Origin of the sequence: Ferrovibrio sp., assembly GCF_041906005.1 — a bacterium.
Classification (GTDB): Bacteria; Pseudomonadota; Alphaproteobacteria; order Ferrovibrionales; family Ferrovibrionaceae; genus Ferrovibrio.
This window is the reverse complement of sequence record NZ_JAYRJY010000002.1, coordinates 168,706-389,780: the sequence shown is the minus strand read 5'-3', so window position 1 is coordinate 389,780 and position 221,075 is coordinate 168,706. Positions and strand designations below refer to the sequence as shown.

Below are 221,075 nucleotides of genomic sequence, written 5' to 3'. Positions count from 1 at the left end.
GGCATTTCCTTCGGCAAGGACGACATGGTCGTGCCGCTGACCAAGGAAAAGCACATCGAGGAAACCCGCAAGCTGGTCGGCGAGTACGAGCAGCAGTACCAGGATGGCCTGATCACCCAGGGCGAGAAATACAACAAGGTGGTCGATGCCTGGTCGCAGTGCACCGACCGCGTCGCCGATGAGATGATGAAGGTCATTCAGACCGACATCGACCAGGTGACCGGCGCCCGCAAGCCGATCAACTCGATCTGGATGATGGCCCATTCCGGCGCCCGCGGTTCGGCCGCCCAGATGAAGCAGCTTGCCGGCATGCGCGGCCTCATGGCCAAGCCGTCGGGCGAGATCATCGAGACGCCGATCATCTCGAACTTCAAGGAAGGCCTGACCGTGCTCGAGTACTTCAACTCGACCCACGGCGCCCGCAAGGGTCTGGCCGATACGGCGCTCAAGACCGCCAACTCGGGCTACCTGACCCGCCGCCTCGTCGACGTGGCGCAGGACTGCATCATCACCGAGGAGGATTGCGGCACCGAGCGCGGCCTGACCGTGCGCGAGGTGGTGGAAGGCGCCGAGGTGATCGCCACGCTGGGCGAGCGCATCCTGGGCCGCACCACGGCCACCGACATCAAGCACCCGCTCTCGGGCGAGGTGCTGGTGAAGGCCGGCGACCTGATCGAGGAGCGCGATGTCGACCGTATCGAAACGGCCGGCGTGGAAAGCGTGCTGATCCGTTCGGTGCTGACCTGCAACAGCGAAACCGGCGTCTGCGGCAAGTGCTATGGCCGTGACCTGGCTCGCGGTACCAAGGTCAATATCGGCGAGGCGGTCGGCGTGATCGCCGCCCAGTCGATTGGCGAGCCGGGCACCCAGCTCACCATGCGCACCTTCCACATCGGCGGCACCGCCCAGGTGGCGGAGCAGTCGAGCCTGGAGGCCGCCTATGATGCGACCATCAAGATCGCGAACCGCAACCTGGTGACCGACAGCCAGGGTCGCTTCGTGGTGATGGGCCGCAACTGCGAGGTTATCCTGGTCGACGCCAACGGTCGCGAACGTGCACGCCACAAGGTGCCGTACGGCGCCCGCCTGGTGGCCGACGAAGGCGGCAAGGTCAAGAAGGGCCAGCGCATCGCCGAGTGGGATCCGTATACCCGCCCGATCATCACCGAGCGCGAGGGTATCGTGAACTACCGCGACCTCGTCGAGGGCGTGTCGGTCCGCGAGGCCACCGACGAGTCGACCGGCATCTCCTACAAGGTCGTTTCCGACTGGAAGCAGAACCCGAAGGGCAGCGAGCTGCGTCCGCGCATCACCCTGCGTAACGACAAGGGTGAAGTGCTGACCCTGGTGAGCGGCGCCGAGGCCCGCTACTACCTGTCGGCGGATGCCATCCTGTCGGTCGAGGACGGTGCGCAGGTGCATGCCGGCGACGTGCTCGCCCGTATCCCGGTGGAAGGCACCAAGACCCGCGACATCACCGGCGGTCTGCCGCGCGTCGCCGAGCTCTTTGAAGCCCGGCGTCCGAAGGACCATGCGGTGATCGCGGAGATCGATGGCCGCGTCGAGTTCGGCAAGGATTACAAGGCCAAGCGCCGCCTGATCCTGAAGCCGGCCGAAGAGGGCACCGATCCGGTCGAGTACCTGATCCCGAAGGGCAAGCACATCGCCGTGCAGGAAGGCGACTTCGTGCGCAAGGGCGACCATCTGCTCGATGGCAACCCGGCACCGCACGACATCCTCAAGGTGATGGGCGTCGAGGCTCTGGCCAACTATCTCGTCAATGAGATTCAGGAGGTCTATCGTCTGCAGGGCGTGAAGATCAACGACAAGCACATCGAGGTGATCTGCCGCCAGATGCTGCAGAAGGTCGAGATCACCGATCCTGCCGACACCACCTTCCTGATCGGCGAGCAGGTTGATCGCAGCGAGTTCGACGAGGTGAATGCCAAGACGGCTGCCGAGGGTCGCAAGATCGCCAAGGCCATGCCGGTTCTGCTCGGCATCACCAAGGCGAGCCTGCAGACCCGGTCGTTCTTCTCGGCCGCGTCCTTCCAGGAGACCACCCGCGTGCTCACCGAGGCCGCCGTCGGCGGCAAGGTGGACAAGCTGATCGGCCTCAAGGAGAACGTGATCGTCGGCCGCCTGATCCCGGTCGGCACCGGCGCCATCATGAACCGTATGAAGTCGCTGGCCGCCCAGCGCGACCGCGACTTCGCCGATGCGCTGGAAAGCGAACTGCAGGCTGCCGTCGGCGACGCCGCCGAGTAAGCCTGGAGTCCATGGCGAATAGAGAAGGGCGGCCCGCAAAGGTCGCCCTTTTTTTGTCGATTTTTCGAGTGCAAGATGCGGCGGGCAAGGGGACCGCATGATCCGTCTTTTTCTCGTTCTGGTGTTGTTGCTGAGTGGCATTCAGTCGGCGCTGGCCTGTTCACGCGACCCCAGTCTACCTGAGCTGACTGACGAGGATCTGTTCCGCGCGGCTTCAGCCGTTTTCCACGGACGCATTTACAAGACGGAGGAAGCGCTCGATGCCATCGGACCGGATGGCAAGCCGATGCCGATTGTGGTCGGCACCTTCCACCTCAAAGAGGTTTTCAAAGGCAGACCGCCTGAGGACAGAATGGTACGTGGCCCGACGCCTGGACCAGGAAATTGTGGTCTGCCATTGATGGTTGGATTGGATTATGTGTTCTTCTTGACGGAGGAGAGCGGCCCCTTTGTCTTATGGACAAATGGTTCGCGAGCTTATTTCAATCTCGATGCTGCTGAACCGAAGCAATTTCTAGAGAAGCTCCGGGCGTTAAAATAGTACGTCTTGCCGCCCCCTCCGAATCACCCTAAGCCAACACCATGGACTGGCAGGATGAAGGCGTTGTCCTCAGCGTGCGGCATCACGGCGAGAATGCCCGCATTCTCTCGCTGCTGACCGAATCCCACGGCCGCCATGCCGGGCTGCTGCGCGGCTCGGGCCAGAGCAAGTCCGGCGGCGCGATCCAGCCGGGGCAGGTCGTGCGGGCGGAGTGGCGCGCGCGGCTGTCGGAACAGCTCGGCTATTACACCCTGGAAGCCCTGCAGCATCCCGCTGCGCTGATGCTGGATGATCCGGCCCGGCTGGCGGCCCTGAGCTGCGCCTGCGCCATGGTGGATGCGGCCCTGCCCGAGCGCGAACCGCATCCCAATCTGTTCGCCGCCACCAAGGCGCTGTTCTCGCTGATGGCCGACCTGCCCGAGCCCGAGGCCTGGGGCGCGCTTTATGTGCGCTGGGAGATCGGTCTGCTGGCCGAGATGGGCTATGGCCTCGATCTGGAAAGCTGCGCCGCCACCGGTTCGCCTGACAACCTGACCCATGTTTCGCCGCGCACCGGCCGCGCCGTCTCGGCCGCCGCCGCCGCGCCCTATGCCGAGCGCCTGTTGGCCCTGCCGGCCTTCCTGGTGCCGGGCCGGAGCGGAACAGCAGAGGGGGCAGGGGAGCGCGATTCGCGGCAGGCGGTGCTGGATGGTTTCGCGCTCACCGGCCATTTCCTGGAAAACCGCCTGTTCGCCCAACTTCATGCGCCGTTGCCGCTGGCCCGCGCCAGACTTCTGGATATCCTTCTGCGCGCCTGAATCTGCGCCCAAGAATGGAAGCTTTGTCCCGTCTGGTGTAAAACACACGCCATGAGCAAGCATCTGCCGCCCAAAGACATTCCCGAATCGATTCGCAACGTGCCGCTGCCCGATGCGCTGTCCGAGCGTTATCTGGCCTATGCGCTCAGCACCATCACCTCGCGCTCGCTGCCCGATGCGCGCGACGGCCTGAAGCCGGTGCAACGCCGCGTGCTGTTCGCCATGCGGCTGCTCAAGCTGGATCCCAATGCCGGCTACAAGAAATGCGCCCGCGTCGTCGGCGACGTGATCGGTAAATACCATCCCCATGGCGACCAGTCGGTGTATGACGCGCTGGTGCGTCTGGCGCAGGATTTCGCCCAGCGCTATCCGCTGGTCGACGGGCAGGGCAATTTCGGCAATATCGACGGCGATAACGCCGCCGCCATGCGATACACCGAGGCGCGCCTGACCGAGGTGGCCAACATCCTGCTGGCCAATCTCGATGACGAGACTGTCGATTTCCGCCCCAATTACGACGGCGAGAATGACGAGCCGGTGGTGCTGCCCGCCGGCCTGCCCAATCTACTGGCTAATGGCGCCAGCGGCATCGCCGTGGGCATGGCCACCTCGATCCCGCCGCACAACCTGCCCGAGCTGTGCGACGCGCTGCTGCATCTGATCAAGCATCCCAATGCCGGCATCGAAAAGCTGGTGGAATTCGTGCAGGGCCCGGATTTCCCCACCGGCGGGCTTCTCGTCGAGCCGCTGTCCTCGCGCATCGAGGCGTATAAAACCGGCCGCGGCAGCTTCCGTCATCGCGCCCGGTGGCAGAAGGAAGAACTGCCGCGCGGTACCTGGCAGATCGTCGTCACCGAGATTCCCTACCAGGTGCAGAAATCCAAGCTGATCGAGCGCATCGCCGAGCTGATCACCGAGCGCAAGGCACCGCTGCTGGATGACGTGCGCGATGAATCGGCCGAGGACATCCGCCTCGTCCTGATCCCGAAGAGCAAGAATGTCGACCCCGACGTGCTGATGGAAAGCCTGTTCCGCAGCACCGATCTGGAAACGCGCTTTCCGCTCAACCTCAATGTGCTGGATGGCGGCAAGCTGCCGCGGGTGATGAACCTGCGCGAGGCGTTGCAGGCCTATCTCAATCACCGCCACGAGGTGCTGGAGCGCAAGAGCCGCTACCGTCAGGGCAAGATCGAGCATCGCCTGGAAGTGCTCGATGGTTACCTGATCGCCTATCTCAACCTCGACGAGCTGATCGAGATCATCCGGCGCGAGGACGAGCCCAAGCCGGTGATGATGAAGCGCTTCAAGCTCACCGACGTGCAGGCCGAAGCCATCCTCAACATGCGCCTGCGCAGTCTGCGCAAGCTGGAAGAGATGGAGCTGCGTACCGAACACAAGGAGCTGTCGAAGGAACTGGCCGAGCTGAAGAAACTGCTGGCCGATGAAGCCCTGCGCTGGCAGGCCATCGCCGGCGAGATTCAGGAACTCAAGAAGCAGTTCGGCCCGAAGACGGCCCTGGGCAAACGCCGCACGGCCATCGGCGATGCGCCGGTGATCTCGGAAGAGGCCTTCGAGGTGCTGGTCGAGCGCGAGCCGATCACCGTAATCTGCTCGGCCAAGGGCTGGATCCGCGCCATCAAAGGCCATGTCGCCGATGACGGCTCGGCCGCCTACAAGGAAGGCGACAAGGGCCGCTTCTGGCTGCATGCCGAAACCACCGACAAACTGGTGCTGTTCGGCACCAATGGCCGCGCCTATACGATCAATTGCGACAAGCTGCCGCGTGGCCGAGGCCATGGCGAGCCGGTGCGCCTGACCGTCGATCTGGGCAACGACCAGGACATCATCGCTCTGTTCAAATACCAGGGTGATCGCAAATTCCTCGTTGCCAGCAGCGACGGGCGCGGCTTTGTCTGCGCTGAATCCGAGATGCTGGCCGCCACGCGCACCGGCAAGCAGATCCTGAACGTGCAGGCGCCGGCCGAGGCCTGTGTGTGCAGTATCGTGGAGGGCGACACGGTTGCCGTGGTGGGCGACAACCGCAAGCTGCTGCTGTTCCCGCTCTCCGAACTGCCCGAGATGACCAAGGGCCGTGGCATTACCCTGCAGAAATACAAGGATGGCGGCCTGTCGGACGCCAAGACCTTCACGTTCAAACAGGGCCTGAGCTGGACGGATTCCTCGGGCCGCACCAAGACCGAAACCGACCTGAAGGAATATCGCGGCGACCGCGCCCAGGCCGGCCGTATCGTGCCACGCGGCTTTAACAAGAATAACCGCTTCAGCTAGGGCAGAGACCGCTCGCGCGCCCGCGTGAAATAGACCGGCTGCTCATTTTTTTCCGAGCGTTTGTTGCGGTCGATGCGAATGATGCTCAGCCTGTCTGGCGCGACTAGCTTGAGGTGGAAGTCGATGGTATTGCCCTGCTGAAGCAGGCCGCCATCGTGTTCGCTCAAGGTCCAGTCTGACGATTGCGGCGTGTCGCCGTTGGTGCCAAGGCCCTGGCGGTAAACGGCCCTGTATTGCCCATTGGCGGGAGGCTGAATCATCAGGGCGATGAAACGGCCATTGTGCCAGGTGCCTTGCCACAGGCCGGTATAGCCGTTCGGGGCCGGCAATTGCGGTAGCTTTATGCCGAAGATACGCGCGGTATTGCGATCGGTCTCGACGCAACTCGGACTGTTGCCGGTTTCGAAGAAATGCTCGATGCAAGGACCGAAGCGGCGCGCGAATTCCCAGCTCTGGCCGCCGCCATGGCCCTGCATCTTCGGGTGCTCGGGTTGGTCGATGATGAAGTTCGGCACGCCCAGTTCCGTCAGACGCTGCCGTGCATAAGGCCCGCGCACATGGGGATGCTGTTCTTCATACCATGGGTCGCCGGTGAAGAATCCCGCAGCGACGCGGATGCCGCTGTCTTTATAATCTTCCCACAGGTTGCGGATGAAGGTGTCATTCTGTCGCCATTCGCTGGTCTTGCCGGCATCGCCAAAACCGGCAGGAGACAGTGGCAGAATGGCAGTGATGCGAGGCTTGTAGGCTCCTGCCTGGATGACGGCGAAAGCGCCGCGTGACTGGCCCATCAGCACGATGCGCGAATAGGCATTCACTTCAGCCTTTTCAAGCACATGCAGGATCAACGGTGCCGTCAGGTCGTTTGAACTGCCTGCAACGCTGCGCCCGCGGCCAACGCCGATGATGCTATGCCGCTGCAGGTGATAGGCGTCCCAGCCTGCCTCGGCGAAATACTGCATGATGGGGGGAACCTTTTCCGGCGCTAGTTTGCCGGGATCATAACCATGATTCCAGATCACCAGACCCTTGGCCTTGGCGGGACCATAGGGATGCCGCGAGAGGTCGGATTTGCCGGGAAAGACGGCCGGTTCGAACCAGTAGTGATTGCCTTCGATAAAACTTTGCCCATATACGGGCCGGGCAATAAGGGCTGCTGCTATCAGACCAGCCAGCCGCGCCAGATTCCGCAGTTTCATCCCATCCCCACGCAGCTTATGCATTCCGCATTTTGCTTTGCTGCAACTTTAAGCCGGCATTCCGGGATACGGGCAAGGCCAAATTGCGTGGGACAAAAGGCTTTATGAAAAAGGGCCTGCGGTGTGGAGACCGCAGGCCCAGCCATGTGACGCAGCAGGACGCCAGGCCCTAACTGAACACGCCGAACAGATACAAAAGAATGATAACTGGAATAGGTATCCCCAGCAGCCAGAGCAGAATGGCCCGCATGTCGATCTCCTTTCTCGTATCCCGTGGTGACCCATTAAAACGGCTGAGCGCGACATTTTGTTTCCGGTCGCCGGGTAAGGCTTTCCGCGCCGCCGCAGCCGGGGTTTCATAGCTGGGCATCTTGCTGAGTCGGGATGTTTGTACTAATTATGTTCTCGCTATTCGCCAAACAAGGTCGGCCAGTGTCTCTCATGAAATTGTATTCAATCCGGCAATCCGGTCTTGCCATGGGCCCGGCTCGGCAGGAGACGCCCCGATGCTGATCGATTACCTGCAGGCCGCCTTCCTCGGCATTGTCGAGGGGCTGACCGAATTCATCCCGGTTTCCTCCACCGGCCATCTGATCCTGCTGGTCGATCTGCTCGGTTTCGAGGGACCGCCCGGCAAGGTGTTTGAGATCGCCATCCAGCTTGGCGCCATCCTGGCCGTCTGTGTCGTTTACTGGCAGCGGCTGTTCGATACCCTGATCGGCCTGGGACGTGACGACACCGCCAATCGTTTTACCGTGAATGTGCTGCTTGGCGTGGTGCCGGCGCTGGTGATCGGCGCGGTGGCGCATGGCTTCATCAAGAGCGTGCTGTTCAATCCCTGGGTTGTTTCGGTGGCGTTGGTCATCGGCGGCATTGTCATCCTGCTGATCGAGCGGTTCACAGGGAAGGGCGAGGTGCGCAGCGTCGACGATTTCAAGTTCCGCCTCAGCCTCAAGATCGGCCTGCTGCAATGCCTGGCCATGATCCCTGGCGTTTCGCGGTCAGGTGCCACCATCATGGGCGCGCGCCTGCTGGGCGTGCAGCGCGCCGCCGCCGCCGAATATTCCTTCTTCCTCGCCGTGCCGACCATGGTGGCGGCCACCAGCTACGACCTTTACAAGAACTGGTCGGGCCTCACGCTGGATGGCCTTGGCCTGATCGCCGTTGGTCTGATCGTGTCGTTCATCTGCGCGGCCCTCGTGGTGCGTGGCGTGGTTGCCTTCATCAACCGCTATGGCTTCGTGCCGTTTGCCATCTACCGCATTGTCATCGGATTGGTCATGCTGGGTGTGCTGGGCTTGCGCTGAACAATGAAAAAAGAACCGGAGGAAACCATCCATGCCAGAGGTGCTTCCGCCCTCGGTCTTTGAGGCCTTTGCCGCTACGGCACGCAAGTACCCGGAGAAAACTTTTCTCTGCGTACCATCGCGCCCCGGCCGGGATTACGCACCAAAAGGATTGGAGCTCAGCTACGGCGCGGTGGCACAGATTGTGGGTGACCTGCGCGGCCGTTATGCCGCTGCTGGCTACGGCATCGGCCACCGTGTCGGCCTGCTGCTGGACATGCGGCCGGATTTCTTTTTCCACTATCTGGCCCTGAACGCGCTCGGTTGCGGCATTGTGCCGGTCAATCCCGACTACCGGCACGACGAAATGCTCTACCAGATGCAGCATTCCGAAGCTGATCTGGTTATCTGCGCACCGCATCGTGTGGCCGATATGGGGAAAGTGGCTGCCGACCGTGGCGAAAAGCCGCTGCCTGTGCTGGATGCCGGCAATCTGCCGGCCGCGTTTCCATCGCCCGTCACGAAGGCGCGTGCGGGCGTGCCGGGCCACGATACCGAATGCAATCTGCTCTATACCTCGGGCACCACGGGGCGCCCCAAGGGCTGCGTGCTCACCAATTTCTATACGCTGAATGCCGGTGCCTGGTATCGCGACCTTGGCGGCCTGCTGGCCGTGAAATACGGCGAAGACCGTTTCTACAATCCGCTGCCGCTGTTCCACATGAATCATGGCGCGGTGACGGCCACCTGCGCCATGCTGACCGCGAACTGCCTGATCCTTACCGAGCGCTTCAGCCCGAACCGCTGGTGGCAGGAAGTGGCCGAGACGCGCGCCACCATCATCCATTACCTTGGCGTGGTGCCGCCGTTGCTGCTCAATCAGCCGGTAACGGAAGACGAGAAGCGCCACCGCGTGCGCTTCGGCCTGGGCGCCGGTGTCGAACCGCAACTGCACAAACCGTTTGAGGACCGTTTCGGTTTTCCGCTGGTCGAGGTCTGGGGCATGACCGAAACCGGCCGCATTTTTTCCGATTGTCACGAGCCGCGGCAGATCGACACGCGTGCCTTCGGCCGACCGCTGCCGGGCTTCGAGGCAATGGTGGCTGGTGACGATGGCCGCGAGGTTCCGCGCGGACAGGAAGGTGAATTGCTGGTGCGCCATTCGGCGGCCGATCCGCGCCGCGGATTTTTCTCGGGTTACCTGAAGAACGAGAAGGCGACCGAGGAATCCTGGACCGGCGGCTGGTTTCATACCGGTGATGTGGTGCGCCAGGCCGAAGACGGCATGATCTATTTCGTCGACCGCAAGAAGAACATCATCCGCCGTTCGGGTGAGAATATCGCCGCCGCCGAGATCGAGGCCTGCCTGCAGGCTCATGATGCCGTGGCGCAGGTGGCCGTGCTGGCGGCGCCCGACGAAATCCGCGAGGAAGAGGTGATGGCCTGCATTCTGCCCATGCCTGGGCAGGCGGCCACACCCGCGCTGGCCGAGGCGTTGTTTAGCTGGTGCTTCGACCGGCTGGCCTATTTCAAGGCGCCGGGCTGGATACTGTTTGTCGACAGCCTGCCGACCACGGGCACCCAGAAGGTGCAGAAGACGCAGATTTTCCGGCCCGGTGAAGACCCGCGCCAGCGGCCCGGGATTTACGATTTCCGGGCGCGCAAAAAACGGTGAAAATGTCGCGGCCGGCGGACTTGACCGGGGGCGGGGTGCGGTCTTTCTTCTGCTCCGGAATGTGCAGACGTAAGGGTTCGCGATGACCAGTATAACGGCAGTACAGGCAGTGACCGAAACGCGGCGCCAGGATGCCGGGGCCGTGGCGCGCTGGCTGTTTGCGGTGGCAGGACTTGTGGCTCTGATGGTGGTGATCGGCGGTCTCACGCGGCTCACCGAATCAGGCCTGTCGATGGTGGAATGGAAACCGATCACCGGCTGGCTGCCGCCGCTGTCGGAAGCGGCCTGGCAGGCCGAGTTCGAGAAATACAAGCAGTTCCCCGAGTACCAGAAGGTCAATATCGGCATGACCCTGGCGGGTTTCCAGAACATCTACTGGCTGGAATACATCCATCGTTTGCTGGGCCGCGTGATCGGCCTGGCTTTCGCCCTGCCGCTGGTGTGGTTCTGGCTGCGCGATCGCATCCCGCCGGGCATGAAGCCGCATCTGCTGCTCATGTTCATCCTCGGCGGCAGCCAGGGCGCGCTGGGCTGGTTCATGGTGAAAAGCGGCCTAGTGGATCATCCCGATGTCAGCCATTACCGGCTCACCGCCCATCTGGGCCTGGCCCTGCTGATCTTCGGCTACCTGCTCTGGGGTGGACTCTCTCTGCTGCGCCGTGGCCGCATGGTGGGGCTGCGCGGCGGCGGTATCGCCGGCTGGCTCGGTGCGCTGGTCTTCCTGCAGATACTCTCCGGTGGCCTGGTGGCTGGTATGAATGCCGGCCTGTCGCATAATACCTGGCCGCTGATGGATGGTGCCTTCATTCCCGACGGCCTGCTGATCATGCAGCCCTGGTGGCATAACGTTTTCGAAAATGCGATGACGGTGCAGTTCCAGCACCGCATGGGCGCCTATGCGGTCGCCATAATGGCGATTGTCACCGCGCTCACGCTCAAGGGCCGTGCGCCTACCGGCCTGCGTCACACACTGCTCACCGCCGTTCTGCTGCAGATCGGGCTGGGCATCGCCACCCTGCTGACGCATGTGCCGGTCGCGCTCGGCACTCTGCATCAGGCTGGCGCCGTGCTGGTGCTCGGCGTCGTCGTCACGCTGTGGCATGACCGCGCGCTGGCGGCCCAGAATGACTGACCGGGCATGAGCGACATCGTCTTGCTCTATTGCACGGCGGCCAGCACGGCTGAAGCCGAGACGGTGGCCGAAGCCGTGGTGGGCCAGCGCCTGGCCGCCTGCGCCAACATCATCCCCGGCATGCGCTCGCTCTACTGGTGGCAGGGCAAGCTGGAGCGGGGAGAAGAGGCGGTGCTGATCCTGAAAACCCGCCCCGACCTGGTGGAGGCCGCCACGGCTGCGGTGAAGGCCGCCCACAGCTACAGCGTGCCCTGCGTGCTGCCCCTCAGCGTGGGCAAGGGTGGCAATGAGGATTACGTATCATGGCTGCTGGGCGAAACCCGGCGCGATTGAGTGTTTGGATACAATTTTGGGGTTGCCTGACGCGCCGGCAGGGCTAGGCTGACGGCAACCCCGGAGACTCGATAATGACCCGCCATGCCGGCTTCCTGACGCTGGTTTTTTCCAGTCTGGCCCATACCTATTCGCATCTCTTCACTCTGCTCTATGCCACCGTGGTTCTGGTGCTGGAGCGTGAATGGGGCCTGTCTTATGCCGAACTGTTTGCGCTCTCCATCCCGATGAGTGTGCTGTTCGGCGCCGCGGCCCTGCCGGCCGGCTGGATGGGCGACAAATGGAGCGCCTCCGGCATGATGGCGCTGTTTTTCCTCGGCGTCGGCGGTTGCTCGATTGCCACGGGTTTCGCCAATTCACCGCTGGGTATCGGCCTGGGGCTGGCCGGCATCGGACTGTTCGCCGCCATCTATCACCCGGTCGGGATTCCGTGGCTGGTGCGTAATGCGGTGAATCGTGGCCGGGCGCTGGGCATCAATGGCGTATTCGGCTCCGTCGGCACGGCAGGCGCGGCCCTGGTGGCGGGCCTGCTGGCCGAGCTGTGGGGCTGGCGCGCGGCCTTCATTATTCCCGGCCTGCTTTGCCTGGTCACCGGCCTTGGTTTCGTCTGGGCACGGCAGGCCAGCCTGCTGCTGGATCGCGGCGAGGATGCCGTGCCGCAGGCGGCGCCCGGCAAGAGCGACATCTGGCGTGTCTTCTGGGTGATGTCGGCCACCATGCTCTGCACTGGCCTGATCTACCAGGCCACAGCCTTCGCCCTGCCCAAGGTCTTCGACAGTCGCCTGTCGGGCGTGTTCAACGACAGCATGCTGGGCATCGGCGGCATGGTCACCATCGTCTATACCTGCTCGGCTCTGTCGCAGCTTGTCGGCGGCGAACTGGCCGACCGCTACTCCCTGCGCGGCGTCTATATTGCCGTACAGTGGCTGCAGATCCCGGTCATCCTGATCGCGATGATGCTGATCCACCCGGCGCTGGTGCCGGTGGCGGCGCTGATGGTCAGTCTGAACGTGGCGGGCCAGCCAGCAGAGAATTCCCTGCTGGCGAAATACACGCCGCCGCAATGGCGCGGCCGCGCCTTCGGCGGCAAGTTCGTGCTCACGCTGGGCGTATCGTCGGTCGGTGTGGCGGTGATTCCGGTGATCTACCAGCTTACCGGCACGCTGGATGTGCTGTTCATCCTGCTGGCGGCCTGCGCGGCCGGCGCCGGTATCTTCGCCCTGCTGCTGCCGCGCGAGGCGAAGGATGCCGAGGCCGAACCGGTGCCGGCCCCGGCCGAATAGCGCCTAGTAGGGCAGGCCGACGTAATTCTCGGCCAGTGCCGTCATCGCCGCCTGTGACGAGACCAGATATTCCAGCTCGCTGCGCTGGATCTTCTGGTCGAAGCCGCTGCTTTCGGGGAAACGATGCAGCTGCGAGGTCATCCACCATGAGAAGCGTTCGGCCTTCCACACCCGACTGAGCGCGCGGGCGGAATAGGCATCGATGCCGGCAGACGACTTTTTCTTGTAGAAGTCCACCAGCGCCTGCCACAGGTAATACACGTCGCTGGCCGCCAGATTCAGGCCCTTGGCGCCGGTCGGCGGCACGATATGGGCGGCGTCGCCGGCCAGGAACAGCCGGCCATGGCGCATCGGTTCGGCCACGAAGCTGCGCAGCGGCGCGATGCTCTTTTCAATCGAAGGACCCGGCTGCAGGCGCTTGATCGCTTCGTCGTCCAACCGCCGCTTGAGTTCCTCGTAGAAGGCTTCGTCCGACCAGTCTTCCACCTTGTCGTCCAGCCGGCACTGGATATAGAGGCGACTGCGCGTGGGTGAGCGCATGGAGCAGAGGGCGAAGCCCCGATCGTGGTTGGCATAGATCAGTTCGTCCGAAACCGGCGGCTTGTCGACCAGGATGCCGAGCCAGCCGAAGGGATAGACCCGCTCGAAATTCTTCAGCACGTCAGTCGGGATGCTCTTGCGGCTGACGCCATGGAAACCGTCGCAGCCGGCGATGAAGTCGCATTCGATCTCATGCACCTGACCGCCCTTGCTGTAGCGCACCTTCGGTTTGTCGGTGCCAATGTCGTGCAGGCTGACATCCTCGGCCTCGTAGATCGTCTGCGAACCGATGGCAGAGCGACCGTCCATCAGGTCGCGGGTGATCTCGGTCTGGCCGTAGACGATGACACTCTTGCCGATCAGCTGTTTGAAGTTGATGCGATGGCGTGCCCCGCCGAAGGAAATCTCGATGCCGTCGTGGATCAGGCCCTCACGATGCATGCGGGTGCCGCAGCCGGCTTCGTCCAGCAGGTCGGCGGCGCCTTTCTCGATCACGCCGGCGCGAATGCGGCCCAGCACATATTCTCCGGTCTGGCGCTCCAGGATCACGTTGTCGATGCCGTGTTTGGCGAGCAGCTGGCCGAGCAGCAGCCCCGAGGGGCCGGCGCCGATGATGGCGACCTGGGTGCGCATGGGTGTTTCCTCCTGAACCGTATTGGGCAGAAGCTAGCGTCGGTCCGGCCGCGCGGCGATGGACAGGGGCAACAAAACATAGGACAATCCAAACATCATGGAGGTCCCGTGTCCGCTGTTCCCACCTATGCCCTCTATGGCGAGGCTGATCATACCGCATATGCGAACTGGCTGCATTGCGAATCGATCCCGGCCCGTTCGGCCCTGTTCGACTGGGAAATCGGGCTGCACCGGCATCAGCATTTCTTTCAAATTCTGAACATGACCGGGGGGCAGGGCGAGGCCCGGCTGGGCAATCGTTCCGTGTCGCTGGGGCCCGGCATGGCCGTCACTGTCACGCCCGGGATCGTACATGGCTTCCGTTTCTCGCCCGACACCGAGGGGCATGTGATCACCCTGCTGGGCGAGCAGGTGAACCGCATCCTGGGGCCGGGATCGGGTCTGCAGGGCCTGTTGGCCGAACCGCAGGCGATTGCCCTGGGCGAGGCGGCCCCTGAGATCGAGCGCAGCATGGCGGCCGTGGCGCGGGAATTCCCTGGCAGCGCACCCGGCCGGCTTGGACTGATCGAAGCTCATGTCGGTATCCTGCTGGTCACGCTGGGCCGCCTGGCGGCCGAAACGGCCGAGGAAGGCGAGATGACGCCCAACCGTACGGCGCGCTATGCCATGCAGTTCCGCATCCTGCTCGACCAGATGTTCCGCACGCAGCGCAGCGTGGCCTTTTACGCCGAGCGGCTGGGCATTTCAGAAGTTCATCTCAATCGCGTCTGCCGCGCCGCGCTGAAGACATCGGCTTTGGGCGCGATCAGCCAGCGCATCGTGCTGGAGGCCACCCGCGATCTTACCTTCACCGTGCTGTCGGTGAAGGAGATCGCCTATTCGCTGGGCTTCGACGATCCGGCCTATTTCACGCGCTTCTTCACCAAGCATACGGGCCTGACGCCAACCCAGTTCCGCAAGCGCAATCCGGCCTGAACGTCAGGCGGCGGCCAGAGCCTTCTCAAGATCTTTGATCAGATCGGATACGTCCTCGATGCCGATGGATAGCCGGATCACATTGTCGCCGGCGCCTGCCGACTGCCGCTGTTCGGGCGAAAGTTGGCGATGCGTGGTGGAGGCCGGGTGGATCACCAGGCTGCGCGTGTCGCCGATATTGGCCAGGTGCGAGAATATCTGCAGGTTCTCGACGAATTTGGTGCCGCTCTCGTAGCCGCCCTTCAGTCCGAAGGTGAAGACCGAACCGGCGCCCTTGGGCAGGTATTTCTGCGCCAGCGCATGGTAACGGTCAGTCTTCAGGCCGGCATACGACACCCAGTCGACTTTCGGGTGTTTCGACAGGAAATCGGCTACGGCCAACGCGTTGTCGCAATGCTTGCGCATGCGCAGGCTCAGCGTCTCCATGCCCGTCAGGATCATGAAGGCGTTGAAGGGCGATATGGCAGGGCCCAGATCGCGCAGGCTGATGGCGCGGCAGGCCACGGCATAGGCCATGTCGCCGAAGGTCTCCCAGAAGGTCAGGCCATGATAGGCTGGCGAGGGCTGCGACAGATGCGGGAACTTGTCGTTCTGGCCCCAGTCGAACAGACCGGAATCGACGATCACGCCGCCCATCGAGTTGCCATGGCCGCCCAGGAACTTGGTGGCCGAATGCAGCACGATGTCCGCGCCCCATTCCACGGGCCGGCACAGATAGGGTGTGGCCATGGTGTTGTCGACGATCAGCGGAATGCCGGCCTTGTGTGCCACGCTTGCCAATGCCTCGATATCCGAGATCACGCCGCCGGGATTGGCCAGGCTTTCGACGAAGATGGCTTTCGTCCTCGGCGTGATCGCGGCTGCGAAGCCGTTGATGTCGTCTGGGTCAACGAAGGTGGTATGCCAGTCGAACCGCTTGAAGCTGACGCCAAGCTGGGTGATCGAGCCGCCATAGAGCTTGCGCGAGGCGACGATGTGATCGCCCGGGTTCATCAGCATATGGAAGGCGACCAGTTGTGCTGCATGGCCCGAGGCCACGGCCGTCGCAGCCCGGGCATTCTCCAGCGCCGCGATCTTCTGCTCGAAGACCGCCGTGGTGGGGTTGGTCAGGCGGGTGTAGATGTTGCCAAAGGTCTGCAGGTTGAACAGCGATGCAGCCTGGTCGGCATCCTCGAACACAAAGGCCGTAGTCTGGTAGATCGGCGTGGTTCGTGCGCCGGTGGCCGGATCGGGCGCGGTGCCGGCATGCACCTGCATGGTATCGAAGCCGAACGACGAGGTATTTTCCGCCGCGCGGGCGGCGGGTTTGCTATCAGCAGCCACGGTCAGATCCTGCTCTGTCTTTTCGAATTGATGACGCGGGTATTGACGCCCATCCAGCCGATCTCGCGGCTCAGGCGCCCGAACTCGATCTTGGGGCAGCGATTCATCACCACCTGCAGGCCGGCGGCCTCGGCCTTGGCGGCGGCCTCGTCGTTGCGTACGCCAAGCTGCAGCCACAATACTTTCGCGCCGATCTTTATCGCCTCATCGGCTATCGGCGGGATGGCGGCCGAGGCGCGGAAGCAATCCACCATGTCCACCTTCACCGGAATCTCGGCCAGGCTGGCATAAACCCTTTCCCCCAGGATTGCGCCACCGGCTTCCTTGGGATTCACCGGTATGACACGGTAGCCCTTCTGCTGCAGGTACTTCATGGCAAAGTAAGAGGGGCGGTTCCAGTTCGGGCTGGCACCCACCATGGCGATCACATTGGTTCGGCGCAGGATGCCGCGGATGTAATCGTCGTCGTAATTGTCGTGGTCGATCTTTTCCAATGTCGCGCTCACGTCAGCGCCCTTCCCATTTCGGTTCACGTTTCTGGATGAAGGCATCGATACCTTCCTCGGCATCGCGCGCCAGCATGTTTTCCGTCATCACCCGGCTGGCATAATCGTAGGCCTGTGCCAGCGTCATATCGAGCTGACGGTAGAAGGCTTCCTTGCCGATCTTCACAGTCAGTGGCGATTTCGCCGCGATCTGGCGGGCCAAGCCAAGCGCGGCGACGGCAAGATCGGATTCGGGCACCACGCGGTTGACCAGGCCGATCTCGGCTGCGCGGCTGGCCGGCAGCATGTCGCCGGTCAGCAGCATTTCCATGGCGTGTTTGCGCGTGACATTGCGCGACAGCGCCACCATGGGCGTTGAGCAGAACAGGCCGATATTGACGCCCGGTGTGGCAAACCGCGCCGTTTCAGCCGCCACGGCAAGGTCACAGCTTGAGACCAATTGGCAGCCGGCGGCGGTGGCGATGCCATGCACCTGGGCAATCACCGGCTGGGGCAGGGCTATGACTGACTGCATCAGCATCGAGCATTGCCGGAACAGGGCTTCGTAATGCTGCCGGCCCGGATTGGCTCGCACTTCCTTCAGGTCATGGCCGGCGCAGAAGCCCGGGCCATTGGCGGCGATAATCACCGCTTTGACACTGCGGTCAGCCTTGATGGCATCCAGCTCGGCCTGCAATGCTGCCATCAGCCCGACCGATAGGCTGTTATAAGCCTTGGGCCGGTTCAGGGTCAGGCGGGCAATCCCGGCTTCGGGCTGGTCGCGCAGGACAGGCTGGGCGGACGGGTCTGGCGCGGCGGACATCGATCGTTTCCTCAAGGTGCGTCTTCGTGGGCTTTCATCCCGGCCGGGCATGATACGGCGGCCGGGCAGGCAGGGAAAGCAGGCCGGGATGCCCTGAAATCGGCGGCGGACGGTCGCATTTCCGCCCCATTACAAGGAGATAAGCGGTGCATGAGCAATCCGGCCACCCCCATTGCACCCGCCGGGAGGCCGGCGTAAAAACCGCCTGTGCCTCAGAGGGAATCGTCCAGGGGACGAGTGCTGGGGTGCCTGGCCGAATCATCCGCCCGCAACAACAACCAAGAAAGTCGCGCCATCCATGATCCGTCCGATCCGTACTGCCGTGTTTCCCGTCGGCGGCCTCGGCACCCGCTTCCTGCCGGCCACCAAGGCGATGCCGAAAGAAATGCTTCCGGTCGTCGACAAGCCGCTGATCCAGTATGCGGTCGAGGAGGCCCAGGCGGCCGGCATCGAGGAATTCATTTTCGTCACCGGCCGCGGCAAGCAGGCGATCGAGGACCACTTCGACCGCTCTTACGAACTGGAAGACGTGCTGCGGGAGCGCGACAAGACTGATCTTTTGGAAGCCATCAATAGCTGGATGCCCAAGGCCGGAGCCGTTTCCTACACCCGCCAGATGGAACCGCAGGGGCTGGGCCATGCCGTGCGCTGCGCCAAGTCTCTGGTGGGCAACGAGCCTTTTGCCGTATTGCTCGCCGACGACCTGATCCTGTCGCCGCGCGGCTGCCTGGCCGAAATGGTCGAAGCCTATAACAAGGTGGGCGGCAACATGATCGCCGCCATGGACGTGCCGCAGGAACACACCAAGCGCTACGGCATCATCCAGCCCGGCAAGGATGCCGACAAGCTGGTGGAAGTGAAGGGGCTGGTGGAAAAGCCGAGCCCGGACAAAGCGCCGTCGCGGACCGCCGTGATCGGCCGTTACATCTTGCAGCCCAGCGTGTTCGATCATCTCGATCAGGTGGAACGTGGCGCCGGTGGCGAGATTCAGCTGACCGACGCGCTGGCCCGCATGATCGGCGAAGTGCCGTTCCATGGCCTGCGTTTCTCGGGCACACGTTACGATTGCGGCGACAAGATCGGGTTCCTGCATGCCAACATCGCTTTTGCCCTGCATCGGCAGGACATGCGCAGCGATGCGGCAGCCATCATTCGCGAGATCAGCAAGACGCTCTGACCATTCAGCGGCGTGGGGGATTAGACGATGCGTGTAGCCATGATCGGCACCGGCTATGTGGGACTGGTGTCGGGTACTTGTTTCTCCGAGTTCGGCCACACGGTCGTTTGCGTCGACAAGAACCCGGACCGTATCGGCAGTCTTCAGCGTGGCGAGATACCGATCTTCGAGCCCGGCCTCGATGATCTGGTGACCCGTAACGTCAAGGCTGGCCGGCTTTCTTTCACCCAGGATGTCAAAGCCGCGGTGAAAGAGGCCGATGCCGTTTTCATCGCCGTTGGCACGCCATCCCGCCGCGGCGATGGCGAAGCCGATCTCTCCTATGTTTATGCCGCCGCCAAGGAAATCGCCGAGGCCATCGAGGGCTATACCCTGGTGGTCACCAAGTCGACTGTGCCGGTCGGCACCGGTCGCCAGGTCGAGCGTATCATCCGCGAAACCCGACCGAATGGTGAATTCGAGGTGGCGTCCAATCCGGAATTCCTGCGCGAAGGCGCGGCGATCGAGGATTTCATGCGGCCCGACCGCGTGGTCTGCGGCGCCGAGAGCGATCGGGCGCGCGAATTGCTGCGCCAGCTATATCGGCCGCTATACCTGAACGAGACGCCGATCCTGTTCACCGCGCTGGAAACAGCCGAGTTGATCAAGTATGCGGCCAATGCCTTCCTCGCCACCAAGATCACCTTCATCAATGAAATCGCCGACCTGTGCGAGAAGGTGAATGTGAACGTGCAGGACGTGGCGCGTGGCATCGGTCTGGATGGCCGTATCGGTGGCAAGTTCCTGCATGCCGGGCCGGGCTACGGTGGCTCGTGTTTTCCCAAGGACACCCAGGCCCTGGTAGCGACCGGCCGCAAGTTCGACGCGCCGCTGCGCATTGTCGAAACGGTGGTCGAGATCAATGACATCCGCAAGCGGCGTATGGCCGAGAAGGTGATCGAGGCGTGCGGCGGCAACGTGAAGGGCAAGACCGTCGCGGTGCTGGGGCTCACCTTCAAGCCCGAGACCGACGACATGCGCGACAGTCCCAGCCTGGAAATCCTGCCGGCCTTGCAGGCTGCGGGTGCCACGATCCGGGCTTTTGACCCCGAGGGCATGAACGAGGCCAAAAAGCTGCTGCAGGATATCGTCTGGTGCGCCGACTCCTATGACGCGGCCAAGGGCGCCGACGTGCTGGTGATCATCACCGAATGGAACCAGTTCCGCGCGCTCGACATGGCTCGCCTGAAAAGTCTGCTCAAGCAGCCGGTGCTGGTCGACCTGCGCAACATCTACAAGCCGACGGAAATGCGCCAGGCCGGGTTCAGCTATTATTCGGTCGGCCGTCCCGCCGTCAGGGCCTGAGCCGCGCGCTCGCCACGCAGATACCAGCCGAGCGCCAGCAGCAGCAGAACCAACGCCAGCCCAAAGGTCCAGCGATAGGCTTCTGCCGGATAGCTGCCGTCGGCGCCACGCGGCCAAAGATCGATCAGCCAGCCCATGCCCGCCTGGGCGAAGAAGGTGAAGCCGAACACCACACCATTCAGCAGGGTATTCACCCGGCCGGCCTGTTCCAGGGTGAACTGGCCGCTGAGAATCGGATAGGCGAGCACGGTGGTATTGCTGATGATGCCGAAGGCGATCCAAAGCAGCGGGTTGGTCGGCGTCCATCCGCTCGCCATGACGGCCAGCACAATGGCATAGAGCGATACGCCCCAGACCATGGTGCGACTGAGCGGGATGCCGCGCTTCTGCAGCCGGTCGGCCGCGATGCCCGTAAGCGTGAAGCCGGCAGTGAGGGCGGCGGCCAGCAGGAACAGCAGCTTTGCGGCGGCGGCGCGGTCCAGTCCGCCGACATCGCGCAGGTAGGGTCCGGCCCACAGGCCCTGGATCGCCATGCCGCTGGCCATGCCCATCATCGAGACCGGCGCAATGCGCCAGAAGCGGCGGTCGGCAAGGAACCGGCCGCATTCGCGCAACTGCGCACCGAGGCCAAGCATCTGGCTGGCGGCGCGCGGCCGCTCAGGCACCACAAAGAAGATGGTCAGCGAGGCACAGACAGTCAGCACCGCCAGTCCCCAGAACAGCATGGTCCAATGCGCATGCTCCAGCGCCAGCTCCACAGGAAGGGTGGCGGCCAGCGCGCCCAGGCCGCCAGCAGTCATGAACACGCCATTGGCCAGAGCCCAGCGCTCCTTGGGTAGCCACAGCGCGATCGCCTTCATGGCCGACATCAGGCCGCCGGCGACACCCAGACCGATCATGGCGCGGCCGATGATCAGGTGGCTCAGGCCTGAGCCGACGGCGAAGACGACTGCGCCGAGCGCCGCCGAGAGCAGCAGTGCGGCCTGCACGCGGCGCGGGCCGAAACGGTCGAGCAGGATGCCCAAGGGAAGCTGGAAGGCGGCGAAGGCGACGAAATAGGCCGCGGTCAACGTGCCGAGGTCGCCGGCGCCGATTCCTAGGTCGCGCTGCAGGTTTGGCGCGATCACCGCATTCACGCTGCGGAACAGGTAGGACATGAAATAGCCGCAGGCAAAAGGCAACAGCACGCGGCCGGCGATGAATGCCATGCTGTAGATAGGCGCAGACATTGTCTTGATTACTCCTCGGTGTTGCCCTCCTGTCTGTGCCATGCGCCAGACAGGGAGAAGCAACCAAGGGGCGGGATGCCATGCCGTCCGCAAATACGGGGCGGCAAATCAGGGCTTCGGGCTGCGGTCAGGATAGCCAACCGGCCGGGGCTTGTCAGCAACGGGATACCGAACATGTCCTCAAGTTTTTTTGTATCGTTTACGAGACGGCGAACAGGGTTATAGCAGCGCTTTTGCCGGGGAGCGAGAACTGCCCCAGCGGGGTGGCGGCCACCCCGGGCGGCGGGACGGCGGCAACGGCCTCGGCCGAGGCGATGGTGGCATGTTCAGGCAGGCTCTTGGCGAGTTGCTCTATCCGGGCGGTGGTGTTGATGGTATCGCCCAGCAGCACGATCTCGCGTTTCACTTCGCCCATCTCGCCGGTCACCACCTCGCCGGCATGGAGCACGGCGCGGAATTGCGGGGCCACGCCGAAATCGCGCAGGTAGTCATCGCGCAGGCTGTCGAGCCGCGCATGGGCCTCGGCCACGGCGGCGAATCCGCCGGATGCATCGCGGCGGCCGTCCAGCGGCCAGGTCACGATCATCTCGTCGCCGACATATTTGTGGATCACGCCGCGCCAGCTCAGCACCGGCTCGGTGAGATCGGAGAAAAACCGATTGAGCAGGCGATGGAAAGCCAGGTCGCCGATCCGCTCGGCAATAGCCGTTGAGCCACGCATGTCGAAAAACACGAACAGGCGGTTTTCACGGCGGGGATGGTGATAGCGCCCGCGCAGCATGTTGCCCAGGACGCCGGGCCCCAGCAGCAGGGACATTTCCATCACGAAGGAAAACACCGTGCTGAAGAGCAATGCGAAAGCCACGGTGATGATCGTGGTACGGTTGAAGCCCGTGCCAGGATCGCCGTCAATGCGGAACAGCTGCCCGCCCAGCCAGACGCTGCCCAGGATCGCGGCGGTGTAGTATGCCCCCTTGATCAGGACCAGCCAGAGGAAGGGCAGGCTGCGCAGCCGGGCGCGGCCGGTATTGACCAGGAAAATATCGAACCAGCCGATCAGTCCGCCGATCATCAGGCCGGTGAAGATGCCGCGCAGTGTGCCGCGGACGATGTCCTCCAGCAATTCATGCGGCTCGCCATAGGCCAGGATATAGGTGAGGACACCGCCATAGATCGCGCCGGCGACGGCCGACACCGCCAGCACATAGGCCAGGGTTTTTTGATAGCGGCGGAGCAGGTTGGGTGAGGTCATGCGGGGCAGGATAGCCGGAAGTCGGGCTTCATGGGAAACCTGCGTCAGCTTGGGGTGGGCCGAGCGGACAGGGCACTCAATGCTGGTATAAAAACACAGACGCCGCGGTGATGGCTGTCACCGCGGCGCCAGAACGAAATACGAGGATGGATCAGGCGTCAGGCGAGACGACCGAGCAGGTCATCTTCTCGCGTTTGAGCTGTTCGCAGGCCTGGCGCGCGCTGGTCTGGGTCAGGCCGGTGAGGCGGGCGCGATAGAGCGTGACCTTGCCTGCATCCACGGCATCGACCAGCGGTTCGGCGGCTGGCAGTTTGCTGCGCACGCGGTCGAGCAGCTTTTCGGCCGCGGCCGCCTGCTTGAAGGCGCCGAGCTGAACAGCCCATTCGCCATTGCCGGCGCCGCCGTTGGCGCCATTGCTGGCCTTGGCTTCCGTGCGGGGCTTAACCTGCTTCGACTTCGCCGGCTTGGCCGTCGCGGCCTCGGCGCTGGAGATCAGGCCGAAATTGCGGTCGGTCTTTTCAGCCATCACCGGCGCGTTGCTGCCGTCGATCTTCTCGAAAGCGGTGTCGAGCAGCTCGATCATGCGGTTGTCGCGGGCGGTGACGCTGGTGCCGCCGAATACCACGCCGATGACGCGGCGACCGTCGCGCTTGGCCGAGGCTACCAGGTTGAAGCCCGAGGCGCGGATGTAACCGGTCTTGATGCCATCCACGCCTTCATAGCGCTTCAGCAGATGGTTGTGGTTGTTGAACACCTTGTCGTTCCACTCGAATTCCGGCGTGGAGAAGTAGGTGTAGTAGGTCTTGTGGTTCTTCAGCAGGGCCTGGGCCAGGGTGGCCATGTCGCGGGCGGTCGTCTTCTGGCCCGGATTGGGCAGGCCCGAGGCATTGCGGAAGGTGGTGCTGGTCATGCCGAGCTGGTGCGCGCGGCGGGTCATCATGGCGGCGAATTGTGCCTCGCTGCCGCTGCCAATGGCTTCGCCCAGCGCCACGGTGGCGTCGTTGGCGGATTTGGTCACGGCGGCCAGAATGGCATCGCGCACGATCAGGGTCTGACCGGGACGCAGGCCAATGGCGGACGGCGCCTGGCCGGCGGCATGGGCGCTGACCGGGATGCGCTGGTCCAGCTTCAGGCGACCATCCTTCAGGGCGTCGAACGCCATGTAGAGGGTCATCATCTTGGTCAGCGAGGCCGGGTAGCGCTGGGTATCGGCTTCATGGGCGTGCAGCACACGGCCGGTATCGGCATCGACCACGATGGCGGAATATCCGCCCGCATGTGCCGGGGCGGAAAGGGAGGTCAGGGCGGCAATGAAACAGATTGTTACAAGGACGGGCAGAGTCCGACCCACAAACAGACCAAATCGGTGCATTATACCCCCACCTTGTCCGAGCCTGGAAAACAGGCTGCTTCGGATTTGTACCAGGGCCGGGTAGCCCCCCAGGCCGCGAATCGGATGTAGGATATTAACCATGCCACCCCTTGTCCAGCGGATTGTTTCCTAACAAATTGAATCTGCTAGATTCATTCGGAAGCCTCGCTCCGCATGGCGCGACAAATGGAAAGCTTAGTGTGATGCAGCTTAAGAAATCGTTCCCCGCCGTTTCCGTCCTGGCCGCAGTTCTTCTGCTGGCGGGTTGTGCCGCGGTGGGCCCGACCGACGATCCCTTCATGCGCAGCCTGACCTGGGAACGCTATGTGGGTGGGGATGACATCGACCGGGCCTGTCAGGCCGGGCAGCCTGAGCGCTACCGACTGGTCTACAACGCCATCGAGGAAGAGCAGCGTCGCACTTATGACCTGAGTGCCATGGTCGATGGCGGTGCGATGCTGGAGGTTCAGGTGATTGGTCGCCCCGCTCTGAACGATCCCAAAAACCCGATATCGGTGCGCGATCCTCTGGCCCCTTGGCGAGGACAGCGGGCGATGTACCGGCTGAATGCGACGGAATATGCCGCGCTGAAACAGGCTATCGGCGCCACCGGATTCGAGACGCCGGCGCCGGAGGGCCTTTTCCTGCGCGGCGACGGTTTTTACTGGACGGCCAGCGCCTGCCGGGATGGCCGTTTCCACTTCCACGCCTGGGCATCGCCCTCGGCGGAATTCGACCGCATGGCGGTGCCGCTTCTGGAGGCCCTGCAGCCTTATGACAAGACAGGAGTTGAGGTCCGCCGGCCCTATGAAGTGCCACTGCCGCCCTACAGCGTCTATCTGAATGCCTATGACCGGGACGGCATACGGTCCGTTCCGCATCGCTTCCAGGTGCATGGGAACGGGTTGCGGTATTCTCAGGGAACTATCAACTAACTGATATATAATGATTTATGTGGCTTTCCCGCTGCGGCGCACAAGAAATTTGTGCGCCGCACAATTTTTTGATTGACCAATCCGGTATCTGCTCCTATTTTAGCCTTGTTGCAGCGCAGCATTATTTGATGAGCCGCCGCCCCCGCAAAGCGGGTCCGGCCTGTTACCCACCGGACAAGCAAGGACGTTTCCCATGGCTACCAAGAGCAAGACCACCAAGACCGAAACCGAAGCCCTGACCGGCAATCCCTATGAAGCGGCGATCTTCGCTTCCAAGGAGCAGGTGGAGAAGGCCCTGAAAGCGTCGACCGAAGCGGTCGAGAAGGCCTTTTCGATGGGCAAGGAGCGTTTCGATGCCGTCGCCAAGAGCGTCGACGACGCCGCCAAGCTGAGCAAGGACCAGGTTGAGGCCTTTGTGTCGGCCGGCAATGTCGCCGCCAAGGGCATCGAGAGCATCAATGCCGAGGTCATGGCTTTCACCAAGAGCCAGATCGAGGACCAGATCTCGGCCACCAAGGCGATGATGGGCGCCAAGACCCTGCAGGAACTGATCGAACTGCAGAACGATTTCGCCAAGAGCGCCTTTGAGGCCTATACCGCTCACACCACCAAGCTGAGCGAAGTGGCCACCAAGGTCGCCCAGGAGACCTTCGCCCCGATCAACGCGCAGGTTCAGGCCACCGTCGAAAAGATGGTGAAGCCCCTCGCGGCTTGATCCGGCCGGCCTCAGCGGCCCCCAGTTTCCTCCCCAGAGTACACTGCGTTATGGGGCCCGGTGATCACACCGGGCCCTTTTTTTGTGCCAAGGGTGCTGGTATTTTTAACTCTTAAGGCCATATCATCCTTCCGTGCACCGCTTTTCTGGTGCCGCTGTAAGCTTGGATTTGAGGCATGAGCGAACGGGATGGACGTGACGGGCGCGGGCGCACCGAGGTCGGCGTGGTCACCAAGACCCGGCCGAAGACGCAGAAGCCGCCCATGTACAAGGTGCTGCTGCTGAACGACGACTATACCCCGATGGAATTCGTCGTTTATGTGCTGGAGCGCTTTTTCAACAAGGCCCGCGAGGAAGCCACGCGGATCATGCTGCATGTCCATCAGAAGGGCGTGGGCATCTGCGGCGTGTTCACCTACGAGGTGGCCGAGACCAAAGTTACCCAGGTGATCGACTTCGCGCGTCAGCATCAGCACCCGCTGCAATGCACTATGGAACGCGACTGAGGGAGGCAACGGCGCATGGCATCATTCTCCCGCACGCTTGAGCAGACTTTACACCGGGCCCTGTCGCTGGCCGGTGCCAAGAAACATGAATTCGCCACGCTCGAGCATCTGCTGTTCGCCCTGACCGAAGACCAGGATGCGATCGCCGTGATGCGCGCCTGCAATGTCGATGTGGAAAAGCTGCGTCAGCGGCTGGGTAATTTCATCGACGAGGAACTGCGCGGCCTGGTTGCCGACGTGTCGCAGGATGCCAAGCCGACCTTGAGCTTCCAGCGCGCGGTGCAGCGCGCCCTGTTCCATGTGCAGTCGTCCGGCCGCGAGGAAGTCACGGGCGCCAATGTGCTGGTTGCGATCTTCTCCGAACGCGAGAGCCATGCCGTGCATTTCCTGCAAGAGCAGGACATGACCCGGTTGGATGCGGTCAGTTACATCAGCCATGGCGTGGCCAAGGCGCCGACCCGCAACGAGCGCCGCCCTGTGCGTGGTGCTGACAGCGATGTTGAACAACGCGCTGAGCGCGCGGAGCGCAGCGAACGCGATCGCAATGCCGCCAAGGAGAAGGAAGCGCTCACGGCCTATTGCGTCAATCTCAACGAGAAGGCCAAGGCCGGCAAGATCGATGCCCTGATCGGCCGCGAGGCGGAGATCGAGCGCACGATCCAGATCCTGTGCCGCCGCACCAAGAACAATCCGCTCTATGTCGGTGACCCGGGTGTGGGCAAGACCGCCATCGCCGAGGGGCTGGCGCGCCGCATTGTGCGCGGCGAGGTGCCGGAAATCCTCAAGGACGCCACCATCTACGCGCTCGACATGGGCAGCCTGCTGGCCGGCACGCGCTATCGCGGCGATTTCGAGGAACGCCTGAAGCAGGTGATGCAGGAACTGGAATCCCAGCCCGGCTCGATCCTGTTCATCGACGAGATGCATACCGTGATCGGCGCCGGCGCCACGTCGGGTGGCGCCATGGATGCGTCCAACCTGCTCAAGCCCGCGCTGGCCTCCGGCGCGCTGCGCTGCATCGGTTCGACGACATACAAGGAATTCCGGTCCTATATCGAGAAGGATCGCGCGTTGCTGCGCCGGTTCCAGAAGATCGATGTCAACGAACCGTCGCTGCCCGATGCCGTGAAGATCCTGAAGGGCATCAAGACCTATTACGAACAGCATCACGGCGTGCGCTACACCGAAGACGCCATCAAGGCCGCGGTTGAGCTTTCGGCCAAGTATATCAACGACCGCAAACTGCCAGACAAGGCGATCGATGTGATCGACGAGGTTGGCGCGGCCGAGTTGATGAAGCCGGAAAGCAAGCGGCGCAAGACCATCGGCGTGAAGGAAGTCGAAGCCATCGTCGCCAAGATCGCGCGCATCCCACCCAAATCGGTGTCGCGCGAGGACAAGGAAAGCCTGCGCAACCTGGATGCCGAGCTTAAGCGGGTGGTCTACGGCCAGGATGAAGCCATCGACGCACTGGCCAGCGCGATCAAGCTGGCACGGGCCGGCCTGCGCGAACCCGAGAAGCCGATCGGCAATTACCTGTTTTCCGGTCCCACCGGCGTGGGCAAGACCGAAGTGGCGCGCCAGCTCGCTCATATCATGGGCGTGGAGCTGATCCGTTTCGACATGTCGGAATACATGGAGCGTCACAGCGTCTCGCGCCTGATCGGCGCGCCGCCGGGTTATGTCGGTTTCGACCAGGGCGGCCTGCTGACCGATGCCGTCGACCAGCACCCCCATTGCGTGCTGCTGCTCGACGAAATCGAGAAGGCGCATGGCGACCTGTTCAACATCCTGCTCCAGGTCATGGATCACGGAAAGTTGACCGACAACAATGGCAAGCATGTCGATTTCCGCAACGTGGTGCTGATCATGACCACAAATGCCGGTGCCTCCGAAATGTCGAAACAGGCCATCGGTTTCGGCCGCGGCATGAAGGAAGGCGAGGACGAGGAAGCGATCAAGAAGCTGTTCACGCCGGAATTCCGTAACCGCCTGGATGCGGTGATTCCGTTTGCGGCACTGTCGCCGGATGTGATCAACCGCGTGGTCGATAAGTTCGTGGCCCAGCTGGAGGGCCAGCTGGCCGACCGCAACGTTACCATCGCGCTGACGGATGAGGCGCGGGCCTGGCTGGCCGAGCGCGGCTACGACAAGCTGTATGGCGCCCGACCGCTCGGCCGCGTGATCCAGGAAAACATCAAGAAGCCGCTGGCCGACGAGCTGTTGTTCGGGCAACTGGCCAAGGGCGGCCATGTTCTGGTCAAGGTGGCCGAGGACAAGCTGGCCTTCGAATTCACGGCCGACAAGGGCGGGGGCGACAAGGGCGGCTCCACCGGCGATGGCGGCGGAAAGGTACCAGAGTACGTGCACTGAAGATTGAGTTCTTCAGCGGCAGCGTATCGCGGACCGTGAATCCGTAGACATAAATTCTCCATAAAATTACAGTCGTGCCAGGCGCGCGAGGTTGATGGGTTTTTCCCCAAAAAGCCTTGTGTTGTCGTCGCATAACAATAAGGAGGCTTTTTATGGTCGTGTTCCGATTGAAGGCTGCATTGCTGGCCGGCGCTTTTGCACTGGCTGCGCCGCTGGCGATGCCGTTGATGGGGGGAGAGGCGTTTGCGCAGGCCAAGACGCTGCGCTGGGCCAGTCAGGGTGACTATCTCACCATGGACCCGCATAGCCAGAACGAGGGTCTGACCCGCACCGGCAGTTTCCAGACTTATGAAGGTCTGGTGGGCTACAGCGCCGACCTGAAATTCGTGCCCGCGCTGGCCACCTCGTGGAAGCCGGTCAACGACACCACCTGGGAGTTCAAGCTGCGCCAGGGCGTGAAGTTCCATGACGGCAGCGATTTCACCGCCGACGACGTGGTCTTCTCGGTCAAGCGTGCCCAGCATCCGAACTCGGATTTCAAGACCTACATCGCCAGCATCAAGGACGTGAAGAAGGTCGACGCGCAGACCGTGCATGTCGAGACCAATGGTCCGAATCCGATCCTGCCGAACCAGATCGCCAATATCTTCATCATGTCCAAGGCCTGGGCAGAGAAGAACAACGTGGTCAATCCGCAATCCTACAAGGACAAGGAAGAGACCTTCGCTGTCCGCAACAGCAACGGCACCGGCCCGTTCATGCTGAAACTGCGTGAGCAGGATGTCCGCACCGTGATGGCGAGGAACCCGAACTGGTGGGGTTTGAAGGACAATCCGCACAATATCGACGAGATTGTCTACACCCCGATAACCACGCCGGCGACCCGCGTGGCCGCGCTGATCTCGGGCCAGCTCGATTTCGTGCTCGACGTGCCGGTGCAGGACGTGGAGCGCGTTAAGCGTTCGCCCGGCCTGCAGGTGAAGAAGACCAATGAGATCCGTTCGATCTTCCTTGGTCTCGATGTCGGCAGTCCGGAACTGAAGTATGCCGATGTGAAAGGCAAGAATCCCTTCGCCGACAAGCGCGTGCGCCAGGCGATGTATCATGCCATCGACATGCAGGCGATCCAGCAGAAGATCATGCGCGGCGACGCCGTGATCGCGGGCATGATCACCTCGCCGGGCGTGCATGGCTATGACACGGCGATCGACAAGCGCCTGCCGTACGACGTGAACAAGGCCAAGGCACTGCTCAAGGAGGCCGGCTATCCGAACGGTTTCGGCGTCAGGCTCGATTGCTCGAACGACCGCTATGTGAACGACGAAGGCGTGTGTCAGGCCGTGGTCGGCATGCTGGCCCAGGTTGGGATCAAGGTCGATCTGGCGGCGCAGTCGAAGACCCTGCATTTCCCCAAGCTGCAGAAGAAGGATACCAGCTTCTTCCTGCTCGGCTGGGGCGTGCCGACCTTCGACAGTCACTACGTGTTCTCGTATCTGGTGCAGACTCCGGATGGCAAGAACGGCACCTGGAACTTCACCAACTACTCGAACCCGAAGCTGGACGGCATGATCAACGGCATGCTGAGCGAGCTGGACCAGGCCAAGCGCGACAAGCTGATCGCCGATGCCTGGAGCATCGTCAATGACGAGGTCATCTACCTGCCGCTGCACCACCAGGTGCTGAACTGGGCGATGAGCGAGAAGCTTGACATGCCGATCATCGCGGACAACGTGCCGCGTTTCCATTTCGCCAAGATGAAGTAATCGGATCTGCCGCCCCCGGTTCTGCCGGGGGCGGCGGCCTTATTCAGCACGTAAAGCCCATGCTCGGTTATATTGTCGGACGCCTGGCCCAGGCGGCGGTCGTGATGCTTGCCGTCGCGCTGGTCGCGTTCCTGCTGTTCAACTACATCGGTGACCCCATCAACAATATGGTGGGTCAGGAAGCCACCACGACCGACCGCCAGGAACTGCGCGAGCAGCTTGGCCTGAACGATCCCGCCATCGTCCAGTTCGGCCGTTTCCTGGTCAATGCCGCCGAAGGCAATTTCGGCCTGTCCTATCGCCTGAAACGTCCGGTTGCCGCCCTGATCCAGGAACGCCTGCCGGCAACGCTGGAACTGGTTTTTCTCTCCGCCCTGCTGGCGCTGGCTGTCGGCCTGCCGCTGGGCGTCTATACGGCTTTGCGGCGCGATAGCTGGATCAGCCAGCTCATCCTGACATCCAGCCTGATCGGCGTATCGCTGCCGACCTTCGTGATCGGCATCGGCCTGATCTATCTGCTGTCGGTGCAGTTCGACCTGCTGCCCAGCTTTGGCCGTGGCGGGGTGGTCTCGCTGGGCTGGTGGAGCACGGGCCTGCTCACCAAATCCGGTTGGGCCGCCATCATCATGCCGGCCATCACCCTCAGCCTGTATCAGCTGACGCTGGTGCTGCGTCTGGTACGGACCGAAATGATGGAAGTGCTGCGTACCGACTACATCAAATTCGCCCGCGCACGCGGGCTGACCGATCGCATCGTGCATTTCCGCCATGCGCTGAAAAACACCATGATGCCGGTGATCACCATCGTCGGCCTGCAGATCGGCTCGCTGATCGCGTTTTCCATCGTCACCGAAACGGTATTCCAATGGCCCGGCATGGGGCTGCTGTTCATCCAGGCGGTCGGTTTCGCCGACATTCCGGTGATGGCGGCCTATCTGGTGATGGTGGGCGCCATGTTCGTGGTGCTGAATCTCGCTGTCGACCTGATCTATTTCCTGATCGATCCGCGCCTGCGCATCGATCGCGCCAGGGCGGCGGGGAGGGCGACATGAGCGATGCTGCGATGAGCAATACCGTGGCAACCCTGCGCCGCTGGTATGACAGCGACCTGGCCTACAGCTTCCGCCGCTCGCCAGCGGTGGTGGTGGCCGCCATCGTGGCGCTGACCATCATCCTGGCGGCCGTCTTCGCCCCGGCGGTGGCGCCATTCAATCCTTTCGATCCCGGCGCGCTCAAGCTGATGGATGCCTTCACCCCGCCGGCCTGGACCGGGCAGGGCAAGGCGACCTATCTGCTGGGCACCGACGACCAGGGCCGCGACCTGCTGTCCACCATCCTGTATGGCAGCCGCATTTCGCTGCTGGTGGGCTTCGCCGCCATCGCCTTCGCGGCGGTGTTCGGCACCCTGCTGGGTGTTTTGTGCGGCTATCGCGGCGGCTGGCTCGATATCGTGGTGATGCGTACGGCCGATGTACAGCTCACCATCCCCAGCATCCTGATCGCGCTGATGATCGACGGCGTCACCCGCACGGCGCTGCCGCGCGAGCTGCATAACGAAATCGCCATCTTTGTGCTGATCTTCGCTATCGGTATCGCTGACTGGCCGCAATTCGCCCGCGTCGCCCGGTCGGCCGCGCTGGTGGAACGCAACAAGGATTACGTGGCAGCCGCACGCGTGATCGGCCAGCCCGACTGGGTGATCGTGCTGCGCCATGTACTGCCCAACACGCTGGGGCCGGTGCTGGTGCTGGCGACCGTGGGCCTGGCGTTGGCGGTTTTGTCAGAGGCGACGCTCAGTTTCCTTGGCGTCGGCGTACCGCCAACCCAGCCCTCGCTGGGCACGCTGATCCGCGTCGGCCAGAGCTTCCTGTTCAGCGGCGAATGGTGGATCACCTTCTTCCCGGCGCTGACCCTGGTGCTGCTGGTGCTGGCGGTGAACGTGCTGGGCGACTGGTTGCGTGACGCGCTGAATCCCAAGCTGCGTTAGTACTTCATTGCCTTGCGGGCGGCGTCTTCCCACTGGTGCTGCTTGACCGGATCGGCGGGCAGGCCGGGGGCACCCTCGGCATAGAGCCGGGCCAGCTCCTGCATGGCAGCGACATAGCCGCTTTTCGCCGCGCGCTCCAGCCAGCGCAGTTCCTCCCGCACATCGGCCGGCACGCCGTCGCCGCTGCCATAGCGCACGCCGAGCGCATAGGCTTCGGCCGCATCGCCCAGTTCGGCGGCGCGGCGTCCGGCCCGCACGGCCTGCGGCTTGTCTTTCATGTAGCGGTAGCAATCAGCCAGCAGGGTCCAGGCTTTCACATGATCCGGTTCGGTTTTCACCAGCAGTTCCAGCTCGGCGGCGGCCTGCGGGTATTCGTTGATCAGCGCGGCATAGCCGGCATAGCGGTAGCGGTATTCGGCCGCGCCATTTGACACCATGATGGCCTGCCGGAAAGCCTGCAATCCATCGCCATAGAATCCGCTGGCGAAATAGGCTTCGCCGAGCAGGGCATGCAGGGCGGGATCGCGCGGTTCCCTGGCGATGGCCGCCTGGCAGGCCTGGGTCAGGCCGCGCTGGGCTTCCGCGCGGCAGGATGCGGCCAGGTCCTGCGCCGCAGCGGGCAGGGCAACAAACGCCAGCGCCAGGGCGACGACGGCAAGGCGGATCACAGGCAGGCCCGGATATCGGCAGCCAGTTTCGCAATGCCTTCGTGATCGCCCGGTGTCAGGTTCCAGTTCAGGCTGCCATTGTCGCCGAAGCGGCGCGGCAGCACATGCACATGGTAATGCAGCACCGACTGCGCCGCGCCCTGGCCGTTGGCCTGCACGATATTGATGCCGTCTGGCTTCACGGCTTCGTTGACGGCGGCGGCGATCTTCTTCGCCGTACGTGCCACGGCGGCGACGCTTTCGTCGCTGGCCTCGTGCAGGTTGGCGAAATGGCCCTTGCTCAGCACCAGGGCATGGCCGGGCATGAAGGGGTTGATGTCCATGATCGCGAAGGTGAGGTCGTCTTCATAGAGCTTGAAGCTGGGCGCGTCGCCCTTCACGATCTTGCAGAAGATGCAGCCGGCATCATGCGGCAAAGCAGCCATCGATTCCTCCCGTTGTTTTCGCCGATCTTAGCCGGCTGGGCCGAAGCAGGCTATTCCGTTTCCGGCTCGGCCTGCACCTGACGAAAAGGTGAATGCTGGTCCAGCGCCTCGATCATGCCGGCCATGTAGGCGCGTTCTTCCTCCAGATAGCGCGCAACCGCCTGCTGGAAACCCGGATCGGCCATCCAGTGGGCGGAATGGATCGGCACCGGCAGGTAGCCGCGCGCCAGCTTGTGCTCGCCCTGTGCGCCTGCCTCCACGCGGGCGAGGCCATGGCGGATGGCATAGTCGATGGCCTGGTAGTAGCAGCATTCGAAATGCAGCCCGGGATGGTATTCGATGCAGCCCCAGTTGCGGCCATAAAGCGCATCGCTGCCCAGCATGTTCCAGGCCCCGGCGATCCAGCGGCCCGCGCGGCGCGCCATCACCAGCACGATGCGATCGGCCATCGTTTCATGCAGGCGGGTGAAGAAGTCGCGGTTGAGATACGGCCGGCCCCATTTGCGGTTGCCGGTATCCATGTAGAATTCGAAGAAGGCATCCCAATGTTCGGGCTGCAGCGCGGCACCCTGCAGCGTCACGATCTCGATGCCGGCGGCCACGGCCTCGCGCCGTTCCTTGCGGATTGCCTTGCGCTTTCGCGAGGCGAGCTGGGCTAGGAAGGCCTCGAAATCGGCATAGCCATCGTTGCGCCAGTGGAACTGCTCGCCCAGCCGCAGCAGCAGATCGGGTTGTTCTCCGGCCCAGCGCGCCTGATCGTCGGGCAGGAAATTCACATGCAGCGAGGAGAGGCCATGCTGGCGCGCGATACCCTGCGCGCCCTGCACCAGCGCGGAAGCGACGGCGTCGAAATCCCGCCCCGGCGCCACGAGGAAGCGCGGTCCGGTGACCGGTGTGAAGGGCACGGCGCACAGTAGCTTGGGATAATACTGCCCGCCGGCGCGGGCATAGGCCTCGGCCCAACCATGGTCGAAGATATATTCGCCCTGGCTGTGGCCCTTCACGTACAGCGGCAGGATGCCGGCAACGGCGCCATCGATTTCGGCCACCAGATGCACCGGCTGCCAGCCGGTGCGCGGCGTCACGCAGCCCGATTGCTCCAGCGCATCGAGGAAGGCATGGGCGACGAAGGGGTTATCCCGGCCGGCGCAACGGTCCCAGTCGGCAGCAGTCAGGTCGGCAACGCGCTTCAGACTGCGCAGTTGAATCCGCTTGCTGGAATCCGCTCTGCGTGTCATGCCGCCGTTGACAGATCCTCGAAGATCACATTGTCGGCATGGGCCGCCGCGCGGGCGCGTTCGGTCGGCGTGCGCACGGTCCAGCTTAAGATAGGCAAGCCACGCCGCCGCGCTGCCGCCGTGATCTCGGATGGCAGGTCGCGCACGTCATAGGCCAGGAAATCGGGGTTGCCGTAGCCATTCATCAGGGCGCGCTTGAGCTGCCACCGGGTGAACCAGCTCAGGTCCTTGGTCATGTCGGCCAGGTTGGTCGAGATCTGCCCGCGCACGATTTGTGGCGCATGCTTCTGGAACCATTTCACGGTGCGCGGATTGAATGACTGCACCACGAAGGGGCCGGGATAATGCTGCAGCATGCGGGCCACACTGTCCTCTAATTGGCCCGGCAGCTCGCCCTTGTCCTTCTTGATCTCCACCACCAGCGGCACCTGGCCCTTCACCTGGTCCAGCAGGTCGCGGAAGCTCGGCACGGTCTCGTTCGTGCCCAGCAGCGTCAGCGGCTTCAGTTCGGCCAGCGGCATGTGTTTCACGATGCCCTCGCGGCCGCAGAGCCGCGTGAGATCGGCATCGTGGAACACCACCACCTGGCCGTCGCCGGTGATGCGCACATCGGTCTCGATGGCAAAGCCGGCCTCTATGGCCTTCTGGAAAGCCAGCCGCGAATTCTCCGGCACGCCCTTGGCGATGTCATGCAGGCCGCGATGGGCCACCGGGGTCTTGGTCAGCCATTTGGGCAATTCGCGTTTGCTCATGATCTCGGATCTCAATGCAACAGGAATACGGCATCGGCCTCGAAGGCGATGTCGAAGGGAAGCGATGGCGCGGTGGTGGCGCTGCGGCTTGGCACGGCATCTGCGCCGAACAGCTCGGCGAACAGGTCGGTCACACCATTGGCCACGCGATGGGCTTCGGTGAAATCCGGCCCCGCGTTGGTCAGGCTCAGCACCTTCACGCAGCGCGCGATGCGGTCAAGCTCGCCGTCGCAAGCCGTGTTCATATGCGCCAGCAGATTGAGGCCGGTGAGCCTTGCGGCCGCATAGCCGTCCTCGGTGCTCAGGCTCTGGCCCACCTTGCCGCGATAGCGGATATCGCTGCCCCAGGTGGGCCCCACGCCGGCCACATGCACCAGTTTGCCGGTCGCGACGAATCCCACATAGGTCGCCACCGGCGGCGGGGCCGGTGGCAGCTCCAGCCCCATGGCCTTCAGCTTCGCCGCGATGGAACCTGACATCGCGCTTCAGGCGATCTCGAAGATGGCGTCCACTTCCACCGACACGCCGCGCGGCAGCGACACGGCGCCCACGGCAAAGCGGGCATGTTTGCCGGCATCGCCGAACACTTCCACCATCAGGTCGGAGGCGCCGTTCACCACCTGCGGATGGTCGATGAAATCGGGTGTGCAGTTGACGAAGCCGCCCAGTTTGACCACGCGCTTCACGCGGTCGAGGCTGCCGCCCAGGGCATGGCGGGCCTGCGAAATGATATTGAGGCCGCACAGCCGCGCGGCCTGCTTGCCGGTCTCGATATCCATGTCGGCGCCCAGCTTGCCCAGATGGCGCACTTCGCCGTTGAAGATGGTGATCTGGCCGGCCACGAACAGCAGGTTGCCGGCGATCACGGTCGGCACGTAATTGGCGGCCGGCGCGGCGGGATTGGGCAGTTCGATCTTGAGGGCGGCGAGGCGGGCGTCGTGGCTCATGATTGGCCTTTCCGGTCATGCTGGGGATGACCGGTTCTAGCCCGGAAGCCGCCGCCATGGCAACGCACCGAGAAAAGATGGGCGCCGGCAGGGTATGGCGCTATGCCCGAAGGTACGCCGGAGGGGTGTCAGTTCTGACGGCGCGCCTGCTTGCGGGCATACATGGCCCGGTCGCTGTCGCGCAGCAGGGCCGGCAGGTCGGTATCGCCGTCGTAAGCGGCGAAGCCATAGCTCAGGCCGGCCGGGATCAGGGCATCCCCGTGGCGCACCGGCTGGCGCTCGATGCGCGCCGTCAGGTCGGCCAGGCGGGATTCAGCCTGGGCTAGGCTGGCGCCCGGCATGGCCAGCACGAATTCGTCGCCATGCAGGCGGGCGAGACAGTCGGTGGCGCGCGCGGCCGGCTGCAGTCGCAACGCGATCTGCCGCAGCACGGCATCGCCGGCGGCATGGCCGTGGCGGTCGTTGATCGCCTTGAAGCGGTCGAGATCAAGGAAGGCCAGGCAGCCGCCGCGCTGCTCGCGCCGGGCGCGGGCCAGTTCGGCCGTCATGAAGGTCTCGAAGGCGCGACGGTTGGGCAGGCCGGTGAGTTCGTCGGTCGACGACATCGCCTGCAATTCGTCGATGCGGGCCTGCTGCTCCACCAGTCGCTGTTCGCTTTCGGCCGCCGCCGTCAGGATCTGTTCCACCAGCTCGCGCTTGCGCGGATCGGGGTCGCGCCGCAAGGCCAGCCGCAGGCGCAGCACCAGACTGGCGAAACCGGGCGCGTGGCTGGCATCCGGGGCGGCGGGCAGCCAGGTGGAAGCGGGAATATCGTTGGCAGGCATCATGGTGTTCTGTCCTCGGATAAGGACAAAGCAAGCGGTGTGCCAGTAAAAAATAGCGGAAAACCAGCATTCATGGGGCGCCGTGACCGGCAGGATTTGCCGACTGAAATGCGACGGCAGATATGGACTTTCCGGCAAAAGTTTCTATAATGTTCTCATTCTTATATTCACACCTGCAGCCCTTGGCGGAATGCGTACCTGAAGCACGGGCATGCGGTCAGAGGCGATAGCGCCCGGCACGCTGCCATAGCCTATGCTTCAGCGCCGGTAAGCCAAGCGAACGCCGACGAATGCAAACGAAGCGTAACGAAGCCAGACGAACCCGAACGAAGCAAAACGAGCAGTAACGAAGCCGAACGAATTCGACCGAACCAAAACGAACTCAAACGAAGCCAAAAGAATGCCACGGAACCGGTCTATCACCAGTGGTTGCCTGGTGCCGCCGCCAGAACCCGCCAGCGGGACGGGCGTTTCTTTCTTGCAGTGCGAAGGGTATTCTTGAGTCGGACGATTTTCGGTTCCCTGTCTTATCCCCGGGCCAGACCCGGCCAAGTCTGAAGGCCCCCATGTCGGCTGTTGCCAGATTGCGTGTTTTTATCCTGCTGTTTGCCCTGGTCGCGCTGCCGACCGGCGCAACTCGAGCGGCCGATACCAATGATATGGGGACCATCGCGCAGGGGCTGGTGAGCCACAAGGCGCTCTATGGCCTCTCGGTCGCCAAGCTGGATGCCCGCAACTACCGCAACGGCATCGCCGGCGGCCTGAGTCTGGAATTCGTCCATGCCTGCGACGGCTATGTGCTGAACCAGCGTTTCCTGATCGAAACCAGCACCGAAGACGGCACGCTGCTCAACAACATGGTGCTGAATTCCTGGGAATCGCTCGATGGTCAACGCTTCCGCTTCAAGATGAAGGACGAGGTGAATGGCGACCTCGACCAGGAGCTGGCCGGCGAAGGCACGCTGAAAGGCCGTGGCGAATCCGGCCTGGTGCGCTTCACCCAGCCCGAAGATACCGAACTGGCCCTGCCGGCCGGCACGGCCTTTCCCACCGAGCATACGCTGCGCCTGATCAGCTTGGCCCGCACGGGCGGCAACTGGCTTCATGCCGCCGTTTTCGATGGCGCTTCGGCCGAAGGCTACAGCGAGGTGGGCGGTTTCATCGGCGGCGAATTGCCGGTGGAAAAGGGTGAGGCGCCTTTGCTGGCACCGCTGAAGGGTCAGCGCTCCTGGCGCGTGCGACTGGCTTATTTCACGACCGACAAGGCGCAGGACACGCCCGACTACGAAATCGCCTATCGCCTGTATGAAAATGGCGTGGCCGACGACATCGTATTCGACTACGGCGACTATGCGATCCGCGCCACGCTCAAGGTCCTGGAGCTGAAGCCGCGCGATCCTTGCTAACGGGCCCTGCTAGCGGGTTTCCTCTGGAGTCCATAACCAGGCGGCGCCGCGCACGCCGGAACTGTCTCCATGATGGTTTTTCGCCAGCGTTGTGGTGACGGTATCGGAGAAGGCATAGGCGTTCCACAGGCGCGGCACGGTTTCATACAGCCGCGCAAGGTTGGATAATCCACCGCCCAGCACGACGATATCCGGGTCCAGCACGTTGAGGATCGCGGCCAGGCCGCGGGCCAGCCGGTGTTCGTAGCGCTGCAGGGTGGCCTCGGCGGCTGCGTCGCCGGCTTCCGCGGCGGCCACGATGGAAGGGCCGTCCAGCACGCGGCCGGTATGCCGGCGGAAATCCAGTTCCAGCCCGGTGCCCGAGAAGAAGGTCTCCTGGCAGCCATGCTTGCCGCAATAGCAGTAAGGGCCGGGCAATTCGTCGGGTTGGGGCCAGGGCAGGGGATTATGGCCCCATTCGCCGGCAATGGCGTTCGGGCCGGTCAGGGCCTGGCCGTTGATCACGATGCCGGCGCCGCAGCCGGTGCCGAGGATGGCGCCGAACACCACCGCCTTGCCCGCGCCGGCGCCGTCACTGGCTTCCGACAGGGCAAAGCAGTTGGCGTCGTTGGCCAGCCGCACGCGCCGGCCGGTGGCCTCGGCCAGGTCGCGGTCCAGCGGATGGCCGATCAGCCAGGTCGAATTGGCATTCTTGATCAGGCCGGTGGCTGGCGAGATGGTGCCCGGGATGCCGACGCCGATGGGTGCCGTGGTCGCCGCGCCGCCAGCCTCCGCCGCGATCGCGGCCGTCAGGTCGCGCAGGGCGGTCACCGTTGCGTGATAGTCGCCGCGCGGTGCCGGCACGCGCCGCCTGGCCTGAATACGGCCGTCATCGGCCAGTACGATGGCCTCGATCTTGGTGCCCCCCAGATCGATACCGATGCGCATGGTCAGTCCAGCACCAGCAGGCGGGCGATCAACTGCTGCAGATCCGGCCATGAGTCCGCGCGGTGGTGGCAATCGGCTGCCGGTCCCAGCAACGCGGCCAGGCGCGGATCGGCGATGAAATGCAGCCGGTGGACAGCCGGCGCCAGTTGGGCGACCGAGGCATGGTTGTGCGGTATATCGTCGATGAAGGCGGCGGGGGCGTTGGCGCGTGCGATCAGGGCGGCCACGGCAGGTCCTTTCGGGCCGCTATTGGCGATCAGCGGGAAATCCATGCCATGCCGCTGCAGGGCCCGCCGGCGGGCCTCCCGGGCCGACATCGGCACGTTGCTGAGCACCAGCACGCGGCCCTTGGCGCTCAGGGCGGCCAGGGCGGCGGCGGCGCCGTCCACCGGCTCGAGGTTTTCGGTCGCCTCGGCGAAAAAATGCTGGAGCAGGGGATGCAGCAGTTCGGCCGCCACCGGCTGATCGTCGGCGCGCTGGCGGATGTTGCCGTACAGGGCATAGGAGGCCCAGTCGAAATACAGGTCCCGCCCGGTCAGGAATATCTCCAGCCCACGCATGAAATAGAACAGGACCTCGTCGGCATCGACGATGATCAGGGGTTGTCCCGTCGTAAAGGTTAGGCCGGCGATCTGCTCGGCAACCGGCGCGGGAAGGGGGGGCATGGAGTCGGGACCCTGGCTCATCGACTGTATAATGGACTAACTATTGTCATGGTAAACGGCTTGGCCGGGCCTTTCCGGGATGCTACAAAACACTGGATACTCAGGAAAATATGGCGCAGGGCAGCGATAGAATATCCGGGGAAGGCGTCTGATGAGCAAGACAGTACTGATCGTCGAGGACAACGAACTGAACATGAAGTTGTTCCACGACCTGCTTGATGCGCATGGTTACCAGACCCTGCAGACCAAGGATGGCATGGAAGCGCTGGCCATGGTGCGCAAGCACCGGCCCGACCTGATTCTGATGGATATCCAGCTTCCCGAGGTTTCCGGTCTGGAAGTGATCAAGTGGATCAAGGAAGACGATAACCTGCGCACCATCCCGGTGGTCGCCGTCACCGCGTTTGCCATGAAAGGCGACGAGGAGAAGATGCGCGAAGGCGGTTGCGACGCCTATATTGCCAAGCCCATCTCGGTCGGCAAGTTCATCGAGACGGTGAAGCAGTTCCTTGAACCCCGGGCCTGAAGCCAGCACTGATTCCCGATGACCGCGCGCATATTGGTCGTCGATGACATCCGCACCAACATCAAGGTGCTGGAAGCCAAGCTGACCAGCGAATATTACGAGGTGATCACCGCCGGCTCCGGGCCGGAGGCGCTGGATGCCGTTGCCAGCCAGAAACCCGATCTGATCCTGCTCGATGTCATGATGCCGGGCATGGATGGTTTCGAGGTCTGCCGCCGGCTGAAGGCCGATCCGGACGCGGCCCACATCCCGGTCATCATGGTCACCGCGCTGGGTGATCCCGAAGACCGTGTGCAGGGCCTGAGCGCGGGCGCCGACGATTTCCTCACCAAGCCGGTCGACGACATTGCCATGTTTGCGCGCGTGCGTTCGCTGCTGCGCGTCAAGCTGATGCTCGACGAGCTGCGCATGCGCGAACGCACCTCGGCGTCACTGGGTGTGATCTCGCCGCCGGTGCCGAAACTGGACGAGGATTATGCCGCGGCGCGGATTCTGCTGGTGGAAGACAATCCCCGCGATCAGGTGCGGCTGCAGCGCATGCTGGAAGGCCAGTTCCGCACCGAATTGACGGCCGATGGCATGGAAGCCCTCAGTGGGGCCCGCCAGACGGAATACGATTCCGTGGTGGTCAGCCTTGGCCTGCAGAGTCCCGATGGCTTGCGGTTATGTTCGCAGTTCCGAACCACCGAGGAAACCCGCAACGTTCCGATCCTGCTGCTGGTGGGGCCGGACGATCAGAAGCAGTTGGTGAAGGGGCTGGAGATCGGCGTCACCGATTATGTGGTGCGGCCGATCGATCGCAATGAATTCATCGCCCGCCTGCGCGCACAGGTGCGCCGCAAGCGCTATCAGGACCGCCTGCGCCAGCATTATCAGCAGAGCATGGAAATGGCGGTGACCGATCCGCTGACCGGCCTGTACAATCGCCGCTACATGGCGTCGCATCTGGCGACATTGCTGAGCCAGGCCGGCAGCCAGCATGGTACGGCCGTGGTCATCCTCGATCTCGACTATTTCAAGCAGATCAACGATACCCACGGGCATCAGGCCGGCGACGAGGTTCTGCGCGAAGTGGGCAATCGCATCGTGCGCAACATCCGCGGCATCGACATGGCCTGCCGTTATGGCGGCGAGGAATTCGTTGTGTTGATGCCCGATACCGATCTCGACGCCGCCGAGGTGGTGGCAAACCGCCTGCTGCATGCGCTGAGCGACAAGAAGGTGGCGACGCGCAACGCTGGCGAACTGACTGTCACCTGTTCGATCGGCTGCACGTCGTCGGGCCCGAGCGACAATGCCGAGACATTGCTCAAGCGCGCCGACGACGCGCTGTATGAAGCCAAGAATGGTGGCCGCAACCGGATCATCTACCGGTCGGCATGATAGCGACAGACACCCGCCATCGCTGGCGGCTGTTCCTTTCCCTGCTGGGCCTGTATGTGGCTCAGGGCATTCCGATGTATCTGTTTGCCGCTGCGATGCCGGCGATCCTGCGGGATGACGGCATGTCGCGCAGCGCCATCGGCATGGTCGGCATCCTGCTGGCGCCATTGATGCTGAAATTCCTCTGGGCGCCGTTCGTCGATCGCGCACCATTGCGGATCTTTGGCCTGGCGCGATTAGGGCATCGCCGGTCGTGGATCCTGCCGACCCAGCTTGGAGTCGTTGGCCTGCTGGTGCTGTTCGCCTTCCTGCCGCCGGATGACATGTGGCTGCTGCTGGGGCTCGGTTTCTGCGTGATGATGCTCAGTTCGACGCAGGATATCGCCACCGACGGCTATGCCACCGAGCGGCTGAAGGCCAGCGAGCGCGGCCGCGGCAATGCCATCCAGGGCGGCAGCGTGGCGATCGGCGTGGTGATCGGCTCCAGCCTCACGCTTTATCTGTACAGCCAGTATGGCTGGACACCGACCATTCTGGTTCTCGCGGGCCTGTCCGCTCTTACGCTGCTCTCGACCCTGCTGATGCAGGAGAGGCCGGCGACCGACATTGCTCCGGCGCCATCCATCAATTCGGCGCCATCGTTGCGCGCCGCCCTGAAAGATCCCATCACGTATTCCGTGCTGGGTTTCGCGCTGGTCTACCGCGCTTCGGAAGGCCTGGCCAAGGCGATGGAGAAGCCCTTCCTGGTGGATAACGGCCTGTCGCTGGAGGTGATCGGCTATCTCTCCGGCGCCTCGGCCGCAACGGCAGGTCTGCTTGGTGCTGTTGTAGCCGCCTGGACGATCCGGCGTTACGGCCTCTGGCACACCATCCTGGGGCTGGGGCTGCTGCGCAGCGCGGTTTTCCTTGGCTGCGGCATCTATGCCGGACTGGGACTGCAGATGCATGGGCTGTTGATCGGCCTGATCGTCAGTAACACCGTGTCGCGCTATATGGAGGTGGTTGCGCTCTACACCCTGTTCATGGGAGCGGCCGCAAAAGAGCGGGCCGGCACGGATTTCACCCTGTTGTCCTGCGCGCAGCTTTTCATCTTCATGGCCGGTTCGCTGGTCAGCGGTGTGCTGGCCGATGCCACAGGCTATGTCGGGCTGTTTGCCGTGGCGACGCTGCTGTCGGTGCTGAGCCTGTGGGCCGCGATGCGGCGCGTGCCGGCCGACCATCCGGCCATGGTGATTTCGACCGAGCCGCAAAACGAAAAGCCCCGCCGATAAGGCAGGGCTTTGTCGGGCAGCGCAGGCGCGCCGCCGAAACTCAGGGCGGAAGCTTACTTGATCTTGGCTTCCTTGAATTCCACGTGCTTGCGCGCCACCGGGTCGTACTTCTTGAACGACAGCTTCTCGGTCTTGGTGCGCGGGTTCTTCTTGGTGACGTAGAAGTAGCCGGTGTCGGCGCTGCTCACCAGCTTGATCTTCAGGGTAGTCGGCTTGGCCATGACTCGGATTCCACTATTGGCGGTCGGCTTGGGATTGGCGGCGCAGCATAGGGATTCGCACCCCGATGTCAACCGCTTATGGTTTTTCCCAGCTGATCAGGGGTTTACCCCGGCGATAGCGCCAGAAAACCGGCCTTCCGGGCCGCAGGTCGGGCCCCAGCCGGCCGACCACGTCGCGCAGCATGAATTCGGTGATGTCGGCCAGCGGCAGCCGCAGCGCGGCTTCCAGCGGCCGGAAGGCTAGGTCCAGAAGCTCGCCCGAGCCCCCCAGGCTGACCGGCAGGTCCGTCACATCCTGCAGGAAGAAGCGGGCGTGGAAGCGGATCGGGCTTTCGGCCGGCGTGATGGCCCGGCCAAGATAATGCAGGCCGGAGGCGTCCGGCCGCAGCTGGCCGGCTTCCACCCGGCCCAGGACGATCCCGGTTTCCTCCCAGGTTTCGCGCAGGGCGGCCAGGGCCAGGGCGCCAGCGAGCGCCGGCTGGCAGCCCATCAAAGAGACAATATTATTGTTTATATTTAAACTATTAGAAGCAATATCTGACAGATCACTTGAGTCAAGCCGACCACCCGGAAAGGCGTAGACATCGGGCAGGAAGCGGTGTTTCCCGGCCCGGCGGCCGAGCAGGATTTCCAGCGGCCCGCGATCGTTCCGGCGCACCAGGATCAGGCTGGCGGCATCCCTTGGCTTCACCGATCTGGAGGGGTTCAGGCTCATTCCCAGTCCAGCCGGCGCTGGCCGTGGCGCATGTAGTGGAACGGTACCCGGCAGGCCGGGTCATCGGCGCTGGCCGGCCGCAGCCAGTCTTCCAGGCTGGCGATGACGAACTGGGTGATGTTGGGCAGCGGCAGGTTCTGGGTTTCCTCCCGGGTTACCCAGCTCAGCTTGTCCAATTCGGACGAGGGGCACAGCGCGCCGGTGGCGGCTTCGGCCGGAGCGGCAAAAAAGCGGGCATCGAACCGCCGTGGCCGCCCCGGCGGGGTGATGGCCCGACAGACATAGAGCAGGCGCGCGGGGTCCGGGGCGAGGCCGTCGGCACAGAAGGCGGCCCAACTGGCCGGGGCGAGGGCCGGCTTGGACGCCGGAGCGGCTAAACGCAGGCCCGATTCCTCGAAGGTCTCGCGGATGGCGGTCAGCGCCAGGGCCAGCGCCTTGCGCGGGCCGGTTCCCTTGCAGCGGGCCAGCCGTGCCGTGCTGACGGGATTGAGCGGCGCCGCCGGGCGAATCTTATAGTCGGCGAGGTCGAGCCGGCCGCCGGGAAAGACATAACGGTTGGGCATGAAGGCGCTGGCGCCGTGGCGTTCGCCCATCAGCACTTCAAGCCGCCCGTCACGTCCGCGCCGGCGATAGAGGATCAGCGTGGCCGCGTCGCGGATCGGCTGGGGTGCCTTGGTTTTTTCACTCTGCGAGTCGGCGGGCGTCATCTGACGCAGTATAGCGCCTTTGCCGGATCAATGCGGCTCGCTGCCGAATCCGTGCATGCGTCGCGACCATTGCAGGCCGATCAGCGTGCCCTTGATATGCGGCAGCAGCCACAGGCAGAGCAGCAGGGTCAGCGGCAGCCACAACGCCATATGCACCCATTGGGGTGGCTGTACATTCTGTTCCAGCAGCAGCATCAGCGGCACGATGATATGGCCGACGATCAGGATGGTGAAATAGGGCGGCGCGTCATCGGCGCGATGGCCGGCCAGTTCCAGCCCGCAGGACGGGCAGGTATCGTTGACCTTGAGGTAGCGGCCGAACATGCGGCCCTGGCCACAAGCCGGACAGCGACAGCGCCAGCCGCGCCACATCGCTTCGCCCATGGGGCGTTCCATCAGGTCGTCGAGCGAGACCTTCATCATAGCCAGCCCTTGCGCTTGAACCACCAGTAAGGCAGCACGGCGGAGGCGACCATCATGAGGATTGCCAGCGGATAGCCGAAATCCCACGACAGCTCGGGCATATGCTCGAAATTCATGCCGTAGATGCTGGCGATCAGGGTGGGCGGCAGGAACACGGTGGCGGCCACCGAGAAGATCTTGATGATCTTGGTCTGCTGGATGTTGATCAGGCCCAGCGTGGCATCCAGCAGGAAATTGCCCTTATGCGCCAGAAAGGCGGCCTGCTCGTTCAGCGACTGCACGTCGCGCGCCAGCGTCTTCAGCCAGGTACGGCTTTCCTTGGTACCGCGCTGCTCGGCCATGGTGAGCGTCAGGAAGGCGATCAGGCGGGTGAGCGATACGAGGCTGTCGCGGATACGCGAGTTCAGGTCCTCGACATGGCCCAGCTTGCGCACGGCTTCTTCGAGATCCACCTCATCGGCGGATTCATGCTCCTTTACGCGATGACCAAAGATGTTGCGCGACACGCCGTCCAGGTCCTTGCCGGCGATCTCCAGAACGTCGGCGGCGCGGTCGATGATGGAGTCGAGCAGGCCGCACAGCGCGGCGTCGGGCGAGGCGGCCAGGCTGGGCTGGCGCTGGGCACGGGCGACAAACTGGCGGAACGACAGCGGGTCGGCATAGCGTAGCGTCACGGTCGCGCGCGGCGTGCGCATGAAGGTGACGGCCGTGGTTTTCGGCTGTTCCGTCTCGGCATGGAACAGGATGTTGGCGGTCATGTAGCTGGCATCGCCTTCGCGATACAGCCGGCTGGAAATCTCGATCTCCTGCATCTCCTCGCGGGTCGGCATTTCGATGCCGAGCAGGCGCTCGATCGATTTTTCCTCGGCATGACTGGGTTCGAGCAGATCAATCCACACCACGCCTTCGGGCAGGGTGGAGTCGGGGGTAAGCTCGACGCGTTGTAGCTGGCCGCCTTGCGGCAGGTAGGCAGTGATCATGCTGGCCGTCCCTGGTTCCGGCGCCGACCCGGCGGTGCGGCGCGGCGCCCTTTTAGCCCCGGATGCCGGGCCTGGGAAGCCCTGAAACAGCCCTGCGGCAAATTTGTCCTGAAAGCCAGGATGCCGCCGGCATGCGACCGATTTATGGCGATACGGGCGATGCCGCTGGCAGGGGCAGGCCCTTGGCCTGCAGCACGGTACGCAGACGGTCGGGGTAGTCGGTGATCAGGCCGTCGACCTTCAGGCCGATTTGGCGCTCCATCTCGGCCGGATCGTTCACGGTCCAGGGAATCACCTGCAGGCCCAGTGCGTGGGCTTCCGTCACCAGGTCTGCCGTCACGTTGCGCCAGAAGGGCGACCACACTTGGCCCTTTGCCGCCTTCACGAGTGCGGGCGTTGAGGAAAAGTCGTCGGCATCCAGGCCACCCAGCCAGGGACTGGCATCGGGGCGGCCGCGTTGCACGTTATCAGAGGCCGTACCCTCGATGGTGAGGTGTATGCGTGGAATCTCCGGTGCCAACCGGGTGGCTTCGGCCAGCGTGCGCCAATCGAATGACTGGATGGCGGCGCGCTGGCTTACGCCAGCCTTACGGATGGCCTGCACCAGAGCCTCGGCCAGTTGCGCGGGTGTCGCCGTTTCATCGGGTTTCAGGGGATTGATCTTGGTCTCGATATTGAAGCGCACGGATGTGTTGCCGCTTTTCGCCACCAGAGCGAACACGTCTTCCAGCCTCGGCAGGCGGGTGCCATCCACCGGCTTCTGCTCGGGGAAGCCCTGGCCGTATTTGCTGGCCGGATCGAGCCGGCCGACATCGTAGCGTTGCAGTTCCGCCAGCGCGCTGTGCCAGATGGCGGGGCCGGGTGCGGCGATCCATTTGCCATCCAGGCGGGCCAGGTGCGGCTGCGGCAGCGGATCGTGGCTCACCACCAGATGGCCGTCGCGCGTGAGCCCGACATCCAGTTCCAGCGTGCTGACACCCAGTGACAGGGCCGTAGCGAAAGCGGGCAAGGTGTTTTCCGGCGCCAGGCCGCGAGCGCCGCGATGGCCCTGCAGGTCGAAGGCAAAACCTTGCAGCGGAAGCAGCAGGGCGACAAGCGCGGCTGCGATGCGGGATGTGCGGATCATTTGCGTTTTTTGCTGCGATGTTTCGACCAGCTTGGACGGTTGGTGGTCTTTTTGATCACCGGTTTGCCGCCACGGGCGCGCGGCACGCTGCCGCCGCTGCCCAGAATCTCAAAGCGCAGGCCGCCGGTGACGGGCGTGGCTTCTTCCAGACGCACGCTCACGCCATCACCCAGGCGGTAACGCTTCTTGGTGCGCTTGCCGACCAGGGCGCGCTGGGCTTCCTCGTGAGCATAGAAATCATCCGACAGCGACGAGATCGGCACGAAGCCGTCGGCGCCGGTTTCCTCCAGCGTGACGAACAGGCCAAAGCGGGTGACACCGGAAATGCGGCCATCGAATTCCGCACCGACATGTTCGGACATGAAAGCCGTGACGAAACGGTCCATGGCATCGCGCTCGGCCTGCATCGAGCGGCGCTCGGTCAGCGAGATATGCTCCGCGATGCTTTCGAAATTGGCATCATCCTCGGGCGCCAGTCCGTCATCGCCCAGTTTCAGGCCGCGCACCAGCGCACGATGCACCAGCACGTCGGCATAACGGCGGATCGGCGAAGTGAAATGGGCGTAACGCTGCAGGTTGAGGCCGAAATGGCCTTGGTTGTCCGGCGAGTAATAGGCCTGCATCTGGCTGCGCAGAACCACCTCGTTGATCAGGCGTTCATGCTCGCTGCCGCGCGCCGCGATCAGGATGGCGTTGAAATGCATCGGCCGCAGGCCCTGGCCCTTGGCCAGCCGGTAATCCAGCGTGTCGAGGAATTTGCGTAAGGAGTCGATCTTCTCGTCCGAGGGCTGCTCGTGTACCCGGTACATGCAGGGCTGCTTGCGCTTTTCCAGTTCCTCGGCGGCCGCCACGTTGGCCGCGATCATGAAATCCTCGATCACCTGATGGCTGAGCAGATGCTCACGCGGCCTGATGGCGGCGATATGGCCGTTCTTGCCCATGACGACCCGGCGCTCCGGTGCAGTGATCGCCAGCGGCTGCCGCGCCTCGCGGGCCCGGTTCACGGCAGCATGACAGGCATAAAGCGGCTTCAGCACCGGATCGAGGAAGGGCAGGGCCGCCTCGTCGGGATTGCCGTCGATGGCCTCCTGCACCTGGCGGTAATTCAGGCCGGCGGCGCAGCGCATCAGGCCACGCACGAATTTGTGGCGCTTCTTGTTGCCTTCGGCATCAAACCACAGATGCACCGCCAGGCAGGCGCGCTCCTTGCCTTCGACCAGCGAACACAGGTCGGCCGATAAAGCTTCGGGCAGCATCGGTACGACGCGGTCGGGGAAATAGGTCGAATTGCCGCGCTGGCGCGCGTCGTGGTCCAGCGCGCTGCCCGGCCGCACGTAATGCGCCACGTCGGCGATGGCGACGATGGCATGCCAGCCGCCCTTATTGTGCGGATCGTCGTCAGGCTCGGCGAAGACCGCATCGTCATGGTCGCGCGCGTCTTCCGGATCGATGGTGATCAGGGGGATCTGCCGCATATCCTCGCGCTCGCCCAGATGCACCGGCTTGGCCTTTTCGGCCTCGCGCTGGGCGGCCTCGGTGAATCTGGTCGGGATGCCGAAACTGTGGATCGGGATCAGGCTCAGCGCCTTGGGATCGGTGCTGTGGCCGATCACCTCGGTGATCTTCGCCGGCTTGAGGCCGAACCGGCGGCCGGGCAGAGGCTGGGCCACCACGATCTCGCCGGACTTGGCGCCAGCGTAATGCTCGGGCGCGATCACATATTCATGGCGCAGCTTGCGGTCGGTCGGCTGCAGGCGCCCCTGGCCATCCTCAGTAAGGGTGAAGACGCCGAGGACCGGCTGCTCTTCCTTTTCCAGCCGCTTGATCACGCGGCCGGCATACCGGTTGCGTCCCGCCCGGCTCAGGCGCGCCAGCACGCGGTCGCCCACGCCGGTATCGGCCATCTCGCGGCGGCGCGCCTTGCCGCCGGTTTCAAAGATGATGCGCGGCGCTTCGCCTTCGCCCTTCCACTCGACCGGCCGGCCGAGCAGGTCGCCGTCGCGATCCAGCTTCACGATGTCGACGAGGCAGACTTCCGGCAGCTCGCCCTTGGGCGTCAGCTTCTTGCCGTGGCCCTGATTGATGTCGCCTTCGGCTTTCAGTTCGCGCAGCAGGCCTTTCAGCGCCACGCGGTCGGCCGGGCCGATGCCGAAAGCCTTGGCGATCTCGCGCTTGCCTGCCTTGCCGGGATTGTCGGCAATGAAACGCAGGATGTCCTGTTTGGACGGCAGATGGGCTGCGGCTCTTTTCTTGGCCACGTCGGCTACGCTGCGGCGGCTTTCTTGCCGCCGGCTGCTTTCTTAGGCGCCGCTTTCTTGGCGGAAGCCTTCTTCGCCTTCGGCTTGGCTTCGGCCTTTTCAGCCGCAGGAGCCTTCTTGGGCGCGGCGGCTTTCTTGGCCTTCGGCGCGGCCTTCTTCTTGCCCTTGCCGCCCTTCTTGGCGCGGGCGGCGATGGCTTCGATGGCCTGCTGCATTGTCACGGCATCGGTTTCCACGCCCTTGGGCAGCGGCGCGTTGGTGGCGCCATGCTTCAGGTAGGGGCCGTAGCGGCCATCGATCACCTGGATCGGCTCATCATCGTCGGGGTGTTTGCCCACCTCGCGCAGCACGGTGAGCTGGGCGCGCTGGCGGGGGCCTTTGCGGCGCGCATCGGCCTCGGCGATCTTCTGGACGGCATGGTTGATGCCGATCTCCAGCGCCTCCATGGCATCCTTCAGCTTGGTATAGGCGCCGTCATGCAGGAGGTATGGCCCGAAGCGGCCGAGGCCGGCGAGGATCTCCTTGCCGGTATCAGGATGCAGGCCCACCACGCGTGGCAGCGCCAGCAGCTTCAGCGCCATTTCCAGCGTGACGTCTTCGATGGTGACGCCCTTGGGCAAAGAGGCGCGTTTGGGTTTGGTCTTCGCCTTGCCTTCGCCTTCGGCCTCGCCGAGCTGCACGTAAGGGCCGAACGGACCCTGGCGCAGGGTGATCATCTGCCCGGTGGCTGGATCGGCGCCCAGTTCCTGCGGGCCCGAGATGGCGATGTCGCCATGGCCGTTGCCGGCGCTGAGCGGCCGTGTGTAGCTGCATTCGGGGTAATCCGAGCAGCCGATGAAGGCGCCGGTGCGTCCGGCCTTGATGGCGAGCTGGCCCTTGTTGCAGGCGGGGCAGAGGCGGGGGTCCTTGCCGTCTGCGCGGGCCGGGAAGAAATGGTGTTCCAGCAACGCGTTGATGGCGTCGAGCACCTCGCCGCGGCGGCCCATCTTCTCGTCGATGCGGGTGACGGCATCCTTCACCGAGACGGCCGTGGTGCCTTCCTTCGGATCGTGCAGGGAGAAATCCTGCCAGAAATCCTCCAGCACCTTCTTCCAGTCGAGTTTGTGTTCGGCGATTTCGTCCAGCTTCTCTTCCAGCCCGGCCGTGAAGCTGTAGGCGAAATACTGCTCGAAGAAGCAGACCAGGAAGGCATAGGCGAGCCAGCCGGCATCCTCGGGCTGGAAGCGCTTGTTCTCCAGCTTCACGTAACTGCGCGCCTTCAGCACTTCCAGGATGGCGGCGTAGGTGGAGGGGCGGCCGATGCCCAGCTCTTCCAGCTTGCGCACCAGGCTGGCTTCGGAATAACGCGGCGGCGGCTCGGTGAAATGCTGTTCCGGCTTGACGCCTTCTTCCTTCATCGCCTCGCCGACGCTCATCTTCGGCAGGCGGGCGCCTTCCTCGTCATCGGCCGACTTGTCGTCGACGCCTTCCTCATACAGCTTGAGGAAGCCGGGCGAGAGCACGACGGTGCCGGTGACGCGGAAGGTGCCGGTATTCTTTTTATCGGCGATGTCGACCGTGGTGCGTTCCAGCTCGGCGGATTCCATCTGGCTGGCCAGCGCGCGCACCCAGATCAGCTCGTAGAGCTTGAGCTGCACGTCGTCGAGGTAACGCGCCACGGCTTTCGGCCGGCGGCGGAAATCGGTGGGGCGGATCGCCTCGTGGGCTTCCTGGGCGTTCTTCTGCTTGGTCTTGTAGACGCGCCAGCTTTCCGGCACGGCATCGCGGCCGAAATCCTCGGCGATCACGTCGCGCGCGGCACGGATGGCCTCGTCGGCCATGCTGACGCCGTCGGTACGCATATAAGAGATGAGGCCGGTGGTTTCGCCGCCGATGGTCACGCCTTCATACAGGCGCTGGGCGATCTGCATGGTCATCTGCGCCGAGAAGCCCAGCTTGCGCGCGGCTTCCTGCTGCAGGGTGGAGGTGGTGAATGGCGGGGCCGGATGGCGCTTGGCCGGCTTGATGGATACGTCGGTGACGACATAATCCAGGCCCTGCAGCTTCGCCACGGCAGCCTTGGCGGCGGCCTCGTTGGCGATGTCGAACTTGTCGAGTTTTTTGCCGCCCAGCTCCACCAGCCGCGCGGTCACGGTCTGGTTCTGCGGCGTGCGGAAATCGGCGCCGATGGTCCAGTATTCGCGGGCGCGGAAGGCCTCGATCTCGGTCTCACGTTCGCAGATCAGGCGAAGCGCCACCGACTGCACGCGGCCGGCCGATTTGGCCGAGGGCAGCTTGCGCCACAGCACGGGCGAGAGGGTGAAGCCGACCAGATAATCCAGCGCGCGGCGCGCCTGCTGGGCATTCACCAGGTCCATGTCGATGTCGCGCGGCTGCGCCATGGCATCCAGCACGGCCGACTTGGTGATCTCGTTGAACACCACGCGGCGGACCGTCTTGCCCTTCACGACCTTGCGGTTGTTCAGCGCCTCCAGCACATGCCAGGAAATCGCCTCGCCCTCGCGGTCGGGGTCGGTCGCCAGAATAAGAGTGTCGGCATCCTTGAGCGCACCCGCGATGGCCCGGATGGACTCCGAACCCCGGCCGGACATCTCGTAATGCATCTCGAAGTCTTTGTCGGGCTCCACCGAGCCGTCCTTGGCCGGCAGGTCACGCACATGGCCGAACGAGGCCAGCACCGTGTGGCCGGGACCGAGGTATTTCTCGATGGTCTTTGCCTTCGCCGGGCTTTCGACGACAACGACTTTCATAATCTGCGGTTTTCCAACAAAAATGAGGCGGACGTTTTAACCAGTCTGGGGCCACGGCTTATCCGGCGCGGCTGCCGGAACATGGGCGATGGAATCCGGCTTGTCAAACCCGATTGCCGGACGTGGTATTTAAATTATTGATTTATAATGAAAATCAGGACAGTCAACTCAGGACAGCCGGTCTTCCTGGGCCGGTTCCAGCGGGAAGGCGGCCACCAGCAGCATGCGGCAATCCTCGCCGCCGGCGGTGAGCGGCAGGGCCAGGCGCTCCCAGCTCCGTTCCACCTGCCAGGCCGAGCGCTTGTCGCGCGAGGTGTAGTCGAAGGTGGCGGTGTAGCGGCGCGACATCGGCATCCGGCTGTGCACCACGGCATCGTATTCGGTGCGCAGCAGCTCGGCCTGCTGGGCGGGCAGCTCGTTCACCCGCTTGCCGGTCATGTCGATCTTGAACTGGTTCACGAAGGTCGAGCCGTAGAGGCGATAGAGATAGTCGCCGTCGTCCTTGCGCTCGACCAGCATCAGGTTGCCCAGCCAGGGCTTCATCTCGATGGGGTCGATATCGGCGCGGTCGGGCATGGCGCGGCCCCGGCGCTTGCCGGCCCAGTAGGCATACAGCGCCTGGAGCGTTTCCAGCGTCAGTTGCGGCGTGCCTTCCAGCATCAGGCCCATGCGTTTCTTTGCTACCCCCGGTCGTGCAAAACCGGATGCCGACCCAACATCCGGTATGTTTCGGTGCAGGATACCGCAAAAGGCGGGGGATGTCAGCCTGTGGATGTCAGCCCATGGATATCAGGCGGGGCGACACATCCGCAGCACGGGATTGGACAGCACGATGCGCACCAGATCGGCCTGCCGGCCGCAGCCGGTCTTGGCGAAGACGGCCTTGAGCTGGGTTTTCACGGTATGCGGGCTCAGCCCGGTCCGGACGGCATAGTCATCCAGATGCTCGCCATCCAGCAGGGCCGCCGTCAGCCGGGCTTCCGCCGGCGTGAGCCCGAACTGCGCGCAGAGGGCCGATTCGGCCGGCGTGATACGGTCGTCGGGATTGTTCACGAAAATGATGGCTGCGGCCTGAAGGCGGTCGGCGCCGAGCCGATAACCGGGGGCAGGACAGACCAGCAGCGACAGCGGCAGGCCGTCGCGGCGCGGCATGGTCAGCATGCCGGCATGAGACGACCGGCCGGAAAAGCCGGCGATGGCTTCGCGGATGGTCTGTTGCAGTATCAGATTGCGGTCGCTGAACTGGGCGCGCAGATGGCCATGGCTGACCGCGATGCCCTGGCCTTTCTGCAGCAGCTTTTCAGCGACGGTGTTCGAGAACAGCAACTTGCCGGCGGCGTTCACCACCATCACGCCAACCGCCAGCGCCTCCAGCGCGGCCAGTCCGATCCCGCCCTGGCGCTCCAGCCGGTTCAGCTTGCGATACATCTGCAATGCGCGGGTCAGATGCGGCAGCAGCAGGCCCACGGCCTGGCGATCCTCGGCAGTGTAGCCATTGGAACCGTGAGCACGATGGATGCCGATCCCGGCCATGGCTCCGGAATCCACGTCCATCATCCCTCCGGCAAGATGGAAAATGCCGACGCTTTTCAGCCAATCAACATAGTATTCGGAATTAAGCAGCTTGTTTTCTTCGACAAGCTGATTGCCGAGTACCGGAACTCCGAAGCCAACCTTAAGCGCGCCATCCACATACATATCAGTTGCGTAAAAATGGTTTTCATAATCGGCGAGCGCCTTGGCGTCGTAATTGTCGGTGTTCGAGAGAATGACGGTCTGCCCATTGGCGAGATCGCGGAGCTGGATAGCGCAACTGCCGGAATGGAAAGCCCGGGCCAGATCGGGAGCTACATTGCGCCAGCCCTCTGGGTTCAGGGCCGCTTCATACAGGCTTTCCACCAGTGCGGAAAACTGCCGCAGATTCATAATCCCCCTCCAACCGTCTGACGCGGCCTTTCACGCGGTCAGTCTAATCACAGCCGCATTTTGCGGGCATGTGAAATTTTCACATACCCCGTTCGGGGGATGCGGGATTGCGGCCTCTCCCCGCATGCTGACAGCGTCACGCCTAATGCGCCGCCTGCGGATGAATGGCGGTGCGATTATCACCAGGGGGATATCATGAAGTCAGTTTTGCTTATCGGCGCGGCCGCTTTCGCGCTGTTGATCGGCGGCGCCCAGGCGGCTGAAAATCCGGCTGAAGTCGATGCCGTGGTGGCAGCCACCAAGGCAGCCGATCCGAATGTGTGCAAGGGCGGCCAGGCCGGCATCACCGCGGCGGTGTCGGCGCAGGTCCGCTCCATGGCCCAGGCCGGCAAGATCAAGGGCAATCCGCAGGCCGTGGGTGCCGAGGCTGGCCAGAAACTCGGCAAGTCTTGCCAGGGCGGCTGATCGGCAGCGGTCCGGAAACAACAAAGCCCTGCCCGGTGCATTGCCGGGCAGGGCTTTTTTATTCTGGCCTCACTATGGCTTTCCGTGCGTCTACGCCCGCCCGCAGCATTGCTTGAACTTCCTGCCAGATCCGCAGGGGCAGGGGTCGTTGCGGCCAGCTTTGATCGGCCGTAACGCGGTCTCGCCGTCGATATAGACCCATTGGCCGGCCTCGCGGCGGAAGCGCGAGCGTTCCTGCAGCACCTGCAGCCTGCCCTGCGCCCTGAAACGCGCGGCGAATTCCACGATGCCGGTGTCGTCCGCCGCGCCGCCATCTTTGGTGTCGAGAATCTCCAGCCCCAGCCATTGCGTATTGTTCATGCCGGCGCTGACATCGGCCGCATCGAAGCCGGCGCGATGCTCGGGCGCCAGCGTGCGCGCCAGATATGCCACGTCACCGCGCGTATAAGCCGTGTAGCGTGAACGCATCAAGGCCAGCGCGGTGGGGGCTGGCCGCCCGGCCAGGATCGGGCCGCAGCAATCCTCGAAAGACCGGCCGGACTGGCAGGGGCAGGGCGACAAATTATGCTGCCGGCTTTTCGTGATGTTCGGCCGGGCGGGCGAATTGCGGGAAATTGGGGTGCATCATCAGGGGGATCACGTCCACCTTGGTGAAGCAGGGATAAAGCGGCATGCCGCGCAACGTGGTGGCGACCGCATCGGCATCGGGCAGGTTCCACAAAACATACGTGCCCAGCGCGTTGGCGCGGCGCCAGATGCCAACAAGCTGGCGCTTGGCCAGCATGGACTCCGAGGCGCGCCATTCGGCCTGCACCAGCTCCTGGAACCTGTCGCCCGCACGCAGGTATTCGATGCGCACGTCGCAGAGGAACAGGTTGCTGTCGGGCTTGGGTTTGCTGTCGGGCTTTTCATGCGTGGTTGCGCCGCGGGCGAATTGCGGGAAGTTCGGATGCCCGATCAGCGGCGTCACTTTTACGTCGGTGAAGAAGGGATAGAGCGGCATGGCACGCACCTGATTGCCCACTGCCTCGTTGTTGGGCATGTCGAGGATGAACATCGTGCCCATGCCATTGGCCTTGCGCCAGATGCCGACGAACTGGCCTTTCGCCAGCAGCCGCTCTTCCTCATCCCACTCCGCGCGCACCAGCTGCTGCGCCTTGTCGCCCAGGCTGGTGAAATTGAAGGTGACATCCACGAGTGCGAGCATGTTCTGGGTTTCCTAATTTGTCATGCCCGGGCTTGTCCCGGGCATCCACGAATTTTGTTTAACCGTGAGTTCTCAGGAGACCCCAAGACGTGGATGCCCGGATCAAGTCCGGGCATGACGTTGATGGGGGCGAGGACAACGGAGTGGTCAATCCACGATGCGCTTTTTCACATAGCTGCCCGGCGCGTCCTCGATAGGTTTCAGCTTGCCGTCGCCGGGCACGCGGGCGGGCACCTTCGGGCCGGACTTGGCCGACAGCCATTTGTCCCAGTCGTCCCACCATGAGCCGGGGATTTCCTTCGCGCCTTTCATCCACTCGTCCACGCTGGCCGGGTTGGTTTTGGCGTCGTTCAGCCAGTGCTGGTATTTCTTCGCCGCCGGGTGGTTGATCACGCCGGCGATATGGCCCGAGCCCGCCATCACGAAACGCACCGGTCCGCCATAAAGCTGGGTCGCCTTGTAGACGGATCTGTAGGGCGCGATGTGGTCGTCCTTGCTGGCCTGCAGGTAGACCGGGATCTTGATCTTGCGCAGGTCGAGCCGCTCGCCGGCCAGTTCCAGCGCGCCGGGCTGCGACAGCAGGTTCTTCTGATACATGTTGCGCAGGTAGAAGCCGTGCATCTTGGCCGGCATGCGCGTGCAGTCGGAATTCCAGTACAGCAGGTCGAAGGGGAAGGGCTCCTTGCCCAGCAGGTAGTTGTTCACCACGAACGACCAGATCAGGTCGTTGGCGCGCAGCATGTTGAAGGTGGTCGCCATCTCGCCGCCATCGAGATAGCCCTTTTCCGACATCAGGTTTTCCAGGTAGCTGAGCGTATCCTCGTCGGTGAAGACGCTGAGTTCGCCGGCTTCCGAGAAATCCACCTGGGCAGCGAAGAAGGTGACGGCCTTGATGCGCTCGTCGCCTTTCGCCGCCATCCAGGCCAGCGTGGATGCCATCAGCGTGCCGCCGATGCAGTAGCCGATGGCGGTGACTTCCTCCTCGCCGGTTGCCTTCTTCACGGCATCCAGGCCCGCCAGGATGCCTTCGCGCATGTAGCTTTCGAAGGTCTTGTCCACCAGCGTCTCGTCGGGCTGGTTCCATGACACGACGAACACGGTGTAGCCTTTCTCGGTCATCCATTTGATGAACGAGTTCTCCGGCTTGAGGTCGAGGATGTAGAACTTGTTGATCCAGGGCGGCACGATGTAGAGCGGCCGCTTGTAGACCTCCTTGGTCGTCGGCGCATACTGGATCAGCTGCATCAGGTCATTCTGGTAGACCACCTTGCCCGGCGTGACGGCGATGTTCTCGCCCACCGTGAAGGCTTTGGCATCCACCATCTTGATGTTCAGCTTGCCTTTGCCGCGCTCCAGGTCGCCCAGCAGGTTCTGCAGGCCCTTCACCAGATTCTCGCCATTGCTGTCGATGGTGGTGCGCAGCACTTCCGGGTTGGTGAGGGCGAAATTCGATGGCGACATCGCATCGATGAATTGCCGGGTATAGAAATCGACCTTCCGGGCCACCTTGGGGTCGACGCCGTCCACCTCGGTCACGGTTTTCTGCAGCCAGCGCGAGGTGAGCAGGTAGGATTGCTTCAGGTAGTCGAACACCGCGCCCTGTTCCCAGTGCGGATCGCGGAAGCGCTTGTCGCCCTTGTCGGGCTGCACCAGCGGCTCGGTCGGCTTGCCCAGGAAACGATCGGTGGTGTTGGCCCACAGCTTGGCATAATCCTGCCACAGCCGGACCTGGGCCTCGGCCAGTTTGGCCGGGTCGGCCAGCAGCTTGGCCGCGATCTGCATATAGGCGCCGGTCAGGTTCAGCGGATCGGGATTGACCGGGGCGGCCGGGATCTGGCCGGGAAGTGGTGCGGGGCCTTTACCATTGCCGGGCCCAGCCTGGGCCTGTTCGGCCTGCTGGCGGGCGGCAAAGTCGCTGATCAGTTTTTGGCTCTGTTCGGCGATCCTGGCCCAGGTCTGGGCCCAGACAGCCGGATCGGGCAGCTTCAGATCGCTCTCCGGTTTCCTGTCACTGTCCGGTTGCTTCGCCATCCGACAGTCCTTATTCTCGGGGCCCGTTTCCTCGCCCTGCGACTCCGGCTTTCCCGCCGGATTTCCACGGCACGGGTTGAGGTTACGGGATAGGGAATCGCCCTGCAAGGCTGACGCGAACATGGATAGGCCAGCAGGATGGAACCGGTGGTTTTTGGGCGTTTAGGGGGATTTTGAGATGGCAGGTATCGGCAGGGCTTCCGCCGACAAGGCGATCCGGGGCAGCCTTGGGCTGCGCGGCGCCACAGCGACCGCCTTGCTGGCCGTCATGCTGACCCTGGGTGGCTGCGGCACCTGGGCCGATCCGACCGAATGGTCCGATCCGACCGGGCTGTTCAGTGGCGACCCCAAGGAGGCCCCCGGTGCAGCCGGCTCGATGAGCACGGATGCGGGGGCGAATGACCGGTTCCCCAATCTGGGGCGGGTACCGCCGCGCCCGGTCGAGGTGTCGTCATCGGGCGAACGCCGGCAGGCCATCGACAGCCTGAGCGCCGACCGCGCCAATGCCCGTTACACCGATCAGGAACTGCGCGCCCGCCCGGCCGACAGCAACACGCCGCCGCCGGCACCGCGTGCCCCGGTCAGCCAATTGCCGTCCGGCGCGCCCACCGCCCAGCCGCGCGGCGCCATCGAGCCGCAGCAACCCGTTGCCCAGACCCAGATGCCGGCCCAGATGCAGGCCCAGCCCGGCCAGGCCGCGCCGGCCCCGGCCGCTCGTGGCGGCATGGTCGATACCTTCTCCGCGAGCCTGGCGCAGTCCTCGGCCAACACCCTGCCGCCCAATATGGCCCAGCAAGGTGCGGCAGCCCCGGCTTTCGGCGCCCCGGCCTACGCCCCGCTGCCGGGCAGCCAGCAGTTGCTGGCCATCATCCGCTTCAATAACAACGAGACCGCCCTTGGCAACGACGACAAGGCGCTGGTCCGCAAGGTGGCGGAATACTTCAAGGGCGTGGGCGGCAAGGGAACGGTGCGTGTAGTGGGCTACGGCCTCGCCGCAGCGGGCGGCCTGCCACAGCGTCGCGTCGATAATGTCACCACCGAACTCAAGCGGCGCGGCGTAACCCAGCCTGCCGCCGCTATATCGCCGCCGGCCACGTATGCCGCCGGCGCCGAGGATTATAGCCGCCGGGTTGAAATCTATCTCGTAAACTGAAACGGATTTCGACTAAATAACGGCGGGGGCGCGGGGCGAAAAGCTACCGCGCTTTCGCGTAACTGGAGCCCCGTTTATTCGGATTTATAAAGCCATGGATACCGAGTTCTACCGCATCAAGCGCCTGCCGCCCTATGTGTTCGAGGAAGTGAACCGCATGAAGGCCGCCGCGCGGGCCCGCGGGGAAGACATCATCGATTTCGGCATGGGCAACCCCGACAATGCGACCCCGCCGCATATCGTGGCCAAGCTGGTGGAAGCGGCGCAGAACCCGCGCGCGCACCGCTATTCCTCCAGCCGAGGCGTGCCCGGCCTGCGCAAGGCGCTGTCGAATTATTACGGCCGCCGTTTCGGCGTCGAGCTGGATCCTGAGAAGGAAGCCATTGTCACGCTGGGCTCCAAGGAAGGCCTTGCCAATCTTGCCATGGCGATCTCGGCGCCGGGCGACACCGTGCTGGTGCCCAACCCCAGCTATCCGATGCATGCCTTCGGCTTCATCATCGCCGGCGCCAATGTGCGCAGCGTGCAGATCGGCCCGGGCATCGATTTCTTCGCCGGCCTGGAACGCGCCTATCAGCACAGCATCCCCAAGCCGATCGCGCTGATCGTCAGTTTCCCTGCCAATCCCACCGCGATGACGGTCGATCTCAGCTTCTATGAGGCGATCGTCGATTACGCCAAGAAGCGCAACATGTGGGTGATCTCCGATCTGGCCTATTCGGAGATCTATTTTGACGGCAACCCGCCGCCATCGATCCTGCAGGTGAAGGGCGCCAAGGACATCGCCATCGAGTTCACCTCGCTGTCCAAGACCTACAACATGCCGGGCTGGCGCATCGGCTTTGGCGCCGGCAACCCGGTGCTGATCGGCGCGCTGGCGCGGATGAAGTCCTATCTCGATTACGGCGCCTTCACGCCGATCCAGGTGGCGGCGACGGCCGCGCTGAACGGTCCGCAGGACTGTGTCGAGGAAATCCGTCAGACCTACAAGTCGCGCCGCGACGTGCTGGTGAAGGGCCTGCAGGCGGCCGGCTGGAATATTCCGATGCCGAATGCCTCGATGTTCTGCTGGGCGCCGATCCCCGAGCGCTACGCCCATCTCGGCTCGGTGGAATTCTCCAAGCTGCTGCTGCGTGAGGCGGAAGTCGCCGTCGCGCCCGGTATCGGCTTCGGCGAGCATGGCGACAATTTCGTGCGCCTCGCCTTCGTCGAGAACGAGCATCGCACGCGCCAGGCCGTGAAAAACATCAAACGCCTGCTCGGTTCGCCCTCCAATCTTCCCGATCCGGCGGAGAAAGCAGTCAGCAATGGTTAAGGTTTATGTGAAATCGGCGCCGCCGCTGAAAGTCGGTATCGCGGGGCTGGGCGTTGTCGGTGCCGGCGTTGTGCGCTTGCTCGACCAGCATGCGACAATGCTTGCCGCCCGTGCCGGCCGGCCGATCAAGGTGGTGGCGGTTTCGGCGCGCGACAAGCGCAAGAAACGCGACATGCCGAAGGGCAACTGGCGCTGGTATGCCGATGCCGTTGAACTGGCGAAGGACCCCGAAGTCGAAGTGGTGGTCGAACTGATCGGTGGCGCCGATGGCAAGGCGCGCCAGCTTGTCGAAACCGCGTTGAAACTCGGCAAGGGCGTGGTCACCGCCAACAAGGCGATGCTGGCCATGCATGGCGCGAAGATCGCTGCCCTGGCCGAAACCAAGCAGGCGCCGCTGGCCTTCGAAGCCGCGGTGGCCGGCGGCATTCCGATCCTGAAGGCGTTGCGCGAGGGCCTGGTCGGCAATCGCGTCGAACGTATCACCGGCATCCTGAACGGCACCTGCAACTACATTCTCACCGAAATGCGCGAGACCGGCCGCGATTTCGCCGAGGTACTGAAAGAGGCCCAGAAACTGGGCTATGCCGAGGCCGATCCCAGCTTCGATGTCGACGGCGTCGATGCCGCCCACAAGCTGGCGGTGCTTACGTCGCTTGCGTTCAACACCCAGGTCAATTTCGGTGCCGTGCATGTCGAGGGCATCCGCCATGTCTCGGCCATCGACATCGCCTTTGCCAAGGAATTCGGCTATCGCATCAAGCTGCTGGCGATTGCCCGCCGCACGCCGCGCGGCATCGAGCAGCGCGTGCACCCCTGCATGGTGCCGGCTGATACGCCGATTGCCCATGTCGACGGCGTGTTCAATGCGGTGGCGGCGGAAGGCGACTATGTCGGCCGCGTGATGTTCGAAGGACGCGGCGCCGGCAGCAACCCGACGGCGTCTGCCGTGGTGGCTGATCTGGCCGATCTGGCCGCCGGGCGTCATGCGCCGGCCTTTGGCGTACCGGCGGCAAAGCTGCAACCGCTCAAGGCAGCCGCCATGGCCGATCATGTCGGCCGGTATTACATCCGCCTGATCGTGCGCGATCAGCCCGGCGTGCTGGCCGATGTGTCGGCGGTTTTGCGCGATGAGAAAATTTCCATCGAAAGCCTGGTGCAGCGTGGCCGCTCGGAAGCCGAGAACCAGCCTGTCGCGGTGATGCTGATCAGCCACGAGGCACGTGAGGCCGACATGGCACGGGCGATGAAGCGCATCGCCAGGCTGCGCTCGGTATTGCAGATGCCGGCACTGATCCGCATCGAACAACAGTGATTTTTCAACCGCTCTGGAGCTGACAATGGCGACGGGCAAGGCAACCAAATCCAAGGCCAAGGCGGCAGCGCCGGCCCAGGCACCGGTCGAGGCCGACAGCATCTCGGTCGAACGCAACCTGACGCTGGAAGCCGTGCGTGTCACCGAGGCCGCGGCCATCGCGGCCGCCCGTTGGGTTGGACATGGCGACGAGATGGCGGCTGATCAGGCCGCCGTTGATGCGATGCGCAACGCCCTCAACGCGCTGAACATCGATGGCACCATCGTGATCGGTGAGGGCGAACGTGATGAGGCGCCGATGCTTTATATCGGCGAAAAGGTCGGCACCGGCAAAGGCTCGCGCATCGACATCGCGCTCGATCCGCTGGAAGGCACCTCGATCACCGCCAAGGGCGGCAGCAATGCGATGACGGTGATCGCGTTCGCGAATGCCGGCTGCTTCCTCAATGCGCCCGACGTCTACATGGACAAGATCGCCGTCGGCGGCGGTTTGCCCGAAGGCGTGGTCGATCTCGATCTGACGCCGGCCGAGAACCTGAAGCGGTTGGCCGAGGCCAAGGGGATCGCCGTATCCGAGCTCACCGTCTGCATTCTTGATCGGCCGCGGCACATGGACTTGATCAGCCAGGTGCGCGAGACCGGCGCGCGTATCGCGCTGATCTCCGATGGTGATGTGGCCGGCATCATCGCCACCACCGACCCCGATACCGGCATCGACATCTACATGGGCTCTGGCGGTGCGCCCGAAGGCGTGCTGGCGGCGGCCGCTTTGCGCTGTATCGGCGGGCAGATGCAGGCCCGCCTGATCTTTCGCAATGAAGACGAACGCAGCCGCGCCCGGCGCCTCGGCATCGAGAAGTTCGACCGCAAATACGGTCTGAACGATCTGGCCTCCGGTGATGTGATCTTTTCGGCCACGGGGGTCACCGACGGCCCGCTGCTGCATGGAATCCGGCGCGTGCCCGGCGGGCATAAGGCCAACTCCCTCGTCATGCGCTCGCAGACCGGCACGATCCGCCGCATCGAAGCGGTCATCCGCACGCCGACGTGACCATGAACGGCCTGCTGACGACGCCGGCCGTTTCCGAAACACCGTTCCTGGGCGTGACCCGGTCGGTGCAGGGCCGCCGCTGGCGCCTGCGCAATACCGACGAACGTTTGGCGCTGGCCCTGGCGCAGCAGGCAAGCCTGCCGGAAGTCCTTGGCCGTGTGCTGGCGGGGCGGGGCGTGGCGCTTGAGATGCTGGAAGATTACCTCAATCCCAGCCTGCGCCGCCTGTTGCCCGATCCCTCCCGTTTCCACGACATGGATGCCGCCGCCGACCGGCTGGCCGCTGCCATCGAGAAAGGTGAAAAGGTCGCCGTCTTCGGCGATTACGATGTGGATGGCGCCACCTCCACGGCTTTGCTGAACCGTTTCTTCCGCGCCATCGGCCGGCCGTTGCGCGTTTATATCCCCGACCGTCTGAAGGAGGGCTACGGCCCCAATGCCCCGGCCCTGCGCCGTCTGGCGACCGAGGGCGTGAAGGTGGTGGTGACGGTGGATTGCGGCACATTGGCCTTCGCCCCGCTGGAAGATGCCGCCGCGGCCGGCCTGGACGTGATCGTGGCCGATCACCACCTGGCGGAACCGGACCTGCCGCGCGCCGTGGCCGTCGTCAATCCCAACCGCCTGGATGAGCAGCCCGGCTTCGGCCAGCTCGCCGCCGTGGGTGTCACCTTCCTGCTGGTGGTGGCGGTGAACCGCCGTCTGCGCGAACGCGGCTTCTATAATACCGAGCGCCCGGAGCCCAATCTGATGGGCTGGCTTGATCTGGTGGCGCTGGGCACCGTCTGCGACGTGGTGCCGCTTACCGGCCTGAACCGTGCCCTGGTGGGGCAGGGATTGAAAATCCTGCGTGGCCGCAGCAATGCCGGACTTGCCGCACTGGCCGATGTGGCAGGCGTGAACGAACCGCCCGGCGCCTATCATCTGGGCTTCCTGCTGGGGCCGCGCGTGAATGCCGGCGGCCGCGTTGGCCAAGCCGATCTGGGCACGCGGCTGCTCTCCTGCGACGATCCGCGCGAGGCGGCGGCCATGGCCGCTGAACTCGACCGCTACAACCGCGAGCGGCAGGAAATCGAGGCCGGCGTTTTGCTGGAAGCCATGCAGGAACTGGAGCATGTGCCCGAAACGGCGGCGCTGGCGCTGGTGGCGCGGCAGGGCTGGCATCCGGGCGTGATCGGCATCGTGGCAGCCCGCATCCGCGAGGCGGCCGGCCGGCCCAGCTTCGTGATCGCACTCGATGAGAACGGCATCGGCAAGGGTTCCGGCCGCTCGATCCCCGGCGTCGATCTGGGTGCCGCCGTGGTGGCGGCCAGTCAGGCCGGGCTGCTGGTGAATGGCGGCGGCCATGCCATGGCGGCCGGCCTGACGGTGGAAGCGGCCAAGCTGAACGAGCTGAAGGCTTTCCTCAACGAGCGCCTGCGCGACGCAGTGATCCGCGCCGGGGCATCGGCCTCGCTGGGTTTCGACGGCGCGGTGGGCATCGGCGGTTGCAATGTCGATCTGTATGAAAAACTGGAACAGCTCGGACCCTATGGCTCGGGCAACCCCGAACCGCGTTTCGCGCTCACTGCCGCCCGAGTCATCACCGCCGATGTCGTGGGCGAAAAGCATGTGCGCTGCCTGCTGGCCGGCGGCGATGGCAACGGCCCGCGCCTGAAGGCGATTGCCTTCCGCAGCATCGAGGGCGAGCTGGGCCCGGCCTTGCTGCAGGCGCGGCAGACCGGTGCGCCTCTGCATCTTGGCGGCCACCTGCGCGCCGATTACTGGCGCGGCGAGCGCCGGGTGCAGTTCGTGCTGGAGGATGCCGCACAGCCGCAGGGGTGAAGGCGGCGAGTGTCTGCACCCGCCTAGTGTCCGGTCAGGGTGGGGGCGTGGCCGCTGCCTTGGCGGCGGCTTCCTTGCCGCGCAGGCGTTCGCGATGCAACACATAAAGACCGCTGCCGACGATCAGCAGGATGCCGACGCTGGCCAGCGCATTCGGCACATCGCCCCAGACCAGCCAGCCGAGCAGCAGCGCCAGCGGCAGGCCGGTATAGCGCAACGGCACGATGACATGCACCTCCGCATGGCGGAAGGCATCGACGGTGCAGAGATAGCCGGCGGCGATGCACAGGGCGGCAATTGCCACGAAGCTGAACTGGCGCAGGGTCATCGGCACCCAGCCCTCGATCAGGGCAAGGGTCAGCGCCACCAGCATCAGCATCCCGACATTGGTGAGGATGATGATCGAGGAGGGGATTTCGGCCCTGATCTTCTTGGTCACCAGATCGCGCACCACGATGCAGGCCGCCGCGCTGACACCCAGGATCGAATAGGCGCTGAAGCTTTCGGCACGCGGCTGCACCACCAGCAGCACGCCGAGGAAACCGACGATGACCGCGATCCAGCGCCGCCAGCCGACGGCCTCGCGCAGCACGATCGCCACCACCGCCGTCATCATCAGGGGTGAAGACATGTGGATGGCCATCACGTTGCCGATCGGCGTGTGGAACAGCGCGATCATGTAGAAATAGCTGCTGAGCAGATCGATGCTGCTGCGCAGGACCACATGGCGGTCGAACATCCGGCCGATCTTGGGCATGGCGCCGGTGGCCTGGATCATCCCCAGGATGGCGATGGTGGCGATCAGGCCACGCAGGGCCAGAATCTGGTTGGCCGGCACATCGCCGTAGACCAGCTTGCACAGCGCCTCGTTGATGGTGAAGAGGACAACCGCCAGCAGGAAGGAAATCATGCCGCGACGGTTGCCCGAACCGTGCAGTCGCTTGAAGAAGATCATGTCAGGAGTAGGTGTCGGCGATCAGCGCTTGCTATTCGGATCGGCGTGGCCTGGATGCTTGTGGATGGGATCGACCCACGGCACGTTCTCGGGTTTTTCCACCGGCTCGATATCCAGATTCACCACCACCGGCTCCTGGCCCGAGCGGACCAGCACGCATTCCAGCGTCTCGTCGCTGCTGGCGTTGATCTCCTGGTGCGGTACATATGGCGGCACAAAGATGAAATCGCCCGGTCCGGCCTCGGCCGTGAATTCCAGGTTGTTGCCCCAGCGCATGCGCGCCTTGCCTTTCACCACATAGATCACGCTTTCCAGGTCGCCGTGATGATGGGCACCGGTCTTGGCATTGGCATGGATATGCACGGTGCCGGCCCATATCTTCTGCGCGCCGACGCGGGCGAAGTTGATTGCCGTGGCGCGGTTCATGCCGGTGGTCTGCCCGGCCGTGGTGGGATCGAGCTGGTCGCCCGGAATCACCCGCACGCCGTCATGCTTCCAGTCGGTGCGGTGGTGATGATCCTGTCCCATGGCGTCCTCCGTATACGATGCGGTTGATCGTAGGGAGGCGAAACCGTTCGGGCAAGCCTTTAGCCCTTGTGGCGTGGATCCAGCGCGTCGCGCAAACCGTCGCCCAGCAGGTTGAACGACAGCACGACGACGAAGATCGAGAGGCCGGGATAGATCGCCATCCATGGCGCCTGGGTCAGGAAGTCCTTCGCCGAATTCAGCATGCTGCCCCAGCTGGGTGCCGGCGGTTGCTGGCCCAGGCCGAGGAAGGACAGGCTGGCTTCGGCAATGATGGCCGAGGCGATCGTCAGCGTGGCCTGCACCATCAGGGCCGGCCAGATATTGGGCAGGATGTGGCGGAAGGCGATGCGGAAGGGGGGATTGCCTACGGCCTGTGCTGCCTCGATGTAATCCTCCACCTTCACGGCCTGCACCTGTGCCCTTGTCAGGCGGATGAAGATCGGCGCGGCCGAGATGCCGATGGCGATCATCGCATTGGTCAGGCTGGGACCGAGGAAGGCGGCCAGGGCGATAGCCAGTATAAGGAAGGGCACGGCCAGCATGGCGTCGGTGAAACGCATGATCACGCCATCCACCAGCCCGCCAGCATAGCCCGACAGCAGCCCGACCGGGATGCCGATCAGCAGGGCAAGGAACACCGAGATCACGCCGGCGAACAGCGAGGCCCGTGCGCCATGGATCACGCGCGAGAGCACGTCGCGGCCCAGTTCGTCGCCACCGAAGGGATGCTCCAGCGTCGGCTCGCCGCGCAGGGCGCTCCAGTCGGCTTCGGTGGGATCGTAGGGCGCCACCACGTCGGCCAGCACGGCCAGCAGAAGGAAGGCGGCCACCACCACCAGGCCGACCACGGCGCCCTTGCGCTTCAGCAGGCGGCGGAAGGCACGCCGTGCCGGACTTTCCTCGCGCGCAGCGGTTTTCGCGGCGTTGTCCATCGTCACGGTACTCATGCGCGCAGCCTCGGGTTCACCAGGAAATAGGCGATGTCGGCCAGCAGGTTCAGCACAATGTAGGCTGTCGCGGTGCAGAGCACGACGCCCTGCACCACGGCATAGTCGCGGTTGAACACGGCATCGACGATCAGCTTGCCAAAACCGGGAATGGAAAAGATCTGTTCGGTCAGCACGGCGCCCGACAGCAACTGGCCGAATTCCAGCGCACCCAGCGTGATCACGGGCACGGCCGCATTGCGCAGGGCATGCTTGCCGATCACCACTTTCTCGCGCAGGCCCTTGGCCCGTGCCGTGCGGATATAGTCGCTGGACAGGACCTGCAGCATGGCGCTGCGGGTATGGCGCATCATCACCGCGGCGATACCGGTGCCCAGCACGAAGGCGGGCATGATCATGGCCTCGATATTGCCGAGAGGATCATCCATCGGACTGACGTAACCTGATGCCGGCAGCCAGCCGAGTTCGACCGAGAACAGCAGGATCATCATGATGCCCAGCCAGAAATTCGGCGTGGAGAGGCCCCACAGCCCGACCACATTGGCGACATAGTCCGGCCAGCGGCCGTTATAAAGCGCCGAGATCATGCCGGCCGGCAGACCGATCCCCAAAGCTACCAGCATCGAGAGGATGGCGAGTTCGATGGTGACGGGCAGTTTCTCGACCAGCAGCTGCGCCACTGGCTGCTGGATGCGGATTGACTCGCCGAAATCGCCCTGCAGCACGCCCCCGATCCACAGGAGGTAGCGTTCATGGATTGGCTTGTTGAGGTGATATTTCTCGCGGATCTGTTCAATGGTTTCCGGATCGCGTTCCTCGCCGGCCATGGCAATGGCCGGATCGCCGGGCAGCAATTGCTGCAGCCCGAAAATGATGATCGACACGAACAGTAGTGTCGGCAGCAGGATAGCCAGGCGGCGGAACAGGAAGCGGGTCATGGGGCTCTGGTGCGAAAGGAAGGGGGATCGCGGCTGAACCGCGATCCCCGGGGTATCAACCCAGCTTCATGCCGGTGAAGCGGATCAGGCCGTCCGGATATTCCTTGAAGCCCGACAGCTTGGTGTTATAGGCCCACAGCCACTTGCGGTGCAGCAGGTAGATGATGGGGCGCTCGGCCAGCACGATGGCCGCGGCCTTGTTCCACGCGGCCTGACGCTGGGCCATGTCGTTGGTCAGGCGAGAGTCGTTGAGGATTTCATCCAGTGCCGGATTGCACAGGCCGGAATAGTTCAGCGGCTGTTTGCAACCATGGAAGCTGTAGAGGTTGCCATCCGGATCCGGACGGCCGCTCCAGGCCAGGATATAGGCCTCGAAATCGCCCTTGTCTGCCATGTTGAGCGAGGTGGCGAATTCGGTGGCCTGGATGCGCACGTCGAAGCCGGCCTCCTTGGCCATGGCCTGCACCACCTGGGCGATGTTGCGGGCATCGGTCGTGGTCGGCGTGACGAGGTTGACCACCGGGTTGGGGTTGCCGGCTTCCTTCAGCAGGGCCTTGGCCTTGGCCACATCGCGTTTCGGGATTGGCGACGACTTGGCATAATACGGGCTGTTCGGTGCGACCCACTGGTTGCCCGGCGTGGCCTGTCCGTCGAACACCACCTTGTTGATGCCGTTACGATCCAGCGAAAGCTCGAAGGCTTCGCGGATCTTGGCATTCGAACCCAGAGCCGAGGTCTTGGCCTTGTCGCTCTTGCCGATATTGATGGTGATGCCGTAATAGCCGATCTCGGTGACCGAGCCGAGTTTCAGCTTGTTGTCCTTCTGCACGCTGGGTGCGTCAGTGGCGGCCAGACGTTCCAGGATATCGAGCTGGCCGGAGCGCAGATTGGCCAGCCGCACGGTGGCGTCGATGAAGGGACGGAACTCGATGCGCTGGATATGCACATTGGCCTTGTTCCAGTAGCCATCGTATTTCTCGACCACGATGCGGTCCTGGGCCACGCGCTCGACGAACTTGTAGGGGCCGGCGCAAACCGGTGCGGTGGCGAACTTGTCGCCCAGCGCCTGGCCGGCCTTGGGCGAGATCATCATGCCGGCGCGATCGGTCAACGTGGCCAGCAGCGGCGCGAATGGCGCGGCGGTATTCAGTTTCACGGTGAGGGGATCGACCACATCCACCGAGGTGACGGCGGAAAGCTCGCCGCGGCGCTGCGAGCCCTGCATGGTCTTGTGCCGCTCGATATTGTACTTCACCGCCTCGGCATCGAACTTTTCGCCGTCATGGAAGGTCACGCCCGGCCGCAGCTTGAAGGTCAGGCTCTTGTTATCGGCCGACCAGCTCCATTCGGTGGCCAGCTGCGGCACGACCTTCAGGTCGGGCGAGATATCCACCAGCTTGTCGCACAGGGCCGAGAAGACGACGCGGCCGACGAAGGTGCGAGCCAGCGTGGGGTCCAGCGCGTCAGGATCTTCGGCCAGGCCGAATTTCAATGTCTGTGCGGAAGCCGGGGCGGCTGCCACCAGAAGCAACGCCGCAAAGGCGGCATAGGTAGCGTGTCTGAACATGTCTGCCTCTCTCCTGTTGATTATTCGGTTTGGGAAACGGGTTCGCTGAATTTGGCCTGCAGCCGGGCCAGGCGCGCGGCGCCGGGCTGGTCGCTTTCCACCGGCAGCGGCGCGGCGGCGGGCAACTCGCGCCAGCGGTGGCAGGCGACGCTGTGGCCGGCGGCGGTTTCTTCCATGGCCGGCTTGGTCTGCCGGCACAGATCGACGGCAAAGGGGCAGCGCGTGTGGAAACGGCAGCCGCTGGGTGGATCGATCGGGCTGGGCACGTCGCCACTCAGGATGATGCGCTGGCGGCTGGCTTTGGGCTGCGGCACGGGAATGGCCGAGAGCAGGGCGCGGGTATAGGGGTGGCGCGGTGCGGCGAACAGCTCGGCCGTCGGCGCGATCTCGACGATATGGCCCAGATACATCACGGCGATGCGTTGCGAGATATGGCGCACCACGGCCAGGTCATGGGCGATGAAGACCAGCGCGATCCCGAAGCGGGCCTGCAGATCCTTCAGCAGGTTCAGGACCTGGGCCTGCACCGAAACGTCCAGCGCGGAAACGGCCTCGTCGGCCACGATCAGGTTGGGTTGCACGGCCAGCGCGCGGGCGATGCCGATACGCTGGCGCTGGCCGCCGGAGAATTCATGCGGGTACCGGCGTGCATGCGACGGCCGCAGTCCGACCAGATCCAGCAGCTCTTCGACACGGGCCTTGCGCTTCTCGGGTGGCACCAGGCCGTGCAGCATCAGCGGCTCGGCCAGGATGTCGCCCACGGTCATGCGCGGGTTGAGCGAGGCGTAGGGGTCCTGGAATACCAGCTGCATCTCGCGGCGCAGGTCGCGCAGGGCATGGCCCTCAAGTCGCGTGATATCGCGGCCATCATAGCGGATCGTGCCGGCGGTGGGTTCCAGCAGGCGCAGCACCAGCCGCCCGGTGGTGGATTTGCCGCAACCGCTTTCGCCCACCAGGCTCAGGGTCTCGCCGGCTTTCAGGCTGAAGCTCACGTCGTCGACGGCCGAGACGTGGCTGACCGGGCGACCCAGCCAGTTGGTCTTGGCGGTGAAATATTTGCTCAGGCCATTCACTTCGAGAAGGCTGCTCATGGCAACGGTGCCTTCCAGCAGGCGACGGCGTGACCAGCCGTCACGTCGCGCAGTTCGGGCGCAGCCTGTCGGCATTCGGCATCGGCGAAGGGGCAGCGTGGATTGAAGCGGCAGCCCGGTGGCGGGTTCATCGGATCGGGCACGCTGCCCTGAATGGCGGGCAGATGCTCGCGCGTCACATCCAGCCGCGGGATCGAGCCGAGCAGGCCGATGGTGTAGGGGTGTTGCGGCTCGGCGAACAGCCGTTCGACCGGGGCCTTCTCCACGATGCGGCCGGCATACATCACGGCCACCTCGTCGGCCATCTCGGCAATCACACCCATGTCGTGGCTGATCAGCAGGATGGCGGTACCCAGGTCGCGCTGCAATTCGCGCAGCAGGTCGAGAATCTGTGCCTGCACCGTCACGTCCAGCGCCGTGGTCGGCTCGTCGGCGATCAGCAGCTCCGGCCCGCAGGCCAGGGCCATGGCGATCATCACGCGCTGCCGCATGCCGCCGGAAAGCTGGTGCGGGTAATCATCGATGCGCTTTTCCGGCGCCGGGATCTTCACCTTGCGCAGCATGGCGATCGCCTGCTCGCGGGCATCTGCCGCGCTGACGCCCTTGTGGCGGATCAGGCCCTCCGTGATCTGGTCGCCGATGGTGAAGGCCGGGTTCAGCGACGTCATCGGTTCCTGGAAGATCATCGCCAGCCGGTTGCCGCGCAGATCGCTCATGGCTTCCGTATCCAGGCGGCTCAGGTCCTGCCCGGCGAAATGGATGCTGCCGCCGGCGACACGCGCACCGGTTTTCGGCAGCAGGCCCATCACGCTGAGTGACGTGACCGACTTGCCGCAGCCGCTTTCGCCCACGATGCCCAGCGTCTTGCCGCCATCGACAGCGAAGCTGACTCCATCCACGGCGCGGAACTCACCGCCATTGTCGGTGGCGAAATGGGTGCGCAGGTCGTCGACTTCCAGCAGGGCCATCAGCGCGCCTCCTGCTGCAGTTTTTCCAGTCGCTGCGCCTCGGCCTCGATCACGCTGCGGTCCCAAACGCCGCTAGGGTTCTCGCGGGTCGCCATGAATTTCGAGAAGGCCGCGAAACGCCCCTGCGAAAGATCATACAGCCGGCGCAGCTCGGCCAGCGGCTCGGCATGATCATCCACGCGCAGGCTGAGTGCCGGATAATCCTCTGTGGTGAAGACGACCAGTGCGGCCGATTGTTTGCCGCGTTTGTCGCCGCCCTGGGCCTGCCCGGCATCCAGAGCATCGATCAGTCGTTCGGCGAAGGGTTTCGCACTGGCAACGAAAGTCGCATGCGTGGCATCGATCACGGCTTCACCGGCCAGCATGTTGCCAGCCACCGAGAAACCGTCGCCAGCCTTGTGGCCGCACCAGCCGATGCAGTCGCGGCCCGTATGCTGCGCCGTGCCGCCATGGCGGTCGACCAGATGCAGCTGACGCGTTTCACGGCCCTGGTCGGAGGCGACCAGGCGTTCCATCACGCTGGCGGCCGGCACGCCGTCTTTCAGCATGGCGATGCCGCGTGGGCCCCAGGTGGGATTTACCAGCGCCTGGGTCGCCAGAGCGCCGGCATTGGCTGCGGCATGGGGGCAGAGCGCACCGACGGCGAAGAATTTCGTCGTCACCGCCACGCCGAAAGCGCCGGTCTGTGGATCGAGGGCGACGATAGACCAGGTCATGTCCGGTTCACCGGCCGACCGCGTAGCCCTGCATGCCGCGCGGATTGGCGCCGGCGCGCAGCAGGGTACCTTCGGGCGTCTCGTCGGTGGCGCAGGCGGTGAGGCGGCCTTCCGACCAGTCGCCGCCAACCTCCACCTTGTGGCCGCGTTCTTTCAGCGCTTCCACGGTGGCCTTGGGGAAGCGGCCTTCCAGCGCCAGATGGCCGGGTTTGGCGGCACGCGGATAGAAGGAGGAGGGGAAGTGTTCGGTATGCCAGGCCGGACCGTCGATGGCTTCCTGCAGGTTCATGCCGTGATGCACGATCTTGAGGAACAGCTGCGGCTGCCACTGGTCCTGCTGGTCCCCGCCCGGTGTGCCGAAAGCCATCGCCGGCTTGCCATCCTTCAGCGCCATGGACGGCGACAGCGTGGTGCGCGGCCGTTTGCCGGGCAGCAGCGAATTCGGCAGGCCTTCCTCAAGCCAGAACATCTGCGCGCGCGTGCCGAGGCAGAAGCCGAGTTCGGGAATGGTGGGCGACGATTGCAGCCAGCCGCCCGAAGGCGTGGCCGAGACCATGTTGCCCCAGCGGTCGATCACATCGACGTGGCAGGTATCGCCGCTGACCGCGCCGCGTTTCGTCACCGCGCCGTCGCTGCCGGCCAGACGGCCCACGGTGGGTTCGCCGACACCGACGCCGCCAGCATCGCCGGCCTTGATCGAGGTAAGCTTCGCCGCCTTGCCCATCGGATTGCCCGGCCGCATGTCGAGCGAGGCGTAAGGTCCGATCAGTTCGGCGCGCTGGGCGTTATAGGCATCCGACAGCAGGTCGGCCATCGGCACGTCGACGAAATCCGGATCGCCGTACCATGCCTCACGGTCAGCGAAGGCGAGCTTGGCGGCTTCGACCACGGTATGCACGAAGTCCGGGCCGGCCGGCTCCATGGCATCGATATCAAAATGACGCAGGATCGCCAGTTGCTGCAGGAAGGCAGGACCCTGGCTCCAGGGACCGCATTTCGCCACGGTCCAGCCGCGGTAATCATAGGTCAGCGGCGCTTCCACATGCGCCTGCCATTTCGCCATGTCATCGCCGCTCAACACACCACGATGGCGGCGGCCCGAGGCGTCCATCGCTTCGGTGTTAGCGCAGAATGTGTCGATGGCTTCGGCCACGAAACCTTCGCGCCAGGCGCGCCGCGCCGCATCGATGCGCTGTTCGCGGCTGCCACCGCGATCCGTGCCGGCTTTAACGAGCTTGCGATAGGTCTCGGCCAGGCCTTCCTGTTTGAACAGCGCATACGCCTTCGGCAGGGCGCCGGTTTTATCGAGCCAGATCGCGCCCGAGCTTTTCCACTCATCCTTGAACAGTTGCTGCACGGTGGCGATGGTGTCGATCACACGCGGCACCAGCGGGCAGCCATGGGCCGCGTAATGGATGGCGGGTGCCAGCGCGTCGGCGATGTCGATGGTGCCGTAATCGCGCAGCATCAGCAGCCAGCCATCCACCGCGCCCGGCACGCAGGGCGCCAGCAGGCCGGAGCCGGGGATCAGATCCAGGCCCAGCGACTTGAAATGCGCGATGCTGGCCTTTGCCGGCGCCGGACCCTGGCCGCACAGCACATCGACGCGTTTGGTGCGCGCATCCCACATCAGGGCGGGCAGGTCGCCGCCGGCGCCGTTCAGGTGCGGCTCGCACAGATGCAGCACGAAGCCCGCCGTCACAGCCGCGTCAAAAGCATTGCCGCCGCGCTCCAGCACGCCCATTGCGGCCGACGAGGCGATCCAGTGCGTGGTGGCGACCACGCCGAATGTGCCCTTGATTTCCGGGCGGGTGGTGAAGGCGAAGGGGGCTTTGAACATGACAGACCTTGAAAGCTGAACGACTAGGACTGATGGGTATCGGGATTGGAATTGGCCGCGGGGTCGGCGTTGAGCGCCTGTTGCAGGTTTTTCTGGTGCAGGGCGACATGCTGGCGCATCACGGTGGCGGCGCGCACGGCATCGCGCGCGGCGATGGCTTCGGCGATGTCCAGATGCTGCTGCGCCGACAGGCGTTTGCCATCGGGCGTGCGGGCGCGGGCGCGCATGCTCTGCCAGGCCGCGTCGTAGCGGATCTTGTCGATCACCTCGAACAGGTCGAGGAACAGGCGATTGCCGGCCGCCTCGGCGATGCAGCGATGGAAGGCGCTGTCCCAGCGTTCCAGCGTGGCGGGGTCGGCATCGGCCTCGCGGCCGGCCAGCCGTTCGGCCAGTTTGCGGATCATCGCCACCTGTTCGGCGCTGGCGCGATGGGCGGCCAGCTGCGCCAGGCTCGGCTCCAGATGCAGTCGCACCTCCATGATCTCATAGAAGTTGGTGCGGCTGGCGAGTCGCGACAGGGTCGGGGCCGATAAGGCGGGGGCGGGGCCGATGAAGGTGCCCTTGCCCTGGCGGCGCCAGATTTTTCCCTCGGCCTCCAGTTCGGCCAGGGCCTGGCGCACCACGCGGCGGCTGACATTCAACTGGGCAGCCAGACTGCGCTCGGTCGGCAGCGGTTCATTCGGCCGCGCCGCCTGCTCCTGCAGCAAGCGGCGCAGCAGTGTGATGGCTTCCGTTGCGGCGGCACGGCCTGAAAGGGGCTGGCGGAGCATCTCGTTCATGGCCACTGAACCTAAAAGAAATGGTACGTGTATACAATCGGAAAAATGGCATAAATCCGCTGAATTGTTAAGCAAATTGCTGCCTCTTCGGGCAGGAGAAGGGGTCGGTGATCGTACCAATGCAGAATTGGTGCGCAGCCTGCCGGGCGCCATCCGGCCAAGTGCCGATACGGCTTCGATTTCCCGGACAGCGGCTATTGATTTGTGCAGGGCTAACCGCTACACACCGCCTCGCGCCGGGCAACCGGCGTTGCGGTCCGCGCTATATGATTCGGACCGCCACAGGCCGACCCCATCGTCTAGAGGCCTAGGACGTCACCCTTTCACGGTGAAGACACGGGTTCGACTCCCGTTGGGGTCGCCAATGCTTGCCAGCCCAGACAATTGACCCGAGCATTGGCGCCGCCGCGCAGCGTGGCGCGGGGTTGATATGCGTGTGGGGCAATCACCATGGATCCATTCCTTCAGGCCGCCATCGACGAAGCCCGAGCCGGCCTCGCTGAGGGCGGCATTCCGATCGGTTCGGTGATCGTGCACCAGGGCAGGGTCATCGGTCGCGGCCATAACCGCCGCGTGCAGCGGGGCAGTGCCATCCTGCATGGCGAGATGGATGCGTTTGAGAATGCCGGGCGCCAGCCGGCCAGCGTCTATCGCGACTGCACGCTCTACACGACGCTGTCGCCCTGTTCGATGTGCACAGGCGCGATCCTGCTCTATGGCATCCCGAAAGTCGTGATCGGCGAGAACCAGACCTTCATGGGCGAGGAGGAGCTGCTGCGCTCACGCGGCGTTCAGGTCGAGGTGCTGCAGGACGAAACCTGCATCCGTCTGATGCGCGACTTCATCGCGGCAAAGCCCGAATTATGGAACGAGGATATCGGCGTCTGAGGTTTGGATAATTCTGAATCCTGCTGCGGTATTATCCGAACAGAATGTTCGGCATTGGTGTTTCAATCCATTCGACGATGTTGTCGGGCCGGATATTAAAGCCTCTCGCGCGCAGGGCATCAGCGTCGCGATCATGTAATTTCCCTTTTGTGCCATGGCTGCCGGTTCCGTCAAAGTTCACGATGACCACGGTTCTCCGCCTGTTTCGATCTTGAACATGTGCATGGACTTGCCCGGGACCATGTGTGGGTTGATCAATGCGTATATTGTTGGCGAAACGGCCCGGCACCCACTGGCCTTCTTGAAGGATTTCGCAATCGGCACCGTTCGGTGTGATAGCGATGCCTTCCAATACAGGAAGGCGGCTGGAATTTATGAAATCGAAGAATTCGCGCAGCCTCATGTTGTCCTCAGGATTAGCGAGATTTTTTATATTGAAGCGCCATCCGCTCAGTTGGATGCGTGCTCACCCGATAATCCCCGCATATTCCGGTTTGCGCTTCAGCCATGCCGCCGCGTAGCTGCACAGCGGCACCACCTTTTCATTCCGCTGTTGCAGAATCTCGACGATGCCCTGCATCAGCCGCCCGGAGGCACCGGTGCCGCGCAGGGTGACGGGCGCTTCCACATGGGTGATGATCACGGTTTCGCCCTGGCGCCGGTAATTGGCGAACACGGTCTGGCCGTTCACGTCTAGCTCGAAGCGGCTGCGCTCGGGATTGTCTGTCACGTTTGCGGGTTCGGTCATCGCGGCAACTCCTGATCCGGTCAGGCTAGCCGTGGCGGGGCCGGGCGGTAAGTCCCGGCTTGCCGGCAGGATTAAATGTACCTATATTGTTCACGCCGGATGGCGCTGCCAGTCTGGATGTCCAGTCTGCATGCCATCATATGTTGCGCCCGCCGGAATTCCCGTGCGGGCCTTCGTGTTTCTTGGGCTTCACAAAAGCGCGCAAACCGTCTGAAACAGGATGCAAACCACATGATCCGCGCCGCAAAACCGCTGCCGGACGGACGAAAGCGACGGATTTCGTCAAAACCGACTCAAAACCGACGCAAAACACCCGATTTGATATCAATGATATCATTGATATCACGCTCGCCGGCCGGGACGGGGGCAGGTAGCCTGCGGCCATGATTCGTATCACCCCCCGCATCAGCCTCGACCCGCGCGAGATCGAGACCAGCTTCATCCGCGCCTCCGGGCCGGGCGGGCAGAATGTGAACAAGGTCTCCACCGCCGTGCAACTGCGCTTCGATGTGCGGCGTTCGCCGTCGCTGCCCGACGATGTGCGGACGCGGCTGGAGGCCCTGGCCGGCAGCCGGCTGACCAATGACGGGGTACTGGTGCTGACCGCGCAGCAGCACCGCAGCCAGGACCGCAATCGCCAGGATGCGCTGGATCGCCTGGTGGCGCTGATCCAGCGGGCGGCCGTGCCGCCCAAGGCGCGCCGCGCCACGCGGCCGACGCTGGGCTCGAAGACGCGACGGCTGGAGTCCAAGAGCAAGCGGGCCGCCGTGAAAAGCGGCCGTGGCCGCCCGGCCATGGATTGAGGGCGGACTGCGAATTATGGCCTCGTCGCCCACAAGCCGCCATATTCTGCCGCCACAAGGATGGGGCCCCTCCGCGATCAGAAGCCTTTTCATGATGATTCGTTCCATTGCCGCAGGCTTGCTCTGCCTCGTCGCCGCTGCGCCCGCCCTGGCCCAGGAAGCCACTGACAAGGCCGAGACCGAAAACCGCAAGACCGATCCGCAACAGCAGGTCGGCATTTTCAGTTTCGTGCTGGAAAACGATCTCTTCTACGATACCGACCGCCGCTACACCAATGGCGCGCGGATCAGCTATCTCACGCCAAAGGGCGGGGAGCCCGACTGGCTGCGCGATGCGGCGCTGTATGTGCCGATGTTCGATGGCCACAGCGACATCCGCGTGGAATTCGCGTTGGGCCAGAACATGTACACCGCTTCCGACAAGCTGCTGCGGGATCCGCCAGCCACCGACCGGCCCTATGCCGGCTGGCTGTATGGTTCGGTCGGCCTGGTGGCCCGCACCGGCAATGTGCTGGACCAGATGCTGGTCAGTGTCGGCGTGGTTGGTCCGGCCGCCATGGCGCATGAGACACAGGACTTCATCCACAACATCGTGGACTCGCCAAAGGCGCAGGGCTGGGACAGCCAGCTCAAGAACGAACCCACCCTGCAATTCACCTACCAGCGCAGCTGGCAGTCGCCGGAATTCAGGCTGCCCGGCGGCTTCGGCGTCGACGCCACGCCCCATGCCGGCGCGGCTTTGGGCAATGTTTATGTCTATGCCAACAGCGGCGCGATGCTGCGGTTTGGCCAGAACCTGCCGATCGATTACGGCCCGCCGCGTGTGCAGCCCAGCCTGCCGGGATCAGGGTATTTCGAGCGCGCGCCGGGTGGCTTTGGCTGGTATCTCTTCGCCGGTGTCGATGGCCGCGCGGTGGCGCATAACATTTTCCTGGATGGCAATACCTTTGCCGACAGCCGCAGTGTCGACAAGGAAACCTTTGTGGGCGATGCGCAGTTCGGCCTGGCCGTGGTGGTGGAAGGCGTGCGCTTCGCCTATACCCATGTGCTGCGTACCCGTGAATATGCCGGGCAGGATGTCGACGACCAGTTCGGCGCCTTCAGCGTTTCACTGGCCTTCTGAGCGCCGGCGTTCCGAGGGCTGGCCTATAGCGGTATGAAGGTGATCGCGACTTCTTCGCGGGCGAAAGTGCTGCCATTCTCCAGGCGGTCGCCGAAAGTATAGATCGTCGCGCCGATCATCTGGCAGACGCGGCCATCTGCACCGGCCAGCGGCAGGACGATCCGCTCGCCCACGCCGCTGCCGCCAAGGTTGACGAAAACCCGTCCGATGCCGTGCAGGATCGCCGGCTCTTCGCAGACGCGACGGTAACGCTCCAGCACGACGGGCAGAAGGGCCGGCGGCATGATCTGCTCCAGCGGCGTGCCGGGCAGGGAATGGGGTAGCAGCCGGCGGATTTCCTCGCCAGCCACACGCAGGGTGAAACCGCGGGTCGCCGGGTCGTAATCATAGAGGAACAGGCACGGGATCAAGGCCGGCAGGTGAAAGATGTCCAGATCGCTTCGCCGGGTCACGCGCTCGCCGGCCCGGCGACAGGCGAACCAGTGTTCGGCGAAGGCGCGCAATTCGGGCGCGCGGATCAGCTGCAGGTCGGCGGGGTCTGGCGGCACGCGGTCACTCGCAGGATAGCTGTGGTCCAGCGTCCCAGAAAACCGAGCGCAATGGAATAGGCGCCGGGGTTATTCTGCGGCTTGCGGCAATCTGCCCAGGCTGTCCTCGAACGCCGCCAGCATGTTGCCTAGGCCGTTCCCTTCGGGGTCGGCCAGCGCGGCCGTACGGGCCTGGATCACGGCATCCACTGCCTGTGCGGCGAGAATACGGCCTTCCAGGGCTGGCAGGATCACACGGCGACGGATCATGTCGAAATTGTCGGCGCCGCGTCTGAATGTATCGCCATACCCTTTGATCAGCCGCGCGCATTCGGTGATCTCGCGGGCCAGCGCGATGTCTTTCTTGGCTGCCCGGGTGATCAGGTCCAGCCAGTCAGCGATGCGGTCCTGTTCTTCGGCATAACGATGGCTCCGGGGCCGCCAGCTTCGCAGCCCGGCCATCAAACGCAGCTTCAGATAACCGCCGATGCGGTTCGACTGCACCGTCATGCCCAGATGCAGGCGTTTGTTCCAACCACGCTTTCCGCTGAAGTCGAGGATCGCACGCGCCAGCACCGGCGGCAGCAGGCCGGCGATCTCCTCGATGCCGGGTTTGAGGAATTCCGCGACGGCATAGGGCTGGCCGGGTTTAATACGCGTTTCGCGCTCGATGGCGGCGAAGCGCTCGGGTTTGAGTTTCAATTGAGCGACGCGGATCACATCCTCAAAGCTCATGCGCAGGGCCAAATGCCGGGCTACCTCCGCTGTCAGTAGGTCATCGCCCAGCGCCGCGATTTTTTCCAGCCGGTCGAGATAGAGCCGCGCATAGGCTTCATCCTGGTAGTCCACCAGCCGGTGCACGCCTTCGGACGCAAAGAGTTGAGCTGCATCGGGCAAACGAATGATGCGCTCTGTCATCACGGTACCAGAATTGGGCTTCGGTGCCTGCCGCAACGCGCGCTGTTCCAGCTCGCCCCGGCCATGCGCCAGGCCGAAGCGATAGCCGGCGAGATTGCTATCCACCGCCTTGCCCTCGGTGCGGATGCCGGCTTCGAAAGCCTCTGGCGAAATCGGCAATGCAGCGGCACCGGCGAGGGCGCCGAGCAGCACGGCGTTGAGGATCGAGCCGGCGTCTTTCGCGGCCTGGTCCATGTCGAAAAGTATGGTCTGTTTCGCGTGATCCTTGGCCGCGCGGAAAAGCTTGCCCGCATCGTAACGGCCATCGCCCATGGCGCTTTTTTCGGCCACGGCATAGACGCGATGGGTGGAGGCGATCAGCAGGGTGCGGTCGGGCGAGACATAGCCGTTGGCGATGGCGCGGCCGGCCTCGACGAATTCGCTGGCGATCATCACATCCACCTGGCCTGGCATCGGGTTCAGGCACATCACCGGGCGGCGGTCGGTCTTCTCGGGCCAGAGCTCGATATAGTAGGTGGTTGCGCCGGTGCGCTGGGCCACGCCGGGGATCGAGGTGCTCTGCACCGGATAGCCTTCGCGCTGTGCCGCGCCGACCAGCCAGCCGGTCAGCACGCCGCCGCCTTCGCCACCCATGGCGGCGATCAGGATGCAGACAGGACGTGTAGCGGCCATGGTCACTCTCCCGCCACCGGCTGCGCGGCCGGGTTTCTGCCGCCGCCGAGCCAGCCGATCACGGCGCGATGGAAACGGTCGTTCAGCCGGTCCCACAGCGTCGGGTTATGCACGATCTCGGTTCTATAGAAAGACGGGCAGAGCACGGCGGCATGAGCCACCTCGCCGCAATGGCCGCAACCAACGCAGCCGCTGTTGACGCTGGCCACCGGATCGGTGCGCAGCGGATCTGGGTTGGGCTTGATGGTCAGCGATGGGCAGCCCGAGAGGCGAATACAGGAATGGTCGCCGGTACAGACGGCATCGTCGATCCCGAAGCGGGTGCGCAGCACGCGCTCGCCGGCTTTCAGGGCCCGGGTCTCGTCGCTGCGCAGGCGGCGCTGGCGCGCCAGCTGGCATTCGCCCTCGGCGATGATCACCTTCAGGCCTTTGCGGGCAGTGGTCAGCGCCTCTTTCAGTGAAGCGGTCATATCTTTCAGGCCATAGGAGCGCAGGCGGCGCACCCATTGCACGCCCAAAGCCTTCAACGTGCTTTCGATATCCGAGCCGCTGGGCTGGCCGTCGACCCGGTTGCCGGCGGAGGAGGGGATATACTGCACGCCGGTCGCGGAGGTATAGCCGTTCTGCATGATCACCAGAACGCCGTCGCCACGGTTGAACAGGGCCGAGGCCACTCCGGACAGCACGCCATTATGCCAGAAGCCGCCATCGCCCATGATGGCAAGCGAGCGCTTGTTCATCAGCGGCCCGACGCCGGCGGCGGATGCCAGCGACATGCCGTAGCCCAGGATGGAATGGCCGACACTGAATGGCGCGAAGGTAGCCAGCGCATGGCAGCCGATATCGGCGGCGATATGCACCTTGCCGATCTCGCGTTCGGCCAGCTTGATCGCCGTGAAGACCGGCCGCTCGGGGCAGCCGGTGCAGAAGGTGGGCGGCCGTTGCGGCAGGGTCGGGCCGATCAGCGCCTGGGCCGTCTTACGGTTCTCCAGCGCCGAGCCGAACACGGCTTCTGCGGTGGACACGTCGATCTGCGGTTGCTCGGCTTTGATGAAGGCCAGTAGCCCGCGCGTCAGTGCCTCGATGGTGTATTCACCGGCTTCGGGCAGCATGCCCTTGCCGTGCAGACGGGTGTTGAGGTCGGCCTTGCGCAGGATGGCATGGATCGCCTGCTCGATATAGTCGGGTGATCCTTCCTCCACCATCAGCACGGCGCGTTTGCTGGCGCAGAAGGCGCTGATCTGCTCGGGCACCAGCGGATAGGTGACGTTGAGCACCAGTGTCGGCACGCGGCTCTGTCCGAAAGCATCGGCCAGCCCCAGGTTCATCAATGCGCGGTTGAGCGCGTTATACAGACCGCCCTGCACGATGATGCCCACGTCGTTCAGGTCACCGGGCATCACTTCGTTCAGGCCGTGATCGAGGATGTATTTTCGTGCCGCCGGCAGGCGCTGCTCCAGCTTCAGCTTCTCCTGCATGAAGGTGGCGGGCGGATGGGCCAGATGATCGTAATTGAAGGCAGACGGACCGGGCAGGCGGCTGTTGCGCGAGACCTTTGCCGCTACATTGGCCTTGGCCGGGAATTCGCCGGTAACATGGCAGGCACGGATGCGCAGTTCCAGCATGACCGGCGTATTGGAGATTTCCGAGAGCGCAAAGCCGTGCTCGACACTGTTGGTGATGGTGGTCAGGTCGGGCCGCGGATCCAGCAGCCACATGGAGGATTTCATCGCATAGGCGTGGCTGCGTTCCTGGATCACGCTGGCGCCCTCGCCATAATCCTCGCCCACCACGATCAACGCGCCGCCGACCACGCCCGCCGAGGCGAGGTTGCTGAGGGCATCGGATGCCACATTGGTGCCGACGATGGCCTTCCAGGTGACGCAGCCGCGTGCTGGATAATTGATCGAGGCGCCGAGCAGGGCCGCAGCCGAGGCTTCGTTGGTGCAGGTCTCCAGATGGATGCCGAGATCGTCGAGAATATCCTGGCTCTGCACCAGCACATCGATCAGGTGCGAAACCGGCGCGCCCTGGTAGCCCCCCACATAGGAAACGCCCGACTGCAGCAGGGCCTTGGTAACGGCGAGAATGCCTTCGCCGCGGAACGTGTCGCCGTCGCCCAGCCGCAACGATTCAATCTCTTTTGCAAAAGAGCGTTCCATGTCGACTCCTCCCGCTGGCGCGGAATGTCCCACCAGCTTCGGCCATGGTCAAGGAAAATAGTTTGGTATCCAACGAAACTATATTTACACCCGCCAACACGCCTGATAGGGTCGGCGGGTAAAACCAAAGGACTGCCGGCATCCAGCACGAGACGGTCCGCTAGCGGAGGAAAATACCATGGCCCTGAAATGCCAGTTCCACACCTATGCCCTTGGCTTCGCCCTCGGCGCCGCCGTTGGCCTGATTGCTGCCGCGCCGGTCGCGCAGGCGCAGGACAAGCCGGTCACGCTGCGTCTGGGCCATTGGCTGCCGCCGTCGCATCCATTGCATCCGGCTTTCGGCGAATGGGGCGCGTCACTGGAGAAGGCAACCAATGGCACGGTGAAGACCCAGATTTTCCCCTCGCAGCAGCTTGGCGCCGCGAAAGACCATTACGACATGGCGCGCGATGGCATCGCCGACATCACCTATGTCAATCCCGGATACACACCCGGCCGTTTTCCGGTGATTGCCGGCAGCGAAATCCCGTTCCTGTTCTCCAACGGCAAGAGCGGCTCGGCTGCGATCGATGCCTGGTATCGTAAATACGCTGAGAAGGAGATGGCAGACGTCAAGGTCTGCATCACTTTCGTGCACGATCCGGGCACCTTCCACAGCAAGGCAAAGATCGCCAAGCCCGATGACCTGAAGGGCCTCAAGATCCGCCCGGGCAATGCCTCGGTGGCGCGCCTGGTCACACTGGCCGGCGGCACCAATGTTCAGGTCACGGCACCGGAAGCGCGTGACGCCCTTGAGCGCGGCCTGGCGGATGCGATCAGCTTCCCCTGGGGTAGTGTGTTCATCTTCGGCTTCGAGAAGGCCGTGAAGTATCATATGGATGCACCGCTCTATATCAGCAACTTCGTGCTGGCCGTGAACAAGGGCACCTACGGCAAACTCTCGGCCAACCAGAAGAAGGCGTTCGACGCGCATTGCACGCCGGAATGGTCTGAGAAGGTGAATACGGGCTGGGCCGAGGCCGAATCGTCGGGCAAGGCCAAGATGCTGGCCCTGCCGGGACACGAGGGTGTGAAGCCCAGCGATTCCGATATTGCCGCCTGGCGCAAGCTGTCGGATGAGATGACCAAGGCCTGGTACGATGACGTCAATAAGGTGGGCGTCAACGGCGAGCAGGCTCTCAACGAGCTGAAGGCTGAACTGAAGAAGCGCAACGCCGCGTTCTGACACTGAGTGGCTGAACGGGGCTGCGACCGGAAAGCGGCCGCAGCCCCGATTTGCATCACGCATGTGCTTGCCGCTAGAGTGCCGGTAGGGGGGATTGTCCGATGAAAACCTTCATCGACAAGGTCGAGCTGATTGCTGGCCTGCTGCTGGGGGCCATCGCCCTCCTGACCTTTGCGGCCGTGATGTTGCGCTGGCTGTTCAATTATGGGCTGCCGGACGCTTTCGATTTTTCCCGCCTGCTGCTCGGCACTGCGATGTTCTGGGGCATCGCGCTGGCCGGCTTTCATAACCGCCACATCCAGGTCGATGGTTTCTGGGAATTGGCGCCGACCTGGGGCAAACGTCTGATCGATATTTTCGCCACTGCGGTCACGCTGGCCTTCATGGCCGTATTCGCCTGGATGCTGGAAGGCAAGGTGACGAGTGTATTCGCCAGCAACGAGCAGACGTTCGATCTGCGCCTGCCGGTCTGGCCGTTCCACGCCGTGGCGGCCTTGGGAATTGCTCTGGCCTCGCTTCTGCTGCTGCTGCGTCTGGTTCGTCTGTTGACCGGCAAAAAAGAGGTATGACCGTGGATCAGGATTTTGTTGCGGTCGGCGGTTTTGTTGTCCTTTTCATTCTCATGGTCCTGCGCGTGCCGGTCGGCGTGGCCATGGGCATTGTCGGAGTCGGCGGTTTCGGCCTGCTGGCAGCCACCAAGCCGGCGTTGAACCTGCTTGCGCAATCGCCGATCCGGGTTGCGACCGATTACGATCTGGCCGTGATCCCGATGTTTATCCTGATGGGAGCCTTTGCAACCGCGGCCGGCATGAGCCGCGAGTTGTTCCGTGCCGGCGAGGCCTGGCTGGGGCATCGCCGAGGCGGTTTGGCGATGGCGACGGTGGCCGCCTGTGCGGGCTTTGCCGCCATCAACGGATCGTCGGTGGCCACGGCGGCCACCATGACGACCGTGACGCTGCCCGAGATGCGACGCTTCGGCTACCACCCGGGAATTTCCACCGGTGTGATTGCCGCGGGCGGCACGCTCGGGATCATGATTCCGCCATCGGTGATCTTCGCCCTTTACGGCATTCTCACCGAACAGGATATCGGCAAGCTGTTTGTTTCGGGCATTCTGCCCGGATTGCTGGCCATCGCGCTCTACATGATCGTGATCCAGACGGTTGGCTGGTTGCGGCCCGACCTGCTGCCACGCGGTCCCAAGGCCAGCTGGCAGGAACGCCTTGCCTCGCTGCGCGATATCTGGGCCACCGTGCTGCTGTTCACCGGCATCGTGGGTGGCCTGTATGGTGGCGTGTTCACGGCCACCGAGGCGGCCGGCTGCGGCGCGGTGGGCGCGCTGCTGATCGGTATTCTGCGCGGCCGGCTCGGCTGGAGCGAGATCAAATCCAGTCTGATCGAAGCCGTCCGCACCTCGGCATCGATCTTCACCATCGTTGTGGGGGCCTTCCTGTTTGGCTATTTCCTGGTGATTACCCAGACGCCGCAGAGGGTGAGCGACTTCCTCACCGGCCTGCCGGTCGGGCCCTATGGCGTCCTGGTGCTGATCCTGATCATGTATCTGGTTCTCGGCGCATTGATGGATGAGCTTGCCATCATCCTGGTGACTGTGCCGATCATCTATCCGGTGATGATGCAACTCGGTTTCGATCCGATCTGGTTTGGCGTCATCATCGTCATGGTCACGACCCTGGGCATGGTGATGCCGCCGGTCGGGATCAATGTTTTTGTCATCAACTCGATTGCCCGCGACGTCAGCCTGTGGCAAATCTACAAGGGCGTCATGCCTTTTATCCTTGTGGATCTGATCCGCCTTGCCCTGCTTGTATTGTTTCCAGCCATCGCGCTGTATCTGCCAAGCCATATGAACTGAGATGGCGCGCGCTCCCCGCAATCCGTCTCCGGCAAAAGGCGAAAAGCCCGCCGGCAACCGCAAGGTCGACCGCAAGATCGATCGCGGCCCGTTATCCGGCTATTACGGTTATGCCCTGCGCATTGCGCAGGTTGCGGTGTTTGAGAATTTCGCCGGCGTGGTCGGCAAGCTGGCAGACCGCATGGGGGAATTGACGCCGGGGCGCTTCAGCCTCCTGACCCTGCTGAAGGCCAATCCGGGCATCAATCAGACGGCGCTCAGCCGCGCGGTGGGTCTGGACAAGTCCACGTTGACGCCGGCCCTGGACCAACTGGAGCGCAAGGGCCTGATCCTGCGCGAACGCACGCCGGAAGATCGCCGCACCTATGCCTTGCGCCTGACCACAGAGGGCGAGGCTTTCCTGGCCGAACTGACCCGCAAGGTGGAGCAGCACGAGAAGAACATCGTCGCGATGCTCAGCCCGGCGGAACGTGCCACCCTGATCCGCCTGCTCAAGAAGGTGGCCAAAAGCCTCGGCAGCGAGGCGATTGAATAGGCCGCTCGCGCGGCCTCAGCCGCGGAACACCACGGTCTTGTTGCCGTTCGGGAAAATGCGGTGTTCGACGTGGTATTTCACCGCACGCGCCAGCACCAGGCTTTCGATATCGCGGCCGGTGGCGGCGAGCTGATCGGGCGAATAGCTGTGGTCCACGCGAGCCACTTCCTGCTCGATGATCGGGCCTTCATCCAGATCCTCGGTCACGTAATGCGCCGTGGCGCCGATCAGTTTCACGCCGCGCTGATGCGCCTGGTGATAGGGCTTGGCGCCCTTGAAGCTGGGCAGGAAGGAGTGATGGATATTGATGATGCGGCCGGCAAAGGCACGTGACAATTCGGGTGACAGAACCTGCATGTAGCGGGCCAGTACGATCAGGTCGATGCGTTCCTGTTCGATCAGGTCGCGCAGCATCTTTTCCTGCCGCGCCTTGCTGGCCGGGGTCACCGGCCAGTGGTGATAGGGAATGTCGTGCGCGGCGGCGCGCTGATACCAGTCGCGGTGGTTCGACACGATGGCCGGAATCTCCACCGGCAGGGCGCCGATGGAATAGCGGTAAAGCAGGTCGTTCAGGCAATGGCCGAATTTCGACACCATGATCAGAACGCGAGGGCGTACGCGTTCGTCATGGATGCCCCAGGTCATGTTGAATGGAGCGGCGATGGGTGAGAAGGCGGCACGGATTTCTTCCACCGGTCGGCTTTGGCCATCGGGCCCGGTCTGCAGGTCCTCGATGCAGACGCGCATGAAGAACAGACCGGTCTCGCCATCGCCGAACTGGGCGGATTCGCGAATATTGAAACGGTTGGCGGCGAGGAAACCGGAAACAGCCGCGACGATGCCGGGACGGTCGGTGCAGGACAGGGTAAGGATCAGGCTCATGGCAGATGCTGCAAGGGCGGGGCAGGGTGCAAGGAAGGGCGGCACTCTAGCGGCGCGGCGGCTACCACGCAACGTGAGGGTTAATAAAGCGTATCTGCGTTCCCGGCGACGCGCCAAGAATTGCCTCGCATCCGCCCGGCGGCCCCTTTAAGCTGCGGCCAGCAGGAACGGATTCGGCTATAGGCCAGACAAAATACGATGATCACCCGAGGTCCGGATTTTCTCCGTCAGATGTCCAACCGGCTGTTTGATGCCCTGGTTCAGGGTGCCGAACAGCAGGCACAGAAGGCGCCATTCACGATTGAAACGCTGCGGCAGTTGATCGAGGCAATGAAGACTGCGCCGGATTACGATCATTATTACCGCGCGTCTTACGACGCCCTGATGAAGGTGATCGAGGAGGACGAGCGCAAGGGCGCCCGGGTCAATGCCTTCGGCCGCCTGCTGGTGCATCCGCTGGATACCCTGTTCGCCGAGGACAAGCTGGATCGCCGGCTGATCGGCAATTACTTCTTTTTCGTGCGCTCGCTGTTCGGCGACGAGGTCGACGTGATGGCGGAAGAGGCGGCCAGTATCGCCGAGGAACTGCGCGTCGCCGGCGGCGGTCCGCTCGACTGGGCGGAATACTATGCCGATACCCGCGTCAAGCAGCTCTATTTCAAGGTGGCTGCACGCGTGATGAAATCGTTCCGCGTTTTCGAGACGCGGAAGGAATGGGCGATGAAGGTGATGCAGCACGACCCGACCGCGGTCGGCATCTCATCGAACGTCTATATCGAACGCCCCTTCGAGGGGCAGGCCCTGCCATTCGGCGAGCGCGAATTCTATCTTTTCTTCGATGGCCTGATCCGGCCGCTGGCCAAGCTGTCGTCCGAGGATGCCGCCCTGTTCAAGACGGCTACCGGCGAGGATGCGGCGAAACTGGCCGGCAATTTCCTACGCGAACTGGACCATTACGGCCCGTTCTGATTTTCCGGATTCTCGTTCGGCCTAATTGGAATTGGCCGGCTCGCGATGATCGAGCTTGGCCGCGAATTGCTCGAACAGCTCGCTGACGCAGCGCGCCACGGTGCGCTGGTGGTTGTCGTTCAACTGGTCGGCGGCACGCATGCACATATCGGCGAACTTGCGTGCCAGCACCACGGCATCGCGGTTGCTTTCCTGGCGGATGTCGTCAAACACGCTGACAATGAAGTCGCGGGTCTGGTTGCTTTCATGATGAGAAACCGGCCGTTCGCCCATCAGCGAATCCAGCATCGCATTGAAGGTCTGCGACGTATCGATGGCGATGCTCGCCAGGATCTTCTCGATCCGCTCGTTATCCTTGGATGAAACCTGCTTCTTGACCTGCGGGGCAGCGCCAGCGCGGATTTCCGTCACCTGGCTCTCGGTCTGGTTGGGTTTTGGGCTGGAGCGGTTCCACATGGCGCGACCTGCTGTCGAAAAGGGTGAATGGGAGTAATGGGAACGAGCCGTCGCTGGCTCAGTTCACCACTTCGCGCGACGCGCGGATCATATTGTCGATATGCCAACCCTGGAACAGGCGGATGCCGGCGGCCAGACCGGCGCGCATCGCCTCTTCGGTCTCGCAGCGCGCCATGATGACGCGGTTGGGATCGGTTTCGGCAATCTTGCTGGCCAGTTCCTTGTCGATCCAGTCTTCGTGGCGGTCCTTGAAATAGAACAGCTTGACGAAGTCGGCTTTCAACTCCTTGCGGCCGAACAGCTGCAGCAGATCGGGCGTGATGCCGTCGATCAGGATGCGATAGCCGGAATTATGCAGGAATTCGCAGGCCAGCAGGTACTCGTTGTAATCCCAGAACACATCGTAGCGCTGCATCTCGATGATGATCTGTTCCTTCTTCACGATATTGCCGATGCGGCTGTCAAAATCGCGGAAGGTGTCGCTCAGGATGGTGCTGACATTCAGGTTGATGCTGAACGGCCCGCTGTTGCGCGTCACATAGCCATCCAGTAGGGCGCGGAACACGCGGGTATCCAGCGTGCGGGTCAGGTGATGGAACAGCGAACGCGCGCCGCGCAGGTTCACGGTTGGCGCAATCGCCTGGCGCAGTTCGTTCACGCCGACGAAGATTTCCTGGAAGATCGGCTTGGGTGGCTGGTTGCCGAAGCATAGCGTCACCGGCTGGCGCTTCATGAAGGTCGAGACGTCGGCCTTCTTGAGGATGTCGTCGATCTGCTGCAACGCGCCGGGCGTCAGCGGTGCGCCATCGCCTGTGGCGGCCGCCGTGCCTGCTTTGGCGAGCAGGCGTTTGCGCCGCTCGGAGAAAACGCGGAAGCGCTGCTGGATGTTGTCGACCAGCTCCTGCAGTTCCTCGAACTGACTGTCGAAGCGATACCAGCGGACGGCGTTTTCCGCCTCTTCCGGGGTCAGGCCAATGGCGACATTGTTGCGGGTCAGGATGTCGTCGATTTCCAGAACCAGCTTCTCGAAGGTCTGATCGAAAAAACGCTCCGACAGGCGCACGAACATCACGATTGAATAATCGTGCAACGTGTAGAACGAACCCTCGTATTTCGACATCAACGACCGGATCGAATGCACCACGATATTGTAGCTTTCGCGGTTGCGTTCGAAGGTCTTGGGATTGACGAACTGAATCACCGCCGCCAGACGCCCGCCGAAAATCTTACCGCGCGCGAGGCGGTCGAAGTCGGTGAACATCTTCTCGTCGTCATACGACGGCTGGTTTTGGTTGATAGCCTCACTCATCGAAAACGGTCGCTTTCTCCGGTAACGGTCGTGGAGAGGGCGGCAACCTGCCGATTAGCTGTGTTTTTGCCCCCGCGGCACAACCACTATGGCAAATTCCCGCACGCGGAAAAAGCCAGATAGCATGGTTAATAGGCCGGCTGTGGATAATATTCGATTAAGCTCAAGGGCTTGAAATCAGGCTTTACCACTTTGTCGTGCCGCCAGCATGGCCGGGGTATCGTAATCGTGAAGGATGCCCGGGTTGTCGACCGGAACCTCGCAAACCCACTCGGCGTGGGGGCCAAACAGGCTGCGGGCGCCGGCATCGCCTTCCAGCCGCATCAGATCCGGCAGGAATTGCAGCCCCCACAACGTCGGGTTGCCGCGTTTGCCGCCCTGGACCGGCAGGCAGATGGCGCGGCCTTCCACCGGATTAAAGGCAGCGATCAGCTTTTCCAGCACCTCGGGCGCCACATCGGGCATGTCACCCAGGCAGACCAGCACGCCATCGATTCCCTGGGGAAGAGCACTCAGCCCCGCCCTGAGCGAGGAAGCCAGCCCCTCGGCATAGGCCGGATTATGCACCGCCTGCACACCGGCACCCGCGGCCTGGCACACGGCTTCGGCCTGATGTCCGGTCACCAGCAAGACCGGGCGGGCCGAGGACGCCAGGGTATTCTCCACCACATGGCGGATGACCGGCTTGCCGTCCAGGTCGGCCAGCAGCTTGTGTCCGTCACCAAACCGGCGTGACAGGCCGGCCGCCAGGATCACGGCCGCAATGCGCGGCCGGCGCGGTGCCGCAGAGCCTGTGGCGGGCGTATCGTGCGGCCCCTGATCGCGAGGCATGGGACGGCTGGGGATTTCCTTCAGCAGGCCGCCACCACCCATCTGCATGATGTCGCGCCGGCCGATCTCCAGCCCGGCGCACAGGCGTTGCAGCACCCAGTCGAAGCCATTGAGTTTGGGCGAACGGGCACAGCCGGGCACGCCCACCACCGGGATCGCCTCATGGCGGCCCAGCATCAACAGGTTGCCGGGATCGACCGGCATGCCGAAATGCAGTACCTCGCCGCCGGCCCGGGTCAATCCGGCCGGTACCACGTCGTGACGATCCACGGTGGCCGAGGCGCCAAACACCAGGATCGGCGAGCAGCCGGCGGTTTTCAGGCCGGCGATGGCGGCCGCCACATCGGCCTCGGTATGGGCCACGATCCGGGTTTCGGCGATACGACTCCCCAGCAGGGCAAGGCGCTGGGCCACGGCGGATTCGGTTTTCGCCAGTACACTGTCCTTGCTGTCGGCCACGCGGGTCAGCACAAGGCCAACGCGACGCGGGGTAAAGGACGCCACCTGAACCAATGGCGGCTGGCCGTGCAGCGTCGTTTCGGCGCGTTCGATCACAGCCCGTGGCGCAGCGAAGGGTATGATCTTCACGGTCGCAAGCATCTGCCCGGCCTCGACCATCTCATAATCGGCAAGGCAGGCCACGGTGAGGGCTTCGTCCAGCTCGTTCAGCGCATCCAGCCGAGCCCGATCGACACGCACCAGGCCGGCCGCATCGGCATAAAGATTGGCCCGGCCGGTAAAGGCCGCGGCGACACGCGCCTGCGGACCGGCAATGGCCGTGGCGATACGGCGGGCGGCTTCATCCTCCGGCATGTCGGTCTCGTCCAGCCGCGCGATATAGATTTCGCGATGTCCGGCCTGCGCGAGAGCATCGATATCCGCCGCGTTCAGCACGCGGCCTTTCTTGAAACGCTCGCTGCCGGCGCTGATGCTGTGGCCAAGGATGCCGCCGGTTGCCTCACGCACCGGCACGGGACCGAAAAACATGCTCAGGCCGTGGCCGTTACGGTGGCCGGTACGGGCTGCCGTAAGGCCGCCGTCATCTGCGCCAGGATCGATATGGCGATTTCCGCCGGCGACTTGGCGCCGATGCTCAGGCCCACCGGACCATGGATGCGGGCGAAATCGTCGGGGCCGAAGCCGGCGGCGGTCAGGCGTTCCAGCCGCGAGGCATGGGTCTTCTTGCTGCCCAGCGCGCCGATATAGAATACATCGGATTTCAGCGCCGACATCAGCGCCGGATCGTCGATTTTCGGATCATGTGTCAGCGTCACGACGGCGGTGCGCAGATCGGGCTTCATCTGCGCCATGGCCTCGTCGGGCCAGTCATTGGAAAGCGTCACGCCGGGAAATCGTTCGGGCGAACCGAAGGCGCTGCGCGGATCGATCACCGCCACGTCATAACCGGTCAGTTGCGCCATGGGCACCAGGGCCTGGGCAATATGCACGGCACCCACCAGGATCAGCCGCAGCGGCGGATTGAACACGTTGAGGAAGAGGGGACCCTGTTCGGTTTCCACTGTGCGCGCCTTGTCTTCCAGCAGGGCGGCGCGCGCCGCCTCGCCGATGCGCGGGTCGATGTCTTTCAGGCCCTTCTTGCCATAGAGATACAGCAGGCGCTGCTCGCCGGTCTTGAGGAAGGTGGCGAGCACCACGGGCCGCTTTTCGGCGCGGTCCTGCTGCAGCTGTTCGAGGATTTCCTGTTTCATCCTTCCAGCCGTTCGACAAAGATCTGGATCTTGCCGCCGCAGGCCAGTCCCACTTCCCAGGCCTGGGCATCGCTCACGCCGAAATCCAGCATGCGCGGCTTGCCGTCGGCGATGGCATCCAGCGCCTCGGTCACCACCGCGCCCTCGATGCAGCCGCCCGAGACCGAGCCGATGAACTTGCCTTCGTCGTCCACCGCCAGCTGGCTGCCCACGGGGCGCGGTGCCGAGCCCCAGGTGGTCACCACGGTTGCCAGTGCCACGCCTTTGCCAGCGCGCTTCCAGTCCAGGGCGGTGCCCAGCACGTCATCAGTCGGATCAGCGCTCATGCGGCCATCCTCGCGAGATTGGGTTTCAGCCGGTTGCCTGCATCGCTGGCATGACTCAGCGCGGCGGCCAGATCGGCAATGGAACTAAGATTGTGAACCGGACGGAAATCGTCAACCTGGGGCAGGATGGCACGGATGCCGGCCGCCTTGGGTTCGAAACCATCCCAGCGCAGCAGGGGGTTGAGCCAGATCAGGCGGCGGCAGGATTTGTGCAGCCGCTCGATCTCGCGCGCCAGGCCCTTGCCGCCTTCGCGGTCCAGTCCGTCGGTCAGCAGCAGCACGATGGCGCCCTGGCCCAGCACACGGCGCGACCACAGCCGGTTAAATTCCTCCAGCGTCGCACCGATCCGCGTGCCGCCGGACCAGTCCGGGACTTTCTCGCTAACAGCGGCCAGCGCCTTGTCAACATCGCGCTGACGCAGCAGGCGGCTGATATTGGTCAATCGCGTGCCGAACAGGAAGCTGTGCACGCGCGCGCGGTCGTTGGTCAGGGCATGCATGAAATGCAGGAACATGCGGCTGTACTGGCTCATCGAGCCGGAAATATCGCACAGCACCACCAGGGGCGGCGGCCGTTGCGCCGGACTCTTGCGCTTGAGCGGAATGATCGCGCCGCCGGTGCGCATGGAGGCTTGAAGGCTGGCGCGCAGGTCGATGCGGTGACCGCGATCGTCGGGCTTCAGGCGCCGCACACGCTGCGGCTGGAACGGCCATTCGATCCGCGCCAGCGCTTTTTTCGCCTGCTCCAGTTCCTCGGCCGACATTTCGGCGAAGTCCTTCCTCTGCAGCAATTCATCGGCCGAGAAGGTGAGCGTGGCGTCGATCTCCACTTCCTTCGGCTCGCCAGCCGGTTTGCTCTCGCCACGACCGGGTAGCAGGGCCTGCCGCAGGCGTTGCGAGGTGGCGCTTTTCTTAGGTTCCGCCGTGCCCTCGGCTTCGGGCAACAGCAGGCTCATCATGCGTTCCAGGATCTTCGGATCGCGCCAGAAGATATGGAAAGCCTGGTCGAACAGTTCGCGCTGGTCGCGACGGTTCACCAGCACTGAGAACAGCGTCCAGTACAGATCGTCGCGCCTCCGGATGCCGGCTGCTTCCACCGCGCGCACCGCGTCGATGGCCTTGCCAGGACCAAGCCGCAGGCCAGAGGCGCGCAACAGCCGCACGAAATGCACGATGTTTTCGGCAAAGGCGCCGCCCTGGTCGCCGGTCGGTGGAGCGGGCAGCATCGTCATGGCGCGTTCGTCGCTGCTGCTCAGGCGCCCAGCGCCGCCATGTCCTGCTGCACCTGGCGCAGGATGGCCGCAGCTTCCGAGCCTTTCATCTTGGCGATGTCGTCCTGGTATTTCAGCAGGACGCCCAAGGTATTGTCGATCGTCTCGGGGTCGAGCGCCACCTTGTCGAGGAAAGCCAGCGCGCGGGTCCAGTCGATGGTCTCGGCCACGCCGGGCAGCTTGAACAGTTCGGTTTCCCGCAGATGCTGCACGAAGGCGACGATCTCGCGGCTCAGGCGCTGCGGCGCGCCGGGCACCTTGCGCTGCAGGATCGACAGTTCGCGTTCGGCGCTGGGATAATCCACCCAGTAATACAGGCAGCGGCGTTTCAACGCGTCGTGGATTTCGCGCGTGCGGTTGGAGGTGATGATCACGATAGGCGGCTCGGGGGCTTTCACTGTGCCGACTTCGGGGATGGTGATCTGGAAGTCGGACAGCACTTCCAGCAGGTATGCCTCGAAAGGCTCATCCGTGCGGTCGAGTTCGTCGATCAGCAACACCGGCGCACCGTTCGGATCGGGCTTCAATGCCTGCAGCAGCGGTCGTTCGATCAGGAAGTCGGCGCTGAACAGGTCATGGCTCAGGCTGCCCTTGTCGCCTTCGCCGGTGGCTTCGGCCAGGCGGATTTCCAGCATCTGGCGCGGATAGTTCCACTCGTAGACGGCCGAGGCGAGGTCGAGGCCCTCGTAGCATTGCAGGCGCACCAGCCGGCGGTTCAGCGTGGCGGCCAGCACCTTGGCGATTTCGGTCTTGCCGACACCGGCCTCGCCTTCGAGAAACAGCGGCCGGCCCATTTTCAGGGCCAGGAACAACGTGGTGGCCAGTGAGCGGTCGGCCACGTAATCGCCTCGGCCCAGCAGGGCTTCGACATCGTCAATGGAAGCGGGCAGGGCGGACATGGTCTGTGCGGTCATGATGACAATCTAGGGCGGGAGAGAGGAAAATCATGCCCGGTTAACGCCGGCCGAACAAGGCATGCCGAAGAATACATGGCTGTCACAGCGGCGAGGTCTGCTGCGTCTGGATGGTGTCCTGAGGAGGGCATCATGAACCAGCCTGTTTCGCACCATCCCAACCAGTCGATGCTGTTCCGGCATCTGGCCGCCGAGAATGCCCATGACATGGCGGCAACCCTGGCGACCATCCATCCCGATTGCGTGTTTCGCGACATGGCCACCGGGCAGGTCTTTCCCGGCCTCGCCGGTGCCGAGCGGCATTACCGCCAATGGTGGGATGCCTTCGGAAATGTGGTGGAGCGTTCGGCCCTGGGCAGTGCGCACTGGATCGATGGCGATACCTATGTGGCCGAGCCCCAGTATGTCGGCCGGCATGTCGGGCCATTCCTCGGGCTGGCGGCCACCGGCCGCAGCTTTACGCTGCCTTTCGTGGTGTTTGTGCGGTTCCGCGACGGGTTGTTTGTGGAGGAAAGGTTCTATTACGACCTGGCCACGCTGCTGCGGCAGTTGGGCCAAGACCGGATCGATGCCGCCGCCCTCCAGGCGGCGCAGGCTTACGCCCTGGGCGGGGCGGCCTGAAGCTCAGCGGGCAAGGATGGTGTAGCCGCGTTCGATTACGCGCTTGGCGGCCTCGAAGGCATGCACCATCTCGTCGTTCGCCTCGCGCGCGGCCTTAAGCCGGGCGATATCTTCCGGCGAGGGATTGGCGATGCCTGAGAGTTCGAGGGCGATTTTGACATAGCGCGCGCGCGCTTCGGCCACCCGCACGGCAAAAGCCATGAAGGATTCCCGGGTGAGTTCGGGAACCGCTTTCCGCATTACCTCACGGTTGGCGCTGAATATGCCCATCTCGATTTCTTCGAGGAATTTCTGCAACTTGCGCGCGGACTCACGGTCGAGCATGTCCTTGCTCACGAAATGGTCGACCTTGTCCTTGCCGTACCCGATGATTTTCATCGTCGCCTCCTGCCGCGAGTCGCGGCCTTTCAATAAGATAGGGGGCAAATGACGGGTATAGAAGAGGGGGCAATTGCTAGGGCAGGCCTTTGGCCTGGCCTGGCGGGGCGTTGAAAGGGAGATTTTTGTCGGGAAATTGGAGGTCCGGGCCGGAATTGAACCGGCGTACGCGGATTTGCAGTCCGCTGCGTCACCACTCCGCCACCGGACCTCGAGAACGCGCCCCTTACTAAGGGTTTCGGCCCTGCGGGGTCAAGGGCTTCCCCCCGGTTGACGGGGCCTCCGGGCCGGCGTGACGCCGATCACCCGGCGAGCCGGTTATGATCGCTAACCCATAATACGAGCATTGTTTTTGCGGCATTGCAGCATTATAAACGGCGCCTGTATTCATCCCGTATCATACCCGCGTTCCAGCCCGGATTCCGACCCCATGGCCCAAGCCGACCGCCACTTCGCCGAAGCGCGCCGCCAGATGGTGCTGACCCAGCTCCGCCCCAACAAGGTGATCGACGAGCAGTTGATCGCCGCCATGGCGGCCCTGCCGCGGGAACAATTCGTTCCCAAGGCGTATCGTGGCGTGGCCTATATGGACGAGGACGTGGCGGTAGCCCCTGGCCGCTACCTGATGGAACCGATGGTTCTGGCCCGTCTGCTGCAGGAAGCCGAAATCCAGTCCGGCGAGGTCGCCTTGGTGGTGGGAAGCAGCACTGGCTACGAGCTGGGCGTCCTGGCCCGCCTGTGCAGCACCGTGATTGGCCTGGAAGCCGATTCCGCCCTAGCCCAGCAGGCCGGCCAGACCTTGCAGGCCCTGGGGATCGACAATACCGCCATTGTCGAGGGCACGCTGAAGGATGGTCTCGCCAAGCAGGGCCCCTTCAATGTGATCCTTCTGGCTGGCGCGGTGCCGGAAATCCCTGCCGGCCTGCTGGCGCAATTGGCCGATGGTGGCCGTCTTGTCGGCGTGGTGCGTCCTGCTGGCGCCCCGATCGGTCAGGCTGTTCTGGTCAAGCGCAGCGGCGATCTGTTTCCGCAGCGGGTTTTGTTTGATGCCGGCACGCCGACGCTGCCTGGTTTCGAACGACCGGCCGGCTTTGTGTTCTGAGCTGATGTCCCAAATCGAACAACCTGTCGAAATCGATGTTGCCGAACTCAGTGCCTGGCACCGGGCCGGCCGCGATGTCGTCGTGCTCGATGTACGGGAAGACTGGGAATTGGCGACGGTTGCGCTTGATGGCGCCCGCCACATCCCGATGCGGCAGGTGCCCGAGCGTATCGGCGAGTTGCCTGTCGACAAGCCGCTGGTGGTGATGTGCCATCATGGTGGCCGAAGCCGGCAGGTGACCGCCTGGCTGCGGCAGAACGGATTTTCGCAGGCGATCAATCTCGCCGGCGGCATTCATGCCTGGGCGGAGCAGATCGATCCGTCGCTGGCGACGTATTGAGTGGCGTATCCAAGAAAAACCAAAAAGCAAGAATTCAGGGAATACGATCGGGCTCGACGCGGCATAACGGGGTGAATGGATAAATAAGGACAGGTGGGCGTAATGAGCTTCAAATCTGCTTTGCTGGCTTCGGCCCTGGCGCTGGGATGCGTCGCCGTTGTGCAGCCTGCCACGGCGCAATCTCTCTCGGATGCGTTGAGCGCGGCCTATAACAATAATCCGACCTTGCTGGCGGCGCGGGCCTCCCTGCGCGCGACCGATGAAGGCGTGCCGCAGGCACTGTCCGGCTGGCGCCCGACTGTGAGCGTCACGGGTGAAGTCGGTCGACTGACCCAGGATTATCGCCAGACTTCGTCTTCAACGCCCGATGCCGTGATCACGCCGCGCACGCTGCAGCTTTCCGTGGCGCAGCCGCTGTATCGTGGCGGCCGCACGGAGTCGGCCACCGAAGCCGCTGAAGCACTGGTACTCGCTGGCCGTCAGGATCTGGCCAGCACCGAACGTCGCGTATTGCTCGATGCCGTCACGGCCTACATGGATGTGGTGCAGAATCAGGCTGTGCTGGACCTCAACCGCAATAACGAGGAAGTGCTGCGCCGCCAGCTGGAGGCGACCCGTGAGCGCTTCCGCGTGGGCGAAATCACCCGCACCGACGTTGCCCAGGCGGAATCGCGCCTGAGCCGCGCCACGGCTGACCGCATCTCGGCCGAAGGCGCATTGATCTCGTCGCGTGCCGTGCTGGCCCGTGTGATGGGCGAAACGCCCGGCACGCTGGTACAGCCGCCGCCGCTGCCGCAACTGCCCGCCAATGAAGAAGAGGCGCTGGCGATTGCCTATGAAGACAACCCCGATCTGCTCGGCGCGCGTTTCCGCGAGGTGGCGGCCAAGCATGACGTGCGCACGATTTCCGGTTCGCTGCTGCCGACTGTGTCGCTGAATGGCACCGCCACCAAGGCGGATGAGACCACGACCAGCCATGTCGATTATGAATCCGCCAAGATTGCGCTGTCGGTGACGGTGCCGCTGTATGAATCCGGTTCGGTCTACAGCCAGACACGTCAACGCAAGCAGACCCATAACCAGCGTCGCATCCAGGTCGAGGAACAGCGCCGCAGCGTGCGCCAGTCGGTGACGCAATCCTGGGAAAACCTCAGCACCGCGCGGTCCAACATCACGGCGCGCCGTGCGCAGGTCGAGGCCGCCCGCATCGCTCTGGAAGGCGTGCAGCAGGAAGCCGAGGTCGGTTCGCGTACCACCCTGGACGTGCTGGATCAGGAGCAGGAATATCTCGATGCCCGGGTGGCCGAAGTCCGCGCCCGCCGTGACGAATATGTGGCCGGCTATACCCTGCTGTCGTCCGTTGGCCGTCTCGGCGCGCGTCAGCTCGCGCTTCCGGTCGAGTATTACGACCCCGAGACCAACTACAAGCGGGTGCGTGACAAGTGGTTCGGCACGGATGGCGGCCTGACGGCCGATTAACCGCCGTTCGAGCCCGGATTTTGTTGCGAATCGGGCGAAAAACGTAACCGGGCCGGGAATTTGGGGAAAAATCCCTTAACCCAGGTTAACAGTTCGGTTATCTTTGCTGCGCATACCATTGACCGATGATTCGGCGTTGGCTTGCGTCGTTGCGATGGCCGTTCGTCACGGTTTTCGGCTGCCGCCAAAATGTAACGCAACCCCGGACCCCTGTTGGTCCCGGGTGCAGGATGTGTCGGGCGAGGGATGAGCGACCCAAAAGCTGGTCAGAATGAACCGACGATGGAGGAAATCCTTGCCTCCATCCGCCGGATCATTTCCGAGGACGGAGCCGATCAGCAGCCCGCGCCGCCTGCCGAGGAGACGGCTGCGCCGCCGGCCGCCGAACCCGAGCCGGAATTCGAGCCCGAGCCCACGATGGCCGCGCGGGAGCCCGAGCCGGAGCCTGCCTTTGAGCCCGAGCCGGCTTACGAACCGGAACCGGTCCCGGAGCCCGAGCCTGAACCCGAGCCGGCCATGATGGCCGCGCCGGAACCCGAGCCCGCTTACGAACCGCCTCCGCCGCCTCCGCCGCCACCGCCGCGTCGAGCAGCGCCGCCGCCACCGCCGCCGCGCGAAGACATCCTCGAACTCACCGATGTCGTACGCGACGACGTGGAAGGCTTGGTCTCCGCGCCGATCGCCAGCCGCGCCGCCGCCCATCTGGGCCAGCTTTCCAGTGCCGTGGCCGGCTCGCGCGCCATGGCCATGGGCAATTCCCAGCGCACGCTGGAAGAGCTGGTCAAGGAACTGCTGCGCCCGATGTTGAAGGAGTGGCTGGACGCCCATCTGGCCACCATCGTCCAGCGTATCGTCGAGCGCGAGGTCGCCCGTCTGACCATCCAGGCGGAAGAAGAGCAGGACCACCTCTAAAATCCGGCTTTTCCGGGCCTGTTTAAAGACCCGCGCCGGCCCGCAAGTCTGGACTTGCGGGTCCGGATCGTCTTTATTTTCGGCCCTTTCCCAGCTTTACCCCTGATCAGCCAGACCTGAGTTTGCGCCCATGTTGGACAAGACCTATTCCCCGCAGGATGTTGAAGCCCGCCTTTACAAGGCCTGGGAAGAGAGCGGCGCGTTCAAGGTTGGCGTGAAACAGGGCAAGCCCTACACGATTGCCCTGCCGCCGCCGAACGTGACCGGCAGCCTGCATATGGGCCACGCGCTGAACCATACGCTGCAGGACGTGCTGATCCGCTGGCAGCGCATGCGCGGCCGCGACGCGCTCTGGCAGCCGGGCACCGACCATGCCGGCATCGCCACCCAGATGGTGGTGGAGCGCCAACTGGCCGAGAAGCAGATGAACCGTCACCAGATGGGCCGCGAGGCTTTCGTGCAGCGCGTCTGGGAATGGAAGGCGGAATCCGGCGGCATGATCACAGGTCAGCAGCGCCGCCTGGGCGAAAGCTGCGACTGGAGCCGCGAACGCTTCACCATGGATGATGGTCTCAGCCATGCCGTGCGCAAGGTGTTCGTCGAACTGTATCGCGAGGGCCTGATCTACAAGGATCAGCGCCTGGTGAACTGGGACCCCAAGTTGCTGACCGCGATCTCGGATCTTGAGGTCGAGCAGCATGAGGTGAAGTCGCATCTGTGGTATTTCCGCTATCCCGTCGAGGGCATGGCCGATACCTTCATCACCGTGGCGACCACACGCCCCGAGACGATGCTGGGTGATACCGGCATCGCCGTGCATCCGGAAGACGAGCGCTACAAAGGCCTGGTCGGCAAGTTCGCCATCCTGCCGCTGGTCGGTCGCCGAATCCCCATCGTGGCCGACGAATATTCCGATCCGGAAAAGGGCTCGGGCGCGGTGAAGATCACGCCGGCGCATGACTTCAACGATTTCGAGGTGGGCAAGCGCCATAACCTCGAGATGATCAACATCTTCGACAAGCACGCCCATCTGAACGAGAATGTGCCGGAGAAATACCGCGGCCTGGAACGCTTCAAGGCGCGCAAGCAGATCGTCGCCGAATTGGAAGAGCTGGGCCTGATCGAGAAGATCGAGCCCAACACCCATATGGTGCCCCATGGCGACCGCTCGCAGGTGGTGATCGAGCCCTGGCTGACCGAGCAATGGTATGTGAACGCGGCCGTGCTGGCCAAGCCGGCCATCGAGGCGGTGGAGAAGGGCGACATCCAGTTCGTGCCGAAGAACTGGGAAAAGACCTATTTCGAGTGGATGCGCAACATCCAGCCCTGGTGCATCTCGCGCCAGCTCTGGTGGGGCCATCAGATTCCGGCCTGGTACGGGCCCGATGGCAAGGTGTTTGTCGCCTATGACGAGGCCGAGGCGCAGGCCGAGGCCGACAGGCACTACGGCAAGGTCGTTGGACTCAAGCGCGACGAAGACGTGCTCGACACCTGGTTCTCTTCGGCGCTGTGGCCGTTCTCCACGCTGGGCTGGCCCGAACAGACGCCGGTGCTGAAGTCGCATTACCCGACCGACGTGCTGGTCACCGGCTTCGATATCATCTTCTTCTGGGTCGCCCGCATGATCATGATGGGGCTGCATTTCACCAAGAAGGCGCCGTTCCACACGGTCTACATCCATGCCCTGGTCCGCGACGAGAAGGGCCAGAAGATGTCGAAGTCGAAGGGCAACGTGATGGACCCGCTCGACATCATCGACAAATACGGCGCCGATGCCCTGCGCTTCACGCTCTCCATCTTCGCCGCCCAGGGCCGCGACGTGAAAATGTCGGAGCAGCGCGTCGAGGGTTACCGCAACTTTGCCACCAAGCTTTGGAACGCGGCCCGCTTTGCCGAGATGAACGGCTGTGCGCTGCCCGACAATTTCGATCCGAAAACGCCACAGGGCACGGTCAACAAATGGATTCTCGGCCGGCTGGGCCAGGCGGTGCGCGATGTGGATGCCGCGCTGGAAGCCTACAAGTTCAATGAGGCCGCCGGCGCGCTGTATCATTTCACCTGGGGCACGTTCTGCGACTGGTATCTGGAGCTGATCAAACCGGCGCTGACCGGTGAGGACGCAGCCCTGAAGGCCGAGACGCAGGCCACCTGCGCCTATGTTCTGCGCCAGCTCATCCATCTGCTGCACCCTTTCATGCCCTTCGTCACCGAAGAGCTGTGGGAGAAGCTCTATGGCGCGCCAGATAGCTTCCTGATGCTGCGCGACTGGCCGAATGACGGCGCGCGGGCGGAAGACAAGACCGCCTCGGCCGAGATCGACTGGCTGATCCGTCTGATCGAGGCGGTGCGCGCCGCGCGCTCGGCCCTGAACGTGCCGGCCGGCGCCAAGATCGCCATGCAGGGCGTGGGCGACGACCCGGAACTGGTTCGCCGCCTGCTGCGCCACAGCGATCCGATCAAGCGGCTGGCTCGTATCGAAACCATCACCATGGAGCAGGCGGCGCCGACAGGTTCGGGCTGCGCGCGTATCGTGGTGGATGGCACCACTTTCGTTTTGCCGCTGGCCGATGTGATCGACATTGCCAAGGAAAAGGCCCGTCTGGCCAAGGAGCGTGACAAGGCACTGGCAGAGATTGCCAAGATCGATGCCAAGCTTGGCGATGCCACCTTCGTCTCGCGCGCGCCGGAAGCGGTGGTGGAAGAGCAGCGCGAGCGCCGTGCCGCCCAGACCGCCATGGCTGAGAAGCTCGCCGAGGCGCTGGCGCAACTGGGCTGACCATGACCGCCGCGATAACCCCGGACGACCAGGCCCTGATCGATGCCGCCACGGCGCTGATCAAGCGGCGCTATGCGGTCGGGCGGCATCATATCGCGGCGGCCCTGCGCACACGCTCAGGGAAGATCGTCACCGGCCTGCATCTGGATACCTATGTCGGCCGTGCCTCGGTCTGCGCCGAAGCGGTGGCGGTGGGGCAGGCCATGGCCGATGGAGCAGGGCCCGACGATCCGATCACCGATATTGTCTCGGTGCGCCATCCGCGTCCGACCGAGCAGCACCAGACTGTGCAGATCGTGGCGCCCTGCGGCATCTGCCGCGAGATGCTGCGCGATTTCGCGCCCGAAGCCCGCGTGCTGCTGGCCGATGCCGAGCAGGGCCTGCGGGCCTATCATCCTTCCGATCTGCTGCCGCTGAAATACCATCGGCAGCCCTGACCGGTTCGGCGACAGATTTAGGGCGATTTAGGGCAGACAGGCCAGGAAAACCCGTTGAAGATTGCCGCCGAGCAGTTTGAGGGTTTCATCCTTGCCGAATCCATGCGCCGACAGGGCAGCCGCCAGATCGGGCAGTTGTTCATAGCTGTTGAGGATGGCCGGGCTGATCAAGCCCAGCATATCGGTGCCCAGACCGACATGGTCGACACCAACAACATCCACCATGCGTGCCATGCCTTCGGCCAGTGCGGTCAGGGTCGGGAAGCTGCTGGCTGGTGGCCAGATACCGATCACACCGCCGGTTGCCGCGATCAGGCGGGCATGATCCGGATTGATCGTGCGGCTGTAGCGTGACGGCTGCGGGTTCAGCGCAGTATGCGACAGGATCAGTGGCTTATCGCTCACCGTCGCCGCGCGTTTGACCAGATCGTAAGTGCCGTGGGCGACGTCGACCACGATGCCCAGCCGGTTGCATCGCTGGATCACGGCGGCGCCGAAGTCGGTCAAGCCGTCATGCACGGCCGGCTCGGTCTGGATATCGCCCAGTTCGTTGACACGGTAATGCGTCAGTTGCAGACATCGCATTTGCCAGCGTTCGAATGCCTCGTCGACGCGCTCGATCTTGCCCTCCAGGAAGTCGGCTCCTTCGCTGCTGACGATCACGGCAGGTGTCGATGCACTGGCGGCCAGCAGGCTTTTCGCGTCGGTAACGATGCCAAGCTGCTGGTTCTGCACCAGTTCATGCAGGCGCGTGAATGCATCATGAATATAGGCGTATAATTCGCCGGGCTCCGGCTCGCGCACGGTACGGATGCGCCGCTCCTCCACCCGGGTCGCGATCCGGTCCGCTACCACCGCGAGGCAGATCACCGCCATGCGGCCACTCCGCATGGGGTCCGCCAGCGGCACAAACGGCCGTGTCCGATTGCCCGATCTGCTGGTGGTGACCGCGCCGCCATGGCTGTGCAGATCCATTGTGGTGTGACCGGTCAGCCATTCACGGGCGGCGTCAATATCGGCAAGACTGGGTGCGGCCTGGCTGATGGCGGCCGGTATCCATGATGCAAGTCCGGCTGCAAGGCCAGCGGCCAGCATGCCGCGGCGGGTGAACCCGGGGGCAATGACGGATTCATTGGCAATGGCCGGGCGGATGCTGGTCGGCTGGATTTCCCAATACCACGAGCCATCTTCATCCCGTCGGCGCAGAATGCCGGAGACGCAGAGCGGCGCAGCCTCCAGCTGCGCCGGCAAATCGGTCGCCAGCATGATGAAGCGGGATGGATCGACCGGCAGGCAGCCTCCGCAGCAAGCCGGCTCTTCGGTGATGGCCTGGGGGGCATTGCTGTCTTCCGGATCGATGCGGGTCGGCCAGCCGGTGATCTCGACCGCTTGCCCGTGCAGATGATGGGCGGGCCTGTCGGCCATGTCGATCCAGGTAACGCGCATGCTGCCTCCGCAGTGGCAGGATGACCGGTTGTTCCGACCAAGGGAAGCCGAAATGTATGACTGCAATACTGGGCTTGACGACTCGTGGCCGGTGCTGGTCTGTTGCGGCCCGGACAGGGAGGCATGCATGAATAATCCGCAGCTCAACGACATCCTCGCCACCGTGCAGACCTATCTGGATGGGCTGTATGAAGGCGACACGACCAAGATCCGCCAGGCTTTCCATCCGGCCTCCAGCCTGTTCGCCGCCATCGACGGCAAACTGGTGAATGTGCCGCGCGAGGAATGGTGCAAGCTGATCGAGGGCCGGCCCTCGCCCAAAGCCAAAGGACAGACCCGCGAGCATGACCGCGTACTGTCGGTCGACATCACCGGCCCCGACACGGCCATGGTGAAGGTGAACTGTGCCATCCTGCCGCGTTTCTTCACCGACTATCTCAGCCTCATCCGGCTGGATGGCCGCTGGCAGGTGATCAACAAGACCTATACCGCCGAAACCCTGCCGAGCTGATGCCATGCGCGTGCTGACCTTTGTCTCGATTCTGTTCCTACTGTCGGCCTGCGCCGATCCGGCGACGATGTTTGCCGGCGGCCTGCGCGGCTGGTGCAAGACGGCATCCGAGAACTGTACCGTTCACGATACAAACTGAATGTCATGTCTGATTCTCGGCAGGGCGTGATCGCCTGCGACGGTTTCAATCTGCAATACCGCATCGAGGGCGAGGGCCGGCCGGTGCTGGTGGTCGGCAGCGCGCTGTATTACCCGCGCTGCTTCTCCGGCAACCTGCGCCACCACCTGAAGCTCGCATTCATGGATCATCGCGGCTTCGCGCCGGGCAATGCCTGCCCCGACAAGTCGCAATATGCCCTGCCGCTGCTGCTGAATGACATCGAACGTGTGCGCAGCGAACTGGGGCTGGGCCAGGTGACTATCCTGGGGCATTCCGGCCATGGTTTTATGGCGCTGGAATATGCCAAGGCCTATCCGCAGAATGTCTCGCATGTGGTGATGCTGAACGTGGCACCGGATTATTCGCCGGCCGGCCATGCCGCCGCCGAACGTTATCTGGACGAGTCAGTCTGCCCCGAGCGCAAGGCCCTGCTGGCGCAGAACATGGCGAAACTGCCGGCCGCCATCGCGGCGGCGCCGGACAAGGCTTTCGTGACATATTGCCTGCTGACAGGCCCCAAAAGCTGGTTCGATCCGACTTTCGACGCCAGCCATTTATGGCAGGGCGTCGAGACCAACATGACCATGTTCGACCATGTCTGGGGCGAGGTCTTCCGCGACATCGACATCACGCGGGGCCTGGACGCGCTGGACAGGCCGGTTTTCCTCGGACTGGGCCGCCACGATTTTCTCGTGCCGCCGCCCTGGCGCTGGGAAGCGGTGCGGGAGAAATTCCGCGACCTCACCATCCGCGTCTTCGAACGCAGCAGCCACGCGCCCTTCTTGGAGGAACCGGCGCTGTTCGATGCCGAACTGCTGGGCTGGCTGAACCGCTAGACCGCCTGCGTCGTCTGCGTTTGCGAGCGGCGGCGCACGGTAATCGCCGTGAACATGCCGCAGGCCAGCACGGCGGCAACGAAGATCAGCACACCATCGGCATGGCCGTGGTCGAGCAACTGGCCCATCACCAGCGGCGCCAACGCCGAGCCGGCATCGAGGCCGGAATAGACAAAGCCGAAGACGCGACCCGACGCGCCCTTGGGCGTGGCGCCACGCACGATCAGGTCGCGCGAGGGCACGGTGAATCCGATCAGGAAACCGGCTGAAGCGATGGCGGCGATCATCGCCATGGTTGGCATCGGCACCAGCGCCACCAGCAGCATCAGCGCGGCGCCGCCCAGCATGCCGCCGATCACGCTCATCTCCACCTTCAGGCCGCGATCGGCCGCCCAGCCGCCGACCAGGATGCCGCCGGCGGAAGCGAGCAGGAAGCCGGTGAGCGCCGTGGTGCCGATGGCCAGCGGCGTGCCATACAGCGCCAGCAGCGTCGCCGGCATGAAGTTCTGCAGGCCCACCGTCACGGTGGAATTGAACATGAAATAGACGAAGCACATCAGCACCGGCAGGGTCAGCAGCGGGCCGAGCGGCACCGCCTTGCCGGCCGTCTCGGTTCCGGCCTTCTTCTCGCGCCGCGCCAGGCCGGCATCGTCTTTCAGCAACTCGCGGTTCAGCACCAGTGCGGCCAGGATGCCGAGCCCGATCACGGCCGCCACGGCCGGCGCGGCATGCCAGCCGGCGAAAGCGGCCACGCCGCCCATCAGCGCGGGCGCCAGCGCCCAGCCGAGGTTGCCGGCAAAGGTATGCGTGCCATAGGCCATGCCCAGCCGTTTCTGGTCGATGCTGGCACTGAGGATCGAATAATCGGCGGGATGGAACACGCAGTTGCCCAGGCCGGCGATCAGCATCACGGGCATCAGCAGCCAGTAGCTCTGCACCAGCGACAGCATCAGGATGCCGAAACAGAAAATCCCCAGTCCGCCGATCAGTACGTTGCGCGCGCCGATGCGGTCGACCAGGAAGCCGGCCGGCGTCTGCAGTACACCCGACACCACGTAGAACATGGTGGTGACGATGCCCAGCTCGGTATAGCTGACCTGGAAGGCCTCCTTGAGGAAGGGAAACAGCGACGGCAGCACAAGCTGGAAAAAGTGGCTGCAGCCATGGGCCGCGCCCACCAGGGCCATCACCTTGATGTCTTTGTTGGCGGTGGGTTGATGGCCGGCGGGAAGGGCGAAATCGGTCATGGGGCCTGCGGGACGGACGATGGCTGTTTCCTCCGGCTGTCTCGCCGGTTGGAACAAGACTAGCAGATAATCCCCCTTGGCCCAGCGGAAACTCCCGGCCCGGACGATCTTTCACTGGGGCTCAACCATAGTTATGGTATCCATACGGAAACCGGGTCCGCGGGTCGCGAAATATTGGGGAAGACGGGCTTCGTTTTGCCGGCCTGCAGGTAACGATTGCCATGGTGCATGTCGGACCGCCCGCGCGCCAAGCAGATCAGGCTGGCGATCTTCAGCGTCGCCGCCTTGCTGCGCTTCATGGTGATTGGGCTCTACGACCGGCCGTTCCACAACGGTGTGCCGCCCACCGCGCTGCTGAAAATCCACCCGGGCTGAGCCCCTGGCACTTTACCGCCGCCCCGACGTTTCTGTTGCGGCTTGCCGCAGTGGCGGGCCATTGTATATTCATTATAACCATTATGACGGTTACTGGAGAATCGCATGACGCTCGCCAGCCATCAGGACATCGTCACCTCATGGCCCCACCGCAGAACGGCGGTCGCGCGGATTTGGAAAGGGCGCACGCCGGCCGCCCGCGCCGACGAGTATGCGGCGATCCTGCAGAAAAGTTGCGACCTGATCGCCAGCAAGCAAGGCAACCTCGGTGTGCAGATGTTCCGCAATGACGAGGGCGATGTTGCCCATTTCATGGTGATTTCCTACTGGCCGGCCATGGAGGCAATGCGCACCTGGAGCGGCGGGGATGACGTGCGTCGCGTGCATCATCTGCCGGAAGATATGGATTTCCTGCTCGAATTGCCGGAATTCGTCGAGGTCTACGAATTGCAGCACAATGCCTGGGTGACGCGCGCCACTTAACCCGGTTGTTGCGCCAGCCAGTCCAGATAGGATTGCAGGATGTAGCCGGCGGCCAGCTTGTCGACCAGCTCGGCGCGGCGGGCGCGGCTCAGATCGGCTTCCTCGGTCATCATGCGCTGCACGGCCACCGTGCTCAGGCGCTCGTCCCACAGGGCGACGGGCAGGGGGATCAGCTGCGACAGGTTGCGGGCAAAGGCCCGCGTCGCCTGGCAACGCGGGCCTTCCGTGCCATCCATGTTCACCGGCAGGCCCAGCACCAGGGCGCCGACGCCTTCCTTCGCCACGATCTTCTGCAGTTCGGCGGCGTCCTGGGTGAATTTCTTGCGCGGCAGGGTTTGGTAGGGGCTGGCGATCCGGTGCCCGGCATCGGAGAGCGCGAGTCCGATGGTTTTTGTGCCCAGATCGAAGCCGAGATAACGCTGGCCGATATCCAGCCGGATCGGGCCTTCTGCCGGACGGAACAAGGACTTAACGGGCTGGGGAGCGGGGTTGCCGGGGCCGGTCACGAGTGATACTTTCCGCCGCAATTTCAAAGGGATTCTCCCCAGTTACTACCACGGAACGGACAGCGCATGTCACTGGATAGAACGGCGGTGGCGAAAATCGCCAAGCTGGCCCGGCTGAAGATGGAGCCGGAGCGGCTGGACGCCATGACTTCGGAACTGAACAGCATCCTCAGCTTCGTCGAGGAACTGCAGGCGGTGAATACCGACAACATCCCGCCGATGACCTCGGTGATGCCGATGAAGCTGCGCCAGCGCGAGGATGAAGTGACTGACGGCGGCAAGCCGGAAGCCGTTTTGAAGAACGCGCCGCAGCGCCAGGGCGATTTCTATACCGTGCCGAAGGTGGTCGAGTGATGACTGTCGATCCCGCTTCGCTCACCATTGCCGGCGCCCTCGAGGGACTGGCGAAGAAGGATTTCACCTCGGTCGAACTGACCCAGGCCAGCATCGAGGCCATGCAGGCGGCCAAACCGCTGAACGCCATGATCACCGAGACGCCGGAAAAGGCGCTGGAGATGGCCAAGGCCTCTGACGCCCGCCGCGCCGCCGGAAAGGCCGGCCTGCTGGAGGGCATTCCGCTCGCCATCAAGGACCTGTTCTGCACCGAAGGCGTGCTGACCACGGCGGCCAGCCACATCCTCGACGGCTTTAAGCCGGCCTATGAAAGCACCGCCACCGCCAATCTGTGGCAGGCCGGTGCGGTGATGCTGGGCAAGCTGAACCTCGACGAATTCGCCATGGGCTCGTCGAACGAGACCAGCTACTACGGCCCCGCCATCAATCCCTGGCGCGCGCAGGACGGCACCAGACTGGTGCCCGGCGGCTCGTCGGGCGGTTCGGCCGCGGCCGTCGCCGCCGGCTTCGCCTTGGGCGCCACCGGCACCGATACCGGCGGCTCGATCCGCCAGCCGGCCTCGCTCTGCGGCATCACCGGCATCAAGCCCACCTATGGCCGCGTGTCGCGCTGGGGCATCGTGGCGTTTGCCTCCTCGCTCGACCAGGCCGGCCCGATGACCCGCAGCGTGCGCGATTCCGCGCTGATGCTGCAGGCCATGGCCGGCTTCGATCCGAAGGACAGCACCTCGGTCGATACCCCGGTGCCCGATTACACCGCCAGTCTGGAAGCGGGCGTAAAGGGCCTGCGCATCGGCATTCCGCGCGAATACCGCATGGACGGCATGAATCCGGAAATCCTGGCGCTGTGGGAGCAGGGCAAGCAGTGGCTGAAGGATGCCGGCGCCGAGATCGTCGACATCCACCTGCCGCACACCCATTACGCGCTGGCGGCTTACTACATCGTGGCGCCGGCCGAGGCTTCGTCGAACCTCGCCCGCTATGACGGCGTGCGCTATGGCCTGCGCGTGCCGGGCAAGGACCTGATCGAGATGTATGAGAATACCCGCGGCGAAGGGTTTGGCCGCGAGGTGCAGCGTCGCATCATGATCGGCACCTACGTTCTGTCGGCCGGTTATTACGACGCCTACTACACCAAGGCGCAGCGCGTGCGCACGCTGATCAAGAAGGATTTCGAGCAGGCCTTCCAGCGTGTCGACGCCATCCTGACGCCGACCGCGCCGAACACCGCTTTCCCGCTGGGCGCCAAGACCGACGACCCGATCACCATGTACCTGAATGACGTGTTCACGGTGCCGGTGAACCTGGCCGGCCTGCCCGGCATGTCGCTGCCCGCCGGTCTGAGTGCCGACGGTCTGCCCTGGGGTCTGCAGCTGATCGGCCGCCCGTTCGACGAGGCGACCCTGCTGCGTGTTGGCCGCACGGTCGAGAAGGCCGCGAATTTCACCGCCAAACCCACCGCCTGGTGGAGGTCGTAACATGGCTGAGAAAGATTATATCCAGGGCGCCACGGGTCCGTGGGAGATCGTCATCGGCATGGAAGTCCATGCCCAGGTATTGTCGAAGTCCAAGCTGTTCTCCGGCGCGGCAACGAATTTCGGCGCCGAGCCGAACCATCAGGTCAGCCTGGTGGATGCCGCCATGCCCGGCATGCTGCCGGTGATCAACCGCTATTGCATCGAGCAGGCGGTGCGCACGGGGCTGGGCCTCAAGGCGCAGATCAACCTGCATTCGGTGTTCGACCGCAAGAACTACTTCTACGCCGACCTGCCGCAGGGCTACCAGATCAGCCAGTACAAGCAGCCGATCGTGGGCGAGGGCAAACTGCTGCTCGACATGCCCGACGGCAGCACGCGCGAGATCGGCATCACCCGCCTGCACCTGGAGCAGGATGCGGGCAAGAGCCTGCATGACCAGAGCCCGCGCGAAAGCTTTATCGACCTCAACCGTTCCGGCGTAGCGCTGATGGAGATCGTCTCCGAACCCGACATGCGGAATTCGGAAGAGGCCGGGCTGTACCTGAAGAAGCTGCGCACCATCCTGCGTTATCTCGGCACCTGCGACGGCAACATGGACGAAGGCTCCATGCGTGCCGACGTCAACGTGTCGGTGCGCCGGCCGGGCGAGGGCCTGGGCACACGCTGCGAGATCAAGAACGTCAATTCCGTGCGCTTCGTGCAGCAGGCCATCGAATACGAAGCCCGCCGCCAGATCGAAATCCTGGAAGAGGGCGGCCAGATCGATCAGGAAACCCGCCTGTTCGACACGGCCAAGGGCGTGACGCGCAGCATGCGTTCCAAGGAAGAAGCGCATGACTATCGCTACTTCCCTGATCCCGACCTGCTGCCACTGGAACTCGATGGCGAATGGGTGAACGAGATCGCCCGCACCCTGCCGGAGTTGCCCGACGAGAAGAAGGCGCGCTTCATCGAGAAGCTGGGCCTCAGCCCCTATGACGCCGCCGTTCTGGTGGCCGAAAAGGAGTCGGCTGATTTCTACGAGAAGGTCGCCAAGGGCCGCGACGGCAAGCTCTGCGCCAACTGGGTGATCACCGAGTATTTCGGCGTGCTGAACAAGTCCGGCCAGTCGATGGACGAGTTCACCATCACGGCCGAGAAGCTGGGCGGCCTGGTCGACCTGATCAGCGACAACACGATCTCGAACCGCTTGGCCAAGGATGTCTTCGCCCTGATGGTGGAAACCGGCAAGGATGCCGCCACCATCGTGGAAGAGAAGGGCATGAAGCAGGTCACCGATACCGGCGCGATCGAGAAGGTGATCGACGAGGTGATGGCGGCCAATGCCGACAAGGTGGCGGAATATCGCTCGGGCAAGGACAAGCTGTTCGGCTTCTTCGTCGGCCAGACCATGAAGGCCTCGGGCGGCAAGGCCAATCCGGCGGCGGTGAACGATCTGCTGAAAAAGAAACTGGCGGGCTGATCGCCGCGACATGCAACGATAAAAGGCCGGGCCCCAAAACCCCGGCCTTTTTTCTGCCGCTTTTCTGCGGCATGCAGGGGCATCCCAGATCAAGGATGTCCGATGCTTCGCAGCCTGTTCCTGCCTGCCACGCTTTGTCTGTTGCTCGTCGCCTGCTCCACACAGCGCACCACCGAGCCGGGCCGCACGGCCACCGAGCAGATGCTGTTCTCCACCGCCGCCGAACGCGCCGCCGACAAACTGGCCTTCAGCCTGCCCGAAGGCAGCAAGGTGTTCGTCGATCCCGCCTATGTGGAAGGCACCGACAGCAAATACCTGCTAGGCACCATCCGCGACCGCATCCTGCGCAAGGGCAGCGATCTGGTGGACGACAAGGGCAAGGCTGACATCGTGATCGAGCCGCGCGTCGGCGCCATCTCGGTGGATCGCGACAAGACGCTGTTCGGCATTCCCGATTTCGGCGTGCCAATACCGCTGGCCGGGCAGGTACAGATGCCCGAGATCGCGCTGTTCAAGCGCGACACCCAGCAGGGCGTGATCAAGGTGGCGGCCACGGCTTATAACGCCAGGACCGGCCTGCTGATCCAGTCGCTCGATCCGGTCTATGGTTTCGCGCACAAGAAGGAATGGGCGGCACTGATCTTCTTCTCGTGGGACACCAACGACCTGGTCCCGGAGCCGGCGCGGCAGGATTGGGTCGGGCAGTAAGGCCGATTGTGGTCTTGCCCGGCGGGACGGTGATATGTACTAGTTTAGATGGTTAAATTAAGCATTCACTGGTAGTATTTGATTTCTCTCGGCTTTCCCGGGTTGCACAACCGCCGGCTATACCGCTAATTGAGCCGGCCTTTCCCTGAATTCCGCCAAAAGAGCGGGTCATGTTCTGCGAAACCGAAGCTGAAACCTTTGCCGATCCGGCACGCGAATTGATCTTCCAGGTTGCCCGGGGTTACCTGGAGCGGCGTGCCATCACGGCCACCGAACTGGTTTTCGAGCCGGCGCAGCACAAGGCTCTGCTGGACGATGGCGCGCGGTTCCAGGAAATCCTGCAGCGCATCGCCCTGCTGCAGGGGCAGCACACCAAGCGCCCCGTTCTGGAGCGCATGAAGGAGCTCACCGCGCTGGCCGAAGCGGCCATGCGCCGTGTCGAAGCCCAGGCGGCGAAATTGCCAACACTGACCGCCATCGCCGAGGCGCAACAGCAGGGTTTCCTGCGTGGGACCATGATCGATGAATGGGTGCGGGACGGTGTTGTCGTCGCTCGCCTGGTTGCGGCCAGCGATGGCTGGGAAGCCAAGGCGGGTCTGTGTCTCGATCTGCTGGAAGCCGGACTGGGAAATGAAAGCCATGCGCTGGCGGATCAGACCCTGTCCGAGATCCTGCGCCTGAAACCGGCCGCGCCATCGCTGTATGGCGAAGCCGGCCGGCGCCGCCTGATCGATATCTGCCTGGGACTGGCCGGCGAGAACCTGCCATCCGATGTTCCCGAGGTGTTGAGACGTTTGCGGCAAACCGTCGATGCCATGGCTCTGTCGCATAGCCGGGCCGCGATCTGTGAAAAGCTGGCTGAAGCATTGGATGGCAGTTTGCCGTTATTCAGCAATGAGCCTTATCTGGAATGGCAGGGGCTGCAGATGCTGCGTCAGCGCCTCGCGGCGCGGCCAATGCTGGCCGGCGATCCGGCGATCCAGACCAACCTGGCGCGGCGCTTTGCCCGTTTCGCCACGCCGGAACTGCTCAATCCGATCCTGGCCCGAGAACCGGATATCGCGCGCAAACTGCTGTTCCTGCTCGGGCTGTATCGCGAGGTGGAAGAGGGCAATGCCCGCTTCGAGTTGCAGGGCATCCTGTCGCATTACATGGAGCATCGCGATTTCAAGACCCAGTTCCTGGGACCGCAGGCGACGCGCGAGGAATTCGCGACCCTGGCCGCCGCGATTTCCGAGGCGCTGGTCCGTGCCGATATTCCCGATCAACGCAAGGCAAGGCTGCTGGATCAGTTCCGCAGCCAGCTTGCCGCAGTAGTGAAGCCCAATGGTCAGCGCAATATCCAGCGCGGCCAGGGTGGGCCCAACGACGCGGTGATCGTGCAGGGTTTGCGCATTCCTTTGCGCAACTGGAGCCCGGTCGGCCTGCTGTTCGGTCCCTGTCCGCCCGGCATGGCGATCGGCGACAAGCTGTCTATTGCGGTGGAAATCCGTAGCGCCGGGCTCAATCTCGATTTCCGCGCCGAGGCGGAAGTGCTGCGGGTGACCGATGACGTGGTCGCGGCCCGTTATGCCTGCAATGATGCCGCCATCGTGCAGCGCATCAAATCCTATTTTGCCGTCTGAGCACTCGCCGTCTCGGCATTCAGTTGTCTGCCGCGCGGCCCTTGCCTAATCTGCTGCGGTAGAATGATGAGGGAGGCGGCGTTGCGGGCAGCTTGGTATAGCAAAAACGGTGCGGCGCGCGAGGTGCTGGAGGTTGGCGAACTGCCAACGCCGGAGCCCGGGCGTGGCGAGGTGCGGGTACGGCTTCATGTATCCGGCGTCAATCCCTCGGATGTGAAAAGCCGTCGCGGCCGCCCCCTGATCGCCGAACGGATTGTCCCGCACAGCGACGGTGCCGGTGTCATCGACGCCGTTGGGCCGGATGTGCCGGCCTCTCGTGTCGGCCAAAGGGTCTGGACCTGGAACGGCCAGTGGCAACGGCCATTTGGCACAGCGGCCGAGTATATCGTGCTGCCGTCGCAGCAGGCGGTGGCATTGCCCGACGATGTGGCCTTTGATGCCGGTGCCTGTTTCGGCATTCCGGCGTTGACCGCGATCCATGCGGTCAACCTGCTGGGCGCGATCAAGGGGCGTACCGTATTGGTGATCGGCGCGGCCACGTCGGTTGGCCATTATGTCGCCCAGGTGGCGGCCCGGCGCGGCGCCAGGGTGATTGGCACGGTTGGTTCGGTCGAGAAGGCTGCCCATGCCAAGGCCGCGGGCGTCGCCGAGGTGATCGATTACAAGCGTGAGGACGTCGCTCAGCGCGTGAAGGACCTGACCGGCGGCGTCGGGGCCGATGCGGTGGTCGACATGGATTTTTCCTCCACCGCCGCGATGCTTGCCCAGGGCATCTTGCGACCGCATGGCGAGCTGGTCAGTTATGGCTCCAACAGCATGGAGCAGGTGCCGGTGCCATTCCGCGACCTGTTGTTTCGCGGCATTACCCTGCGGTTCTTCGTGGTCTACGAATTGTTGCCGGCCGAACGTGAAAAAGCCCTGTCCGACCTGCATGAACTGCTGACGGCCAAGGCCCTGCGGCATACCATCGCGGCGCGTTTTCCGCTGCATGAAATAGCCGCTGCCCATGAAGCGGTGGAGCAGGGTCGCTTCACGGGCAACGTGGTGCTTGATCTCGCCTGATCTATCCGCTCGGCCTGGTGCCGGGCTCAGATCAGGACAATGTCTCACCGCATGCCGGCCAGGCTCTGGTTATGCTGGTCGCCAGGCTCGGAAACCTTGCGGACCATGTCGACGGTGTGCCGTGGATGACCATCCAGGGCAATGTCGCCCAGCGATATAATGCCAACCAGCCGCTTGTCGCGGTTCACCACCGGCAGACGCCGGACCTGAATGTCGCCCATGTTCTTGGTGACATGGGCAAGGTCTTCGTCCTCGAAACAGTATTTGATGTCGCGGGTCATCACGTCGCGGATCGGCGTATCCGGCGCGCAGCCTTTGCCAACGCCGCGAATGGCAATGTCACGGTCCGTGATCATGCCGACCAGTTGATCGTTTTCACCCACCGGCAGGCTGCCGATGTCATGGGCGGCCATGGCCTGTGCGGCCTCCGAAATCGTCTGCATGGGCGAGGCGATATGTACATCCCGGCTCATGACTTCACTGATTCTCATTGCATCCTCCTTTTCTGCTTGAACCAGCCTGATGTGGGGAGAGATATGCAGCCGGCAAACCGGTTTCGGTTGCGGGAAAGTCATTCTCCCATAAAAGTCACAGCCACATGCCAGTGCGGAACCATTTGGCGGCGGCGCGGTTGCGATGCGGAGAGGCATATATTCGCAGGAGGGCATCATGCCGCGTGGCGACAAATCGAAATACACGGAGAAGCAGAAACGCCAGGCCGAGAAAATCGAGAAGGGCTACAGGAAGCGCGGCGTCGGCGAGGGTGAAGCCGAGCGCCGCGCCTGGGCCACGGTGAACAAGATGACCGGCGGCGGCCGCAAGAGTGGCTCCGGTGTCGGCAAGCCGACCAACAAGGCGCCAGCAAAAAAAGGTGGCCGCAAGGGTGGTGCGGCATCGGCCGCGCGCCCGAAATCAGCCCGCGTTGCCTCGGCCAAGAAGGCGGCGGCAACCCGCAAGCGACGCGGACATTAGCTCAGTCGATGCCGTTGGCCTTCTGCACCTCGCGTACGAAGCGTATGATGGCAATCGCGTCCTCGCGACCGATTGCGGGCTGCGGCGGCATGTTGCCGAACCGCCAGTGATGTTGGCGCGTGCCCTGGGCCATGGCGACCAGGAAGGCCATGTCGCCATGATGCGAGGATTCATAGATCTTGTGGATCAGCGGCGGCCCCTGTTTGGTGTTCCCCTGGCCCCAGTCGCCATGGCATTGCGCGCAGGTCTTGCCAAACGCGATGCGGCCCTGTTCGGCCAAGGGGCTGAGCTGTGCCGGCTTTTGCACGGCGACCATACCGTCCTGCGCACCGGCAGTTCCGACCATCGCTGTGCCGATCAGGACCATGAGCACGTAACGCCACATTCTACTTCTCCGGTTCGGCCGAGAGAATCCAGTAGCCGCCATCATCCTTGCTGACGACGAACCTGCCCTTGTCGCCGGGTTTCAGCCGGTCCAGCAGGGAGGCATCCTTTGCCTGAAAGACCATGCTCATGGCCGGCATATCCAGTTCGCCGGCAATGGGGCCGTGGCGCAGGGTGATCTTGCCGGTCGTTTTGTCGACGCGGCGCACTTCGCCTTCGGTTGTGCCGGTCTGGGCCCATAATGGCCCACTGGCCAGGGTGATCATTCCGGCCATAACGGCTGCGGTGAACTGTCTCATGATGCTCTCCAGTAATCAGCGGACGATGATCCGGCCCTTCATGCCGGCCGGCATGTGACCGGGCACAAGGCAGCCATAATCAAAGCTGCCGGCCTTGGTGAATGTCCACAGGATGGTCTTGCTCTGGCCGGGCTCCACGGTCACGGCATTGGGATCGTCATGCTCCATATCCGGATGCTGTTCCATCACCTTGGCATGCTCGACCAGCTCGTCCATGGTGCCGAGCGTCATTTCATGCCTGAGCTGGCCGTTGTTTTTGACAACAAAACGAATTGTCTCGCCGCGTTTGACCGTCACGGTCTCGGGGCTGAAGCGCATCTCGTCGGACATGACGATACTGATGGTGCGGGCTTTCGCCTTCGGGTCGCCCGGTTCACCCAGGGCGGCGGCATGGCCGTCATAATGGCCCCCGCCATGGCTACCATGGCCGCCGCTATGTCCAGGGGCGGCAAGAGCAGGAGCGGCCAGCAAGCCAAGAGTCAGAACAAGAGTAGCGGTCTTCATCGGTCTATCCTTTCCATTTATAGGCAACGGTACCCGGAGGATTTTTGTACCAGCCCGGGTCGCGATAATCGTCGCGGGCCAGGCCTTCGCGCACCTTCACCACACTGAACATGCCGCCCATCTCGATGGGGCCGAACGGGCCGCGTCCGGTCATCATCGGCAGGGTGTTGTCGGGCAGGGGCATTTCCATCTCGCCCATATCGGCCATGCCGCGTTCGCCCATCACCATGTAATCCGGGATCAGGTTCACCAGTCGGCGGGCCACATGCTTGTGATCGACGCCGATCATGGTCGGCACATTGTGGCCCATGGCGTTCATGGTGTGATGTGACTTGTGGCAGTGAAAGGCCCAGTCGCCGGGATTCACCGCGTCGAACTCGAAGGCGCGCATGGCTCCCACCGGCATGTCGATGGTCACTTCGGGCCAGCGCGCCGAGGGCGGCACCCAGCCACCATCGGTGCAGGTGACCGAGAAGTCATAGCCATGCAGATGGATCGGGTGGTTGGTCATGGTCAGGTTGCCCATGCGGATGCGCACGCGGTCGCCCTGCCGCACCACCAGCGGGTCGATGCCGGGGAAGACCCGGCTGTTCCAGCTCCACAGGTTGAACTCGGTCATGGTCGCGATCTTGGGCGTGGCCGCGCCGGGTTCGATGTCATAGGCATTGATCAGGAACACGAAATCGCGGTCGACACGGTACTGGTTCGGATCGCGTGGATGCACCACGAAAAATCCCATCATGCCCATCGCCATCTGCACCATCTCATCGGCATGGGGGTGATACATGAAGGTGCCGGATTTCTTCAGTTCGAACTCATACACATAGGTTTCGCCCGGCTTGATCTGTGGCTGGCTCAGGCCCCCCACGCCGTCCATGCCGCTGGGCAGGATCTGACCGTGCCAGTGGATCGTGGTGTGTTCAGGCAGCTTGTTGGTGACGAACAGCCGCACGCGGTCGCCTTCCACCGCCTCGATGGTCGGGCCGGGCGACTGGCCGTTATAGCCCCACAGATTGGCTTTCATGCCCGGTGCCATCTCGCGCACCACCGGCTCGGCGACGAGATGGAACTCCTTCCAGCCATTGTTCATGCGCCAGGGGGCCGACCAGCCGTTCAGCGTGACGACGGGATGGAAGGGCCGGCCGGTGGAAGGTTGCGGTGGCGGCGCGGTGCCGGGGCCTTGTGAATAGGCCGGTTCAGGGAGGGCGGCCAGCGCGGAGCGGGCGACGGTTGCGGCGGCGATGCCACCGGTGGCGGCGAGCAGGGTGCGACGGGTGAGCATGGCATCAGCTCCCGGTTCGGGTTGCGGCAAGGGTGACGAAAGTGAGGTCGGTATCGGCGAGCCAGAAATCGCGTTGCGCCTCCAGCGCGGCAGTGACCTCGGCGATTTGCTCCCGTGCATCGGCCAGCAGGTCGAACACGCTGACCAGCATGCCGTTGTAGCGCAGCGCCATCTCTTCGCCGATCTTCTGCCGTAGCGGCAGGATCTCGGTCTGGTAATGCAGGGCAAGATCATGAGCCGTGCGGTAGGTCAGCCAGGTTTCGCGCGCTGCCGAGCGGGCATCCACCGCGGTATCGGTCAGCCGGTTCACCGCCTGCCGCCAGGTCTGTTCGGCCTTGGTGGCCTTGGCGTCGCCGAAATCGAAGATCGGCACTTCCAGCCGGATTTCATAACCGACCTTGTCGGAGCGGCCTTCCTCGCTTTTGCGCACGAAGCCGGTTTCCAGAACGTTCACGAACCGCAGGGCATTGGTCAGGCCATAAGCCTTGCGCACGGCTTCGAGCTCGGCCTGCGCCTGTTTCACATCAAGCCGGCCGGCGATGGTCTCGGCCTCGATATTGCGGGCCTCGCGCGGTTTGGCCGGCAGCACCGGCAGGCGTTCGGGCAGGGTGAAACGCAGGTCGTCGCCCCATAGGCCCATCAGGCGGGCGAGCTTTTCGCGCGCGGCCGTGGCGCTCACGCGGCTGCGTGCCAGCCGTGCCGTGGCATCGGCGTAAAACAACTGCTCGCGCGCGTAATCCAGCATGCCCCAGTTGCCGGCCTGATACATGCGTTTGGCCAGTTCTGCCTGCACCGATGCGCTTTCACGCATCGTCTCGATATAGCGAGCGGTTTGTTCGGCGGCGACCGCCTCGTACCAGGCCCGTTTGGTCTGTGCCGCGAGAGTGAGTATTTCGCCGGCGGTCTGCAGCTTGGTCCGCTCGAACTGCCGGGCCTCGATGCCCGCGCGCAGCGGCAAAGCCAGCAGGCTGAGCGCATCGATGCTGAAGCTGCGTTCGATCTCCACTTCACCGCTGCGGTGAAGACGGCTGAACCCGATGCCGGGATTGGCCGGTCGCCACGACGCCGTGAGGTCGGCGGCGCCGATACCCAGTTCGGACAGCCTGCTCTGCAGGCGGCGATTGTTCAGCAGCGCGATCTGCACCGCGTCATCTGCACTGATGGGTTTCGCGAGCAGTCGGTCCAGCGCGGCGCGGACGGCCTGTTCATCGGCCTCGCTGCGGATCCAGACGGGACGCTGGCCGATCTGCCGTTCGGTCTGGGTGGCGATACCCTCGAAGGCGCGGTCGGCGACGGGGCCGGCACAGGCGCCCAGAAGCAGAAGCAGGGCAAGCCCCGGTGCAATTCGATGCATGGCGCGCCTCAATGCTTGTGGCCGGCATGGCCAGCCGGGGTCATCGCGGCCGGCTTGCCTGCTGCGGCGTTTTCTTTCAGCGCGCCGGCATGGCCGCCGGTACGGGCCACCGCGTCGTTGACGGTGCGCCAGTCCTGCGGCGCCGCCTCTTGCATGGGCTGGTAATCGCTGAAGGCCGAACGGTAGGCCGGCATTCCGGCGCTGGCTGCAGGATCGGCCGGGGATGGCCGTTGGGGTTCGGCCGCTGTGGCGATGCCAGTGACGCAGATCGCGGCCAGACCCAGCAGGGTCGGTCGTATGGGCAGGGACAGCATGGCTGCTCTCCGAAGTTGAAGAATCGTCCAATGTGCTGCCGCTGATTGCGCGGCAACACAGATTCAGGGCGAAGCTTCAGACTCGCGGAGGCTCGGCGGGCGGAGGCGGTAGGATACCCGGCAGCAGGTTGGTTTCGGCGATACGGAGCCGGGCGGGGGGATAATCGGGGGAGGCAATGCTGCCGATCATCATCGGCAGGGTCATGGCGCAGAGAGCGCAATCGTTGCACAGGCCGCAGCCGGATGAATCCGGATCAGGCAACGGCGCGCCTGCATGTTGGTCCTGCGCGTGTTGGTGCTGATGGGCGTGAACCCCGGCATGGCCGGCATGATCATCCGTCTGAGATGCGCTGGCGGCTGAGTGGGGGGCGGCATGAGCTGCCATTGGCATGGCCAGGACCATAGCCTGGGGCATGAGCAACATGGCGACGAGCAAGCCTGCGGTCGTCGCCCAGGCGATGATCCGCCGGCCCGTCGAACGTTTGAGGATGCCGAGACGATGCGTCATGCCGGCACCATATTGCCTTCCCATATGGCAGGGTCAAGGCCGCCCGTCGGCCTGCTTGTGCTAAAATGCCGCCTGGAATCGGGAGGTCTGCATGAATCTGATGGAAGCCACGATTTTTGCCATCGTGATCAGCACCCCGCCGGCCGATACGCCCGGGTTCGGCTGCCGGCTCACCGATGACCCGAAACAGGCGCTGTGCACGAACGACCTGGTGATCCGTGAATTTGAGGATGGCACGCTGGAATATGGCAGCAAGGTACGGGTCTCGAAAAACCGCCGGCGCGACCTGCTGTTTTCCAATGGCATCCAGGCCTATTTCGACAGTTTCGGCTGGCTGCAGTTTTCCAATCAGTATGCCGTGCGCCGGATGGAGGGCGACATCTTCAAACTCAGCCAGCCCAATGGGCGCGACCTGACCTGCCGCTATTCGCTGCCCGGCAAACAGACGCGCTGCACACCGGGTTGATGGCGGGCCGTTGGTGCGGAGTGCTTATTTTTTCATGTCGATGGCGCGCGACAGCATGCTGTCGGCGGCAGTGATCACCTGGCCGTTCATCGAATAAGCCTGCTGGGCCACGATCAGGCGGGTCATCTGCTCGGAAACGTCAACGGTGGATTGCTCCAGCGCGCCGGCGCGGATCACGCCGACGCCGGCGTCATTGTCGGAATCGCCCGGCGTGCCGAATACCACCTGGCCCGAACGCGAGGTTTCCAGAAACACGGTGCCGTCCAGGCGATCCAGCCGGTCGGGCTCGGGGAAGTTGGCCAGCAGAAGCTGCGCGCCGATCTGGCTGCGGCCGTTTTCGTAGTTGTAGACGATGGCACCGTCTTCATCGAAGGTGACATAATCGAATTCGCCGCCCTTGAGGCCGTTCTGGTCGATGCTCAGGTTGGTCAGGGTGTCGATATTGCCGCCGAATTGCGACAGGCCGCTGGTGGCATTGGGGTCGAAAGTGCCGCCGAATTGCCCGAGATTTACGGTGATCGCCTGCGCGCCGCTGCCGAAATCGACCGACAGCGCAACGGTGGCGCTCCCTGAGCCGCTGACCGTCAGGTTGGTATCCGTCGTGGTCATGGTGTCCAGCCGGCCGTTGTTGAACGTGACGTTGATCGGACCGAAGCTGGACGGCGTGCCATCGGAGGTGTTGATCGTCAAAGTCCAGGTGTTGGCAGCAGTTTTGTTCCAGAGGAGCTGGAAGTTGCGATCATTGCTTTCGGAATCGACGATGCCGATGCCGTTCGAAAAGACGCTGCCGGGGGTGGCGTTGGCGGGCAGGTTGGCGCGGTAGTTGACCGTCGTGGTAGGGACGGCGGCGATCTCGCTGTCATCCAGTTCGAACGGGGAAATCGTGGTGCCATCCACTTCGGCCGACATCAGGTAATAGCCGGCCGAATTGACCAGGCGATTATTGTTGTCGAGGCGGAAATCGCCCAGGCGGGTGTAATAGACGGTGTCTTCAAAGCCGGTCGGCTCGCCGGTCGCCCGGTTGAACCCGGTTGCCTTGGCCACGGGAATGAAGCCATTGCCGTCCACGGCGATCGAGGTGAAGCTGCTGTTTCCGATGATCTGGCCCTGCTGCCGGTTGGCAAAACCGGCCATGGCGGACACACCCATGTTGCGGTTGTTGTCCAGCACTTCGCTGGCACCCAGCACCTTGTTGTTGACCATGTCGGCGAAGCTGGTCTTCACCTGCTTGTAGCCGTTGGTGGTCGCATTGGCGACGTTGTCTGAGATATGGCCGATGGCAATCGCCTGTGCGGATATGCCTTGCACGGCCGTACCGAGGGCACCGTAATAGGACATGGTTGGACTCCTGGGTCCGTAAAAATGTGTCTCGGCCATTGCAAAGCAAGGTCCATGCCGGGCTGGAATGTCCTGTAAATATATGATAAATAAGACGAATGGACTTGATCCCGGTCGCTGGCGCTAGGCAATATTTGCCGTCTTGCTTTGTCCGGGCCGTAAGACGGTCATAATATGCCGGCCCGGGATCCCGCATTGTCATGCACCAGCCACCCCATTCGTCACTGACCTCTCTGCTGCAATCAGCGGAGGATGCCCGGCTATTCGCCTGGACAGGTGAGTTTCGCGACCGCCGCGTCGAGCACATGTATCGGCAAAGCCGGCTTGATCCGTCGCGGCGCCTGCTGCAGGCCTGCGGTCTGGCGGCGACGGCCGCCTTCTGTCTGCTGCTGGTGCGCGATTATCTGGTGCATGGTTACGGACAGACCTTTTTCTTCTTTGTGCTGGTGCGCGGCCTGGGGCTGGCTGTCGGAATCCTGTTTCAATATCTGGTGCAGCGCCTGAACGACGTGCAGATGCTGGATGTGGTGGCCGGTATCGGCATGGCCACCCTCACCACGCTCACCTTCATGACCTGGATGATCAGCGCGCCACCGGCCCTGAGCGCGGGCTCGCTGGTCTTCGCCTATCTGCTGGTCTTCTACCTGCTGGTCCCCTGTTCAGCGCGGCTGACGCTCTCCAATGCGATCTATGTCTCCCTGGGCATGGCGGGGCTGGCGATATTCTGGTTGCCGTTCCGCGCCGAGAGCATGGTCGGCCTGGCGTTGTTTGCCCTGATCGGCAATCCGCTTGGTTTTGCCGGCATGCGGCAGATCAAACTGGAGCGTCGCCGCAATTACATGGCCCGCGAGGAAGCACGCCGGGTGACCGAGGCGCTCTCGCTGGCCCGCCAGGAAAGCCGCCGCCGCAGCGAATACCAGGCCTGGGCGCTCGATGCGCTGCCTGTCGGCGTCATGCTGTTCCATCCCGATGGGACGATTCACACGATCAACCGGCGCGCGGCGGAATTGCTTGCCCTGCCGCCCGGTGCGCTCAATCCGGGCGACAGTCACGATGCGCTGCTGCGCTTCCTGGCCCAGCGCCGCGATTTCGGCGATGTGGAACTCAGCGACATGCGTTATCACATCGACCGTCTGATCCGGGGCACGGCGGGCACGGCCGCGGCGCGTCATACGCCGACCGGCAAGGTGCTGGAATTCACCATCGGCCGCCTGCCGGATCGTTCGGTGGCAGTCACCATTTTCGATGCCACCGAGCGTTACGCCCTCAACCGCCGTTTGCGCCATGCTGTCGAAGTCGCCGGCGACGGTTTTGTGATTTATGACGCCCAGGATCGCATCGCCATCTGCTCCAGCCGTTTTGCCGCGCTTTACGGCCTGACCTCGGAACAGGCGATCGGCATGACATTCGAGGAACTGGTTCAGCGCGGCTATGACCGTGGTGTATTCAGTCGCGATGAGAAGGATCAGGGGGCTGCTGCGTCTGTCGCGCTGGGGCGGCGCCGTATACCCGAACGCATGGTCGAGGTGCGGACCAATGCTGGCGAATGGTTTCTGGTGCATGAACGGGTGACGCCGTCGGGCGACCTGGTGGTGGTGCGCACCAACATCACGGCGCGCCGCCGCATGGAAGATGAATTGCGCCGCGCCAAGGAAGAGGCCGAACGCGCCCTGGCCGAACTGCGTGGCGCCCAGGCCAATCTGATCCTGGCCGAAAAGATGGCCTCGCTGGGCTCGTTGGTGGCCGGCATGAGTCACGAGATTTCCACGCCGCTGGGTATAGGCGTGACGGCGGCCTCGCATCTGGCGGAAGAGATCGGGCAATTGACCGGCCGGTTCAGGGACGATCAGTTGCGGCGTAGCGATCTGGAAGGCTTTATCGAGACCGCGACCGAGGCCACGCGCATCATGCAGGGTAATCTGGCTCGCGCGGCGCGGCTGATCCAGGCTTTCAAGCAGGTTGCCGCCGACCAGAGTACCGACGACCTGCGCCTGTTCGATATTGGCGAATATCTGCACGAGATCATGTTGAGTCTGGCGCCGGCCCTGCGCGGCACCGAGCATACGGTGGAGATCGATTGCCCGGCCAAGCTGATGATCCGCAACCGGCCCGGGGCCCTGGGTCAGATCATCACCAATCTGGTGATGAATACGCTGCAGCATGCCTTTGACGATGGCGCGCGGCCCGGCCGGATCTGGATCGGCGTGAGCCAGCCGCGTGAGGGCCGCATTCTTGTGGAATTCCGCGACAACGGACGCGGCATCGCCGCCGCCGACCTGCCGCGCGTATTCGATCCTTTCTTCACCACCAGGCGCGGCACCGGCGGTACCGGCCTTGGCTTGCATATCGTCTACAATCTGGTCAGCCAGGTTCTGGGCGGGACCATCGCGGTGTCGAGCCGGGAAGACGAGGGGACCCGGTTCACGATAAATTTCCCGCAGGATGTGTCGGCTTAAGTCCCGACCTGGGCTATATCGACAGGCATGAGCAACCGAACCGCCGCCCATTCACGGTATTCCCGCGTCCTGTCGTCCCTGGCGCCGTGGCGCGATGCCGGCGGCCGGTTCGTGCCGCTGAAAGCTGCCGTGTCCGGCCTGCTTCTGATGCCCGCCCTGTGGCTGCTGTGGCGTATGCTGCAGCAGGATCTTGGCCCTCGGCCGCTCACCGAACTGATCCACCAGACCGGGCTCTGGGCTTTTCGCTTCCTGCTGCTGTCGCTGGCCGTCACGCCGCTGCGGCAGATGCTGCGCTATGGCCGGCTGACATTGGTCCGCCGCATGATCGGCGTGGCCTCGGCGATTTATGCGGCATTCCACCTGCTGCTCTATTTTGCCAATCATGCCTTTGTCATCGCCAAGGCGCTGCGTGAGATCGTCACCTCGAATTACCTGCTGATCGGCTTGGCGGCGCTGATCGGCCTTCTGGTTCTGGCCGCCACCTCCACTGACGGCATGGTGCGGCGTCTGGGCGGCCGGCGCTGGCAGGCCTTGCATCGGATTGTCTATGTTCTGGCGCCGCTGGCGCTGTGGCATTTCTTTCTCCAGGCCAAGGCCGATGTGGGTGAACCGACGCTGATGGCCGGCCTGCTGCTCTGGCTGCTGGGGTATCGGCTGCTGCGCCGGATATTCCCCGCCGGTGCAACTTTGCCCTGGCCGGGGCTGATTGCCCTGGCACTGGGCAGCGCGGCATGCACCATGGGGGGCGAGGCGCTTTATTTCTGGTTGCGCAGCGGGGCGCCATGGCTGCTTGTGCTTGAAACCAACCTCAGTATCGACATGGGCCTGCGTCCCGGCATGAGTGTTTTGCTGGCCGCAACAGGGGTGACACTCGCCGCGCTGACCGTCAGTATACGACTCGCCCGCCGCTGAGGCGGCAAGGGATCGTTGCTGTTTCAGATCGGGGGACCTACGCCTTGCGTGCCGTTTTCGTCGATGCCAACCCAACTCTCGGCGATCTGGCCGAGCGTCTGCGTAAACCCTCCGATCCACCCGTGGGCGTCAACCGCCAGCCCGATGTGAAACCGGAAGACCTGCCCGCCGTGCTGAACGGCGCGCCGGTGGCCTGGATCGACCATACCTACCTGCCCACGGCCATCGCCGCGCAATGCAAGGGGCTGAAGCATGTCGTGTTCCTTGGCACCGGCGCGCGCAGCTACATGCATGTCGAAGAGCTGGCATCCCTCGGGATCGAAGTGCATCTGATCAAGGGCTATGGCGATACGGCCGTGGCCGAATGCGCCTTCGCCCTGATGTGGGCCGCCGCCAAGGGGTTTGCCCGCATGGATCGCGAGATGCGCGCGGGCAACTGGCTGCGGCTGGACGGCGTCGAACTCACCGGCAAGACCGTCGGCCTGATCGGCTATGGCGGTATCGGTGCCGAGATGGCGCGGCTGTGCCGTGGCGCCGGCATGAAAGTGCTGGCCTGGAACCGCAGTGCGAAAAGCGCCGATGGCGTGCGTTTCGTGTCGATCGACGAACTGCTGGCGCAGAGCGATGTGGTCTCGGTGCATCTGCTGCTCAATGACGAGACGCGCGGTTTCCTCTCGGCCGCGCGCATCGCGCAGATGAAGCGCGGCGCCATTCTGGTGAATACCGCGCGTGGAGCAGTGGTGGACGAGGCGGCGATGATCGCGGCGCTGAAATCCGGCCAGCTTGGCCATGCCGGCCTTGATGTCTTCGATGTGGAGCCCCTGCCCAAGGATCATCCACTCACCAAGCTGGATAATGTGACCCTGTCGGCTCATTCGGCCTTCCGCACGCCGGAAGCCAGCATGAACCTGATCGAAGCGGCCCTGAACCACACGAGGAGGATCGCCGGATGACCCGCCGTTACGATCTGGCTATCCGCAACGCGCGTATCTTCGATGGCACTGGCGCGGCGTCTTTTACTGGCGATGTGGCGATCAGCGGTGACCGCATCGCCGCCATCGGCGATCTGGGCGCTGTCTCGGCTGACCGCGAGGTGGACGCCAAGGGACTGGCCCTGGCGCCGGGCTTCATCGACGCGCATACGCATGACGATGGTGCCGTGCTCTGTGGCCCGGAATGCATGCATTGCAAGCTCAGCCAGGGCGTCACCAGCGTCGTGGTCGGTAATTGCGGCATCAGCCTTGCGCCGGTGACGATGACCAAACGCCCGCCGGCGCCGCTCGATCTGGTCGGGGGCCCGGAATCCTGGCAATTCCCCAGCTTCGCCGATTATGCCGAACGACTGCGCAAGGTGCCGCCGCCCACCAACACCTATGCTTTGGTCGGCCATATGTCGCTGCGCGTGCAGGCGATGGACCACGACATCAACCGTGCGGCCACCGACAAGGAGGCCGCGCAGATGAAGCAGCGCCTGACCGAGGCGCTGGAGCAGGGGGCCTCTGGCTTTTCCACCGGCCTGTGGTATCCGCCCAGCCGCCACGCGCCGACCGACGAGGTGATCGCGGTGGCCGAGGCCTTGCGCTCGCGCGGCGGGCTGTATGTGACGCATATGCGCGATGAAGCCGATGGCGTGATCGACAGCATCGAGGAGACGCTCAAGATCGGCAAGGATACCGGCTCGGCGGTGGTGATCAGCCACCACAAATGCACCAACCCGGAAAACTTCGGCCGTTCCACCGAGACGCTGGCGCTGATCGACCGCGCGGCGAAAAGCCAGACGGTGGATTTCGATGTCTATCCCTATATCGCCAGCTCGACGGCTTTGCTGCCCGACCGCCTGCGCGACGACATGCCGGTGCAGATCGCCACATCCGAGCCTTACCCCGAGATGAAGGGGCGCATGCTGGCCGACATCGCGAAGGAATGGGGTGTCGACCAGGTGACGGCGGCCAAGCGGCTGCTGCCGGCGGCGGCGATCTACTTCATGATGGATGAACAGGACGTGCAGCGCATCATCGCTCATCCGCGCAGCATGATCGGCTCCGATGGCATTCCCAGCAACGACATGCCGCATCCCCGCCTGTGGGGCACGTTCCCGCGCGTGCTGGGGCATTACGCGCGCGATCTGAAGCTGATTTCGCTGGAGCAGGCGGTGCACAAGATGACGGGCCTGACAGCCAGGGTCTTCGGCATGATGGATCGCGGCGCGATCCGCGAAGGCGCCTATGCCGATCTGGTGCTGTTCGATCCCGAGACGGTGATCGATACCGCCACCTTCGCGGCACCGAAAACGCCGGCAAGGGGTATTATGGAGGTCTGGGTCAATGGCGTGTCGAGCTATGTGGGCAAGACCGGCCTTACCGGTGCCAGCACTGGCCGACTGATCACGCGCAACGTCGCTTAATCAGCGACGTCGCTCCAGTTCCTCGGCCAATGCGGTTTCCACGGCGCGGACAACCTCAGCGTTGCCATCCAGTTTCGGTGCGGCTTTGCGCAGGGTTTCACGACGTGCCGCATAGGCTTCCGGCGTGTCGCGGGCTTCCTGGGCCAGTGCCACGGCAATGCCCAGATACTGTTCGGCATCGGCGGCGATCGTTTCGGTCTGATCGATTTGTCGCAACGCGCCAGCCGCCAGTCGCTGGCGCATGAAGCGTCCTTCCAGCGTCACGATCGGCAAACCGCGATGCAGAGCCTGCCATGCCGTCGTGTAGCCCGAGAAAGCCGGGCAATCGAGATAGACATCCATCGCATCCAGCAGGCTGTAGAATTGCGGTGTCGGCAGCCACGGCAGCGGCACGAATACGGCATTGCCATCCACGCCCTGTTTGGCGCAGGCCTGCCGCAGGCGGCTGAGCAGCCGTTCGCTCTGCACCGGTTCATCCGGGCGTAGCAGGATGAAGATGCGACACGGTCCCGCGACCCGCGCGATGCGGGCGTAGAGTGCGTCGTCGGCCGGGTCGAACTTGAAAGCATGCTGGCACAGGATCAGCCGCACGATGCTGCGGTCTTGCGGCAGGGCGGCGGCGATTTCGGGTGGCATCGGCATCGGCAGCACCGGCGGCGACTGGGTGCAGGCTCCGGTGCCCGGCAGGCGCACCAGCTTTTCGCGGTAATCGCGATGGGCGTCCCGTGCCTCCAGTAAGTCGCCCGACAGATAAAGGTCGATTTCGGGCAGGCCGGTTGTCACCGGATGGCCCCAGCCCGCCGCCTGCAACGGCGCCAGCCGTAGGTTGGCCAACCGGTTGGTCAGGGCATCCATGCCAATTTCCGGATAATAGAGGATATCGGGCCGTTCGTCGCGCAGGATGTCGAGGGCTGCGCGGAAGTCGCGCGGGTGAGGATGCAGCCGGTCGACCATGGCGCCCACGGTGGCCAAATCGGCTTCGTTGGCCGTTCCGGTATGCAACAGCACGGTCTCAAACCGCGTTCGGTCGATCTGACTGAGCAACCCGTTCAGCACCACCATCCAGACCGAATGGCTGCGGATGTGTTTCGTCACGATACAAAGACGGATACGTGGCCGCGCAGATACCGCCGGCTGCGGCAGCGGGAAAGCCTCGCGCATCAGCGCTGCGGTCGCGTCGCCGAAAGCCGACAGACGCGCCCGCTGGTCGCCCGGTCGATAGGCCAGATAGAAAGGCTGTTTGTGACCGACGTATTCGGCCGCTGCCGCACGGTGATCGGGCTGGAGTGCATACTGTACCCAGCGATGCAGTTCGGCATCGAAGGCAAGCAGTGCCGCCTCTGCTGCTGACGTGTTTTCGGGCAGCACCGGCAGGCAATGCATCAACTTTGTCAATCGCAGCAGAGGATGGTCTGGATGGGCCAGCAGAGCCGCATCCACCACCAGTCTTTCTTCCTCGGTATCACCGCGCTGATGCAACAGGTCGGCCAGGTTGACGCTGATCGAGGCATCCTGTGGCGCCTGGTGCAATGCCAGACGCAGCAGATCGATGGCCTCTTCCGAACGGCCGGTTTCGCCCAGCAACAAGCCCAGATTGTTCATGGCCGCCGTAAACTTGGGGTCCTGCGCGATGGCGCGACGATAGGCGTCTTCCGCCTCTACCAGACGGCCCTGTTCATGCAGCAGGTTACCCAGGTTGAATTCGGCACGCGGATAATTCGGCTCAAGTTCCAGCGCATGACGGTAGCCATGTTCGGCCTCACCGACCATGCCCTGGCCGTGCCGCAGGATCGCCAGATTGTTTGCCGCCTTGGCAAAATCTGGCTGGCGCTGCAGGGCGGCGCGATAGGCCGCCTCGGCTTCGGTATGGCGCTGCTGGGCCGCCAGCAGTGTGCCGTAATCGTTCAGGGCACGAGCCGCGAATGCCGGGCTCGGCGCCAGTTTCACGCTGCGGCGATAGGCCTGTTCGGCTTCGGCATGCTGGCCCAGATGCTGTGTCAGGCTGCCCAGGGCATGATGCAGCGTGGCTTCCTGGGGCAGCAATTCGACGGCACGGCGATAGACGGCTGCGGCTTTGGCCGGGGAATAGCGATGCTGCAAAAGGTTGGCCAGCCGGGTCCAGGCGGCCGGGTCTTGCGGCGTCGCCTGCACGGCGCGGCGGCGGTAGGTTTCGGCCTTGTCCAGATCGCCCAGCGCCTCGGCACAGCCGGCCGCCAGATCCAGCAGCATGGGATCATTGGGTTGTTGGGCCAGCACGGCCTCGGCCCGGGTCAGGGCTGCGGCCAGGTCGGCAGATGCGGACGAATCTTCGCTCATGGTGCAAGCCTCGCCCGCCGGCCGCGCTCTGGCAACAGGCTCAAGCGGCCCTGGCGCGTCGCCGCGCCGGTTTCTCTTGGGCCAGGCAGCCGGCCAGGAAGTCGGTCAGCACCGCGATCCCGGGGCTGTCGCGCATGTCTTCGTGATAGGTGAGCCAGACATCGCGGGTCGTGACACCATGGGCCGGGTCGGCCTGTCGCAGGCCGGCGCGGGTGCCCAGGAAGTCGGGCAGGGCGGCAATGCCGACACCGGCCAGCGCGGCCGCATGCTGTACGGCCAGGTCATTGCTGCGCAATACCACTGGCCGGCCGGCCAGCAATCCGTTCAGCCAGGATTGCTGGGGTACATGATCGAGACTTTCATCGAAAGCGATGAATTCATAATCCGCCTTTGCCCGCTTCTTCAGATAGGGTGCCGAGCCATAAAGCCTGTAGGTCATGCTGCCGATCTTGCGGATCACCAGGGCGGCGTCGTCGGGCCGGTTCAGACGCAAGGCAATGTCGGCTTCGCGCCGGGGCAGGGAAAGGGTGCGGCTGTCGCCCAGCAGGCGCAGGCGCAGATTGGGATGGTCGCGACGCAGCAGAGCAATGCGCGGCGCGATCAGGTGCGAGGCGATCAGCGGCGGCGCGGTGATGGTCATCTCCGCCGCCAGGTCGTTCTGCGCGGCGCGCAGCAGTCGCTCGATGGAAAATGCCTCGCTTTCCATGCGCCGGGCGTAATCGGCCACACGCCGGCCATCGGGCGTCAGCACATAACGCCCGGCCCGGCGATCCACCAGTTTGACGCCAGTCGCGGATTCCAGGGCGGCAACCCGGCGGGCCACGGTGGCATGTTCGACCCGCAGCCGGCGCGCCGCCGCAGACAGCGACCCATCATCGGCCAGGGCCAGGAAATGCCGCAGATCGTCCCAATCGAGCATTGTTAATTTCTTCACATCAGAAGGGAGGATTTAGGGAATTTTGCACAGGCCGGCACGGCTGCAAAGTCCGCTTCCCGTATTTTTGGAGAGCGCCAATGCCAGAATCGCCAGCCCCGCAGAATATCCGCAAGGTCGTCCGCATCGCGGCCAAACCGGGCACCGGTCCCGCCATGCGCACGGCCCTGCTGGAGTTGCAGGCGGCGACCCGCCGCGAGCCCGGCTGCCGTGAATTCCGGTTCTATCAGGCGCTGGATGAAGACGAGGCTTTCCTGCTGGTCGAGGATTTCGCCAGTCAGGCCGCATTGCAGACGCATATGCGCCTGCCGCACACGACGGCATTCTTCGCGCTGGATCTTGCGGCTTCGATCCAGGCCATCGAACGCGTCTGGCTATCTGACTAAACTGGCTGTCTGACTAAAGCAGCGCGCGCAGGAAGGCGGGCACCGGCCGCCCGATGCCCAGCAGCCAGCGCCCCATCGCGCCGGCCACCTGCCGTACGCTGGGCCGTTCGCCCATGCGTCCGCGCCATGCTGTCAGCCGTGTGGCATCGACGGGGATCGGCGCGCCCATGCGTTCGCCAAAAATCTGCGCCATGTATAAGGCGATGTCGGCATAGGTGAATGGTTCGCCCGCCAGCCACGGGCGGTCATCGGCCAGCAGGCCGTCCATGCGCGTGTAGAACTGCGCCGCGCCCTCGCGCGCCGCAATGGCGGCGGGATCGTCGGGCGTATCCTGCAGGCCCATCAGGCGGATGATGTGGGGGAAATAGACCTCGTCGGATTGCAGTTCCAGCAGGCGGGCCCGCGCCCGGCCGGCAATGTCGCGCGGCCATAACGGCGGCTCGGGGCAGAGGTCTTCCAGGTATTCGAATATCTGCGTGGAATCGAATATCTCCACCTCGCCATGCGCCAGCACCGGCACCTGGCGTTTGGGGTTGATGCGCAGCACCTCCGGGTGTTTGGGCTCATACAGCGCCTTCATCTCGAACGGCACCATCACCACGTCGGCTTCCAGACCCTTTTCCAGCAGGGCGATCTGCGCCTTGGCCCCGAACATGCTGAGGGGGCCGGAATACAGGCGGATCGTGCCGGGCGGTTGCTGTGTCATGGGCGGTCTCCTTTTTTGGGCTGAGGATGCCACGACGCGATCCCTATTCTGGCAGCAGACTGGCAAGGAGGCGGGACAGGGTGTACTTGCCCACAGGTAACTGCTTGTTTGGTTTCAATATCGCGCTAACTGGGCCGGGCCTGCGCCTTGCCGCGCCGGTGATCCTGTTCCATCCTTCGCCAGTCCAGCCCGGAGACGCCCATGATTGACCTGTATTATTGGCCGACGCCAAACGGCCACAAGATCACCCTGTTCCTGGAAGAGACCGGCACGCCCTACACGATCAAGCCGGTCAATATCGGCAAGGGCGAGCAGTTCGAGCCCGATTTCCTGAAGATCGCGCCGAACAACCGCATGCCGGCCATCGTGGATCACAAGCCGCTCGATGGCGGCGAGCCGATCAGCGTGTTCGAATCCGGCGCCATCCTGATCTATCTCGCCAACAAGTACAAAAAGCATGTGCCGGAAGATCTGCGCGGCCGCATCGTCTGCACCGAATGGCTGATGTGGCAGATGGGCGGCCTTGGCCCCATGTGCGGCCAGAACCATCATTTCAGCCAGTATGCGCCGGAGAAAATCCCCTACGCGATCAACCGCTATGTGAACGAGACCAACCGGCTCTATGGCGTGCTGAACAAGCGGCTGGAAGGCCGCGCCTTCATCTGTGGCGATGAATACACAATCGCCGACATGGCCTGCTATCCCTGGATCGTGCCGTATGAGCGTCAGGGCCAGAAGCTGGAGGATTTCCCGAATCTGAAACGCTGGTTCGACAGCATCTGGGCACGGCCGGCCACCAAGGTCGCCTACGAGAAGGGCAAGGCGATCAACCAGGGTATTCCGGTGATGACCGAAGAGGCCAAGAAGGTGCTGTTCGGCCAGACCGCCAGCGTGGTGAAGGGGTAACCGCTCCTCGCGTCATGCCCGGGCTTGTCCCGGCCATCCACGAGTTTTTCTGTAGTAAAACGTGGATGGCCGGGACAAGTCCGGCCATGACGGTAGAGGAAGGATGCCCGGCCCAGGAACTCTGTTTGTGCCGGGCATGACGGTTTAGGGAGGAAAGCGAGGAGTCATGCAGAACGCCAGGGTCGAAATCGCCGATACCGACGACAAGATCGCCGCCTGTTTTCCGGTGATGCACGAGTTGCGGCCGCATCTGAAGGATGCCGCCGATCTGGTCGCGCGGGTGAAGCGCCAGCACCGGGAAGGCTACGTGCTGGCCTATGCCTCTGACGGCAACGGCGTGCCGGCCGCCTGCATCGGCTTCCGTCGGCAGGAGCGGCTGGTGCATGGTCCGCTGATCTATGTCGACGATCTGGTCACCACCGCCACCGGCCGCTCGCGCGGCTACGGCGCGCTGCTGCTCGACTGGGTGGAGGACGTTGCCAAACACGAGGGCCGCAAGGTGGTGGATCTCGATTCCGGCACGCACCGCACGGAAGCGCACCGCTTCTATTTCCGCCAGCGCTACAGCATCTCCAGTTTCCATTTCCTCAAGCACATCAAGTAAGGATTCCGCCGTGATCGACTTCTACACCTGGGGCACGCCGAACGGCCGCAAGGTCTCCGTCATGCTGGAGGAAAGCGGCCTGAAGTATCAGGCCTTCCCCATCAACATCAGCAAGGACGAGCAGTTCGATCCCGATTTCCTGAAGGTGAATCCGAACAACAAGATCCCCGCCATCGTCGATCACGAGCCGCCGGCCGCCTACGGCGCCAAGCCCTATACCGTGTTCGAGTCTGGCGCGATCCTGATCTATCTGGCCGAAAAGAGCGGCCAGTTCCTGCCCAAGGACGCGCCGTCGCGCATGCAGGCGATCCAGTGGCTGATGTGGCAGATGGGCGGATTCGGCCCCATGCTGGGCCAGACCCATCATTTCGTGCGTTTCGCCAAGGAGAAGGTGCCTTACGCCATCGACCGTTTCACCACCGAGACCCAGCGACTCTACAAGGTGCTGGACGGCCATCTGGCGAAAAACGAATTCCTCGCCGGCAGGGAATACTCGATTGCCGACATGGCGACCCTGCCCTGGGCGGCACGCCATGAATGGCACCTGATCGACCTCGGCGCCTATCCGAACGTGAAGCGCTGGCACGATGGCCTGATGGCGCGCCCCGGCGTGCAGCGCGGTTTCGAGGTGCCCTGAGAATGGCGGAAGCCATCCTGGAGAACGCCTCGGTCAAACGGGTGCGCGAAGCGCTGCTGGCGCGCGGGGCCGGCGAACGGGTGATCGTGCTGGACGGTGCGGCCCGCACGGCAGCCGAGGCGGCGGCCGGTCTGGGCTGCGAGGTCGGCGCCATCGTGAAGTCGCTGGTTTTCGCGGCAGATGGCAACCCTGTGATGGCCCTGGTGGCCGGCGACCGGCAATGCGATGTGGCGGCGCTCGGCCGCGCGCTGGGGCTGGGCGCGCCGCCGGGCCGGGCCGATGCCGCTCTGGTGCGCCGGGCCACCGGTTTCGCCATCGGCGGCGTGGCCCCGCTGGGCCATGTGGAGGCCCTGCCCATCGTGATCGACGACAGTCTGGCCCGGTTCCCGCGTCTGCATGCCGCCGCCGGCCATCCGCACGCGGTTTTCCCGTTGTCCTACAGCGAGTTGGTGGCCTGGACCGGCGGCAAGCCGGCTGCCATTTCAGCGGCTTAGGATCGTTGACAGTCACCGCCCCCGGCCTTAGAAGAGGCCCCGCATACACTGTGTTAATACCCACTCGCGTGCGGAGGGGTGGCCGAGTGGCTGAAGGCAGTGGTTTGCTAAATCACCGTACGATGTCAAGTCGTACCGCGGGTTCGAATCCCGCCCCCTCCGCCACTTACTTTTACAGTCGTCTGTTGCGCCAGCCGTCGCCAGCGCGCCCCGTTCCCGGAGGCCGTTCATGTCTGCTGTCCTGACCCGCCGTGCTCTGCTGCAATCGGGTCTGGGTGCTGCGGCCGTCGCCCTGCTGCCGCGCGGCGCGGCGGCGCTGCCGGTCAGCTACCAGCTCACGGCAAGGCGGGTGCCCAAGACCCTGCCGGGCTGCGTCGGGCCGTCCGATCTCTGGCTCTATGACGATGGCCGCAACGCGACCCTGCCCATCGTGCTGCGCGCCACACGCGGCGAGGCATTCACCGCCACGCTGAAGAATGAGCTGGCCGAGCATACCGCGATCCACTGGCATGGCGTGCGCGTGCCGCACAGGATGGATGGCGTGCCCTATATCACCCAGCCGCCGGTGCGGCCGGGGGAAAGCTTCACCTACAGTTTCGCGCCGCCTGATCCCGGCACCTTCTTTTTCCATCCCCATTGCAACACGGTCGAGGCGCTGGGCCGGGGTCTGGCCGGTGTGCTGGTGGTGGAGGATCCGCGCGATCAAGGCCTGTTCGATGTGGAGCATGTGATCGCGCTGAAAGACTGGCGCGTGAAGCATGATGGTGGCTTCGAGGATTTCCTCACCGATGCCGGCGCGGCCAAGGCCGGCAGTTTCGGCAGCTTGCGCACCGCCAACGGCATGGTGGCGCCAACGATCAGCGTGCCGCCTGGCGCACGCGTGCGCCTGCGTATCCTCAATCTGGATTCCACCCGCATCCCGCAACTTGATCTGCCCGGCGCGAAAGCCGTGGTGGTCGCCACCGACGGCAATGCCTGCGCGCCCTTTGCGCTGCAGGGCTGGCGTCTGGGCCCGGCCATGCGCGCCGATGTGGCTTTCATCGCGCCGGATAAAGCCGGTGTCGAAATCCCGCTGCAGGATATCTTCAGCACGAAGCCGCGTGTGCTGGCGAAAATCGTCACCGCCGGCGCGGCGATGCGCAGCACCAAGGCGACCTTGCGCCTGCCCGAGGCGGAACTGCCGCAACCCGACCTGAAGGCGGCGCAGACAGTCGAATTCACCCTGCTGGCCGGCAATCCCGATCCGGCCCTGCAGGCCTGGGCGAAGCAGATGGGCGTCAGTCCCGATGAGATCTGCCTGACGCAGAAGGTGTTCTGGTCGATCAATCGCCAGGTCTGGCCGGGTATGGGCCAAGGAGCGGGGCAGGGGGCGTTGCCGCCACCGCTGGCCGAACTCAAATCGGGCCGCAGCTACATCGTCGAGCTGTTCAACGGCACGCCGCATCAGCATCCCATGCACCTGCACGGCCATACCTTCCGCGTGCTGGGCTCGTCGGAACGTGATCTGCCGCCGCATTGGGCCGATACCGTGCTGGTGCGGCCCAAGGAGCGCGTGCGCATCGCCTTCGTCGCCGGCCAGCCGGGCGACTGGATGTTCCACTGCCACATCATCGAACACCAGGAAACCGGCATGATGGGCTATCTGCGGGTGGCCTGAGGCCGAAGATTAAATTTATTTAATCCGCCGTTCAGGCGCCGGAAAACCCGGCTTTCCTACCTTGGCAACATGGATCATCACCTGCACAGGAGCAGACCCATGAAAGCCAAACGCCTCTCCATCAAACACAGCGTCGTCGCCATTCTGCTGGCCAGCACGATCCTCTCGGGCGGTGGCGGATATCTTGCCGCCCGCGCCCTTGCCGCGAATGACGCGGCTCTGCCCGCCACGCCGGTCGAGCAGCTTGTCGCCAAACCGTCCTTCGCCGATCTGGTCGAGAAGGTGAAGCCCGCCGTGGTGAATATCGCCACCACCGAAAAGGCGACCCGCCAGGCCCAGCGCTTGCCGCAATCGCCATTCCCGCCCGGCTCGCCGTTTGAGGAATTCTTCCGCCAGTTCAGCGAACAGCAGCAGCGCAAAAGCGGACCGCAGCATGCGCTGGGTTCCGGCTTCATCATCGATCCTGCCGGTTATGTCGTCACCAACAACCACGTGGTGGATGGCGCCGACAAGATCGTGGTGACCCTGGAGGACGGTCGTGAGCTTCCCGCCGTCGTGAAGGGTCGCGATGCAAAAACCGACCTGGCCCTGCTGAAGATCGAGAGCAAGACGCCGCTGCCTTACGTGGCCTTCGGCGATTCCGACCATGCCCGTATCGGCGACTGGGTGGTGGCCGTGGGCAATCCGTTTGGGCTGGGCGGCAGTGTTTCGGCCGGCATTGTCTCGGCGCGCGGCCGCAACCTGAATAACGGCCCTTACGACAACTTCCTGCAGATCGACGCGCCGATCAATCCGGGCAATTCCGGCGGTCCGCTGTTTGATCAGTCGGGCAGGGTGATCGGCATCGCCACGGCGATCTACACCCCCAATGGCGGCAATGTCGGCATCGGCTTTGCCGTGCCGTCCAACCTGGCCGGCAGCGTGATCGCCCAGCTCAAGGCCAGCGGCAAGGTGGAACGCGGCTGGCTCGGCGTCACCATGCAGCCGATGACCGAGGCGCTGGCCAAGGCGGTTGGCCGCAAGGACAGCAACGGCGTGCTGGTGAACGATGTGCAGGCTGATGGCCCGGCCGCGAAGGCAGGGTTGAAGCAGGGTGATGTGGTGATTGCGCTGAATGGCGGCACGATCCGCGATCCGCGCGACCTGGCGACGCAGGTGGCCGGTCTGAAGGCCGGCGACAGGGCGAAGCTGCAGGTCTGGCGCGACGGTCGCGAAACCAGCCTAAGCCTCACCGTCGGCAGCCAGCCGGCCGAACAGAGCGCCGCGCTGGACGAGGCCGGCAAGGAAGAGCGCGTCGGACTGGCGCTGGCGCCGGTGACGCCCGAACTGCGCGCCCGCCTGGGCCTCGATGACGGCAAGGGCGCGGTGGTGACCGAGGTCGCGCCCGACAGCAAGGCCGAAGACAGCGGCGTTCGGCCGGGTGACGTGATCCTGGGCGTGGCCGGCCATGCGGTGGCGAATCCGGCCGAGGCGGCGCAGGAAATCCAGGCGGCCCGCAAGCAGCACAAGGAGGCGGTCACCCTGCTGGTCAGGCGCGACGGCACCACCTATTATCTGGCCCTGCAACTGGCCTGAAGACGATGAAATTTCTGATCGTTGAAGACAATCCGCAGGTCGCCCAGTTCGTCCGCAAGGGACTGGGCGAAGCGGGCCATACCGTAGACCACGCCGATAACGGCCGTGACGGGTTGTTCATGGCCACCACGGAGCAATACGACGCCATCATCATGGACCGCATGCTGCCGGGCGGCGTGGATGGATTGGGGATCATCGACGCCCTGCGGCGCACCGGCAATGCCACGCCGATCCTGATCCTGAGCGCGCTGGCGGATGTGGATGAACGCATCCGCGGCCTGCGCGCCGGCGGCGACGACTACCTGACCAAGCCTTTTGCTTACGGGGAGCTGGAGGCGCGGCTGCAGGCCCTGGTGCGACGGGGCCGCACGGTGCCGGCCCAGACCATGCTGGCGGTCGGCGATCTCAGTCTCGACCTGCTGAAACGCCAGGCCACGCGCGGCGGCAAGGCGATCATGCTGAAGCCGCGCGAATACAAGCTGCTGGAATACCTGATGCGCCATGCCGGCCAGGTGGTGACGCGCACCATGTTGCTGGAAAACGTGTGGGAATACCATTTCGATCCGCAAACCAACGTGATCGACGTGCATATCAGCAACCTGCGCCAGAAGATCGATGCCGGCACGGAAAAGCCGTTGCTGAAAACCGTGCGCGGCGCAGGCTACATGATGGCAGCCGAGGCCTGACATGCTGCATTCGACCTCGCTGCGGCTGGCGCTGGGCTATGCGGCCCTGTTCATCGCCTCGTCGCTGCTGCTGGTCGGCCTGCTGTGGTGGAACACCACTGGTTATCTGGATCGTGAAACCGATGCGGTGATTGCCGCCGACACGCGGGCGATCGGCGACCGTCTGAGCGATTTCGGCCTGGCCGGCGCGATCCAGACAATGAACGAGCGTGTCGAAGCGGAATCCGCCGATGGCAAGGCGATCTACCTGCTCACCGATCCGCGCCTGCGCCCGCTGGGCGGCAATGTGGATGCCTGGCCGCTCAAGGTCGGGCCAGCGCCGGGCTGGTACGAGGTGGAGCTGGTCTATCGCGGCAAGCTGCATGCCACCCGCATCCTGCATGTGGTGCTGCCGGGCAATTACCAGCTTCTGGTCGGCCGCGACGTGCAGGAGCGGGTGGCGATCCGCAACCTGTTCCTGCGCAGCCTGATCTGGATCGGCGCCGTCGTCGTGGGCTTCGCGCTGCTCGGCGGCTGGCTGCTGCGCCGTGGCGTGCAAAGCCGCATCGAAAACATCAATCGCACCGCCACCGCCATCGTGCAGGGCGATCTGGCCCGCCGCGTCCCGGCCGGTCCGGGGAACGACGAGTTCGACCAGCTTGTGCAAACGATCAACCGCATGCTGGACCAGATCCAGCAGCTGATCGAAGGCGTGCGCAATGTATCGAACGCGATCGCCCATGACCTGCGCACGCCGCTGGCCGAGGTGCGGGCGCGGCTGGAAAGCCTGCTGCGCCGCGCCGAAGGGCCGGAAGCAACATTGGACGAGGTCGCCGCCGCCATTGGCGGCATCGACCGGCTGATCGGCATATTCAACGCCCTGCTGCGGCTGGCCGAGATCGACAGCGGCCTGCGCCGCGCCGGTTTCAAGACAGTCGATCTCGCCGCCCTGGTGGCCGACACGGCCGAACTTTACGGCCCGGCGGCGGAGGCGCGGGGGCTCAGCTTCACGCTGGAAACCGCGCCGGGTCTGACCGCCGACGGCGATCCCTCGCTGCTGGCCCAGGCTGTGGGCAACCTGCTCGACAATGCCATCAAATACACGCCGTCGGGAGGCAACATCCGGCTTGGCCTGGTGCGGGACGGCGCGAATGGCGTTGCCATTACCGTTACCGATACCGGACCTGGCCTGACGGAAGAAGAACGGGGCCGTGCCACCGACCGATTCTATCGCGGCGACAGCAGCCGCTCGGCCGCCGAGGGCGTCGGGCTGGGCCTCAGCCTCGTTGCTGCAATTGCGAAGCTGCATGGTGGCTCCCTGCGGCTGGAAGACCATATGCCGGAGCAGACCCCGCGGGGCCTGCGCGCGGTGTTGGCTTTGCCGGCGCCGGCTTGCTAAGCTCGGGCCATGAGCCAGCACGATCACGACCACCATCATCACGACCATCATGATCATCACGGTCATGAGCACCATCACGGCAGCGAACTGAGCGATGTGGAACTGCGCGTGCGCGCGCTGGAAAGCATCCTGGTCGAAAAGGGTTATGTCGATCCCGCTGCGCTGGATGTGCTGATCGAAACCTACGAAACCAAGGTCGGGCCGCATAACGGCGCCCATGTGGTGGCGAAAGCCTGGAGCGATCCGGCCTATCGCGACTGGCTGCGCAGGGATGCCACGGCGGCCATCGTGTCGCTGGGATATAGCGGCCGCCAGGGCGAGCATATGGTGGCGGTGGAGAACACGCCCGACACCCACAACATGGTCGTCTGTACTTTGTGCTCCTGCTATCCGTGGCCGGTGCTGGGCCTGCCGCCGGTCTGGTACAAGTCGGCGGCCTACCGTTCGCGCGCGGTGATCGATCCGCGCGACGTGCTGAAGGATTTCGGCGTCACCCTTCCGGCCGGCAAGCAGATCAAGCTGTGGGATTCCACGGCCGAGGTGCGCTATCTCGTCATCCCCGAACGTCCGGCCGGCACCGAGGGCTGGAGCGAGGAGCGGCTGGCGAAACTGGTGACGCGCGACAGCATGATCGGCACCGGGCTGGCCCGCGATCCGGCGGAGGTGCCGGCATGAACGGCCCAAGAAGAGGATATGCGCCATGAATGGCGCGGCAGACATGGGCGGCATGATGGGCTTCGGTCCAGTAAAGCCCGAACCCGAACACATCCGCTTCCATGCCGAATGGGAGAAGCGCGTGCTGGCCATGACGCTGGCGATGGGCGCCACGGGGCAGTGGAACATCGACCAGTCGCGCTCGGCGCGCGAAAGCCTGCCGCCGCCGCAATACCTCGCCAAGAGCTATTACGAGATCTGGTTGGCCGGTCTGGAGAAGCTGATGGCCGAACGCGGGCTGGTCAGCGGCGAGGAGATCGAGGCCGGCCGCGTGCTGGCGCCGCCGAAGCAGCTGCCGCGCATCCTGAAGGCCGAGGTCGTGCCGGCCGTGCTGGCGAAAGGCGGCCCGACCGAACGCGAGACAACCCAGCCGGCGCGGTTCAAAGTCGGCGACCGCGTGCGGGCGAAGAACATGCATCCTGCCGGCCATACGCGGTTGCCACGATATGTGCGCGGTCATGTCGGCACCGTCGAATTGCTGCATGGCATGCATGTCTTCCCCGATGCCAGCGCGCAGGGCAGGGGCGAGATGCCGCAATGGCTCTATACCGTGCGCTTTGAGGGCCGTGAGCTGTGGGGCGAGGGGGGCGATCCCACGCTGTCGGTCTCGGTCGATGCCTGGGACAGCTACCTGGAGCCGGCATGAGCGAGCTGAAGTCGCTGCTGCCCGATCTGCCCTGCGACGATAGCGCCGCGCCGGTCTTCCGCGCGCCGTGGGAGGCGCAGGCTTTCGCCATGGCCGTGGCGTTGCACCAGAAGGGCCTGTTCACCTGGCCGGAATGGGCCGAGACCCTGAGCGCCGAGATCAGGCGCGCGCAGGCCGCCGGCGATCCCGATACCGGCGAGACCTATTACCGGCACTGGCTGAATGCGCTGGAAAAACTCGTCGTGGCCAAGGGCGCAACCTCGGATGTCGCGCTGCATGAACGTGCCGAGGCCTGGGATCGCGCGGCGAAAGCCACCCCGCACGGCCAGCCGATTATTCTCCAGCCATAGGCGGCAGCGGTCGCCGGGCGATCTCGTCGGCGTCCTTCGGTGCCATGCCCAGGCCGCGCAGGATGCTGGCGGAAACGGCCGCGACATGGCTCTTGCCGGCTTTGCCCGCGAGCAGACTGTTGATCGCGGCGTAGTTGGTGCCGGTGATCATGTCCATGGCGGCCGGTACGCTGGCGATATGGAAGCGCTTCTGTTTGATGCCAAGCGTCAGGTCGGCCCGGATGAAAGGTTCGACCTGCACCGCCCAGACCGGTGAAAAGCCCGCCACCGATATCATGAAACGCGCCAGCTCGGGCTGTTCCAGCGCCATCACCATATAACGCCGGCCACCGATCGACATGCGCTCGGCGCCGTCCGGGATATGCGCATAGCTGGCGGCGATCCGCTTGCAGTAATCCACCCCGACCGCGACGGCGGCGGCTTCCATGATTTCTTCCTTGGTCTGGAAGTAGTTGTAGAAGGTGCCGTTGGCGACGCCGGCCACTGCGGTGATTTCCTGGATCGTGCCGGCCTCGACGCCATGGGCGGCAAAAACTTTCACTGCCGCATCAAGCAGTTGACGGCGGGTGCGGTCGCGTTTGCTGGGGGTTGACTTTGGCGTTGACAAAATGAGGGCCTTCTCATAAATGAGGACAATCTCAATATTGAGAGTGTTCTCATAAATAGTTTAACTATCGGTTAGCGGGAGGGAAAGACCATGCAGCTGGAAATCCAGCAGACAGGCCGCCCGGGCATGAGCCTGGGGTATCTGGTGTTCGAGGTGCGCCAGCCCGAGGCCTGGCGCGATTTCGCCATCCGCATCCTGGGCTGTCAGCCGGCCGAGGATGACGGTGGCGAGGCGCTGGGCCTGCGGATCGACGAGGCGGCATGGCGCATCCTGCTGCGGCCGGGAAAAACCGACGACATTGCCGTGCTGGGCTGGGTGCTGGCCGGCGCGGCCGGACTGCATGCCCTGCAGGCCCGGCTGGTGGCGGCAGGCGTGGCGGTCGAGGCTTTCAGCGCAGCCGACCTGGCCGCGCGGCATGTACAGGCCGGCCTGCGTTTCCGCGATCCGCTCGGGCTGGTCAACGAGGCCGTGGTGGGCCTGCCACAGGCCGCCGCGCCGTTCCATTCCAAGCTGATGCCGGATGGCTTCTGCACGGGAGAATTCGGCCTGGGCCATGCCGTGCTGGCCGTCGGACGGCAGGCCGAGGCGGCGGAGCGCTTTTACATGCAGGCGCTGGGACTGGCGCTGACCGAACGCATCGACACCCGGATCGGGCCGATGAAGGTCGACGGCGCCTTCCTGCATTGCAACCGCCGGCACCATTCGCTGGCGCTGATCGCCGTGCCGAGCCGCAAGCGGCTGCTGCATTTCATGCTGCAGGCCAACCGCCTGCGCGATGTCGGGCTGACGCTGCAGCGCGCGCGGGCCGCAGGCATAGCGCCCAGCCTCGATCTGGGCCAGCATCCCGATCCCGACGGCACCGTGTCCTTCTACGCACCGACGCCATCAGGATTCGATTTCGAGATCGGCGCCGGCAGCGGCGCCATCGACCCCGCCACACACAGGACCGAGATCAAGACAGCCACCAGCGACTGGGGCCACCGGCCGAGTCTGCGGTTGAAACTTCGCGGTGCCATCGACATGCTGGCCGACCGATTCGGCCGCCGCGCCGCCTGACCCCGAAACAGAAAAGACCCGAGATGAAAAAGATCGTCAAAATCGGCATCGGCGTGGCTGCAGGCCTGGCCGTACTGGTCGGCGGCGCCGCGCTGTATGCCCAGCTGGCCAGCGAGCGGAAGCTGCATCGTATCGTCAGCATCGATGTCCGGCCGGTCAGCCTGCCCGAAGATGCAGTGGCGCTGGAACGCGGCCGCTATCTGTATGCGACACGCGGCTGCACCGACTGCCATGGCCGGGACGGTGCAGGCAAGGTCTTCATTGACGATCCCAACGGCCTGCATGTCAAAGGCCCGAACATCACGCTCGGGCAGGGCAGCCCGACCGCGGCCTATGCGCCGGCCGACTGGGTGCGTGCCATCCGCCACGGCCTCAACCGCAACGGCCAGCCGCTGCTGATCATGCCCAGCGAAGACTATACCCGCATGACCGATGCCGATCTGGGCGCGCTGATCGCTTACGTCCGCGCCCTGCCGCCGGTGACGGATGACCGGCGCGAGATCCGCCTGCCGCTGCCGGTGCGGTTCGTGTATGCGGCCGGCATCCTGAAGGACGCCGCCGAGAAGATTGATCACAGCCTGCCGCCGGCACAGCCGGTGGCGGGCGATGACGTGATCGCGCAGGGCGCCTATGTGGCGAACATGTGTCAGGGCTGCCATGGCGAGGGCCTACGCGGCGGCAAGATTCCGGGCACGCCGCCGGACTGGCCGGCCGCTGCCGACCTGCGCCCCGGTCCTGTGATGGCGCGTTATACGACGCCGGAATCCTTCGCGGCCATGCTGCGCAGCGGCAAGCGGCCCGATGGCAGCGCCATCAAGGTGATGCCCTTCGACTCCCTGCAGGAAATGTCGGATGCCGAAATCGCGGCCCTGCTGGCTTATCTGAAGACGCTGCCGGGAAAAGCGGGCTAGAAATGCAGAACGCCGGGCTACAAGCCCGGCGTTCGCGTCTTCGTAGTATAGGTGTGGTTCAGCCCAGCGCGGCCTGCACGGCGCGTTTGGCGATCACGCCCACCAGATGAGCGCGATATTCCGAGCTGGCATGGATGTCGTTGTTCATGCTGCCTGGATCGGTCTTGATGCCCTTCAGCGCATCGGCCGAGAAGGATTTCGAAAGCGCGGCTTCCATCTCCTTGTGGCGGAACACGCAGGGGCCGGCACCGTTGATGGCAACGCGCACGCCGTTCGCCGTCTCGGCCACGAAGGCGCCCACCATCACGTAGCGCGAGGCCGGGTTGGGGAACTTCACATAACCGGCGCGCTTCGGGATGGGGAATTCCACCTTGGTGATGATCTCGCCTTCCTCCAGCGCGGTCTCGAACATGCCGGTGAAGAAATCGTCAGCGGCGATCTTGCGCTTGGAGGTGTGGATCGTGGCACCCAGACCCAGCACGGCGCCGGGATAATCCGCCGCCGGGTCGTTGTTGGCCAGCGAACCCCCGATGGTGCCCATGTTGCGCACCTGCGGGTCGCCGATGCCGCCGGCCAGTTTTGCCAGCGCGGGGATCGCCTTCTTCACCTCGGCCGAGGCGGCGACGGCAGCATGGCGCGTAGTGGCGCCGATGGTGACGCTGCCGCCCGACACGGTGATGCCGTTCAGCTCGGCGATGCCGTTGAGGTCGACGAGGTCGGATGGCGAGGCCAGGCGCTGCTTCAGGGTCGGCAGCAGGGTCTGGCCGCCGGCCAGGAACTTGCCGTCGGTCGCGCTGCCGAGCAGCTTGGCGGCATCCGCCAGCGAGGCCGGACGATGGTAATTGAACGCATACATGGGGCTTCTCCTCTGAACTCTATTCGGCGGCGGCGGCCAGGTGACGGCTCTGGATCACCTTCCAGACCTTCAGCGGCGTCGCCGGCATGGTGATATCCTCGGTGCCGAGCGCATCGGTAATGGCATTCATCAGCGCGGCCGGCGCGGCAATTGCGCCGGCTTCGCCGCAGCCCTTCACGCCCAGCGGATTATGCGGGCAGGGCGTCTCGATCATGCCGACCTTGTAGCTCGGCAGATTGTCGGCGCGCGGCATGCAGTAATCCAGGAACGACGCAGTCAGCAGCTGGCCGCTTTCGGGATCGTAGACCACGCCTTCCAGCAATGCCTGGCCGATGCCCTGGGCGATGCCGCCATGCACCTGGCCCTCGACGATCATCGGATTGATCACCTTGCCGAAATCGTCCACCGCCACCCAGTTCGCCACGGTGGTGACGCCGGTGTCGCTGTCGATCTCCACCTCGGCGATATGCACGCCGGCGGGGAAGGTGAAGTTGGCCGGATCGTAGAAGGCACTGGCTTCCAGGCCCGGCTCCAGGTCGGCCGGGTAGTTGTGCGGCACGTAAGCCGTGAAGGCCACCTGCGCCATCGGCACCTGTTTGTCGGTGCCCTTCACCGAGAAGGTGCCCTTGTCGAACACCACGTCGTCCACCGAGGCTTCCATCAGATGGGCGGCGATCTTCTTGCCTTTCTCGATGATCTTGTCGGCGGCACGCATCAGCGCCGAGCCGCCCACGGCCAGCGACCGCGAGCCGTAGGTGCCCATGCCCATCGGCACCTGGGCCGTGTCACCATGCACCACCTCGATATTCTCGAGCGGCACGCCCAGCTTGTCGGAGACGATCTGGGCGAAGGTCGTTTCATGGCCCTGGCCATGGCTGTGCGAGCCGGTATAGACGAACACCGTGCCGGTGGCGTTGAAGCGGATCTGGCCCGACTCCCACAGGCCGACGCCGGCGCCAAGCGAGCCCACCACGCTGGAGGGCGCTATGCCGCAGGCTTCGATATAGGCGCAGAAACCGATGCCGCGCAGCTTGCCCCTCCTGGCGGATTCCGCCTTGCGCTTGGCAAAACCGGCATAGTCGGCCGCCTTGCAGGCTTCATCCAGCGCCTTGGCATACTGGCCGCTGTCATACACGCAGGCGACCGGCGTCTGGTACGGGAAGGCATCGACCGGCACGAAATTCTTCTTGCGCAGTTCGACGGGGTCCATCTTCAGTTCGCGCGCCGCAGCTTCCACGATGCGCTCGACCACATAGGTCGCTTCCGGCCGGCCGGCGCCGCGATAGGCATCCACCGGCGTGGTGTTGGTGAACACCGCCTTCACCTCGGCATAGACGGCCGGCGTGGTGTATTGCCCGGCCAGCAGCAGGGCATAGAGATAGGTCGGCACGGCGGACGCGAAGGTGGACAGATACGCGCCCATATTCGCCTTGGTGTCCACGCGCAGGGCCAGGAACTTGCCATCCTTGTCAATGGCAAGCTCGGCATGGGTGACATGGTCGCGGCCATGGGCATCGGTGAGGAAGGCCTCGGTGCGGTCCGAGGTCCATTTCACCGGCTTCTTCAGCTTGCGCGCCGCCCAGAAGCAGACGGTCTCTTCGGGATAGTTGAAGATCTTCGAGCCGAAGCCGCCGCCCACATCGGGCGCGATCACGCGCACCTTGCTCTCGGGCAGGCCGAAGACGAAGGCGCACAGGATCAGCCGCAGCACATGCGGGTTCTGCGAGGTGGTGTAGACCGTGGTGGTGTCGGCGCCCGGATCGTATTCGGCGATGGCGCTGCGCGGTTCCATCGGGTTGGGCGACAGGCGGTTGTTCACCAGATCGATCTTGGTGACATGGGCGGCCTTGGCGAAAGCGGCCTCGGTGGCGGCCTTGTCGCCGAAATCCCAGTCATAGCAGAGATTGCCGGGTGCATCGGCATGCACCTGCGGCGCACCGGGCTTCAGCGCGCTCACCACATCCACCACCGGCGTCAGCACGTCGTAATCCACCTCGATGGCTTCGACGGCGTCCTTGGCCTGGGTCAGGCTTTCGGCGATCACCACCGCCACCTGGTCGCCCACATGGCGCACATGGTCGACGGCGATGATGTCGTGTTTCGGCGCCTTGTGCGGCTCGCCCTTCTTGTCCTTGACGGTCCAGCCGCAGATCAGGCCGCCGACCTTGTCGGCCGCCACGTCCTGCCCGGTGAAGACGGCCACCACGCCCGGCATCTTCTTCGCCGCATCGGCGCGGATCGCGCGGATCTTGGCGAAGGCATGTGGCGAGCGCAGGAAAGCGGCATAGAGCTGGCCAGGGCGATTGATATCGTCGGTGTAATGCCCCTGACCGGTAATGAAGCGGAAATCTTCTTTACGACGTACGGACTGACCGATGCCCTGGTTTGTCATGACGCTTACCCCCGCATTGCCTGTGCCCCGGCCATCACGGCCTTGACGATGTTGTGATAGCCGGTGCAACGGCAGAGATTGCCTTCCAGCTCGTGGCGAACGGTTTCTTCGCTCGGGTTGGGATTACGCTGCACCAGGTCGATGGCGCTCATGATCATGCCCGGCGTGCAGAAGCCGCATTGCAGGGCGTGATGTTCGCGGAAGGCTTCCTGCATCGGATGCAGCTTGCCGTCCTTGGCCAGGCCCTCGATGGTGGTGACCTTGGCGCCCTGGGCCTGCGCGGCCAGGATCGTGCAGGATTTCACGCTGTTGCCGTTCACATGCACGACGCAGGCGCCGCACTGGCTGGTATCGCAGCCGACATGCGTGCCGGTCATGTTCAAATGGTCACGCAGGAACTGAACGAGCAGGGTGCGCGGTTCAACCTCGCGCGTCACCGACTGGCCGTTGACGGTCATCGTCACGGAAATGGTCATGCTTTCCTCCCATCAAGCGCGGAGCAGAAGATAGCGCGCGCTTTACCCGGACAAGAGAGTGGGCGAAACGCGCGAAGGGCGTCAAGTTGCAAAACGGCGAAGCCGCTCAAGGCTGTGGAAAATATCTCAGCCCCGCAGAACGAGGACCGTTGCTGCGCATACGATCACGATCAGGCCGGCGATCCACAGCCAGCTTGGTATCCCGCCGGTGACCGGTGCTGCAGGTTGCGCTGCAGCAGGCGGCGTCGCTTCCACTTCGGCGGCCCCTGCGGCAGGTGCCGTGCCCTGTTCTTGCGGTGCGGCAACGATCTGGTTGAACTTGGCGAAGAAGTCCTCGGCCATCTTGGCGGCGACGCCGTCGATCAGGCGGGCGCCGATCTGGGCCAGTTTGCCGCCCACCTGGGCCTGCACGCTGTAGGTCAGTTTCGTGGCGCCACCCGGGGCACCGTCAATTTGGGCATCGGCCAGTTGCACCTTGGCATTGCCTTTGCCAAAGCCGGCGGCGACGCCGCCCTGGGCCTCGCCCTGGATGGTGCAACTGTTCGGCGGATCGAGATCGGTTAGGGTCACCTTGCCCTTGAATTTTGCCTTTACCGGGCCGACCTTGACCTGGACGGTGGCCTCGAATTCGGTGTCCGAGGTCTTGGTGACGGTTTCGCAGCCGGCAATGCACTGGCGCAGGATGTCGGGATCGTAGAGGGCATCCCAGACCTTGGCCCGGGGGGCGGGAATAAGCTGTTCGCCGGTCAGTTCCATGGCAAATCTCCAGAAAACGCTACATAATTACGGGCAGATTCGTGGGGCAATCGATTCACGAGCTGTTAAGCTTAGCCGCCTAGGTTTGCGATAACTAGGTTCAGGTCTGGATGAGGGAATAGGGGCGACCATGGTCCCCGCAACGCGATCCGGTATCGATGTCAGTTTCTGGCTGCTTGAACGCGCGGCCACGGAACGTATTGCCATGTCGCTGCCCAAGCTGCGCTGGCTGCTCTATCTCGCCCAGGCTCATTATGCCATCGCCCGCGAGGGTGCCAAGCTGATGCCGGCCACTTTCCTGGTGGGCGAGGACGGCCCGATCGAACCCACGCTCGACCTTGTCTTCCAGGCCGGTATCGAGAATCCCTGGTCGCCGAGCCTGAGCGAGACGGCGGAAGCTTTCCTCGACGGTTTCTGGAAACGCTTCGGGGCGCTGCCGGCCATCGCCCTGCATAAACTGGTCGTCGGCGATCCGGCCTGGCGTCGGGCGCAGGAGAACGGTCCGGGCAGCGAGGTCCATGTCGAGACCCACCGCAGCCATCCGGCCAAGAGCACGGGCAAGGCGGGTCATGCCGCCCCGACCACGCGCTCCAAGGTCGAGCTGCCGCCCTTCGAGGAAGCGGTGCGGGCGAAAATCGCACAACATTCCGGCGGTCGCGGTGCCACTCATGCCCTGACCCGTGCCATGCAGGGCCAGCCGGCCAAGACACCGACACAGTCTTCGCCCCAGGGATCGGTTCCGGCAGCGGCCCCGGCTTCGGTGCCTGCGCGCACCGCATCGGTGCAGGAAGCCGCCGGCCATCTGCGCGCGGCGCCGCCGGATAGCCAGGAAGTCCGCTTCACTGCCGATGGCCGCTCGGTCACCCGCTGGCGTCCGAAACGCCGGGTCGAAGGACCTACCATCTGAGTCCAAAGTCGGGGCTAACCCACCGCACGCCTTGTTAGAATCGTTTTGGCAGTCCCCAAAAATGGTGTTAGGCTGAGGGGCGTAGTGCGGCTATTGAAGGATTAAAAGAGTGGATCAAGGGGGCTTCGGCGACGCGGAAATCATCAAGATTTCTGGCAAAGTTAAGTGGTTCAACGCCGTCAAAGGGTTTGGTTTCGTCAGTCCAGACGACAATTCCGGTGACGTGTTCCTGCACCTGTCCTGCCTGCGTCAGGCCGGATACGAAAGCATCGAAGAAGGCGCGACCGTGACGCTCGAGGTTGCCCGCAGGCCGAAAGGCATGCAGGCGATCCGCGTCCTCAATGTCGATACCAGCACGGCCTCGCCATCGCGTGGCCCGGGCGGTGGCGGCATGGGCGGCGGCTTCGGTGATCGCGGCCCGCGTCCGCCGCGTCAGCCGCGTTTCGGCGGCAATGACCGTTTCGGCGGCGACCGGGGCGGTTTTGGTGGTGGCGACCGTTTCGGCGGCGACCGCGGCGGGTTTGGCGGAGGCGGTTTCGGGGGAGACCGTGCACCGCGCTTCCCGTCGGTTGTGGCCCAGGGCGATTTCTTCGAAGCCAAGGTCAAGTGGTTCAATGCCGTGAAGGGCTATGGCTTCGTGTCGCGCGGCGACGGCCAGCAGGACATCTTCGTCCATATGGAAGTGCTGCGCCGCGAGGGCATCAACGAATTGCAGCCGGGCGATTCCGTGCGCGTGCGCATCGGCCAGGGCCCCAAAGGCCCGCAGGTCGCCGAGATCCGCAAGGACTGAGATACGCGCAACGACACGTCGGGATTTTACGCGATCCTTCAAAACGCCGGCGCAGGTCACTGTGCCGGCGTTTTTGATTCCTGGCCCGCGTTTGATTCCTGGCCCGGGGCGGGCCTGTTTTCCCGCCGCTCCGGTGAGGCTTCCCGCCTATCGTCTTCCTCTTGCGGGTAGTCATTCAGGATGAGCAGCATGTCGACGGTTTCGCCATCGCGCGCCAGCGGAAAATACACCCGCTCGGTATCGATGAAATCCCGCTCGGGATGCGGCATCGGAAAACGGTCGTAGACCGGTTTGCCGGTGGTGACGCATTTACGCATGTTGTTGCGGATACGCTCCACATATTGCGGCAGCACCGCATCCTCGACATAGCGGCCGCTGATCTCGCGGCCGGCCACTTCGGTTTGCAGCGTGCCGGTCAGGCGAAAGCGGAACCGCAGGCCTTCGCCATGACGTTCCACATCGACAAGATTGATGAAGGGCAGCAGCGCTTTCAGTTTCGTCGGGTCGATATCCTGCCGGCCGGGCAGACGGCCCGGCGGAGCCGCTTGCGCCAGATAATCCCTCAGCCAGGAAAAACGCTGATGAAGCTTGGCATAATTGGGTCGTTGCATTGGATAAACCTCCACGCCATACGACCTCGACGTGTTTATAAATCGCCTTTCCGTGCGTTAATTCAAGCTGTTCATGATCCGTAGGCGGTGTAACTGATCCGCCGTCAGCGCAGTTCCACGGCGTAATCGCCCACCGGCAGCGCCTTCGGGATCAGGCTCTGCTTGGTCAGGTAATCGGCGAAGCGGGCATACCGCCGGCTGTCCAGCGCACGCGGCGACTGGGCAAAGCGTGGCAGGGTGGCGGCCCAGGCGCGGCGGTTCAGTTCGTCATCCAGCGTCTTGTTCTCCTTGATGAAGGCCTGCCAGCTTTGCTGCGGTTGGTTATGCAGGGCGGCGACGGATTCTTCCAGGGCATCCAGCAGACGCGACAGACGCGGGTCGCCCAGCTTGTCCTTGTGTGCCACCAGGATCAGCTCGTCATACAGCGGCACGCCGTAGTCTTCCGGGTAGAAGGCGCGGCCGGGCTTGCCGGCGATGTCCATCTGGTTCAGCTCGAAATTGCGGAAGGCGCCGATGGTGCCGTCCACCTTGCCGGCGAAGATCGAGGGCGACAGCGCGAAATTCACGTTCACCAGCGTCACGTCCTTCAGCGTCAGGCCGTATTGCCCCAGCATGGTCTTGAGCAGCGCATCCTCGAAGCCGCCGACCGAATAGCCGATGGTCCTGCCTTTCAGGTCGGCCACCGATTTCACCGGCCCGTCGCGCAGCACCACCAGCGAATTGAGCGGCGTGGCGACCAGCGTGCCGATGCGGCGCAGCGGCAGGCCCTGCGCCACCTGCACATGAAGCTGCGGCTGGTAGGAAATTGCCACATCGGCCTTGCCGGCCGCCACCAGCTTGGGCGGATCGTTCGGATCGGCCGGCGCGATCAGCTCGACCTGCAATTCGTGGCGATCGAAGATGCCCATCTGCTTGGCCACGATCAGCGGCGCATGATCGGGATTGACGAACCAGTCCAGCATCACGGTCAGCCTGTCATGGGCGAATGCGGCGCCCGGCAGCATCAGCAGCAGCGCAGCGGCGAGAGCGATCTTGCGAAACGTCATCACGAACTCCTTCACTTGGATACATGGCTGTCCGCCTGCCAGGGCAGCAGGCGGCGCGAGAGAAAATCCACGGCCGCGTAGAGCGCGACGGCGCAGAGCGCCAGCGTGATCAGGGCGGCGAACATCAGGTCGGTCTGCACGCGCGCATTGGCCTGCAGCATCAAAAAGCCAAGTCCGGCGCTGGCGCCGACCCATTCGCCGATCACCGCGCCGATGGGCGCCACCGCGGCGGCGATCTTCAGGCCGCTGGCGAAGGCGGGCAGGGCGGCCATCAGGCGGATGCGCAGCAGCACGCGATGGCGATGACGCGGATCATTCGCGGTCATCACCTGCGCCAGATCGAGCCAGCCCGTCTCGGTGCGGCGCAGGCCATCGTAAAGCGTCGCCGCCACGGGAAAGAAGATGATCAGCATCGCCATCACGATCTTCGACGCCATGCCATAGCCGAACCACAGCACCAGCAAGGGCGCGAGGGCGAAAACCGGAATGGCCTGGCTGGCCACGATCACCGGCAGCAGCCAGCGCCGTGCCGTGTTCGAGGCCAGCAGACCCAGTGCCGCCATCGCGCCCAGCAATGCGCCGAACAGCAGGCCCAGCAGCATCTCGGCCAGCGTGACAGCGGCCTCGGTCAGCAGCACGTCGCCGCGCTGGATGAAAGCCAGTGCCACGGCGTAAGGCGGCGGCAGGATGTAAGGCGGCAGGGCAAACAGCGTGACGATCAGTTGCCACAGCAGCACAAGGCCAAGCAGCGTGACCAGCGGGCGCATCATGGCAGCGGCTCCTGCAAGGCGGCATGGACTGCGCGCAGGGCCGGCAGCACGGCGGGCGACAGCGGATCGCGCGGGGCTGGAATGGTGAAGTCCGTCACCGGCAACAGCCGGGCCGGATGCCCGGCCAGCAGCAGCACGCGGTCGGCGATGCGGCAGGCTTCGGCCGGATCGTGTGTCACCAGCAGCACCATGCGATCCCGCAGCATCTCGCAGGCCAGGTCCTGCATCGATGCCCGCGTGATCGCGTCCAGCGCCGAGAAGGGTTCGTCCATCAGCACCAGCGGCCGGTTTTCCATCAACGTACGGGCGAGCGCGGCGCGCTGGCGCATACCGCCAGAGAGCGCGGCCGGATAGGCATCCATCCAGGCATGCAGACCCAGCCGGCGCAGCAGCGTCTCGGCCCTGGCGATATCGGGCAGCTCGCCACGCAGCCGCGCGCCCAGCAGCACGTTCTCGCGGATCGTGGCCCAGGGCAGCAGCAGATCCTGCTGCGCCATCCAGGCCACGCTGCCGGCAACGGGTGTCTCAAGGCCGGGCAGCAGGCCGGCCACCTGTTTCAGCAGCGTGCTTTTGCCGCCGCCGCTGGGGCCGAGAATGGCGACGGTCTCGCCCGCGCGCAGATCGAGTGCGAATGGCGCCAGCACGACACGGTCATCATAGGCAAAGCCGCCGCCCTTCAGGTGGAGGGCTGGAGGCGGACTCGCAGACGAGGAGGAGAGTGGCAAGGTCACGCCGCTGATCCCTACGCCGGTCTTAACCGGATCAGGTTCGAGGGGTCGTCCGGACAACCCGGACCTCTCAGCCGCCCATCGGCTCCCCCTCAGAGGCAAGGCGTCATTATAGGGCGGGCGGCCGGCTTGTTAAGTCCCGCGCACCAGCTAGATTCAGGGCATATGCCGGCCCCGCTGCTGATCGCCAACGACATCTACCGCCATTCCACCCTGGGCGGGAAACATCCGCTCTCGATTCCGCGCGTCTCCACCGTGCTCGATCTGGTGCAGGCCCTGGGCTGGCTGGCGCCGCAGCAATACCGCGACAGCCGCCCGGCCACGCCCGAGGAACTGGCGCGTTTCCATCGCCCGGACTACATCGCCGCCGTGCAGGCGGCCGAACGCGACCTGAGCATCAGCGCCGAGGATTCCGAGCGCTACAATCTCGGCCGTGGCGGCAACCCGGTCTACGCGACCATGTTCCGCCGCCCGGCCACCGGCGTGGGCGGCAGCCTGATCGCCGCGCGGCACCTGATTGAGCAACCCGGCATCATCTACAGCCCCGGCGGCGGCACCCATCACGGCCGTCCGGCCCAGGCCTCTGGTTTCTGCTATTTCAACGATCCGGTGCTGGCGATCCTGACTTTCCTCGATGCCGGCCTGTCGCGCGTGGCCTATGTCGACCTGGATGTGCATCACGGCGACGGCGTGGCCGAGGCCTTCGCCCACGATCCGCGCGTGCTGGTCCTGTCGGTGCACGAGGCCGGGCGCTGGCCGCATTCCGGCCGGCTGGAGGAAGAGGGCGCCGGCAACCTGTTCAACCTGCCGGTTCCGCCGGGCATGATCGACGACGAGATGGCCGCCCTGGTCAATGAGGCCATCGGTCCGCTGCTGGAAGGCTTCAAACCCGAGGCGATGGTGATCCAGTGCGGCGCCGATGCGCTGGCCGACGATCCGCTGGCCAAGCAGGAGTTGTCGAACGGCGCGCTGTGGCAGGCGGTGGCCGCGCTGAAAGGCATCGCGCCGCGCCTGTTGGTGCTGGGCGGCGGCGGTTATAATCCGTGGTCGGTGGCGCGCTGCTGGACCGGAATCTGGGCCGAACTCAACGACCTGGAAAAACCCGAAAGGCTGCCGGCGCCGGCGGAAAGCCTGCTGCGGAGTTTAAGCTGGAACCGCACGGCCGGGCGCAACCCGCCGGAACACTGGTTCACCACGCTGCAGGACGCGCCGCGTTACGGTGCCGTGCGGCAGGAAACCCGCGATCTGGTGCGGCGGGTGAAGGAAAGGATGAGGGCGTGAAACTCAGGAGTCTGTTTGCCGTTCTGCTGTCCGTGATTCTGTTCAGCGCATCCTTCACGCTGTCCGCCCGGGCCCAGCCGCAGCCGACCCTGCCGCAGAGCGAGCTGGTGATCGTGACCAGCGGCAAGGGGCTGCAGCGCTTTACCGTCGAGCTGGCCGACAACGACCAGAGCCGGGCGCGCGGCATGATGTTCCGCCAGTCCATGGCGCCCGATGCCGGCATGCTGTTCGATTTCAAGCAGGAGCAGATGGCCTCCTTCTGGATGCGCAATACCCTGATCCCGCTGGACATGATCTTCATCAGGGCCGACGGCACGATCCTCAACATCCACCAGCGCGCCATCCCGCGCGACGAGACCGGCATCAATTCGGCCGGGCCGGTGCGGGCGGTGCTGGAGGTCAACGGCGGCACGGCCAGCCGGCTGGGCATCAAGGCCGGCGACAAGGTGCAGCATGCCATTTTCGGCAATCCGCCGAAAAAGTAGCGCCGGGCCGTTAACCGGGCTTTTCCGCCCCTGGCATAGTCTGCCGGCATAGTCTGTGCGGACCGGCCGGAGGGCTGGCCCGGACCCGGGTGTCTGTGCTAAAAGGCCCTCGCTTTTCCGCCATTTAGGGCGGGGTGTAGCTCAGTCTGGTAGAGCGCCTGCTTTGGGAGCAGGAAGTCGCTGGTTCGAATCCAGTCACCCCGACCATAATGACGGCCAGACCAGGATCAGACCGTTTCCAGAGGTTGTCCCATGACCAAGGCGCGTATCTATCAGCCGGCCAAGACCGCGATGCAGTCGGGCAGGGCGAAGACCAGGCAGTGGGTGCTGGAATACGACACCGCCGATGCCCGTTTCGTCGAGCCGCTGATGGGCTGGACCGGATCACAGGGCACGCTCAGCCAGCTCACCCTGAAATTCGACACGCTGGACGAAGCCAAGGCCTATGCCGACAAGCGCGGCATCGATTACGAGGTCGAGCTGCCGCACGAGCGCAGGCTGGCCAACCGCGCCTACGCCGATAACTTCGCGTATACCAGACTTCGCTAAAGCTTTATCCGGCGGGGCGCCCATGATGGCCGGCTCCGCCGGCCATTAACGTTTGTGGACCTTAGTGCCCTTAGCTCAGTTGGATAGAGCAGCCGCCTTCTAGTTTTTAGCCCAGTTCATTAGAACATAAGAATTTTTCTGGCAGAATAAATCAGTCTCTGCCCAGTCCTTTGCCCATGCTTGTGTAGTCTATGACCATCATAAATGGGACATGGCACCTTAAAATGAGGGCGATTGGCAGTCTGTTTCCAGCCTTTATGTGTCAGGCGAACTGAGATCTTAAGAATTTAAAAATTGTGGGGGCGAGCGTGACAGAGCAAAAACTCACGATCACAAAAATCAAAGCTCTGAATAAAGTGGGCATATTCAGAGCCTATACTCCTGCAGCCGACATGCCGCCATTTCGGCAACTGAATCTAATCTATGGTTTCAACGGCTCTGGCAAGACGACACTGTCGAGAGTTTTTAGCTCGTTGCAAACAGGCGCCCTTCATGGGGAACTACCGCCGGATAGCGCTTTTGAATTTGAATTGTCCGACGGAACGAGCATCAAAAGTTCCGACTCTCTAGATCGCGTTAAGGACCGATTGTTGGTTTTTAACGTGGATTTTGTTGACTCAAGTATTCAGTGGAAAGAAGGACAAGCTAAAGGGGTTTATTATATTGGGTCTGAGCAGGCAGAACTAGCGAAAGAACTAGATAAGAAACGTGCGGCGTTTTCACAATTAAATGCAACAACGACTGTTCTAGAGAAAGGTCGAGACCGAGCGCAACGCGATTTTTCTGAATTCAAGAAAGATACTGCGAAGACAATATCGTTGGCAGCCAATCTTGGGCGCTTATATAACGCGACTCATTTGGAAAGTGATTACGCGAAGAAGTCATACAATGCGGATTTAATTTTAGCGAATGAAGACTTAGAACTTCCCATCCTTCAATCGCAAATATTAGAGAAAGAGCCGTTACCAAAGATATCGTGTGTGAATAAATTTCCATCAAACCTGCTGGAAATTATTGATGAGGCTGGAACGCTTTTAAAAAAGACGCTTGGGCATATAGCTCTGGAGGAAATTGAAAAGCATGGAGAGATGTTACATTGGATAAAAGAGGGTTTGGACTACCACGAGCGCCATGACCTTTCATCCTGCCTTTTTTGCGGCAATAAAATTCAGGCAGCCCGGCTTGTTACGCTAAAATCCAGCATTGATGATAGGTACGACCAGTTTAAGTCTGATGTTCAAAAGTCGTCTGCTTTACTTGAGGGGAGCCAGGAAGCTCTAAGCGGGCTTTTGGCTGACATACCCAGCAGTGAGCTTCTAGTTGTCGATGAGTGTCGCGCCGAGTATAGCCGCCTATATTCTGAATTGCGTGCGTTGGTTAAAGATATTTCGCTTGCCTTATCCAGTTTAACGGCTGAGGTAAAAAAGAAGATTCGAGACATTAATGTCTCTATAGATCTTTCAAGCATTTTGGACCGAAGCCAAATCGTTTTAACTGCTAAGGCAGCGGAAGAGTGCAGAGAAAAAGTAGAAAAATTGTTAGAATTACATAATTCGGTTTTTGATAAGTTTAATAATAGAAAGACTCTCGCGCATCAAAAAATAAGAGAGCATTTCTTGGCCCAATCTCAATCCCGATTTAGTACGTTGAAAGCGGCCGTAAAAGATACTGAAGATATGTTAGATCGGCATCTTCTGGTCGTTCGCAATGCAGATGAAGAGATTAGGGTCTTGGCTCTAAAAGTTCAGCAGCACGGGCCTGCGGCGGAGGCAATTAATGATCTGCTGCACGCATATCTCGGGCGAAAAGATATAACGATCTCCACTACTGACGACGGCTTTCGTATTGATCGAAATAATATCCAGATCCGCGGTGGCTCATTAAGTGAAGGTGAAAAGACGGCCTTATCTTTATGCTACTTTATTTCTAAAATTAAAGAGCAGGGGAAAGTACTGAGTGATCTGATTGTTGTCGTGGATGACCCCATATCGAGCCTCGATACGAAAGCCTTAAATTATGCGTTTAGTTTGCTGTCCGGTGCTTTGAGTGGAGCCGCGCAACTGATCATGCTTACGCACAATCTCCAGTTCATGTTGGCTGCAAAGAAGTGGATGATTGGCAAAACCGAACACGGGGCAGATTATCGTAAATTGGAAAAAACGAATAAACCAAAGATCGCGACTGCTTCGCTGTTTTTTTTGGATGTTACACAGAGAGATGTGGAAAATCGTGAAGCAAGGATAATCGAGATGCCTCATCTACTCAGAGAATATGACTCTGAGTACCATTATCTTTTTTGGTTGCTGTGGTCATTTTGTGAAGCGGCCGTGAACAGCCCATATTTCTTGGTTATGCCCAATGTGATGAGAAAAATTTTGGAGCTTTTTTTGGCATTCAAGATGCCAGGCAGCGGCGGGCTTGGCCAAAAGATATCTCAAATTCCAAGTGATCTAGGCTTGGATGTTTCCCGAATGCGGGCCTTGGAAAGGCTTGTGCAACTTGAATCGCATGGTGACAACCTTAACGACTTTTTAGAGCACTCTTCTTTAACCATCGAAGAGACGAAAGAGTCTGCGTCTGCCTTAATGCTGTTAATTAGAAGGTATGATGAAGGCCATTACAATCAAATGATCAGATTGGCCTCAAGGGGGTGAGCCGTTAGCTTGCCGAATCGACCATATTTTCTTATCAAACGATGTCTCATGCGTGCCCTTAGCTCAGTTGGATAGAGCAGCCGCCTTCTAAGCGGCAGGTCGGTGGTTCGAATCCACCAGGGCACGCCATTTCTCCCAGCCTGAATGCTCTCGTTTCGTTGAGCTTGTCCTCCGCCCAATATGTTGCTATATTGTTCTTAATAACGAAATTCCAGTTTCTGATTATGGAAAATCACAGTTTCCAGTAAATTCAATGCTTTAACACATCAAAACCATCGCAAAACAACGCAAACCGGCTGAAAACGTGCCGCACAACGGCAAACAAAATGCGCGATCCATATGGTTCGCCGGCAGAGTTCCGTTCCGGCGCTTTCCTGACGCAGGCGGACGGGTATGGTAGGCACCCGGATTAAAAGTTTGGAGGAAACCAGAAGATGACCACCACCAAGGTCGCCCTGATCACCGGCGCGGGCACCGGCATCGGCAAGGCGTCGGCGCTGGCGCTGGCAAAAGCCGGCTACAGCGTGGTGCTGGCCGGCCGGCGGCTGGAGCCGCTGCAGCAGGCGGCCCGCGAGGCCGAGGCCCTGGGCGCGCGTGCCGTGGCCGTCGCTACCGATGTGGGCGACCATGCCCAGGTGAAGGCGCTGTTCGCCAAGACCAAGCAGGCTTTCGGCCGCCTGGACGTGCTGTTCAACAATGCCGGCATGGGCACGCCGGCCATGCCGCTGGAAGACCTGTCGTATGAGCAGTGGAAGGCGGTGGTGGACGTCAATCTCACCGGGCCATTCCTGTGCACCCAGGAAGCCTTCCGCATCATGAAGGACCAGACCCCGCGCGGCGGCCGCATCATCAACAACGGCTCGATCTCGGCCTATGCGCCGCGCCCGTTCTCGGCGCCCTATACCGCCACCAAGCACGCCATCTCCGGCCTCACCAAGGCCAGCTCGCTCGATGGCCGTGCCTACGACATCGCCGTGGGCCAGATCGACATCGGCAACGCGGCGACGGAAATGACCGAGCGCATGAAGGCCGGCGTGCTGCAGCCCGACGGCTCCACCCGGGCCGAACCACGCATGGATGTCGAGCATGTCGCCAATGCCGTGGTGCACATGGCCAGCCTGCCGCTGGATGCCAACGTGCTGTTCATGACGGTGATGGCCACCAAGATGCCCTTCGTCGGGCGCGGCTGATCTCTATTTCGTCTTTCGCTTCTCCCCCTTGCGCTTTTCTTGGGCCGCGCGGGCAAGGCAGAAGATCGTGAACAGCATCTGCGCGCCGGCCTGCGCCGTGTTGGTGGTGCCGTCATATTGCGGCGCCACCTCCACCACGTCGCCGCCGATCACGTCCAGGCCGATCAGGCCGCGCAGGATCGCCAGCGCCTCGGCCGTGCTCAGGCCCCCGATCTCGGGCGTGCCGGTGCCCGGCGCGAAGGCGGGGTCCAGGCCGTCCACGTCGAACGAGACATAGACCGGCCCGTCGCCCACCACCTGGCGGGCCTTGGCGATCACCGCCGGGATGCCCATCGCGGCGACCTCCTCGGCATGGATCACCGTCATCCCGGACTCGTAGGAGAATTCCCACAGGTATTCGGCGCCGCCGCGGATGCCGATCTGGATGGTGCGTTCGGGGTCCAGCACGCCGTCCAGCACCGCCATGCGGAAGGGGCCGCCATGGTGGAATTTCGAACCCTCGTAGGGCCCGGACGTGTCGCAATGGGCATCGATATGCACCAGGCCCACGGGCCGCTCGGCGCCCAGGGCCTTGAGGATCGGCCAGGTGACCGAATGGTCGCCGCCCACCGACAGCGGGATCACCCCGGCGGCCTTGATGCGCTGGTAGAAGGCTTCGATATCCTCGTGGCAGCTTTCCAGGCTGAAGCGGCTGCGGAACGGTACGTCGCCGATATCGGCCGCCTTGCAGCCGGCAAAGGGTGCCATCTTCAGGGCATGCTCATAGGGGCCGATGCGTTCCACCGCGCGCACCGCCCGTGGCCCCAGCCGGGCGCCGGCACGATTCGTCACACCCAGGTCCATCGGCAGGCCGATCAGGGCGAAATCCAGGCTGGCGAAGTCCTCGCTCTGGGCGGCCTCGGGCCGGTAGGGGGCATCGAGGAGGGTGGCGACGTCGGAGAAAGGCCATTTGCGCCGGTCGCCATCGCTGAACTGCTGCTCGGCCACGGCGCGGAAGGCCGGGTCGAAGATATCCCCACCTTTTGTGTCGGCGAACTTCGCGCGCAGGGCCTGCAGTTTGGCTGGATCGGTCATGGCTGGACTATACCAAGGGAGGAGAGACGCAGGCTAAGTCTATGAAGTTTGGTCGGCTGTCTCAAACAATTGTCGCCTCAGTCTCATGCGGCCCCCGCGACCGATCCGTGCCGCCGGGCCGGCGGGAAACATTGCGTCGGGCCGGGGAAACGCATTAAAATTCATGGAATATTTATGCGGCAAAGGGATAACCCGAATATCAGGGGCGCCGTCAGTAGGCTAGAGGGGGTAAAGGGTCAGAATGAACCCGATGGAAGTAGAACGGATGCTCGGCCGCCACAGAGAGTGGCTGCTCAAGCGTCCTCGTGGAGCCCGTCTGAATCTTTCTCTGGCCGATCTTCAGGGCTACGACTTCAGCGGCGCCGACCTGCGGGCGGCCAAGCTTTCCGGCGCCAATCTCTCGCGCGCCGTGCTGGTCGAGACCAATCTGTCCGAAGCCGATCTGTTCGCCGCCAACCTGGAGCGGGCGGACCTGTCGCGCGCCGATCTGTCCAAGGCCGATCTGCGCGGCGCTTCGATGCGCGGCGCCACGCTTGCGGGCGCCCGCCTGATGGGCGTGGATTTCCGCGGCGGCGCGCTGATGCAGGCTTCTGACGATGGCGTCGGTTTCGGCGCCAAGGATGCCAGCGGCAAAAAGCCGAAGGCCAATACCGGCGGCGCGGACCTGGCCGAGGCCAACCTGCGCGGTTCCAACCTGACCGGCTCGAACATGAACGGCGTCAACCTGGCCGGCGCCAACCTGTCGCGCGCCAACCTGACCAAGGTGTCGCTGCGCAAGGCCAACCTGGCCGGCGCCGATTTCAAGGGTGCCTGCCTGCGCGGCGTCGACATGTCGCTGGCGCTGATCGATGGCGCCGATTTCCAGGGCGCCGACCTGAAGGGCGCGATCCTGGAAGATGTCGATATGGATTCCGCCAATTTCGCGGGCGCCGAACTGTTCGTCGATGTTTCCAGCTTCGGCGATACGGTGGCGAATATCCTTCAGGAACACGAGAAGTGGATCAAGACCGACGGCAAGGAAGGCTCGCGTGCCGATCTCGCCGGTCTGAACATGGAACGCATCGACCTGTCGGGCAAAGATCTCAGCGGCGCGAACCTGAAAGGGGCCAAGCTGGCCGGCGCCAAGCTGCAGAACGCCAATCTGGTGATGACCGACCTGTCGGAAGCCGATCTCACCGGCGCGAACCTGATCGGGGCACTCGCCAACGGCGCCAATCTCGCCCGCGCCACCCTGCACAAGGCGATCCTGCAGCGCGCGCAGTTCGGCCAGGTGCCGCTACGTGGTCCCGATGGCAAGCCGATCGGCCGTTTCTGGTCGGCCAGCCTGGCGGCCGCGGACGCAACGGAAGCGGATTTCTCAGATGCCCTGCTGAAGGGCGCCAACCTGATCGATGCCAAGCTGACGCGGGCGCGGCTGATCAATGCCAACCTCACCGACGCCAAGATGGTCAATACCGACATGAATGGCGCCGATACGACCGGCGCCCAGTTGCCGCCCCAAGGTTAAGTCAGGCCTAAGCCGCAGACTGGATCAGGAGCATCCTGATCCAGTCGCGCCTGGCTCAGTTTTCCATGTTGCGGGCGCGCTCGATGCGCATACGGCCGGCGTATTCGACGGCTTCCTTGTGATGCTCGGGCACGACCGTCATCAGCTTCTGATTGAGGTTGCGCGACATCTGCCATTCCTTCTTGGGCTCGTTCTTGCTGAGCAGGGCCTTCGAATTCAGGTTGGACAGGATGCGCTCCCAGATCGTGTCGGCGCAGAAGGGCAGCCGCCCTTCGCCGAGTGTGCGATTCAGCTTCTCAAGCAATGGGTCGGGCTTGGTCGGCATGGCAAGCTTGCCGGCGGAAAGATCGGCCAGAGCGATCAGGGCTTCCGCCAGACCGGGCCGTGAGCCGAGCAGATCCTGGATCAGCGTCGTTGAGTCGAGGCAGGCTGCGGCCAGTTCATCGAGCAGGGCGCCATTGCCATTCATAGGCCGGTCGATCATGTCGGTCAGGATGATATCCAGTCGCGCGGCATAGCTCGACATGGTCTGCGTGACCTTGGCGGTCTGGAAAAAATAGGTGAAGCGCATCTCGTCATCCTGCATGCGCGCGGCCAGGCGTTCGTAAAGTCTGGCAAAATCGTTGTTTTCAAATGGCGGCAGGTTTTTCTCCGCCATCGCGTCGCGCGTGCGCTGGAGCAGCTTGTCGAACAGGGCTTCCAGCTTCTTGCTGCGCTCGGCCTGGCTGGGCAGGCCGGGCTGCGTCTGCGCGCCGGCCAGGGCATAGAGCCCGGCACGCAGGAAATTGCTCATATCGTTCAGCTTGCGCTGGTGCTGGGGCGAGTGCAGCAACTCGATGGCAGTCGAGTTCTGTTTGTCGAGGAATTCACGGAAGGTGGCGCTGAAGCCCTTGGCGGCGGGCCGGCGGGCCAGGTCGTAGACGGTCTCGCAAACCGGGAACACGCCCTTGAACGGGCGCGTCACCATCGCCTTGGCTTTTGCCGACGCCGTTTTGCTGAAGATCTCGGTCTGGGTCGCAAAGCCGTCGGATCGGGCGCGAGAACGCAGAATCTTCACCGCGGTGAAATCGCCCATGTTCAGCAGGGCATTGGCCTGGGCGATGGCGGATTTTTCCATCTGCTCGTTGGCATGCTGCGTCATGCCGGAATCGCCTTCAAGACGCTTGTCCAGACGCCAGCGGCCATCAACCTGAACATAGATTTCGTAAGCATAGGCCCGCGAGCCGAACAAATTTCCGAACACCATTTATTCCCCCACGAGTTCGGCTTGTACTAGAATTTGTAGCGAGACGAATCTTTGCGCGGCATCTCGCTTTTTGCAAGACCCGCTCAGTAATCAATCCTGTTTTTCGCGGCGTTGTTTGTCGGCCAGAGCTTTTTGTTCAATGGTCTGGAGCTGTTTGGCAAAACGCTCAAACGCCTGCGAGACAGACAGCACGAACTGTCTCTGCTGCGGCTCAGGCATTTCCAGGGCGGCTTCGGCAAAGCGGCGCGCCTGATGGCGGGCAAGCCCCGCCGCATCGCGGAATGCATCGGCGCGCACCTGCTCGAACGTGGAGAGGATGCAATGCCGGGTGATGCTTTCCTCAACCGTCTTGAACGAGGCTTCTTTGACCATGCCGTCTTTCAGCAGGTCGAACACCAGCAACGTTTCTTCCGATATCTTGTTGATGATGCCGTCGACGCGTTCGCGGTCGCGCGGGGTCGGCGCCAGGTCTGGCTCAGCCGGCCGCTTGGAAGCTCGTTTCACGACGCTGCGCCACATGGCGAAAAAGACGATCCTTTCTGGCGTCCGGTGATGGCGTCTCCGGATAGTGCGACACAACCCCGAGGTGCGCTACCAGTTTCCCAGCATATTGTTTTAAAAGCCTTAAATTTTCCGGACACGGACTGACGGATTTTTGGGCAAACCCCGGAAAACGTCGCATAACTTTTTCGTAACCTATTCGCCGGCCAACAAATATTTCGCATCAGGGGAGCAATCTGCTATAACCGGGCCGCCTTAACAGGGGGCATAAAAAACAGGGTCATTCCCCACGGTGGGTTGACCGGCAGGCGTGGCGGGGGTAACTCGCTGCCGCCAAAGTGCTTTTTTACCATCTCGCGGCCCAAGGGCCGGAGGTGTCGGGGTAGGGAGGTCTAGTGAATATCCTTCTGGCACTCAGCCGTCTGATCGACGGTTTGAATGGCGCTGTCGGCCGCTTTGTCTATTGGGCGGTTCTGGTAGCGGTCATCATCAGTTCGGGCAATGCGGTCGTCCGTTACGCCTTCCACACCAGTTCGAATGCCTGGCTCGAGGTGCAATGGTACCTCTTCTCGGCGATCTTCATGCTCTGCGCCGGCTACACGCTGTTGCGCAACGAGCATATCCGGATCGACGTGATCGTCAGCCGGTTTTCCGAGCGCACCCTGATCTGGATCGACATCATCGGCACGGTGCTGTTCCTGCTGCCGATCTCGATCATCATCATGTACCTGTCCTGGCCGGTGCTGGTCGAATCCTTCGTTCGACACGAGATGTCGAGCGACGCAGGCGGCCTGATCCGCTGGCCGGTGAAGCTGCTGATCCCCGCCGGATTCCTGCTGCTGGTTTTGCAGGGTATCTCCGAATTGATCAAACGCATCGCGTTCCTGCAGGGCCTGATCCCCAATCCGGCGCCGAAGAAACAGGATGCCCATAGTCCGGTTGAAGGCCCGGCGGAGTAATCACCGATGATCCAGTTCCTCACTGACAACATGGCACCACTGATGTTCGTGGTGCTGGTTTTCTTCCTTCTGTTTGGCTATCCGGTTGCCTTCGCCTTGGCCGCCAACGGCCTGTTGTTCGCCTTCATCGGCATCGAACTTGGCCTGCTGACGCCGGCCCTGATGCAGGCGCTGCCCGAACGCGTGTTCGGCATCATGCGGAACGACACGCTGCTGGCGATCCCGTTCTTCACCTTCATGGGTCTGATCCTTGAACGATCCGGCATGGCAGAAGACCTGCTGGACACGATCGGGCAGTTGTTCGGCCCGATGCGTGGCGGCCTGGCCTATGCGGTGATCTTCGTGGGCGCCCTGCTGGCGGCGACCACCGGTGTGGTGGCCGCCTCGGTGATTTCGATGGGCCTGATCTCGCTGCCGATCATGCTGCGGTATGGATATGATCGTCGGTTGGCCTCCGGCGTCATTGCCGCATCCGGCACGCTGGCACAGATCATCCCGCCCAGCCTGGTGCTGATCGTGATGGCCGACCAGCTCGGCCGTTCGGTCGGCGACATGTATGCCGGTGCGATGATTCCGGGGCTGATCCTGGCGGCCCTGTATGCCGGTTACGTGTTCATCATCTCCATGATCAACAAGGATGCCGCACCGGCCCTGCCACCGGAGGCCCGTTCGCTGCGTGGCATGCAGCTTGCGATCCGGGTCTGCGTGTCGCTGGTGCCGCCGCTTGTGCTGATCTTCCTGGTTCTGGGCACGATCTTTATCGGCGTTGCGACCCCCACCGAAGGTGGCGCTATGGGCGCTGCCGGCGCGCTGATCCTGGCGCTGATGAAGCGCAAGCTGGACTGGTCGCTGCTGCGCCAGGCGATGGATACCACGGCCAAGCTGTCGGCCTTCGTGATCTTCATCCTGATCGGTTCCACCGTGTTCGGCCTGACTTTCCGTGCCGTGAACGGCGACCTGTGGGTGGAGCATCTGCTGACCAGTCTGCCGGGCGGCCAGCTGGGCTTCCTGATCGTCGTCAACATCATGGTGTTCGTGCTGGCCTTCTTCCTCGATTTCTTCGAGCTGGCCTTCATCGTCGTGCCGCTGCTTGGCCCGGCGGCGGAAAAACTGGGTATCGACCTGATCTGGTTCGGCGTTCTGCTGGGCGTCAACATGCAGACCTCGTTCATGCATCCGCCTTTCGGTTTCGCGCTGTTCTATCTGCGCAGCGTCGCGCCAGTGGCCGATTACATCGACAAGGTGACCGGCAAGCTGATCCCGAAGATCACCACGGGCCAGATCTACTGGGGCGCGGTGCCATTCGTGTGCATCCAGATCATCATGGTTGGCCTCGTGATCGCTTTCCCGGAGATGGTCACCTCGATGCTGGATCGCGGACCGGTTCTGAACGAAAGCGAAGTCCAGATGCAGCTGCAGATCGAATCGCCCAATTACGGTGGTGATCCGGCAGCGGAATCCGAGACGCCAGGGGAAGAGCCCGAGGCCGGTGAGACGGAAGAAGACACCCCTGATTTCGGTGAACAGGAAGAGGATCCCAACGCGCCGAAATAAGCGCGGCGACGGATCCGGCAAAAAGAATGGCCGGCCCAGAGGGCCGGCCATTTTTCTTTGCCAAAAAAGAAAGGCCCCTGCCGGGGCCTTTCCTCAGATGCTTCAGCCCTTCTTGGCCGGAGCGGGTTTCTTCTTCTGCGAAGCAGCGATCATGAAGTTGTCGAAGGTGTTCTCGGCCACCCGCCACCACAGAATCTCTTCGTCGCGGAACTTTGCCCAGCTGTCGTAGATCTTCTTGAACTTCGCGTTCTTGGCTGCGGTTTCGGCGTAGACCTCGTTGGCGGCGTTGAATGCCGCTTCCATGATCGGCCGCGAGAAGGCGCGCAGCTGGGTGCCGCCGGCCACCAGTTTGCGCAGGGCCGCCGGATTGACCGCATCGTATTTCGACACCATCCAGCCATTCGCCTCGGCGCAGGCCGCCTCGAGAATGTTCTGGTATTCCTTCGGCAGCTTGGCCCACTGCTCGAGATTGACCATAACGGAGAGCTGCGGACCACCTTCCCAGAAGCCGGGATAGTAATAGTACTTGGCCACCTTGTTGAAGCCGAGCTTCTCATCGTCATACGGGCCGATCCATTCGGCCGCATCGATGGTGCCCTTTTCCAGCGCCGGGTAGATGTCGCCGCCGGCGATCTGCTGCGGCACCGCGCCAAGGCGCGCCATGATCTGGCCGGCAAAGCCGCCGATGCGGAACTTCAGGCCGGCGAGATCCTCGACGGTCTTGATTTCCTTGCGGAACCAGCCGCCCATCTGCGTGCCGGTGTTGCCTGCCGGAATGCCATGGCAGTTATAGTCCTTGAAGAACTCGTTCATCAGCTCGCGGCCACCGCCGTGATACATCCAGGCAGCCTGCTGACGGGCGTTGAGGCCAAAAGGCAGGGCGGTGTCGAAGGCAAAGGTGGGATCCTTGCCGACATAGTAGTAGTTGGCGGTATGACCGCATTCGACGGTGCCGTTCTGCACGGCGTCCACGACCTGCAGGCCGGGAACGATTTCACCGGCGGCGAAAACGCGGATCTGGAACTTGCCGCCCGTTGCCGCTTCCACGCGCTTGGCCACCACTTCGGCGCCGCCGTAGATGGTGTCCAGGCTTTTCGGGAAGCTGGAGGTCATGCGCCATTTGATTTCCGGCATGCCCTGGGCGAGGGCCGGAGCAGGAAAACTGGCGGCAACACCGATGCTGCCGGCGCCCGCCAGGGCGGCGCCTTTGAGGAACTTACGTCGCTGCATTGTTTGTTATCTCCCTGTGTATGTTTTCGACTGACGGGCCGGACTCTGCGGCCCGCTGCCGAACGCCCTCGCAGACTCGTGCTGTGATGAACGTTGCGGCGAGATTACGGGATTGGTCAGGGGAAAAACAACGCCGATAAAAAGAAAGCCCCGCAGGGCGGGGCTTTCTAATAGGCTGTATACTGAATTCAGTGCACGGATATTCCGAAGTGCAAATCAGCCCTTCTTGGCGGGGGCCTTCTTGCGCTGGCTGGCCGCGGTCATGAAGCTGTCGAAGGTGCCTTCAGCGACACGGAACCACAGCAGCTGCTCGTCGCGATACTTCTTCCACGGTTCATAGATCTTCTTGAACTTCGGATTGGCGGCGGCGATCTCGGCATAGAGCTCGTTTGCCGCATCGAAGCAGGCTTCCATCACCGGACGCGGGAACGGACGCAGTTGCGTGCCGCTGGCAACCAGCTTGCGCAGGGCGACCGGGTTCTGGGCGTCGTACTTGCCCAGCATCCACTGGCAGGCTTCGGCCGAAGCGGTTTCCAGCGCAGCCTGATACATCTTCGGCAGCTTGTTCCACTGTTCAAGGTTCACATACAGCGAAACCTGCGGGCCACCTTCCCACCAGCCGGGATAGTAGTAGTACTTGGCAACCTTGTTGAAGCCGAGCTTCTCGTCATCATACGGACCGACCCACTCGGCCGCATCGATGGTGCCCTTTTCCAGCGCCGGGTAGATGTCGCCGCCGCCGATCTGCTGCGGTACGACGCCCAGCTTGGTCAGGATCTGGCCGGCGATGCCCGCGATGCGGAACTTCAGGCCTTTCAGATCCTCGACGGTCTTGATCTCCTTGCGGAACCAGCCGCCCATCTGCGTGCCGGTGTTGCCCGCGGGGAACTGGATGATGTTGTAATCCTTCAGGAACTCGCGGGTCAGCTCGAGACCGCCGCCGAAGCGCTGCCAGGACTGCTGCTGGCGAACGTTCAGGCCGAAAGGCATGCAGGCGTCGAAGGCAAAGGTCGGGTCCTTGCCGACATAGTAGTAGCTGACGGTGTAGCCCGCCTCGACGGTGCCGTTCTGCACGGCATCCAGGACCTGCAGTGCCGGGACGATTTCGCCGCCGGCGAAGGCGCGGATCTGGAACTTGTTGTCGGTCAGCTCAGCGACGCGCTTGGCGACAAATTCCGAGCCGCCGTAGATGGTGTCCAGGCTCTTCGGAAAGCTGGTCGGCAGACGCCATTTCACTTCCGGCATGCTCTGGGCGATGGCTGGAGCGGGGAAGCTGGCGGCGGCGCCAATGCTGCCGGCGCCGGCGATAGCAGCGCCTTTCAGAAACTTACGACGAAGCATGTATATGTCTCCCTAGAGGCTTGCGGCCGGTGTCTGGGTGGCCCGGTTCGCGAACGAAGTATACGGAGAATCCGCATACGGTGCGCGGAAAATACCCCCGGCAGCAGCGTCGCGCAAGAAACAGTCTTTTCGACTTAGGCAGGGATAACCGGCGTATCCGGAGCCAACTGGGCCTGTGCGGGCGCATCCGGATCCAGGGGGCGCCAGCCCTCCGGATACAAAGCCTCTAAAGGGCTGAACTGGCTTTTGTAGGCCATTTTGCGGCTCTCGGCGATCCAGTAGCCGAGATAGACATAGGGCAGCCCCAGCTCGAGGGCATTGGCGATATGCCAGAGGATGATGTAGCTGCCCGGGCTGCGGCGTTCGAATTCAGGGTCAAAAAAGCTGTAGACCAGCGATATGCCATCGCTCATCTCGTCGATCAGGCAGATGCCGAACAGACGGCCATCCGGGCAGCGGAACTCGGTCAGGCCGCTTCGCACCGGACTGTCTTCCACCATGGCCCGGTAATCGGCGAATTCCATGTCGGCCATCCCGCCGCCGTCATGGCGGGCGGTCACGTAGCGGCGGAAGACCTGATAATGCTCGCGGGTTGCATAGGCTGGCAGGCGGCGGGTCAGGATACCGGCATTGCGTTTCAGGATTCTTTGCTGCGAGGCAGAGGGCTGGAAATCGGCAACGGGCACACGCACCGGAACACAGGCATTGCAGTTCTCGCAGGCCGGCCGATAGGCCAGGTCCTGGCTGCGGCGAAAGCCTGCCTGGCTCAACGCATTGTGAAGCCCGTCGGGGTCTTCCCCGGCAAGCAGCGTCACCACCTTGCGTTCCAGCCTGCCCGGCAGATACGGGCAGGGGGTGGGTGGCGTGGCAAAGAAATGCCTTAAAGGTATCTGCAGGCGATGTTTCACGGTGCAGTCCGTCGCTGAAGCGTCAGGTAGAGCTTAGTATAAATAGCCGGCTTGGGGAGGGGGATTCTACGTTTCACCCGCCCGCCGGCCTCCGAATGACCAGGGTGCCGCACAGAATGTCGTGCAGGCAGCGGCCGCGATTATTGAACAGGGCCCAGAGCAGGATCAGGCCGCCGGTGAAACTGACGGTGACATAAAACACCGCAGTATGTAGCAGGGCCTGCAGGTATCCCGGTTTGCCGCCATTCCAGACCCGGACTTCCAGCCCGAACAGGCGCATGCCCAATGTGGCCGAGGCCGCGCCGCCAATCGTGAGCGTGTGATAGGCAACCGGGACAGCCGCGCCGATCAGGACCAGCAGCGGCGTCAGCAAGCCAAAGCTGATCACGGTAAGCAAGCCGAGCATGATCTTGTAGACGATCAGAATCCCGGCCAGGACGGCAAGGTCGACGAGATAGGCGAATAACCGCCGTCCGGTGACGCCGGCGAACAGCGCCGGATCGTCATAAAACTGGCCGACCGGAATATAGGCCGGTTCGGGAACCAGGTCGCGTGGGGAGCCGCTGTCTGACATCAGCGTGTGGGCAGAATGCGAATGGCGCCATTCGCTGGTCCCGGGCCGCTTAAGCCCGGTGGCGGCGGCGGCGGCGGCGGCGGATTGCGCAGCACGCCGGGCACAGCCTGCGGCCGTGCGGCATTGCCGGCATTGTTGCCAGCCTCGGCGGCCTTCTGGGCGTCGCTCAGCAGCAGGATGGCAATACGGCGGTTGCGGGGATCAAGCGGGTTGTCCTTGATCAGCAGGTCCTGGTCGGCATTGCCGGTGACCTGGCGGATACGTTCCGTGGGCACGCCGGCCTCGATCATGGCGCGCCGCGCCGCGTTGGCGCGATCGGCAGACAGCTCCCAGTTCGAATAAGCGCCCTGGCCGCGGAACGGCTGGGCGTCGGTATTGCCGCTGATCGCCAGCTTGTTCGGCAGTTTCGATACGGCCTGGGCCACCTGCTGCATCAGGCGGCGGGTCTTGTCGTTCATCGCGGCGCTGCCCGAGGGGAACATCGAGGACTGCTCCTCGTCGACCAACTGGATGCGGAACCCTTCCGGCGTGTTGTCGAACACGATCTGCTTCGACAGTTCGGCCAACTGCGGATTGCTCGCGATGGCCTGACGGATCTGCGCCTCAACCTCGCGGAAGTTCTCTGCCTCGACCTGGGCCAGGCGCTCGCGTGCGGCCTGGGCGTCGATCTGCTGGAGATCGGAAAGCTGTTGCTGCTGTTGGCCGTCGCCGATCTGGGCCTGCTCTCCAGTGCCGGTCTGCGACATGGAAGGGTCCTGGAAACGGTCGCCGCGTGTGCCTGCCGCTGGCGGCGGCTGACGGGCATCGGGATATTTCTGGTCGTATTGCGGCTGGTCTTCCTGATCGCTTTTTTCCGACGACGGGCCGACAATCACGGTAGGCAGGCCAAAGCTCGAAATCTTGCCGCCATCTTCCAGGATGGTGCGGCCGCCGAGCACACCGCCGGCGCCTGACAGGCTGCGACTGACCGAGGCTGGCGAGAAATAGTCGGCCACGCCCTTCTTCTGCTCGTCGGTGGTCACGTTCAACAGCCACAACAGCAGGAAGAAGGCCATCATCGCCGTCACGAAGTCGGCATACGCCACCTTCCAGGCGCCGCCATGATGGCCGTGTGCCGCCTTCTTGATCTTCTTGACGATGATCGGGCGTTCGCCCTCGTTCGCGGCCATGGATCAACCGTTCCGCTTCATCATACAGACTGCACTTTGCTGGTCGCTTCCTCGACCTCGTAGAAGGTCGGGCGCACATTCGACATCAGCGATTTGCGCGCGAACTCCACCGATACCGCCGGGGCATAGCCCTGCAGGTGCGCCAACAGGCCGGCCTTCATGCAGGCCATGTATTTCTGGTCATGTTCCTGCGTGGCCTTGCAGGCGGCGGCGATCGGCGAAACGATGCCGTAAGAGAGCAGAATGCCGAGGAAGGTGCCGACCAGGGCGCCGCCGATCAGCTTGCCCAGCACTTCCGGCGGTTCGCTGATCGAGCCCATGGTTTTGATAACGCCGAGCACGGCGGCCACGATGCCCAGCGCCGGAAAGCTTTCGCCAAAGGCGGTAAGCGCGGCCTGAGCCAGGTGATCTTCCTGATGATGGACTTCCAATTCCATGTCCATCAGGGATTCCATCTCATGCGGGTTTTCGCTGCCCAGGGTCATCAGGCGCAGATAGTCGCAGAGGAAGTCCATGGCATGATGGTCGGCCATGAATTTCGGGAACTGAGTGAAGAGTTTGCTCTCTTCAGGTTTTTCGATGTGCTGTTCGAGCGCGAGCATGCCCTTGCTTTTGGCAAGCTTGAACACGCTGTACATCATCGACAGCAATTCGAGGTAATCGTCCTTGGTGTATTTCGGACCTTTGAACGAGAGCTTGAAACCGTTCAGGGCTGCTTTCAGAACCGGCTTGGGATTGCCCACCACGAAGGCACCTACGCCGGCGCCGCCAATGATGACCAATTCGAACGGCTGCCACAGCACGCCCAGCTTGCCGCCCATGGCCATGTAGCCGCCAAGCACGCAGCCCAGACCGATGATCGAGCCGATGATAATCAGCATCTCAACTCTCCATGCCCGTGTGCCGGCGATTCGGCCGGCTACACGTCAACCCAACCTTTTTTATCGTATGCGGCGAGTAAATAGAATATTGAAAAAGCAACGATTTTTATTCGTTTCCGAGGCGCACCCGACCCAGGGCCCCGGCTTCGATGTCAGCCGGCCGCAGCGACATCGGAATGTACTGTACGGCTGCCCAGGGGGCGGCAAAATTGCCGTAATTCGGCGAAAGCGGATGCCCGGACTGGCCCGTCGAATGCATGAACTGGGAGCGGTTCAGGTCGGCCAGATCGTAAATCGCCCGTAATGAGGCCGCATGGCGGTTTGCATAGGGTTCCTTGTCGTCGGCGAGGTCATTCCGACCGACGTTAACCGTAAATGTGTCGCCCGGACTGGGCGTGCCGACTTCGAAAAACCGCCGCAGGGCCGGGATGTTGCTGAATGGCCGATGCGGAGCGCGTGTATGGTGGGCGTCGCCCCAGCGCCAGCGGCTGATATCCGAGCCGTAACGCGCCTTCAAATCATCGAGAGCAAGATCGAGGGCTTCTGCCACCAAGGCAGAGCAGGGCGTGGCTGCGCCGGTAGCGACATTGTTGCACCAACGGGACTGGCCGCCAGTGTTGCTGAGGATGTTTTTCATCAGGATCGGGCGGTGGCGCCACAAGGATGCAAAGCCCTCTCCCAGTTCGTCGGCGAGGACCAGCCGGGTTAGCTCCCGATACCATGCCTGGAAGATCAGGGGTTCCGCGCGGCTGATCGCCATCGTGCCGTCCCAGCCCATCAGCATCGCATGGGCTGAGGGAAGCTCGGCATTTCGCGCGGCCGGTTTGATCGGCGCACCCAGCAGCAGGGGCAGGATTTCGGCGGCCATCAAGGATGTGATGTCGCCCTGGATCTGTTTGAAGCTTTCCACCGAATGGACCGGGCGTTCGCGCAACAGGGTCTCGATCCGCCGCGCCCGGAAGGGCTCGGCCCATTCCGAGGTGATGAAATAGGGGTAACTGTCGGGCACGATCTTATGGTTGGCCGTGACCAGCATGCCTTGCGATGGGTTGTAGCTGCGCGGAAGCTGATCGAACGGTATAAAGCCCGCCCAGTCGTATCGGGCATCCCACCCAGGCGCCGGGGCCAGGCCCTTGAGATCGTTTTCCGGCTTGCGGATCGGCACGAGGCCCGGTGCCAGGAAGCCTATATTTCCTTCGCGATCGGCATAGACGATATTTTGCTGCGGAGAGACGAAGCGGCGATAGTTGTTCAGGAAGCCGGCCCAGTCGGCAATGGTGTCTACGCCGGTCAGGGCGTCGGCCGTGGTGTCGTCGTCGCGCAAAGCTGTCCAGCAGAATGCCAGCACATATCCCGGTTGAAGCAGGCGTTTCGAGGCATCGTGAATGTCGGAAATCACCGGGCCATGGCGGGTTTCACGCACCGAAAGGGTAACAGGATCGCTGCCGCGAACCCTGATGACCTCGTCGTGCAGGATGAAGGGCGCACTGCCTTCGGGCGTGATGTATCGGGTGGGGTCGGCTGGATCGATCTTCTCGATGTAAAGGTCCTGCGTGTCGGGACCGGTATTGGTGAAGCCCCAGGCCACGCGGCCGTTATGGCCGAGGATTACTCCAGGCACGCCGGGTAACGTGGCGCCAATCGTCGCCCCGGACGGCGAGGCCATATGCGCAAAATACCAAATCGCCGGTGTTGTGAGGCCCAGATGCGGGTCGTTCGCCAGCAGCGGTTGCCCGGTGACTGTCCGTTTGCCGTTGACCACCCAGTTGTTCGAGCCCAGGCCCTCTGGCCGTGGTGGCGGCAGCATCTGTTGCAAGTGGTCGATGTCGATCGCTTCCGCCACCTGGCGGTAGAGATCGCTGAAATGGGCAAGCGCCACCGGCGCATCGCCTGGATACGGCGGGTAGAATTCTTCGATCTGTTGCGGGGTCAGGCGCTGCGCTAATCCCAGCCGTGCCAGCTCGCTACCCCAGTTTCCGCCCAGATCCCAGGCCATCATTTTCAGCCAGCCAAGTGAATCTGCCGGCACCCATGGTTCAGGCGTGATGTCGAAGATCAAGAATTCCGGCGGCAGCGGTCCGGAGCGGGTTTCGAGAAAGGCGTTCACCCCATTGGCATAAGCCTGCAGATAGGTCTGCGTTTCAGGTCGCAATGCCGCAAAGGCGGCCACGGCTTTGCGACGGATGCCGAGTGTGCGGATGAACTTGTCGGTATTGAGAGCCTGTTGACCGAATACTTCCGCCAGCCGGCCCGCGGCAACGCGGCGCTGTATTTCCATTTGCCACAGGCGATCTTGCGCATGGGCATAACCGAGCCCAAAGGCGGCGTCGGCGCGGCTGGCACCGCGGATATGAGCAACCGCATGGCGGTCGCGCAGAATCTCGATCGGGCCGGCCAAAGGCTGCGCGACTTTGACATTGGCGTTGTAATCGGGCAGCGACAGACGCGCCGTAATATACAGGATGATGGCGGCAGCGACCGCCAGCAGAAGCAGTCCGGCAAAAATACGGAGGAACCAGCGCATCAATCCCCGCTCGGCGTTAAGGCACGAGCAGACTTAACAGATTCGCAAATGATTTACAGGATTGAAAAATCAGCCGCCTAATTCAGGCAGCGCAATTCAGGCAATGGCAAGCTCGCGGCTGCCAGTCAGACTGGTCTGAACGCTGCTGAAGGCCGCCAGAGCGGCGCTGGTGCTGGGGGCGGTGGCCGGCTTGGCAGGGGCAGGGGTCGGCACGGGCACGGGCGCAGTCTGCTGCGCCGGCGCGGGAGCAGCGGAACTGCTTGCCTCGCTGCTGCCGTTATCCGTCGTATCGAAAGTGGCCGGCTGGACAGGAGCCTTTTCAGTTTCCTGGTTGCCATTTCCGAACAACAGCTTGAGTTCCGAGGCCTCGATCTGGTTCTGCTGATATTCGCGCACCACACGGGGGCTGGGATACTGCTGCTGCACTTCGCCGGTTTCGCTGTTGCGGATTTCGACGATGGCCAGGCGCGTCACCAGATCGAGCCGGATGAAGGGACTCAGATAGGCGGCGACGTTGCGGGATGGGGAGGGAATGGTGATGACGCTGTTTTCCTTGCCATCGGCACGCGCCGAAAAGGCCGAAAAACCGGTAAGGTCATCAGCAGCGGTCGAGTAATCAGTATCTACTACTGTGCGGGCGCTGCGGGCTATCGCACCGCTGCTGCCCGCCACGGCGAAACTGCCGATGGTCTCGAGCGGCATAATGGGCTTCTCCCACGCCAAATATGGTTACTCAATTTTGTGTTTACTATAAAAATCATGACTTTGCAAGCGCTAATTGTTTGGGGAGTCAGAATGGTCTCGGTAGTCGTGTTAATTGAGATGATTGCCCCGATGGCAGGCTTGGTGCAGACTTCATCGAAAGTTGCAGTTAACCATAACTGCTTCATTTACCATGATTTTTAGGGGAGGCGGCATGGCGAAGGTGGCATTTATCGGCCTGGGCGTGATGGGGTATCCCATGGCCGGGCATCTGGTGAAAGCGGGTCATACGGTCACGGTCTGGAACCGGTCGGGCGAAAAAGCCGATCGCTGGGTTGCCCAGCACAAGGGCCAGAAGGCAGCCAGCCCGAAGGATGCCGCTGCCGGGGCCGAATACGTCATGGCCTGTGTCGGCAATGACGATGATCTGCGATCGGTGGTTTATGGCGACAGCGGGGCTTTCGCTGGTATGGCCAAGGGGGCGATCTTCGTCGATCACACCACGGCTTCGGCGGATGTCGCCCGCGAATTGCACGCCAAAGCGAAGGCGGCCGGTTTCGGCTTTATCGATGCTCCGGTTTCCGGCGGCCAGGCCGGCGCCGAGAATGGCCAGCTCACCATCATGTGCGGTGGTGACGTTGCCGATTACGAGAGGATCAAGCCAGTGATCCAGGCCTATGCCAAAATGCAGAACCTGCTGGGCGGTCCGGGCAGCGGCCAGCTCACCAAGATGATGAACCAGATCTGTATCGCCGGTCTGGTGCAGGGGCTTGCGGAAGCCCTGGCCTTCGGCCGGTCGGCGGGTCTCGACCTGGTGAAGGCGGTGGAAGTGATTTCGAAGGGCGCAGCGGGCTCATGGCAGATGGATAACCGCCACAAGACCATGATCGAAGGCAAATTCGACTATGGTTTCGCCGTCGACTGGATGCGCAAGGATCTCGGCATCTGCCTGGCCGAAGCGCGCCGCAATGGCGCCAGCCTGCCGGTGACAGCACTGGTGGACCAGTTCTATGCCGAAGTGCAGCAGATGGGCGGCAACCGCTGGGATACATCCAGCCTGATCGCACGGCTGGAAGCCTCCAAGACCAAAAAATACTGATGCGGAATCGCGTGTCGGCCGGGGGGCTATTTGCCCTCGGCCAGCATGCGGGCGATATCGCGGGCGAAGTAAGTCAGCACGCCGTCGCAGCCGGCCCGCTTGAAGGCGAGCAGGCTTTCATGGGCGACGCGGCTGCGATCCAGCCAGCCGCGTTCGGCAGCACCAGCCAGCATCGCGTATTCACCCGACACCTGATAGGCATAGGTCGGCAGGCGGAAGGCCTGTTTCACGCGCCAGCAGATATCCAGATAGGGCATGCCGGGCTTGACCATCACCATGTCGGCGCCTTCGGCGATGTCGAGCGCCACCTCGCGCAGGGCCTCGTCGCCATTGGCCGGGTTCATCTGGTAGGTGCGCTTGTCGCCCACGCCCAGATTGACGGCTGAACCGACTGCATCGCGGAACGGGCCGTAGAAGGCCGAGGCGTATTTCGCGGCGTAGGCCATCAGTTGCACATGCTGCAGTTTCTCGCGCTCCAGCGCATTACGGATTGCGCCGATGCGGCCATCCATCATGTCGGATGGCGCAATGATGTCACAGCCGGCGCGTACCTGTACCAGGGCCTGCTGCACCAGGGCATCCACTGTTTCGTCGTTGAGGATCTGGCCATCCTTCAGCAGGCCGTCATGGCCATGCGATGTATAGGGATCAAGCGCTACGTCGCACAGCACGCCGAGATTGGTGGTGGCGGCCTTGATGGCGCGGACCGTGCGGCAGACCACGTTGTCGGGGTTGTGGGCCTCGCGGCCATCGTCGGTCTTGAGTTTGGGATCAGTGGCGGGGAACAGGGCGATGGCTGGAATGCCCAGTGCTTCGGCTTCCTTCGCGGCGGCCACGGCATTGTCGATGCTCAGTCGCTCGACACCGGGCATAGAAGGGATTGGCGCATTCGTGTTGCTGTCGTGAACGAAGATCGGCCAGATCAGGTCGTCGACGCTCAGGCGGTTTTCAGCCACCAGCCGGCGGCTCCAGTCGGAACGGCGCAGGCGGCGGGGGCGTGAGGCGGGAAAGGGCGGGAGGGGGGCGATGCTCTCGGTCATTCAGAGAGCTTTATCAAACCGCTCCTGAAACGCAATCCAGACCCAGGGGGAAGTGCCGAAAATCCGTCCCAGCCGCATGGCCAGACCAAAGGAAATCGGCCTTTCGCCACTCAGAACCATGCGCAGCAGTTTCCGCGGCATGCGGGCTTCACGGTAAAAATGGTCCGGGTCGGAGCCGCGGGCTGTGATCGCCCGTTCAAGCAGAAGGCCGGGATGGATCGGCAGCATGACCAGACCTCGCACGTCACCCTTGGATGATGTGAGTATCGGACAGGCTGGTTAATGTCAGGTAACGCCGCCACCGCCACGCGGCGGCCGACCGGCAAGCCGGTCGAACTGGTCGAGCAGGTCTGTCATGCCCTGATCCAGCTTCGGCGTCGTAATCGGGGCGTCATTGGCCGGCGGCCGGGCCGGTGCCGGCAGAACGGGCTGATCGCGTGCCGACAGCCTGGTCGCCAGTTCGATATCCTCACGGCAGCGGATGGTAAACCAGAAGGTCGATCCGGCGCCGGGAGCGCTGATAACGCCGATTTCGCCTCCCATCAGATGCACCAGATGACGGCAGATCGTGAGCCCCAGGCCGGTGCCGCCATAGCGGCGCGTCATCGAGGCATCGGCCTGAGTGAAGGGTTCGAACAGCTTTTCCTGCTGGTCGGGAGCAATGCCGATTCCGGTGTCGCGGATGGCGCAGTGCAGCATGAATTCGCCGTTCTGCAGGGCGGTATTGGTGATCGTGACAGTGATATCGCCGTTTTCAGTGAACTTGATGGCATTGCCCAGCAGATTGGTCAGCACCTGGCGCAGACGGAGCGGATCGCCGATCACATGCTCGGGCACATCCTGGGCGACATCCAGATGCAGCCTGTTGCCGTTATCGCGCGCACGGGTCGCCAGCAGGGTCAGAACATTATCAATCGCGGGCCTCAGATCGAAATCGATGGACTCGATCTGCAATTTGCCGGCTTCCAGTTTGGAGACGTCGAGGATGTCGTCGATCAGGCCCAGCAGATCGCGCGCCGACTGCTGCGCCACTTCGGCATAGCGTTTCAGTCCCGCATCCTGTTCATCGCGATGGATCAGGCTGAGCATGCCCAGAACGCCATTCATGGGCGTGCGGATTTCGTGGCTCATCATCGCCAGGAAACTGGATTTCGCGCGGTGCAGGGCCTCGGCGGCGTCACGGGCAACCGTCAGGGCCTGGGCCGTCTCGGCCAGTTTGACCGACTGCTCCTCCAGCATCTGGCGCTGCCATTCCAGTTCGTTCATCTGGCGCCGGATCTGGTCGATATCCTCGAGGCTGCCGATCATGCGCAGCGGCCGCCCGGCTGCATTCCGCGTGACCTCGGCGCGTGCCAGCACCCAGATGTATTGGCCGCCGCCGCGCTGGATCCTGAATTCGCATTCATACGGCTTGGCGTGACGCAAGCTGTCATTGACCTGACGGGCAACGCGGGCGGCATCGTCGGGATGGATCAGGCTGTTGAATTCCGTGATGGTGCTGCGCGAGGCCAGTTGCGCCGGCCCCGCACTGGTTTGCAGGTAATTCGCGATGATCAACAGGTCGCCGCTGGCCAGGTTCCAGTCCCAGATGCCCAGCCGGCTGCTGCGGGCCGCGGCTTCAAACAGATCGTTGCTGGCCTGCAGGGCGCTGCGAGCCGCGGCCATGGCGCGCTGCTGGATCATCACGCGGACCGCCAGTGTGATCAGTCCGGCGATCATATAGGTCGCGACCAGGCAGGCGATCAGTGCAAGGGCCGGCACCAACCGCTCCGACGAGGTGGCGAGATTGGCCTGCCACAGCGTGAACGAGGCCAGGATGCCGCCGATCAGCACGCCGGTCTGGGCGAGCAGCAGGCTTGGCGGCGAAATATCGGCCGATGGGTAATAGGTGCGTGCCGCGCAGGCGGCGCCGAACAAGAACAGCAATGCAGCGCCATCGGGAAGGGCGGCGGCATGGGATGTCCATTCCGGTTCCTGTGGCAGGATGTCCAGCGCGGCCATGGCCAGCATGGTTGCCATGGCCAGCATCGTCATGGCGATGGTCCAGCCGAGCGGGACATTGCCTGCGGTAGCGTTCACAGTCGGCCTGACGCACAGGCGAAGCGCGCCGATCAGGCCGCCAAAGGCGACAACCGGGCCCATGTGACCGAACCAGCGTTCGGTCGGATTCAGGTCGTCGATGGTCATGGCAACATGTTGCAGCCCGGGCATCTGTACCGTGCCGGCCAATCCCCCCAGGCAAAGTATGGCCAGGGCTGCGGCTGTCAGGCGGGAAAATATCGAATAGCGATCGCGCGTCAGCAGGGCGATGCCGGCGAGGAAAGCAGCCATTGCAATATCGGCATGGAACGGCGACTGGCCGGGCAAAACGGTCGAAGTCTCGCCGCGGAAGAGCGGCGGAATGACCAGGAGAACGGCCATCCCGACCAGCACGATGGCCAGGCTGTAGGCGATGCCGCGCAACGGCCAGCCCGAAATGGCCGGGGCTTCCGGTGCAATTGCGGAAGAGGGCGCGGAATGGGGCGGGGTCAGCATCGAGGGAAATGGCGGGTCATTGCTGGGTGCAAAGCTAGCATGCGGGGCGCAGTCATGCGACTCTGGTGCAGAACTCTGGTCCCGGACGCTGGCGCAGCCGGAGCGTTGACGGCGGCAGGAGGGGCGATTAAGACCCGCAATAAGGGAGAAAACGCAATGCTGTTCGAGTTATCCGATGATCAGCGGGCCATCCAGGAGACGGCGCGGCGTTTCGCTGCCGATCGCATGTTCCCCAATGCCGCCCGCTGGGACGAGGAAAAGCACTTCCCGGTCGAGGCACTCCGGGAAGCAGCCGCCCTCGGCTTCGGCGGCATTTACGTGCGTGACGATGTGGGTGGCTCGGCCCTGAGCCGTCTGGATGCCGCGATCATCTTCGAGGAACTGGCGGCGGGCTGCACATCGACGGCGGCGTATATCTCCATCCACAACATGGCCGCATGGATGATCGATCGCTTCGGCAGCGAGGCGCAGCGCCGGCAGTATCTGCCTGGCCTGTGCAGCATGGAGACTTTTGCCTCCTACTGTCTAACCGAGCCCAATGCCGGCTCCGACGCCGCATCGCTGCAGACCAAGGCGGTCGACGCCGGCGACCACTATGTACTGAACGGCACCAAGGCATTCATTTCCGGCGGCGGACGCTCGGACATCTATGTCTGCATGGTGCGGACCGGCGAGGCCGGCGCACGCGGCGTCTCGTGCCTGATCGTAGAGAAAGGCATGCCGGGACTGTCGTTCGGCGCGCAGGAACGCAAGCTCGGCTGGAACAGCCAGCCCACGGCGATGGTGATCTTCGAGGATTGCAAGGTGCCAAAGGCCAATCTGGTCGGCGCCGAGGGCGAGGGCTTTCGTATCGCCATGGCGGGCCTGGATGGCGGCCGCATCAATATCGGCGCCTGTTCGCTGGGCGCGGCCAAGGCCTGCCTGACCACAGCGCGCGAATATGTCGCCAACCGCAAGCAGTTCGGCAATGCCATCGCCAGTTTCCAGGCCACGCAGTTCAAGCTGGCCGACATGGCCACCGATCTGGCTGCGGCGCGGCTGATGATCCGCCAGGCGGCGTCGATGCTGGATGCCAAGCATCCGGAGGCGACGATGTATTGCGCCATGGCCAAGCGGCTGGCTACCGATTCCGGTTTCGCCATCTGCAACGAGGCGCTGCAGTTGCATGGCGGCTATGGCTATCTGAAGGATTATCCGGTGGAGCGCTACCTGCGCGATGCGCGCGTCCATCAGATTCTGGAAGGCACCAACGAGATCATGCGAGTGATCATTTCCCGCGCGTTGCTGTCAGGCTCTTTTCACGATTGATTGACGTACACCCAAGGACACCATGACTGACGATATCCTGTTCAGCCTTCGCAACGGCGTTGCTACCATCCAACTCAATCGCCCGAAAGCCCTGAATGCCCTGACGCATGACATGTGCGTGCCGCTGGAGCGCCATCTGCGCGATTGGGCAAAGGATCCGGCTGTGAAGGCCGTGATCATCAAGGGCAGCGGCGAGAAAGCCTTCTGTGCCGGCGGCGACATCCGCAAGCTGGCCGACCGTGAGTCGGGCGGTGCCGAATACCGCCGGCGCTTCTGGCATGACGAATATCGCTGCAACACGCTGATCGGCGAGTTCCCCAAACCTTTCATCGCCCTGATCGATGGCATTTTCATGGGTGGTGGCGTTGGCCTGTCGGTGCATGGCAGCCATCGCATCATCAGCGAGCATGCGCATTTCGCCATGCCGGAGACCGGCATCGGCCTGTTCCCGGATGTCGGCGGCACGTATTTCCTGCCGCGTTGCCCGGGCGAATTGGGCACGTATCTCGGGTTGACCGGTACGCGCCTGAAAGGCGCCGATATCATCACGGCCGGCGTTGCCACGCATTTCGTGCCGCGCGAGAAAATGGCAGCACTTGAAGAGGCGCTGGTCGTCGCCGCGCCGGCCGACAAGGCCGCCGTCGATGCGGTTGTTGCGCGGCTCGTGGCCGATCCCGGCCCTTCGGCCCTGGCCCAGGCGAAGCCGCAGATCGACCGGCTGTTCTCCGGCGCCACGGTGGCCGAGATCATGGCGGCACTGGAAGCCGATGGCAGCGACTTCGCGCAGGAGCAGGCCCGCATAATCCGCTCGAAATCCCCAACTTCGGTGAAGCTGACTTTCGCCCAGTTGCGGCGCGGCCGCAGCCTGTCGCTGCGTGACTGCATGCGGCTGGAATGGCGCATGTGCAACCACGTGGCGGAGGGGCATGATTTTTACGAAGGCGTGCGCGCGGTGATCATCGACAAGGATCATCACCCGAAATGGCAGCCTGCCACTCTGGAAGCCGTTTCGGATGCCGAAATCGAGAAATATTTCGAACCGGTGCCGCAGGGTGAGTTGCAATTCGACTGAATCAGACAAGAACACAGGCCACAAAAATACAGGCGGAGGAAATCATGGCGAATATCGGTTTTATCGGCGTCGGCAACATGGGCGGCCCGATGGCGCGTAACCTGCTCAAGGCCGGGCACAAGGTGAAGGCCTTCGACCTGATGCCGGAAGCAGTGCAGAAAGTGGTCGAAGCCGGCGGCACGAAGGCGGCATCGGCGCAAGAAGCGGCGCAGGATGTGGATGTTGTGATCAGCATGCTCCCGGCGGGCAAGCACGTACTCAGCGTCTATACCGGCGAAAAGGGTATCCTGGCCGCGGCGCGCCCCGGCACGCTGTTTATCGACAGTTCGACCATCGATGTGAAATCGGCCCGTGAGGCGATTGCTGCCGCTGAAGCCAAGGGCATGCTGATGCTGGATGCGCCAGTATCCGGCGGCGTGGCCGGCGCCGAGAATGCCGCGCTGACCTTCATGGTCGGCGGCACGGATGAAGCCTTTGCGAAGGCGAAGCCGATCCTGGAGGCCATGGGCAAAAAGATCGTGCATGCCGGCGGGGCTGGGAATGGCCAGGTGGCCAAGATCTGCAACAACATGGTGCTGGGCATCAGCATGATCGCCGTGTCCGAGGCTTTCGTGATGGCCGAGAAGCTCGGGCTTTCGGCGCAGGCAATGTTTGACATCGTTTCCAGTTCGTCGGGCTCGTGCTGGGCGCTGGTCAATCACTGCCCGGTACCGGGGCCGGTGCCGACGTCTGCGGCCAACCGTGACTACAAGCCGGGTTTCGCGGCTGATCTGATGCTGAAAGACCTGAAGCTATCCCAGGAAGCGGCGCGCAGCGCGCATGTGCAGACGCCCTTGGGCGCGGAAGCCACCGCGCTGTTTTCGGAATATGTGCAGGGCGGCAACGGACCGGCGGATTATTCCGGCATCATACGCATGATCCGCAGCATGGGCTGAGACGGCGCGCTATCCGCTTCGGCTCTGCCCGGCCTTTGGCAGTTTGCGCAATTCATCGGTACTCAGGTCGGTGATGAAGGCTGCATCCTTGTCATGCCGTTCAAGGCGCAGATGTCGCCATTCCATTTCAACCTGCTCCTCCGTCAGGCCAAACAGCCTGTCGATCCCAATGATGACGGCCAAAATCTTGCCATCCGGATCGACGATCAGGTTCACGATACTGCCGAGCTTGGTGCCCTGGGTGTCGCGCAATGGCTGACCGATGATGGCAACCCGCACCGGATTGTGGTCGGGCATGTTCTTGTCGACGGAATAGTCCGGCGCTTTTGATTTCTCCCCTTCGGGAATGCCGGGCACCGCGTTTGGCCCTGGAACAGCGGCACGCGGCTGCCTCGGCGCTGGCTCTTCCTGCTTGGGGGCCTGAGCCTGGGCCAGCATCAGGTGCTGGGCGGCGGCGATATTGCTCAAGGCAAAAATCGCAGAGGCCGCGATGGCGATTGCGGCAATGCGGGGTAAAACACGGCGCTGTTTGGTCATGGTCTGCGCTCCATTCAGCGTGACACCACCCCAGGTGCCATGCCGGCCGCAAGCTGCTGTGCCGGACGATGGATATGAGCACCCAAAACCATAAACGGCAGGCTGGCAATGATGGCGGCCAGCAGGATGAGGTAGAGGTCGCGCATGGTTATCCCTGCTCGTGGCGAGATCGCGGAGCAGAGCCCCGCTGGCGGGAATAACAGATCGCGGTCCTGAAAGTTCCAGCGTTACGCGACAGGCAGAACGGCTGTCGCCTCGATTTCGACCTTTGCGCGGTCTTCCAGCAGGGCTGCCACCTGCACCAGAGTCATGGCGGGATAATGCTTGCCCATGATTTCGCGATACACCTTGCCCAGCTCGGCATTGCGAGCGAGGTAATCCCTCTTGTCGACCACATACCAGGTCAGGCGTACGACATGCTCGGGACGGGCGCCGGCCTCGGCCAGTACACGTACAATGTTGCGCAGGGCCTGACGGGTTTGATCCACCAGGTCGTCGCTTTCGAAACGGGCCTCTGCGGTCCAGCCGATCTGCCCCGCAATGAAGACAAGCCGGCCTTCGGCAGCAATGCCATTGGCATAGCCTTTGGGTTTTGCCCATTCCGCCGGATTGAGAATCATCATGCGTATGCCTCCGAATATTTTATATATAAAATATATTGACGGCGCCGGCAAGCGGCATATCTCTGGGTTGCAGAAGGCGGCAAGCAGGGTTTGACGCTTGAGCCGGCTGACTAAGAAATGGTAACAGACCTGACATGTCACACGCGACAGGGAGTGGTGACGGGGAGGCGATCATAGAATTTCGCCGCATTGGGGCGGCGTTGAAGGTGATCGCGATAGACCCCATGACCGGCATGGAAGTGTCCATGGTTGGTGATCCACGCCTGTCGCAACAGGAGCTGGCCCGACTTGCGGTTCAGAAGCTGCGTTACGTTCAGAACAAGCAGCAGAACCAGGGTTGACCGGCCGTAACGGGGGACAATGGAGTACTTTCTTCAGCAACTTATCAACGGCATAACTCTGGGCGCGGTCTACGCGCTGATCGCCATCGGCTACACGATGGTCTACGGCATCATCGGCATGATCAACTTCGCCCATGGCGAAGTATACATGATCGGCGCGTTCATCGCGGTGATCGGGTTTTCCGTGCTGGGCCTGCTCGGGGTTTCGTGGGTTCCGCTTGCGCTGATCATCGTGCTCGCGGCGGCCATGATTTTGACCGGCCTTTATGGCTGGGCCATCGAACGCATCGCCTACCGGCCATTGCGTGGGTCGTTCCGGCTGGCGCCGCTGATCTCGGCAATTGGCATGTCGATCTTCCTGCAGAATTACGTGCAGATCGCGCAAGGCGCCAGGATCAAACCGCTGCAGCCCATGATCCGCGGCGGCGTCGAACTGATGCATGGCGAAACCTTTTCGGTCAGCCTGTCCTACATGCAGATCATCATCATCGTGTTGACCATGCTGTTGATGGGCGGTTTTTCCTGGCTGATCGCGGCGACGCCGCTGGGCCGTGCCCAGCGTGCCTGTGAGCAGGATCGCACCATGGCCGGTCTGCTCGGCGTGAATGTCGACCGCACGATTTCGCTCACCTTTGTGCTCGGCGCTGTCCTCGCCGCGGTGGCCGGCGTGATGGTCAGCCTCTATTATGGCGTGGTCGATTTCTACATCGGCTTCCTTGCCGGTCTCAAAGCCTTCACGGCGGCTGTTCTGGGGGGCATCGGGTCGTTGCCCGGGGCCATGCTGGGGGGGCTGCTGATTGGCTTGATCGAGGCATTCTGGTCCGCGTATTTCAGCATCGAGTACAAGGATGTCGCGGCCTTCTCCATCCTTGTGATCGTGCTGATCTTCCGTCCCACCGGGCTGCTTGGCCGTCCGGAAATCGAGAAGGTCTGACATGACGCCAGCGCAACGCCTCCGCGACGCGGTGCTCGCCGCCCTGGTCGCCGCCGCCCTCTCGTTTCCGCTGCTGGGTTTTGAGACCGTCGATACCGGAGGTCCGCTCGGCATCAACACGCGTTTCGCCTGGGTTGGCTATGCTGCCGGCATCGTGTTTGTCGGCCGGCTTCTGTTCATGGCCTTGCTGGACTGGCATCGCCAGCGCGGCGGGCGCGACAAACAGGCCAGCGCAACGGTCGTTGAGCGCAAGGATTTCCTGACCCGATTGGGCAGCAAGGCGGATGCCTGGCTGATGCCGGCCCTGATCGCCTTTGCGGCGATCCTGCCATTCCTGCCCTTTGCCGATCGCACGGTTGTCGATCTGGCTACCGTGGTGTTGATCTACGTCATGTTGGGCTGGGGCCTGAATATCGTGGTGGGCCTGGCCGGCCTTCTCGATCTTGGCTACGTGGCCTTCTATGCCGTCGGTGCCTACACCTACGCCATCCTGTCGATCCAGTTCGGCCTCAGTTTCTGGGTCTGCCTGCCGTTGGCCGGCATTTTCGCCGCCACCTTCGGCGTCATTCTCGGTTTTCCGGTGCTGCGTCTGCGCGGCGATTACCTCGCCATCGTGACGCTGGGCTTTGGCGAGATCATCCGTATCGTGCTGCTGAATTGGACCGAGGTGACTTCGGGTTCCAATGGCATATCCGGCATTCCGCGGCCGTCCTTCTTCGGGGCGCCCTTCACCGCCGATCCGCCGGACGGGGTGACGGCCTTTCACCAGTTGTTTGGCCTGGAATACTCGTCGCTGCAGCGTATCGTGTTCCTGTACTACGTGATCCTGGTGCTGGCCCTGATCACCAACCTGTTCACCATGCGCATTCGCAAGCTGCCGGTCGGGCGAGCCTGGGAGGCCTTGCGCGAGGATGAAATCGCCTGCAAGGCGCTGGGCATCAACCCGACCAATACCAAACTGACAGCCTTTGCCATCGGCGCAATGTTTGGCGGCTTTGCGGGCAGCTTCTTCGCTACCCGTCAGGGCTTTATCAGCCCGGAAAGCTTTTCCTTCATCGAATCTGCCGTGATACTAGCCATCGTTGTGCTGGGCGGCATGGGCAGCCAGGCCGGTATCGTGTTGGCGGCCGCCTTCCTGACGTTGCTGCCCGAACTGGCGCGCGAATTCTCGCTCTATCGCATGCTGGCCTTCGGTGCGGCCATGGTGCTGATCATGATCTGGCGCCCGCAGGGTCTGCTGGCCCATCGCGAACCGACGATCCGGCTTTCAAAGCTGAAAGCCACGGCCGGAGGAGCCGCGCCATGACGACGCCTCTGCTTCAGGTCGAGCATCTGACCATGCGCTTCGGCGGCCTGATTGCCGTCAACGATGTATCTTTCGATGCGATGCCGGGCCAGATCACGGCGATCATCGGACCGAACGGCGCGGGCAAGACGACAGTGTTTAACTGCATCGCCGGTTTCTACAAACCCACCGTTGGCCGTTTGACGCTGCGCCGCAATGGCGAGCCCTATCTGCTGGAGCGCATGCAGGGGCATGATATTGCGGCCAAGGCCCGCGTGGCGCGCACGTTCCAGAATATCCGGCTTTTCCCGAAGATGACGGTGCTGGAAAACCTGATCGTCGCCCAGCACAACAAGCTGATGCGTGCCTCGGGCTATACGTTGCTGGGGCTTTTCGGTCTGGGCGGTTATGGCAAGGCCGAGGCCGAGGCCGTCGACCGCGCGCGGTACTGGCTCGAACGCACCAGTCTGACCGATCTGGCCGACGAGCCGGCCGGCGCCTTGCCGTATGGCGGTCAGCGGCGGCTGGAAATCGCCCGTGCCATGTGCACCGAGCCGGCGTTGCTGTGCCTGGATGAGCCGGCCGCCGGCCTCAACCCGCGTGAGTCCGCCGAACTGAACACCCTGCTGCAGTTCATCCGCAGGAATCATGATTGCGGCGTGCTGCTGATCGAGCATGACATGAGCGTGGTGATGCAGATTTCCGATCACATCGTGGTGCTGGATTACGGCAGGAAGATCGCTGATGGCACCCCTGACCAGATTCGCAACGATCCGGCTGTGATCCGCGCCTATCTGGGTGAGCCGGAAGGCGACGAGAAGGGGGCTGCCTGATGCTGAGCATCTCGGGTGTGCACACCTTCTACGGCGCCGTCCATGCGCTGAAGGGTGTGGATATTGAAGTCGGGCAGGGCGAGATCGTCGCCCTGATCGGCGCCAATGGTGCCGGCAAGTCGACCCTGCTGATGACCATCTGCGGCAATCCGAAGCCGCGTCATGGCAGCATCCGTCTTGCCAATGAGGATATTGTCGGCATTCCGACGCATATGCTGGTGCGTCGTGGCCTGGCCCATGCGCCGGAAGGTCGCCGCATCTTTCCGCGTATGACCGTGCTGGAAAACCTGCGCATGGGGGCGGTCGCTTCCGATCCGGCGCATTTCAATGATGACCTGGAACGTGTCTTCACGCTGTTCCCGCGTCTGAAGGAACGGCGCGAGCAGCGTGGCGGCACGCTGTCGGGCGGCGAGCAGCAGATGCTGGCCATTGGACGCGCGTTGATGAGCCGGCCACGTCTGCTGCTGCTGGACGAACCCTCGCTCGGCCTGGCACCACTGGTCGTGAAGCAGATTTTCTCGATCATCGAGGAGATCAACCAGCGCGACGGCGTCACGGTGCTGCTGGTCGAGCAGAATGCCTATCACGCGCTCAAGCTGGCCCATCGCGGTTATGTGCTGGTCAATGGCAAGATCACCATGAGCGGGCGGGGTGCAGACCTGCTGGCCGATGAGCAGATCCGTGCGGCCTATCTGGAAGGAGGGCACGGATGAACGAGATTCTGGGCGAGAGCATTCCGGTATTCATCGGCCTGACCGTAATCCTGGTGGGCGGCTGCGGCTTCATGATGGGGCAGGCCATCGCCAATACCTGGCGGCCTTACTGGCAGGTGGTGCCCTACAGCCTGCTGCTGGCGGCCACCAGCCGCTTTCTTGCCTTTGCCCTGTTCGAGGAACAGTTGCTGGCGGTAGTTCCATACCTCGCGGCAGCAGTGGTTGTGCTTGTTCTTGCCTCCTTGGGATTCCGGCTGACTCAGACCGACCTCATGATTCACCAGTATCCGTGGCTCTACGAACGCGCCGGCCTGCTGGGGTGGAAGGAGAGGCAGCAGACACCTTAGGTTGTTGCCGGAAGCCATCGGACTGATTAGAGTTTCGCATCAGCATTTAAAACAGGGAGAGGATATCATGCGTAGACTTATGACTGGTTTGGCGGTTGTCGCTGCGGTTGGCCTGTTCGCCGGCGCGGCTTCGGCCCAGGTGAAGATCGCGCTGAACGGCCCGATCACCGGCCAGCTCGCCAGCTTTGGCGAGCAGATGAAGCGCGGTGCCGAGATGGCGGTTGCCGATCTGAACGCCAAGGGCGGTGTCAACGGCCAGAAGATCACCCTGATCATCGGTGACGACCAGTGCGACCCGAAACAGGCGGTGGCCGTGGCCAACCGTGCGGCCCAGGAAAAGGTCGCGGCTGTGATCGGCCACTTCTGCTCGGGTTCGTCGATCCCGGCCTCGGATGTCTACAAGGAAGAAAACATCCTGCAGATCACCCCGGCCTCGACCAATCCGAAATACACGGATCGCGGCTACAAGAACACCTTCCGCGTCTGCGGCCGCGATGACCAGCAGGGCATCGTCGCCGGCGACTACATCATGGAAAAGTACAAGGGCAAGAATGTCGCCATCCTGCATGACAAGACCGCTTACGGTCAGGGTCTGGCGGATGAGACCAAGAAGCGCCTGAACGCCAAGGGCGTGAAGGAAGCCATGTACGAAGCGATCACCCCGGGTGAGAAGGACTACTCGGCCCTGGTCTCGAAGATGAAGGCGGCCAGCATCGACCTGATCTATCTGGGCGGTTATCACCCGGAAGGCGGCCTGATCGTGCGCCAGGCCAAGGAGCAGGGCCTGAAGGCCGTGCTGATGGGCGGTGACGCGCTGGTCGACAAGCAGTTCTGGGCGATTTCCGGTGCGGCGGGCGAAGGCAGTCTGATGACCTTCGATGCCGATCCGCGCAAGAACCCGGTCGCCAAGCCGATCGTCGACAAGTTCAAGGCCGGTGGCTATGACCCCGAGGGTTACACCCTCTACACCTATGCCGCGATCCAGGTCTGGGCTGAGGCTGCGACCAAGGCGAAGTCGTTCAAGACCGCCGATGTCGAGAAACAGATGCGCAGCGGCAAGTTCAGCACCGTGCTGAACGAGATTTCCTTCGATGCCAAAGGTGACACCACCTCGCCGGCGTACAAGGTCTATGTCTGGAAGAACGGTTCTTACGATTACGTAAACTGACCCTGCCGGTCAGGAGGAGAGAGCCCGGCCCGACGCCGGGCTTTTTCTTGTTTGCTTTGTACTTCGTATGTTCCGGTTTGTTGTGAGGCAAGAAGGCAGGGCCAGTCATTTCCCTTGTTGCTGGGGTTGGCACCTGCCACCGGATATTGTAGGGTCCGGCGTCTTTTCCCGAGGTGCTCCGCCGATGTCCAAGCCCACGGTCGCTCTTGCCGCCGATCATGCCGGTTTTGAACTGAAAAACCTGCTGCGGGATGAGCTTAAGGCCCAGGGCTATGCGGTCCTTGACCTCGGCACCAATGGCCCCGACAGCGTGGATTACCCCGATTTCGGACGCAAACTGGCCCAGACCGTGGCCGACGGCCAGGCCCAGATGGGTGTCGTGGTCTGCGGCACGGGCATCGGCATCTCCATTGCCGCCAACCGTGTCCCCGGCTGCCGGGCGGCACTCTGTCACGACGCCACCAGCGCCCGCCTGTGCCGCGAGCATAATGATGCCAACGTCCTGGCGCTGGGCGCCCGGCTGATCGGCGTGGAAACGGCCCGCGACTGCCTGAAAGCCTTCCTCGAAACCCCCTTCGCCGGCGGCCGTCATGCCCGTCGTGTCGAAAAACTCGGCCAGCCTGCCTGACCGCAACCAGAATACCCCAGACCCAGAATACCCAGAGCCGGAGTACCCCGATGTCCAGCACCGCCGCCAAGCCCACCGTCACCCATGCCGGCTTTTTCGAGCGCTCGCTCGCACAGGCCGATCCCGAGATTTTCGCCTCGATCACTGCCGAGCTGGACCGGCAGCAGAACCAGATCGAGCTGATCGCCTCGGAAAACATCGTCAGCCGCGCCGTGCTGGAGGCGCAGGGCTCGGTGATGACCAACAAGTATGCCGAGGGTTATCCGGGCAAGCGCTATTACAACGGCTGCGAATTCGTCGACATCGCCGAAAGCCTGGCGATCGAGCGCGCCAAGAAGATTTTCGGCTGCGGGTTTGCGAATGTGCAGCCGCATTCGGGCGCGCAGGCCAATCAGGCCGTGTTCATGGCCGTGCTGAAGCCGGGTGATACCTTCATGGGCCTCGATCTGGCCGCCGGCGGCCACCTGACCCATGGCGCCGCCGCCAACCAGTCGGGCAAGTGGTTCAACGTCGTCAGCTACACCGTGCGGCAGGACGATCAGCGCATCGACATGGACCAGGTGGCCAAACTGGCCGAGCAGCATAAGCCCAAGCTGATCATCGCCGGTGGTTCGGCCTATCCGCGCTTCTGGGACTTTGCCCGCTTCCGCCAGATCGCCGACAGCATCGGCGCGGTGTTCATGGTCGACATGGCGCATTTCGCCGGCCTTGTCGCGGGTGGCGCGCATCCCAGCCCGTTCCCGCATGCCCATGTCGCCACCACCACCACGCACAAGACCCTGCGCGGCCCGCGCGGCGGCATGGTGCTGACCAATGACGAGGCGCTCGCCAAGAAGATCAACTCTGCGGTGTTCCCCGGCCTGCAGGGCGGCCCGCTGATGCATGTGATTGCCGCCAAGGCCGTGGCTTTTGGCGAGGCGCTGTCGCCGGAATTCCGCACCTATGCCCAGGCCGTGGTCGACAATGCCAAGGCCATGGCCGGCGCATTGCAGGAGCGCGGCTATGACCTCGTTTCCGGAGGCACCGACAATCACCTGATGCTGGTGGATCTGCGCTCCAAGGGCCTGAAGGGCAATGTCTGCGTGGAAAGCCTGGAGCGTGCCCGCATCACCACCAACAAGAACGGCGTGCCGTTTGATACCGAAAAGCCGACCATCACCTCGGGCGTGCGCCTGGGCAGCCCGGCCGGCACGACACGTGGTTTCGGCGTTGCCGAATTCCGTCAGATCGGCGGCCTGATCGCTGATGTGCTGGATGGCTTGGTGAAGAAGAGCAACGACAATTCCGATGTCGAACGGGCGGTGGCCGAGAAGGTGGCGGCTCTGTGCGCCCGCTTCCCGATCTATCCGAAAGCCTGACGGCACCATCAAGGCGGGGGAATCTGAACAATGCGTTGTCCGTTCTGCGGCAATGACGACACACAGGTAAAGGATTCACGGCCGACCGAAGATAATTCGGCGATCCGCCGTCGGCGCTTTTGCCCCAATTGCGGCGCGCGTTTCACAACGTTCGAACGCATCCAGCTGCGCGAGTTGACCGTGATCAAGAAGAACGGCCTGAAAGTGCCGTTCGATCGCGACAAGCTGGCCCGTTCGATCATGATCGCCACGCGCAAGCGGCCGATCGATCCCGACCGTATCGAACGCCTGATCAACGGCATCGTGCGCCGGCTGGAAAGCTCGGGCGAGAGCGAGATCAAGTCGGATGCCATCGGCGAACTGGTGATGGATGGCCTCGCGGCGCTGGACAAGGTTGCCTATGTCCGCTTCGCCTCGGTCTATCGCAATTTCCGCGAAGCCAAGGATTTCGAGGAATTCATCGGCTCGCTCAGCGGAGCCGGCAGCAACGATGACTGACAAGGCCGCGGCCAGCCGGGACGAGCGCTATATGCGCATCGCGCTCGGGCTGGCTGCGCGCGGGCTGGGCAATACCTGGCCCAATCCTGCGGTTGGCTGCGTGATCGTGCGCGATGGCCGCATCGTTGGTCGCGGCTGGACCAGGGTTGGCGGACGTCCTCACGCGGAAACCGAAGCCCTGCTGCAGGCCGGCGAGGCGGCACGCGGCGCCACCGCCTATGTGACGCTGGAACCCTGCAGTCACCACGGCCGAACGCCGCCTTGCGCGGAAGCATTGGTTACGGCCGGCATCCAGCGCTGCGTGGTGGCGCTGGAAGATACTGATCCCCGTGTGGCCGGCAAGGGCCTCGCCATGCTGCGCGAGGCAGGCATTGATGTCAGCGATGGGTGTCTGGCCAATGCGGCTGCCGACTTGAATGCCGGTTTCCTGCTGAACCGTGAGCAGAACCGTCCACTGGTCAGCCTGAAGCTGGCGGTCAGCCTGGACGGCCGTATCGGCGCCCATACGGGTGACAGCAAATGGATCACCAATCCTGAATCGCGCCGTCGCACGCATCTGCTGCGGGCCCAGCATGACGCCATCATGGTGGGCAGCAATACGGCCCTGCAGGACGATCCGGAACTGACCTGCCGCCTGCCGGGGCTGCCCCCGCGGCTGCCGGTGCGCATCGTGCTGGACGGCCGGCTCCGGTTGAGCCTGACCGCCAAGGTGGTGGCAACGGCCCGGCAGATTCCGACCTGGCTGATCACCCGCAGCGATGTCGATCCGACACGCCGCGATGCCTTTCGCGATTGCGGCGTGGAGGTGATCGCGGTGGACCCCGATGCTGCCGGTTTCCCCGATCTGGCCCAGGCCTTTGCCGCATTGTCGGAGCGGGGGCTGACGCGGGTGCTGGTTGAAGGCGGCGGCAAACTGGCTGCCAGCCTGATCCGCGCCGATCTGGTCGACCGGATGATCTGGTTCCGCTCCCCCAGCGTGATTGGCGGTGACGGCCTGCCTGCAATAGCCGGTTTCGGCATCGATACCGTAGCGGAAGCCCCCCGCTGGCGCCGGGTCCGGGCCGATATTCTGGGCGACGACCTGCTGGAAACCTTCGTCCGACCTCTCTAAAACAAAGCTATGTTCACCGGCATCGTCACCGACATCGGCACCGTCACCGCACGCGAGGCGCGCGGCGATACCCGTTTCCGCATCCGCACGGCCTATGACACGGCCAGCATTGCCATCGGGGCATCCATCGCCTGTTCAGGGGTCTGCCTCACCGTCGTGCAGAAAGGCGATGACTGGTTCGCCGTGGATGTTTCGGCCGAAACGCTGTCGCGCACGGGCCTCGGCAACTGGCAAGAAGGCAGCCGCATCAACCTGGAGCGCAGCCTTCGGGTTGGCGACGAGCTGGGCGGGCATATCGTCTCGGGTCATGTCGATGGCGTCGGCGATGTAAGCATGGTCCGGCCTGACGGAGACTCCCTGCGGATCGAGGTCAAGGCTCCAGATGCCCTTGCTCCTTTCATTGCCGAAAAAGGCTCGATCACGGTGGATGGCGTATCGCTGACAGTGAACAGCGTCGAGCGCGCGACATTCGGGATTAACCTGATCCCGCATACCCAGCAGGTGACGACGCTCGGCAAACTGAAGGCTGGTGATAGGGTCAACCTGGAAATCGATACGCTGGCGCGTTATGTCGCCCGTCTGCAGCAGTGGAGCAAGCCAGCGTGAATAACATGGACGACATCAAGCGCTACATTGCTTCGGCGGAAGAGATCATCGAAGAGGCGCGTCGCGGCCGCATGGTGATCCTGGTCGATGAAGAGGATCGCGAGAATGAAGGCGATCTCTACATCCCGGCAGAAATGGCCGATGCCGCCGCCATCAATTTCATGGCGAAATACGGCCGTGGCCTGATCTGCCTGACGCTGACCCGCCAGCGCATCGAGCAGCTTGGCCTGCCGCTGATGGCGCAGAACAATGCCTCACGGCACCAGACGGCCTTCACTGTCTCCATCGAGGCGCGCGAAGGCGTTACCACCGGCATTTCCGCCGCCGACCGTGCGCAGACCGTTGCCGTGGCGATCGATCCGAGCAAGGGGCCGCAAGACATCGCGGTGCCGGGGCATATCTTCCCGCTGATGGCGCGTGATGGTGGCACGCTGGTCCGCGCCGGGCATACCGAAGCGGGGGTCGATATCGCCCGCCTGGCCGGCCTTAACCCGTCTGGCGTGATCTGCGAGATCATGAACGACGACGGCACCATGGCCCGGTTGCCCGACCTGATTTCGTTCGCCCAGTTGCACAACCTGAAGATCGGGACCATTGCCGACCTGATCGCCTATCGGCGCCGGAACGACAACCTGATCCAGCGTATGGTGGAAGGCGAGATCGACAGCGTGTGGGGCGGCAAGTTCCGCATGCTGGTCTACCGCAACCGGGTTGAGTATGCCGAACATATTGCCCTGGTGAAGGGTGACGTGGCCGATGGCCGGCCCGTCATGGTGCGGATGCACGCCATGAATGTGCTGGAAGACGTTCTGGGCGACCACGGCGCCCGTTCCGGTGTTCTGCATGGGGCCATGCAGATGATCGGGGAAGAAGGCCGGGGGGTGGTTGTCCTGATTCGCGAGCCCCGGGCCACCGCCCTGTCGGACAAGGTGCGCCAGAAGATCGGCGAACCAGTTGAAAAGTCTGCCCAACTCCGGGATTATGGCATCGGGGCGCAGATCCTGATCGATCTGGGGGTTAAGGACATGATCGTTTTGTCCAACGTGGAACGTACTATCGTCGGCCTGGAAGGCTATGGCCTGAGCGTGGTCGAGACCCGGCCCATCAAGGTTCGCAGGGAGGTCTGAGAGCATGGTGGCGCGCAAGAGCAAGCCGGCCGCAAAGAAGAAGCCGGCCAAGATGCAGAAGTTTTCGACCAGCAAGAGCCAGGTCAAAGGCAATCTTGCCATCGATATCCGCAAGCCGCGGGTACTGATCGTCGAGGCCCGGTTTTACGAAGATATCGCCGATGCGCTGTTTGAGGGCGCCAAGGCGGTGATCGAGGCTTCCGATTTTGATTACGACCGTATTGACGTGCCTGGCGCACTGGAATTGCCGGCTGCGATCCGCTTTGCGATGAACCGCAAGGGCGACAAGGCCTATGATGGTTTCGTTGCCCTGGGCTGTGTCATCCGTGGCGAGACCGCGCATTTCGATGTCGTCGTGAATGAAAGCGCGCGTGGCCTGCAGCAGCTTGCCATCGAGCATCAGCTCTGCATCGGCAATGGCATCATCACCGTTGAGAACGAGGAGCAGGCCTGGGACCGCGCCCGCAAGGACCGCCAGGACAAGGGCGGTCAGGCGGCACTGGCCTGTGTTGCCATGATCGGTCTCAAGCAGCTTTTCTCGATATGAGCGAAGGGGGGCAGCGCCGCGGTATCCGGAACGATCGACCTGCAGGCCGCCGGTCGGTTGCCCGTCTCTTCGCGGTTCAGGCCCTATACGAGATCGAATTCGGCGGCGGCGTTGCCGAAGCCGTGATTGCCGATTTCCGCGCCCATCGCCAGAGCGAGGAAATCGAGGGCGTGCAGATGCGTGAAGCGGATGCCGATTGGTTTTCCGAAATCGTGCGTGGCGTTGCCAAGAGGCAAACCGAAATCGACGCGATCATCAAGGACGCCATGCCGAGGCCCGACGCGCTCGACCGCATGGAGGCGATCCTGCGCTATGCGCTGCGGTGCGCGGCCTATGAAATCATCGCGCGCATTGATGTTCCCGCGGCCACGGTGATCGACGAATATCTTGGTATCGTGCGCGCATTTTTCGGCCCGCGTGAAATCAAGCTGGCCAATGGCGTGATCGATGCCGTGGCGCGCAAGTTGCGGCCCGGCGAATTCGCGGCCTGATAGACTCATGGCCGGGCAACGCCTCGGCGAATTTGAACTGATCGCGCGGTATTTCGCGCCTCTGGCGGCCGATGCCCCGGGGGCATTCGGGCTGCGTGACGATGCCGCCGTGATTGCATTGCCGGCAGGCGAAGAGTTAGTGGTAACGACGGACGCCATGCTGGATGGCGTGCATTTCCTGATCAAGGATGGTGCCGCGCGCATAGCCCGCAAGCTATTGCGGGTCAATCTGTCTGATCTGGCCGCCAAAGGCGCCCGGCCGATCGGTTATCAGCTTGCCATTGCGCTGCCCGAAGAACTGGCGAACGATGAATGGCTCAGCGCTTTCTGTGGTGGGCTGGCGCAGGATCAGAAAGCCTTCGGCATCGCCCTGTATGGCGGTGATACGGTGCGCAGCCCAGATCGCCTGATGCTGAATGTCACGGCCTTTGGCGCTGTGCCGGCCGGCATGATGCTGCGGCGCGGTTTGGCGCAGACCGGCGACGATCTGTACGTAACCGGCAGCATTGGCGATGCGGCATTGGGGTTGGAGGTAAAGCTCAATCACCGCCTGTTTTCGGCGGCGGCAATGATGTTCTTCGACTCCCGACTGCATCTGCCTACGCCGCGTGTGGCATTCGGGCCGGAATTGCGCGGTCTGGCCCATGCCGCGATGGATGTATCCGACGGCCTTGTGCAGGATGCGGGGCACATCGCGTCGGCTTCAGGCTTGCGGGCGATTATCCATGCCGATGCCGTCCCGCTGTCGCTGGCAACACGTCAGGCCGTGACGGACGATAAAAACCTGCTGTCGACCGTGCTGACAGGTGGGGACGATTACGAGCTGCTGTTCACGGCTCCGCCCCGGAATGCCCCGGATATCGCGGCATTGTCACGCCGCGTCGGTCTGGCCGTGACGCGCATCGGCGGGCTGGAAGCCGGCAGCGGGGTTTCGGTGCTTGATAGCAGTGGGCAGCCCCTGGATCTGGCCAGGGGTGGCTTCCAACATTTTGGCGGTGCGCTAGAATAGCCGCAAACAGGCAGGATGCGCAGAGGCATGCGTAAAGTCGGATTGATCATCTTGGCGCTGGTGGTGCTGCTGACCTTGGCTGGCGGCGGTGTTGCCGTCTACCTGCTGGTGATCGCACCTAAGAGCCATACCGAGGCGGATGCCGTCGATCCCAGCGACCCTCCGCCACCCCCCGTGCCCAAACGTCCGGCTTTCATTCCGCTTGAGCCTTTCAGTGTGTATGTGAAACCGGAGGGGCAGCCGGCGCGGGAAATCATCGTGATCCTGCATCTGGAAGTGCCGCCCGACAACGTGCCGCAGGTGAATGAAAGGATGCATCTGCTGCGCGATGCCTATATCCGCGAATTGCTCAAAGGTGATCCCATCGAGGTGCCGGCCCGGTTTACGGCCAAGGACCTGTATGTGGTTCGCGACAGGTTGCGCGGCCCGACCGAGCAGGTGATGGGAAAAGGGCTGGTGACGCAGGTCCTGCTTCTGAATATTATTGGCCAGCTAAAGTAAGTAGAATCGCGTCAAACCGAACTGGCCGTCTCCCATGACCGTACTCACGCCGGCCGCTGCCAAGCGGAATGTCCTTATTCTTGCCGTTTGCATGGCCCTGGCGAATTCCGCGGTTACGCTGCAGGTGACGCTTGGCGGTCTGGTCGGGCATATCCTGGTAGAAGACAAGGCATATGCCACCCTGCCGGTGACTTTCGTGGTGGCAGGCACGGCATTGGCGACGATTCCGGCCTCCATGCTCATGCGCAGGATCGGCCGGCGGCTTGGCTTCATGCTGGGCTGCCTGATCGGCTGCAGCGGTTCACTGATCGCGGCCCTCGGCGTCTATCTGGGACACTTCTGGCTGTTCTGCCTGGGGGCCTTCATTTTCGGCGGTTCCAGCGCCTTCGTTCAGCTCTACCGTTTTGCGGCGGCCGATATCGCACCGCAGAATTTCAAGAGCAAGGCAATTTCCTGGGTGATGGTTGGCGGCCTTGTTTCGGCAATCCTGGGACCAGAGATCGCCAAATACACACGCGAATTGCTGACGCCGCATCTGTTCCTGGCATCCTATTTGGCTGCCGCTGCATTGCCGCTGGTTGTCCTTGCCATCCTGACCACGGTTACCATTCCGGTTCCCACACTGACCGAATTGAAAGAGCAGGGACGGCCGTTGCTCGAGATTGTGCGCCAACCCACTTTCATGGTGGCGGCGATGGCCGGCATGTTCGGCTATGGCGTGATGAACCTGCTGATGACCGCCACGCCGCTGGCCATGCAACTCTGCGAGCATCCCTTTGCCGCCGCCGCCACGGTGATCCAGTGGCATGTCGTCGGCATGTTCTTCCCCAGCTTTTTCACCGGCAACCTGATCGCCCGTTTCGGCGCCCTGCGCATTATCATGGTGGGAACCCTGCTCAACCTGGCCTGTATCGGCGTGGCGTTGAGCGGTGTCGGCGTGTGGCATTTCCAGATCGCCTTGCTGCTGCTCGGGGTGGGCTGGAATTTCATGTATATCGGCGGCACCTCGTTGCTAACCGAGGTCTACCGGCCGGCCGAACGCAACAAGACCCAGGCCCTGAACGACTTCCTGGTATTCGGCACGGTGGCCCTGGCCTCGCTGGGGTCGGGCAAGATGCTTTACCACTGGGGCTGGGATTTCGTGCCCTTGTCGGCCTTGCCCTTCATCCTGATGGCTGGCTTGGCCGTGCTGTGGCTGCTGCTGCAGCGCAAGCAACCGCTACTTGCTGAATAAGCACTGGAAAAATAAGCCATATTGCGCCGGTTTCGCTTCTCTGGCATAACGACTCCGTGTTCCTCCCCGCGTCGAGTCTGGGGATCAATAAGGTAGCAGTCGCGTAACCCGAGTCGGGCAGCGCTGCCCGGTCGGGCGTGTCTCGATTACATAATCCAAGGAACGAAGGGAAACGCTCATGACGGAGTTGTGGTTCGCCATCGCCTGTGGCGTATTGGCGTTGTTGTACGGCATTTGGACCTCACGGTCGGTTCTGGCCGAATCCGCCGGTAACCAGCGGATGCAGGAAATTGCCGCGGCCATTCAGGAAGGCGCATCCGCCTATCTCAATCGCCAGTATCGTACCATCGGCATTGTCGGCATCGTGGTGGCCGTCATCCTTGCCTTCACGCTTGGCCTGAAAGTTGCCATTGGCTTCGTCATCGGCGCCGTGCTTTCGGGGGCCGCCGGCTATATCGGCATGAACGTATCCGTCCGTGCCAATGTGCGCACGGCGGAAGGTGCCCGCAAAGGCATGGAACATGCGCTGAGCATCGCCTTCAAGTCCGGTGCCGTCACCGGCATGCTGGTGGTCGGCCTGGCGCTGCTGGGTGTGGCAATCTATTACGTGGTCCTGCTCAAGATCGGTGCGCCGGTACGCGAGATGGTCGATGCGCTGGTCGCGCTCGGCTTCGGCTCGTCGCTGATCTCGATCTTCGCCCGTCTGGGAGGCGGCATCTTCACCAAGGGCGCCGATGTCGGCGCCGATCTCGTCGGCAAGGTTGAGGCCGGCATTCCGGAAGATGACCCGCGCAACCCGGCCGTGATCGCCGATAACGTGGGCGACAATGTCGGCGACTGCGCCGGCATGGCCGCCGACCTGTTCGAGACCTATGCGGTGACCATCGTCGCCACCATGGTGCTGGCGTCGATCTATTTCGCCGCCGATGCCGCCTTGATGGCCAAGGTGATGGCCTATCCGCTGGTGATCTCGGGCGCCTGCATCATCACCTCGGTGATCGGTACATACTTTGTCCGCCTCGGCAGCAGCCAGAACATCATGGGCGCGCTGTACAAGGGTCTGATCGTCACCGGTATCCTGTCGGCGATCGCGTTGTGGCCCATCACCGACTTCATGCTTGGCATGAAGACCACGATGACGGCTGGCACCGCCACCTTCACGGGCATGAGTCTGTTCCTGTGCGGCATCGTCGGCCTGCTGGTAACGGCTGCCATCGTGTGGGCGACCGAGTATTACACCGGCACCGGCTATCGTCCGGTCAGGAGCGTGGCGCAGGCTTCGACCACCGGTCACGGCACCAACGTGATCCAGGGTCTGGCTGTGTCGATGGAGGCAACGGCTCTGCCGGCGCTGTTCATCGTTGTTGGCATCATTGCCACCTACATGCTGGCCGGCCTGTTCGGCATCGCCATCGCGGTGACCACAATGCTGGCTCTGGCCGGCATGGTTGTCGCGCTCGATGCCTATGGCCCGGTTACCGACAATGCCGGCGGCATTGCCGAAATGTCGGACCTGCCGAAGGACGTGCGCAAGACCACCGACGCGCTTGATGCCGTGGGCAACACCACCAAGGCCGTGACCAAGGGCTATGCCATCGGTTCGGCGGGCTTCGGCTCACTGGTGCTGTTCGCCGCCTATACGGAAGATCTGAAGTACTTCTTCAAGGGCGTCACGATCGATTTCTCCCTGAGCAACCCGTATGTCGTGGTTGGCCTGCTGATCGGCGGTCTGCTGCCGTATCTGTTCGGCGCCATGGGCATGACGGCAGTCGGCCGCGCGGCCGGCTCGGTCGTCGTGGAAGTGCGGCGGCAGTTCAAGGAAATCGCCGGCATCATGGAAGGCAAGGCCAAGCCTGATTATTCCAAGGCGGTTGACCTGCTGACCAAGGCGGCGATCAAGGAAATGATCGTGCCCAGTCTGCTGCCGGTGCTCAGCCCGATCGTTTTGTACTTCATCATCACCTGGATTGCCGGCCAGGCCGCTGCTTTCGCCGCGGTCGGCGCCATGCTGCTTGGTGTGATCGTCACCGGCATTTTCGTCGCCATCTCGATGACGGCAGGCGGTGGTGCCTGGGACAATGCCAAAAAGTACATCGAGGAAGGCCATCATGGTGGCAAGGGTTCGGACGCCCATAAGGCTGCCGTAACCGGCGATACCGTCGGCGACCCCTACAAGGACACGGCCGGTCCGGCCGTGAACCCGCTGATCAAGATCACCAACATCGTTGCGTTGCTGCTGCTCGCCATCCTGGCGCACGGCTGATCGCGGCAATCCAGACCGGATTGGAAAAGGGCCGGGGCAACCCGGCCCTTTTTCTGTAGTGCTAGACCTGCAGCGTCGCCGCACCGATAGCCAACAGGGCGGTGATTTCCGTGGCTTGCTGTACCGCGCCGAGGACATCGCCGGTGTGGCCGCCGATCTGGCGGTGCGCCAGTAAAACCATCGCCAGTGTCATCGCCGCCACGCCGGCAACAGCCAGCATGAAGGCCGTGCCGGGCAACAGCAGGAATGCGATGGCAATAGCCAGTCCCAATGCCAGCAATGCCGAGGGCAGGGGTACGCTTCCACCACTGGCCGCCAGGCCATCCGGACGTGCGGCCGGCAGCAGGTACCAGGCCGCCGCCATGGCCGCGCGCGACAGAGCGCCGGCGGCAACCAGTGCCACGATGATCGCACCGGCATGGCTGATGGTTTCATCCAGCTCGTCGCTGATCGAAAGCAGGTTGCTGGCCAGTTCCTGGAGGGCTGAGAAACGCAAACTCAGGATCAGCAGCAGGGCGACCACACCATAGGTGCCGATGCGGCTGTCGCGCATGATCTCCAGTTTGCGTTCCCGGGTGCGGCCGCCGCCAAAGCCGTCTGCGGTATCCGCGAGGCCATCCTCGTGCAAGGCGCCGGTGAGCAGGACCTGCATGCCGATCGTGAGCAGGGCGGAGGTTGAAATGCCAAGGCCAATCCGGTTGGCGGCGTAAAATACCGCGCCGCCACCCAGGCCAACCAGCACGCCAACCAGAGGAAACAGCCAGACGGCCCGCGCGACCTGGCCCTCGACATGGATTCCGCCGGGGATCGGCAGGCGTGTCAGCAACATCAGTGCGAGCCGCAGGTCGTCGAACCACCGCTGACGGCGGCTGGGCTGTTGATATGGATCAGGCGAATCGGGACGGGGGTCTGTCATGGCGCGTTGCGGTTCGGGCTTGGCTGGCTTATAGCACGCCAACCCCGTTCCGACGACGCTTGGCAGGCAGACCCATACCATGACGCAACCTTTTCGGGATTTCGCGGCGATCCGGGCCACCGCGCTGAGCTTGCCGGCACCGGAGGCAGATGCGATGTCCGCCGCGCGTGCACGCGATGCGCAGCTGACCAAGCCGCCCGGTGCCCTGGCCCGCCTGGAAGACTGCGTATTCCATCTGGCTGGCTGGCAGCGCCGGAGCATTCCGCAGCTCGAGGCCATCCATATTGCGATCTTTGCCGGCAATCATGGTGTCGCCGCACGAGGCGTTTCGGCATTTCCCGCCGATGTCACGGTCCAGATGGTGGCGAATTTCGAACGCGGTGGCGCGGCGATCAACCAGCTTGCCAGACTGCATGGTGCGAACTTGTCGGTTGCAGCACTTGATCTGGATCGCCCGACGGCCGATTTCACCATTGCCGCAGCGATGACCGAAGCCGAATGCGTGGCGGCCATCAATGCCGGTGCCGCGGTTGTGTCGCCATCATGCGATCTGCTGGTGCCTGGGGAAATGGGCATTGGCAACACGACGGCTGCTGCGGCATTGGCTGCCGCCTTATATGGCGGCAATGCTGCGAGCTGGGTTGGGCCGGGTACGGGTGTGAACGGCGATGCACTGGCCAACAAGGTCCGTGTGGTGGATACGGCCCTAGGTTTTCATGGTGCAGCGATTGCCGATCCGCTGGAGGCCCTGCGCCGGGTCGGCGGCCGTGAACTGGCGGCCCTATTCGGCGCGGTACTGATGGCGCGCCTGGAATCGGTGCCGGTATTGCTGGATGGATTTGTGGTTGGCGCGGCTGCTGGCGTTTTGGCGCGGCTGAGTCCGGCTGGCCTGGATCACTGTCTGGCGGGGCATGTCTCGGCCGAACCAGGTCATCGCCGGCTGTTGGGCGAACTTGGCAAAACAGCCCTGCTGGATTTAGGGATGCGTCTGGGCGAGGGAGCCGGTGCCGCTGTCGCTATCGGCCTGCTGAAAGCCGCTGTTGCGTGTCATGCCGGCATGGCGACCTTCGCTGAGGCCAGCGTCAGCCAGCGCAGCTGATCACACGCTCACTTGCTGGGATTGTTGGCGGAATTGAAACGGCCGAAATTGCCGAACAGCTGTTCCAGGACAGTCATCTCTTTGCCGCGCGTCGGTGTCTCGCGCTGGATGAAAGCGATCTGCTTGCCATCCTTCATCCCGTAGCGTTTCAGGTCCTTGACCTTGCCGTCCTTGTCGAAGGCAATGGCTACGACCTGCTGGTCGATCAATTCCGGGGCCAGAAAGGCAACGGCCTCGGTTTCGCTGGAAATATAGTAATAGGTGATGCCCCAGTCCGGGAATGTGGACGTGGTGGACGGAGAGCCGAGCAGGGCCCCGACCTGAGCTTCCGTGGTCTGACCAACCTCGATCTGTTTCAGCTTGTCTTCTTCAATGGTCACGCCACGAAAATCCTGCCGCGGGGCGCAGGCAGCGACGGTCAGGATCAGGACGGCGGCCAGAAGGCTGCCGCGAAAACGGATCGGCATGGCAGAAGACTCGCTCTAACGAGGGCGGCATACTATCTTCTGTCGCTCCGAAAGGCAAATGGCCGGCACGGCTGTGTAATATTTGTGGCTTAGAATCATATGCTTGCGAGAATTTTCTCACTTTTCGCTGGAAAACAGCCCGATGTCCGGGCCGTGGCCCTGTATCGCGCCATCGTCGCGCAATCTCGCCAGGCAGGCTTTTATCGAGAGCATGGCGTGCCGGACAGCCTGGATGGGCGCTTCGACATGATCGTCCTGCACAGCTTTCTGGTCATGCGCCGACTGCGCCGGATCGGTGCGGCGGCTGAACCGCTCAGCCAGCAGCTTTTCGACCTGATGTTCGCCGATATGGACAGCAACCTGCGTGAAATCGGCGTCGGGGACCTGAGCGTGGGCAAGAAGGTGAAGGCCATGGCCCAGGCCTTCTATGGCCGGGTGGAATCCTACGAGGCGGCCCTGCAGAGCGGGGATAATGATCAGTTGCGCCAAGCCCTGGCCCGGAATCTCTATGCCGGCAAGGCCAATCCCGAGGCCCCGGGCCTTGCAGCGGTCGCGGCCTATCTCCGGCAAGCCGATGCCAGCCTCGCTAGCCAGGCTGATGGCGAGATTCTCGCGGGAAACCTGGTTTTTCCGGCCCTGGCACACTGATCAGAGCCTGGACAAAGCGGTTGACCAGGGGGCGGCTTGCCCCTATGTTCCGCCGCCTTGACCGCCCCCGATTGGAATCATGAGGTTTTATCGTGTCGAAGGGCGCGCCTGGCAACGAATTCAGCCATGTCGTCGAGGTCGACCGGATCGGTCCTGAAGGCCTGACGCTGGCCCTGACAGCCGACGAGCAGGCCCGTACCGCCCTGGCGCGACGCTTTCGTATCCCGGCCGTGCTGTCGCTGGTGGCCAAAGTCCGGTTGATGCCGGATCCGGCCATTGACCGGCAGTATCTGCTGAAGGGCGAGATCGAGGCCGAGGTTGAGCAGACCTGCGTGGTGTCGCTCGAGCCGGTGCGACAACGGGTTTCGGAGGGTTTTGTCCGCCATTTTGCCCCGGCGGACATGATCGCGCCGAAGGCTGATCTGGACGAAGACGAGGCGGAATGGCTGGATCCCGATGCCGAGGATCCTGTCGATCCGATCGAAGACGGACTGATTGATGCCGGTGCTGTGGTTGCCGAGGAGTTGGCCCTGGCGCTGGATCCATACCCGCGCAAGGCGGGGGCTGGTTTTCCGGAGGGGTATAGTCCGGATGCAGAAGAGGGGGCGAAAGTCAGCCCCTTTGCCGCCCTGGCAAAGCTGAAGGCGGCAAAAAAGGATTGAGGGAAAGCGCTTGGTCCCCGGGCGCGCCAAGAGTATATAGGCGGGGATTCTTGCCGAAGCGGTTAACGCGCATGCGGGCCCGCAGCGCGCGAATAGTGAGAGAGATGTGTCATGGCTGTTCCTAAGAAGAAAAAGTCCAAGTCGAAGCGCGACATGGGCCGTTCGCACGATGCGCTGAAGGGCAGCGCTTATGTCGAATGCTCGAATTGCGGTGAACTGAAGCGCCCGCATCATGTTTGTGATGCCTGCGGCCATTATGACGGCCGCGAGGTGGTTGCGAAGACGGCTGCCGCCTGAGCCCGCTCAGGCACAGGCATTGAATCGGTAAGGGCAACGGGGTGACCGCGTCCTTAACGATTGCGCTTGATGCCATGGGGGGCGACCACGCCCCCGACATGGTGATCAAAGGCGCCGCGGCCTTGCTGCCGCGTTTCCCGCAGGTGAAGTTCATCCTGTTCGGTGATGCCGGACAGGTAGAGCCTTTGCTGCGTCGTTTTCCTGCGCTCAAAGAACGCTGCGAGATTCGGCATACTGCCGAGAAGGTTCTTAGCGAAGACAAGCCCAGCCAAGCCCTGCGCCGTGGCCGCAACACCAGCATGCGGCTGTCGATCGATGCCGTGGCCAATGGCGATGCCCATGCTGTCGTGTCGGCCGGCAATACCGGCGCACTGATGGCCATGGCGAAATTCGTGCTCCGCACGCTGCCAGGCATCGAACGCCCTGCAATTGCATCCTTCCTGCCGACGATGAAAGGCGAAACGGTCGTTCTCGACCTCGGGGCCAATGTCGAGTGCGACGCGCGCAATCTGGTGCAGTTCGCCGTAATGGGCGCCAACCTGGCGCATTCCGCGCTGGGGCGGCACCGGCCACGTGTTGGCTTGCTCAATGTCGGCGTTGAAGAATTGAAGGGGCATGATGAAGTGAGGGCGGCGGCTGATCTGTTGCGCGCCGTCGCCAAGCCGCCCTTCGAGTTCGTCGGTTTCGTTGAAGGCAATGATATTGCCGGCGGAGATGTCGACGTGATCGTCACCGACGGCTTTACCGGAAATATCGCCCTGAAAACAGTCGAGGGCACGGCCAAGCTGATGGCGTCATTGCTGAAGTCCGCTTTCCAGCGCTCGATTTTCACAAAGATCGGTTATCTCTTTGCCAGTTCCGGTCTGGGAATGCTGCGCGATCGCATGGATCCGCGCTTTTATAACGGCGGTGTGCTGCTTGGCCTGAACGGTATCGTCGTGAAAAGCCACGGCGGCACCGATGATGTGGGCTTTGCCGCGGCACTGGAAGTCGCCATCGATATGGCGCAGGATCGTTTGATCGAGCGGATCAAGGCCGATTTCGCTGGCGCTTTTGCCGGTTCACTGGCGTCACAAACGGCGGTGAGCGAAGCAGGGCAGGCAGAACAACAAGAGTCGCGTGTGGGGGTATCATGATTCGCTCGGTCGTCGTGGGATGCGGCAGTTACCTGCCGGAGCGAATCCTGACCAATGCCGATCTGGCAAAAATGGTCGACACCTCCGACGAGTGGATCGTTGAGCGCAGCGGCATCCGTCAGCGCCACATCGCCGCCGATAACGAGAAAACATCCGATCTCGCCATCAAGGCCTCGCAGGCGGCATTGAAGAATGCTGGCCTGACGGCGGACGATGTCGATCTGATTGTTCTCGCCACGGCTACTCCGGACCAGACTTTCCCGGCCACCGCTTGCCGCGTGCAGGCCGAACTGGGAATGACGCGCGGTTTTGCCTTCGATGTGCAGGCCGTTTGCTCGGGTTTCATTTTTGCGCTCGCCACGGCTGACAATTTCATCAAGGCCGGGCAGGCCAAGACTGCGCTGGTGATCGGGGCGGAAACTTTCTCGCGTATCCTGGACTGGACCGACCGCACGACCTGCGTGCTGTTCGCCGATGGCGCCGGTGCTCTGGTCCTGCGCGCGGAAGAGGGCAAGGGAAACACCGATGACCGTGGTGTGTTGACCACACATTTGCATTCCGATGGCCGTCACAACGATCTGCTCTATGTTGATGGCGGGCCGTCCAGTACCCAGACAACGGGCCATGTCCGCATGCAGGGCAAAGAGGTTTTCCGTCACGCTGTGGTCAATCTGGCGGATGTGGTGAAAGAAACGCTCGCCGCCGTCGACATGAAGCCAGAACAGATCGACTGGCTGGTGCCGCATCAGGCCAACAAACGCATCATCGATGGCACGGCACGCAAGCTGGGCATGGGCACCGAACGCGTGGTGCTGACCGTGGATCACCATGGCAATACTTCGGCAGCCTCCGTGCCGCTGGCACTGGCTGAGGCGGTTGCCGATGGCCGCATCAAGCGGGGCGATGTCTTGCTGCTGGAAGCCATGGGCGGCGGCTTTACCTGGGGCAGCGCCCTGGTCCGCTGGTAATTTCCCTTAAAACTAGCATTCAGGATCGTTTTCCCGCCATTCGAGCGGGCGATTCGGCCAAGGTCTTATTGACGGCTGGCCGGGGTTAAGTTAGCGTCCTCACAATATAATTTGCCAAAAGGGGGCGTTGGTGATGACCGGTAACACCTTAACGCGGGCGCAACTCAGCGAGGCGATCTACCAGGAGGTCGGCCTCTCGCGCAGCGAGTCCGCCCAGCTGGTCGAAACCGTTCTGAACGAGATCATCGACAGCCTGATCGCCGACCATATGGTGAAGATTTCCTCTTTTGGCACCTTCCAGGTCCGCTCCAAGGGCGGGCGTATGGGGCGCAACCCCAAAACCGGTCAGGAAGTGCCGATTGATCCCCGCAAGGTACTGGTTTTCCGCGCCAGTCATGTGCTGAAGGAAAAGATCAACGCCGGCATGCATGCCGTGAGCCAGCAGGCCAAGGCGGGCGCTTAAGTCTCTTCTCGCAACGGGCATTCATGGCAGACGAGCAGGAACGGGCAGACCAGCAGGCATCAGGTAAAACCAAGGCCGGCGCTGCTTTTCGCACTATCGGCGAGGTCGCCGATCAGCTCGACCTGCCACAGCACGTCCTGCGCTTCTGGGAAAAGAAATTCCATCAGATCCGGCCGGTGAAACGAAATGGCGGCCGTCGTTATTACCGGACAGAGGATATTGCTCTGCTGGGCGAGATCCGCGTGTTGCTGCACGATCAGGGCTACACCATCCGCGGTGTGCAGAAACTGCTGCGCGAGGGGGGGCTGGCCAAGGCGGTCCGCGCCCGGGCCCAACAGGAAAAAACCGCCGCCGCGCCAACTCAGGATGCCGGCAAACGCAAGCCGGCAAAGGCGGCAGGGCAGGATCGCCAGATCGGCATGCCTTTCGATCTGCTGAATGATATGGGCAGCCTTCGCCACGCCCTGAAATCCTGCCTGAAAGATCTGGAAAGCATCCACGCCGATATCGTGGCGCGGCAGAATCGCTGACTGATATTCCAATGGCTTGGCGCGGTTGCACCATGCAGGGGCGCTGGCTATAGTGCGCGCCGCTTGATCACCTGTCGCCTGCTTATCCGGCCGCCAGGGATCCAGCCCGGTCGGAGCGTAGCGCAGCCTGGTAGCGCATCAGTCTGGGGGACTGGGGGTCGTGGGTTCAAATCCCGCCGCTCCGACCATTATTTTCATACTATTCAATAGTCGTACTTACTGTGGCATCGCAGGTACTAGCGATAAGTCATTGGTATAGTTTATTTAACAGAAATGATGGTGTATTCTTGGCCTGATGCGATATTTCAGGCTTAAAAAATATAATGCAATATGACGCTCATTCCGATGCCCCGCCGGAAATCCGGGTTGGAGGCGAAGCCGATTACGTCGATATTCGCCTGGAGGATGGCATTTTAGCTATTACGGTTGTGGGTGCTCCAGCGGGCCAACTGATCCATGACGCGATCCAGGCCGGATTGCAGCAAGGCTGGTTACAGCCAGGGATTCCGACGCTGGTCGATGTTGGCGACTTTCAAGGCAATGTCGATTGGCAGGCGATGCTGACGATCAGTCGCATGACGGATTGGAGCCAGGGCAAGACCGTTACGGCCAAGGTTGCCTATCTGACTAATGATCCGTTGTTCTCCTTGCTGATAAAGGCAGTCAGCACCTTATTTCCTGACAGTCGGCACCGGCTGTTCCAGGATACAGGTCATGCGCGGCAGTGGCTGATGGCTAACGCCGCCTGAGCGGAGCTGGCTCAGGTCCATCTGGCGCCAACGCCGATCGGCGCGGGCGCACGGCTCACAATCTTGCGCAGCATGTCCTGATAATGGTCCTTGGCCTCTGTGCCGATCAGCGGATCGGCGTTGCTGCGGAAGGCTGCATTGATATCTGCCCAATCCTGCGCATTCAGCCTGACTTCAGCCAGGGGGAAAACCTGCTCCTCTTCAAGTCGCATGTGGCTCCAGTGGAATTCGGCATATTGCTTCACCAGATTGCGAAAGGCATCGCGCGCTTCCGGCTTTTCCGGGTGCTCCTCAAACCGCTTCAGCGCCCGGCGCAGGCCAGCCATCAGCTCGCCGTTGCGCTTGTGCTCGGCCTCAAGCGCATCGAGGAGGCCGACCGCATCCGGGGCACGCAGGCGGAGCTGCCGAAATAGGTACTGATCTTCCTTGGGATGGTGAAAACGGTCGGGAAACTCGTCGATATAGGTCAGCATGGCGAACAGCAGGCCGAAATCGGGCTTGCCACCCTGCCGGTCCAGAACGTCGACGATACTCTGCAACCCATGCAGCACCGCAGCCAAGCTGCGGTGTTCGGCGCGGATAATAGTGATGGCCTCCTGCATGTCTGTCTCCTGCTGATTATGCAGGCCAGAATGCCACCGAAGGCTGTAGCGGCGTTGATCTACCGCAAAATTCCACGCTTTAGTGGGGTGGAAGTGTCAGGGACGACTGCTTTCGAGAACGCCATAGCCAGCATCCCGGATCGCATTGCGTACATCGGCTTGGCGCTCCGGGGGCAGGGTCTTGAAGCGCACCTGCTTGCGCTGAAGATCCACTTCGAAAGCCACACCCGGGGCTGCGTTGCTGATCGCATTGCTGATGGCCCGTTTGCAGGCATCACAGCTCATGCCTTCGATGGTCAGGATATGCATGGAATGAATTATAAGGCCGGCGACGAAGCCGGGCTACCCCCAGCGTTGCGACCGTGCGTCGCAGGGTTTTGAAATATATGGATTTTTCCGGCCCTGGCGGGGCCGCCCGGGAGGGGTAGATGCTTGCAATCCGGTCGTCCGCCGCTATAGTCCCCCTCTCGCGCCGGGCGACCGGCAAAACCAATCATACAGGGAGCCTTTCATGCTGATTTCCGAGGCCTACGCGCAGGCTGCCGGCGGCACCACCGACATGCTGACCTCGCTGCTGCCGCTGGTCCTGATCTTCGTCGTCTTCTATTTCCTGCTGATCCGTCCCCAGCAGAAAAAGATGAAAGAGCACAAGGCGATGATCGAAGCCGTTCGCCGTGGCGACGTCGTGACCACCTCGGGTGGCATCATCGGCAAGGTCGCCAAAGTGCAGGAAGACGGCGTTCTGCAGATCGAAATCGCTGACGGGGTGAAGGTGAAAGTGGTCAAGGGCACCATCGCCGAGGTCCGCTCGAAGGGCGGCGATGTCGAGGATGAGGACAAGTCCGAAACCAAGGCCGGCTGACGGTTCTGCTGCGGATGGCCGGTGATATATCAGCGGCCATCCGTCATACGGAACGCCATCCGATAACAGGTCTCGCCCGATGATGTATTTTGCGCCCTGGAAGATCGCGCTTATCGCCGTGCTGTGCATCGCGAGCGTGATCTTCAGCATTCCCAGTTTCTTTCCTGCTGCCCAGGTGGCGACCTGGCCGAACTGGCTGCCCAAGCGCCAGATTAGCCTCGGCCTTGACCTGCGTGGCGGCGCCCATCTGCTGCTTGAAGTCGACACCGGCGTTGTGCTGCGTGAACGTCTGGAAGCCGTGGTGGAAGGCGCCCGGAACGAACTGAGACAGGCACGTATCGGTTATACCAACCTGGGTGTTTCCGGCAGCAATGGCGTGGCCTTGCGGCTTCGTGACCCAACGCAGGCCGAGCAGGCGCGACAGTTGCTGGCGAAACTGGGCAATCCGGTGCAGAGCACCGCCGGGCTGGGCTTTGGCGCGGCCCAGACTGATCTGCAGATCAATGTCGCCGCCGACGGCCAGATTCGCATGACCCTGTCGGAGGCCGCCCTGCAGGAGCGGGCTCGTTCGGCGGTTACGCAATCCATTGAGATCGTCCGCCGCCGTATCGATCAGACCGGCGTTGCCGAACCAACGATCCAGCGCCAGGGCAATGATCGGATTCTTGTCCAGCTGCCGGGTGTTGATGACCCCGAGCGCATCAAGCGCCTGCTGGGCACGACGGCCAAGCTGACATTCCGCATGGTCGACACCAACGCTGATCCGAATATGCCGGCCCCAGCCGGCACGGAGATTCTGGAAGGCGACAAGCCCCGCGTGCCGAATGCGCCAGCTGAGCGTTTTGTCGTCAAGCGCAAGGTCGAAGTGGCCGGCGACAACCTTGTCGATGCCCAGGCCGGCTACGACCAGCGCAGCGGCCAGCCGATTGTATCCTTCCGTTTCGACACTGTGGGCGGCAAACGATTTGCTGAAATCACCCAGCAATCCGTTGGCCTGCCGTTTGCCATCGTGCTGGATAACAAGGTATTGAGCGCCCCGGTGATCCGCGAACCGATCCTGGGCGGTTCGGGCCAGATCAGCGGCAATTTCAGCGTAACCGAAGCCAATGACCTTGCCGTTCTCCTGCGCGCCGGCGCTCTGCCGGCACCGCTGAAAGTGGTGGAGGAGCGCACCGTGGGGCCGGATCTGGGTGAGGACTCTATCAGAGCCGGCTTGATCTCGGTTGCCGTCGCAGCCTGCCTCGTCGTCGTTTACATGGTGCTGGCCTATGGCCTGTTCGGCTTGTTCGCCGACGTGGCGTTGCTGGTCAACCTGGTGATGACGCTGGCGGCAATGTCGTTGCTGCAGGCGACGCTGACATTGCCAGGCATTGCTGGTCTGCTGCTGACCCTGGGCATGTCGGTCGATGCCAACGTGCTGATCAACGAACGTATCCGCGAAGAAACCAAGCTCGGTAAATCCCCGATCGCCGCCATGTCAGCCGGGTTCAGTCGTGCATTCAGCACGATCTTCGATGCCAATGTGACCACACTGATCAAGATGGCCCTTCTATATGCTCTGGGCTCTGGCACGGTGAAGGGATTTGCCGTGACGATCTCCATCGGCATCCTGACTTCGATGTTTACTGCCACCGTTCTGGTTCGCCTGATGATGGTGACATGGCTACGCCAGCGTCGCCCCACGCTGCTGCCGGTGTGAGGAGGCAGATCCATGTACAAGCTTCGCCTGATCCCCGATCACACCAACTATCCGTTCATGAAGGGCCGCATCGTCGGCCTCGCCATGTCGGCATTCCTTAGCGTTATCTCGATCATCCTGTTCTTCTATCCAGGACTGAATTACGGAATCGACTTCAAGGGCGGCATCGTCATCGAGGCGCGGTTGCAGCAGCCGGCTGATTTCCCCGCTCTTCGTGGCCTGATTGGCAATCTTGATCTTGGGCATGCAGCGCTGCAGCAATTCGGTTCACCCAATGACGTGTTGATAAGGCTGGAGCGTCAGGGCGGGGAGGACGCTGCTGCGCAACGAGCGGCCGACAAGGTGCGTGCCACGCTGACCCAGACCTACCCGGGTACCGAAATCCGCCGTGTCGAAGCTGTCGGGGCATCTGTTTCGGAAGGGTTGTTCCGCGATGGCATGCTGGCAATGGGCCTGGCGATGATTGCCATGCTGATCTACATCTGGTTTCGCTTTGAATGGCAATTCGGCATCGGCGCGATTGCCACCTTGGTGCTCGACGTCACCAAGACGATTGGTTTCTATGTTGTCACCGACATCCAGTTCAACCTGGTTGCCATTGCTGCCATTCTTACGGTCATGGGCTTTTCGGTGAACGATAAAGTCGTGGTCTACGACCGCGTGCGTGAGAATCTGCGCAAATATAAAACGATGTCTCTTCGTAATCTGATCGACAAGAGCATCAACGAAACGCTGAACCGCACTGTGAACACGTCACTCACTGTGTTCTTGTCGACCCTGCCACTGGCCCTGTTCGGCGGCGAGGCGGTGCGCGATTTCGCCATTGTCCTGCTGTTCGGCATCGTACTGGCGACATCGTCATCGATCTTCATCGCGGCACCGATTCTGCTGTTCCTGGGTGAGAATCGGCTGAGGCGCGGCAAATCCGACGAACAGCCAGAAACCAACCCCGCCGCACAGCGGCCGTAATCGGAGGCGCGGGCATGGACCTGCTGCCGCGTATTCCATCCGACCGGCAGGTGATCAATGCCTATGGGGATGGCGGTTTCCGCATCTCGGGCCGGCACTGGACGGAACCGGTGCTGGTTTTTCCCGGTCAGACTCTGGCCTGGGGCATTGCCGGTATTGGCGATTTGAGCGTGCCGTCGCTTGAGCCGGCTTTCGCCATGGAGCCGGCCGTGGAATTGCTGCTGATCGGCTGCGGCCCGAATATGATCTTTATCGACAAGGGCCTGCGGACGGAAATTCGCGCGCGCGGATTGGTGATCGAGGCACTGGATACCGGTGCCGCCTGCCGCACCTACAATCTGCTGATGGGGGAAGGGCGGCGGGTGGCCGCCGCCCTCATACCCGTATAGACCGGCTTACCAGGCGCCGCCATTCTGCTGCGCCACCATGCAATACAGCATCGGGATCGACAGCGCGAAGTTGGTACGCGAGGCCAGCATGGCAAAGCGTGCCGCCTTGGCCTTGGTCGCGTCGTCGGCCGGCACGATGCCCAGCGCCTTCTTCTGGTTCGGCCAAATCACGAACCAGACATTGGCAGCCATGAACAGGCCGAGATACATGCCGATGCCGATGGTACGGGCACCTTCCTGCAGCATGAATGCCTGATGGCCGTAACCGTTGAGCACCGAAAGCACCAACCCGGTGACGACGGTGGCCAGAGCCGCCCAGCGGAACCAGAACAGCGCTTCCGGGGCGATGAACTTGCCGACCGCGGGCTTCAATTCAGCCGGGATTTTGGGCATGGTCGGGATCTGGACGAAGTTGAAGTACCAGAGCAGGCCGATCCAGAGAATGCCGGACAGGACGTGCAGCCAGCGGAAAAAGAAGCTCAGGAATGCCGAGTCAAAGCTGCGATGGATGAGAAAGAACAGGATCAGCGCCAGAACGACGCCGGCGCCGAGCGCCTTGTAGAGGTTTTCGAGAATCTTTGCCATGATGCGGTTCCTTACCGGTTTATGGTTGTCGCCGTTGACTAGGCTGGCTTCCCCCCCGCAGAAGCCGGGTGCCGCACGGCATGCGACCAAGGCATGGCTTGCGATCCCGACAGACTGCGCACAACAACGCTGCGATTCTCGCGCTTGCGATTCGCTGCCAGAGGCTATCATAAATCTTGGTAGCGACAAGCGATCTTCCCGAACTCAACCAGCCGTGGCATGACCGATTCGCCTGAGCAATACTGCGACACCGAGTTGCGGAGCGTCGATCCCGACCGTTGGCTGACGGCATTGTTCGCGCCAGATGCGCGACGACCGGGCCTGCATGCCCTGTATGCTTTCAACGCCGAGATCGCGCGGGCGCGCGAAGCCGTTAGCCAGCCGATGATCGGACAGATCCGTTTGCAATGGTGGCGGGAGGCGTGGGACGGTATCTGGGCCGGCCAGCCGCGCAATCACCCCGTCGTGTTGGCCCTGCATGCATATTGTCGGCATGTGAGCCGCGATGACGTGTTGGCTTTGATCGACGCGCGCGAAACAGACATGGCGGATGTGCCGCCTGCCGACATGGCCGCTTTGCTGGATTACGCCGAAGCCAGTTCTGCTTCGTTGATGCGTCTTGCGGCGCAAGTCCTTGATGCCTTCTTGCCGGAGGATGTGGCTCGCGACGCGGGCATTGCCTATGCCATGACCGGCTTGCTGCGCGCCACGCCGCATCTGGCGGCGCAGAGCCGGGTGATGCTGCCGGCTGCTTTGCTGGGCGCGCATGGCCTGACGGCGCAAGACTTGTATCAGCGCGAGACTGGTGCCGACCTGGTTGCGGTCATGGTCGAAGTGGCTGAAGAGGCCGGGCGCCGGCTGCGGGCCGCGCGCCGATACCCTGTTGCACGCGAGGCTATGCCCGCCATATTGCCCGCGACATTGGCTGGCCTCTACCTGAAGGCTTTGGCTGCACGAGACTTCGATGTCATCGCCGCGGAAGCGGCAGTTACGCCGCTGCGGCGGCAGATGGCATTGTTCTGGGCGATGCTGCGGGGCCGTTTTTAAGCGGCTGCCAATGCCTTGCCATCCAGCCACTGCGCCAGATCGGACAATGCGCGGCGGCTCAAGAAACGCTTGCGGTCGTCCTTGCGTACATCGCCGGGCGGCGGCGGGAACAGGCCAAAATTCACGTTCATCGGCTGGAAGTGTTTGGCGTCGGCACCGCCGGTGATGTGGCTGTGCAGCGCGCCAAGCGCCGTGGTCGGCGGCGGAGGGGCCTGTTCGCCACCCAGACGCTGCGTTGCGGCCATGCGACCGGCAATCAGGCCGATGGCGGTGCTTTCCACATAGCCTTCAACACCGGTGACCTGGCCGGCGAAGCGCAGGCTGGGCATCGCCTTCAGCCGTAGCTGTGTATCCAGCAGCTTGGGTGAGTTGAGGAAGGTGTTGCGGTGAATGCCTCCCAGGCGGGCGAATTGGGCATTCTCCAGGCCGGGAATCATACGAAAGACGCGCACCTGCTCGGCATGTTTCATCTTGGTCTGGAAGCCGACCATGTTGTAGAGCGTGCCGAGCTTGTTGTCCTGTCGCAGTTGCACCACAGCATAAGGCTTGCGGCCGGTGCGCGGATCGATCAGGCCGACTGGTTTCATCGGGCCGAAGGTGAGCGTGCGCGGGCCGCGTTCTGCCATCACCTCGATGGGCAGACAGCCCTCGAAATACGGCGTGTTCTTTTCCCACTCCTTGAACTCAGTTTTCCCGGCGGCCAGAAGGGCAGCATGGAATTCGAGGTAATTCGGTTTCTCGAAGGGGCAGTTGATGTAGTCGGCGCCTTCGCCCTGTTCCCCGCTGCCGCCGGGGCCTACCTTGTCATAGCGCGACTGGAACCAGGCCTTGTCCATGTCAATGCTGTCTTTATGGACAATCGGCGCGATGGCGTCGAAGAAAGCCAGGCTTTGTTCGCCGGTCAGGCCGCGGATTGCCTCGGCCAGGGCCGGCGAGGTGAGGGGGCCGGTGGCGACGATCACATTGTCCCATTCGGCCGGCGGCAGACCGGCGATTTCCTCACGCTGCAAAGTGATCAGCGGCTCGGCTTCGATGGCCTTCTGTACCTCGGTGGAAAATACATCACGGTCCACGGCCAACGCGCCGCCGGCAGGCACCTTGGCGATGTCGGCCGCCCGCATGATCAGGGAATTGCAGCGGCGCAGTTCCTCATGCAGCAGGCCGACCGCATTGCTTTCGGCGTCGTCAGACCGGAAGGAATTCGAACAGACCAATTCGGCGAGGCCATCGCCCTGATGGGCATCGGTTTTTCGCACCGGCCGCATCTCATGCAGCACCACGGGAACGCCCAAACGGGCCACCTGCCAGGCGGCTTCCGAACCGGCCAGGCCGCCGCCGATAATGTGGATCGGTTTAATCTGCGTCATGAACCATCTCCTCAAGCGCAGCGACGCTGTCGGCGCTCAAAATCTTCATGGCAATCGCCTGGCTGAATCCGCGTCGCGCCAGCGCACCCAGATCCTTCTGCCGCATCTCGCGACGCAGCTCCGGGTCGGCGCGATACGGGCCGAGCTTTCGCTTGCGGGCGAAGGCGGCGGCTGCCGGCAGATCGGAAACCGGCGCGGCGGATTCAGCCTCCAATCGTTCCAGCGCCGCCGCGACATCATCTTTGCCCACACCTTTCACCGACAGAGCCTGCCGGATACGGCCCAGCGACTTGCCCTCGGCATACAGCCGCCGCACACGGCTCTCGGCATAGGCGCGATCGTTGAGCAGGTTGCTGCGCTGCAGCTTGCCGATCAGGTCGGCAACCCAGCTGGCGGCTTGCTCACGACTTGGCGCGCCATGCACCTCGATGGAGCGCCGGATCTTGCGGTCCAGCACCCGGCGAAGATTTTCCGCCGAGCTGCTGTAGCGTTCCAGATAAAACAGCGCAGCCCGTTCCAGATAGGTTGGCGTGATCTTTTTCGGCTGGCCACGCGGCATGGGAGTGAAACTTGGGTCAGCCCAGCAGGGCGGCTATGCCGGCTTGGGCGACCTGCGCATCTTCCGAGGATTTCACGCCAGACACGCCCACGCCGCCAATGCAAATGCCATCCACCATGATCGGTTCGCCGCCTTCCAACAGCACGAGGTCGGGCACCGACAGGAAGGCGTTGCGCCCGTTGCCGACGATCTCTTCCAGCGCCTTGGTCGGGCGGCGGGCATAGGATGCCGCCTTGGCCTTGCCCTGGCTGATCCAGGTGGACTGGATCGGCGCGCCGTCCAGACGCTGGAAATGCAGCAGGTGGCCACCGTCGTCGGTGATGGCGATGCTGACCTTCCAGCCGTTCTTTTTGGCCTCGACCTCGGCGGCGGCGGCGATTTTTTGAACGTCGTCGAGGGTCAGTGCCTTACGCGTAATCATGGAATGAAAATCCTTTCCTGGTTTTATGCCGCCGCATCGCGGCGGGCTTTCTTCTGGGGCGGCGCGGTGCGCTGCGCCGCCGGCTTGAGATAGTCTTTCAGATACTGGCCGGTATAACTTTCCTTCACCTTGGCCACGTCTTCCGGCGTACCCTGGGCCACGACACGGCCGCCGCCATTGCCGCCTTCGGGGCCCATGTCGACGATCCAGTCCGCTGTCTTGATGACCTCGAGATTGTGTTCGATCACGATCATGGTGTTGCCGGAATCGACCAACTCGTGCAGCACTTCCAGCAGCTTGCGCACATCCTCGAAATGCAGGCCCGTGGTAGGTTCGTCGAGGATGTAAAGCGTGCGACCGGTGGCGCGCTTGGACAATTCCTTGGCCAGCTTGACGCGCTGCGCCTCGCCGCCCGACAGCGTGGTGGCCGACTGGCCGATCTTGATATAGCCGAGGCCAACACGGTTCAGGGTCTCGAGCTTTTCGCGGATGGTCGGCACGGCCTTGAAGAACTCGACGCCGTCTTCCACGGTCATGTCGAGCACGTCGGCAATTGACTTGTCGCGATAATGAATTTCCAGCGTCTCGCGGTTATAGCGCTTGCCCTTGCAGACATCGCATTGCACGTAGACGTCGGGCAGGAAATGCATCTCGATCTTGATCAGACCATCGCCCTGGCAAGCCTCGCAGCGCCCACCTTTAACGTTGAACGAGAAACGGCCAGGCGCATACCCACGCGTCTTGGCTTCGGGCAGGCCGGCAAACCAGTCGCGGATCGGACCGAAAGCGCCGGTATAGGTGGCCGGGTTCGAGCGCGGGGTGCGGCCGATGGGCGACTGGTCGATATCGACGATCTTGTCGATCCATTCCAGGCCCTCGATGCGGTCATGCAGGCCGGGAATCTCGCGGCTGTTGTTCAGTTTGCGCGATACAGCCTTGAACAGCGTTTCGATGGTGAGCGTCGACTTGCCGCCGCCCGAGACGCCGGTGACGCAAGTGAAGATGCCAAGCGGGAATTCCACCGAGATATTCTGCAGGTTGTTAGCCTTGGCGCCGATCACCTTCAGCAGCTTGTTGGCGACGCGTTTGCGGCGCTGCTTGGGCACAGCCACTGATCTCACACCGGTCAGATACTGGCCGGTGACCGATTTCTTCGCGGCCATGATCTCTTCCGGTGTACCCTGGGCGATGATCTCACCCCCATGCACGCCGGCTGCCGGCCCCATGTCGATCACGTGATCGGCGGTGCGGATCGCTTCCTCGTCATGCTCCACCACTAGAACGGTGTTGCCGATGTCGCGCAGGTGCACCAGGGTTTCGAGCAGTTTGGCATTGTCGCGCTGGTGCAGGCCGATCGAGGGCTCATCCAGCACATACAGCACGCCGGTCAGGCCCGAACCGATCTGCGAGGCCAGGCGGATACGCTGGCTCTCGCCGCCCGACAATGTGCCGGACGAACGCGACATCGAGAGATAGTCGAGGCCGACATTGACCAGGAAACCCAGGCGGTCGTTGATCTCCTTCAGGATGCGGGAGGCGATATCCTTTTCCTTCGGCTTCAGCTTCCTGGTCAGATCCAGGAACC

226 protein-coding genes, 6 tRNA genes, 1 pseudogene and 1 riboswitch (2 of these 234 only partly in view) are annotated in these 221,075 nt (G+C 63.2%); of the genes and pseudogenes, 127 read left to right on the top strand and 106 right to left on the bottom strand.

All coding sequences use genetic code 11. The features are described 5' to 3' along the window. The 4 genes and pseudogenes from rpoC to parC form a co-directional block, all read left to right on the top strand. Window positions 1-2,217 (top strand): annotated as a pseudogene (gene rpoC, locus ACE3OO_RS19090) (DNA-directed RNA polymerase subunit beta') (its annotated part extends 2,055 nt beyond the left edge of the window); the annotation flags it as partial. A gap of 148 nt (window positions 2,218-2,365) precedes the next feature. Then, window positions 2,366-2,809: a hypothetical protein gene (locus ACE3OO_RS19085; protein ID WP_374305408.1), complete on the top strand. Its 444-nt coding sequence runs from the start codon at window positions 2,366-2,368 to the stop codon at window positions 2,807-2,809. Between the two features lie 41 nt (window positions 2,810-2,850). Then, window positions 2,851-3,606 (top strand): DNA repair protein RecO, encoded by a 756-nt coding sequence (gene recO, locus ACE3OO_RS19080; RefSeq protein WP_374305406.1) that lies wholly within the window; start codon window positions 2,851-2,853, stop codon window positions 3,604-3,606. 51 nt (window positions 3,607-3,657) lie between these two features. After that, entirely contained in the window at window positions 3,658-5,895 is a 2,238-nt protein-coding gene (gene parC, locus ACE3OO_RS19075) for a DNA topoisomerase IV subunit A (protein ID WP_374305404.1), read from the top strand. Here parC and ACE3OO_RS19070 read toward each other — a convergent pair. Beyond that, window positions 5,892-7,094, bottom strand: coding sequence for an alpha/beta hydrolase family protein (locus tag ACE3OO_RS19070; protein ID WP_374305402.1), 1,203 nt, complete (start codon window positions 7,092-7,094; stop codon window positions 5,892-5,894). The genes parC and ACE3OO_RS19070 overlap by 4 nt on opposite strands. Window positions 7,095-7,263: 169 nt before the next feature. Next, a complete protein-coding gene (locus tag ACE3OO_RS19065) occupies window positions 7,264-7,464 on the bottom strand; it encodes a hypothetical protein (protein WP_374305400.1) in 201 nt (66 codons plus the stop codon). Window positions 7,465-7,600: 136 nt separating this feature from the next. Between ACE3OO_RS19065 and ACE3OO_RS19060 the strand changes: the two genes are divergently transcribed. The 5 genes from ACE3OO_RS19060 to ACE3OO_RS19040 all read left to right on the top strand — a co-directional run bounded on the left by ACE3OO_RS19060 (window position 7,601) and on the right by ACE3OO_RS19040 (window position 12,803). Further along, window positions 7,601-8,401, top strand: coding sequence for an undecaprenyl-diphosphate phosphatase (locus tag ACE3OO_RS19060; RefSeq protein WP_374305398.1), 801 nt, complete (start codon window positions 7,601-7,603; stop codon window positions 8,399-8,401). A 31-nt stretch (window positions 8,402-8,432) separates the two neighbouring features. Then, window positions 8,433-10,055: an AMP-binding protein gene (locus tag ACE3OO_RS19055; protein WP_374305396.1), complete on the top strand. Its 1,623-nt coding sequence runs from the start codon at window positions 8,433-8,435 to the stop codon at window positions 10,053-10,055. An 82-nt stretch (window positions 10,056-10,137) separates the two neighbouring features. Then, window positions 10,138-11,187 (top strand): COX15/CtaA family protein, encoded by a 1,050-nt coding sequence (locus ACE3OO_RS19050; protein WP_374305394.1) that lies wholly within the window; start codon window positions 10,138-10,140, stop codon window positions 11,185-11,187. 6 nt (window positions 11,188-11,193) lie between these two features. Continuing rightward, on the top strand, window positions 11,194-11,520 hold the full coding sequence (gene cutA, locus ACE3OO_RS19045) for a divalent-cation tolerance protein CutA (RefSeq protein WP_374305392.1): 327 nt from the start codon (window positions 11,194-11,196) through the stop codon (window positions 11,518-11,520). A gap of 74 nt (window positions 11,521-11,594) precedes the next feature. Beyond that, window positions 11,595-12,803, top strand: coding sequence for an MFS transporter (locus tag ACE3OO_RS19040; RefSeq protein WP_374305390.1), 1,209 nt, complete (start codon window positions 11,595-11,597; stop codon window positions 12,801-12,803). 3 nt (window positions 12,804-12,806) lie between these two features. Here ACE3OO_RS19040 and pobA read toward each other — a convergent pair whose 3' ends face one another. Beyond that, window positions 12,807-13,976, bottom strand: a complete 1,170-nt coding sequence (pobA, locus tag ACE3OO_RS19035; protein WP_374305388.1) for a 4-hydroxybenzoate 3-monooxygenase — start codon at window positions 13,974-13,976, stop codon at window positions 12,807-12,809. Between the two features lie 108 nt (window positions 13,977-14,084). On the opposite strand from pobA, the gene ACE3OO_RS19030 reads away from it, so the two are divergent. Beyond that, window positions 14,085-14,951: a helix-turn-helix domain-containing protein gene (locus ACE3OO_RS19030; RefSeq protein WP_374305386.1), complete on the top strand. Its 867-nt coding sequence runs from the start codon at window positions 14,085-14,087 to the stop codon at window positions 14,949-14,951. Between the two features lie 3 nt (window positions 14,952-14,954). Here ACE3OO_RS19030 and ACE3OO_RS19025 read toward each other — a convergent pair whose 3' ends face one another. From ACE3OO_RS19025 to ACE3OO_RS19015, 3 genes are read right to left on the bottom strand one after another with little or no spacing between them, the layout of a single operon-like run. Next, complete coding sequence (locus ACE3OO_RS19025; protein ID WP_374305384.1) at window positions 14,955-16,274, bottom strand: O-acetylhomoserine aminocarboxypropyltransferase; 1,320 nt, start codon at window positions 16,272-16,274, stop codon at window positions 14,955-14,957. Window positions 16,275-16,276: 2 nt separating this feature from the next. Continuing rightward, window positions 16,277-16,780 carry a CoA-binding protein gene (locus ACE3OO_RS19020; RefSeq protein ID WP_374305382.1) on the bottom strand — a complete coding sequence of 168 codons (504 nt, stop codon included), beginning with the start codon at window positions 16,778-16,780 and terminating at the stop codon, window positions 16,277-16,279. Window position 16,781: 1 nt separating this feature from the next. After that, window positions 16,782-17,582, bottom strand: a complete 801-nt coding sequence (locus ACE3OO_RS19015) for an enoyl-CoA hydratase (protein ID WP_374305380.1) — start codon at window positions 17,580-17,582, stop codon at window positions 16,782-16,784. 298 nt (window positions 17,583-17,880) lie between these two features. Here ACE3OO_RS19015 and galU point away from each other — a divergent pair, with 298 nt between their 5' ends. Continuing rightward, on the top strand, window positions 17,881-18,759 hold the full coding sequence (gene galU, locus ACE3OO_RS19010; RefSeq protein ID WP_374305378.1) for a UTP--glucose-1-phosphate uridylyltransferase GalU: 879 nt from the start codon (window positions 17,881-17,883) through the stop codon (window positions 18,757-18,759). 27 nt (window positions 18,760-18,786) lie between these two features. After that, window positions 18,787-20,103, top strand: coding sequence for a UDP-glucose/GDP-mannose dehydrogenase family protein (locus ACE3OO_RS19005; RefSeq protein WP_374305376.1), 1,317 nt, complete (start codon window positions 18,787-18,789; stop codon window positions 20,101-20,103). Here the strand turns inward: ACE3OO_RS19005 and ACE3OO_RS19000 are convergent. The 3 genes from ACE3OO_RS19000 to ACE3OO_RS18990 all read right to left on the bottom strand — a co-directional run bounded on the left by ACE3OO_RS19000 (window position 20,070) and on the right by ACE3OO_RS18990 (window position 23,956). After that, the gene (locus ACE3OO_RS19000) at window positions 20,070-21,332 is read right to left on the bottom strand and encodes a nitrate/nitrite transporter (protein ID WP_374305374.1); all 1,263 of its coding nucleotides are present in this window, start codon (window positions 21,330-21,332) and stop codon (window positions 20,070-20,072) included. The genes ACE3OO_RS19005 and ACE3OO_RS19000 overlap by 34 nt on opposite strands. Window positions 21,333-21,531: 199 nt before the next feature. Beyond that, window positions 21,532-22,584 carry an adenylate/guanylate cyclase domain-containing protein gene (locus ACE3OO_RS18995; protein WP_374305372.1) on the bottom strand — a complete coding sequence of 351 codons (1,053 nt, stop codon included), beginning with the start codon at window positions 22,582-22,584 and terminating at the stop codon, window positions 21,532-21,534. A gap of 151 nt (window positions 22,585-22,735) precedes the next feature. Then, window positions 22,736-23,956, bottom strand: coding sequence for a serine hydrolase (locus ACE3OO_RS18990; RefSeq protein WP_374305370.1), 1,221 nt, complete (start codon window positions 23,954-23,956; stop codon window positions 22,736-22,738). Window positions 23,957-24,159: 203 nt separating this feature from the next. Between ACE3OO_RS18990 and ACE3OO_RS18985 the strand changes: the two genes are divergently transcribed. The 7 genes from ACE3OO_RS18985 to ACE3OO_RS18955 all read left to right on the top strand — a co-directional run bounded on the left by ACE3OO_RS18985 (window position 24,160) and on the right by ACE3OO_RS18955 (window position 32,235). Then, window positions 24,160-24,891, top strand: coding sequence for a hypothetical protein (locus ACE3OO_RS18985; RefSeq protein ID WP_374305368.1), 732 nt, complete (start codon window positions 24,160-24,162; stop codon window positions 24,889-24,891). A 193-nt stretch (window positions 24,892-25,084) separates the two neighbouring features. Then, complete coding sequence (locus tag ACE3OO_RS18980; RefSeq protein WP_374305366.1) at window positions 25,085-25,606, top strand: phasin family protein; 522 nt, start codon at window positions 25,085-25,087, stop codon at window positions 25,604-25,606. A gap of 176 nt (window positions 25,607-25,782) precedes the next feature. Then, window positions 25,783-26,112, top strand: a complete 330-nt coding sequence (gene clpS, locus ACE3OO_RS18975; protein WP_374305364.1) for an ATP-dependent Clp protease adapter ClpS — start codon at window positions 25,783-25,785, stop codon at window positions 26,110-26,112. Between the two features lie 15 nt (window positions 26,113-26,127). Beyond that, window positions 26,128-28,485, top strand: a complete 2,358-nt coding sequence (gene clpA / locus ACE3OO_RS18970) for an ATP-dependent Clp protease ATP-binding subunit ClpA (protein WP_374305362.1) — start codon at window positions 26,128-26,130, stop codon at window positions 28,483-28,485. A gap of 152 nt (window positions 28,486-28,637) precedes the next feature. Next, a complete protein-coding gene (locus ACE3OO_RS18965; protein ID WP_374305360.1) occupies window positions 28,638-30,248 on the top strand; it encodes an ABC transporter substrate-binding protein in 1,611 nt (536 codons plus the stop codon). A gap of 59 nt (window positions 30,249-30,307) precedes the next feature. After that, on the top strand, window positions 30,308-31,300 hold the full coding sequence (locus ACE3OO_RS18960) for an ABC transporter permease (protein WP_374305358.1): 993 nt from the start codon (window positions 30,308-30,310) through the stop codon (window positions 31,298-31,300). After that, a complete protein-coding gene (locus ACE3OO_RS18955; protein WP_374305355.1) occupies window positions 31,297-32,235 on the top strand; it encodes an ABC transporter permease in 939 nt (312 codons plus the stop codon). Before ACE3OO_RS18960 ends, ACE3OO_RS18955 begins: the two co-directional genes overlap by 4 nt. Here the strand turns inward: ACE3OO_RS18955 and ACE3OO_RS18950 are convergent. The 7 genes from ACE3OO_RS18950 to ACE3OO_RS18920 form a co-directional block, all read right to left on the bottom strand. Beyond that, window positions 32,232-32,903: a hypothetical protein gene (locus tag ACE3OO_RS18950; RefSeq protein ID WP_374305353.1), complete on the bottom strand. Its 672-nt coding sequence runs from the start codon at window positions 32,901-32,903 to the stop codon at window positions 32,232-32,234. The two genes, ACE3OO_RS18955 and ACE3OO_RS18950, sit on opposite strands and share 4 nt — an antisense overlap. Beyond that, window positions 32,900-33,328 carry an HIT family protein gene (locus ACE3OO_RS18945; RefSeq protein ID WP_374305351.1) on the bottom strand — a complete coding sequence of 143 codons (429 nt, stop codon included), beginning with the start codon at window positions 33,326-33,328 and terminating at the stop codon, window positions 32,900-32,902. Before ACE3OO_RS18945 ends, ACE3OO_RS18950 begins: the two co-directional genes overlap by 4 nt. 50 nt (window positions 33,329-33,378) lie before the next feature. Then, window positions 33,379-34,566, bottom strand: a complete 1,188-nt coding sequence (locus ACE3OO_RS18940) for a GNAT family N-acetyltransferase (RefSeq protein WP_374305349.1) — start codon at window positions 34,564-34,566, stop codon at window positions 33,379-33,381. Then, window positions 34,563-35,318 (bottom strand): glycerophosphodiester phosphodiesterase, encoded by a 756-nt coding sequence (locus tag ACE3OO_RS18935; protein WP_374305347.1) that lies wholly within the window; start codon window positions 35,316-35,318, stop codon window positions 34,563-34,565. Before ACE3OO_RS18935 ends, ACE3OO_RS18940 begins: the two co-directional genes overlap by 4 nt. Window positions 35,319-35,329: 11 nt before the next feature. Beyond that, window positions 35,330-35,797, bottom strand: coding sequence for a RidA family protein (locus ACE3OO_RS18930; RefSeq protein ID WP_374305345.1), 468 nt, complete (start codon window positions 35,795-35,797; stop codon window positions 35,330-35,332). A 6-nt stretch (window positions 35,798-35,803) separates the two neighbouring features. Next, window positions 35,804-36,265, bottom strand: coding sequence for a RidA family protein (locus ACE3OO_RS18925; protein WP_374305343.1), 462 nt, complete (start codon window positions 36,263-36,265; stop codon window positions 35,804-35,806). 128 nt (window positions 36,266-36,393) lie between these two features. Further along, window positions 36,394-37,092: a GGDEF domain-containing protein gene (locus tag ACE3OO_RS18920; RefSeq protein ID WP_374305341.1), complete on the bottom strand. Its 699-nt coding sequence runs from the start codon at window positions 37,090-37,092 to the stop codon at window positions 36,394-36,396. 563 nt (window positions 37,093-37,655) lie between these two features. Between ACE3OO_RS18920 and ACE3OO_RS18915 the strand changes: the two genes are divergently transcribed. Next, window positions 37,656-38,495, top strand: a complete 840-nt coding sequence (locus ACE3OO_RS18915) for an EipB family protein (protein ID WP_374305339.1) — start codon at window positions 37,656-37,658, stop codon at window positions 38,493-38,495. Window positions 38,496-38,504: 9 nt separating this feature from the next. Here the strand turns inward: ACE3OO_RS18915 and ACE3OO_RS18910 are convergent, their stop codons facing one another. Further along, the gene (locus tag ACE3OO_RS18910; RefSeq protein ID WP_374305337.1) at window positions 38,505-39,422 is read right to left on the bottom strand and encodes an ROK family protein; all 918 of its coding nucleotides are present in this window, start codon (window positions 39,420-39,422) and stop codon (window positions 38,505-38,507) included. 2 nt (window positions 39,423-39,424) lie between these two features. Then, a complete protein-coding gene (locus tag ACE3OO_RS18905) occupies window positions 39,425-40,087 on the bottom strand; it encodes a hypothetical protein (RefSeq protein WP_374305335.1) in 663 nt (220 codons plus the stop codon). Between the two features lie 151 nt (window positions 40,088-40,238). Between ACE3OO_RS18905 and ACE3OO_RS18900 the strand changes: the two genes are divergently transcribed. From ACE3OO_RS18900 to ACE3OO_RS18890, 3 genes are read left to right on the top strand one after another with little or no spacing between them, the layout of a single operon-like run. Beyond that, window positions 40,239-40,613, top strand: a complete 375-nt coding sequence (locus ACE3OO_RS18900; RefSeq protein WP_300299482.1) for a response regulator — start codon at window positions 40,239-40,241, stop codon at window positions 40,611-40,613. A gap of 18 nt (window positions 40,614-40,631) precedes the next feature. Then, entirely contained in the window at window positions 40,632-41,996 is a 1,365-nt protein-coding gene (locus ACE3OO_RS18895) for a PleD family two-component system response regulator (RefSeq protein WP_374305333.1), read from the top strand. Then, on the top strand, window positions 41,993-43,267 hold the full coding sequence (locus ACE3OO_RS18890; RefSeq protein ID WP_374305331.1) for an MFS transporter: 1,275 nt from the start codon (window positions 41,993-41,995) through the stop codon (window positions 43,265-43,267). The genes ACE3OO_RS18895 and ACE3OO_RS18890 overlap by 4 nt, the downstream gene beginning before the upstream one ends. A gap of 53 nt (window positions 43,268-43,320) precedes the next feature. Here ACE3OO_RS18890 and rpmG read toward each other — a convergent pair whose 3' ends face one another. The 10 genes from rpmG to ACE3OO_RS18840 all read right to left on the bottom strand — a co-directional run bounded on the left by rpmG (window position 43,321) and on the right by ACE3OO_RS18840 (window position 54,373). Then, window positions 43,321-43,488: a 50S ribosomal protein L33 gene (gene rpmG / locus ACE3OO_RS18885; protein ID WP_300299488.1), complete on the bottom strand. Its 168-nt coding sequence runs from the start codon at window positions 43,486-43,488 to the stop codon at window positions 43,321-43,323. 76 nt (window positions 43,489-43,564) lie between these two features. After that, window positions 43,565-44,203 carry an NUDIX hydrolase gene (locus tag ACE3OO_RS18880; protein WP_374305328.1) on the bottom strand — a complete coding sequence of 213 codons (639 nt, stop codon included), beginning with the start codon at window positions 44,201-44,203 and terminating at the stop codon, window positions 43,565-43,567. Continuing rightward, window positions 44,200-44,910: an NUDIX hydrolase gene (locus ACE3OO_RS18875; protein ID WP_374305326.1), complete on the bottom strand. Its 711-nt coding sequence runs from the start codon at window positions 44,908-44,910 to the stop codon at window positions 44,200-44,202. The genes ACE3OO_RS18880 and ACE3OO_RS18875 overlap by 4 nt, the downstream gene beginning before the upstream one ends. Before the next feature lie 27 nt (window positions 44,911-44,937). Then, the gene (locus tag ACE3OO_RS18870; RefSeq protein ID WP_374305324.1) at window positions 44,938-45,333 is read right to left on the bottom strand and encodes a DUF983 domain-containing protein; all 396 of its coding nucleotides are present in this window, start codon (window positions 45,331-45,333) and stop codon (window positions 44,938-44,940) included. After that, on the bottom strand, window positions 45,330-46,313 hold the full coding sequence (locus ACE3OO_RS18865) for a magnesium transporter CorA family protein (protein ID WP_374305322.1): 984 nt from the start codon (window positions 46,311-46,313) through the stop codon (window positions 45,330-45,332). The genes ACE3OO_RS18870 and ACE3OO_RS18865 overlap by 4 nt, the downstream gene beginning before the upstream one ends. A 142-nt stretch (window positions 46,314-46,455) precedes the next feature. Next, window positions 46,456-47,439 (bottom strand): glycerophosphodiester phosphodiesterase, encoded by a 984-nt coding sequence (locus ACE3OO_RS18860; protein WP_374305320.1) that lies wholly within the window; start codon window positions 47,437-47,439, stop codon window positions 46,456-46,458. Continuing rightward, complete coding sequence (rnr, locus tag ACE3OO_RS18855) at window positions 47,436-49,697, bottom strand: ribonuclease R (RefSeq protein ID WP_374305318.1); 2,262 nt, start codon at window positions 49,695-49,697, stop codon at window positions 47,436-47,438. Before rnr ends, ACE3OO_RS18860 begins: the two co-directional genes overlap by 4 nt. Before the next feature lie 5 nt (window positions 49,698-49,702). Then, the gene (topA, locus tag ACE3OO_RS18850) at window positions 49,703-52,447 is read right to left on the bottom strand and encodes a type I DNA topoisomerase (RefSeq protein ID WP_374305316.1); all 2,745 of its coding nucleotides are present in this window, start codon (window positions 52,445-52,447) and stop codon (window positions 49,703-49,705) included. A gap of 168 nt (window positions 52,448-52,615) precedes the next feature. Continuing rightward, a complete protein-coding gene (locus ACE3OO_RS18845; RefSeq protein ID WP_374305314.1) occupies window positions 52,616-53,116 on the bottom strand; it encodes a PAS domain-containing protein in 501 nt (166 codons plus the stop codon). Between the two features lie 120 nt (window positions 53,117-53,236). Beyond that, window positions 53,237-54,373, bottom strand: a complete 1,137-nt coding sequence (locus ACE3OO_RS18840; RefSeq protein ID WP_374305312.1) for a helix-turn-helix transcriptional regulator — start codon at window positions 54,371-54,373, stop codon at window positions 53,237-53,239. A gap of 195 nt (window positions 54,374-54,568) precedes the next feature. Here ACE3OO_RS18840 and ACE3OO_RS18835 point away from each other — a divergent pair, with 195 nt between their 5' ends. Further along, the gene (locus ACE3OO_RS18835; protein ID WP_374305310.1) at window positions 54,569-54,838 is read left to right on the top strand and encodes a hypothetical protein; all 270 of its coding nucleotides are present in this window, start codon (window positions 54,569-54,571) and stop codon (window positions 54,836-54,838) included. Window positions 54,839-54,928: 90 nt separating this feature from the next. On the opposite strand, the gene ACE3OO_RS18830 is transcribed toward ACE3OO_RS18835, so the two are convergent. The 3 genes from ACE3OO_RS18830 to ACE3OO_RS18820 all read right to left on the bottom strand — a co-directional run bounded on the left by ACE3OO_RS18830 (window position 54,929) and on the right by ACE3OO_RS18820 (window position 58,076). Further along, a complete protein-coding gene (locus tag ACE3OO_RS18830) occupies window positions 54,929-55,399 on the bottom strand; it encodes a YchJ family protein (protein ID WP_374305308.1) in 471 nt (156 codons plus the stop codon). Window position 55,400: 1 nt separating this feature from the next. Further along, window positions 55,401-56,045 carry a muconolactone Delta-isomerase family protein gene (locus tag ACE3OO_RS18825; protein WP_374305306.1) on the bottom strand — a complete coding sequence of 215 codons (645 nt, stop codon included), beginning with the start codon at window positions 56,043-56,045 and terminating at the stop codon, window positions 55,401-55,403. A 147-nt stretch (window positions 56,046-56,192) separates the two neighbouring features. Further along, window positions 56,193-58,076: a PHA/PHB synthase family protein gene (locus tag ACE3OO_RS18820; protein ID WP_374305304.1), complete on the bottom strand. Its 1,884-nt coding sequence runs from the start codon at window positions 58,074-58,076 to the stop codon at window positions 56,193-56,195. 178 nt (window positions 58,077-58,254) lie between these two features. On the opposite strand from ACE3OO_RS18820, the gene ACE3OO_RS18815 reads away from it, so the two are divergent. From ACE3OO_RS18815 to recJ, 5 genes are all read left to right on the top strand, one after another. Further along, the gene (locus ACE3OO_RS18815) at window positions 58,255-59,229 is read left to right on the top strand and encodes a hypothetical protein (RefSeq protein WP_374305302.1); all 975 of its coding nucleotides are present in this window, start codon (window positions 58,255-58,257) and stop codon (window positions 59,227-59,229) included. Window positions 59,230-59,323: 94 nt separating this feature from the next. After that, entirely contained in the window at window positions 59,324-60,544 is a 1,221-nt protein-coding gene (locus ACE3OO_RS18810; RefSeq protein WP_374305300.1) for an LL-diaminopimelate aminotransferase, read from the top strand. After that, entirely contained in the window at window positions 60,537-61,856 is a 1,320-nt protein-coding gene (locus ACE3OO_RS18805; protein ID WP_374305297.1) for a homoserine dehydrogenase, read from the top strand. Before ACE3OO_RS18810 ends, ACE3OO_RS18805 begins: the two co-directional genes overlap by 8 nt. A gap of 25 nt (window positions 61,857-61,881) precedes the next feature. Next, complete coding sequence (glpX, locus tag ACE3OO_RS18800; protein WP_374305295.1) at window positions 61,882-62,907, top strand: class II fructose-bisphosphatase; 1,026 nt, start codon at window positions 61,882-61,884, stop codon at window positions 62,905-62,907. Window positions 62,908-62,909: 2 nt separating this feature from the next. After that, on the top strand, window positions 62,910-64,727 hold the full coding sequence (recJ, locus tag ACE3OO_RS18795; RefSeq protein WP_374305446.1) for a single-stranded-DNA-specific exonuclease RecJ: 1,818 nt from the start codon (window positions 62,910-62,912) through the stop codon (window positions 64,725-64,727). A 34-nt stretch (window positions 64,728-64,761) separates the two neighbouring features. Here the strand turns inward: recJ and ACE3OO_RS18790 are convergent, their stop codons facing one another. From ACE3OO_RS18790 to ACE3OO_RS18745, 10 genes are read right to left on the bottom strand one after another with little or no spacing between them, the layout of a single operon-like run. Then, a complete protein-coding gene (locus ACE3OO_RS18790) occupies window positions 64,762-65,682 on the bottom strand; it encodes a DMT family transporter (RefSeq protein ID WP_374305293.1) in 921 nt (306 codons plus the stop codon). Between the two features lie 21 nt (window positions 65,683-65,703). Further along, window positions 65,704-66,210 (bottom strand): cupin domain-containing protein, encoded by a 507-nt coding sequence (locus ACE3OO_RS18785; protein WP_374305291.1) that lies wholly within the window; start codon window positions 66,208-66,210, stop codon window positions 65,704-65,706. Between the two features lie 59 nt (window positions 66,211-66,269). Further along, window positions 66,270-67,157 carry an ABC transporter permease gene (locus ACE3OO_RS18780; RefSeq protein ID WP_374305289.1) on the bottom strand — a complete coding sequence of 296 codons (888 nt, stop codon included), beginning with the start codon at window positions 67,155-67,157 and terminating at the stop codon, window positions 66,270-66,272. Further along, window positions 67,154-68,095: an ABC transporter permease gene (locus tag ACE3OO_RS18775; RefSeq protein WP_374305287.1), complete on the bottom strand. Its 942-nt coding sequence runs from the start codon at window positions 68,093-68,095 to the stop codon at window positions 67,154-67,156. Before ACE3OO_RS18775 ends, ACE3OO_RS18780 begins: the two co-directional genes overlap by 4 nt. A gap of 55 nt (window positions 68,096-68,150) precedes the next feature. Continuing rightward, on the bottom strand, window positions 68,151-69,662 hold the full coding sequence (locus ACE3OO_RS18770) for an ABC transporter substrate-binding protein (RefSeq protein ID WP_374305285.1): 1,512 nt from the start codon (window positions 69,660-69,662) through the stop codon (window positions 68,151-68,153). A gap of 20 nt (window positions 69,663-69,682) precedes the next feature. After that, the gene (locus ACE3OO_RS18765) at window positions 69,683-70,753 is read right to left on the bottom strand and encodes an ABC transporter ATP-binding protein (protein ID WP_374305282.1); all 1,071 of its coding nucleotides are present in this window, start codon (window positions 70,751-70,753) and stop codon (window positions 69,683-69,685) included. Further along, the gene (locus tag ACE3OO_RS18760) at window positions 70,750-71,721 is read right to left on the bottom strand and encodes an ABC transporter ATP-binding protein (RefSeq protein ID WP_374305280.1); all 972 of its coding nucleotides are present in this window, start codon (window positions 71,719-71,721) and stop codon (window positions 70,750-70,752) included. The genes ACE3OO_RS18765 and ACE3OO_RS18760 overlap by 4 nt, the downstream gene beginning before the upstream one ends. After that, window positions 71,721-72,437 carry a DUF1028 domain-containing protein gene (locus ACE3OO_RS18755; RefSeq protein ID WP_374305278.1) on the bottom strand — a complete coding sequence of 239 codons (717 nt, stop codon included), beginning with the start codon at window positions 72,435-72,437 and terminating at the stop codon, window positions 71,721-71,723. Before ACE3OO_RS18755 ends, ACE3OO_RS18760 begins: the two co-directional genes overlap by 1 nt. 7 nt (window positions 72,438-72,444) lie before the next feature. After that, complete coding sequence (locus tag ACE3OO_RS18750) at window positions 72,445-74,277, bottom strand: gamma-glutamyltransferase family protein (protein WP_374305276.1); 1,833 nt, start codon at window positions 74,275-74,277, stop codon at window positions 72,445-72,447. A 23-nt stretch (window positions 74,278-74,300) separates the two neighbouring features. Further along, window positions 74,301-75,056, bottom strand: a complete 756-nt coding sequence (locus tag ACE3OO_RS18745; RefSeq protein WP_374305274.1) for a FadR/GntR family transcriptional regulator — start codon at window positions 75,054-75,056, stop codon at window positions 74,301-74,303. Between the two features lie 288 nt (window positions 75,057-75,344). Here ACE3OO_RS18745 and ACE3OO_RS18740 point away from each other — a divergent pair. Beyond that, window positions 75,345-75,420: transfer RNA gene (locus ACE3OO_RS18740), tRNA-Glu, on the top strand. 86 nt (window positions 75,421-75,506) lie between these two features. Continuing rightward, the gene (locus ACE3OO_RS18735; RefSeq protein WP_374305272.1) at window positions 75,507-75,944 is read left to right on the top strand and encodes a nucleoside deaminase; all 438 of its coding nucleotides are present in this window, start codon (window positions 75,507-75,509) and stop codon (window positions 75,942-75,944) included. 31 nt (window positions 75,945-75,975) lie between these two features. On the opposite strand, the gene ACE3OO_RS18730 is transcribed toward ACE3OO_RS18735, so the two are convergent. Beyond that, entirely contained in the window at window positions 75,976-76,347 is a 372-nt protein-coding gene (locus tag ACE3OO_RS18730) for a hypothetical protein (RefSeq protein ID WP_374305270.1), read from the bottom strand. A gap of 63 nt (window positions 76,348-76,410) precedes the next feature. Beyond that, window positions 76,411-76,692, bottom strand: a complete 282-nt coding sequence (locus tag ACE3OO_RS18725) for a GNAT family N-acetyltransferase (protein ID WP_374305268.1) — start codon at window positions 76,690-76,692, stop codon at window positions 76,411-76,413. A 383-nt stretch (window positions 76,693-77,075) separates the two neighbouring features. Between ACE3OO_RS18725 and arfB the strand changes: the two genes are divergently transcribed. Beyond that, window positions 77,076-77,495, top strand: a complete 420-nt coding sequence (arfB, locus tag ACE3OO_RS18720) for an alternative ribosome rescue aminoacyl-tRNA hydrolase ArfB (RefSeq protein WP_374305266.1) — start codon at window positions 77,076-77,078, stop codon at window positions 77,493-77,495. 91 nt (window positions 77,496-77,586) lie between these two features. Then, the gene (locus ACE3OO_RS18715) at window positions 77,587-78,618 is read left to right on the top strand and encodes a lipid A deacylase LpxR family protein (RefSeq protein WP_374305264.1); all 1,032 of its coding nucleotides are present in this window, start codon (window positions 77,587-77,589) and stop codon (window positions 78,616-78,618) included. A 23-nt stretch (window positions 78,619-78,641) separates the two neighbouring features. On the opposite strand, the gene ACE3OO_RS18710 is transcribed toward ACE3OO_RS18715, so the two are convergent. The 3 genes from ACE3OO_RS18710 to ACE3OO_RS18700 all read right to left on the bottom strand — a co-directional run bounded on the left by ACE3OO_RS18710 (window position 78,642) and on the right by ACE3OO_RS18700 (window position 82,897). Further along, the gene (locus tag ACE3OO_RS18710) at window positions 78,642-79,166 is read right to left on the bottom strand and encodes a PAS domain-containing protein (RefSeq protein ID WP_374305262.1); all 525 of its coding nucleotides are present in this window, start codon (window positions 79,164-79,166) and stop codon (window positions 78,642-78,644) included. 69 nt (window positions 79,167-79,235) lie between these two features. Next, on the bottom strand, window positions 79,236-80,735 hold the full coding sequence (locus ACE3OO_RS18705) for an indolepyruvate oxidoreductase subunit beta family protein (protein WP_374305260.1): 1,500 nt from the start codon (window positions 80,733-80,735) through the stop codon (window positions 79,236-79,238). A gap of 2 nt (window positions 80,736-80,737) precedes the next feature. Beyond that, the gene (locus tag ACE3OO_RS18700) at window positions 80,738-82,897 is read right to left on the bottom strand and encodes a thiamine pyrophosphate-dependent enzyme (RefSeq protein ID WP_374305258.1); all 2,160 of its coding nucleotides are present in this window, start codon (window positions 82,895-82,897) and stop codon (window positions 80,738-80,740) included. A 178-nt stretch (window positions 82,898-83,075) separates the two neighbouring features. On the opposite strand from ACE3OO_RS18700, the gene ACE3OO_RS18695 reads away from it, so the two are divergent. From ACE3OO_RS18695 to ACE3OO_RS18680, 4 genes are all read left to right on the top strand, one after another. Continuing rightward, window positions 83,076-84,122: a TRAP transporter substrate-binding protein gene (locus ACE3OO_RS18695; RefSeq protein WP_374305256.1), complete on the top strand. Its 1,047-nt coding sequence runs from the start codon at window positions 83,076-83,078 to the stop codon at window positions 84,120-84,122. Between the two features lie 101 nt (window positions 84,123-84,223). Continuing rightward, window positions 84,224-84,691 carry a TRAP transporter small permease gene (locus ACE3OO_RS18690; RefSeq protein WP_374305254.1) on the top strand — a complete coding sequence of 156 codons (468 nt, stop codon included), beginning with the start codon at window positions 84,224-84,226 and terminating at the stop codon, window positions 84,689-84,691. Window positions 84,692-84,693: 2 nt separating this feature from the next. Further along, the gene (locus tag ACE3OO_RS18685; RefSeq protein WP_374305252.1) at window positions 84,694-85,995 is read left to right on the top strand and encodes a TRAP transporter large permease; all 1,302 of its coding nucleotides are present in this window, start codon (window positions 84,694-84,696) and stop codon (window positions 85,993-85,995) included. Window position 85,996: 1 nt separating this feature from the next. Next, window positions 85,997-86,530 (top strand): MarR family winged helix-turn-helix transcriptional regulator, encoded by a 534-nt coding sequence (locus ACE3OO_RS18680; protein ID WP_374305250.1) that lies wholly within the window; start codon window positions 85,997-85,999, stop codon window positions 86,528-86,530. Between the two features lie 15 nt (window positions 86,531-86,545). Here the strand turns inward: ACE3OO_RS18680 and purU are convergent, their stop codons facing one another. Continuing rightward, window positions 86,546-87,412, bottom strand: coding sequence for a formyltetrahydrofolate deformylase (purU, locus tag ACE3OO_RS18675; protein ID WP_374305248.1), 867 nt, complete (start codon window positions 87,410-87,412; stop codon window positions 86,546-86,548). Between the two features lie 231 nt (window positions 87,413-87,643). Between purU and ACE3OO_RS18670 the strand changes: the two genes are divergently transcribed. After that, window positions 87,644-88,381: a hypothetical protein gene (locus ACE3OO_RS18670; protein WP_374305246.1), complete on the top strand. Its 738-nt coding sequence runs from the start codon at window positions 87,644-87,646 to the stop codon at window positions 88,379-88,381. Window positions 88,382-88,402: 21 nt separating this feature from the next. Here the strand turns inward: ACE3OO_RS18670 and ACE3OO_RS18665 are convergent, their stop codons facing one another. The 7 genes from ACE3OO_RS18665 to ACE3OO_RS18635 form a co-directional block, all read right to left on the bottom strand. Further along, window positions 88,403-88,837: a hypothetical protein gene (locus ACE3OO_RS18665; RefSeq protein ID WP_374305244.1), complete on the bottom strand. Its 435-nt coding sequence runs from the start codon at window positions 88,835-88,837 to the stop codon at window positions 88,403-88,405. A 58-nt stretch (window positions 88,838-88,895) separates the two neighbouring features. Further along, the gene (locus ACE3OO_RS18660) at window positions 88,896-90,146 is read right to left on the bottom strand and encodes a hypothetical protein (protein ID WP_374305242.1); all 1,251 of its coding nucleotides are present in this window, start codon (window positions 90,144-90,146) and stop codon (window positions 88,896-88,898) included. Between the two features lie 177 nt (window positions 90,147-90,323). Beyond that, window positions 90,324-91,964 (bottom strand): NTP transferase domain-containing protein, encoded by a 1,641-nt coding sequence (locus tag ACE3OO_RS18655; protein ID WP_374305240.1) that lies wholly within the window; start codon window positions 91,962-91,964, stop codon window positions 90,324-90,326. A 2-nt stretch (window positions 91,965-91,966) separates the two neighbouring features. Next, window positions 91,967-92,686, bottom strand: a complete 720-nt coding sequence (locus tag ACE3OO_RS18650) for an XdhC family protein (protein ID WP_374305238.1) — start codon at window positions 92,684-92,686, stop codon at window positions 91,967-91,969. Next, window positions 92,683-93,012 carry an XdhC family protein gene (locus ACE3OO_RS18645; protein WP_374305236.1) on the bottom strand — a complete coding sequence of 110 codons (330 nt, stop codon included), beginning with the start codon at window positions 93,010-93,012 and terminating at the stop codon, window positions 92,683-92,685. The genes ACE3OO_RS18650 and ACE3OO_RS18645 overlap by 4 nt, the downstream gene beginning before the upstream one ends. Next, window positions 93,009-94,244, bottom strand: a complete 1,236-nt coding sequence (locus ACE3OO_RS18640; RefSeq protein ID WP_374305234.1) for a VWA domain-containing protein — start codon at window positions 94,242-94,244, stop codon at window positions 93,009-93,011. Before ACE3OO_RS18640 ends, ACE3OO_RS18645 begins: the two co-directional genes overlap by 4 nt. A 20-nt stretch (window positions 94,245-94,264) precedes the next feature. Continuing rightward, complete coding sequence (locus ACE3OO_RS18635; RefSeq protein ID WP_374305231.1) at window positions 94,265-95,197, bottom strand: AAA family ATPase; 933 nt, start codon at window positions 95,195-95,197, stop codon at window positions 94,265-94,267. Window positions 95,198-95,329: 132 nt separating this feature from the next. Between ACE3OO_RS18635 and ACE3OO_RS18630 the strand changes: the two genes are divergently transcribed. After that, on the top strand, window positions 95,330-95,818 hold the full coding sequence (locus ACE3OO_RS18630) for an ester cyclase (protein ID WP_374305229.1): 489 nt from the start codon (window positions 95,330-95,332) through the stop codon (window positions 95,816-95,818). A gap of 3 nt (window positions 95,819-95,821) precedes the next feature. On the opposite strand, the gene ACE3OO_RS18625 is transcribed toward ACE3OO_RS18630, so the two are convergent. Then, window positions 95,822-96,196 carry a hypothetical protein gene (locus ACE3OO_RS18625; protein ID WP_374305227.1) on the bottom strand — a complete coding sequence of 125 codons (375 nt, stop codon included), beginning with the start codon at window positions 96,194-96,196 and terminating at the stop codon, window positions 95,822-95,824. A 137-nt stretch (window positions 96,197-96,333) separates the two neighbouring features. Then, window positions 96,334-96,407, bottom strand: a tRNA-Cys gene (locus ACE3OO_RS18620). A gap of 219 nt (window positions 96,408-96,626) precedes the next feature. Between ACE3OO_RS18620 and ACE3OO_RS18615 the strand changes: the two genes are divergently transcribed. From ACE3OO_RS18615 to ACE3OO_RS18590, 6 genes are all read left to right on the top strand, one after another. Further along, the gene (locus ACE3OO_RS18615) at window positions 96,627-97,298 is read left to right on the top strand and encodes a protein-L-isoaspartate O-methyltransferase (RefSeq protein WP_374305225.1); all 672 of its coding nucleotides are present in this window, start codon (window positions 96,627-96,629) and stop codon (window positions 97,296-97,298) included. Window positions 97,299-97,302: 4 nt separating this feature from the next. Next, window positions 97,303-97,638, top strand: coding sequence for a rhodanese-like domain-containing protein (locus tag ACE3OO_RS18610; RefSeq protein WP_374305223.1), 336 nt, complete (start codon window positions 97,303-97,305; stop codon window positions 97,636-97,638). A 102-nt stretch (window positions 97,639-97,740) separates the two neighbouring features. Beyond that, window positions 97,741-99,117, top strand: coding sequence for a TolC family outer membrane protein (locus tag ACE3OO_RS18605; RefSeq protein ID WP_374305221.1), 1,377 nt, complete (start codon window positions 97,741-97,743; stop codon window positions 99,115-99,117). Window positions 99,118-99,363: 246 nt separating this feature from the next. Then, the gene (locus tag ACE3OO_RS18600) at window positions 99,364-100,029 is read left to right on the top strand and encodes a DUF2497 domain-containing protein (RefSeq protein ID WP_374305219.1); all 666 of its coding nucleotides are present in this window, start codon (window positions 99,364-99,366) and stop codon (window positions 100,027-100,029) included. A 130-nt stretch (window positions 100,030-100,159) separates the two neighbouring features. Continuing rightward, window positions 100,160-102,805 (top strand): valine--tRNA ligase, encoded by a 2,646-nt coding sequence (locus ACE3OO_RS18595; protein WP_374305217.1) that lies wholly within the window; start codon window positions 100,160-100,162, stop codon window positions 102,803-102,805. A 2-nt stretch (window positions 102,806-102,807) separates the two neighbouring features. Next, window positions 102,808-103,242, top strand: a complete 435-nt coding sequence (locus tag ACE3OO_RS18590) for a cytidine deaminase (RefSeq protein ID WP_374305215.1) — start codon at window positions 102,808-102,810, stop codon at window positions 103,240-103,242. Between the two features lie 27 nt (window positions 103,243-103,269). Here the strand turns inward: ACE3OO_RS18590 and ACE3OO_RS18585 are convergent, their stop codons facing one another. Continuing rightward, the gene (locus ACE3OO_RS18585) at window positions 103,270-104,688 is read right to left on the bottom strand and encodes a dipeptidase (protein WP_374305213.1); all 1,419 of its coding nucleotides are present in this window, start codon (window positions 104,686-104,688) and stop codon (window positions 103,270-103,272) included. 127 nt (window positions 104,689-104,815) lie between these two features. On the opposite strand from ACE3OO_RS18585, the gene ACE3OO_RS18580 reads away from it, so the two are divergent. The 3 genes from ACE3OO_RS18580 to ACE3OO_RS18570 are packed head-to-tail and all read left to right on the top strand — an operon-like array spanning window position 104,816 to window position 106,195. Then, on the top strand, window positions 104,816-105,199 hold the full coding sequence (locus tag ACE3OO_RS18580; protein WP_374305211.1) for a nuclear transport factor 2 family protein: 384 nt from the start codon (window positions 104,816-104,818) through the stop codon (window positions 105,197-105,199). A 4-nt stretch (window positions 105,200-105,203) separates the two neighbouring features. Beyond that, window positions 105,204-105,338, top strand: coding sequence for a hypothetical protein (locus ACE3OO_RS18575; protein ID WP_374305209.1), 135 nt, complete (start codon window positions 105,204-105,206; stop codon window positions 105,336-105,338). 5 nt (window positions 105,339-105,343) lie between these two features. Further along, entirely contained in the window at window positions 105,344-106,195 is an 852-nt protein-coding gene (locus ACE3OO_RS18570; protein WP_374305207.1) for an alpha/beta fold hydrolase, read from the top strand. Here the strand turns inward: ACE3OO_RS18570 and ACE3OO_RS18565 are convergent. Beyond that, complete coding sequence (locus ACE3OO_RS18565) at window positions 106,192-107,442, bottom strand: MFS transporter (RefSeq protein WP_374305205.1); 1,251 nt, start codon at window positions 107,440-107,442, stop codon at window positions 106,192-106,194. The genes ACE3OO_RS18570 and ACE3OO_RS18565 overlap by 4 nt on opposite strands. Window positions 107,443-107,670: 228 nt before the next feature. Here ACE3OO_RS18565 and ACE3OO_RS18560 point away from each other — a divergent pair, with 228 nt between their 5' ends. Together ACE3OO_RS18560 and ACE3OO_RS18555 are read left to right on the top strand one after the other, a co-directional pair. Further along, window positions 107,671-107,817, top strand: coding sequence for a hypothetical protein (locus tag ACE3OO_RS18560; RefSeq protein ID WP_374305203.1), 147 nt, complete (start codon window positions 107,671-107,673; stop codon window positions 107,815-107,817). Window positions 107,818-107,922: 105 nt separating this feature from the next. Further along, complete coding sequence (locus tag ACE3OO_RS18555) at window positions 107,923-108,300, top strand: antibiotic biosynthesis monooxygenase (RefSeq protein ID WP_374305201.1); 378 nt, start codon at window positions 107,923-107,925, stop codon at window positions 108,298-108,300. Here ACE3OO_RS18555 and ruvX read toward each other — a convergent pair. After that, window positions 108,297-108,764: a Holliday junction resolvase RuvX gene (gene ruvX / locus ACE3OO_RS18550; RefSeq protein WP_374305198.1), complete on the bottom strand. Its 468-nt coding sequence runs from the start codon at window positions 108,762-108,764 to the stop codon at window positions 108,297-108,299. The genes ACE3OO_RS18555 and ruvX overlap by 4 nt on opposite strands. 108 nt (window positions 108,765-108,872) lie before the next feature. Here ruvX and gatC point away from each other — a divergent pair, with 108 nt between their 5' ends. The 6 genes from gatC (at window position 108,873) to ACE3OO_RS18520 (ending at window position 115,495) form a co-directional block, all read left to right on the top strand. Then, the gene (gatC, locus tag ACE3OO_RS18545) at window positions 108,873-109,160 is read left to right on the top strand and encodes an Asp-tRNA(Asn)/Glu-tRNA(Gln) amidotransferase subunit GatC (protein WP_374305196.1); all 288 of its coding nucleotides are present in this window, start codon (window positions 108,873-108,875) and stop codon (window positions 109,158-109,160) included. After that, the gene (gene gatA / locus ACE3OO_RS18540) at window positions 109,160-110,638 is read left to right on the top strand and encodes an Asp-tRNA(Asn)/Glu-tRNA(Gln) amidotransferase subunit GatA (RefSeq protein WP_374305194.1); all 1,479 of its coding nucleotides are present in this window, start codon (window positions 109,160-109,162) and stop codon (window positions 110,636-110,638) included. The genes gatC and gatA overlap by 1 nt, the downstream gene beginning before the upstream one ends. Window position 110,639: 1 nt before the next feature. Beyond that, window positions 110,640-112,100, top strand: coding sequence for an Asp-tRNA(Asn)/Glu-tRNA(Gln) amidotransferase subunit GatB (gene gatB, locus ACE3OO_RS18535; protein ID WP_374305192.1), 1,461 nt, complete (start codon window positions 110,640-110,642; stop codon window positions 112,098-112,100). Between the two features lie 102 nt (window positions 112,101-112,202). Beyond that, window positions 112,203-112,808 carry a DUF6655 family protein gene (locus ACE3OO_RS18530; RefSeq protein WP_374305190.1) on the top strand — a complete coding sequence of 202 codons (606 nt, stop codon included), beginning with the start codon at window positions 112,203-112,205 and terminating at the stop codon, window positions 112,806-112,808. 170 nt (window positions 112,809-112,978) lie between these two features. Beyond that, window positions 112,979-114,433 carry a hypothetical protein gene (locus ACE3OO_RS18525; RefSeq protein ID WP_374305188.1) on the top strand — a complete coding sequence of 485 codons (1,455 nt, stop codon included), beginning with the start codon at window positions 112,979-112,981 and terminating at the stop codon, window positions 114,431-114,433. A gap of 81 nt (window positions 114,434-114,514) precedes the next feature. Further along, a complete protein-coding gene (locus tag ACE3OO_RS18520) occupies window positions 114,515-115,495 on the top strand; it encodes an NADPH:quinone reductase (RefSeq protein WP_374305186.1) in 981 nt (326 codons plus the stop codon). Window positions 115,496-115,539: 44 nt separating this feature from the next. On the opposite strand, the gene ACE3OO_RS18515 is transcribed toward ACE3OO_RS18520, so the two are convergent. Beyond that, the gene (locus tag ACE3OO_RS18515; protein ID WP_374305184.1) at window positions 115,540-115,968 is read right to left on the bottom strand and encodes a CBS domain-containing protein; all 429 of its coding nucleotides are present in this window, start codon (window positions 115,966-115,968) and stop codon (window positions 115,540-115,542) included. Between the two features lie 196 nt (window positions 115,969-116,164). On the opposite strand from ACE3OO_RS18515, the gene ACE3OO_RS18510 reads away from it, so the two are divergent. Further along, window positions 116,165-116,467, top strand: coding sequence for a plasmid stabilization protein (locus ACE3OO_RS18510; RefSeq protein ID WP_374305182.1), 303 nt, complete (start codon window positions 116,165-116,167; stop codon window positions 116,465-116,467). Between the two features lies 1 nt (window position 116,468). On the opposite strand, the gene ACE3OO_RS18505 is transcribed toward ACE3OO_RS18510, so the two are convergent. The 7 genes from ACE3OO_RS18505 to ACE3OO_RS18475 all read right to left on the bottom strand — a co-directional run bounded on the left by ACE3OO_RS18505 (window position 116,469) and on the right by ACE3OO_RS18475 (window position 121,112). Further along, window positions 116,469-116,852 carry a cytochrome c gene (locus ACE3OO_RS18505; protein WP_374305180.1) on the bottom strand — a complete coding sequence of 128 codons (384 nt, stop codon included), beginning with the start codon at window positions 116,850-116,852 and terminating at the stop codon, window positions 116,469-116,471. A 1-nt stretch (window position 116,853) separates the two neighbouring features. Then, entirely contained in the window at window positions 116,854-117,150 is a 297-nt protein-coding gene (locus ACE3OO_RS18500) for a copper-binding protein (protein ID WP_374305178.1), read from the bottom strand. A 15-nt stretch (window positions 117,151-117,165) separates the two neighbouring features. Beyond that, window positions 117,166-117,654 (bottom strand): plastocyanin/azurin family copper-binding protein, encoded by a 489-nt coding sequence (locus ACE3OO_RS18495; RefSeq protein ID WP_374305176.1) that lies wholly within the window; start codon window positions 117,652-117,654, stop codon window positions 117,166-117,168. Between the two features lie 4 nt (window positions 117,655-117,658). Further along, window positions 117,659-118,936 (bottom strand): multicopper oxidase family protein, encoded by a 1,278-nt coding sequence (locus ACE3OO_RS18490; protein ID WP_374305174.1) that lies wholly within the window; start codon window positions 118,934-118,936, stop codon window positions 117,659-117,661. A 4-nt stretch (window positions 118,937-118,940) separates the two neighbouring features. Next, the gene (locus tag ACE3OO_RS18485; protein WP_374305172.1) at window positions 118,941-120,290 is read right to left on the bottom strand and encodes a TolC family protein; all 1,350 of its coding nucleotides are present in this window, start codon (window positions 120,288-120,290) and stop codon (window positions 118,941-118,943) included. 8 nt (window positions 120,291-120,298) lie between these two features. Next, the gene (locus ACE3OO_RS18480) at window positions 120,299-120,604 is read right to left on the bottom strand and encodes a hypothetical protein (RefSeq protein WP_374305170.1); all 306 of its coding nucleotides are present in this window, start codon (window positions 120,602-120,604) and stop codon (window positions 120,299-120,301) included. A gap of 76 nt (window positions 120,605-120,680) precedes the next feature. Continuing rightward, window positions 120,681-121,112, bottom strand: coding sequence for a hypothetical protein (locus ACE3OO_RS18475; RefSeq protein ID WP_374305168.1), 432 nt, complete (start codon window positions 121,110-121,112; stop codon window positions 120,681-120,683). A 91-nt stretch (window positions 121,113-121,203) separates the two neighbouring features. Here ACE3OO_RS18475 and ACE3OO_RS18470 point away from each other — a divergent pair, with 91 nt between their 5' ends. Next, entirely contained in the window at window positions 121,204-121,578 is a 375-nt protein-coding gene (locus tag ACE3OO_RS18470) for a hypothetical protein (protein ID WP_374305166.1), read from the top strand. A gap of 24 nt (window positions 121,579-121,602) precedes the next feature. Here ACE3OO_RS18470 and ACE3OO_RS18465 read toward each other — a convergent pair whose 3' ends face one another. Continuing rightward, complete coding sequence (locus ACE3OO_RS18465) at window positions 121,603-122,916, bottom strand: flagellar hook protein FlgE (protein WP_374305164.1); 1,314 nt, start codon at window positions 122,914-122,916, stop codon at window positions 121,603-121,605. A 200-nt stretch (window positions 122,917-123,116) separates the two neighbouring features. On the opposite strand from ACE3OO_RS18465, the gene ACE3OO_RS18460 reads away from it, so the two are divergent. From ACE3OO_RS18460 to ACE3OO_RS18445, 4 genes are read left to right on the top strand one after another with little or no spacing between them, the layout of a single operon-like run. Next, on the top strand, window positions 123,117-125,372 hold the full coding sequence (locus ACE3OO_RS18460) for a PAS-domain containing protein (protein WP_374305162.1): 2,256 nt from the start codon (window positions 123,117-123,119) through the stop codon (window positions 125,370-125,372). 27 nt (window positions 125,373-125,399) lie between these two features. Beyond that, window positions 125,400-126,284 (top strand): sulfite oxidase heme-binding subunit YedZ, encoded by an 885-nt coding sequence (locus ACE3OO_RS18455; protein WP_374305160.1) that lies wholly within the window; start codon window positions 125,400-125,402, stop codon window positions 126,282-126,284. Window positions 126,285-126,328: 44 nt separating this feature from the next. Beyond that, the gene (locus ACE3OO_RS18450; RefSeq protein WP_374305158.1) at window positions 126,329-127,237 is read left to right on the top strand and encodes an NAD(P)-dependent oxidoreductase; all 909 of its coding nucleotides are present in this window, start codon (window positions 126,329-126,331) and stop codon (window positions 127,235-127,237) included. Then, on the top strand, window positions 127,234-128,688 hold the full coding sequence (locus tag ACE3OO_RS18445; RefSeq protein WP_374305156.1) for an amidohydrolase family protein: 1,455 nt from the start codon (window positions 127,234-127,236) through the stop codon (window positions 128,686-128,688). Before ACE3OO_RS18450 ends, ACE3OO_RS18445 begins: the two co-directional genes overlap by 4 nt. Here ACE3OO_RS18445 and ACE3OO_RS18440 read toward each other — a convergent pair whose 3' ends face one another. Both ACE3OO_RS18440 and ACE3OO_RS18435 read right to left on the bottom strand, forming a co-directional pair. Further along, window positions 128,689-131,004, bottom strand: a complete 2,316-nt coding sequence (locus ACE3OO_RS18440; RefSeq protein WP_374305154.1) for a tetratricopeptide repeat protein — start codon at window positions 131,002-131,004, stop codon at window positions 128,689-128,691. A gap of 40 nt (window positions 131,005-131,044) precedes the next feature. Further along, window positions 131,045-131,923, bottom strand: a complete 879-nt coding sequence (locus tag ACE3OO_RS18435) for a LysR family transcriptional regulator (protein ID WP_374305152.1) — start codon at window positions 131,921-131,923, stop codon at window positions 131,045-131,047. A 95-nt stretch (window positions 131,924-132,018) separates the two neighbouring features. Between ACE3OO_RS18435 and ACE3OO_RS18430 the strand changes: the two genes are divergently transcribed. After that, window positions 132,019-132,324: a putative quinol monooxygenase gene (locus ACE3OO_RS18430; RefSeq protein ID WP_374305150.1), complete on the top strand. Its 306-nt coding sequence runs from the start codon at window positions 132,019-132,021 to the stop codon at window positions 132,322-132,324. A gap of 13 nt (window positions 132,325-132,337) precedes the next feature. Here ACE3OO_RS18430 and ACE3OO_RS18425 read toward each other — a convergent pair whose 3' ends face one another. Beyond that, a complete protein-coding gene (locus ACE3OO_RS18425) occupies window positions 132,338-133,030 on the bottom strand; it encodes a glutathione S-transferase family protein (protein ID WP_374305148.1) in 693 nt (230 codons plus the stop codon). 201 nt (window positions 133,031-133,231) lie between these two features. Between ACE3OO_RS18425 and ACE3OO_RS18420 the strand changes: the two genes are divergently transcribed. From ACE3OO_RS18420 to ACE3OO_RS18365, 12 genes are all read left to right on the top strand, one after another. Beyond that, entirely contained in the window at window positions 133,232-133,936 is a 705-nt protein-coding gene (locus ACE3OO_RS18420; protein WP_374305146.1) for a glutathione binding-like protein, read from the top strand. 166 nt (window positions 133,937-134,102) lie between these two features. Beyond that, a complete protein-coding gene (locus tag ACE3OO_RS18415; RefSeq protein WP_374305144.1) occupies window positions 134,103-134,540 on the top strand; it encodes a GNAT family N-acetyltransferase in 438 nt (145 codons plus the stop codon). A gap of 10 nt (window positions 134,541-134,550) precedes the next feature. Beyond that, window positions 134,551-135,177 (top strand): glutathione binding-like protein, encoded by a 627-nt coding sequence (locus tag ACE3OO_RS18410; protein ID WP_374305142.1) that lies wholly within the window; start codon window positions 134,551-134,553, stop codon window positions 135,175-135,177. A 2-nt stretch (window positions 135,178-135,179) separates the two neighbouring features. After that, entirely contained in the window at window positions 135,180-135,671 is a 492-nt protein-coding gene (locus ACE3OO_RS18405; RefSeq protein WP_374305140.1) for a YbaK/EbsC family protein, read from the top strand. Window positions 135,672-135,743: 72 nt separating this feature from the next. Next, a tRNA-Ser gene (locus tag ACE3OO_RS18400) sits at window positions 135,744-135,836 on the top strand. A gap of 64 nt (window positions 135,837-135,900) precedes the next feature. Next, window positions 135,901-137,328, top strand: coding sequence for a multicopper oxidase family protein (locus ACE3OO_RS18395; protein ID WP_374305138.1), 1,428 nt, complete (start codon window positions 135,901-135,903; stop codon window positions 137,326-137,328). A gap of 99 nt (window positions 137,329-137,427) precedes the next feature. Then, window positions 137,428-138,903, top strand: a complete 1,476-nt coding sequence (locus ACE3OO_RS18390; protein ID WP_374305136.1) for a DegQ family serine endoprotease — start codon at window positions 137,428-137,430, stop codon at window positions 138,901-138,903. Window positions 138,904-138,908: 5 nt separating this feature from the next. Beyond that, the gene (locus ACE3OO_RS18385) at window positions 138,909-139,589 is read left to right on the top strand and encodes a response regulator transcription factor (protein WP_374305134.1); all 681 of its coding nucleotides are present in this window, start codon (window positions 138,909-138,911) and stop codon (window positions 139,587-139,589) included. A gap of 1 nt (window position 139,590) precedes the next feature. Continuing rightward, window positions 139,591-140,967 (top strand): sensor histidine kinase, encoded by a 1,377-nt coding sequence (locus ACE3OO_RS18380; RefSeq protein WP_374305132.1) that lies wholly within the window; start codon window positions 139,591-139,593, stop codon window positions 140,965-140,967. 9 nt (window positions 140,968-140,976) lie between these two features. Continuing rightward, window positions 140,977-141,642: a nitrile hydratase subunit alpha gene (gene nthA, locus ACE3OO_RS18375; RefSeq protein ID WP_374305129.1), complete on the top strand. Its 666-nt coding sequence runs from the start codon at window positions 140,977-140,979 to the stop codon at window positions 141,640-141,642. Between the two features lie 25 nt (window positions 141,643-141,667). After that, window positions 141,668-142,327, top strand: a complete 660-nt coding sequence (gene nthB / locus ACE3OO_RS18370) for a nitrile hydratase subunit beta (protein WP_374305127.1) — start codon at window positions 141,668-141,670, stop codon at window positions 142,325-142,327. Then, a complete protein-coding gene (locus ACE3OO_RS18365) occupies window positions 142,324-142,677 on the top strand; it encodes a nitrile hydratase accessory protein (RefSeq protein WP_374305125.1) in 354 nt (117 codons plus the stop codon). The genes nthB and ACE3OO_RS18365 overlap by 4 nt, the downstream gene beginning before the upstream one ends. Here the strand turns inward: ACE3OO_RS18365 and ACE3OO_RS18360 are convergent. After that, complete coding sequence (locus tag ACE3OO_RS18360) at window positions 142,661-143,284, bottom strand: TetR/AcrR family transcriptional regulator (RefSeq protein ID WP_374305123.1); 624 nt, start codon at window positions 143,282-143,284, stop codon at window positions 142,661-142,663. The genes ACE3OO_RS18365 and ACE3OO_RS18360 overlap by 17 nt on opposite strands. A 90-nt stretch (window positions 143,285-143,374) precedes the next feature. Between ACE3OO_RS18360 and ACE3OO_RS18355 the strand changes: the two genes are divergently transcribed. Further along, window positions 143,375-144,340 carry a VOC family protein gene (locus ACE3OO_RS18355; RefSeq protein ID WP_374305121.1) on the top strand — a complete coding sequence of 322 codons (966 nt, stop codon included), beginning with the start codon at window positions 143,375-143,377 and terminating at the stop codon, window positions 144,338-144,340. A 23-nt stretch (window positions 144,341-144,363) separates the two neighbouring features. Then, entirely contained in the window at window positions 144,364-145,251 is an 888-nt protein-coding gene (locus ACE3OO_RS18350; RefSeq protein ID WP_374305119.1) for a c-type cytochrome, read from the top strand. A 58-nt stretch (window positions 145,252-145,309) separates the two neighbouring features. Here ACE3OO_RS18350 and ACE3OO_RS18345 read toward each other — a convergent pair whose 3' ends face one another. The 4 genes from ACE3OO_RS18345 to ACE3OO_RS18330 form a co-directional block, all read right to left on the bottom strand. Next, entirely contained in the window at window positions 145,310-146,107 is a 798-nt protein-coding gene (locus ACE3OO_RS18345) for a xanthine dehydrogenase family protein subunit M (RefSeq protein WP_374305117.1), read from the bottom strand. A 19-nt stretch (window positions 146,108-146,126) separates the two neighbouring features. Further along, complete coding sequence (locus ACE3OO_RS18340; protein ID WP_374305115.1) at window positions 146,127-148,499, bottom strand: xanthine dehydrogenase family protein molybdopterin-binding subunit; 2,373 nt, start codon at window positions 148,497-148,499, stop codon at window positions 146,127-146,129. 5 nt (window positions 148,500-148,504) lie between these two features. Continuing rightward, window positions 148,505-148,975 carry a (2Fe-2S)-binding protein gene (locus ACE3OO_RS18335; protein WP_374305113.1) on the bottom strand — a complete coding sequence of 157 codons (471 nt, stop codon included), beginning with the start codon at window positions 148,973-148,975 and terminating at the stop codon, window positions 148,505-148,507. Between the two features lie 126 nt (window positions 148,976-149,101). After that, window positions 149,102-149,731, bottom strand: a complete 630-nt coding sequence (locus ACE3OO_RS18330) for a carbon monoxide dehydrogenase subunit G (protein ID WP_374305111.1) — start codon at window positions 149,729-149,731, stop codon at window positions 149,102-149,104. Between the two features lie 130 nt (window positions 149,732-149,861). Between ACE3OO_RS18330 and ACE3OO_RS18325 the strand changes: the two genes are divergently transcribed. Then, window positions 149,862-150,638, top strand: coding sequence for a hypothetical protein (locus ACE3OO_RS18325; protein ID WP_374305108.1), 777 nt, complete (start codon window positions 149,862-149,864; stop codon window positions 150,636-150,638). Between the two features lie 109 nt (window positions 150,639-150,747). Then, window positions 150,748-151,428 carry a cold-shock protein gene (locus tag ACE3OO_RS18320; protein ID WP_374305106.1) on the top strand — a complete coding sequence of 227 codons (681 nt, stop codon included), beginning with the start codon at window positions 150,748-150,750 and terminating at the stop codon, window positions 151,426-151,428. Between the two features lie 56 nt (window positions 151,429-151,484). Here the strand turns inward: ACE3OO_RS18320 and ACE3OO_RS18315 are convergent, their stop codons facing one another. From ACE3OO_RS18315 to ACE3OO_RS18300, 4 genes are all read right to left on the bottom strand, one after another. Further along, window positions 151,485-152,039: a PAS domain-containing protein gene (locus tag ACE3OO_RS18315; RefSeq protein WP_374305104.1), complete on the bottom strand. Its 555-nt coding sequence runs from the start codon at window positions 152,037-152,039 to the stop codon at window positions 151,485-151,487. A 104-nt stretch (window positions 152,040-152,143) separates the two neighbouring features. Further along, window positions 152,144-153,085, bottom strand: a complete 942-nt coding sequence (locus ACE3OO_RS18310) for an ABC transporter substrate-binding protein (protein WP_374305102.1) — start codon at window positions 153,083-153,085, stop codon at window positions 152,144-152,146. A gap of 11 nt (window positions 153,086-153,096) precedes the next feature. Then, a complete protein-coding gene (locus ACE3OO_RS18305) occupies window positions 153,097-153,855 on the bottom strand; it encodes an ABC transporter permease (protein ID WP_374305100.1) in 759 nt (252 codons plus the stop codon). Then, window positions 153,852-154,586 (bottom strand): ABC transporter ATP-binding protein, encoded by a 735-nt coding sequence (locus ACE3OO_RS18300; RefSeq protein WP_374305098.1) that lies wholly within the window; start codon window positions 154,584-154,586, stop codon window positions 153,852-153,854. Before ACE3OO_RS18300 ends, ACE3OO_RS18305 begins: the two co-directional genes overlap by 4 nt. Next, window positions 154,578-154,685, bottom strand: a riboswitch (TPP riboswitch). Its footprint overlaps the gene before it by 9 nt. 63 nt (window positions 154,686-154,748) lie before the next feature. On the opposite strand from ACE3OO_RS18300, the gene ACE3OO_RS18295 reads away from it, so the two are divergent. The 7 genes from ACE3OO_RS18295 (at window position 154,749) to ACE3OO_RS18265 (ending at window position 160,742) form a co-directional block, all read left to right on the top strand. Beyond that, entirely contained in the window at window positions 154,749-155,864 is a 1,116-nt protein-coding gene (locus tag ACE3OO_RS18295) for an acetoin utilization protein AcuC (protein ID WP_374305096.1), read from the top strand. After that, entirely contained in the window at window positions 155,861-156,349 is a 489-nt protein-coding gene (locus ACE3OO_RS18290) for a DUF192 domain-containing protein (RefSeq protein WP_374305094.1), read from the top strand. The genes ACE3OO_RS18295 and ACE3OO_RS18290 overlap by 4 nt, the downstream gene beginning before the upstream one ends. 130 nt (window positions 156,350-156,479) lie before the next feature. Next, window positions 156,480-156,556: transfer RNA gene (locus ACE3OO_RS18285), tRNA-Pro, on the top strand. Window positions 156,557-156,601: 45 nt separating this feature from the next. Further along, complete coding sequence (locus tag ACE3OO_RS18280; RefSeq protein WP_374305092.1) at window positions 156,602-156,898, top strand: ETC complex I subunit; 297 nt, start codon at window positions 156,602-156,604, stop codon at window positions 156,896-156,898. A 308-nt stretch (window positions 156,899-157,206) separates the two neighbouring features. Next, the gene (locus ACE3OO_RS18275) at window positions 157,207-159,552 is read left to right on the top strand and encodes an AAA family ATPase (protein ID WP_374305090.1); all 2,346 of its coding nucleotides are present in this window, start codon (window positions 157,207-157,209) and stop codon (window positions 159,550-159,552) included. Between the two features lie 52 nt (window positions 159,553-159,604). After that, a tRNA-Arg gene (locus ACE3OO_RS18270) sits at window positions 159,605-159,681 on the top strand. Window positions 159,682-159,986: 305 nt separating this feature from the next. Continuing rightward, window positions 159,987-160,742 (top strand): SDR family oxidoreductase, encoded by a 756-nt coding sequence (locus ACE3OO_RS18265; protein WP_374305088.1) that lies wholly within the window; start codon window positions 159,987-159,989, stop codon window positions 160,740-160,742. A 3-nt stretch (window positions 160,743-160,745) separates the two neighbouring features. Here ACE3OO_RS18265 and speB read toward each other — a convergent pair whose 3' ends face one another. Continuing rightward, on the bottom strand, window positions 160,746-161,816 hold the full coding sequence (gene speB / locus ACE3OO_RS18260) for an agmatinase (protein ID WP_374305086.1): 1,071 nt from the start codon (window positions 161,814-161,816) through the stop codon (window positions 160,746-160,748). A 250-nt stretch (window positions 161,817-162,066) separates the two neighbouring features. On the opposite strand from speB, the gene ACE3OO_RS18255 reads away from it, so the two are divergent. Then, entirely contained in the window at window positions 162,067-163,323 is a 1,257-nt protein-coding gene (locus ACE3OO_RS18255) for a pentapeptide repeat-containing protein (RefSeq protein ID WP_374305084.1), read from the top strand. Between the two features lie 55 nt (window positions 163,324-163,378). Here ACE3OO_RS18255 and ACE3OO_RS18250 read toward each other — a convergent pair whose 3' ends face one another. Together ACE3OO_RS18250 and ACE3OO_RS18245 are read right to left on the bottom strand one after the other, a co-directional pair. After that, the gene (locus ACE3OO_RS18250; protein WP_374305082.1) at window positions 163,379-164,569 is read right to left on the bottom strand and encodes a hypothetical protein; all 1,191 of its coding nucleotides are present in this window, start codon (window positions 164,567-164,569) and stop codon (window positions 163,379-163,381) included. A 90-nt stretch (window positions 164,570-164,659) separates the two neighbouring features. Continuing rightward, window positions 164,660-165,088, bottom strand: a complete 429-nt coding sequence (locus ACE3OO_RS18245) for a hypothetical protein (protein ID WP_374305080.1) — start codon at window positions 165,086-165,088, stop codon at window positions 164,660-164,662. A gap of 377 nt (window positions 165,089-165,465) precedes the next feature. Between ACE3OO_RS18245 and ACE3OO_RS18240 the strand changes: the two genes are divergently transcribed. Further along, window positions 165,466-166,029, top strand: a complete 564-nt coding sequence (locus ACE3OO_RS18240; RefSeq protein ID WP_374305077.1) for a TRAP transporter small permease subunit — start codon at window positions 165,466-165,468, stop codon at window positions 166,027-166,029. Between the two features lie 6 nt (window positions 166,030-166,035). Next, the gene (locus ACE3OO_RS18235) at window positions 166,036-167,583 is read left to right on the top strand and encodes a TRAP transporter large permease subunit (protein WP_374305075.1); all 1,548 of its coding nucleotides are present in this window, start codon (window positions 166,036-166,038) and stop codon (window positions 167,581-167,583) included. A 102-nt stretch (window positions 167,584-167,685) separates the two neighbouring features. On the opposite strand, the gene ACE3OO_RS18230 is transcribed toward ACE3OO_RS18235, so the two are convergent. The 8 genes from ACE3OO_RS18230 to ACE3OO_RS18195 form a co-directional block, all read right to left on the bottom strand. Continuing rightward, window positions 167,686-168,813 carry a TRAP transporter substrate-binding protein gene (locus tag ACE3OO_RS18230; RefSeq protein ID WP_374305073.1) on the bottom strand — a complete coding sequence of 376 codons (1,128 nt, stop codon included), beginning with the start codon at window positions 168,811-168,813 and terminating at the stop codon, window positions 167,686-167,688. 216 nt (window positions 168,814-169,029) lie between these two features. After that, window positions 169,030-170,154, bottom strand: a complete 1,125-nt coding sequence (locus ACE3OO_RS18225; protein WP_374305071.1) for a TRAP transporter substrate-binding protein — start codon at window positions 170,152-170,154, stop codon at window positions 169,030-169,032. 134 nt (window positions 170,155-170,288) lie between these two features. After that, complete coding sequence (locus tag ACE3OO_RS18220) at window positions 170,289-171,062, bottom strand: arginyltransferase (protein ID WP_374305069.1); 774 nt, start codon at window positions 171,060-171,062, stop codon at window positions 170,289-170,291. 73 nt (window positions 171,063-171,135) lie between these two features. Continuing rightward, window positions 171,136-171,636, bottom strand: coding sequence for an RDD family protein (locus tag ACE3OO_RS18215; protein ID WP_374305067.1), 501 nt, complete (start codon window positions 171,634-171,636; stop codon window positions 171,136-171,138). Further along, the gene (locus tag ACE3OO_RS18210) at window positions 171,636-172,805 is read right to left on the bottom strand and encodes a flagellar motor protein MotB (protein WP_374305065.1); all 1,170 of its coding nucleotides are present in this window, start codon (window positions 172,803-172,805) and stop codon (window positions 171,636-171,638) included. The genes ACE3OO_RS18215 and ACE3OO_RS18210 overlap by 1 nt, the downstream gene beginning before the upstream one ends. A gap of 20 nt (window positions 172,806-172,825) precedes the next feature. After that, window positions 172,826-173,686 (bottom strand): flagellar motor stator protein MotA, encoded by an 861-nt coding sequence (gene motA, locus ACE3OO_RS18205; protein ID WP_374305063.1) that lies wholly within the window; start codon window positions 173,684-173,686, stop codon window positions 172,826-172,828. A gap of 106 nt (window positions 173,687-173,792) precedes the next feature. Next, window positions 173,793-176,210 (bottom strand): penicillin acylase family protein, encoded by a 2,418-nt coding sequence (locus ACE3OO_RS18200; protein ID WP_374305061.1) that lies wholly within the window; start codon window positions 176,208-176,210, stop codon window positions 173,793-173,795. 96 nt (window positions 176,211-176,306) lie between these two features. Then, entirely contained in the window at window positions 176,307-176,912 is a 606-nt protein-coding gene (locus ACE3OO_RS18195; RefSeq protein ID WP_374305059.1) for a hypothetical protein, read from the bottom strand. Between the two features lie 214 nt (window positions 176,913-177,126). Here ACE3OO_RS18195 and ACE3OO_RS18190 point away from each other — a divergent pair, with 214 nt between their 5' ends. Further along, complete coding sequence (locus ACE3OO_RS18190; protein ID WP_374305057.1) at window positions 177,127-178,011, top strand: NAD(P)-dependent oxidoreductase; 885 nt, start codon at window positions 177,127-177,129, stop codon at window positions 178,009-178,011. Window positions 178,012-178,037: 26 nt separating this feature from the next. Here the strand turns inward: ACE3OO_RS18190 and hemB are convergent, their stop codons facing one another. The 3 genes from hemB to ACE3OO_RS18175 are packed head-to-tail and all read right to left on the bottom strand — an operon-like array spanning window position 178,038 to window position 181,586. Further along, a complete protein-coding gene (gene hemB / locus ACE3OO_RS18185) occupies window positions 178,038-179,051 on the bottom strand; it encodes a porphobilinogen synthase (protein WP_374305055.1) in 1,014 nt (337 codons plus the stop codon). Continuing rightward, entirely contained in the window at window positions 179,052-179,279 is a 228-nt protein-coding gene (locus ACE3OO_RS18180) for a transcriptional regulator (RefSeq protein WP_374305053.1), read from the bottom strand. Between the two features lie 57 nt (window positions 179,280-179,336). Continuing rightward, complete coding sequence (locus tag ACE3OO_RS18175) at window positions 179,337-181,586, bottom strand: ATP-binding protein (protein WP_374305051.1); 2,250 nt, start codon at window positions 181,584-181,586, stop codon at window positions 179,337-179,339. 156 nt (window positions 181,587-181,742) lie between these two features. Between ACE3OO_RS18175 and ACE3OO_RS18170 the strand changes: the two genes are divergently transcribed. Genes ACE3OO_RS18170 through mmsB form a run of 3 tightly spaced genes read left to right on the top strand, consistent with a single transcriptional unit; the run spans window position 181,743 to window position 184,901 of the window. Further along, complete coding sequence (locus tag ACE3OO_RS18170; RefSeq protein ID WP_374305049.1) at window positions 181,743-182,894, top strand: isobutyryl-CoA dehydrogenase; 1,152 nt, start codon at window positions 181,743-181,745, stop codon at window positions 182,892-182,894. Window positions 182,895-182,916: 22 nt separating this feature from the next. Then, window positions 182,917-183,966: an enoyl-CoA hydratase/isomerase family protein gene (locus ACE3OO_RS18165; protein WP_374305047.1), complete on the top strand. Its 1,050-nt coding sequence runs from the start codon at window positions 182,917-182,919 to the stop codon at window positions 183,964-183,966. 44 nt (window positions 183,967-184,010) lie between these two features. Then, the gene (gene mmsB / locus ACE3OO_RS18160; protein ID WP_374305045.1) at window positions 184,011-184,901 is read left to right on the top strand and encodes a 3-hydroxyisobutyrate dehydrogenase; all 891 of its coding nucleotides are present in this window, start codon (window positions 184,011-184,013) and stop codon (window positions 184,899-184,901) included. Between the two features lie 9 nt (window positions 184,902-184,910). Here mmsB and ACE3OO_RS18155 read toward each other — a convergent pair whose 3' ends face one another. The 3 genes from ACE3OO_RS18155 to ACE3OO_RS18145 form a co-directional block, all read right to left on the bottom strand. Beyond that, complete coding sequence (locus tag ACE3OO_RS18155) at window positions 184,911-185,369, bottom strand: PRC-barrel domain-containing protein (protein WP_374305043.1); 459 nt, start codon at window positions 185,367-185,369, stop codon at window positions 184,911-184,913. An 83-nt stretch (window positions 185,370-185,452) separates the two neighbouring features. After that, the gene (locus tag ACE3OO_RS18150) at window positions 185,453-185,584 is read right to left on the bottom strand and encodes a hypothetical protein (RefSeq protein ID WP_374305041.1); all 132 of its coding nucleotides are present in this window, start codon (window positions 185,582-185,584) and stop codon (window positions 185,453-185,455) included. A gap of 81 nt (window positions 185,585-185,665) precedes the next feature. Next, entirely contained in the window at window positions 185,666-186,061 is a 396-nt protein-coding gene (locus ACE3OO_RS18145) for a RidA family protein (RefSeq protein WP_374305039.1), read from the bottom strand. 134 nt (window positions 186,062-186,195) lie between these two features. On the opposite strand from ACE3OO_RS18145, the gene ACE3OO_RS18140 reads away from it, so the two are divergent. From ACE3OO_RS18140 to ACE3OO_RS18050, 19 genes are all read left to right on the top strand, one after another. Then, a complete protein-coding gene (locus ACE3OO_RS18140) occupies window positions 186,196-186,402 on the top strand; it encodes a hypothetical protein (RefSeq protein WP_374305037.1) in 207 nt (68 codons plus the stop codon). A gap of 19 nt (window positions 186,403-186,421) precedes the next feature. Continuing rightward, complete coding sequence (locus ACE3OO_RS18135) at window positions 186,422-187,336, top strand: branched-chain amino acid ABC transporter permease LivH (protein ID WP_374305035.1); 915 nt, start codon at window positions 186,422-186,424, stop codon at window positions 187,334-187,336. A 1-nt stretch (window position 187,337) separates the two neighbouring features. Continuing rightward, entirely contained in the window at window positions 187,338-188,642 is a 1,305-nt protein-coding gene (gene livM / locus ACE3OO_RS18130) for a high-affinity branched-chain amino acid ABC transporter permease LivM (protein WP_374305033.1), read from the top strand. Continuing rightward, window positions 188,639-189,454 (top strand): ABC transporter ATP-binding protein, encoded by an 816-nt coding sequence (locus ACE3OO_RS18125; protein ID WP_374305031.1) that lies wholly within the window; start codon window positions 188,639-188,641, stop codon window positions 189,452-189,454. Before livM ends, ACE3OO_RS18125 begins: the two co-directional genes overlap by 4 nt. Beyond that, on the top strand, window positions 189,454-190,167 hold the full coding sequence (locus ACE3OO_RS18120; RefSeq protein ID WP_374305029.1) for an ABC transporter ATP-binding protein: 714 nt from the start codon (window positions 189,454-189,456) through the stop codon (window positions 190,165-190,167). The genes ACE3OO_RS18125 and ACE3OO_RS18120 overlap by 1 nt, the downstream gene beginning before the upstream one ends. After that, a complete protein-coding gene (locus ACE3OO_RS18115) occupies window positions 190,164-190,514 on the top strand; it encodes a DUF6867 family protein (RefSeq protein ID WP_374305027.1) in 351 nt (116 codons plus the stop codon). The genes ACE3OO_RS18120 and ACE3OO_RS18115 overlap by 4 nt, the downstream gene beginning before the upstream one ends. A 67-nt stretch (window positions 190,515-190,581) precedes the next feature. Beyond that, window positions 190,582-191,682, top strand: a complete 1,101-nt coding sequence (locus ACE3OO_RS18110) for a branched-chain amino acid ABC transporter substrate-binding protein (RefSeq protein ID WP_374305024.1) — start codon at window positions 190,582-190,584, stop codon at window positions 191,680-191,682. Window positions 191,683-191,866: 184 nt separating this feature from the next. Next, window positions 191,867-192,310 (top strand): ribose 5-phosphate isomerase B, encoded by a 444-nt coding sequence (gene rpiB, locus ACE3OO_RS18105; protein ID WP_374305022.1) that lies wholly within the window; start codon window positions 191,867-191,869, stop codon window positions 192,308-192,310. A 50-nt stretch (window positions 192,311-192,360) separates the two neighbouring features. Then, on the top strand, window positions 192,361-193,668 hold the full coding sequence (glyA, locus tag ACE3OO_RS18100) for a serine hydroxymethyltransferase (protein WP_374305020.1): 1,308 nt from the start codon (window positions 192,361-192,363) through the stop codon (window positions 193,666-193,668). 30 nt (window positions 193,669-193,698) lie between these two features. After that, window positions 193,699-194,166 carry a transcriptional regulator NrdR gene (gene nrdR / locus ACE3OO_RS18095; protein ID WP_374305018.1) on the top strand — a complete coding sequence of 156 codons (468 nt, stop codon included), beginning with the start codon at window positions 193,699-193,701 and terminating at the stop codon, window positions 194,164-194,166. Further along, window positions 194,159-195,277, top strand: a complete 1,119-nt coding sequence (gene ribD, locus ACE3OO_RS18090; RefSeq protein ID WP_374305016.1) for a bifunctional diaminohydroxyphosphoribosylaminopyrimidine deaminase/5-amino-6-(5-phosphoribosylamino)uracil reductase RibD — start codon at window positions 194,159-194,161, stop codon at window positions 195,275-195,277. The genes nrdR and ribD overlap by 8 nt, the downstream gene beginning before the upstream one ends. Before the next feature lie 9 nt (window positions 195,278-195,286). Continuing rightward, the gene (locus tag ACE3OO_RS18085) at window positions 195,287-195,883 is read left to right on the top strand and encodes a riboflavin synthase (protein ID WP_374305014.1); all 597 of its coding nucleotides are present in this window, start codon (window positions 195,287-195,289) and stop codon (window positions 195,881-195,883) included. A 5-nt stretch (window positions 195,884-195,888) separates the two neighbouring features. Beyond that, a complete protein-coding gene (gene ribB, locus ACE3OO_RS18080; RefSeq protein ID WP_374305444.1) occupies window positions 195,889-197,010 on the top strand; it encodes a 3,4-dihydroxy-2-butanone-4-phosphate synthase in 1,122 nt (373 codons plus the stop codon). A 4-nt stretch (window positions 197,011-197,014) separates the two neighbouring features. Continuing rightward, window positions 197,015-197,557 carry a 6,7-dimethyl-8-ribityllumazine synthase gene (locus ACE3OO_RS18075; protein ID WP_374305012.1) on the top strand — a complete coding sequence of 181 codons (543 nt, stop codon included), beginning with the start codon at window positions 197,015-197,017 and terminating at the stop codon, window positions 197,555-197,557. After that, complete coding sequence (gene nusB, locus ACE3OO_RS18070) at window positions 197,554-198,048, top strand: transcription antitermination factor NusB (protein WP_374305010.1); 495 nt, start codon at window positions 197,554-197,556, stop codon at window positions 198,046-198,048. Before ACE3OO_RS18075 ends, nusB begins: the two co-directional genes overlap by 4 nt. 7 nt (window positions 198,049-198,055) lie before the next feature. Continuing rightward, a complete protein-coding gene (thiL, locus tag ACE3OO_RS18065) occupies window positions 198,056-199,057 on the top strand; it encodes a thiamine-phosphate kinase (protein ID WP_374305008.1) in 1,002 nt (333 codons plus the stop codon). 27 nt (window positions 199,058-199,084) lie between these two features. Beyond that, window positions 199,085-199,558: a hypothetical protein gene (locus ACE3OO_RS18060; RefSeq protein WP_374305006.1), complete on the top strand. Its 474-nt coding sequence runs from the start codon at window positions 199,085-199,087 to the stop codon at window positions 199,556-199,558. Window positions 199,559-199,592: 34 nt separating this feature from the next. Further along, window positions 199,593-200,792 carry an MFS transporter gene (locus tag ACE3OO_RS18055; RefSeq protein ID WP_374305004.1) on the top strand — a complete coding sequence of 400 codons (1,200 nt, stop codon included), beginning with the start codon at window positions 199,593-199,595 and terminating at the stop codon, window positions 200,790-200,792. 178 nt (window positions 200,793-200,970) lie between these two features. Further along, window positions 200,971-203,055 carry a sodium-translocating pyrophosphatase gene (locus ACE3OO_RS18050; protein WP_374305002.1) on the top strand — a complete coding sequence of 695 codons (2,085 nt, stop codon included), beginning with the start codon at window positions 200,971-200,973 and terminating at the stop codon, window positions 203,053-203,055. A 61-nt stretch (window positions 203,056-203,116) separates the two neighbouring features. Here ACE3OO_RS18050 and cobS read toward each other — a convergent pair whose 3' ends face one another. Beyond that, window positions 203,117-203,971, bottom strand: a complete 855-nt coding sequence (gene cobS, locus ACE3OO_RS18045) for an adenosylcobinamide-GDP ribazoletransferase (protein ID WP_374305000.1) — start codon at window positions 203,969-203,971, stop codon at window positions 203,117-203,119. A gap of 79 nt (window positions 203,972-204,050) precedes the next feature. Here cobS and cobT point away from each other — a divergent pair, with 79 nt between their 5' ends. Next, the gene (cobT, locus tag ACE3OO_RS18040; protein ID WP_374304998.1) at window positions 204,051-205,070 is read left to right on the top strand and encodes a nicotinate-nucleotide--dimethylbenzimidazole phosphoribosyltransferase; all 1,020 of its coding nucleotides are present in this window, start codon (window positions 204,051-204,053) and stop codon (window positions 205,068-205,070) included. Between the two features lie 8 nt (window positions 205,071-205,078). Here the strand turns inward: cobT and ACE3OO_RS18035 are convergent, their stop codons facing one another. Then, entirely contained in the window at window positions 205,079-205,537 is a 459-nt protein-coding gene (locus ACE3OO_RS18035) for an outer membrane protein assembly factor BamE (RefSeq protein ID WP_374304996.1), read from the bottom strand. Between the two features lie 153 nt (window positions 205,538-205,690). On the opposite strand from ACE3OO_RS18035, the gene ACE3OO_RS18030 reads away from it, so the two are divergent. The 9 genes from ACE3OO_RS18030 to ACE3OO_RS17990 all read left to right on the top strand — a co-directional run bounded on the left by ACE3OO_RS18030 (window position 205,691) and on the right by ACE3OO_RS17990 (window position 210,990). After that, complete coding sequence (locus ACE3OO_RS18030) at window positions 205,691-206,185, top strand: ubiquinol-cytochrome C chaperone family protein (RefSeq protein WP_374304994.1); 495 nt, start codon at window positions 205,691-205,693, stop codon at window positions 206,183-206,185. Window positions 206,186-206,277: 92 nt separating this feature from the next. Further along, window positions 206,278-206,847: a DUF177 domain-containing protein gene (locus ACE3OO_RS18025; protein WP_374304992.1), complete on the top strand. Its 570-nt coding sequence runs from the start codon at window positions 206,278-206,280 to the stop codon at window positions 206,845-206,847. Window positions 206,848-206,958: 111 nt separating this feature from the next. Continuing rightward, a complete protein-coding gene (gene rpmF / locus ACE3OO_RS18020) occupies window positions 206,959-207,144 on the top strand; it encodes a 50S ribosomal protein L32 (protein ID WP_374304990.1) in 186 nt (61 codons plus the stop codon). Between the two features lie 41 nt (window positions 207,145-207,185). After that, window positions 207,186-208,280 (top strand): phosphate acyltransferase PlsX, encoded by a 1,095-nt coding sequence (plsX, locus tag ACE3OO_RS18015; protein ID WP_374304988.1) that lies wholly within the window; start codon window positions 207,186-207,188, stop codon window positions 208,278-208,280. Then, window positions 208,274-209,248: a beta-ketoacyl-ACP synthase III gene (locus ACE3OO_RS18010; RefSeq protein ID WP_374305442.1), complete on the top strand. Its 975-nt coding sequence runs from the start codon at window positions 208,274-208,276 to the stop codon at window positions 209,246-209,248. Before plsX ends, ACE3OO_RS18010 begins: the two co-directional genes overlap by 7 nt. Window positions 209,249-209,381: 133 nt before the next feature. Beyond that, a complete protein-coding gene (locus ACE3OO_RS18005) occupies window positions 209,382-209,711 on the top strand; it encodes an integration host factor subunit alpha (RefSeq protein WP_374304986.1) in 330 nt (109 codons plus the stop codon). Between the two features lie 23 nt (window positions 209,712-209,734). Next, the gene (locus ACE3OO_RS18000) at window positions 209,735-210,241 is read left to right on the top strand and encodes a MerR family transcriptional regulator (RefSeq protein WP_374304984.1); all 507 of its coding nucleotides are present in this window, start codon (window positions 209,735-209,737) and stop codon (window positions 210,239-210,241) included. Window positions 210,242-210,352: 111 nt separating this feature from the next. Then, window positions 210,353-210,429, top strand: a tRNA-Pro gene (locus tag ACE3OO_RS17995). Between the two features lie 135 nt (window positions 210,430-210,564). After that, a complete protein-coding gene (locus tag ACE3OO_RS17990) occupies window positions 210,565-210,990 on the top strand; it encodes a hypothetical protein (RefSeq protein ID WP_374304981.1) in 426 nt (141 codons plus the stop codon). An 11-nt stretch (window positions 210,991-211,001) separates the two neighbouring features. Here the strand turns inward: ACE3OO_RS17990 and ACE3OO_RS17985 are convergent, their stop codons facing one another. Then, a complete protein-coding gene (locus ACE3OO_RS17985; RefSeq protein WP_374304979.1) occupies window positions 211,002-211,592 on the bottom strand; it encodes a hemerythrin domain-containing protein in 591 nt (196 codons plus the stop codon). A 96-nt stretch (window positions 211,593-211,688) separates the two neighbouring features. Continuing rightward, window positions 211,689-211,901 carry a heavy-metal-associated domain-containing protein gene (locus tag ACE3OO_RS17980; RefSeq protein ID WP_374304977.1) on the bottom strand — a complete coding sequence of 71 codons (213 nt, stop codon included), beginning with the start codon at window positions 211,899-211,901 and terminating at the stop codon, window positions 211,689-211,691. Between the two features lie 202 nt (window positions 211,902-212,103). Between ACE3OO_RS17980 and yajC the strand changes: the two genes are divergently transcribed. The 4 genes from yajC (at window position 212,104) to ACE3OO_RS17960 (ending at window position 215,511) form a co-directional block, all read left to right on the top strand. After that, complete coding sequence (yajC, locus tag ACE3OO_RS17975; RefSeq protein WP_374304975.1) at window positions 212,104-212,454, top strand: preprotein translocase subunit YajC; 351 nt, start codon at window positions 212,104-212,106, stop codon at window positions 212,452-212,454. A 79-nt stretch (window positions 212,455-212,533) separates the two neighbouring features. Then, window positions 212,534-214,153, top strand: a complete 1,620-nt coding sequence (gene secD / locus ACE3OO_RS17970) for a protein translocase subunit SecD (RefSeq protein WP_374304973.1) — start codon at window positions 212,534-212,536, stop codon at window positions 214,151-214,153. Window positions 214,154-214,165: 12 nt separating this feature from the next. Further along, window positions 214,166-215,122 (top strand): protein translocase subunit SecF, encoded by a 957-nt coding sequence (gene secF, locus ACE3OO_RS17965; RefSeq protein ID WP_374304970.1) that lies wholly within the window; start codon window positions 214,166-214,168, stop codon window positions 215,120-215,122. Between the two features lie 14 nt (window positions 215,123-215,136). Next, window positions 215,137-215,511: an Mth938-like domain-containing protein gene (locus tag ACE3OO_RS17960; protein WP_374304968.1), complete on the top strand. Its 375-nt coding sequence runs from the start codon at window positions 215,137-215,139 to the stop codon at window positions 215,509-215,511. A gap of 6 nt (window positions 215,512-215,517) precedes the next feature. Here the strand turns inward: ACE3OO_RS17960 and ACE3OO_RS17955 are convergent, their stop codons facing one another. Then, window positions 215,518-216,096, bottom strand: a complete 579-nt coding sequence (locus ACE3OO_RS17955; RefSeq protein ID WP_374304966.1) for a urate hydroxylase PuuD — start codon at window positions 216,094-216,096, stop codon at window positions 215,518-215,520. Window positions 216,097-216,315: 219 nt separating this feature from the next. Between ACE3OO_RS17955 and ACE3OO_RS17950 the strand changes: the two genes are divergently transcribed. Beyond that, window positions 216,316-217,143 (top strand): phytoene/squalene synthase family protein, encoded by an 828-nt coding sequence (locus ACE3OO_RS17950; protein ID WP_374304964.1) that lies wholly within the window; start codon window positions 216,316-216,318, stop codon window positions 217,141-217,143. Here the strand turns inward: ACE3OO_RS17950 and trmFO are convergent. The 4 genes in view from trmFO to uvrA are tightly spaced (at most 23 nt apart) and all read right to left on the bottom strand, a layout consistent with a single transcriptional unit that may run on beyond the window. Then, a complete protein-coding gene (gene trmFO / locus ACE3OO_RS17945; RefSeq protein WP_374304962.1) occupies window positions 217,140-218,510 on the bottom strand; it encodes a methylenetetrahydrofolate--tRNA-(uracil(54)-C(5))-methyltransferase (FADH(2)-oxidizing) TrmFO in 1,371 nt (456 codons plus the stop codon). The genes ACE3OO_RS17950 and trmFO overlap by 4 nt on opposite strands. After that, window positions 218,497-219,069 carry a regulatory protein RecX gene (locus tag ACE3OO_RS17940; protein ID WP_374304960.1) on the bottom strand — a complete coding sequence of 191 codons (573 nt, stop codon included), beginning with the start codon at window positions 219,067-219,069 and terminating at the stop codon, window positions 218,497-218,499. Before ACE3OO_RS17940 ends, trmFO begins: the two co-directional genes overlap by 14 nt. 16 nt (window positions 219,070-219,085) lie before the next feature. Continuing rightward, on the bottom strand, window positions 219,086-219,490 hold the full coding sequence (locus tag ACE3OO_RS17935; RefSeq protein ID WP_374304958.1) for a heme-binding protein: 405 nt from the start codon (window positions 219,488-219,490) through the stop codon (window positions 219,086-219,088). A gap of 23 nt (window positions 219,491-219,513) precedes the next feature. Next, a protein-coding gene (uvrA, locus tag ACE3OO_RS17930) for an excinuclease ABC subunit UvrA (protein WP_374304956.1) crosses the window boundary here: on the bottom strand, window positions 219,514-221,075 show its 3' portion. Its footprint extends 1,327 nt past the window's final position; only the last 1,562 of its 2,889 coding nucleotides appear in the window; its start codon lies beyond the right edge, outside the window — the gene reads right to left on this strand; the stop codon is at window positions 219,514-219,516.

Excerpts from the sequence above, each read along its gene's own strand:
- ACE3OO_RS19085 (WP_374305408.1), top strand. The coding sequence starts at position 2,366 with ATGATCCGTCTTTTTCTCGTTCTGGTGTTGTTGCTGAGTGGCATTCAG.
- recO (WP_374305406.1), top strand. The coding sequence starts at position 2,851 with ATGGACTGGCAGGATGAAGGCGTTGTCCTCAGCGTGCGGCATCACGGC.
- parC (WP_374305404.1), top strand. The coding sequence starts at position 3,658 with ATGAGCAAGCATCTGCCGCCCAAAGACATTCCCGAATCGATTCGCAAC.
- ACE3OO_RS19070 (WP_374305402.1), bottom strand. The coding sequence starts at position 7,094 with ATGAAACTGCGGAATCTGGCGCGGCTGGCTGGTCTGATAGCAGCAGCC.
- ACE3OO_RS19065 (WP_374305400.1), bottom strand. The coding sequence starts at position 7,464 with ATGCCCAGCTATGAAACCCCGGCTGCGGCGGCGCGGAAAGCCTTACCC.
- ACE3OO_RS19060 (WP_374305398.1), top strand. The coding sequence starts at position 7,601 with ATGCTGATCGATTACCTGCAGGCCGCCTTCCTCGGCATTGTCGAGGGG.
- ACE3OO_RS19055 (WP_374305396.1), top strand. The coding sequence starts at position 8,433 with ATGCCAGAGGTGCTTCCGCCCTCGGTCTTTGAGGCCTTTGCCGCTACG.
- ACE3OO_RS19050 (WP_374305394.1), top strand. The coding sequence starts at position 10,138 with ATGACCAGTATAACGGCAGTACAGGCAGTGACCGAAACGCGGCGCCAG.
- cutA (WP_374305392.1), top strand. The coding sequence starts at position 11,194 with ATGAGCGACATCGTCTTGCTCTATTGCACGGCGGCCAGCACGGCTGAA.
- ACE3OO_RS19040 (WP_374305390.1), top strand. The coding sequence starts at position 11,595 with ATGACCCGCCATGCCGGCTTCCTGACGCTGGTTTTTTCCAGTCTGGCC.
- pobA (WP_374305388.1), bottom strand. The coding sequence starts at position 13,976 with ATGCGCACCCAGGTCGCCATCATCGGCGCCGGCCCCTCGGGGCTGCTG.
- ACE3OO_RS19015 (WP_374305380.1), bottom strand. The coding sequence starts at position 17,582 with ATGTCCGCCGCGCCAGACCCGTCCGCCCAGCCTGTCCTGCGCGACCAG.
- galU (WP_374305378.1), top strand. The coding sequence starts at position 17,881 with ATGATCCGTCCGATCCGTACTGCCGTGTTTCCCGTCGGCGGCCTCGGC.
- ACE3OO_RS19005 (WP_374305376.1), top strand. The coding sequence starts at position 18,787 with ATGCGTGTAGCCATGATCGGCACCGGCTATGTGGGACTGGTGTCGGGT.
- ACE3OO_RS19000 (WP_374305374.1), bottom strand. The coding sequence starts at position 21,332 with ATGTCTGCGCCTATCTACAGCATGGCATTCATCGCCGGCCGCGTGCTG.
- ACE3OO_RS18995 (WP_374305372.1), bottom strand. The coding sequence starts at position 22,584 with ATGACCTCACCCAACCTGCTCCGCCGCTATCAAAAAACCCTGGCCTAT.
- ACE3OO_RS18990 (WP_374305370.1), bottom strand. The coding sequence starts at position 23,956 with ATGCACCGATTTGGTCTGTTTGTGGGTCGGACTCTGCCCGTCCTTGTA.
- ACE3OO_RS18985 (WP_374305368.1), top strand. The coding sequence starts at position 24,160 with ATGCAGCTTAAGAAATCGTTCCCCGCCGTTTCCGTCCTGGCCGCAGTT.
- ACE3OO_RS18980 (WP_374305366.1), top strand. The coding sequence starts at position 25,085 with ATGGCTACCAAGAGCAAGACCACCAAGACCGAAACCGAAGCCCTGACC.
- clpS (WP_374305364.1), top strand. The coding sequence starts at position 25,783 with ATGAGCGAACGGGATGGACGTGACGGGCGCGGGCGCACCGAGGTCGGC.
- clpA (WP_374305362.1), top strand. The coding sequence starts at position 26,128 with ATGGCATCATTCTCCCGCACGCTTGAGCAGACTTTACACCGGGCCCTG.
- ACE3OO_RS18965 (WP_374305360.1), top strand. The coding sequence starts at position 28,638 with ATGGTCGTGTTCCGATTGAAGGCTGCATTGCTGGCCGGCGCTTTTGCA.
- ACE3OO_RS18960 (WP_374305358.1), top strand. The coding sequence starts at position 30,308 with ATGCTCGGTTATATTGTCGGACGCCTGGCCCAGGCGGCGGTCGTGATG.
- ACE3OO_RS18955 (WP_374305355.1), top strand. The coding sequence starts at position 31,297 with ATGAGCGATGCTGCGATGAGCAATACCGTGGCAACCCTGCGCCGCTGG.
- ACE3OO_RS18945 (WP_374305351.1), bottom strand. The coding sequence starts at position 33,328 with ATGGCTGCTTTGCCGCATGATGCCGGCTGCATCTTCTGCAAGATCGTG.
- ACE3OO_RS18940 (WP_374305349.1), bottom strand. The coding sequence starts at position 34,566 with ATGACACGCAGAGCGGATTCCAGCAAGCGGATTCAACTGCGCAGTCTG.
- ACE3OO_RS18935 (WP_374305347.1), bottom strand. The coding sequence starts at position 35,318 with ATGAGCAAACGCGAATTGCCCAAATGGCTGACCAAGACCCCGGTGGCC.
- ACE3OO_RS18930 (WP_374305345.1), bottom strand. The coding sequence starts at position 35,797 with ATGTCAGGTTCCATCGCGGCGAAGCTGAAGGCCATGGGGCTGGAGCTG.
- ACE3OO_RS18925 (WP_374305343.1), bottom strand. The coding sequence starts at position 36,265 with ATGAGCCACGACGCCCGCCTCGCCGCCCTCAAGATCGAACTGCCCAAT.
- ACE3OO_RS18920 (WP_374305341.1), bottom strand. The coding sequence starts at position 37,092 with ATGATGCCTGCCAACGATATTCCCGCTTCCACCTGGCTGCCCGCCGCC.
- ACE3OO_RS18915 (WP_374305339.1), top strand. The coding sequence starts at position 37,656 with ATGTCGGCTGTTGCCAGATTGCGTGTTTTTATCCTGCTGTTTGCCCTG.
- ACE3OO_RS18910 (WP_374305337.1), bottom strand. The coding sequence starts at position 39,422 with ATGCGCATCGGTATCGATCTGGGGGGCACCAAGATCGAGGCCATCGTA.
- ACE3OO_RS18905 (WP_374305335.1), bottom strand. The coding sequence starts at position 40,087 with ATGCCCCCCCTTCCCGCGCCGGTTGCCGAGCAGATCGCCGGCCTAACC.
- ACE3OO_RS18900 (WP_300299482.1), top strand. The coding sequence starts at position 40,239 with ATGAGCAAGACAGTACTGATCGTCGAGGACAACGAACTGAACATGAAG.
- ACE3OO_RS18895 (WP_374305333.1), top strand. The coding sequence starts at position 40,632 with ATGACCGCGCGCATATTGGTCGTCGATGACATCCGCACCAACATCAAG.
- ACE3OO_RS18890 (WP_374305331.1), top strand. The coding sequence starts at position 41,993 with ATGATAGCGACAGACACCCGCCATCGCTGGCGGCTGTTCCTTTCCCTG.
- rpmG (WP_300299488.1), bottom strand. The coding sequence starts at position 43,488 with ATGGCCAAGCCGACTACCCTGAAGATCAAGCTGGTGAGCAGCGCCGAC.
- ACE3OO_RS18880 (WP_374305328.1), bottom strand. The coding sequence starts at position 44,203 with ATGAGCCTGAACCCCTCCAGATCGGTGAAGCCAAGGGATGCCGCCAGC.
- ACE3OO_RS18875 (WP_374305326.1), bottom strand. The coding sequence starts at position 44,910 with ATGACGCCCGCCGACTCGCAGAGTGAAAAAACCAAGGCACCCCAGCCG.
- ACE3OO_RS18870 (WP_374305324.1), bottom strand. The coding sequence starts at position 45,333 with ATGATGAAGGTCTCGCTCGACGACCTGATGGAACGCCCCATGGGCGAA.
- ACE3OO_RS18865 (WP_374305322.1), bottom strand. The coding sequence starts at position 46,313 with ATGATCACTGCCTACCTGCCGCAAGGCGGCCAGCTACAACGCGTCGAG.
- ACE3OO_RS18860 (WP_374305320.1), bottom strand. The coding sequence starts at position 47,439 with ATGATCCGCACATCCCGCATCGCAGCCGCGCTTGTCGCCCTGCTGCTT.
- topA (WP_374305316.1), bottom strand. The coding sequence starts at position 52,447 with ATGAAAGTCGTTGTCGTCGAAAGCCCGGCGAAGGCAAAGACCATCGAG.
- ACE3OO_RS18845 (WP_374305314.1), bottom strand. The coding sequence starts at position 53,116 with ATGGGCCTGATGCTGGAAGGCACGCCGCAACTGACGCTGGAAACGCTC.
- ACE3OO_RS18840 (WP_374305312.1), bottom strand. The coding sequence starts at position 54,373 with ATGAATCTGCGGCAGTTTTCCGCACTGGTGGAAAGCCTGTATGAAGCG.
- ACE3OO_RS18835 (WP_374305310.1), top strand. The coding sequence starts at position 54,569 with ATGAAGTCAGTTTTGCTTATCGGCGCGGCCGCTTTCGCGCTGTTGATC.
- ACE3OO_RS18825 (WP_374305306.1), bottom strand. The coding sequence starts at position 56,045 with ATGCTCGCACTCGTGGATGTCACCTTCAATTTCACCAGCCTGGGCGAC.
- ACE3OO_RS18820 (WP_374305304.1), bottom strand. The coding sequence starts at position 58,076 with ATGGCGAAGCAACCGGACAGTGACAGGAAACCGGAGAGCGATCTGAAG.
- ACE3OO_RS18815 (WP_374305302.1), top strand. The coding sequence starts at position 58,255 with ATGGCAGGTATCGGCAGGGCTTCCGCCGACAAGGCGATCCGGGGCAGC.
- ACE3OO_RS18810 (WP_374305300.1), top strand. The coding sequence starts at position 59,324 with ATGGATACCGAGTTCTACCGCATCAAGCGCCTGCCGCCCTATGTGTTC.
- ACE3OO_RS18805 (WP_374305297.1), top strand. The coding sequence starts at position 60,537 with ATGGTTAAGGTTTATGTGAAATCGGCGCCGCCGCTGAAAGTCGGTATC.
- glpX (WP_374305295.1), top strand. The coding sequence starts at position 61,882 with ATGGCGACGGGCAAGGCAACCAAATCCAAGGCCAAGGCGGCAGCGCCG.
- recJ (WP_374305446.1), top strand. The coding sequence starts at position 62,910 with ATGAACGGCCTGCTGACGACGCCGGCCGTTTCCGAAACACCGTTCCTG.
- ACE3OO_RS18790 (WP_374305293.1), bottom strand. The coding sequence starts at position 65,682 with ATGATCTTCTTCAAGCGACTGCACGGTTCGGGCAACCGTCGCGGCATG.
- ACE3OO_RS18785 (WP_374305291.1), bottom strand. The coding sequence starts at position 66,210 with ATGGGACAGGATCATCACCACCGCACCGACTGGAAGCATGACGGCGTG.
- ACE3OO_RS18780 (WP_374305289.1), bottom strand. The coding sequence starts at position 67,157 with ATGAGTACCGTGACGATGGACAACGCCGCGAAAACCGCTGCGCGCGAG.
- ACE3OO_RS18775 (WP_374305287.1), bottom strand. The coding sequence starts at position 68,095 with ATGACCCGCTTCCTGTTCCGCCGCCTGGCTATCCTGCTGCCGACACTA.
- ACE3OO_RS18770 (WP_374305285.1), bottom strand. The coding sequence starts at position 69,662 with ATGTTCAGACACGCTACCTATGCCGCCTTTGCGGCGTTGCTTCTGGTG.
- ACE3OO_RS18765 (WP_374305282.1), bottom strand. The coding sequence starts at position 70,753 with ATGAGCAGCCTTCTCGAAGTGAATGGCCTGAGCAAATATTTCACCGCC.
- ACE3OO_RS18760 (WP_374305280.1), bottom strand. The coding sequence starts at position 71,721 with ATGGCCCTGCTGGAAGTCGACGACCTGCGCACCCATTTCGCCACCGAC.
- ACE3OO_RS18755 (WP_374305278.1), bottom strand. The coding sequence starts at position 72,437 with ATGACCTGGTCTATCGTCGCCCTCGATCCACAGACCGGCGCTTTCGGC.
- ACE3OO_RS18750 (WP_374305276.1), bottom strand. The coding sequence starts at position 74,277 with ATGTTCAAAGCCCCCTTCGCCTTCACCACCCGCCCGGAAATCAAGGGC.
- ACE3OO_RS18745 (WP_374305274.1), bottom strand. The coding sequence starts at position 75,056 with ATGAACGAGATGCTCCGCCAGCCCCTTTCAGGCCGTGCCGCCGCAACG.
- ACE3OO_RS18735 (WP_374305272.1), top strand. The coding sequence starts at position 75,507 with ATGGATCCATTCCTTCAGGCCGCCATCGACGAAGCCCGAGCCGGCCTC.
- ACE3OO_RS18730 (WP_374305270.1), bottom strand. The coding sequence starts at position 76,347 with ATGAGGCTGCGCGAATTCTTCGATTTCATAAATTCCAGCCGCCTTCCT.
- ACE3OO_RS18725 (WP_374305268.1), bottom strand. The coding sequence starts at position 76,692 with ATGACCGAACCCGCAAACGTGACAGACAATCCCGAGCGCAGCCGCTTC.
- arfB (WP_374305266.1), top strand. The coding sequence starts at position 77,076 with ATGATTCGTATCACCCCCCGCATCAGCCTCGACCCGCGCGAGATCGAG.
- ACE3OO_RS18715 (WP_374305264.1), top strand. The coding sequence starts at position 77,587 with ATGATGATTCGTTCCATTGCCGCAGGCTTGCTCTGCCTCGTCGCCGCT.
- ACE3OO_RS18705 (WP_374305260.1), bottom strand. The coding sequence starts at position 80,735 with ATGGCCGCTACACGTCCTGTCTGCATCCTGATCGCCGCCATGGGTGGC.
- ACE3OO_RS18700 (WP_374305258.1), bottom strand. The coding sequence starts at position 82,897 with ATGGAACGCTCTTTTGCAAAAGAGATTGAATCGTTGCGGCTGGGCGAC.
- ACE3OO_RS18695 (WP_374305256.1), top strand. The coding sequence starts at position 83,076 with ATGGCCCTGAAATGCCAGTTCCACACCTATGCCCTTGGCTTCGCCCTC.
- ACE3OO_RS18690 (WP_374305254.1), top strand. The coding sequence starts at position 84,224 with ATGAAAACCTTCATCGACAAGGTCGAGCTGATTGCTGGCCTGCTGCTG.
- ACE3OO_RS18680 (WP_374305250.1), top strand. The coding sequence starts at position 85,997 with ATGGCGCGCGCTCCCCGCAATCCGTCTCCGGCAAAAGGCGAAAAGCCC.
- purU (WP_374305248.1), bottom strand. The coding sequence starts at position 87,412 with ATGAGCCTGATCCTTACCCTGTCCTGCACCGACCGTCCCGGCATCGTC.
- ACE3OO_RS18670 (WP_374305246.1), top strand. The coding sequence starts at position 87,644 with ATGTCCAACCGGCTGTTTGATGCCCTGGTTCAGGGTGCCGAACAGCAG.
- ACE3OO_RS18665 (WP_374305244.1), bottom strand. The coding sequence starts at position 88,837 with ATGTGGAACCGCTCCAGCCCAAAACCCAACCAGACCGAGAGCCAGGTG.
- ACE3OO_RS18660 (WP_374305242.1), bottom strand. The coding sequence starts at position 90,146 with ATGAGTGAGGCTATCAACCAAAACCAGCCGTCGTATGACGACGAGAAG.
- ACE3OO_RS18655 (WP_374305240.1), bottom strand. The coding sequence starts at position 91,964 with ATGTTTTTCGGTCCCGTGCCGGTGCGTGAGGCAACCGGCGGCATCCTT.
- ACE3OO_RS18650 (WP_374305238.1), bottom strand. The coding sequence starts at position 92,686 with ATGAAACAGGAAATCCTCGAACAGCTGCAGCAGGACCGCGCCGAAAAG.
- ACE3OO_RS18645 (WP_374305236.1), bottom strand. The coding sequence starts at position 93,012 with ATGAGCGCTGATCCGACTGATGACGTGCTGGGCACCGCCCTGGACTGG.
- ACE3OO_RS18640 (WP_374305234.1), bottom strand. The coding sequence starts at position 94,244 with ATGACGATGCTGCCCGCTCCACCGACCGGCGACCAGGGCGGCGCCTTT.
- ACE3OO_RS18635 (WP_374305231.1), bottom strand. The coding sequence starts at position 95,197 with ATGACCGCACAGACCATGTCCGCCCTGCCCGCTTCCATTGACGATGTC.
- ACE3OO_RS18630 (WP_374305229.1), top strand. The coding sequence starts at position 95,330 with ATGAACCAGCCTGTTTCGCACCATCCCAACCAGTCGATGCTGTTCCGG.
- ACE3OO_RS18625 (WP_374305227.1), bottom strand. The coding sequence starts at position 96,196 with ATGAAAATCATCGGGTACGGCAAGGACAAGGTCGACCATTTCGTGAGC.
- ACE3OO_RS18615 (WP_374305225.1), top strand. The coding sequence starts at position 96,627 with ATGGCCCAAGCCGACCGCCACTTCGCCGAAGCGCGCCGCCAGATGGTG.
- ACE3OO_RS18610 (WP_374305223.1), top strand. The coding sequence starts at position 97,303 with ATGTCCCAAATCGAACAACCTGTCGAAATCGATGTTGCCGAACTCAGT.
- ACE3OO_RS18605 (WP_374305221.1), top strand. The coding sequence starts at position 97,741 with ATGAGCTTCAAATCTGCTTTGCTGGCTTCGGCCCTGGCGCTGGGATGC.
- ACE3OO_RS18600 (WP_374305219.1), top strand. The coding sequence starts at position 99,364 with ATGAGCGACCCAAAAGCTGGTCAGAATGAACCGACGATGGAGGAAATC.
- ACE3OO_RS18595 (WP_374305217.1), top strand. The coding sequence starts at position 100,160 with ATGTTGGACAAGACCTATTCCCCGCAGGATGTTGAAGCCCGCCTTTAC.
- ACE3OO_RS18590 (WP_374305215.1), top strand. The coding sequence starts at position 102,808 with ATGACCGCCGCGATAACCCCGGACGACCAGGCCCTGATCGATGCCGCC.
- ACE3OO_RS18585 (WP_374305213.1), bottom strand. The coding sequence starts at position 104,688 with ATGCGCGTTACCTGGATCGACATGGCCGACAGGCCCGCCCATCATCTG.
- ACE3OO_RS18580 (WP_374305211.1), top strand. The coding sequence starts at position 104,816 with ATGAATAATCCGCAGCTCAACGACATCCTCGCCACCGTGCAGACCTAT.
- ACE3OO_RS18575 (WP_374305209.1), top strand. The coding sequence starts at position 105,204 with ATGCGCGTGCTGACCTTTGTCTCGATTCTGTTCCTACTGTCGGCCTGC.
- ACE3OO_RS18570 (WP_374305207.1), top strand. The coding sequence starts at position 105,344 with ATGTCTGATTCTCGGCAGGGCGTGATCGCCTGCGACGGTTTCAATCTG.
- ACE3OO_RS18565 (WP_374305205.1), bottom strand. The coding sequence starts at position 107,442 with ATGACCGATTTCGCCCTTCCCGCCGGCCATCAACCCACCGCCAACAAA.
- ACE3OO_RS18560 (WP_374305203.1), top strand. The coding sequence starts at position 107,671 with ATGTCGGACCGCCCGCGCGCCAAGCAGATCAGGCTGGCGATCTTCAGC.
- ACE3OO_RS18555 (WP_374305201.1), top strand. The coding sequence starts at position 107,923 with ATGACGCTCGCCAGCCATCAGGACATCGTCACCTCATGGCCCCACCGC.
- gatC (WP_374305196.1), top strand. The coding sequence starts at position 108,873 with ATGTCACTGGATAGAACGGCGGTGGCGAAAATCGCCAAGCTGGCCCGG.
- gatA (WP_374305194.1), top strand. The coding sequence starts at position 109,160 with ATGACTGTCGATCCCGCTTCGCTCACCATTGCCGGCGCCCTCGAGGGA.
- gatB (WP_374305192.1), top strand. The coding sequence starts at position 110,640 with ATGGCTGAGAAAGATTATATCCAGGGCGCCACGGGTCCGTGGGAGATC.
- ACE3OO_RS18530 (WP_374305190.1), top strand. The coding sequence starts at position 112,203 with ATGCTTCGCAGCCTGTTCCTGCCTGCCACGCTTTGTCTGTTGCTCGTC.
- ACE3OO_RS18525 (WP_374305188.1), top strand. The coding sequence starts at position 112,979 with ATGTTCTGCGAAACCGAAGCTGAAACCTTTGCCGATCCGGCACGCGAA.
- ACE3OO_RS18515 (WP_374305184.1), bottom strand. The coding sequence starts at position 115,968 with ATGAGCCGGGATGTACATATCGCCTCGCCCATGCAGACGATTTCGGAG.
- ACE3OO_RS18510 (WP_374305182.1), top strand. The coding sequence starts at position 116,165 with ATGCCGCGTGGCGACAAATCGAAATACACGGAGAAGCAGAAACGCCAG.
- ACE3OO_RS18505 (WP_374305180.1), bottom strand. The coding sequence starts at position 116,852 with ATGTGGCGTTACGTGCTCATGGTCCTGATCGGCACAGCGATGGTCGGA.
- ACE3OO_RS18500 (WP_374305178.1), bottom strand. The coding sequence starts at position 117,150 with ATGAGACAGTTCACCGCAGCCGTTATGGCCGGAATGATCACCCTGGCC.
- ACE3OO_RS18495 (WP_374305176.1), bottom strand. The coding sequence starts at position 117,654 with ATGAAGACCGCTACTCTTGTTCTGACTCTTGGCTTGCTGGCCGCTCCT.
- ACE3OO_RS18490 (WP_374305174.1), bottom strand. The coding sequence starts at position 118,936 with ATGCTCACCCGTCGCACCCTGCTCGCCGCCACCGGTGGCATCGCCGCC.
- ACE3OO_RS18485 (WP_374305172.1), bottom strand. The coding sequence starts at position 120,290 with ATGCATCGAATTGCACCGGGGCTTGCCCTGCTTCTGCTTCTGGGCGCC.
- ACE3OO_RS18480 (WP_374305170.1), bottom strand. The coding sequence starts at position 120,604 with ATGCTGTCCCTGCCCATACGACCGACCCTGCTGGGTCTGGCCGCGATC.
- ACE3OO_RS18475 (WP_374305168.1), bottom strand. The coding sequence starts at position 121,112 with ATGACGCATCGTCTCGGCATCCTCAAACGTTCGACGGGCCGGCGGATC.
- ACE3OO_RS18470 (WP_374305166.1), top strand. The coding sequence starts at position 121,204 with ATGAATCTGATGGAAGCCACGATTTTTGCCATCGTGATCAGCACCCCG.
- ACE3OO_RS18465 (WP_374305164.1), bottom strand. The coding sequence starts at position 122,916 with ATGTCCTATTACGGTGCCCTCGGTACGGCCGTGCAAGGCATATCCGCA.
- ACE3OO_RS18460 (WP_374305162.1), top strand. The coding sequence starts at position 123,117 with ATGCACCAGCCACCCCATTCGTCACTGACCTCTCTGCTGCAATCAGCG.
- ACE3OO_RS18455 (WP_374305160.1), top strand. The coding sequence starts at position 125,400 with ATGAGCAACCGAACCGCCGCCCATTCACGGTATTCCCGCGTCCTGTCG.
- ACE3OO_RS18445 (WP_374305156.1), top strand. The coding sequence starts at position 127,234 with ATGACCCGCCGTTACGATCTGGCTATCCGCAACGCGCGTATCTTCGAT.
- ACE3OO_RS18440 (WP_374305154.1), bottom strand. The coding sequence starts at position 131,004 with ATGAGCGAAGATTCGTCCGCATCTGCCGACCTGGCCGCAGCCCTGACC.
- ACE3OO_RS18435 (WP_374305152.1), bottom strand. The coding sequence starts at position 131,923 with ATGCTCGATTGGGACGATCTGCGGCATTTCCTGGCCCTGGCCGATGAT.
- ACE3OO_RS18430 (WP_374305150.1), top strand. The coding sequence starts at position 132,019 with ATGCCAGAATCGCCAGCCCCGCAGAATATCCGCAAGGTCGTCCGCATC.
- ACE3OO_RS18425 (WP_374305148.1), bottom strand. The coding sequence starts at position 133,030 with ATGACACAGCAACCGCCCGGCACGATCCGCCTGTATTCCGGCCCCCTC.
- ACE3OO_RS18420 (WP_374305146.1), top strand. The coding sequence starts at position 133,232 with ATGATTGACCTGTATTATTGGCCGACGCCAAACGGCCACAAGATCACC.
- ACE3OO_RS18415 (WP_374305144.1), top strand. The coding sequence starts at position 134,103 with ATGCAGAACGCCAGGGTCGAAATCGCCGATACCGACGACAAGATCGCC.
- ACE3OO_RS18405 (WP_374305140.1), top strand. The coding sequence starts at position 135,180 with ATGGCGGAAGCCATCCTGGAGAACGCCTCGGTCAAACGGGTGCGCGAA.
- ACE3OO_RS18395 (WP_374305138.1), top strand. The coding sequence starts at position 135,901 with ATGTCTGCTGTCCTGACCCGCCGTGCTCTGCTGCAATCGGGTCTGGGT.
- ACE3OO_RS18390 (WP_374305136.1), top strand. The coding sequence starts at position 137,428 with ATGAAAGCCAAACGCCTCTCCATCAAACACAGCGTCGTCGCCATTCTG.
- ACE3OO_RS18385 (WP_374305134.1), top strand. The coding sequence starts at position 138,909 with ATGAAATTTCTGATCGTTGAAGACAATCCGCAGGTCGCCCAGTTCGTC.
- ACE3OO_RS18380 (WP_374305132.1), top strand. The coding sequence starts at position 139,591 with ATGCTGCATTCGACCTCGCTGCGGCTGGCGCTGGGCTATGCGGCCCTG.
- nthA (WP_374305129.1), top strand. The coding sequence starts at position 140,977 with ATGAGCCAGCACGATCACGACCACCATCATCACGACCATCATGATCAT.
- nthB (WP_374305127.1), top strand. The coding sequence starts at position 141,668 with ATGAATGGCGCGGCAGACATGGGCGGCATGATGGGCTTCGGTCCAGTA.
- ACE3OO_RS18365 (WP_374305125.1), top strand. The coding sequence starts at position 142,324 with ATGAGCGAGCTGAAGTCGCTGCTGCCCGATCTGCCCTGCGACGATAGC.
- ACE3OO_RS18355 (WP_374305121.1), top strand. The coding sequence starts at position 143,375 with ATGCAGCTGGAAATCCAGCAGACAGGCCGCCCGGGCATGAGCCTGGGG.
- ACE3OO_RS18350 (WP_374305119.1), top strand. The coding sequence starts at position 144,364 with ATGAAAAAGATCGTCAAAATCGGCATCGGCGTGGCTGCAGGCCTGGCC.
- ACE3OO_RS18345 (WP_374305117.1), bottom strand. The coding sequence starts at position 146,107 with ATGTATGCGTTCAATTACCATCGTCCGGCCTCGCTGGCGGATGCCGCC.
- ACE3OO_RS18340 (WP_374305115.1), bottom strand. The coding sequence starts at position 148,499 with ATGACAAACCAGGGCATCGGTCAGTCCGTACGTCGTAAAGAAGATTTC.
- ACE3OO_RS18335 (WP_374305113.1), bottom strand. The coding sequence starts at position 148,975 with ATGACCATTTCCGTGACGATGACCGTCAACGGCCAGTCGGTGACGCGC.
- ACE3OO_RS18330 (WP_374305111.1), bottom strand. The coding sequence starts at position 149,731 with ATGGAACTGACCGGCGAACAGCTTATTCCCGCCCCCCGGGCCAAGGTC.
- ACE3OO_RS18325 (WP_374305108.1), top strand. The coding sequence starts at position 149,862 with ATGGTCCCCGCAACGCGATCCGGTATCGATGTCAGTTTCTGGCTGCTT.
- ACE3OO_RS18315 (WP_374305104.1), bottom strand. The coding sequence starts at position 152,039 with ATGCAACGACCCAATTATGCCAAGCTTCATCAGCGTTTTTCCTGGCTG.
- ACE3OO_RS18310 (WP_374305102.1), bottom strand. The coding sequence starts at position 153,085 with ATGACGTTTCGCAAGATCGCTCTCGCCGCTGCGCTGCTGCTGATGCTG.
- ACE3OO_RS18305 (WP_374305100.1), bottom strand. The coding sequence starts at position 153,855 with ATGATGCGCCCGCTGGTCACGCTGCTTGGCCTTGTGCTGCTGTGGCAA.
- ACE3OO_RS18295 (WP_374305096.1), top strand. The coding sequence starts at position 154,749 with ATGCCGGCCCCGCTGCTGATCGCCAACGACATCTACCGCCATTCCACC.
- ACE3OO_RS18280 (WP_374305092.1), top strand. The coding sequence starts at position 156,602 with ATGACCAAGGCGCGTATCTATCAGCCGGCCAAGACCGCGATGCAGTCG.
- ACE3OO_RS18265 (WP_374305088.1), top strand. The coding sequence starts at position 159,987 with ATGACCACCACCAAGGTCGCCCTGATCACCGGCGCGGGCACCGGCATC.
- speB (WP_374305086.1), bottom strand. The coding sequence starts at position 161,816 with ATGACCGATCCAGCCAAACTGCAGGCCCTGCGCGCGAAGTTCGCCGAC.
- ACE3OO_RS18255 (WP_374305084.1), top strand. The coding sequence starts at position 162,067 with ATGGAAGTAGAACGGATGCTCGGCCGCCACAGAGAGTGGCTGCTCAAG.
- ACE3OO_RS18250 (WP_374305082.1), bottom strand. The coding sequence starts at position 164,569 with ATGGTGTTCGGAAATTTGTTCGGCTCGCGGGCCTATGCTTACGAAATC.
- ACE3OO_RS18245 (WP_374305080.1), bottom strand. The coding sequence starts at position 165,088 with ATGTGGCGCAGCGTCGTGAAACGAGCTTCCAAGCGGCCGGCTGAGCCA.
- ACE3OO_RS18235 (WP_374305075.1), top strand. The coding sequence starts at position 166,036 with ATGATCCAGTTCCTCACTGACAACATGGCACCACTGATGTTCGTGGTG.
- ACE3OO_RS18230 (WP_374305073.1), bottom strand. The coding sequence starts at position 168,813 with ATGCAGCGACGTAAGTTCCTCAAAGGCGCCGCCCTGGCGGGCGCCGGC.
- ACE3OO_RS18225 (WP_374305071.1), bottom strand. The coding sequence starts at position 170,154 with ATGCTTCGTCGTAAGTTTCTGAAAGGCGCTGCTATCGCCGGCGCCGGC.
- ACE3OO_RS18215 (WP_374305067.1), bottom strand. The coding sequence starts at position 171,636 with ATGTCAGACAGCGGCTCCCCACGCGACCTGGTTCCCGAACCGGCCTAT.
- ACE3OO_RS18210 (WP_374305065.1), bottom strand. The coding sequence starts at position 172,805 with ATGGCCGCGAACGAGGGCGAACGCCCGATCATCGTCAAGAAGATCAAG.
- motA (WP_374305063.1), bottom strand. The coding sequence starts at position 173,686 with ATGCTGATTATCATCGGCTCGATCATCGGTCTGGGCTGCGTGCTTGGC.
- ACE3OO_RS18200 (WP_374305061.1), bottom strand. The coding sequence starts at position 176,210 with ATGCGCTGGTTCCTCCGTATTTTTGCCGGACTGCTTCTGCTGGCGGTC.
- ACE3OO_RS18195 (WP_374305059.1), bottom strand. The coding sequence starts at position 176,912 with ATGCCGCTCGAGACCATCGGCAGTTTCGCCGTGGCGGGCAGCAGCGGT.
- ACE3OO_RS18190 (WP_374305057.1), top strand. The coding sequence starts at position 177,127 with ATGGCGAAGGTGGCATTTATCGGCCTGGGCGTGATGGGGTATCCCATG.
- hemB (WP_374305055.1), bottom strand. The coding sequence starts at position 179,051 with ATGACCGAGAGCATCGCCCCCCTCCCGCCCTTTCCCGCCTCACGCCCC.
- ACE3OO_RS18180 (WP_374305053.1), bottom strand. The coding sequence starts at position 179,279 with ATGCTGCCGATCCATCCCGGCCTTCTGCTTGAACGGGCGATCACAGCC.
- ACE3OO_RS18175 (WP_374305051.1), bottom strand. The coding sequence starts at position 181,586 with ATGCTGACCCCGCCCCATTCCGCGCCCTCTTCCGCAATTGCACCGGAA.
- ACE3OO_RS18170 (WP_374305049.1), top strand. The coding sequence starts at position 181,743 with ATGCTGTTCGAGTTATCCGATGATCAGCGGGCCATCCAGGAGACGGCG.
- ACE3OO_RS18165 (WP_374305047.1), top strand. The coding sequence starts at position 182,917 with ATGACTGACGATATCCTGTTCAGCCTTCGCAACGGCGTTGCTACCATC.
- mmsB (WP_374305045.1), top strand. The coding sequence starts at position 184,011 with ATGGCGAATATCGGTTTTATCGGCGTCGGCAACATGGGCGGCCCGATG.
- ACE3OO_RS18150 (WP_374305041.1), bottom strand. The coding sequence starts at position 185,584 with ATGCGCGACCTCTACCTCATCCTGCTGGCCGCCATCATTGCCAGCCTG.
- ACE3OO_RS18145 (WP_374305039.1), bottom strand. The coding sequence starts at position 186,061 with ATGATGATTCTCAATCCGGCGGAATGGGCAAAACCCAAAGGCTATGCC.
- ACE3OO_RS18140 (WP_374305037.1), top strand. The coding sequence starts at position 186,196 with ATGTCACACGCGACAGGGAGTGGTGACGGGGAGGCGATCATAGAATTT.
- ACE3OO_RS18135 (WP_374305035.1), top strand. The coding sequence starts at position 186,422 with ATGGAGTACTTTCTTCAGCAACTTATCAACGGCATAACTCTGGGCGCG.
- livM (WP_374305033.1), top strand. The coding sequence starts at position 187,338 with ATGACGCCAGCGCAACGCCTCCGCGACGCGGTGCTCGCCGCCCTGGTC.
- ACE3OO_RS18125 (WP_374305031.1), top strand. The coding sequence starts at position 188,639 with ATGACGACGCCTCTGCTTCAGGTCGAGCATCTGACCATGCGCTTCGGC.
- ACE3OO_RS18120 (WP_374305029.1), top strand. The coding sequence starts at position 189,454 with ATGCTGAGCATCTCGGGTGTGCACACCTTCTACGGCGCCGTCCATGCG.
- ACE3OO_RS18115 (WP_374305027.1), top strand. The coding sequence starts at position 190,164 with ATGAACGAGATTCTGGGCGAGAGCATTCCGGTATTCATCGGCCTGACC.
- ACE3OO_RS18110 (WP_374305024.1), top strand. The coding sequence starts at position 190,582 with ATGCGTAGACTTATGACTGGTTTGGCGGTTGTCGCTGCGGTTGGCCTG.
- rpiB (WP_374305022.1), top strand. The coding sequence starts at position 191,867 with ATGTCCAAGCCCACGGTCGCTCTTGCCGCCGATCATGCCGGTTTTGAA.
- glyA (WP_374305020.1), top strand. The coding sequence starts at position 192,361 with ATGTCCAGCACCGCCGCCAAGCCCACCGTCACCCATGCCGGCTTTTTC.
- nrdR (WP_374305018.1), top strand. The coding sequence starts at position 193,699 with ATGCGTTGTCCGTTCTGCGGCAATGACGACACACAGGTAAAGGATTCA.
- ribD (WP_374305016.1), top strand. The coding sequence starts at position 194,159 with ATGACTGACAAGGCCGCGGCCAGCCGGGACGAGCGCTATATGCGCATC.
- ACE3OO_RS18085 (WP_374305014.1), top strand. The coding sequence starts at position 195,287 with ATGTTCACCGGCATCGTCACCGACATCGGCACCGTCACCGCACGCGAG.
- ribB (WP_374305444.1), top strand. The coding sequence starts at position 195,889 with ATGGACGACATCAAGCGCTACATTGCTTCGGCGGAAGAGATCATCGAA.
- ACE3OO_RS18075 (WP_374305012.1), top strand. The coding sequence starts at position 197,015 with ATGGTGGCGCGCAAGAGCAAGCCGGCCGCAAAGAAGAAGCCGGCCAAG.
- nusB (WP_374305010.1), top strand. The coding sequence starts at position 197,554 with ATGAGCGAAGGGGGGCAGCGCCGCGGTATCCGGAACGATCGACCTGCA.
- thiL (WP_374305008.1), top strand. The coding sequence starts at position 198,056 with ATGGCCGGGCAACGCCTCGGCGAATTTGAACTGATCGCGCGGTATTTC.
- ACE3OO_RS18060 (WP_374305006.1), top strand. The coding sequence starts at position 199,085 with ATGCGTAAAGTCGGATTGATCATCTTGGCGCTGGTGGTGCTGCTGACC.
- ACE3OO_RS18055 (WP_374305004.1), top strand. The coding sequence starts at position 199,593 with ATGACCGTACTCACGCCGGCCGCTGCCAAGCGGAATGTCCTTATTCTT.
- ACE3OO_RS18050 (WP_374305002.1), top strand. The coding sequence starts at position 200,971 with ATGACGGAGTTGTGGTTCGCCATCGCCTGTGGCGTATTGGCGTTGTTG.
- cobS (WP_374305000.1), bottom strand. The coding sequence starts at position 203,971 with ATGACAGACCCCCGTCCCGATTCGCCTGATCCATATCAACAGCCCAGC.
- cobT (WP_374304998.1), top strand. The coding sequence starts at position 204,051 with ATGACGCAACCTTTTCGGGATTTCGCGGCGATCCGGGCCACCGCGCTG.
- ACE3OO_RS18035 (WP_374304996.1), bottom strand. The coding sequence starts at position 205,537 with ATGCCGATCCGTTTTCGCGGCAGCCTTCTGGCCGCCGTCCTGATCCTG.
- rpmF (WP_374304990.1), top strand. The coding sequence starts at position 206,959 with ATGGCTGTTCCTAAGAAGAAAAAGTCCAAGTCGAAGCGCGACATGGGC.
- ACE3OO_RS18005 (WP_374304986.1), top strand. The coding sequence starts at position 209,382 with ATGACCGGTAACACCTTAACGCGGGCGCAACTCAGCGAGGCGATCTAC.
- ACE3OO_RS18000 (WP_374304984.1), top strand. The coding sequence starts at position 209,735 with ATGGCAGACGAGCAGGAACGGGCAGACCAGCAGGCATCAGGTAAAACC.
- ACE3OO_RS17990 (WP_374304981.1), top strand. The coding sequence starts at position 210,565 with ATGCAATATGACGCTCATTCCGATGCCCCGCCGGAAATCCGGGTTGGA.
- ACE3OO_RS17985 (WP_374304979.1), bottom strand. The coding sequence starts at position 211,592 with ATGCAGGAGGCCATCACTATTATCCGCGCCGAACACCGCAGCTTGGCT.
- ACE3OO_RS17980 (WP_374304977.1), bottom strand. The coding sequence starts at position 211,901 with ATGCATATCCTGACCATCGAAGGCATGAGCTGTGATGCCTGCAAACGG.
- yajC (WP_374304975.1), top strand. The coding sequence starts at position 212,104 with ATGCTGATTTCCGAGGCCTACGCGCAGGCTGCCGGCGGCACCACCGAC.
- secD (WP_374304973.1), top strand. The coding sequence starts at position 212,534 with ATGATGTATTTTGCGCCCTGGAAGATCGCGCTTATCGCCGTGCTGTGC.
- secF (WP_374304970.1), top strand. The coding sequence starts at position 214,166 with ATGTACAAGCTTCGCCTGATCCCCGATCACACCAACTATCCGTTCATG.
- ACE3OO_RS17960 (WP_374304968.1), top strand. The coding sequence starts at position 215,137 with ATGGACCTGCTGCCGCGTATTCCATCCGACCGGCAGGTGATCAATGCC.
- ACE3OO_RS17955 (WP_374304966.1), bottom strand. The coding sequence starts at position 216,096 with ATGGCAAAGATTCTCGAAAACCTCTACAAGGCGCTCGGCGCCGGCGTC.
- ACE3OO_RS17950 (WP_374304964.1), top strand. The coding sequence starts at position 216,316 with ATGACCGATTCGCCTGAGCAATACTGCGACACCGAGTTGCGGAGCGTC.
- trmFO (WP_374304962.1), bottom strand. The coding sequence starts at position 218,510 with ATGACGCAGATTAAACCGATCCACATTATCGGCGGCGGCCTGGCCGGT.
- ACE3OO_RS17940 (WP_374304960.1), bottom strand. The coding sequence starts at position 219,069 with ATGCCGCGTGGCCAGCCGAAAAAGATCACGCCAACCTATCTGGAACGG.
- ACE3OO_RS17935 (WP_374304958.1), bottom strand. The coding sequence starts at position 219,490 with ATGATTACGCGTAAGGCACTGACCCTCGACGACGTTCAAAAAATCGCC.